We start from the raw sequence: 230,686 nt of genomic DNA on the forward strand, positions 1-230,686 counted from the left end.
GCAAGAGCTTTAAAGCTGTTTAACTCTCTTCCTATAAGCTTTGGTGCTATTTCATTTTCAATTACTGGTATAAAGTCTTTTGCTAAAAATAGTGGGTCTCTTCCGCCTGCTCCTGAATATTGAACAGCAGCACAATCTCCGTGTGCTACTTGACCGTCTTCAAGCACTAACATAACAGATATAGCTTCTCCCGCCTGTCTAACACTAGTAAAGCCATCTGTTACAGGCTCTCCTACATATGTAAATCCATCATGCTTTGCTCCTTTTTTTATTGCTCTTTGGTCATCAAAATAAAATCCAGTTTTTCCTTCTGCACAAATAACATCAACTATTTTCATTTTTACACCTGTCTTTCTAAATAGTTTATTTTTAATATTTATTAATATGTATACCTATAGTTGTTGACTACCGCTTAAAAAACGGTAGCCTTAATAATTAACATCAAATATTTATTCTTATTATTCTGGTCTTCCTATAAGAACACCCTTACCTACAGCGAATATATCATCTATTGTCATTTGGAAGCTTACTTCTCTTCCTTCAAAGTTACCTCTTTCCTGTAGCTTTTTCATGTTAAATTCTTTTAATTCATCACTTAAAGGTACGTTTCCAAAGTTAAGATATCTTACAGCTCCATTATTATCTCTTGCTGGCATCATCTGTCCTAAATTGTATTTGCTTGGAGCAAATGGTATATCTACTGTTCCAACTTCAAAGCCTTTTACTGTTCCTATAGCTAAATCACCATTTCCAAGTTCGAATAATTTATCCATCATGCATTTTGTTTCAGCTTTAATTACAGCTATTTCTGTTTCTAATTCTTTTGACATAGGAAGTCTTTGTCCTTGAAGCATATTTAAAGCCATCTTTGTAGCCTTTATTCCTGCTGCATTTGCTTCTTTTGTTGGTATTCCTAATGCTTCATGAGGAGTTTTTACTATAACCTTTGTAGCTCCAGCTAAAGCTGCTGTTGCTGCTCCTGATGATATAACTCCAAAAGCTTTTGCTTCATCTTGTGGGAATCCACCCATCCATTGATGGAATACTGTTGTTACATAAACATCATTATATCCATATTGTTTTAAGTATTCATTTACTTGTTCTTCTAAAGCTCTTATAGCTGCAACGTCTTGAACTAGGTTTCCGCATTGTCCATATCCAACAGTTATGTTTTTAACACCTTGCTCTGCTGCAAGTAGAGCTTCTATTATAGCAACTGTATTTGATGTACTTGGTGGAACTAATGTACCTGTCAAAGGACCGAATGGCTCTCTATTTATAGATATTCCTTGCTCTTCATAATATCCAGCAAGTCTATCACAGTACTGCCAATCTAATAAAGTTTTTTCTATAGATACACTCTTTGCATAAGGAATGTTGTAGGATATTCCGCCACCTTCATTTGAAGTCCAACCTGCTGCATGAATTATCTCTGTAAGTAGTCTAGCATCTGGTGTACCGTGTCTTGCTTGAAGAGGCAATTCTACTGATTCAAATACTTTTCTACATCCTTTTACTCCATGGTTAACTCCTGGGAAACCATTTAATAGTGATCTTCCTGCCGCTATACTTTCTTGAATTCCTACTTCACATTCATCGTATCTGTTTTGTCTTGTATAGCTATCTATAGTTGATGGAAGCAAATCTGCTCCACCTTCATTTTGAAGATATGTTAAAAGTTCTATATGCTCATTTAATAAAGCAACACCTGCTCTTGGTTGAGCTAACGTAATTCCTGCTTCTTTAGCCTTCTTTAATTTAGCTGGAAAGCTTTTGCTTTCAGGTATGTTCTTTAAGTACTCAACAGCTTCTTGAAGATCTACTTCTTTACCAGTTGGCCACTGTGCTAAAACCTCTTTTCTCATATTGAAAAACTCTTCATCAGTCCATTTTTTATTTTTAAGTTCCAATCCGATTACCTCCTAATCTACATTAACCAAATATTTTTTCATTATTCTTACTGCTTTATCTGGATTCACTTCTGCTAATAACCCCATAGCAGATAAGATATATGTCTTATCCATTAAATATTTAGGATTTTTTGGTTTTAGAGAAGTAGGGTTAGTCACATCAAATGTTCCTGCTTTTAATATTTCAGCAGGATTTTCGCTATGAACTAGTACTCCACCTGTTCCTATTAAATATTTAACCTCTAAAAGATCCTTACCTTCCTGTGAATATATAACACCACATGGTGTGTATAATGTTTCAAGCACCCCAACATGTCTTTCTAAAGCTATTTCAGTTGCAGTTTTTGCCATAGCCTCATCAAACTTTATTTCTTCTTCTGTAGTTGGTACCATTCTTATATTCTCTGCTCTATATCTACAATTTGCCTCTATGTCTACTGTCTTATCACCTAGATATTTTTGTATTTTTCTTGTTGTAGCTGCTTCCCATAAAGCAACTGCAGAATATCTCATCCCTAAATCACCTTCTACAGTTCTCTTTGCAAAAGGCTCTTGAAGACCTCTTAGTGTTACTCCAGCCTTTGATGGTTCTCCATCAGCTAATGAGTGTACATCAGTAGTAGCTCCGCCTATGTCGACTACTGCCAAGTCTCCTAATCCTTCTTCTTTATCGCTTCCTTCGCTTAAAACCCTTGCTGCTTTCAGTACTGCTGCCGGTGTTGGCATTAATATTCCATTTATAAAGTTTTCTGCATCTTTCATACCCTTAGCTTCAACTATTTTTTCCATAAATATTTTTCTTATTTCTTCTCTAGCTGGTTCCACATTTAATGCATTGAGCTTTGGCATTACATTATCAGTTATTTTATAAAACATACCTGCATCTTTAAGTATTTTTTCAACAGTGTCCACTGCCACTTTATTACCAGCTACTACTATCGGAAGATCTATTCCACTTTCAGCAAGCATTTTTGCATTATGGATTATACAGTCCTTATTTCCTCCATCAGTACCACCAGCAAGAAGTATGATGTCCAATTTTGAGTTTCTAATTTCTTCTATCTCTTTTGAAGTTAAATCATAGCTATATACATTTAATACCCTTGCTCCAGCACCTAATGCTGCTCTTTTTGCTGCTTCAGCTGTAAGCTCAGGTACTAAGCCAATGGCAACCATTTTTAATCCTCCAGCCGCTGAAGAACAAGCCAATTTTTTAATAAAGTTGACTTCTTTACCCTGAAGCTTTTCTTGCAACCTTTCATAAGCATTATTAAAACCTACCATTATATCGTTTTCAATAGTAGTAATATCCTTTGCAGTAGCAAGTATTTCTTCATTCTCAATATCTACGGCAGTAAGTTTGGTATAAGTACTACCAAAATCTATAAGCAAATAACAATCCAACTCTATCACTCCTGTTTTCTCACACAGAGGTTTTATTTAAATTAATTTTCTATTTTTAAGTCTGTCTTTAAGTCCCTTATTGTTATTTCTGGTGATGTTCCTGGAGCATACACTTTATCGAATCCCATTTCTTTAAACTTTTGATGAACATCTTCCCACTTTTGTTTTCCAACAACTAAGTTTCCACCAACATACATTAATATCCCTTTTAATCCTGCTTCATCACATTTTTCTCTTAATCCTCTACAATCTATTTCTCCATGTCCATATAATGATGAAACTATTATAGCATCTGCATTAGTTTCTATTGCAGCATTTATAAAATCCTCCTGTGGAGAAAGAACCCCTATATTTACTACATTAAATCCTGCTTGTGTAAATGAATGTTCTAATATTTTGTTTCCTACAGCATGACAATCTGATCCAATTACACCTATTACTAAAGTTTTCATTATGAACCCTCCCAAATTTACTTTTGATATTTTAATTCAATCATTTTTGATTTTAATGCCTTTATTGAGCTATCATCAAGACTATATATAAATCTTAATACTTCTTTTTCTTCACCTACGATTTCTTTTACATCCTTATATCTACCAGGTGAAACTATTATTACATCTGAGCTATTTGTAGTCTTTTTCAATTCATCTTTATCTGTAACATTTGTATACTGTATATTGATATTACCTAAGCCAGCTTTTTCTAAAGCTCCTCTTGCTTTAAACATAAACTCTTGTGACATACAAACAAATCCAAACTTAGTTTCTTCAGGATATCTTGCTATCTTAACTATTGTTTGTAGGTCTACGTTGATTGCTACTCCAATTACTTCTTTTTTAAATGGCTTAGTCAACCTAGCAACTTCATTAACATGATTAAATGTAGCTATAATAACCTGACACTTTTCTATTATATTTTTCTTTTCTTCATTTATATTCATTATGTCATTTAAGGTAAATGGAATTACATTCATATTTGTACTTTCAGTTAGCTGTTTGCTAAACATCCTTGATTGTTCAATATTGCATTCCACATACAAAGCTGTTATTTTACTCATTATTTCTTTCTTTTCTTTAACTCTTTGGGCAACTATATCTAGGAATTCATCTACGTCCATTCCAGTCTCTATTGCTTCTTCTAATCCTAAATCTACAAACTTTATTATTTTTTCTTTTATGTTTTGAGCCTTCCATGGATTAGCTTCTTCAGCTACAAAAGTTCCTCTGCCTTGATAAGACTTCAAAACACCTTCCTGTTCCAATTCATTGTAAGCTGCACTTATAGTGTTTCTGCTAACCTTTAAATTTTCTGATAATTCTCTTTCTGTAGGCATTTTATTACCTACCTTTAAGGTGCCATTCTTTATTAAGTCCATTATTTGTTTTTTTACTTGCAAGTAAAGTGGTACTCCACTTTCTTTGTTTATTCTAATATCTATAATAATCACCCCGAAGCTTCCATTGGATTAATGGACTAATCCATCCTTTAATTAAATAATAACATATTCAAAATTGGACATCAATAACCAGTTGCAAAAATTCAAAATTAAGAAAACTTTAATGCAGATTGAATAACTTATATATTTTATACATTTTTAACTTATTATTATGCAGCTCTCGAAGCCTTAATTTTAAGTGTATTTTAGATAAACACTAAATATTATGCAAATATATTTGCATGTTTATAAATACTTTCCTAATATCCTTCCTATGTATTTTGAATAATTGCATACAAAAAGCTGCAAGTTATATTTCACAACTGCAGCTTTCTACCTCTATTTTCTATATTTATTGATTATAATAAAATTTTACCGAATTTTCTATGGATTCCGCAATTTTATTTTGATATTCTTCCGATTTCAACTTCTGTTCTTCAATTTGATTTGACAAGAATCCACATTCAACTAATACACTAGGCATGTCATCATTACACCTTAATACTTTATATGAATCTAAAGCTGGTTTTTCTTCTCTATTATTATTAATGTCTAAATCTTTTTTTAAATTGTCTTGAATTATCTTAGCAAATCTTTGACTATCTTTATTTCTTGAATACCATACTTGAGCACCATAGTATTTAGACTCTTGGAACGCATTTAAATGTATACTAATAAACATATTACATTGAGTGTCTTTCTTAGCTTTACATCTATTATTTAAGTCCTCAATTTTTTTCTTCCTTATCTTACCTTCATCAGTATATAAACCTTTATCTTCTTCTCTAGTCATTATTACTTTATACCCATCCTTAATCAGCTTCTCTTTAAGCTTTAAACTTATTTTTAAATTAATATCTTTTTCCATAGTTCCAGTTTGTGATACAGCTCCACCATCTATCCCTCCATGGCCGGGATCTATAAGAATAATCTTATTCTCATTTTCTTTATTTATTTTACGATTGTCAGCAATTACTGTATACCTTGCGTTGGCATAAAATATAGAAGCTAGGCCTAAAAATACTATAAAAATAACTATTAATAACTTAGCATTCTTGAACTTCAATTTTTCCCCTCCTAAAATAGAACTTCATATATATTTTATGCTTATACACTAAATATAATTTATTATAAATAAAAAAAAGAGAGGAAATTTCCTCTCTTTGATTATCTCTTTGAGAATTGTGGAGCTCTTCTTGCTTTTTTAAGACCGTATTTCTTTCTTTCCTTCATTCTTGGGTCTCTTGTTAAGAAACCAGCTTTTTTAAGTTCTGGTCTTAAATTCTCATCAGCTTTTAATAAAGCTCTTGATATTCCGTGTCTGATAGCTCCAGCCTGACCTGTGAAACCACCACCATGTACATTTACTAGTACATCGAATTTTTCTTTAGTTGCAGTTAAAACTAAAGGTTGATTAACTATAACTCTTAAAGTTTCTAATCCAAAGTAATTTTCTGCATCTCTTTTATTTATTATTACTTTACCTTCACCAGGTACAAGTCTTACTCTTGCTATTGATTTCTTTCTTCTTCCTGTTCCAAAATATTGAACCTTAGCCATTTTTTCTCCTCCTTCCAGCTTCCAATTAATATCTTAATTCTAATACTTCTGGTTTTTGAGCTTCATGATTATGCTCAGCACCTCTGTATACTTTAAGTTTCTTAAGCATTTGTCTTCCTAATACTCCGTTTGGAAGCATTCTTCTTACTGCTTCTTGGAATACAAACTCAGGCTTCTTTGCTATAGCCTCTCTATATGGAGTCTCTTTTAATCCACCTGGATATAATGAGTGGTGTCTTAACATTTTTTGATCTAATTTTTTTCCTGTTAAAACTACCTTCTCAGCGTTTATTATTATAACAAAGTCTCCTGTATCAACATTTGGTGTAAATGTTGGTTTATTCTTTCCTCTTAATATTGTAGCTACTTGGCTTGCTACTCTTCCTAGTGGTTTTCCAGCAGCATCAACAACATACCATTTTCTTTCAACTTCTTGTGGTTTAGCTATGTATGATTTCATCTTTTTCCCTCCCTGAATTCTTCTACATAAAATACGTTCTTCTATATAAAGACCCGGGGCTAGTGGATCTTTTATACTCTTGATACAAACATTTATATTATAATACAATCTGCCTGGCGTGTCAATAAATTTCGCTAAAGCATTATTATAATTTATTAACTAACTCTATAATCAGTATAAATTGCTAATAATACACTTCTTCTAAACATAATCCATTTGCTGATACCGATTTACCGGCCTTAGATCTATCTTTAGATTCTATTATATGTACTATATGCTCTGGACTAAACCTACCAACTCCGACTTCTAAAAGCGTTCCAACAATTATTCTAACCATGTTATATAAAAAACCATCCCCAACTATACTAAACCTTATGTTTTTTTCTTCCTTAGTTATTTGTAGTTCTGTTATAGTTCTTACAGATGTCTTTACTGAACTCCCAGTTTTCTTAAAAGCTGAAAAATCATGAGTTCCTAAAAAGTATTTTGATGCTTCTTTCATCTTCTCCATGTCTAGATCTCTATGAAAGTGATACATGTAGTTCCTACCTATAGCAGGTCTTTCAGCACCATTTACAACAGTATATACGTATCTTTTTCCTAAACTATCAAATCTAGAATGAAATTTTTCATCTACTTCTTTAGAATCGATTATAACTATATCTTCTGGTAAAAAACCATTTAACGCCTTTTTAAAATTTGCTGACGGTATTTTGCTTTCTGTATGAAAATTACACACAAAACCCTTTGCATGTACTCCAGCATCTGTTCTACTAGATCCTGTAACTTCCGAAAAAGTCCCTGTAACGATTTCTACTGCTTCTTCTACTCTTTGTTGTATGGTAATTACATTATTTTGTCTTTGCCAACCTGCATAATTAGTACCATCATATTCTACAATCAATTTTATATTTCTCATCACTGCCACATCCTGCTCCATATAGAAAGTGACACCAATGTTACTGTAAAAAATGATGCAATTAAGTCTTTATTAGTTAATCTTAACTGTTTCATTCTAGTTCTTCCTTCGCCACCTCTATAGCACCTTGATTCCATTGCCATAGCTAATTCATCAGCGCGTCTAAAAGAGCTTATAAATAACGGAACTAATATAGGAATCAAACTCTTGGCTCTTTGCATTAAATTACCTGACTCAAAATCAGCTCCTCTAGCCATTTGTGCTTTCATTATTTTATCTGTTTCATCCATTAAAGTTGGAATGAATCTCAATGCAATAGTCATCATCATAGCAAGCTCATGTGCAGGTATCCCTATCTTTTTTAAAGGATTTAAAAGCTTTTCTATACCATCTGTCAATTCTATTGGAGAGGTTGTTAGAGTAAGTAACGATGTTCCAATTATTAGAAACACAAGTCTTAAAACCATAAATGCAGCTAAAATTAATCCTTCTCTATAAATAGTTATAAATTTCCACTGAAATAATGGCGGATTATTTCCACCGGTCATCAACATATTTAATAAAGCAGTTATAATAGCTAAGATAAGTATAGGTTTAAGTCCCTTGTATATATACCTGAATTGAACTTTAGAGATAATTATAGAAAATAAAGTAAAAATCGTTATAAATATATAACCTTTGAAATTACTCACTATAAATAAATCCACTATATATATTAAAGATATCAATATTTTAACTCTTGGATCTAATTTATGCACAAAAGACTCACCAGGTATATACTGTCCTATTGTAATATCTTTAATCATTTATTAGCTCCCCTAACGTTTATTTAGTATTTTAAGTATTTCTTTTTTAGCTTGTTCAACTGTAAATATGTTATCAGATATGTCAAATCCTTTTGATTTAAGTCTTTTAACAAGATATGTTACTTGTGGAACTGCAAGCCCAACACTTTCTAGGGTATCTATTTCCTTAAATACTTCATATGGTTTACCATCAAGTATACATTTTCCCTTATTCATTACTATTATTCTATCAGCAAGCTTTGCTACATCCTCCATACTATGTGAGACAAGTACTATAGTCATGTTATACTCTAAGTGTAGGTCTTTTATCTTACCTAAAATCTCGTCCCTTCCTTTTGGGTCAAGGCCAGCTGTTGGTTCATCTAATATTAGAATCTTAGGCTCCATTGCTACCACGCCTGCTATTGCTACTCTTCTCTTTTGTCCTCCACTTAGTTCAAATGGCGACTTATCCTTATACTTTTCATAATCTAGACCTACCATATTCATTGCTCTTTTAACTCTTTTATTTATATCATCATCACTTAATCCTAGATTCTTAGGGCCAAAAGCAATGTCTTTTTCTATAGTTTCTTCAAATAACTGATATTCTGGATATTGAAACACAAGCCCTACTTTTTTTCTTATAAAATTTAAATTTACTTTTTTTTCTGTAATATCAACATCATCTATTATTATGCTACCTGAATTTGGCTTCAACAAACCATTAATATGCTGAATAAGCGTGGACTTTCCTGAACCAGTATGACCAATTAATGCAAGAAATTCTCCGCTATTTATAGTAATATTAATGTTATCAAGTGCCTTTTTTTCGAAAGGAGATCCTTTCATATATATATGAGTTAAGTTTTCTATTTTAATCGACATAATTCATCCACCATCTCATCTATAGTTAATATATCTTCTCTAATATTTAATCCACTATTTTTCAATTCATAGGATAATTCTGTCATTTGAGGTACATCAAGTCCTATCGTTTTCATTTTCCTAACTCTACTAAAAATGTTTCTAGGAGTACCTTCCATCATAACTTTACCTTCATCCATAACTACTATTCGATTAGCTTCCACAGCCTCTTCCATATAGTGTGTAATGAGTACTACAGTTATGCCATATTTATCATTTATTTCTTTTATAGTTTTTATTACTTCTCTTCTTCCTGAAGGATCAAGCATAGCAGTGGATTCATCAAATATTATGCATTCAGGCATCATTGCTAATACCCCAGCTATGGCTACTCTTTGTTTTTGGCCTCCTGATAGCAAATGGGGTGCATGTTTCCTGTATTCATACATGTTAACCTTTTTCAAACAGTCATTTACTCTGCTCCTAATTTCAGAAGGTTCAATACCTAAGTTCTCTGGCCCAAAAGCTACATCTTCTTCTACAATAGTCGCAACAATTTGGTTATCAGGATTTTGAAATACCATACCTGCCTTGTTTCTTATATCCCAAATATTTTTTTCTACGGATGTATCGAGGCTATCAACATATACCTTACCATCACTTGGAATTAGTAATGCATTCATATGCTTCGCTATAGTTGATTTTCCAGATCCATTTCTTCCTAAAATAACAAGAAACTCCCCTTTTTTCACCTCTAAGGTAACATCATTTATAGCTAATTTTATATCATCCTTATTATTACTATCATATTTAAAAACAACGTTTTGACACTGTACCATCTTTTCTTCCATAAGAAACACCCCGCTATTTTTGCAGCAATAAAATAATATATTATAACAAAATGGGGATTAAGCTGGCCTACTTAATCCCCTTAATTTTATAGTAATTATTATACTAATTCTAGTATAACAACTTCAGCTCCATCGCCTCTTCTTGGTCCTATTTTATACATTCTTGTATATCCGCCGTTTCTCTCAGCATATTTAGGAGCTACATTGTCAAATAAGTTTCTTACTACTTCCTCTTCAGTTACAAAAGAAAGCACTTGTCTTCTAGCATGAAGATCTCCTCTTTTAGCAAGAGTTATCATTTTTTCAGCTAGGCTTCTAGTTTCCTTCGCTCTAGTTTCTGTTGTTTCAATTTTTCCATGCTTTAAGAAACTAGTAACAAGGTTTCTAAGCATTGCTTTTCTTTGGTCAGTTGGACGACCTAATTTACGATATCCTGCCATCTCCTATACCTCCTTACCTTTACTCTTCTTCAAGTATGACTATATCAGAACTACTATATTATTCTTCACTCTGTTTTAATGATAATCCTAAAGCAAGAAGTTTTTGTTCAACCTCTTCTAAAGATTTTTTACCTAGGTTTCTAACCTTCATCATGTCATCCATGGTTCTTTCAGTTAGCTCCTGTACGGTATTAATACCTGCTCTTTTTAAGCAATTATAACTTCTAACAGAAAGGTCAAGTTCTTCTATTGTCATTTCAAGAACCTTTTCCTTTTTGTCTTCTTCTTTTTCTACCATTATTTCAACATTATTGGCATGATCAGTTAAAGTCATAAATAACTTAAAATGCTCTATTAGAATCTTAGCAGATAAACTAATAGCTTCATCAGGCATTATAGTACCATTAGTCCAAACTTCAAGAGATAACTTATCATAATCAGTAATCTGACCAACTCTTGTATTTTCTACAACAAAGTTAACTCTTTTGATTGGAGTATATATTGAATCTACAGGAATAGTACCTATAGGCATCTCTTCTGCTTTATTTTTAGTTTGAGAAACATATCCTCTTCCTCTATTAATCAAGATTTCCATATAAAGCTTTCCATCTTCATCAAGAGTCGCTATATGTAAATCTTTATTGATTATTTCAACGTCTCCGTCAGTTCTAATGTCTCCTGCTGTAACTTCTCCTGGTCCTTGTGCATCTATGTAGACAGTCTTAGGACCATCTCCATTCATTTTTAATGCTAACCCCTTAATGTTTAAAATTAATTCGCTAACATCTTCTTTAACGCCACGGACAGTTGAAAATTCATGGAGAACTCCCTCTATTTTAATGTGGTTGGCAGCCACTCCTGGTAATGAAGAAAGGAGAATTCTTCTTAATGCATTACCAAGAGTAGTACCATATCCTCTTTCTAGTGGTTCTACCACAAATTTACCATAGGCACCATCTTCACTAACTTCAACACACTCTATTTTAGGCTTTTCTATCTCTAACATGAATATAACCCTCCTTCTATTTATATTAAAATGTATTTTGAGGGCAACTGATTCTATATTAATTACTTACTATATAACTCTACTATTAATGTTTCGTTAACAGGAATATCTATATCTTCTCTAGTTGGCTCTCTAAGAATTCTTCCTTGGTAATCCGCAGTGCTTCCTTCTAACCAAGCTGGTACAGTCTTTGGATTTTCAGCAAATACCTTAAACTTTTCTGATGCTCTGCTCTTCTCACGAACAGCTATAACATCTCCAGCTGATACTCTGTATGAAGCAATATCTACTTTTTTACCATTAACTAAGAAGTGTCCGTGAGTTACTAATTGTCTAGACTCACTTCTTGATCCGCCAAATCCTAGTCTGTAAACTACATTGTCAAGTCTTAATTCAAGAAGTTTTAACAAGTTTTCACCTGATATACCTCTCATTCTTTCAGCTCTTTCGTATGTAGCTCTGAATTGACCTTCTAATAAGCCGTACATCTTTTTAGCTTTTTGTTTCTCTCTTAATTGTAAGCCGTAGTTAGATAATTTCTTTCTACCCTGTCCGTGTTGTCCTGGTGCATATCCTCTTCTTGAGAACGCGCACTTATCTGTATAACATCTATCCCCTTTTAGGAATAGCTTTAAACCTTCTCTTCTGCATATTCTACATGCTGGTCCAGTATATCTTGCCATTAATTCTACACCTCCTATGCTTAGACTCTTCTTCTTTTTGGTGGTCTACATCCATTATGTGGTATTGGAGTAACATCTTTTATCAATGTAACTTCTAATCCAGCAGCTTGTAATGATCTTATTGCAGCTTCCCTACCAGCTCCTGGTCCCTTTACATAAACTTCAATACTCTTTAAACCATGTTCCATAGCTGCTTTTGCAGATGTTTCTGCAGCCATTTGTGCAGCAAATGGAGTACTTTTTCTTGAACCTCTGAAGCCTAATCCGCCTGCACTAGCCCATGATAAAGTGTTTCCTACTGCATCAGTAATTGTAACTATGGAATTGTTAAAAGTTGATTTTATATGCGCACAGCCATGCTCAACATTTTTTCTTTCTTTTTTTCTTCTTGTCTTTTTAACCTTTGATCCAGCTGCCATCGTTTTCCCTCCTTAACTATTAATTACTTCTTCTTCTTAGCACCTATCATCTTTTTAGGGCCTTTTCTTGTTCTAGCATTAGTTTTAGTTTTTTGTCCTCTTACAGGAAGGCCTCTTCTATGTCTTATTCCTCTGTAACAGCCAATTTCTACTAATCTCTTTATATTAAGAGCAATTTCTCTTCTTAAGTCACCTTCAACTTTAACGTTCTTATTTATATAATCTCTTAAAGCATTAACTTCCTCTTCAGTTAAATTCTTAACTCTAGTATCTGGATTAACTCCAGCTTCGCTAAGAATTTTTTGAGAAGTTTTTAATCCTATGCCATATATATAAGTTAAACCTATTTCAACTCTTTTTTCCTTTGGTAAATCTATACCTGATATTCTTGCCATTAATATTTACACCTCCTAAATATCTAATTGGTAAGCCTCTAATACGCTTATTTTTCAATTTAGTTTTGCTTTTATATAAAGTTTTAGGTTAATAAAATAAGAATCTTATTCTATTATCAGCCGCATCCTAAAACATTATTAACTTAAATTAATATAATCTATTATAAAATATAGTATATATTAGCCTTGTTTTTGCTTATGTTTAGGATTTTCACAGATAACCATTACTCTTCCTTTTCTTTTTATAATTTTACATTTCTCACAAATAGGCTTAACTGATGGTCTTACTTTCATAGCTAACCCTCCTTAATTACTTTGCTCTCCAGGTTATTCTTCCACGAGTTAAATCGTAAGGAGAAAGTTCTACTGTAACTTTATCACCTGGTAAAATTCTTATAAAGTTCATTCTTAATTTACCTGATATGTGTGCTAGTATCTTATGTCCGCTTTCCAGTTCTACTTCAAACATTGCATTAGGTAATGCTTCAAGCACAGTACCCTGCATTTCTATAACATCATCTTTTGACATAAGGCAATCGAACCTCCTTATCATTGTCATAGGACTGCAAAATTCTTTTTATAATTGCATTAGTAACTTTTCCATCTGATATTGATAAGTTTCCTATTTCTTCAGCAATTATATTAGTAAACTCTAAGTGTTTTATTTTTTTCTTCTTAGGTTTTTCTACAGGCCTTAGGCTACCATCACAAACATAAACATACTTATCATTTAGTACGCTTACTACTACGAAAACCTTGCCTTGATCTCTTCCTGCTTTAGAATAAACTATTTTTCCTAAACAGTTATTATTTAACAATATATTCACCTCTGTTAAACTAAGGTCAGTATTTCAGGACCGTTATCTAAGATAGCAACAGTATTTTCATAATGTGCTGATAAACTTCGATCTACTGTAACAACAGTCCAGTCATTTCGTTCTACTTCTACATGATACTTACCTATATTAACCATAGGCTCTATAGCTAATACCATGCCTTTTTTTAATGTAGGACCTCTTCCTGGTCTGCCATAGTTAGGTACTTCAGGGTCCTCATGCATTTCTTTTCCTATGCCGTGGCCAACATAATCTCTAACTATAGAGTATCCAAAGTTTTCAACGTATTCCTGAATTGCAGCTGATATATCCGTTAATTTATTACCAACAATAGCCTTTTCAACACCTTTGAAAAAACTTTGCTTAGTTACTTCAATTAACTTTAATGCTTCTTCTGAAGTATTTCCAACAGAAAAAGTTCTCGCTGCATCTCCTTGATATCCATTTAATATAGCTCCGCAATCAACGCTAATAATATCACCTTCTTGCAAAACTACATCTTTTGATGGAATACCATGAACCACTTCATTGTTAACAGACGTACATATTGAACCTGGAAATCCACAGTAACCTTTAAAAGACGGCTTTGCACCTTGCTTTAAAATATACTCTTCTGCAATTATATCCAATTCTGCAGTAGTTATTCCAGGTCTTATTGCCTCTTCAAGCTTTAACAGGGTATTGGCAACAACTTTACCTGCCTGCCTCATATACTCAATTTCTATATCGGTTTTAATTATTATCATTTAGCAACCGCTCCTAGAACATCACAAATTTTTTCAAATACCATACCTATTTCTTCTGTTCCATCTACTTTTGCGAGTATATTTTTCTCCTTATAGTACTGAATTAGAGGTTGAGTCTGTCTGTCATAGACATCTAATCTTTCTTTGACAGTTTCCTCAGTATCATCTTTTCTTTGCACTAAAGGTCCGCCACAAACATCACACTTATTTTCAACTTTAGGTGTGTTGAATTTTATATGATAACTTGCGCCGCATGCAGAGCAAACTCTTCTGCCTGTCATTCGTTCCAAAATAAATTCTTTAGGAACGTCGATCAGTAAAGCTGTGTTGATTTTTTGTTCATTGCTGTTCAAAAACGAATCTAATGCCTCAGCCTGCTTCACTGTTCTTGGAAAGCCATCTAATAAAAAGCCGTTTTCACAATCATTCATACTTAATCTATCATTAACTATACCTATAGTAACTTCATCCGGTACTAACTGTCCGTTATCCATATACCTCTTAGCTTCTATTCCAAGAGGAGTTTTTTCTGAAATATTTTTTCTGAAAATATCTCCTGTTGATATATGCGGTATAGAATATTTTTCAGTAATTAATTTAGCCTGTGTTCCTTTTCCAGCTCCCGGAGGACCTAGTAAAATAATCTTCAACCGAATCATCTCCAAATACTTTTTATTTTAAGAATCCTTGATAATGACGCATTACCAATTGAGACTCTAGCTGCCTTAAAGTATCAAGTGCAACCCCTACCATAATTAGTAAACCAGTACCGCCAAAAGATATTCCTTTAAAGTTAGAATATGATTCTGCAATAATAGGAGTTATCGCTATTATTCCTGCAAAAGCCCCACCAATTATGGAAATTTTAGCAAGAACTTTTCCTATATAGCTAGCTGTTGGTTCGCCTGGTCTTATTCCTGGTACAAATCCTGAAGATTTATGCATATTCTCAGCCATTTCATCTGGCTTGAAAGTAACTTCAGTATAGAACCAAGTGAAGAAAATTGTCAATGCAAAATAAGTTACTGCATACTGCCAGCTGCCTTCTTTAACCAAGCTAAACTTACTTCCAGTAATAAACTGATAAAAAGCTGAATTTGGCCAAAACTGACCTATTGTTTTCGGAAAACTCATAACTGATATTGCAAAAATTATTCCGATAACTGCTGATCCGTTTACATTGATAGGAATATGGGTTGATTGACCCTTATATACCTTGCCACCAGCTGTTTTACCTGCATATTGAACAGGAATTCTTCTTTCTGACAGACTCATTATTACAACTCCTATAAATAAGGCTAAGGATGCTGCAGCAAATACTACAAGTTCAATAAAATTGATTGTCTCTGCTTTTTGGAGTCCTACAATTTGGTATAAAGTTGTTGGAAATCTTGATATGATATTCACAAATATTAATAGTGATATACCATTTCCAACTCCTTTTTCAGTTATCTTATCACCAAACCACATTAAAAAGGTTGATGCTGTCGTTAACGTAAGTATTATCAAGAATATATTTAACTTATTTGAGGGATCTTGAAGTGCACCAGCTCTAGTTATTATTGCATATGTGCTAAAAGCCTGAATTAACCCTAAAGGTACTGCAGCATATCTTGTGTACTGCTGTATCTTCTTTCTTCCATCCTCACCTTCTTTTGAAAGTTGCTCCAGTCTTGGAACTGCAATTGTTAATAACTGCATAATTATAGAAGAGTTAATGAATGGAACTACTCCCATTGCAAAAATACTAAATTGACTAAATGCACCACCAGATATTAAATCATAAAAGCCAAATAATGATCCGCTTTTTGTTAAACTAGCAAGTTTTGTTGTGTCAATTCCAGGAACAGGAATTGTATTTCCCATCCTGAAAATTGCTACCATAAATAATGTAAATAATATCTTTTTTCTTAGTTCAGGAACTTTCCAGGCATTACGTAAAGTTGATAGCACCTATATCACCTCAACTTTTCCTCCAGCTGCTTCAATTTTCTCAGCTGCAGCCTTTGTGAATTTTGCTGCCTTAACAGTTAATTTCTTTTGTAATTCACCATTGCCAAGTATCTTTACTCCATTCTTAGCTTTCTTTACTATACCTTTTTCAAGTAATAGTTCAGGTGTAATTTCAGTACCATCTTCAAATATGTTTAGTCTTTCAACATTTATTTCAGCATATTCTTTAGCAAATATATTTGTAAAACCTCTCTTAGGAAGTCTTCTGTATAGTGGCATCTGACCTCCTTCGAATCCTAGTCTTACTCCACCGCCAGATCTAGCTTTTTGTCCTTTTTCACCTTTACCGGCATTTCTTCCTAATCCAGATCCAGTACCTCTTCCAACTCTTTTTGGTGCTTTTCTTGCGCCTTCAGCTGGTCTTAACTCATGAAGTTTCATTTTATTTACACCTCCTCTGTACTATATCTCTTCTACCTTTAAAAGATAGCTAACTTTATTTACCATACCTCTTATTTGAGGAGTATCCTCATGCTCTACAGTTTTTCCAATCTTCTTAAGTCCAAGTGCATTCACTGTTGCAATTTGGTCTTTTCTTCTTCCAATTAAACTTCTATTTAAAGTTATTTTTAGTTTAGCCAAGGTCGTTCCCCCCTAACCTAAAATCTCTTCAACGGTTTTACCTCTAAGCTTAGCAATGTGCTCAGCTGTTCTTAGGCTTGATAAACCATTGATAGTAGCGTTAACCATATTTCTTGGATTGTTAGAACCTAGTGATTTTGCTCTAACATCCTTTAATCCAGCAAGTTCAAGTACTGCTCTAGCAGGGCCTCCTGCTATAACTCCTGTACCTTCTGAAGCTGTCATTATAAGCACTCTTCCAGTACCAAATTCTCCAACTATATCATGTGGTACTGTAGTACCAACTATTGGAACTTCAACTAAGTTTTTCTTTGCATCTTCTATTGCTTTTCTGATTGCTTCAGGTATTTCTATAGATTTTCCAGTTCCTACTCCAACGTGGCCGTTTTCATCTCCAACAACTACAAGAGCACTAAATCTGAAGTTTCTACCACCTTTAACAACCTTAGCAACTCTATTTATAAATACAACTTTTTCTTTTAAATTTAAAGTGCTAGGATCTATTCTCATTTATTTCCCTCCTTTTTAGAATTGTAAACCAGCCTCTCTTGCACCTTCTGCAAGATTCTGTACTCTTCCGTGATATACAAATCCGCCTCTATCGAAAACTACTTCTTTGATTCCTTTTTCAATAGCTTTTTTAGCTATTAATTCACCAACTGCTTTTGCTGCTTCTTTATTGCTTCCGATACCGTTAAAATCTTTATCTAAACTTGAAGCAGAAACTAAAGTTACTCCGTTTATATCATCTATAATTTGTGCATATATGTTCTTTTCACTTCTATATACTGAAAGTCTTGGTCTCTCAGTTGTTCCAAAAACCTTTTTACGAACTCTTAGATGACGTCTTACTCTAGCTTTTTTTCTGTCTTCTTTGTTAAACATAAGTTTCACTCCTTTCTACTATTTCTTACCAGTCTTACCTTCCTTACGTCTTATAACTTCGTTATCGTATTTAATTCCTTTTCCTTTGTAAGGTTCAGGTTTTCTCCAAGCTCTTACGTCTGCCGCAACAGCTCCTACTTTTTCCTTATCTATACCTCTAACTACAACTTTTGTAGCAGCAGGTGTTTCAAATGTTACACCTTCAACTGGTTCTATTTCAACTGGATGAGAATATCCAAGATTCATAACTAATTTCTTACCTTGTAACTGAGCTCTATAACCTACACCAACTAAATCTAAAGTTTTTGCAAATCCTTCAGTTACTCCGATAATCATGTTATTTATTAATGCTCTTGTTAATCCATGAAGAGCTCTTACGTTCTTTACGTCGTTGTCTCTTGAAACAGTTACAAAACTATTTTCAACAACTATGTTTACTTCATTACTCATAGCTCTTTCAAGTTGACCTTTTGGTCCCTTTACTGTAACAACGTTGTCTGGTGTTACGGTAACAGTTACGCCACTTGGTATAGCTATTGGAAGCTTTCCTATTCTTGACATGATTACACCTCCTGTATTCCTTATAAGCCCGTAATAAATATTATTTATCACGCGTCCTCTATTTCTTTCAAATCATCAACAGGGCATATCTGTTGAATCCATATTTTATTTGTAAATCGCAATAAACATTTCTGCTATGCATTCTATGTTGTTTATATATAAAACATTAATTGCTATATCTTCTCTTTTAAATTATATATCTATGTTCAAACTACCAAATGTAGCAAAGAACTTCTCCACCTACTCCAAGCTTTGTTGCATCTTTATCTGTTAGAATTCCTCTTGAAGTTGATAGTATTGCAACTCCTAAGCCGTTTAATACTCTAGGAATTTCTTCCTTTCTGCAGTAAACTCTTAGTCCTGGTTTTGATATTCTCTTTAAACCAGTTATAACTCTTTCCTTGTTTTGACCATACTTCATTGATAATCTTATCATGTTAACGGAACCATCAGTGTATTCCTCTACATCTTTTATATATCCTTCTTGAAGCATTATATTTAGGACAGCCTTCTTTATATTTGAAGAAGGTACTTCCACTATTTCATGTCTAACTATATTTGCGTTTCTTATACGAGTAAGTAAGTCTGCGATAGGATCAGTCATTACCATTTATTGTGCCTCCTTTCATCAATAACTAAGTATTACCAACTTGCTTTTCTACATCCAGGTATTTCGCCTTTGTATGCAAGCTCTCTAAAACAAATACGGCATATTCCATATTTCTTTAATACAGAGTGTGGTCTTCCACATATTCTGCATCTTGTATAAGCTCTAGTTGAATATTTTGGTTCTTTCTTCCACTTTTCTATTAAAGCTTTACGTGCCACGTTTTTCCCTCCTTATTTTTGAGCAAATGGCATTCCAAGGAATCTTAATAATTCTCTTGCTTCTTCGTCTGTTTGTGCAGTTGTAACGAAGATTATATCCATACCTCTAACTTTGTCTATCTTATCATATTCTATTTCAGGGAATATTAATTGCTCTTTTATTCCTAATGAGTAGTTTCCTCTTCCATCAAATGATTTGTCTGAAACTCCTGAAAAGTCTCTAACTCTTGGTAAAGCAACATTTATCAATTTATCAGCAAACTCATACATGTTATGCTTTCTTAATGTAACTTTACAGCCTATTGGCATGTTTTCTCTTATTTTAAAGTTAGCTATAGACTTTTTAGCTCTAGTTAAAACTGGCTTTTGTCCTGTAATTATTGTTAAATCGCTAACTGCTGATTCTAACACTTTTGGATTATCTTTAGCTTCTCCAACACCCATGTTTATAACTATTTTTTCAAGCTTTGGCACTTGCATTATATTATTGTATTGAAACTTTTCCATTAAAGCAGGAATAGCTTCTTTTTCGTACTTTTCCTGTAATCTTAGACTCATTTGTAGCCCTCCTTTCAAAGATTAGAATGTTTCTCCGCACTTTTTACAAACTCTTACTTTAGTTCCATCCTCTAAAACTTTATGGCTTATTCTTGTTACTGATTTGCATTTATCACAATATAACATCACTTTTGAACTGTATATAGGAGCTTCTTTATGAATTATTCCGCCCTGCATATTAGCTCTGTTTGGTTTTTGATGTTTTGTTACTACATTAATACCTTTAACAATAACTTTTCCTGTCTTTGGCATTACTGCAAGAACTTCGCCTACTTTACCCTTATCTTTCCCGGATATAACCATAACTGTGTCTTTTTTTCTAACATGTATTTTGTTTATTGCCATCTCTAGACACCTCCTTATCTTATAGAACTTCAGGCGCTAATGATAATATTTTTGTAAAATCCTTATCTCTTAGCTCTCTTGCTACTGGTCCGAAGATACGAGTTCCTCTTGGTTGTTTATCATCCTTTATTATAACAGCAGCATTTTCATCGAATCTTATATATGAACCGTCTGCTCTTCTTAATCCTTTTACTGATCTAACTATAACGGCCTTTATAACATCACCTTTTTTAACAACACCGCCTGGTGTTGCACTTTTAACGCTAGCAACTATTATATCACCAATGTTTCCATATTTTCTCTTGGAACCACCTAATACTCTTATACACATAATTTCCTTAGCACCGGAATTATCTGCAACTTTTAGTAATGTCTGTTGCTGAATCATTGAAAATACCCTCCTTTCAGCTTTATAGACTATTTAGCCTTTTCAACTATTTCAACAAGTCTCCATCTCTTATCTTTTGACAATGGTCTTGTTTCCATTATTAAAACTCTATCGTTAGCTTTTGCATCATTATTTTCATCATGAGCCTTAAATTTAGTAGTTCTGTTAACTGTTTTTCCATATAATGGGTGACGAACCTTAGTCTCTACAGCAACTACAATTGTTTTATCCATTTTATCAGAAACGACTCTTCCTATTCTTGTCTTTCTATTTCCTCTCTCCACAGGACAAACCTCCTTTCAGCCTACTGTTCAAACGCCCTTAGTTCTTCTTCTCTAAGGATGGTTTTAATTTGAGCTATAGATTTTTTTACTTCTCTTATTCTCATTGGGTTTTCCAACTGACCTGTAGCTAATTGAAATCTTAAGTTAAATAACTCTCCCTTAAGATCATTTAATTTAGCTTGTAAATCCTGAGGGCCACTTTGTCTTAATTCTTTTAATTCATTAGCCTTCATTGATTTCACCACCCATTTCTTCAAAATCTCTTCTAGTTACGAACTTAGTCTTTACAGGTAGCTTGTGTGACGCAAGTCTCATGGCTTCTCTTGCAACTGTTTCGTTAACCCCTGATAACTCGAATAATATTCTACCTGGCTTAATAACTGATACCCAATATTCTGGTGATCCTTTACCGGAACCCATACGTGTTTCAGCTGGTTTCTCAGTTACTGGCTTATCTGGGAAAATCTTTATCCAAAGTTTTCCTCCTCTTTTGATGTATCTATTAATAGCTATTCTGGCAGATTCTATTTGGTTACTTGTGATCCATCCACATTCAGTAGCCTGTATAGCGTAATCTCCGTATGCTATAAAATTACCTCTTGTAGCTTTACCCTTCATTCTACCACGCTGTACCTTACGATGTTTAACTCTTTTAGGCATTAACATGTCATATTCCTCCTTCCTTATGCGTTAGCTTCTTCCTTGTTTTCAACTACTTTCTTAGTTGGAAGAACTTCTCCTTTGTAAACCCAAACCTTTACACCGATCTTTCCGTATGTTGTATCTGCTTCCGCAAATCCATAATCTATATCAGCTCTTAATGTTTGTAGTGGAATAGTTCCTTCATGATATGCTTCAGTTCTAGCTATTTCAGCACCGCCAAGTCTTCCTGCGCAGGCTGTCTTAACTCCCTTAACACCATGCTTCATTGCTCTTTGAATTGTCTGCTTCATCGCTCTTCTGAATGAAATTCTCTTTTCTAATTGCTGAGCTATGTTTTCAGCCATAAGTTGAGCATCAGCTTCTGCTGATTTTACTTCAACTATGTTTATTAAAATATTTTTATCTCCAACTATTTTTTGAATTTCTGCTTTTAAAGCATCTATTCCTTGGCCGCCTTTGCCTATTACCATACCAGGCTTAGCAGTATATATATTTAATTTAACTCTTTTAGCTGCTCTTTCAATTTGAATTCTTGAAACTCCAGCTGCAGCAGTTTTAGCTTTTACAAATTCTCTAACCTTATTATCTTCAACTAGGTTATCTGCAAAATTTCTATTATCTGCAAACCATTTAGCATCCCAATCTTTAATTACGCCAACTCTTAGGCCGTGTGGATGTACTTTCTGTCCCATCAGTTTCCCTCCTTCTTATGCTCTTTCTTTAACTATTACAGTTACGTGGCTAGTTCTTTTCTTTATTCTAAACGCTCTACCTTGCGCATGTGGTCTGAATCTCTTTAATGTTGGGCCTGCACAAGCATATGCTTCTGCAACATAAAGATTGCTTTTGTCTAAGTTTAAATTATTTTCTGCATTTGCTACAGCTGATTTTAAAACCTTATTAACCACCTCAGCTGCATCCTTTGGAGTATATTGTAATATAGCAAAAGCTTCATTTACATTTTTTCCTCTTACTAAATCAAGAACGATACCTATTTTTCTTGAGGACATTCTTACATATTTTGCTATAGCCTTAGCTTCCATTCTATGTTACCTCCTTTCTGGATTATCTAGAACCAGTTGATCTTTCATTTTTCGCTACGTGACCTTTGTATGTTCTAGTAAGAACAAATTCTCCTAATTTGTGTCCTACCATATCTTCTGATATATATACAGGAACATGCTTTCTTCCGTCATGCACTGCTATTGTATGACCTATCATTTGTGGAAATATTGTTGAACTTCTTGACCAAGTCTTTATAACTTTCTTTTCGCCATTTTTATTCATTTCATTTATTTTATTTAAAAGTCCTTCATGAACAAAAGGTCCTTTTTTAACTGATCTACTCACTTGATTGGCCTCCCTTCATACGATCTGATTAATAGTTAGTGAAGAGAATATATTATTCTCTTCCTACTATTTAGTGTTTCTTCTCTTAATAATAAATCTATCTGAATATTTCTTATGTTTTCTTGTTTTATATCCAAGAGCTGGTTTACCCCATGGAGTCATTGGACTTGCGTGTCCGATTGGTGATCTACCTTCTCCACCACCGTGTGGGTGGTCAACAGGGTTCATTACAGAGCCTCTTACTGTAGGTCTAACGCCCATGTGTCTCTTTCTTCCAGCTTTACCTATATTAACAATCTCATGTGTTAAGTTTGAAACTGTTCCTATAGTTGCTCTACATTCGATTCTTACGTATCTCATTTCACCACTTGGAAGTCTTAATGTAGCATAATCGCCTTCTTTAGCCATAAGCTGAGCTGAACTACCAGCTGATCTTACAAGCTGACCTCCTTTACCTGCTTGTAATTCTATATTATGAATTACTGTACCTACAGGTATGTTCTTTATTGGAAGACAGTTACCAACTTTTATGTCTGAATCTGCCCCTGATACTACAACATCTCCAACTTTTAATCCAACTGGAGCTATTATGTATCTCTTTTCACCATCATTGTAAACTACAAGTGCGATATATGCTGATCTGTTTGGATCATATTCTACTGTAGCTACCTTTGCTGGTATTCCATCTTTATTTCTTTTGAAATCTATTAATCTATATTTTTGTTTAGCACCGCCACCTATATGACGAACTGTTATCTTACCTTGTGCATTTCTACCACCAGTTCTCTTCTTTGAAACAAGAAGTGATTTCTCAGGCACATTTGTAGTTATTTCTTCAAAAGTGCTCATAGTCATCTGTCTTCTTGAAGGTGTGGTAGGTTTAAAACTTTTAACTGCCATTCGGTATTCCCTCCTTCTTTTAGCTTATCTGGTATTCAACCAATAACTGCTTTGCTAGATTACATTCCTTCAAAGAACTCTATAGCTTTGCTGTCTGCCGCTAAAGTTATAATAGCCTTTTTGTAATCTGCTCTTTTTCCAACATGTACGCCTACTCTTTTAGTTTTTCCTAAGTATCTTGCAGTCTTAACATCTTCAACTTTTACTCCGAATACGTCTTCAACCGCTCTTTTTATCATAGATTTGTTAGCGTGTATATCAACTATGAAGGTATATTTTTTATCTCCCATAGAAGCCATGCTCTTCTCTGTTACAACTGGTCTTCTAATGATATCATAATTAGTTAACTTCATTATGCATACACCTCCTCAATCTTTGATACAGCATCCTTAGTTATAACAAGCTTTTCGTACTTTAATAAGTCATATACGTTTAAGTTGTTAACTGGTAATACTGTTACTCCTTCAATATTTCTTGCTGATTTATATACATTTTCATTTGAATCAGCAGTAACTATTAATGTTTTCTTAGCTTCTAAAGCACTTAACATTTTTACCATTTCTTTAGTTTTTGGAGCATCTAATTCAAGATTCTCTAAAACTACCATTTGGTTATCGTTAACTTTGCTAGTAAGGGCTGACTTCATAGCCACTCTTCTCATTGACTTTGGTACAGAAACTCTGTAGTCTCTTGGTTTTACTGCGAAAACCATTCCACCATGAATCCATTGTGGTGCTCTTATTGAACCCTGTCTTGCTCTACCAGTTCCTTTTTGTCTCCAAGGCTTTATTCCGCCTCCAGAAACTTCAGCTCTAGTTTTAGCTGATTGAGTTCCTTGTCTTTTATTAGCAAGTAATGCAACCACTACTTGATGTAAAGCATATTGATTAACTTCAACGCCAAATATGCTTTCTGATAGTTGAACATCTCCAACCTTTTGACCTTCTTTATTAAATAATCCTACTGTAGGCATTCTGCATCCTCCTTTCTACCTAAACTTAAGCTTTAACTGTATTTCTTATTACTACAAAGCCCTTATTAGGTCCTGGTACTCCGCCTTTTATTAATATAATATTTTTTTCAGGCATAACCTTTGCAACTTGTAGATTTAATACTGTTGTATTTTCATTACCCATGTGCCCTGGCATTTTCTTGTTTTTGAATGTTCTTGATGGATCTGATGATCCTCCCATTGAACCAACTGATCTATGGAATTTTGAACCGTGAGTCATTGGACCTCTGTGTCCATTCCATCTTTTAATTGTACCTTGGAATCCCTTACCTTTTGATATTCCAGATATGTCTACTCTTTCTCCAGCCGCAAATACGTCAGCCTTTATTTCTTGACCAACTTCATATGCACTTATATCTTCTAATCTCAACTCTTTTACAAATCTTTTTAAAGCAACACCTGCTTTTGCAAAATGTCCTTTAACTGGTTTGTTAACAAGTTTTTCTCTTATATCAGCAAATCCTACCTGTATAGCTTCGTAGCCATCTTTTTCTGCAGTTTTCTTTTGAACAACTACACATGGACCAGCTTCAATAACTGTAACTGGAATTATCTTTCCGTCTTCTCCGAATATTTGAGTCATACCAAGTTTTTTACCTAGTATAGCCTTTTTCATTATCTACACCTCCTCAACATATTAGCGGATCGCTATGCGATCATAATAGTCAGTAATAGTTATCTATTACAATTATAGTTTTATTTCAATATCTACACCTGCTGGTAAATCTAATCTCATTAGAGCATCAACAGTTTTTGGTGATGGACTTATTATATCTATAAGTCTCTTATGAGTTCTTATTTCGAACTGCTCTCTTGAATCCTTATATTTGTGTGGAGCTCTTAAGACTGTTACAACATCTTTTTCAGTTGGTAGTGGAACTGGTCCAGCCACCTTTGCTCCTGTTGATTTTGCAGTTTCTACAATTTTTTCAGCTGATTGATCTAGTATATTGTGATCAAACGCTTTTAATCTGATTCTTATTTTTTGTTTTGCCATTGTTTTTCCCTCCTTTTCATGCACGCTTTACTTCTTACGTACAACAGCGGATGCGTTCTGTAAACTGTTCCGGGTGTTGCATATTTTTTTAAATAACGACACCAAACACAGAACCACCGTCGCCTGGTTCAAGACCTCGGCATACTCAGTCAAGAATTACCCGGAAGCCCGGCAACCTCTTGCCTCATCACTGTTATCACATTACAACTTCTTAATTATACAATATAATATTTTGTTTGACAAGTATAATTTTTAATATTAATTAATTTTATTAAAAAAGGAAAGAGCGTCCTCTTTCCTTTTTATAATTAAAGGCCTTTAATTTTTAATAATTACTCAACTATCTTAGAAACAACTCCTGAACCTACTGTTCTTCCACCTTCTCTTATAGCAAATCTTAATCCTTCATCCATTGCTACTTGAGTGATTAATTCAACGTTCATGTCGATGTGGTCTCCTGGCATTACCATTTCCATTCCATCTGGTAATTTGATGCTTCCTGTAACGTCTGTTGTTCTGAAGTAGAATTGTGGTCTGTATCCATCGAAGAATGGAGTGTGTCTTCCGCCTTCTTCTTTCTTAAGTACGTATACTTGACCTACGAATTTCTTGTGTGGGTGTACTGAACCTGGTTTTGATAATACCTGACCTCTTTCGATATCTGTTCTTTGAACACCTCTTAATAATGCTCCGATGTTATCTCCTGCCATCGCTTGATCAAGAAGCTTTCTGAACATTTCTACTCCTGTACATACACTCTTGCCCTTTTCTTCTTTTAATCCTACGATTTCGATTTCGTCTCCAACTTTTAATATTCCGCTTTCAACTCTTCCTGTTGCAACTGTTCCTCTTCCTGTGATTGTAAATACGTCTTCTACTGGCATTAAGAATGGTTTGTCAGTTGCTCTTTCTGGAGTTGGAATGTAGCTATCTACTGCATCCATTAATTCCATTATGCATTTTGTTGCTTCTGGATCTGTTGGATTTTCTAATGCTTTTAATGCTGATCCTGTTACTATTGGAGTATCATCTCCTGGGAAGTCATACTCGTTTAATAACTCTCTTACTTCCATTTCTACTAATTCTAATAATTCTGGATCGTCTACCATATCTGCTTTATTTAAGAATACTACTATGTAGTTAACACCAACTCTTGATGCTAGTAGTATGTGTTCTCTTGTTTGTGGCATTGGACCATCTGCTGCACTTACAACTAGTATTGCTCCATCCATTTGTGCTGCTCCTGTAATCATGTTCTTTACATAGTCAGCGTGTCCTGGACAGTCAACGTGTGCATAGTGTCTGTTATCTGTTTGATATTCAACGTGTGCAGTGTTGATTGTGATTCCTCTTTCTCTTTCTTCTGGTGCTTTATCTATTGATGCATAATCAAATGCTTCTGCAAATCCTTTTTTTGATAATACTGTTGTTATTGCTGCTGTTAATGTTGTCTTACCATGGTCTACGTGACCTATTGTTCCTATATTTACGTGTGGTTTAGTTCTTTCAAATTTAGCTTTTGACATTTTTATTCCTCCTTAAAATTACGTAATTTATTTATAATTAAGCATTTTTCTTTCCTGTAATTTGTTCTTGAATACTCTTTGGCACTTCTTCATAGTGATCAAATACCATTGAATAAACACCTCTACCTTGAGTTCTTGATCTTAGAGTTGTTGCATAGCCAAACATTTCTGAAAGCGGTACAAAAGCTCTTATTACTTGAGCTCCTGCTCTTGGATCCATACCCTCAATTCTTCCTCTTCTTGAGTTAACGTCTCCCATTACATCTCCCATGTACTCTTCTGGCACTATAACTTCAACCTTCATCATTGGCTCAAGTAATGCTGGGTCTGCTTTAGACATAGCATTTTTAAATGCCATAGATCCAGCGATCTTAAACGCCATTTCTGATGAGTCAACATCATGGTATGATCCATCAACAAGTCTAACTTTAAAGTTGATAACTGGATAACCAGCAACTACACCAGTATCTGAAGCTTCTTGAATTCCAGCATCGATTGGTGATATATATTCTTTTGGAATAGCTCCTCCAACGATAGCATTTTCAAATGAATATTCCTCTTCTGTTGGTATCATTTCTATCCAGCAGTGACCATATTGACCACGTCCACCAGACTGTCTAACAAACTTACCTTCAGCTTTAATAGCTTTTCTGATAGTTTCTTTGTATGCAACTTGTGGCTTACCAACGTTACATTCAACTTTAAATTCTCTTTGAAGTCTATCAACGATTATTTCAAGGTGAAGCTCACCCATACCAGAAATAATTGTCTGACCAGTTTCTTGATTAGTAAATGTTTTAAATGTTGGATCTTCTTCAGCAAGTTTAGCTAAAGCGATACCCATCTTTTCTTGACCAGCTTTAGTCTTTGGCTCTATAGCAACGTCTATAACTGGATCTGGGAATTCCATGCTTTCAAGAATAATTGAATTTGCTTCATCACAAAGCGTATTACCTGTAGTAGTTTCTTTTAATCCAACTACAGCTCCTAAATCACCTGCACGAAGTTCTTCAACTTCTTCTCTGTGATTTGCATGCATTTTAACAAGTCTTCCTATTCTTTCTTTTTTACCTTTAGTTGAGTTATATACATAAGTACCACTCTTCATTATTCCAGAATAAACTCTTGTAAATGCTAATCTTCCTACGAATGGGTCCGTAGCAATTTTAAATGCTAACGCTGACATTGGAGCGTTATCATCTGCTGGTCTTTCATCTTCTGCACCAGTATCTGGATTAGTACCCTTAATTGCTGGAATGTCAATAGGTGATGGCATGTAAGCAACTACAGCATCAACCATTGGCTGTACTCCTTTATTTTTGTATGATGAACCACATACAACTGGTACTATTTCATTAGCTATAACACCTTTTCTAAGTGCTATATTTATTTCTTCTTCAGTTAACTCTTCGCCATCAAGATATTTCATCATTAATTCTTCATCTTGCTCAGCTACAGCTTCAAGTAAAGCATTCCTATACTCTTCAGCTTTATCTTTTAATTCAGCTGGAATTTCAACTGAATCCATAACTGTTCCTAAATCATCTTCATATATTATAGCTTCATTTTTTACAAGGTCTATGATTCCCTTAAATTGGTCTTCTGCTCCTATCGGAATTTGAATAGGAGTTGCATTGCAGTGTAATCTGTCTCTCAATGTGTTTACACACATATAGAAGTCTGCACCTGTTGAGTCCATTTTATTAATATAAACCATTCTTGGAACTCTATAATTGTCCGCCTGTCTCCATACTGTTTCTGTTTGAGGCTCAACCCCACTCTTAGCATCTAGTACAGTAACCGCGCCATCTAGAACTCTTAATGATCTTTCAACTTCTACTGTAAAATCCACGTGTCCTGGTGTATCTATTATGTTTATCGCATGACCCTTCCATTGACAGAAAGTTGCTGCTGATGTTATTGTTATACCTCTTTCTTGCTCTTGAACCATCCAGTCCATTGTAGCCTGACCTTCGTGAACTTCTCCTATTTTATGAGTCTTTCCTGTATAGAAAAGTATACGCTCAGTAGTTGTAGTTTTTCCTGCATCAATGTGTGCCATTATTCCGATATTACGGAATTTCTCTAATGGATATTGTCTTCCCACTTACTCTTCCTCCTTAAAGTATAAATTTCACAACTTTAAATTCGACAAAACTGTTTTGGTGAAACACCAAAACAGTTTTGAGTATTAATATCTATAATGTGCAAAAGCTTTATTAGCCTCAGCCATTTTATGAGTATCTTCTCTTTTCTTAACAGCTGCACCTGTGTTGTTAGCTGCATCCATTAATTCATTTGCAAGTCTTTCTCTCATGTACTTCTCGCCTCTTTTTCTAGCTGCGGCAAGCATCCATCTGATTCCTAAAGTCTGTCTTCTTTCTGGTCTAACTTCCATTGGAACCTGGTATGTAGCACCACCTATTCTTCTTGCTTTTACTTCAAGTAGTGGCATTACATTGTTCATAGCATCTTCAAATACTTCCATTGGTTCCTTGTTTGTTTTCTCACGAATTATTTCAAAAGCAGAGTAACATACTTTTTGAGCTACTCCCTTTTTACCATCTTCCATTATACTGTTTATAAATTTAGTTACAACCTTACTGTTGTACATTGGATCTGGTAATACATCTCTTTTAGCTATATGTCCTTTTCTTGGCACTTTTCTTCCCTCCTTAACAATACTTATTTTAAGTTCATCGGTACTCGGTTGTAGCGTGCTTAACTACACCCAACCGCAAAGTGCTTTGTACTTCTGCAAATCTATTTGTTAAATCTATATAAATGCTGAAGACATAGCACTGTTTTCAAATTAACTTATCCCAAAACTATTTTTGTTTTGGTCTCTTAGCACCATACTTTGATCTTGATTGTAATCTGTTAGCTACTCCAGCTGAGTCTAATGCTCCTCTGACAATATGGTATCTAACACCTGGAAGGTCTTTTACTCTTCCGCCTCTTATAAGAACAACGCTGTGTTCTTGTAAGTTATGTCCTACACCTGGAATGTACGCTGAAACTTCATAACCATTTGTTAATCTAACTCTGGCAATTTTTCTTAGCGCTGAGTTTGGTTTCTTAGGAGTAGTAGTTTTTACTACTGTACAAACTCCTCTTTTTTGTGGGCATTCCTTAAGTGCTGGTGATGCTGATTTTGAGCCTATAGTCTTTCTTCCTTTTCTTACCAATTGGCTAATTGTTGGCATATTTACACCTCCTTTAAAATATCAGCTAACTAGATAAAATTTACCTAGTTAACCAAACTGCTTATAACAATTTTTATGTTAAATTATATTATGAAAGCTATTTTAAATAAGCACTAGTTATTTAGTACAGCAGCAGTAGCTGCTCCTACGTCAATTCCACAAAGTTTTCCTAAATCCTTCATCGTATTAACATATACTACTTCTAGGGAATTTTCATCAATTAATACTTTTACTGACTGTATCAATTTATCATCGGCGTCTTTTGCAATATAAATAGTCTTTGCAGTACTATTTTTTATAGCTTTAACTGTTTGTTTCACACCGACAACCTTGTTTCCTTCAAGCCTGTAAATCATTATCTCTATTCCCCCTTACAGTGCTATAGAGACAAAGTTTTAAAAAAACTCTGTCTCCTTTTAAAACATACAGATGTATTTTATCATCTTAGCACCATTATGTCAATAATTTATCTTCTAAGCTTCAATTTCATTATTTAACTGTTTTTCCTCTGTTTCCTTTTCGGTATTGATTCTAATTGATCTATACCTTGTCATTCCTGTACCTGCTGGTATTAGCTTACCGATTATAACATTTTCTTTTAATCCAAGTAATGGATCAATTTTTCCTTTAATAGCGGCATCCGTAAGTACTCTTGTAGTCTCTTGGAATGAAGCTGCTGAAAGGAATGAATCAGTAGCTAAGGCTGCTTTAGTTATACCAAGTAATGATACTCTTCCTACAGCTGGTTTTCCACCCTGTTCCTCTATTCTCGAATTTGCTTCGTCAAAGTCGAAAATATCTATCATTGTTCCTGGTAATAATTCTGTATCTCCTGATTCCTCTATCTTTATCTTTCTTGTCATCTGTCTTATAACTACTTCAAGATGCTTATCGTTTATGTCAACGCCTTGAAGTCTATAAACTTTTTGGACTTCAGATAAAAGATAGTTTTTAACGCCTTGAACACCTTTAATTCTCAATACATCGTGTGGGTTAACAGAACCTTCTGTTATCTCATCACCAGCATTTATTACCTCACCATTTGATACTTTAAGCCTTGAACCGAATGGAATATCGTAAGTTATCTCTTCTCCAGCTTCTGTTATTACTGAAATTGTTCTCTTCTTCTTTGTTTCTTCCATTTTAACAGTACCAGAAACCTCACTTACTATAGCAAGACCCTTAGGTTTTCTAGCTTCAAATAATTCTTCAACTCTTGGAAGACCTTGAGTTATGTCTGCACCCGCAACACCACCAGTGTGGAATGTTCTCATTGTAAGCTGTGTACCAGGCTCTCCTATACTTTGTGCAGCCACTATACCAACAGCTTCACCTATATTAATTCTTTGTGCTGTAGCCATGTTCATACCATAGCACTTTGAACATACTCCATGCTTTGATTTACAGGTAAATACAGATCTTATTTTAACTCTCTTTACTCCTAGCTTTTCAACTTTTTCAGCAATTTCTTCATTCATATAGCTATCTCTTGCTACTACTATTTCTCCAGATTTTGGATCCATAATATCTTCTGCAGAATATCTTCCTGTAAGTCTCTCAGCTAAGCTTTCTATTACTTCATTTCCTTCTTTTATTTCTGCAACGTTATATCCTTCAAGTGTTCCACAATCTTCTTCTCTTACTATAACATCTTGGCTTACATCAACAAGTCTTCTTGTTAAATATCCTGAGTCTGCAGTCTTTAATGCTGTATCCGCGTTACCTTTTCTAGCTCCGTGAGTTGATATAAAGTACTCAAGTACGTCTAGACCCTCTCTAAAAGAAGCTCTTATAGGTAATTCTATAATTTTACCTGACGGATTAGCCATAAGACCTCTCATTCCAGCAAGCTGTTTTATCTGGCTCTTGGAACCTCTCGCTCCAGAGTCTGCCATCATGAATATTGGGTTGAACTTATCAAGACTCGCCATAAGCTCATCTGCTACATCTTCTGTAGTTTTAGTCCATTTTTCTATAACTCTTTCATATCTTTCATCCTCGGAGATAAAGCCTCTTCTATACATTTTTTCGATTTTATCAACCGCGGCATCCGCTTCTGCAAGTAATCTCTTTTTAGCTTCTGGAACCACCATATCTGAGGTAGAAACTGTTATAGCGCCTATACTAGAATAGTGATAACCTTTTGCTTTTATCAAGTCAAGCATTATAGAAGTTTTTGTTGCTCCATGCTTCATATAACATTTATCTATTACTTTACCTAGGTTTTTCTTCGTAACAAGAAAATCAACTTCTAACTTAAATTCATTTTCAGGATTACTTCTATCTACAAAACCTAAATCCTGTGGTATAGATTCGTTAAATATAATCTTACCTGGAGTAGTCTCTATAATTCCGCTTATTAACATGCCATCTTTAATCTTTGACATTTTAACTTTTATTCTAGCATGTATATTCACTTCTTTAAGTTGATAAGCCATAATTACTTCTTCTGGTGATGAGAATATTTTTCCTTCACCCTCTACACCATCTTTATCCATTGTTAGATAGTATGAGCCAAGTACCATATCCTGTGTTGGAACAACAACTGGCTTACCATCTGAAGGTTTCATTATGTTATGAGCTGCAAGCATTAAAAATCTTGCTTCAGCTTGAGCTTCAACTGATAATGGTACGTGAACAGCCATCTGGTCACCATCAAAGTCAGCATTATATGCAGTACAAGATAATGGATGCAGTTTTATTGCTCTACCTTCAACAAGAACAGGTTGGAATGCTTGAATTCCTAGCCTGTGAAGAGTAGGGGCACGGTTTAATAGTACCGGATGATCACATATAACTTCTTCAAGAACATCCCAAACCTGCGCTTGAACTCTTTCTACCATTCTCTTAGCACTCTTTATGTTATGAGCTAACCCACTTTCAACAAGTTTTTTCATAACAAAAGGCTTAAATAGCTCTAATGCCATTTCCTTTGGAAGTCCGCACTGATACATTTTAAGTTCAGGTCCAACAACTATAACAGAACGTCCAGAGTAGTCAACACGTTTTCCAAGAAGGTTCTGTCTAAATCTTCCCTGCTTGCCTTTTAGCATATCAGATAATGATTTTAATGGTCTATTCCCTGGGCCTGTTACAGGTCTTCCTCTTCTACCATTGTCTATAAGAGCATCTACTGCTTCTTGAAGCATTCTTTTTTCATTTCTTACTATTATATCTGGTGCTCCTAAATCCAAAAGCTTTTTCAATCTATTATTTCTATTTATAACTCTTCTATAAAGGTCATTTAAATCTGATGTAGCAAATCTTCCTCCATCAAGTTGAACCATAGGTCTTAGATCTGGTGGTATTACAGGTATAACATCTATAATCATCCACTCTGGTCTATTAGTTGATTTTCTAAAAGACTCTACTACTTCCAATCTTCTTATTATTCTTACTTTCTTTTGACCTGTACTGCTTTTTAAATCATCTTTCAACTCTGTAGCTAATTGTTCAAGATCTATTTCCTCCAAAAGTCTTTTAACAGATTCTGCACCCATTCCAGCTACAAAACTTTCTTCACCGTATTTATCTACAGCTTCTCTATATTCTTTTTCGTTTAGTAACTGTTTTTTTAGCAATGGTGTTTCCTTAGGATCTAAAACCACATATGATGCAAAATAAAGTACTTTTTCAAGAGCTCTTGGAGACATATCTAGAATAAGTCCCATACGTGAAGGTATTCCTTTAAAATACCATATATGAGATACTGGGGCAGCAAGCTCAATATGCCCCATTCTCTCACGTCTTACTTTCGCTTTAGTAACCTCAACACCACATCTATCACAGACAATACCTTTGTATCTTATTCTCTTGTATTTTCCACAGTGGCATTCCCAGTCTTTAATCGGTCCAAAAATTCTTTCGCAGAATAAACCATCTCTTTCTGGTTTTAAAGTTCTATAGTTAATAGTTTCTGGCTTCTTTACTTCACCTCTTGACCACTCTCTAATTTTCTCCGGTGAAGCTAATCCTATTTGTAGTGCATCAAAATTATTTAATTCAAACAAGGGTACATCCTCCCTTCCTAATGTTCATCACCAAAATCATCTATTTCCAACTCACCTTGAATCTCATCTAAAGATAAATCTTCATAATCAAGGTCTAATTCTTCATCACTGTCATCATTCTCAATATAGTCATCACTTGGAGGTGGTGGAACAAACTCTTCGTTTCCTTCGATATTTACACCTAAATCCTCTATTTCTTCATCTACAGACTCTCTTAATCGTACTTCTTCGTTGTCATCATTTAATACTTTTACATCAAGACATAAAGCTTGAAGTTCTTTAATAAGAACCTTGAAAGATTCAGGAACTCCAGGTTCAGGAATATTTTCTCCCTTAACAATTGCCTCATAAGTCTTAACTCTTCCTACAACGTCGTCAGATTTAACAGTAAGTATCTCCTGAAGTGTATGTGCTGCACCATAGGCCTCAAGTGCCCAAACTTCCATCTCTCCGAATCTCTGTCCTCCAAATTGAGCTTTACCACCCAACGGCTGCTGTGTAACCAATGAATATGGTCCGGTTGATCTAGCATGTATTTTGTCATCAACTAAGTGAGCAAGCTTTAATATATACATGTAACCAACAGTTACTGTATTATCAAAAGGTTCTCCGGTTCTTCCGTCATATAATACAGTTTTACCATCTTCTCTGTAACCAGCTTTTTTCAGACATTCTACTATGTCATCCTCTGTAGCTCCATCAAATACTGGAGTTGCAATATGCCATCCTAATTCTGATGCTGCCCATCCTAGATGAACTTCAAGTACCTGACCGATATTCATACGTGAAGGTACTCCTAAAGGATTTAAGCATATTTGCAATGGTCTTCCGTCTGGTAAGAAAGGCATATCTTCTTCTGGTAATACTCTTGAAATAACCCCTTTGTTACCGTGTCTTCCAGCCATTTTATCTCCAACAGATATTTTTCTTTTTTGAGCAATATAACATCTAACAAGTTTATTGACTCCTGGAGGAAGCTCATCTCCATTTTCTCTTGTAAATACTTTTACATCTACAATTATACCAGCTTCACCATGTGGAACTCTAAGTGAAGTATCTCTTACTTCTCTAGCCTTTTCTCCAAATATAGCTCTAAGTAATCTTTCTTCTGCAGTAAGCTCAGTTTCTCCTTTTGGAGTAACCTTTCCAACTAAGATATCTCCTGATCTTACTTCAGCTCCAATTCTGATTATTCCTCTTTCATCTATATCTTTTAGTGCATCTTCTCCCACATTTGGTATATCTCTTGTTATTTCTTCTGGTCCTAGCTTTGTATCCCTTGCCTCAGCTTCATATTCTTCTATATGAATTGATGTAAATACATCATTTTTAACTAATTCCTCTGAAATAAGCATAGCATCTTCATAGTTGTAACCTTCCCAGGTTATAAAGCCCATTCTTATGTTTTTACCTAATGCTATTTCCCCAAGGTCTGTTGATGGACCATCTGATAAAACTGTTCCTTTTTCAACACGCTCATTCTTAGACACTATTGGTCTTTGATTTATACATGTACCTTGGTTAGATCTCTTAAACTTAAGAAGTCTGTAAGTATCTATTCCACCATCTGAATCTCTTTTCACTCTTACTTCATTAGCACTTACATATACAACAGTTCCTGCATTTTTAGCTTTAGGAAGAACTCCTGAATCTACTGCTGCCTTGAACTCTATTCCTGTTCCTACGACAGGAGCCTGTGGTTTTAACAATGGAACAGCTTGACGCTGCATGTTTGATCCCATTAGAGCACGGCTGGCGTCATCATTTTCAAGGAATGGAATCATAGCTGTAGCCACGGAAACTAACTGCCTTGGCGATACGTCCATAAAATCAACATCCTCACGTGGAACTACAATTACATCTTCCTTATTTCTTACTGTTACTTTATTATCTATAAAATGTCCATTATCATCAATAGGCTCATTTGCCTGAGCAACCAAATATTCATCTTCTTCATCAGCTGTTATATATATTAATTTATCAGTAACCACACCTGTATTTTTATCAACTTTTCTATATGGAGTCTCTATAAATCCATATTCATTTACCCTAGCATAAGTAGCTAATGAGTTTATAAGTCCTATATTAGGACCTTCCGGTGTTTCTATCGGACACATTCTACCATAATGTGAATGGTGAACGTCTCTAACTTCAAAACCAGCTCTCTCTCTTGAAAGACCTCCTGGTCCTAAAGCTGAAAGTCTTCTCTTATGAGTAAGCTCTGATAGCGGGTTAGTCTGATCCATGAATTGTGAAAGCTGTGAGCTTCCAAAGAACTCTTTTATAGCTGCCGCTACAGGTCTTATATTAATCAAAGCTTGAGGAGTTATTACTTCCTGGTCCTGAATAGTCATTCTTTCTTTAACTACTCTTTCCATTCTTGAAAGACCTATTCTAAATTGATTCTGCAATAATTCCCCTACTGATCTAAGTCTTCTGTTTCCAAGGTGGTCAATATCGTCAGTATGACCTATATTATAGGCCAACCCTAATTCATAACTTATAGTAGCATAAATATCATCTCTTATTATATGCTTTGGTATTAACGAATGCATATTTTTTCTTATTTGTTCTTTTATGCTATCTTCATCACTATAATTATCAAGTATTTCTTTTAAAGTAGGATAATGAACAAGTTCTCTTATATTCAAATCATCTATATTAAGGTCAATAAATTTATGTATATTTACGAAGTTGTTACTTATAACTCTTACTGTCTTGTCTTCAACTTGAATATCTACTACATTCACACCACAGTTTTGAATTTCTATGGATTTTTCTCTACTGATTTTTTCACCCTTTTGAACAAGTATTTCTCCTGTTTGTGGGTTTACAATGTCTTGTGCTGATATTTGATTTGCAATTCTAAGATGCAAAGCTAGTTTTTTATTAAACTTATATCTTCCAACTCTAGAAAGATCGTATCTCTTTGCATCAAAAAATAAAGATTCGATAAGTGATTGAGCACTATCAACTGTAGGAGGTTCTCCTGGTCTCAATCTCTTATATATTTCAAGTAATGCCTCTTCGCGGGTCTTAGTATTATCTTTTTCTATTGATGCTTTTAATCTTTCTTCATCACCAAAAAATTCAGTAATTTCTGCATCAGTGCCATAACCCATAGCTCTTGCTAAAATAGTTATAGGCAATTTTCTTGTTTTATCAATTCTTACATATATTACATCGTTAGAATCTGTTTCATATTCTAACCAAGCTCCTCTGTTCGGAATTACAGTTGATGAGAAAAGTTTTTTTCCTGTTTTATCAACTGCCATATCGTAATATACGCCTGGTGATCTTACTAACTGGCTAACTATTACTCTTTCAGCTCCGTTAATAATAAAAGTTCCTTGCTCTGTCATAAGAGGAAAATCTCCCATGAACACTTCCTGTTCTTTTACTTCGCCAGTCTCCTTATTAAGTAATCTAACTTTTACTTTCAAAGGTGCTGCATAAGTTGCGTCTCTTTCTTTGCATTCTTCTACAGAGTATTTGATATTATCCATATCCAATTTATATCCAACAAATTCTAAGTTAAGATTTGCTGTATAGTCCTGAATAGGATTTACATCATCAAACACTTCCTGTAAGCCTTCTCTTAGAAACCAGTTATAGGAGTCTAATTGAACTTCAATTAAGTTAGGCATATCTCCTACTTCTTTTAATCTAGAAAAGCTCATTCTTGTTCTTTTGCCAACCTGGACAGGATGTACCATTGACTTTCACCCCTTGCATAAACTAAAAATAACCAAAAACACACTTTATTTTTATGCGCTTTTGGATTGATCACGTTACCATCAAATTAGTATAACCCAATTTTAACAATTAATTCAAGTTTTAAAAAATAATATTAAATCATATAATTATTTTTTAATTAATCAATGCAATTTATTATGTTACCATAATACAATTAAGTTGTCAACTGTTAATTATTCTAGTTTTTATAAATTTTAAAAAAAAGAGGCACTTTTGTAAAAGTACCTCTTTTTAGAAATTATTATGAGTTATTATTTTATTTCTACAGTAGCACCAACTTCTGCAAGTTTAGTTTTTATAGCTTCAGCATCTTCTTTGCTTACGCCTTCTTTTAATGTTTTAGGAGCTCCGTCAACTACTTCTTTAGCTTCCTTTAATCCTAATCCAGTTAATTCTCTAACTACTTTTATAACTTTGATTTTTTCTGATCCAGCGTTAGCTAACACTACGTCGAATTCAGTTTTTTCTTCAGCAGCAGCTGGAGCAGCAGCACCTGCAACTGCAACTGGAGCAGCAGCGCTTACTCCGAACTCTTCTTCACATGCTTTTACTAATTCGTTTAATTCTAAAACGCTCATTTCTTTTACAGCTTGAATTATTTCTTCTCTAGTCATTATTAGGCACCTCCAAAATTTCCTTTTTTTTAGATTAAGCTTCTATATTAAGCTTCTTCAGATTCTTTTTTTTCTTTAATAGCATTTAATAAGTATGCAAGATTTGACAATGGAGCTTTGAAGCTTCCAAGTAATTTTGCAATAAGTACTTCTCTTGGTGGTATTGTAGCAAGTTGTTGAACTTTAGCAGTATCAAACACTTCGCCTTGAACAACTCCACCCTTTAACTCAAGTTTCTTGTAATCTTTTGCAAAGTTATTAAGAATTCTTGCTGGAGCAGTTGGATCTTCGTATCCAAATGCTACTGATACAGGTCCTTCTAATATACTTTCTAGACCTTCTATTCCTAATTCTTTTGCAGCTAACGCAGTTAAAGTGTTTTTATAAACCTTATATTCTACACCAGCTTCTCTTAAATTCTTTCTAAGATTAGTATCTTGCTCAACAGTTAATCCTTGATATTTAGCAAATATTACACCTTGAGCTTTTTCCATTTTTTCTTTTATTTCTAAAACTTTAGCTTCTTTTAATTGTCTGTTATTTCCCACTGTGTGTCCACCTCCTCACAGTTTAAACTGCTGTTATATAATTTAAAGGTCCCCCCGTAGACACAGAGAGACCAATCATAATCTTATATTGGAACCCTCGGTAGGTTGGTATAACCGTTATGCTTTCGCACCTACTGTCTACGGAATATTTACTTATTCAACCTTTAAAATTTTACACAAAATATTTATTTATGTCAATACTATTCTAAAACTTTAACTGGATTTATTTTTATTCCAGGTCCCATAGTACTTGAAAGTACTACAGATTTAACATATTGACCTTTAGCTGCTGCTGGTTTAGCTTTTATTACAGCTTCCATTAATGTATGGAAGTTTTCAGCTAATTTATCTGCTCCAAATGATCTTTTTCCAATTGGAACGTGAACTATAGCAGTTTTATCAACTCTATATTCAACTTTACCAGCTTTGATATCAGCTACTGCTCTTGCAACATCAAAAGTAACTGTACCAGATTTTGGGTTTGGCATTAATCCCTTAGGTCCTAATACTCTACCTAATCTTCCAACAACACCCATCATATCTGGAGTTGCAACAACTACATCAAACTCAAACCAGTTTTCTTTTTGTATTTTATCGATAAATTCTTCTGCTCCAACGTATTCTGCTCCTGCAGCTTCAGCTTCTTTAGCTTTTTCGCCTTTTGCAAAAACTAATACTCTAACCTTTTTTCCTGTTCCATGAGGAAGTACTACAGCTCCTCTAACTTGTTGGTCTGCATGTCTTGGGTCAACACCAAGTCTTACAGCTAATTCTATAGTTTCATCAAATTTAGCTTTTGATGTTTTTATAGCAAGCTCCATAGCTTCTGCTGGAGTGTATAAAACATTTCTATCAATAAGCTTAGCGCTTTCGATATAATTCTTTCCCATTTCCTAATCCTCCTTTGTGGTTTTAACGGTTTTTACCTCCCACTATTTTGGTCGACTATTCTTCTACAACTATACCCATGCTTCTAGCAGTTCCTGCTATCATGCTCATAGCAGCTTCAACAGATCCTGCGTTTAAGTCTGGCATTTTTGTTTCAGCTATTTGTCTAACTTGATCCTTAGTTACTTTAGCAACTTTAGTTTTGTTTGGTACACCAGAACCACTTTCTATTCCTGCTGCTTTCTTTAGTAATACTGCTGCTGGAGGAGTCTTTAGTATGAAACTAAATGATCTATCCTGATATACAGTTATTACTACTGGAATTATTAATCCAGCCTGATTAGCAGTTTTAGCATTAAACTCTTTACAGAATCCCATAATATTTACACCATGCTGTCCAAGCGCTGGTCCAACTGGTGGTGCTGGAGTTGCTTTTCCTGCAGCAAGCTGAAGTTTTATCATTCCTACTACTTTTTTAGCCATGAATTTACACCTCCTATAATGTGGTTATGCGGATTATTAAATCCTCCCACTTTGTTAAGACAAATGTCTTACAAGTTAATCTAATTTTTGTATTTGGTTAAAATCAAGTTCAACAGGTGTTTCCCTGCCAAACATGTTAACTAACGCTTTAATTTTTCTCTTTTCTGTGTTTATTTCTTGAATGATCGCTGGGAAGTTTTCCAACGGTCCGGATTTAACTATTATGTTCTCACCTACTGATATATCTATGTTAACAGGCTTTTCAGCAATTCCCATTGCTGTAACTTCTACATCTGTAAGTGGTACAGGCTTAGATCCTGGACCAACAAACCCTGTTACTCCTCTAGTATTTCTAACTACATACCAAGAATCATCAGTCATTACCATATGAACTAAAACATATCCTGGAAATATTTTTTTTAGAGATACTTTCTTTTTGCCATCTTTAATTTCCACTTGCTCTTCCATTGGAACTTGAACATCATCAATCCAATCGTACAAGTTTCTATTTTCTATAGTTTTTTCTAAGTTGGCTTTAACTTTATTTTCATAACCAGAATATGTGTGAACTACATACCATCTAGCTTTCTCTGCCATAACTCAAGGGACGGGAATCTTATCTCGACCCCTACCTCCTTTTTAGTTTTATTTAAAGATTACACCAATTAAGCTTTTAAATCCATAATCCAGTAATCCAATAATCACAACATAAATAAGACAAAATGTCATAACTATTACTGTTGATTTTTTAACATTTTCCTTAGAGGCCCAAGTTATTCTTTTAAATTCAGCTTTTAGCTCTTTAAAAAAACTAATGATTCTATTTCCGGACGTTGCTGATTTGTTTGTATTTTTTACACTATCGTGCGCAGCCATCTTTTCACATCCTCAAAATATTTTAATTATATGCCTCTATATACTATTTTGTCTCCTTATGAGCTGTGTGCTTATGACAAAATGGACAATATTTTCTCATTTCTAATCTATCTGGGTCATTCTTCTTATTTTTCATTGTATTGTAGTTTCTTTGTTTACAATCTGTACATGCTAGAGTTACTTTTATTCTCATTGTTTACACCTCCCAATACTTGTGTATATATAAACATTATTTTGTCGTTTATTGCTAATTTAAATTATGCATTACTTAGATAATTTATCACAATATAGCTTATATGTCAATGAAATCATAGATGAAATCGTTGGTATATATTTCAACAGATTATTTTATACTTTTAAAAGGACCAGGTCTAGAAACCCAGTCCTATAAATAATTACTCAACTATCTTAGAAACAACTCCTGAACCTACTGTTCTTCCACCTTCTCTTATAGCAAATCTTAATCCTTCATCCATTGCTACTTGAGTGATTAATTCAACGTTCATGTCGATGTGGTCTCCTGGCATTACCATTTCCATTCCATCTGGTAATTTGATGCTTCCTGTAACGTCTGTTGTTCTGAAGTAGAATTGTGGTCTGTATCCATCGAAGAATGGAGTGTGTCTTCCGCCTTCTTCTTTCTTAAGTACGTATACTTGACCTACGAATTTCTTGTGTGGGTGTACTGAACCTGGTTTTGATAATACCTGACCTCTTTCGATATCTGTTCTTTGAACACCTCTTAATAATGCTCCGATGTTATCTCCTGCCATCGCTTGATCAAGAAGCTTTCTGAACATTTCTACTCCTGTACATACACTCTTGCCCTTTTCTTCTTTTAATCCTACGATTTCGATTTCGTCTCCAACTTTTAATATTCCGCTTTCAACTCTTCCTGTTGCAACTGTTCCTCTTCCTGTGATTGTAAATACGTCTTCTACTGGCATTAAGAATGGTTTGTCAGTTGCTCTTTCTGGAGTTGGAATGTAGCTATCTACTGCATCCATTAATTCCATTATGCATTTTGTTGCTTCTGGATCTGTTGGATTTTCTAATGCTTTTAATGCTGATCCTGTTACTATTGGAGTATCATCTCCTGGGAAGTCATACTCGTTTAATAACTCTCTTACTTCCATTTCTACTAATTCTAATAATTCTGGATCGTCTACCATATCTGCTTTATTTAAGAATACTACTATGTAGTTAACACCAACTCTTGATGCTAGTAGTATGTGTTCTCTTGTTTGTGGCATTGGACCATCTGCTGCACTTACAACTAGTATTGCTCCATCCATTTGTGCTGCTCCTGTAATCATGTTCTTTACATAGTCAGCGTGTCCTGGACAGTCAACGTGTGCATAGTGTCTGTTATCTGTTTGATACTCAACGTGTGCAGTGTTGATTGTGATTCCTCTTTCTCTTTCTTCTGGTGCTTTATCTATTGATGCATAATCAAATGCTTCTGCAAATCCTTTTTTTGATAATACTGTTGTTATTGCTGCTGTTAATGTTGTCTTACCGTGGTCTACGTGACCTATTGTTCCTATGTTTACGTGTGGTTTAGTTCTTTCAAATTTAGCTTTTGACATTTTTTTATTCCTCCTCGTTTAGTTACATTTTGTTTAAGTAAACTCACCCTGGTGTGTTGTAAACTTTTTATATCATTGGAGCCCATGACCGGGATTGAACCGGTGACCTCCACCTTACCAAGGTGACGCTCTGCCTACTGAGCTACATGGGCAATTTACTTCTGGAGCGGGAAACGGGGATCGAACCCGCGACAGCTAGCTTGGGAAGCTAGTGTTCTACCGCTGAACTACTCCCGCTCGCGTTAAATCTTCAAAAGGTTATATACCGATTATAAATTTTAATACAAATATATTTTTTTGTCAATATGTATTTTTTTATTTATCGCTTAAACACTTTTCCAATTTTCTTTTCACTCTTTGTAATGCATTATCTATAGACTTTGCATGTCTATCTAAATCACAAGCAATTTCCTGGTATGATTTCCCATCCAAATAAGACATTAAGACTTCCATTTCTAAAGTTGATAATACTTCTCCTATTTCATTTTGAATATGATTTAGTTCTTCTCTGCTAATAATCAACTCTTCCGGGTCAGATACCTTTGCTTCTGATAAAACATCAAGTAAAGTTCTATCAGACTCCTCATCATATATAGGTTTATTTAGAGAAACATATGTATTAAGCGGAATATGCTTCTGACGCGTAGCTGTTTTTATAGCAGTTATTATTTGCCTTGTAACACATAATTCTGCAAAAGCTTTAAATGAAGATAGTTTATCAGGTTTAAAGTCTCTAATTGCCTTATATAGTCCTATCATTCCTTCTTGATATATGTCTTCTTTATCTGCACCTATCAAAAAATAAGATTTAGCCTTGGCCTTCACAAAATTCTCGTATTTATTTATTAAATACTCTTGTGCCCAAGTATCCCCACTTTTGGCCTCTATAACGACTTCCTCATCTAATTTTTCTTGAAAGGAGGAAATTTTTTTATTAATATAACCCCTCTTCTCCAAAGGTATCCCCTCCATAAAAAATATAACATACATATTGATTATACATTATAATTAAATTTTCAGTCAATATATTTTAATTACTTCTGCGAATTTTTTCAAGCTTTTCCAATATATCCTTATTTATCATATCTTCCAATGAATATCTTTTTTTTGAATAATTTTTTTCTATCTTACTTTTTATCTTTCTTTCAATCCCTTTTATTTCATGATAAAACTCAATGGAGGACATCCTTGTAGCACCTCTTTGGAAAACAAGCTGCTGTTCTAATGAATCAGAAGTAACAACACTAACTTCAAATTTTCTTCCTACTTGATTTATCATTCTTTCTATAAAACTATCAGCTGTCTCTCCCTCTTTTGTGAATACTACAATAACATTTCCATTACCGAACTTTTCTTTTTTTTCCACACTCCCATTTACCATATGTGCATCAAAAACAATGAAAATTTTATAACCTTTATATGCCGCATAATTACTTAATGTTTCTATGAGTTCACTTCTAGCTGACTCTAGACTGTAATCTTTTATAATTTTCAATTCAGGCCAACTATTTATAACATTGTATCCATCTACAAAGATATTTTTCACTTTTTATCACATTTTATTTTTTGTTTTAAAATTTCATACATTAATATTCCACCTGCAACCGAAGCATTCAGTGATGATATTTTACCTACCATAGGTATTTTTACAAGTGCGTCACACTTTTCTTTTGTAAGTTTAGAAATGCCTTTACCTTCACTTCCAATTACCAAAGCTACAGCTCCATCAAAATTAACTTCAAAGCAGTTATCACCATTCATATCTGCTCCATATATCCATATACCCTTTTCCTTTAGCGCATCTATAGCACTATTTAAATTTGTTACTTTAGCAATTTTTGTGTATTCTACAGCCCCAGCTGAAGACTTAAAAACAACAGGAGTTACTCCTACGTTTCTCCTTTTTGGTATAATAATTCCATGTGCTCCACATACCTCGGCAGTTCTTATTATAGACCCAAAGTTGTGCGGATCTTCTATCTCATCAAGAATTATAATAAATGGTTGTTCATTTATTTCCTTCGCATATTCTAATATATCCTCTACATCACAATATTTATAAGGAGTGACCTGTGCGATTACTCCCTGATGAGAACCTGTCTGTGAAATTTGATCTAGCTTTTTTCTATCTACATACTTTACAACTACACTTTTTTCTTTAGCTAGAGCTAAAACTACATTTATAGACCCTGAAACATCTCCGTTGGCAACAAATATTTGTTCTATAGTTCTATTTGATCTCAACGCTTCTATAACAGCATTTCTTCCCTCAATAATATCCTCTCTTACTTTAACTTCTTCATTTGCGGAATTTGCAGCTGATTGTTTAAAACTTCTATCGTTTCTTCCTCTTTTATCTTTAAATGCTTTCTTTGTTTCTTTCACGCTATTACCTCTTTCATTAATAAATACTTGCTATTTAATAATATAGCTTTTTCTAACTTCCTCTATCTTTCCGCAGGTCATTCTACCCTCTGGACATACAGAGTTTAAACAAGATGGTCCACTATACTTGAAGAGTATAGGGGCTATATCTTTTACTTGTTTTAGCATTTCATCTGCAAGCTCTTTTATCTCCCATTGTGCCCTATTACAGCATCTATGCTTAAAAAAGTTCATTAGGGATCTAGCATTCATTGTTACCATTATTTTAGTTTCACATGCATTTGGGAAAACATATCTTGCATCTTCAATTGCTCTCTTTTCTGCTGAAATCGGATCCATTCCATTCTTTATATGCTTATCTTTTAAAATTTCAGTTAACTGACTATAGGCTTCTTGACTTTTTTCCATAGAATCAATAAATATTTTTCTTGCCTCATTATCTTTCTCTATTTCTGGAGGAATTATATATTGAAACTGTTTCAATCTTACATATCTTTGACTTTGTTGTGAATATGATGCCAATCTGTGCCTTACAAGTTGATGAGTTAAACTTCTTGAAACCCCTTCTATAGCAAAGGTAAAGGATACATGCTCTACAGGTGATTCATGTCCATATGACATTAACATATTTAAAAACTTTAATGCTTTATCCTCATCCAAATTCTTTTCTATCTCATCTATTCCAACAGCGCTATAGCACAATTTGGCCGATGCTGCTATAACCTTCTCTGGATTAGGTGTGTGTTCAACCAACTTAACTTTAAGAGCCATTTATATTCCCCCCGTTTACACTTAATTCTATTATCATTTCTAATAAATAATTTAATCTATCTACTTGTTCAGTAATATATAAATAACCTATTAATGTTTCAAATCCTGTTGCAAATTTATATTCTTGAACATCAGCATTTTTAGGAATAGTTCCTGATTTAGAATTCCTTCCTCTTTTAAAGAAATATATTTCTTCTTCAGTTAACTGTTCCTCTAGTTTTTTAATAAATTCACTTTGTGCATGAGCTTTTACAAATCCAATTGCCCTTATATGAAGTTTATGTACAGACATATCTCTATTTTTATCTACTAAATAAGTTCTTACAAAAACTTCATATATAGCATCTCCAATAAAAGCAAGTACTAATGGATTCATCTGTCTTACATCGCCTTTAGTGAATCTTCCTTTTAATAAGCTAAAATCCATCTAAACTCTCCATTCTAAAGATTATTAAACAAATAAATATTTTAGATATTCTGCTTTAGTTCAGAATATATTAAGCTTTTTTCCATCTTACGCCTTGCGGTGTATCTTCTAGTACAATTCCTCTTGCTTTTAAATCATCTCTTATTTTATCTGAAAGAGCCCAATCCTTATTCTTTCTAGCCTGTTGTCTTTCCTCTATTAATTTTTCTATTTCTTCTTCTAGACTTCCTTTAGTTGATTTCTGAAGTATTCCTAATGGACTTCCTAATTCTCGTATTAAGTTCAATGAATAATTGACTAATTCCTTGGATGAATCAACTCCCAAGTTTGTATTGATGTCTCTAACTAAATCAAAAATTGTAGATATAGCATCTGCAGTGTTAAAATCATCATCCATTTTTTCTATATACTTTTCTTTATATGAAGCTAAGTCTTTAATATAATGTTTTTCGTCGTCTGTTAATTGTTCTATTTTAACTTCATCTAATAGATTTTCTAAAATTGAAATAGCATTATACAATCTATCTAGTGCTGATTTTGTTGATTCTAATAGCTCTACACTAAAATTTATCTGAGTTCTGTAGTGTCCAGATAGCATAAATAATCTTATTACATCTGGTTCATATTTCTCTAATATTTCTCTTGCTGTAAAAAAGTTATTTAGTGACTTTGACATTTTTTGATTATTTACATTAACAAAAGCTGAGTGCATCCAGTACTTAGCAAAAGACTTACCAGTTCTAGCCTCACTTTGTGCTATTTCATTTTCATGGTGTGGGAACGCTAAATCCGACCCTCCAGCATGGATGTCTATAGTTTCTCCCAATAATTTGTAAGCCATACAGGAGCATTCAATATGCCATCCTGGTCTTCCCTTTCCCCATGGGCTCTCCCATGCTGGTTCCCCAGGTTTCTGACTTTTCCAAATAGCGAAGTCCATAGGATCTTTTTTTCTTTCATCTATGTCAATCCTCGCTCCGGCTTGAAGCTCTTCCAGATTTTGACCTGATAGCTTTCCATAATCATTAAATCTTTTAGTGTTAAAATATACATCACCATTTGTTTCATAAGCATATCCCTTATCTATTAAGTCTTTTACAAAGCTAACTATTTCTCCTATATACTCAGTAGCTCTTGGATTCACTGTAGCTCTTTCTATATTTAGATTATCTGCATCTTGATAGTATTCTTTTATAAATCTATCTCCTAATTCCTTTACAGTAATATCTTCCTCGTTAGCTCTTTTTATCATCTTATCATCTATATCTGTAAAGTTTTGTATAAACTTAACCTTATACCCTCTATATTCAAAGTATCTTCTTACCGTATCGAAGACAACAAATGTCCTTGCGTTTCCAATATGAAAAAAGTTGTATACAGTAGGCCCGCATACATACATCTTTACTTCTCTCTCTGTTAAAGGTATAAATTCCTCTTTTCTTCTTGTCATAGTATTAAAAACTTTCATATTAATTTCTACCCCCTGATTGGATATTATATAGTTATATGTTTAGACCTTTGTCTTAAAGTACTAAAATTGCATATGTAAAAATAAATTACATTATTCAACTAACCTAATCACTTAAACATTTTAACACATTATAATAACTTATTTAACCCTTATTATTATTTTTATTTATTAATTATTGCCTAAAATAATATAAGCATGCACAGGCATGCTTATATTAAAAAATATTATCAATTTTTATTCTATTTTAATCCTCTTTTTTAATTCTCTTTAATATCCCTTCAGAAACATATAAATCTTCAGGCGTTGTGATTTTTATGTTATCGTAGCTTCCTTCATAAAGATAAACAGTATTACCATAATAATTTGCAACAGCAGTATCATCAGTTACGCTTATACTATCTTTACTTAATTTTTTGTGACATTCTAAAATCATATTATACTTAAAACATTGGGGTGTTTGAACTGAAAAAAGTCTATTTCTATCAAGTGTATCAACGGAAATTCCTTGAGCATCTCTAATCTTAATTGTATCTTTCGGCACTACTCCACATGCACATGCACCATATTGTTTAGCGTACTTTATTCCATCTTCAATAATTTTATCAGTGACAAAAGGCCTTGCACCATCATGAATTAGAACTATTTCACAATCTTCTATGGCGCTTAATCCATTGTAAACAGAATCTTGTCTTTCTTTTCCTCCAGCAACTATTCTAGATACTTTATCAATCTTATATTTTTCAACAATCTCTATTTTACAATACTCTATCTCATCTTCAGCACATACTATAACTATTTCATCAATTGATTTATTATTTGAGAAAGTAGCTAAAGAGTAATATATTACTGGCTTATTTTTTATATCCAGGAACTGCTTATTAATATCAGCTCCCATTCTTTTACCTCTCCCTGCAGCCACTATGATTGCATAATTTTTACCCATATTAAGCTTCCTCTTTCTGTTTTGCAAAAATCATTCTTCCTGCCGCTGTCTGTAAAACCGATGTAACAACTACATCCTTAGTTTCACCTATATATTTTCTTCCACCCTCTACTACTATCATGGTACCATCATCTAGGTAGGCAACACCTTGACCAGACTCTTTTCCATCTTTAATTATCTGTATCCTCATTTCTTCTCCTGGCAGAACTACAGGTTTTACGGCATTCGCTAACTCATTTATATTTAAAACCGGAACCCCTTGAAACTCTGCAACTTTATTCAAGTTATAATCGTTGGTTACAACTTTTCCATTCAAAACTTGAGCAAGCTTTAATAATTTACTATCTACCTCTGCTATATCAGGGAAGTCCTTTTCGTATATTTGAACGTCTATATTTAGTTCCTTTTGTATTTTATTTAATATATCAAGACCTCTTCTTCCTCTGTTTCGCTTTAACCCATCAGAGGAATCTGCTATATGTCTTAACTCTTCCAACACAAAGGTCGGTATAACTAAAGATCCTTCAACAAATCCTGTCTGGCATATATCAAATATCCTTCCATCTATTATCACAGATGTATCTAAAACCTTAGGGTATCCTCTGTAGTCACCTTTAGACTTCTTGTCTTTTCCTGATGCAGCCTTCTTTATACCAATACTTGAGATTAGACTTATTAACTCTTCTCTTCTTCTTATAGCTATATTTGCACCTAAAGCGGCCATAATAACAGCTACAACAACGGCTAATACTGCTCCTATAATAGGTATACGGGCTAAAAGATTTACAAATAATGCAGCTACTGCAAGACCAATTATAGCTCCCATAGTACCAAATAATATTTCAGTTGCCGGCAGTTTTTGTATACTTTTTTCAATATAGTCCATAACTTTAATTATAAGTGAATTAATCCAAGGCGATATTAAAAATAATATGATTCCAAAAAGTATTGTTGATAGAATTAAAAATAATATTGTTTTTATAGGACTATTACTAAAGTACCCTGAGTTTAAAAAATAGTTATTATGGATTATTTCATCTCCAATTAAGTAACCTAGTAATAATCCTATTATTGTAAAAAGTCCCCTTAATAATTTTTTTAGCATTTACTCACCTCCTTTAAAATTATTAACATTTTTTACATTTTTAAATCCTATTAATATCTAATATATATTAATAAATTATTTTTTTCAATAAAAGTTAACTCTATTTAATAAATTATTTACCTAAATTTCTTATTTGAGCTAATGCTTCCTCCATAGTTATATCTAAAACTAATACTATTTCACTTGCTACCATATTTTCTGCATTACAAAGTATTTTTTTCTCGCCCGGTGGAAGCATTCCTTGATTTTTTAGATAATATAAATCTCTTATGACCTCACACATCTTAAATAAATCACCAGCCTTAATTTTATCGTTGTTTAATCTATATCTTTTACTCCACTTTCTTTCAATGCTTGCTGGTTTATTACTAATTATATCCATGGCCATCTCTAATTCTTCTTTTTTTACAATACTTCTAATTCTATAACCTGTAATCTTATCTTCAGGAATAAATAAATCTATATCATTAAGCAAAAAAGATATGCTTATATACTTTTTATTTATATCGTAATTTTTTTTATCTTCTAAATCACTCATAATACCTGCCCCATAATTTGGAACAAATACTTTTTGTCCACAATTTAACATTATAATCCCCCTATTCATAAAAGTGTTCTTGATTTATTATATAGGAGTAATGTAAAATTCGTACTATGCTTTATTGACAAAATTATCTGAAAAAAATTATAATTAATTTATGAACCTTTACTTAAATCTGTATAAGGAGTTGAACCTCATGAAAGATGTAATTTTTGATGATTTCCAAAACGCAGTAAATGATTCTCTAATAAGACACAAAAGTATTTTGGATATACTAACTAAATTTCAAGAATCTAATGGAAGAACAAACAGAGCTGTTGCAAAATCAATTACAAGTTGTGGCTGTATAAATGTTACTGCGAAAAAACAACAGATGCCTGAAGATAATGATGATATTAATATAGAATCCTTGAAAGACTGCCTACAAACTCACATTGATGGTAAATTATGTGATAATTGTAGAGAGGTAATTGAACGTGAAATTGGCAACAATCTCTTTTACTTAACATCCCTTTGTAATATTCTCGATTTAAACTTATATGATGTTCTTATAAAAGAATATGATAAAATAAATACCTTAGGAAAATATACATTTAGATAAAAAATTAGCACAAAATAATGCTTGACATTATTTTGTGCTAAAATTATTATCTATCATAATTTGTTCTCTAAGTCTTCTAAGTCCATTTTTTATAGCTCTAGCTCTTGCTTCTCCGATTCCCTCAACCTTATCTAACTGTTCATATGACGCTTCCATCACACCTTTAAGCTCTTTGAAATTTTTCACTAGATTTTCTATTACGTTAGTTGGTATTCTAGGTATCTTATTTAACATTCTATATCCTCTAGGTGATATAAGTGTATCTACTAATGGTACACCTATATATCCTAATGCTTTTGATATATACTCTAAGTTTAGTATCTCTTCCGAAGTCATTGCTTGTATTTGCTTATATACTTCATTAAAATCTATGTTGTTCTGACAATAGTCTCTAATTAATAGTATTCCATCTTGTTCCACACTTTTTATAAGTTCATTCAACTGCATTGAAATAAGTCTTCCTTCGTTTCCTAACTCACATATATATCTCTCGATTTCTAGCACAATTCTCATAACCATCTCGGTTCTCTGGATTCCAGTTATTACATCAAATAGAGTTACTAAATCTTGAAACTCAAGTATATTTAAGTTGCTAACAACTCTATCTAAAACTGCTACATATTTCTCTAAAGTTTGAATCGCTTGATTAGCTCTTCCAAGGATTATACTGCTATCTCTTAGCACATATTTAATGCTTCCTTTATATATAGTAATTATATGCCTTCTCTGAGATATAGCAACAACTATAGCGCCTGTTTGCTTAGCTACCCTGTCTGCAGTTCTATGTCTAGTTCCTGTCTCAAAAGTAGGAATACTTGAGTCTGGAATAAGCTGAGCATTGGCATATACAATTTTTTTCAAATCACTACTGAGAATTAACGCTCCATCCATTTTAGCAAGCTCATATACGTATGAAGGGCTGTATTCAGAGTTTATTGTGAATCCCCCATCAACAATTTTTAATATATGCTCACTGTCGCCCAACACTAGAAGTCCACCTGTCTTAGCCCTAAGTATATTTTCAAGCCCATCTCTAAGTTGTGTACCTGGAGCTAACAGTTTAAGTATACTCATTAATTCTTTATCTTTTTCTAATCTCAACATAATCACCCTATATTAAAATACTTTATTTACCGCTTCCCTAAGAGATGATACAGAAATACTATTAATATTCTTATTTCTTATCTTCTCTACATTTCTCATTGGTATTATTACATTTTTAAATCCCATCTTATGTGCTTCATTTACAAGTCTATCACAAAATGCTACTGGTCTTACTTCACCTGTTAACCCAATTTCTCCAACCACCAATAGTTTTTCTAGGCCTATTTCTTTAGATTTTACACTTGATATAAGCGCCAATGCAAGCCCTAAATCTCCAAATGTTCCTTCAATATTAAGTCCACCGACAACATTTATATAAACATCTGAATTATAGAATGGTATTTTAAGTTTTTTCTCTAGAACCGCTAATATAAGATTTAACCTAGAGGCATCTACCCCTACTGCAGTTCTTCTAGGCATAACTGCCTTTGTTTCACTGACTAAGGCTTGTATTTCAACTAAAATTGGTCTTGTTCCTTCCATAACACCTATAACTACTGAACCTTCTTTTTGAAACTCAGTTTCTTCGAGAAATACTTCTGATGGGTTAGATATTTCTTCAAGCCCACTTTCCCTCATTTCAAAAACTCCAATTTCACTGGTAGTTCCAAAACGATTCTTTAGGGTTCTAAGTATTCTAAACTCCTCTGTTCTTTGCCCCTCAAAAGACAAAACTGTATCTACCATATGTTCAAGTACTCTAGGTCCAGCTAATTCACCTTGCTTAGTAACGTGTGCTACAATAAAAAATGATATACCTTTACTCTTCCCCATATGCATAATATCGTTAGCACTTTCTCGAACTTGAGACACACTTCCTGGAGCAGAGCTAACTGATTGCTTAAAAAGAGTTTGTATAGAGTCTATAATTACGAATACGGGCTTTGTGTTTTCTATATGTTCTTGTATTTGCTCTAAGTTTGTTTCTGAAACTACATAAAGATTTTCTGATATTGTATCAAGTCTATCTCCTCTCATTTTTATTTGTTCCTCAGACTCCTCACCTGATACATATAAAACCTTTCCATATTTTTGGGATATATTATTAGCTGTCTGTAAAAGCAACGTTGATTTTCCTATTCCTGGTGCTCCAGATATCAATGTAAGAGAACCCTTAACTAATCCTCCCCCTAAAACCCTGTTTAGTTCTGTTATTCCCGTATCAAATCTTTCATATTCACTAGACTTTATACTGGCTATATTTTTGGGAACACTTCCAGACTTTAAAGGATTAAATGCAAAATTACTTACTGATTTAATTTCTTCAACTAAGCTATTCCATGTGCTACAATTTGGACATTTTCCCAGCCACTTAGGGGACTCATATCCACACTCTTGGCAAACAAAAGTGGTCTTATTTTTCGCCACTAAAACCATCTCCTTCTATACAAAATATAATTATACAGTATTGTGACCGAATGTTGTCAACAATAAATAAAATTTTAAAAAAATTTAAAAACAATGTGTAACTCCTTAACATTACACATTGTTTTTATATAATTAAATATTAGCCTTTATTGAATTCTAATTGTCCGTCTTTCACACTGACAACTACCTTATCTCCTTTTTTAACATTACCTTTTAACATTTCTTCAGAAAGCTTATCTTCTACAGTTTTTGTTATAGCTCTTCTAAGAGGTCTTGCACCATATGTTAGATCAAAACCTTCTTTGGCAAGTAATTCTTCTGATTCTCCTGTAAAATTAATATCGATTTCTTGTTCTCTTAATCTTTCTGATACAGTATCTAACATCAATTTTACAATTTGTTTTAGATCTTCTTCTTGAAGCTGGTGGAATACTATGATATCATCTATTCTATTTAAAAATTCAGGCCTAAATGAACGTCTAAGCTCTTCCATTACATTTTCCTTCATCTTTTCGTATTCATTCTGCTTCACACTTTCATCTCCAAAAGCAAAGCCCATTGATTTTTGCTTTTTAATAGTAGATGCACCAACATTAGATGTCATTATTATTATAGTATTTTTAAAATTAACTGTTTTTCCTTTACTATCTGTGAGTCTTCCATCCTCAAGTATCTGTAGAAGAATATTAAATACCTCTGGATGAGCTTTCTCTATCTCATCAAACAACACAACAGAATAAGGATTTCTTCTTACCTTTTCAGTTAATTGACCACCTTCATCGAAACCAACATATCCTGGAGGAGATCCTACCAATCTTGATACTGTATGCTTTTCCATGTATTCAGACATATCTATTCTTATCATATTATTTTCATCACCAAACATTGCTTCTGCTAACGCCTTTGAGAGCTCTGTTTTTCCTACCCCTGTTGGTCCCAAGAATATAAATGATCCTATTGGTCTCTTTGGATCCTTAAGTCCTACTCTAGCTCTTCTTACAGCTCTTGATATAGACTTTACAGCCTCATCCTGACCAATTACTCTTTTATGAAGAATTTCCTCTAGTTTTAATAATCTTTCCGATTCTCTTTCAGTCAGCTTTTCTAGAGGAACATTAGTCCATTTTGAAACAACTGCCGCTATTTGGGCCTCGCTCACAGTAAGATTTGAAACTTCCTTCTTGGTATTCCAGTTAGCTTTCAAGCCTTCTAGTTTATCTTTTATTTCTTTTTCTTTATCTCTTAATCTTGCTGCTTTTTCAAAATCTTGAACCCTTATTGAGTCTTCTTTCTCTTTGGTAGTTTTCTCAAGATCGCTTTCTAGTTTTTTCAAGTCTGGTGGCGCTATTAAATTTTCAATTCTTACTTTAGCTGCTGCTTCATCAATTAAATCTATTGCTTTATCTGGCAAATATCTATCAGTAATATATCTATCCGATAAATTTACTGCCGCATCTATAGCATCATCTGTAATCTTTACTCTATGGTGTGCTTCATATTTATCTCTTAATCCCTTTAGTATAAGCACAGCCTCTTCCTTATTAGGTTCTCCAACCATAATTGGCTGAAATCTTCTTTCTAAGGCAGCATCTTTTTCTATATATTTTCTATATTCATCTATAGTAGTGGCACCTATACATTGTATTTCTCCTCTAGCCAACGCGGGCTTTAATATATTAGAAGCGTCTATAGCACCCTCGGCTGCACCAGCGCCTATTATAGTGTGAATTTCATCAATAAATAATATAACACTTCCTGACTTTCTTAATTCATCCATAACCTTTTTTAGTCTTTCTTCAAATTCACCTCTATATTTTGATCCTGCAACCATTGAAGATAAATCTAATGTCACAACTCTCTTATTTCTAAGTATTTCAGGAATGTTTCCCGACACTATTCTTTGTGCTAATCCTTCTGCTATTGCAGTTTTGCCTACACCAGGGTCTCCTATTAAACATGGATTATTCTTACTTCTTCTACACAAAATTTCTAAAACTCTTTGTGTTTCTTTTTCCCTCCCCACTACTGGATCAAGCTTTCCTTCTCTGGCCATCTCAGTTAAATCTCTCCCAAATTGATCTAACGTAGGCGTTGGCTCATTGTTTGCTTTACCTAAATCACTATTACTTGCTGATTGTTCTCCTGAAAGGTTGTCAATTAGCCCTTTTCTTAACTTATCAAAGTCAGCACCTAAGTTATTTAGTATTGTAAATGCAACTCCTTCTGCTTCTCTTATAAGCGCTAATAATATATGCTCCGGACTTATATAATTATGGTTTAGGTTTCTAGCCTCAAGTAGACTTAATTCTAATAATCTCTTGGTTCTAGGGGTAAGGGGAATCTCATTTTTATATAAGTCGATATCACCTTTGCCTTCATATTCTTCCACTAAATTTCTTACAGCCTCCACATTAATGCCCATATCATTTAAAAATTTTTTAGCTACTCCATCTTCTCTTAATATTCCTAGTAAAATATGCTCTGTTCCAACATACCCATGTTGAAGAGCTTGTGCTTCTTCTTGAGCATAAAAAAGAACTTTTTGTGCTCTTTCAGTAAACCTTCCAAACATCATGTTAAAATAACCTCCCTTAATATCATAATATCACTTTAGCTAATCGTTCTTTAACGAGTTTAGCTCTGTTAAGTTCTATTCCTTTATTTGATAATTTTTCTTTATTAATTTGTTGTATAGATGCTGCTTGCGTATCTACAAGAAGATTGTTTAATATAACATTATCAACATCTTTAATTATTCCCATTTCCACGCCTAATCTTACATCTGATAAAAGTTTTATACATTCATTTGAGTTTAATAGTACTGCAGACTTCAACGTACCTAAAGCTCTATAAATTCTGTCTTCTATTTCATATTTATAATTTTTAATTAGATCTTCTCTTAAAAGATTTTCTTCATTAATAATTTGTTTTACAACTGCTTCTAAGTTGCTTATAATTTCTTCTTCACTAAGACCTAACGTAACTTGGTTTGATATCTGATATATATTGCCAAAAGCCTTAGAACCTTCACCATATAATCCCCTTACTGTCATACCAACTTGTGACACAGCATTTATAACTCCGTTCATTTTGTTGTTTAAGGAGAGTGTTGGAAGATGAATCATAACAGATGCTCTAAGACCTGTTCCAATATTAGTAGGACATGATGTTATATATCCAAGCTTTTCATCAAAGGCATAACTCAGATTTTCTTCAAGTAAATTATCAATTTTATTACTTAAATCATATGCCTCTTCCAGATTCAAACTAGATGTAATACATTGAATTCTTATATGATCTTCTTCATTTATCATAACACTTACAGTTTCATTTTTATCTATTATAAAAGCTGCTTTGTCACTATTATTAATCAAGTTTTTACTTATTAAATGCCTTTCTAAATAAACTTGATTTGCAATTATATCTCTATCACATAAATAATTAGTTACATATTCTTCCCTCATATGAACTGATCTGTAAAAAGCATCTTCAACTAGCGGTACTATCTCTCTTCCTTTTTCTATACTTAACTTATGTGGAAAAGGCATTTTGTCAATATTCCTGGCAAGTCTTATTCTACTGCTTAATACGAGATCATCTCTTTTTCCTTGATACTTTATCCAATTTTTCATACTTGATCTAACCTCCTACTTTTGATTATTTTGTATCTTTCTAATCAAATCTCTTATTTCTGCAGCCTTTTCATATTCTTCTGCGGTTATGGCCTTTTGGAGGTCTTCTTTTAATTTCAATAGTTTCTTCTTTTCAATCATATGTTTACCTAACTTTTTAGGAATCTTTCCAGTGTGTTCTATATTTCCCTGAACTCTCTTTATAATAGGATTTATCGTTTCACTAAAGCTTTTATAACATTCACTACATCCAGCTAAGCCTCTTTGCTTAAATTCACTATAGTTAGTTCCACAATTTTCACAATAAATATATGAATTTTTTTCATCCTTTCCTACGCTACCTATATGTTCCATTATCCCACTCAATATATTTTGAAAGGTAAAGGATGAAGAGATATCTATAGGACTATAAAAATTTAATTCTCCTTTTTCCTTTGAACATTTTTCACACAAATTTAGTTCTTTTTTATCTCCATTCAATATTTTAGTTATGTGAACAGTAGCCTCATTTTTTTTACATAAGTCACATATCATATTATCACCTCTTTATGTTGCCATAAATTTCATATAATAACCATTATAACATATATTTTACATTTAAAAACAATCTATTCCTTGTTTAAAATTATCATAATTACAGATTTCAAAATATCTGCTCTTAATCTATTTCTATTATCATTAGCAGCAATTAATGTTCTGTCATTTAAAACAACTCTTAGCATATCTGCCTCAGTTTTAGTTATTATTTGCGCTTCAAATAATCCATTTATTATCTGATATGCTGAATTATATGTTATACTATCTCCTATTTTCTCATTTATACTCTCCATAAAGGAATCATCGTTCCTTACTTCTAATCGTCTTATAATAATACAGCCACCACCACCTCTTTTACTTTCAATATAGTATCCTTTATTAGTAGTAAATCTAGTGGTTAACACATAATTAATTTGAGATGGAGCACAACTGAAGTAATTAGCCAATTCATTTCGCACAATTTGCAACTGACTTTCTCTACTTTCATTTAACATAGCTTTAATAAACTCTTCAATCTCATCTGATAGTCTAGCCATAAAAACACCATCCTGACTTTGTCTTTCTTTGACCTTTATTTAATATTAATACTATTACTATCTTTATACAATATCTGTATTATCCTAAATTTTAATTTTATCCTAATTATTCTTTATATTCGTTTAAATTACTTCTGTTTTTAAAATTATTCTTTATAAACTTCATATTATTTTAATTTATATATATAACTATACTACTACATAAATACTAAACAAATAACTGTCTCAATTTTTACTTTTTAAGACAGCTATCTGTTTAATTAGTTTTGGACGCTTTGATATAATATCTTCCATTATGCCTATTGCAATCTAAATCAACGGTAAAATTATTATTTTCCAGCATTTGCTTTACTATATTAATATTTTCCGCATTATTCTCAATACTTATTGTAAGATTATCATCTTTATCAACTATAGCAATATAATCATAAATGCTACTATAATCTGCTAAACTTATCTTACCGTTTATGTTCATTTGGTATTCTGACATAAAACCTCTCCCTTGCTAAACTTACTACAAGCAAACTAATAATCTTATTTTTTCTAATGAGCCATTAAATTATACAGAATAAGAGCTCCAATACCTATATTGGAGCTCTCCTTATTATTTTCTATTCTTCTACCTTAGCTTTTATTTTTTTAGCTTCATCTATTATCTTATTTATCTCTGCAGCCGGAACTTCTTCATACCTTTCAAATTTCATTGTAAAACTTCCTCTTGCCTGAGTCATTGATCTTAGATCTGTAGCATACTTAAACATTTCTCCTTGAGGAATCTCTGCTATTATTTTTTGATTATCTTCAAATGGTTCCATTCCCAAAACTCTTCCTCTTTTTTTATTTATGTCGCCAATTATATCTCCCATATAATACTCTGGAACCAATACTTCTACATGCATAACTGGCTCTAAAAGTATAGGTTGGGCTTCCATCAATCCTTTCTTATAAGCTAAAGATGCAGCAACCTTAAATGCCATTTCCGATGAGTCAACAGGATGATACGATCCATCATGTAGTGTAGCTTTTAATCTTATTACAGGGTATCCAGCTAAAACACCACGCTGTATGCATTCTTTTAGACCTTTTTCAACTGCTGGAATGTATTGTCTTGGAACAACACCACCAACTACCTGATCAACAAATTGTAATTCATCTTCTCCATCCTGTCTAGGTTCAAACTTAATTTTTACGTCTCCATATTGACCATGTCCACCTGATTGCTTTTTATGCTTACCTTGAACATCAGCAACCTTTTTAATTGTTTCTCTATAAGGTACCTTTGGTGTTTGAAGTACTACATCTGCCCCAAACTTACTTTTCAATTTACATGCAATTACATCTAGGTGTGTTTCTCCTAATCCCGAAACTATTGACTCTGCATTCTCTAAGTCTCTTGATACCTTAAATGTAGGGTCTTCTTCTAATAACTTATTTAATCCATTAGAAATTTTATCTTCATCATTTTTGGATTTTGGTAAAACAGCCATTGACATTGATGGCTCGGGGAATTCTATATTTTCAAAGGTTATTGGATTAGATACATCGCATAGTGTATCCCCAGTACTTGTGAATTGTAATTTTGAAACAGCACCAATGTCTCCAGCTATTATTTCACTAACAGGGGTTTGCAACTTACCTTTCAAGAAATACATTGTTCCTATTTTCTCTGCTTTATCTTTGTTAGCATTATATACCGTTGAGTCCGATTTAATTTTACCAGTAATAACTTTAAATAATGATAACTTCCCAACAAATGGATCTGCTATTGTCTTAAATACAAATGCTGATAGCGGCGCATTTTCATCAAATTTAATACTCTTTTCAGAATCATTTTTTAAATCTTTAGCTTTCAATGGCTCTGCATTTGCAGGAGATGGGAAACATTCTACTATATCCTCCAGTAATGTTTCAATACCAATACCACTAAATGCAGATCCACACATTACAGGGGTAATTTCGCCTTTAGCACAACCATTTATAAGCCCATTGTATATTTCTTCATCGCTTAGAGTCCCTTCACTAAAATACTTATCTAGTAAAGCTTCATCAGTTTCAGCTACGGCTTCTACAATCATATTTTTACATTGATCTATCTTATCAATTAATTCATTAGGTATATCTGCTTCATGCATAAGATGAGTTTTTTTATCAAATATCCTAGCTTTTCTAGAAATAACGTTTATAACTCCTGAAAAGTTTTCTTCATTTCCTATTGGATACTGAACTGGCACTATTGATATACCAAACTTTTCTTTTAAACCTGATAGCACTTTATCAAAATTGGAATTTTCTCTATCCAATTTGTTTACATATAATGCTCTAGGTAATCTATACTTATTCACATATCCCCAAGATTTTTCTGTGCCTACTTGAATACCAGAAACTCCGGATACAACAATCATAGCCACATCTGCTGCTCTTAGTCCTTGAAATGTTTCTCCTATAAAATCAAAATATCCTGGCATATCGATTAAATTTATTTTAACATCCTCCCATTCACATGGAGCTACTGAAGTAGATATAGATATCTTTCTTCTTTTTTCTTCAGCATCATAATCACTAATAGTATTTCCTTCTTCAATTTTTCCGAATCTATCTGTAGCCTTAGTATAATAAAGTATTGCTTCCGTTAAAGTAGTTTTTCCTGAGCCACTGTGACCTATTACTCCTACATTTCTTAAATTTTTCGTTGAATAGTTTTTCATAAGCAATTCCCCCTCTTACTTTTAAGCTTAATTATATATTCTATTTTTAATTTAAAAATCCTCTTAAGTTTATGAAATTTTCTAAATTATTTGATTATATATATATTTCCATATACTCCATATTTTATGCGCGTATATGGGAATTATTAAAACTTTTTTATCTAAAACATAAAAAAACACACTAGCTATCTTTAACTAGTGTGTTTTCAATCAAATAATATTATATACAAAAAATAAAAATGGCTCCGTGGAGAGGATTCGAACCTCCAACCCTTCGGTTAACAGCCGAATGCTCCACCATTGAGCTACCACGGAACATCTAACCTGGCGACGACCTACTCTTCCACAGAGTCTCCCCTGCAGTACCATCGGCACTATGAAGCTTAACCGTCGTGTTCGGAATGGGAACGGGTGTTACCTTCACGTCATAATCACCAGATATTACTCATCACAGTTTTATATTATACTGGATTCGCTTAGGTTTGTCAACACTTTTTTAGTGTTTATCAAACTTTTTTGAGAACATTGAGTAATTTACACATTTGTTCTCTGAAAATTGCACAGTGAATTGTATTTGGTCAAGCCCTCGACCTATTAGTATCAGTCAGCTGAACATGTTACCATGCTTACACCTCTGACCTATCAACCTTGTGTTCTTCAAGGGGTCTTACTAGCTTACGCTATGGGAAATCTAATCTTGAGGTGGGCTTCACGCTTAGATGCTTTCAGCGTTTATCCCGTCCCGACATAGCTACCCAGCTGTGCTCCTGGCGGAACAACTGGTGCACCAGAGGTCAGTCCATCCCGGTCCTCTCGTACTAAGGACAGCTCCTCTCAAATTTCCTACGCCCGCGACGGATAGGGACCGAACTGTCTCACGACGTTCTGAACCCAGCTCGCGTGCCGCTTTAATGGGCGAACAGCCCAACCCTTGGGACCTACTTCAGCCCCAGGATGCGACGAGCCGACATCGAGGTGCCAAACCTCCCCGTCGATGTGGACTCTTGGGGGAGATCAGCCTGTTATCCCCGAGGTAGCTTTTATCCGTTGAGCGATGGCCCTCCCACGAGGAACCACCGGATCACTAAGCCCGACTTTCGTCCCTGCTCCACTTGTATGTGTCGCAGTCAGGCTCCCTTCTGCCTTTGCACTCTACGAACGATTTCCAACCGTTCTGAGGGAACCTTTGGGCGCCTCCGTTACTTTTTAGGAGGCGACCGCCCCAGTCAAACTGCCCACCTAACAATGTCCCGTGACCAGATTCATGGCCGCCGGTTAGAATCCCAGTACTGTCAGGGTGGTATCCCAAGGATGACTCCACAAAGGCTGACGCCCTTGTTTCTCAGTCTCCCACCTATCCTGTACAGACAATACCGAAACTCAATGCTAAGCTACAGTAAAGCTCTACGGGGTCTTTCCGTCCAATCGCGGGTAGCAAGCATCTTCACTTGCACTACAATTTCGCCGGATTTGTTGTCGAGACAGTGCCCAAGTCATTACGCCATTCGTGCGGGTCGGAACTTACCCGACAAGGAATTTCGCTACCTTAGGACCGTTATAGTTACGGCCGCCGTTTACTGGGGCTTAAGTTCACACCTTCGCTTGCGCTAAGTGTTCCCCTTAACCTTCCAGCACCGGGCAGGCGTCAGCCCCTATACATCAGCTTTCGCTTTAGCAGAGACCTGTGTTTTTGCTAAACAGTTGCTTGGGCCTATTCTCTGCGACCTACTTGCGTAGGCACCCCTTATCGCTAACTTACGGGGTCAATTTGCCGAGTTCCTTGACAACAATTCTTCCGCTGGTCTTAGGATTCTCTCCTCACCTACCTGTGTCGGTTTGCGGTACGGGCACCAACTTCCTCCATAGAGACTTTTCTTGGCAGCGTGGAATCAGATACTTCGCCCATAAGGGCTCCCCATCACACCTCAACTAAGTTTAACGGATTTGCCTGTTAAACATGTCTAAGTGCTTAGACGCACATCCAATAGTGCGCACATCTTATCCTCCTGCGTCATCCCATTTGTAATAACGTCAGTTGGCGGTATCGGAATATCAACCGATTGTCCATCACCTACGCCTTTCGGCCTCGGCTTAGGTCCCGACTAACCCTGAGCGGACGAGCCTTCCTCAGGAAACCTTAGGTTTTCGACCAATAAGATTCTCACTTATTTCTCGCTACTTATGCCAGCATACTCACTCCTGTACAGTCCACCGCTCCTTTCGGTACGACTTCAATCCATACAGGAAGCTCCTCTACCGCTCTTTCGAGCCCATAGCTTCGGTGGTAAGTTTTAGCCCCGGACATCTTCGGCGCAGGATCTCTCGACTAGTGAGCTATTACGCACTCTTTGAATGAGTGGCTGCTTCTAAGCCAACATCCTAGTTGTCTTAGAAATCCCACATCCTTTTCCACTTAACTTACACTTTGGGACCTTAGCTGATGATCTGGGCTGTTTCCCTTTTGACCACGGATCTTATCATTCGTAGTCTGACTGCTGAGATTCAAGTATATGGCATTCGGAGTTTGATAGGGTTCAGTAACTGTTGTCAGCCCCTAGCCCATTCAGTGCTCTACCTCCATTACTCATTCTCAACGCTAGCCCTAAAGCTATTTCGAGGAGAACCAGCTATCTCCGAGTTCGATTGGAATTTCTCCGCTATCCACAGCTCATCCCATGGTTTTTCAACACCAACGTGGTTCGGTCCTCCACGGAATTTTACTTCCGCTTCAACCTGTCCATGGATAGGTCACCCGGTTTCGGGTCTACGACATGCAACTTATTGCCCTATTCAGACTCGGTTTCCCTTCGGCTGCGCACCTTAAGTGCTTAACCTTGCTACATATCGTAACTCGCTGGCTCGTTCTACAAAAAGCACGTCATCGCACGTAAAAGTGCTTTGACCGGTTGTGGACACACGGTTTCAGGTTCTATTTCACTCCCCTCCCGGGGTTCTTTTCACCTTTCCCTCACGGTACTGCTTCACTATCGGTCACCAGTTAGTATTTAGCCTTGGGAGGTGGTCCTCCCTGCTTCCCACAAGGTTTCACGTGTCTCGTGGTACTCTGGAGCAGATCTCGTTGCTATTCTTTTCACTTACAGGGCTGTTACCTTCTACGGCGGAGCCTTCCAGCTCTCTTCAATTAAGAAATCACAACTTTTATGATCTGTCCTCAACCCCAGGAACAAGTTCCTGGTTTGGGCTCTTTCCCTTTCGCTCGCCGCTACTTAGGAAATCGATTTTTCTTTCTCTTCCTCCGGGTACTTAGATGTTTCAGTTCCCCGGGTATATCCCTATAAACCTATGAATTCAGTTTACAGTACACTACGTTAGTAGTGTGGGTTGCCCCATTCGGAAATCTTCGGATCACAGGCTATTTGCGCCTACCCGAAGCTTATCGCAGCTTATCACGTCCTTCTTCGACTACTGGTGCCAAGGCATTCACCATGCGCCCTTTGTAGCTTGACCATTCATCCGAAAATTGGTTTCTATCAATTTTCTTTGCTTAGTTATAAATCTACAAAGGTATTTGTATACCTTCAGCTTTACTTTTATTAATATCACTGTGCAATTTTCAAAGAACAATTGGTGGGCTTAAATGGACTCGAACCATCGACCTCACGCTTATCAGGCGTGCGCTCTAACCAGCTGAGCTATAAGCCCTTATAAGAGTTATTATCTCATTGATAATCCCTCAAGATTAAACAGAGTGTAAACAAACCTTCAAAGTAGAATTACCTACTTTGTCGACTCCTTAGAAAGGAGGTGATCCAGCCGCAGGTTCTCCTACGGCTACCTTGTTACGACTTCACCCCAATCACTAACCCCACCTTCGGCCGCGTCTTCCTTACGGTTAGACTACGGACTTCGGGTGTTGCCAGCTCTCATGGTGTGACGGGCGGTGTGTACAAGGCCCGGGAACGTATTCACCGCGACATGCTGATTCGCGATTACTAGCAACTCCAGCTTCATGTAGGCGAGTTTCAGCCTACAATCCGAACTGAGGGTAATTTTATAGTTTTGCTCCACATCACTGTATCGCTTCTCTTTGTATTACCCATTGTAGCACGTGTGTAGCCCTAGACATAAGGGGCATGATGATTTGACGTCATCCCCACCTTCCTCCCGGTTAACCCGGGCAGTCTCACTAGAGTGCTCAACTTAATGGTAGCAACTAATGATAAGGGTTGCGCTCGTTGCAGGACTTAACCTAACATCTCACGACACGAGCTGACGACAACCATGCACCACCTGTCTTCCTGCCCCGAAGGGCTTCCTCCATTACGAGTAATTCAGGAGATGTCAAGTCTAGGTAAGGTTCTTCGCGTTGCTTCGAATTAAACCACATGCTCCGCTGCTTGTGCGGGCCCCCGTCAATTCCTTTGAGTTTTAATCTTGCGATCGTACTTCCCAGGCGGAGTACTTATTGTGTTAACTGCGGCACAGAAGGGGTCGATACCTCCTACACCTAGTACTCATCGTTTACGGCGTGGACTACCAGGGTATCTAATCCTGTTTGCTACCCACGCTTTCATGCCTCAGCGTCAGTTACGGTCCAGAGAGTCGCCTTCGCCACTGGTGTTCTTCCTAATCTCTACGCATTTCACCGCTACACTAGGAATTCCACTCTCCTCTCCCGCACTCTAGACTTCCAGTTTGAAATGCAGCACCCAAGTTAAGCCCGGGTATTTCACATCTCACTTAAAAATCCGCCTACGCATCCTTTACGCCCAGTAAATCCGGACAACGCTCGCCACCTACGTATTACCGCGGCTGCTGGCACGTAGTTAGCCGTGGCTTCCTCCTTTGGTACCGTCATTATCGTCCCAAAAGACAGAGCTTTACAACCCGAAGGCCTTCATCACTCACGCGGCGTTGCTGCATCAGGCTTTCGCCCATTGTGCAATATTCCCCACTGCTGCCTCCCGTAGGAGTCTGGACCGTGTCTCAGTTCCAATGTGGCCGATCACCCTCTCAGGTCGGCTACGCATCGTCGCCTTGGTGAGCCTTTACCTCACCAACTAGCTAATGCGCCGCGGGTCCATCTCAAAGCGGATTACTCCTTTAATTAGTTCTCCATGCGAAAAACTAATGTTATGCGGTATTAATCTCCCTTTCGGGAGGCTATCCCCCTCTTTGAGGCAGGTTACCCACGTGTTACTCACCCGTCCGCCGCTAATCCACCCCGAAGGGTTTCATCGCTCGACTTGCATGTGTTAGGCACGCCGCCAGCGTTCGTCCTGAGCCAGGATCAAACTCTCAATTTAAAAGTTTGAATGCTCATTACTGTTGTTTTTGACTACTAACAAGTAGTTCAAAAGAATTGCTGGTTTAGTTTACTTAATAAAAATCATCTTGATTTTTAACCTCTGTTTAATTTTCAAGGATCATGTCGTTCTCTTAACGACCTTTTAAAGTTTATCATAAGCTAGGAGCCTTGTCAATACTTTTTTTATTATTAATACTTGTATTGTTGTCTCTCAGCGACTTTTACATAATATCACGATAAGTAGTTCTATGTCAATAACATTTTTCAAAAAACTATATTTCATAAGATGGTTTCTTTATACAAATCTATACATACAAAATATACAACTAATATAATGCTTATGCAATTTAAATATGACAATCATATATTTACTTATTTACTATATAGATATACTCTTAATAAATATACTTCCTACCTATATTTATAGAAAAATAAATGTACGTTAATTTAACTGATAGCATTAAATACATAAAAAAAAGAGTGATAAACATCACTCTTTTTTATGGTGGAGATAAAGAGATTCGAACTCTTGACCCTCTGCGTGCAAGGCAGATGCTCTCCCAACTGAGCTATACCCCCATAAATGGTGGACCTTCAGGGACTCGAACCCCGGACCAACCGGTTATGAGCCGGTTGCTCTAACCAACTGAGCTAAAGATCCATATCTGACCTGGCGACGACCTACTCTTCCACAGGGTCTCCCCTGCAGTACCATCGGCACTATGAAGCTTAACCGTCGTGTTCGGAATGGGAACGGGTGTTACCTTCACGTCATAATCACCAGATATTACTCATCACAGTTTTATATTATACTGGATTCGCTTAGGTTTGTCAACACTTTTTTAGTGTTTATCAAACTTTTTTGAGAACATTGAGTAATTTACACATTTGTTCTCTGAAAATTGCACAGTGAATGTATTTGGTCAAGCCCTCGACCTATTAGTATCAGTCAGCTGAACATGTTACCATGCTTACACCTCTGACCTATCAACCTTGTGTTCTTCAAGGGGTCTTACTAGCTTACGCTATGGGAAATCTAATCTTGAGGTGGGCTTCACGCTTAGATGCTTTCAGCGTTTATCCCGTCCCGACATAGCTACCCAGCTGTGCTCCTGGCGGAACAACTGGTGCACCAGAGGTCAGTCCATCCCGGTCCTCTCGTACTAAGGACAGCTCCTCTCAAATTTCCTACGCCCGCGACGGATAGGGACCGAACTGTCTCACGACGTTCTGAACCCAGCTCGCGTGCCGCTTTAATGGGCGAACAGCCCAACCCTTGGGACCTACTTCAGCCCCAGGATGCGACGAGCCGACATCGAGGTGCCAAACCTCCCCGTCGATGTGGACTCTTGGGGGAGATCAGCCTGTTATCCCCGAGGTAGCTTTTATCCGTTGAGCGATGGCCCTCCCACGAGGAACCACCGGATCACTAAGCCCGACTTTCGTCCCTGCTCCACTTGTATGTGTCGCAGTCAGGCTCCCTTCTGCCTTTGCACTCTACGAACGATTTCCAACCGTTCTGAGGGAACCTTTGGGCGCCTCCGTTACTTTTTAGGAGGCGACCGCCCCAGTCAAACTGCCCACCTAACAATGTCCCGTGACCAGATTCATGGCCGCCGGTTAGAATCCCAGTACTGTCAGGGTGGTATCCCAAGGATGACTCCACAAAGGCTGACGCCCTTGTTTCTCAGTCTCCCACCTATCCTGTACAGACAATACCGAAACTCAATGCTAAGCTACAGTAAAGCTCTACGGGGTCTTTCCGTCCAATCGCGGGTAGCAAGCATCTTCACTTGCACTACAATTTCGCCGGATTTGTTGTCGAGACAGTGCCCAAGTCATTACGCCATTCGTGCGGGTCGGAACTTACCCGACAAGGAATTTCGCTACCTTAGGACCGTTATAGTTACGGCCGCCGTTTACTGGGGCTTAAGTTCACACCTTCGCTTGCGCTAAGTGTTCCCCTTAACCTTCCAGCACCGGGCAGGCGTCAGCCCCTATACATCAGCTTTCGCTTTAGCAGAGACCTGTGTTTTTGCTAAACAGTTGCTTGGGCCTATTCTCTGCGACCTACTTGCGTAGGCACCCCTTATCGCTAACTTACGGGGTCAATTTGCCGAGTTCCTTGACAACAATTCTTCCGCTGGTCTTAGGATTCTCTCCTCACCTACCTGTGTCGGTTTGCGGTACGGGCACCAACTTCCTCCATAGAGACTTTTCTTGGCAGCGTGGAATCAGATACTTCGCCCATAAGGGCTCCCCATCACACCTCAACTAAGTTTAACGGATTTGCCTGTTAAACATGTCTAAGTGCTTAGACGCACATCCAATAGTGCGCACATCTTATCCTCCTGCGTCATCCCATTTGTAATAACGTCAGTTGGCGGTATCGGAATATCAACCGATTGTCCATCACCTACGCCTTTCGGCCTCGGCTTAGGTCCCGACTAACCCTGAGCGGACGAGCCTTCCTCAGGAAACCTTAGGTTTTCGACCAATAAGATTCTCACTTATTTCTCGCTACTTATGCCAGCATACTCACTCCTGTACAGTCCACCGCTCCTTTCGGTACGACTTCAATCCATACAGGAAGCTCCTCTACCGCTCTTTCGAGCCCATAGCTTCGGTGGTAAGTTTTAGCCCCGGACATCTTCGGCGCAGGATCTCTCGACTAGTGAGCTATTACGCACTCTTTGAATGAGTGGCTGCTTCTAAGCCAACATCCTAGTTGTCTTAGAAATCCCACATCCTTTTCCACTTAACTTACACTTTGGGACCTTAGCTGATGATCTGGGCTGTTTCCCTTTTGACCACGGATCTTATCATTCGTAGTCTGACTGCTGAGATTCAAGTATATGGCATTCGGAGTTTGATAGGGTTCAGTAACTGTTGTCAGCCCCTAGCCCATTCAGTGCTCTACCTCCATTACTCATTCTCAACGCTAGCCCTAAAGCTATTTCGAGGAGAACCAGCTATCTCCGAGTTCGATTGGAATTTCTCCGCTATCCACAGCTCATCCCATGGTTTTTCAACACCAACGTGGTTCGGTCCTCCACGGAATTTTACTTCCGCTTCAACCTGTCCATGGATAGGTCACCCGGTTTCGGGTCTACGACATGCAACTTATTGCCCTATTCAGACTCGGTTTCCCTTCGGCTGCGCACCTTAAGTGCTTAACCTTGCTACATATCGTAACTCGCTGGCTCGTTCTACAAAAAGCACGTCATCGCACGTAAAAGTGCTTTGACCGGTTGTGGACACACGGTTTCAGGTTCTATTTCACTCCCCTCCCGGGGTTCTTTTCACCTTTCCCTCACGGTACTGCTTCACTATCGGTCACCAGTTAGTATTTAGCCTTGGGAGGTGGTCCTCCCTGCTTCCCACAAGGTTTCACGTGTCTCGTGGTACTCTGGAGCAGATCTCGTTGCTATTCTTTTCACTTACAGGGCTGTTACCTTCTACGGCGGAGCCTTCCAGCTCTCTTCAATTAAGAAATTACAACTTTTATGATCTGTCCGCAACCCCAGGAACAAGTTCCTGGTTTGGGCTCTTTCCCTTTCGCTCGCCGCTACTTAGGAAATCGATTTTTCTTTCTCTTCCTCCGGGTACTTAGATGTTTCAGTTCCCCGGGTATATCCCTATAAACCTATGAATTCAGTTTACAGTACACTACGTTAGTAGTGTGGGTTGCCCCATTCGGAAATCTTCGGATCACAGGCTATTTGCGCCTACCCGAAGCTTATCGCAGCTTATCACGTCCTTCTTCGACTACTGGTGCCAAGGCATTCACCATGCGCCCTTTGTAGCTTGACCATTCATCCGAAAATTGGTTTCTATCAATTTTCTTTGCTTAGTTATAAATCTACAAAGGTTACTTACTTATATAATAAGTAGTTTTACCTTCAGCTTTACTTTTATTTAATATCACTGTGCAATTTTCAAAGAACAATTGGAGGTTTATTTTATCATGTTGATTATTTAAAATCAACCGGTAAATAATCCCTCAAGATTAAACAGAGTGTAAACAAACCTTCAAGATAGAATTACCTATCTTGTCGACTCCTTAGAAAGGAGGTGATCCAGCCGCAGGTTCTCCTACGGCTACCTTGTTACGACTTCACCCCAATCACTAACCCCACCTTCGGCCGCGTCTTCCTTACGGTTAGACTACGGACTTCGGGTGTTGCCAGCTCTCATGGTGTGACGGGCGGTGTGTACAAGGCCCGGGAACGTATTCACCGCGACATGCTGATTCGCGATTACTAGCAACTCCAGCTTCATGTAGGCGAGTTTCAGCCTACAATCCGAACTGAGGGTAATTTTATAGTTTTGCTCCACATCACTGTATCGCTTCTCTTTGTATTACCCATTGTAGCACGTGTGTAGCCCTAGACATAAGGGGCATGATGATTTGACGTCATCCCCACCTTCCTCCCGGTTAACCCGGGCAGTCTCACTAGAGTGCTCAACTTAATGGTAGCAACTAATGATAAGGGTTGCGCTCGTTGCAGGACTTAACCTAACATCTCACGACACGAGCTGACGACAACCATGCACCACCTGTCTTCCTGCCCCGAAGGGCTTCCTCCATTACGAGTAATTCAGGAGATGTCAAGTCTAGGTAAGGTTCTTCGCGTTGCTTCGAATTAAACCACATGCTCCGCTGCTTGTGCGGGCCCCCGTCAATTCCTTTGAGTTTTAATCTTGCGATCGTACTTCCCAGGCGGAGTACTTATTGTGTTAACTGCGGCACAGAAGGGGTCGATACCTCCTACACCTAGTACTCATCGTTTACGGCGTGGACTACCAGGGTATCTAATCCTGTTTGCTACCCACGCTTTCATGCCTCAGCGTCAGTTACGGTCCAGAGAGTCGCCTTCGCCACTGGTGTTCTTCCTAATCTCTACGCATTTCACCGCTACACTAGGAATTCCACTCTCCTCTCCCGCACTCTAGACTTCCAGTTTGAAATGCAGCACCCAAGTTAAGCCCGGGTATTTCACATCTCACTTAAAAATCCGCCTACGCATCCTTTACGCCCAGTAAATCCGGACAACGCTCGCCACCTACGTATTACCGCGGCTGCTGGCACGTAGTTAGCCGTGGCTTCCTCCTTTGGTACCGTCATTATCGTCCCAAAAGACAGAGCTTTACAACCCGAAGGCCTTCATCACTCACGCGGCGTTGCTGCATCAGGCTTTCGCCCATTGTGCAATATTCCCCACTGCTGCCTCCCGTAGGAGTCTGGACCGTGTCTCAGTTCCAATGTGGCCGATCACCCTCTCAGGTCGGCTACGCATCGTCGCCTTGGTGAGCCTTTACCTCACCAACTAGCTAATGCGCCGCGGGTCCATCTCAAAGCGGATTACTCCTTTAATTAGTTCTCCATGCGAAAAACTAATGTTATGCGGTATTAATCTCCCTTTCGGGAGGCTATCCCCCTCTTTGAGGCAGGTTACCCACGTGTTACTCACCCGTCCGCCGCTAATCCACCCCGAAGGGTTTCATCGCTCGACTTGCATGTGTTAGGCACGCCGCCAGCGTTCGTCCTGAGCCAGGATCAAACTCTCAATTTAAAAGTTTGAATGCTCATTACTGTTGTTTTTGACTACTAACAAGTAGTTCAAAAGAATTGCTGGTTTAGTTTACTTAATAAAAATCATCTTGATTTTTAACCTCTGTTTAATTTTCAAGGATCATCTGTCACTCAAGACAGCTTATATAGTTTCTCACACTTACTTAACTTTGTCAAGAACTTTTTTTAAATTCTTTTTGTTAAGCTTAGCTGCTCTTGACAGCTTCATTATAATATCATACAAGCTAATTTGTTGTCAACATATTTTTGACTAACTTTTTTCACTTGTTTGCCGCTTCATCAAGCGACATGTGTTATCTTATCATAGTTTAGAAATTAAATATATATTTTATCTTTCCTCACATTAATTTATCTTTTTATTTCTTCTTTATTCTATGTTATTCTACATTATTTGCATATAGATACACGTGGATAAGTTATTATGATATCATATTAGTTTTATTAACTATAATTTTTATAACATAGCCTCTAAGTTATATATAACTTAGAGGCTATGTTACATTACTTTATCATTATTCTAAATTATTCACTATTTCCTTAAACTTATTTCCTCTTACTTCAAAGTTAGGGAACATATCAAAGCTTGCACAAGCAGGAGATAAGGTTACTATGTCCCCTTCTTCTGCTATTTCTTGTGCTCTACTAACAGCATCCTCAAGACTATTTTCAATTATAATAGGTAATTTTATATTTTTATCCTTCATGACTTTATCGAAAGCATCTTTTATCTTATATCTTGTAGCACCTACTAGTATCAATACTTTTATTTTTGAATATCCTTCTTCAGCTAGAGGTTCAAAAGGTATTTTTTTATCATATCCTCCAGCTATAAGAATTACCGGTTTTTCAAAAGCTCTAAGTCCCGCTACAGTTCTACTAGGACTCGATGCAATAGAATCATTGTAATATTTTATTCCTTTTATCTCTTGTACAAATTCACATCTATGTTCTACCCCAGAAAATGTTGTCGCCACTTTTCTCATGGCTTCTATACTAACATCATCGCTAACAGCACAAAAAGCAGCAAGTAGGTTTTCTACATTGTGCATTCCCTTTAATTGAATTTCGTTTAATAAACATACTACTTTGCCATTTAAATAAAGCTTATTGTCCTTAAAGAACGCACCATCTTCAATATAATTTTCTATACTAAATTGCATTAAGCGACCTCTAGCTTCTTTATTCATAGAGTTCGTTAAGTCATTGTCCCTATTCAACACAAGTAGATCTGTATTACTTTGGTATTTAAAAACATTTTTTTTCGAATCAACATACTCATCCATCCCTTTATGCATGTCTAAATGATTAGGACTAAGATTTGTTACAATTGCAACCTCTGGTGAAACATTCATTGTCATAAGCTGAAAACTAGATAGCTCTAGTACTACTCTATCTGTATAACTCATATCTTCTATTTTACTAAACAATGGAGTTCCTATGTTTCCACCTACCCATGTTTTATATCCATGCTCCTTTAAAATATTATAAACCAATGTAGTAGTTGTAGTTTTGCCATCGCTTCCTGTTACTCCATAAATCTTGGCTGGACAGTATTTAACAAACTCCTCCATTTCAGAAGTTATATAAGCGCCTTCTTCTTTAGCATTAATTAAAGCTGGACTATCTATTCTCATAGATGGTGTCTTAAATACTACATCAAATCCCTTTAACTTATCTAAATATCCTTCTCCTAAAACAAGTTGTACGCCTTTTTTCTTCAGTTCAGTAGCAGTTTCACCTAGTTGATCTTCATCTTTTTTATCAAAAGCACTTACTTTTGCTCCTAGCTTTAATAAAAAGTCTATTAAAGGTCTATTACTTACTCCTATACCTACTACAGCAGTTTTTTTCCCTTTTATAAAGCCCTTAAAATCATTAAAATCCTTTTTCATCAAAAACCCTCCACTTTAACATGACTATTTAACAAAGTTTTAAAGCTAATTAAATCATTAAATCCTTTTAGATACCTTATATCTAATTATATCACTTTAATATAATATATGACTTACTTTCTCAGTATCTTTTTATAATTGATATCGAAAAAGTCTCTTATATTCTTAATTTAAATGTTTTGTTTGTTTTATTTAAACTGTACTATTGTTTATAGTCGAAATTGCAAGAATATATTTAATTTAAAGACTTTGTTGTTGAGTATTGAAACTTATTGTCTTTATATGCTATACTAATTTCGTGCCGTAAGGAAACATTAATATAATTCCCCAAGTTTTAATTAAACATATAACATATCCCCATGATTAAACCCTATTTTGCCAGGTATGATACCTGGCTTTTTTGTTTTTTGCTTAGAAAATACTCTTACGGATTATAACCAGTTTATCACTATTTATAAAAAACCACTCTACTTAGTCCAAAAAAATTAGAAGATACATACTACACACTTCATAGAATGATATAGCACGTATCTTCTGGTATTCTTAGAATTCCATTTTACCTTTTATAAAGTCTCTTATTTCATCTATCTTTATTCTGAACTGCTGCATAGTATCTCTGTCTCTTATTGTTACAGTATCATCTTCTAAAGTATCAAAATCTACTGTTATACAGTAAGGGGTTCCAGCCTCATCCTGTCTTCTATATCTCTTTCCTATACTGCCTGCTTCATCATAATCAACATTAAACTCTTTTTGTAATTTACTATATAATTCTGATGATTTTTCAGAAAGTTTTTTAGTCAACGGAAGTATTGCCGCTTTAAATGGAGCAATTGCTGGGTGTAAATGTAATACTGTTCTAACATCTCCATCCTCTAACTCCTCTTCATCATAGGCATCTACTAAAAATGCCAATACGACTCTATCTGCACCTACTGAAGGTTCGATACAATATGGCACATATCTTTCATTGGTAGTAGGATCAAGATATGACATATCTTTTCCTGAATGCTCTTGATGTTGCTTTAAATCGTAGTCAGTTCTATCTGCTATGCCCCATAGTTCTCCCCAACCAAACGGGAATCTATATTCTATATCAGATGTTGCATTACTATAATGTGATAGTTCATCTTGTTCATGATCTCTAAATCTTATACTTTCTTCTTTAATTCCAAGATTTAAAAGGAAGTTCCAGCAATATTCTTTCCAATAGCTATGCCATTCTAAATCAGTACCTGGCTTACAGAAAAATTCTAATTCCATCTGTTCGAACTCTCTAGTTCTGAAAGTAAAATTACCTGGAGTTATTTCATTTCTAAAAGACTTACCTATTTGTCCTATACCAAATGGTACCTTTTTCCTTGAAGTTCTTTGTACATTTTTAAAGTTAACGAATATACCTTGTGCAGTTTCTGGTCTTAAAAATATTTCTGCTTTAGAATCCTCTGTTACTCCCTGGAATGTTTTAAACATTAAATTAAACTTTCTTATGTCTGTAAAATTCTTTTTCCCGCAGCTAGGACACACTATATTATTTTCATCTATATAACCCTTTAGCTTCTCATTACTCCATCCATCAGCACTAGCTTTTTCTATACCTTGATTCGTCATATGCTCTTCTACTATTTTATCTGCTCTAAATCTAGCTTTACATTCTTTACAATCCATAAGAGGATCTGAGAAATTTCCAACGTGACCTGATGCAACCCATACGTCCTTATTCATTAAAATAGCACAATCTATTCCAACATTGTATTCACTTTCATGTATAAACTTTTGCCACCAAGCTTTTTTAACATTGTTTTTTAATTCTACGCCTAAAGGACCATAGTCCCAAGTGTTTGCTAATCCTCCGTATATCTCTGATCCAGGATAAACATAACCTCTGTTTTTAGCCAAAGCTACTACTTTTTCCATAGTTTTTTCAAATGCCATAAATATTACCTCCTAATTTTTATTTTTATATTAATTAATAATTTTAAACATAATTATATAAAAAAAAGGCCTACCACGAAGGGACGAAAATAGTTTTCCGCGGTTCCACCCTTCTTGGCAAATGCCCTGCTTTCATCTCCTTGCTCTGAAGTTCCCTTCATAGACAAAACCTTAGTTGTTTACACCAACCACAACCTCTCTTTTAAGGCAATTTATCACTACTCTTCTTCATCATAGCAAGATATTTATTACTTTATGGTAAAAAAATAAAGCCTCACCATAAAGGGACGAAAATTATTTTCCGCGGTTCCACCCTTTTTGGCAAATGCCCTGCTTTCATAAACCTCACTCAAAAGCTCCCTTCATAGCAAAATCTTGGTTGTTTACAGCACCCACAACCTCTCTTTTAAGATGATTACTATTACTCTTCTTTATCATTGTGAATTATAATATTGTTTATATTAATATATATAATATAGCAATAATTTAGTATTGTCAACGTTATCCATTAAAATTTTTCTACTTTAATATAATTTACTATATCCATTAGATCAATATTTATACATTTTTATTACAAAAAATAAAAATGGCTCCGCGAAAAGGATTCGAACCTTCAACCCTTCGGTTAACAGCCGAATGCTCCACCATTGAGCTATCGCGGAACGACTTACATTTATTATTATATCAAGCATTCAAAAAAAGTCAACAGTTATTTTCACTTTTTTATATTTTCCACCTATTTTTATCTAATTTTATAATTTCTAAATCAAAAATCGACAGCTTGCTAGAAGCTGTCGACTTAGTTAACTTAGTTATTGTTGAGTTGGTTTCATTGTTGGGAATAATATAACGTCTCTTATAGAAGGTGAGTCTGTAAGGAACATTATCATTCTATCTACTCCTATACCAAGTCCACCTGTTGGAGGCATACCTATTTCCAATGAATTTATAAAATCATCATCCATCATATAAGCCTCATCATCTCCAAGTTCTCTTTCTCTAAGCTGTTGAACAAATCTGTCTTTCTGAACTATAGGATCATTTAATTCTGAATAAGCATTACATACTTCTCTTCCGTATATGAACCCTTCAAATCTTTCAGTAAAATCTTGATTTCCTCTTTTCTTTTTAGTAAGAGGTGAATTTTCTACTGGATAATCGCATACAAAAGTAGGTTGTATCAATTTATGTTCACAGAATTCTTCAAATAACGCAATTAAAATATCTCCCTTTGTACATTCCTTTAATTCTTTCTTAAATTCAAGATGTTTTTCTTTTGCAATTTCTCTTGCCTCTTCATCTGTTTTTATTTCATTAAAATCTATGCCTGCATACTCTTTTACAGCATCTACCATAGTAACTCTTCTCCAAGGCGGAGTAAAATCTATTTCTGTTCCTTCATATGTAACTTTTGTAGTTCCTAAAACTTTTTCACATACATATGCCATCATATTTTCAGTGATTTCCATCATATCATTATAGTCTGCAAAAGCTTCATATAACTCTATCATTGTAAACTCTGGATTATGTCTTACACTTATTCCTTCGTTTCTAAAGTTTTTGCCTATCTCATATACTTTTTCAAATCCACCAACAATAAGTCTCTTTAAATAAAGTTCTGTAGCTATTCTTAAGTACATATCTATATCTAAAGCATTATGGTGAGTTACAAACGGTCTAGCAGCAGCTCCTCCCGCTATAGGTGAAAGTACTGGAGTTTCAACTTCTAAATAATCTCTATTATCTAAAAACTCTCTTATAGCTTTTATTATAGCAGTTCTTTTCATAAATGTATCTCTTACATCCTGGTTAATTATTAGATCAACATATCTTTGTCTGTATCTTAAATCTGGGTCCTTTAATCCATGCCACTTTTCTGGAAGTGGTTTTAATGACTTTGAAATTAATTGGAAATCTCTAATATGCAGAGACACTTCTCCAGTTTTAGTTCTAAATACAGTTCCTGTTATTGATACAAAATCACCTATGTCAAAAGTTTTATACTCCTTAAGTTTCACTTCACCAACATCGTCTATTTTTATGTATAGCTGAATTTTGCCATATCTATCATGAATATCTGAGAATCCAGCTTTTCCATGAACTCTTTTTGACATAAGTCTTCCTGCAACTATAACTTCTTTTCCTTCAAGTGAATCATAATTGTCTTTAATCTCTTTTGTTGTGTGTGTTCTTTCTACCTTATAAACATCAAAAGGATCTCTTCCCTCATTTTGAAGATTTGATAATTTTTGTCTTCTTTCTCTAATGAGCTCATTAAAATCCTCTTCTAAATTGTTTAAATTTTTTTCATCATTTGCCATTAATAAACCCTCCAATATTTTCTTATGTAGCTTATCGTCTTATTCCTAGTATTTCATATTTGCTTACTCCATCCGGTACCTGTATTTCTATCACATCTCCTACTTTTTTACCTACAAGCCCTCTTCCGACTGGAGATTCATTAGATATTTTATTGTTTAACGGGTCGGCCTCAGCAGATCCAACAATTATATACTCTACTTCTTCATCAAATTCATAATCTTTAACTTTTACAATTGAGCCTATACTCACTATATCCGTGGAAATTTCACTTTCATCTACTATAGTAGCATTTTTAAGCATATTTTCAAGTTGAACTATCCTACCTTCTACAAATGCTTGTTCATTTTTAGCTTCATCATATTCTGCATTTTCACTCAAGTCTCCAAACGAAAGTGCTACCTTAATCTTTTCTGTTATCTCTTTTCTTTTAACTGTTTTTAAGTGTTCTAACTCATCTTCTAATTTCTTTACACCCTCATAAGTCATCACATATTTTTTTTCGTTCATTCTATTCTCCCCTTTTAATAGTTTACTAATAATTTTCTATATGACAATTTTACCCCTACCCATATGATAGCATAAACTTAGTAATTATTTTAAGTAATTATAAATCAGCATTATACTAATGTCAACATCTTCAAAACCACTACAAAGTATTCTGATCTTTCAATGATCATAAAATTAAAATCTCATCATTGAATTTTATCTTATCTAAGAAAATGCCATTATACTTTAATGCCTCTTCTATATTTTTTTCTTCCATTTGACATAATATCGCACCTAGAAGTTCTGGTGACATGTCTTCGTCTAATTCCCAAGGCACTTTGTAAGTAATATCATTTATAATAATATTATCTTTTTTTAACGGAATATACATATTATTTAAATACCATATATTAGCTCTAGCTTCCAAATCAACATCTTTTGATGCTATGATAAAATCTGCATTTTCAATTGCATACTTGAAATCTGACGTCACTATAGGCGTTATTCCAAAATTGGATATAATATATTCTGCCATATGTGTAAGCTCATTTACATGTCTAGATAATAATACTATATACTTAGCTTCTTTTGCCATAAAACAAATTATATCAAAATTTATTATATCTACAGCATCATATATTACTATACAGCTATCTCTTATACTTTTGTGCATTTTCCTCAAGATAAGCTTTGAACTTGTCACTATTCCCAAAGCTATTAATTCTCTTTGAAAATCATTTAAATAATTATAATCTAGCTCTCTATATATTTTAGGTGCTAAATATATATCCCTTCCTTTTACCTTTTTCTTAGCAACTAGCATGTTTTTATAGTATGATTGGCTATTAATATTGGGTGGAAGATTTATATTAGATATTTTTAAATTCAACTCCTTTATAAATCTTTCTCCCAGATATGATATTTTAAACCTATCTACTATTCTACCAAAAAAGGTGTTATTGTCATAAGGAATCTTTCTATTGCAACTAACATACGCTATTGGCTTCATAAGGCATTTCCTTAAAATTATTCACGCTACTATTCTATTCCATTATATAATTAAAAATTACAATACTTTTATTCATAGTTATTTATTATTATTTAATCTTTCTTTATAATTTAATAAAATCTCTATTACCTTTTCACTGCTTTTTTCATAATTGATTTTATCTTTTATTTCTTTATTACATTCTAAGCCCTTTATGTACCAGCCTATATGTTTTCTCATTTCTCTTACGGCCTTATCTTCACCATTATAATAAAGAGATCTTTTATAGTGCTCTATACACATATCTATTCTTTCTTCCATACTAGGATAAACCATGTTTTCTCCCTTAATGCCTCTTTGAACTTGGCTAAATATCCATGGATTTCCCATAGCGCCTCTACCTATCATTATTCCATCACACTTAGTCATTTCAAAAAGTGTCAGAGCGCCCTCACAAGAAACTACATCTCCATTCCCTATAACAGGAATGCTCACAGCCTCCTTGACTTTCCTTATTATATCCCAATCTGCTTTACCCTCATACATTTGTTCCTTTGTTCTGCCATGAACAGTTATCGCATCTACTCCGGCTTGTTCTAATTCCTTTGCAAATTCTACTGCATTTATGTTATTAGAATCAAATCCCTTCCTAAATTTTACAGTCACAGGTTTTAATGAAGCTTTTTTCACTTCTTGCACTATCTTTGCAGCTAATTTAGGATCTTTCATAAGTGCAGATCCTTCACCATTTTTAACTATCTTAGGTGCTGGACATCCCATATTAATGTCTACAATACAGATATCATTATTATCATTGAAAAAATCACAAGATTTTGCCATAACATAAGGATCGTTACCGAATATTTGTACTGCTACTGGAGCTTCATCTCTTGAAATTTCTAACATACTTTCAGTATTTTCACTTCCATAAAACAATGCTTTAGAACTTACCATCTCTGTATATACAAGACCGCATCCTAAGTTTTTACATAATCCTCTAAATGCTATATCCGTAACGCCTGCCATAGGAGCTAAAAATACAGTATTTTCAAATTTCAAATCTCTTATTTTCATTACAACACCTGTTCTCTATTCTTTTCGTAGATAATTCTAAGTCCTTTTAAGGTTAGAGTTGGATCTATTACATTTATAAATTTAGATTCTTCATTAATAAGCTTTGCTAATCCCCCGGTTGCAATAACATAAGGTTCATCTTCTCCAAGCTGCATCATTTCTTTCTTCATTTTATCAACTATGTAATCTACTTGACCTATATAACCATACACTATCCCCGCTTGCATACTTGATACTGTATTTTTACATATAACCCCTGCAGGTTTTATAAGCTCTATTCTTGGGAGTTTAGCTGCCTTCTGAAATAAAGCTTCTGAGGATATATTAATTCCGGGGCAAATAGTTCCCCCTAGATAATCTCCTCTAGCTGTTATAGCGCAGAATGTTGTAGCTGTTCCAAAGTCTATTATAATAACAGATTTTTTATAAATTTCATGAGCTGCAACTGCATTAACTATCCTATCTGCACCTACTTCTTTAGGATTATCATATTTTATATTTATCCCGGTCTTTACTCCTGGTCCTACTACTATAGGAGTTATTTCAAAGTACTTTATAATCATATGCTCCAATGAGTACATAATATTAGGAACAACTGAAGATATTATAACTCCTTCTACATCTGAAGGATCAAGTTTGCTTTGCAAAAATAATTGTGTTACCTGAATACCATATTCATCTGCTGTTCTTATAGGATCTGTAGATAATCTCCAATTAGCAATTAGTTCTTTATTCTTATAAATCCCAAGAACAATATTAGTATTGCCTACATCTAAAACTAAAATCACTAACTGCACCGCCTTTCTAGTAGTATATATTCTTATTTTTAATGCTAAACATAATTAAAGAGCAGCTCTGAAGCTGCCCTATAGTATACTCATTTTATTGTCAGTTTAATAATTTAATTTTAACAATTAAATTCTATTTGTCAAGAAAAAGGTTATGTCCTTTTGATACTATGACTGTAACTTTTTCATAAAATCATCACTATTTACTATGTATCTTGTATGTATTCCTTCTCCTATTTTCCCATGCTCGTCCCATGCTTGAACACTAAAGAAAAGTCTTTTACCCTCGACTCTTGTTAAAAGAGCTTCACATCTTACTTTCATTCCAACAGGTGATGCTTTAAGGTGCTTTATACTAACTTCTATTCCAACAGTTGTATATCCATATGGAAGATGTAAATCTACACAACTTTTAGACGTGTTTTCCATAAGAGCTATCATAGCAGGTGTAGAAAAAACGTCTAAATTTCCAGATCCTATTTTGCTAGCCGTGTCATTTTCAGTTACACATGTTTCTATTGTAGATGTTATTCCTTCTTTAACATTAAACTCCATAACAATCATCCCATTTCATTAAAATTTATATTAAAAATAGACATACATATGAATTATACCACTTTTATGTAGTTTTTAACATATATTTCATAAATAAAAAATAGAGGCTGATTAGCCTCTATCTTCTAAGCATTCTTGAATATTTCTTCAAACTCATCTGCTTCAAGTTTTTCTCTTTCAAGTAATGCCTTAGCAACAGCATGAAGTTTTGATATATTTTCATTTAAAAGCTTCTCCGCTTTGTTGTAACCTTCATCAATAAGTTTTCTAATTTCTTTATCTATTTCAAAAGCCACTTCTTCGCTGAAATTTCTTCCTTTTCCCAAATCTCTTCCTAAGAAAACTTCATCATGTCCAGAGCCAAAAGCTATCGGCCCTAAGTCACTCATACCATAATCCATAACCATTTTTCTAGATATTGTTGTTGCTCTTTCAATATCATTTTTAGCTCCAGTACTTATATCTCCTATTATTAGCTTTTCAGCAACTCTTCCACCTAAAAGCCCTATAATTTCATCTTGAAGCTTTGTTTTAGACATATAAGCAGTATCCTTTTCTGGAAGATGCATAGTATATCCTCCAGCCATACCTCTTGGTATTATACTTATCTGGTGAACTGGATCTGCAGTAGGCAGTAGCTTCATTACTACCGCATGGCCTGCTTCATGATAAGCCGTTAATCTTCTATCTTCCTCTGCTATAACCCTACTTCTCTTTTCGGGACCTGCAATAACTCTAGTTACAGCTTCCTCAAGTTCATCCATCTCTATTAAATCTTTATTTTTTCTTACTGCTAAAAGGGCAGACTCATTCATTAAGTTTTCTAAATCAGCACCAGTAAACCCTGGCGTTCTCTTTGCAAGAACGTCTAGCTTAACTTCAGTAGCTAAAGGTTTATTTTTTGAATGAACTTTAAGAATTTCTTCTCTTCCTTTAACATCAGGAGCTCCAACTACTATTTGCCTATCAAATCTTCCTGGTCTTAAAAGCGCAGGATCTAATATATCTGGCCTATTAGTAGCTGCTATCATTATTATACCTTCATTTGCTCCAAACCCATCCATCTCAACAAGTAATTGATTTAATGTTTGCTCTCTTTCATCGTGTCCACCACCAAGACCAGCACCTCTTTGTCTACCCACTGCATCTATTTCATCAATAAAAATAATACATGGTGAGTTTTTCTTTGCTTGGTCAAATAAATCTCTTACTCTAGATGCTCCAACACCTACAAACATTTCAACAAAGTCTGAACCGGATATACTGAAAAATGGCACTCCAGCTTCTCCTGCTATAGCCTTTGCTAGAAGAGTTTTTCCTGTACCTGGAGGTCCCACAAGTAGTACCCCCTTAGGTATTCTTGCTCCCATCTCTATATACCTTTTAGGCTGTTTTAAGAAATCAACTATCTCTGCTAATTCAGCTTTTTCTTCATCTGCTCCTGCAACATCACTAAAAGTGACCTTTTTCTTATCAGGTGTAGCCATTTTAGCTCGGCTCTTCCCAAAATTCATAACATTTCGGTTTCCTCCACCACCCTGTGATTGCTGCATGAACATAAACCAAAATGCTACAAGCATCAATATCAAAAGTACCGTAGGCAAATACTGTACCCACATAGGTACTGCTGCTGGCTTAACATAGATCTCCTTAACACTTCCATCCTTAGGATGTTCTCCTATAAATTGAAACAGTCTTTCTGATGGAACTACAGTCTCATATTGCTGACCATCCTTTAGCGATCCTACTATTGTCATTTTATCTTCTTTTACTTCGAAACTCGTTACTTTATTCTCTAACCAATATTTCTGAAAGTCATTAAAATTTATGGCTGTTGCACCTTCATTAGTTCTCACAAGCATTAGTGCTGCAAGAATTACTAATACAAATACTATAACCCAGGCCGTTGCGCTTGAAAATTTTTTCATTATAGGCCCCCCTCTCTTTCTAGTTTTATATTGTAAAATTGTATCATAATGCAGATTTCATTACAATAAATTCAGCATTAATTTACTGATAAACCTCCTCCTTTAATATACCGATATACGGTAAATTTCTATACTTTTCTGCGTAATCAAGACCATAACCTACTAAAAAATAATCTGGAACAACAAAACCCATATACCTAGCATTAATTTCAACCATTCTTCTTTCAGGTTTGCTCAAAAGACATGCTATCTCAAGACTAGCAGGTTTTCTACCTTTTAGATATTCTATTAGGTATGCTAATGTTGTTCCTGAATCTATTATATCTTCTACTATTAAAACATGCTTACCTTCTATTTCAAAATCTAAATCCTTTAGAATTCTTACTATTCCTGAGGTTTTACTTGAATTGCCATAGCTCGATACTGCCATAAAATCCATAGTACATGGTATAGTTATTTCTTTTAATAGATCTGCCATGAACGGAACAGATCCTTTTAATATTCCAACTAGCATTAAATCTTTCCCATCATAGTCTTTGCTTACTTGTTGACCTATTTCTCTTATTTTTGTTCTAAGTTGTTCTTCTGTAAGCAATACTTCTCTTATATCCTGTTGCATGCAATTCATTTAGGCTTCCTCACTTTCAATTATTATTTTCAAAATTTTTTTTGTATTTTTGTCAACTTTAAAAAGTTCACTAACCCTATATCCTACTACCCACGCAATTTCTCCACCAAAACATATAAGTGGAATTCTATCTCTTTCGTCTTTCGGCACTTTTAGATCTATAAATAAATCTTTTAATTTTTTGCTTCCCTTCATTCCTAAAGGTGTGAAACGATCTCCATCTTTTCTCCACCTAATTATAGTATCTCCTTTTATCTTATTATAGTCAAAATATTTAACAAAATTTTCTTGTTTCAAAAATAGATTATCTGTTTTATTAATCAGTTCTAGGGTAACTCTTAAATTAAAATCTTTTATTTCATTTAATCCACTATGTAATGTATATTCAATGCCATCATTTTTTATATTTTGTTCTTTCTTCTTATAGACAGATATATCTCCATAATTATTTTGTATATGTATTTTGTTTGGAAGGGTCAGCATCTTACCTGTAGCATTTTTCTGAATATCAATTACATCATAAATATGAATCTTTTCAAAGTTATATAAATTGCCTGATACATTATAGAGAGCTAATCGTATAATTCTTGTAATTATAGATTCATGCTCTAAAAACGCTTCCTTAGATATTATAACCTTTTCTTTATTATCATCACAATATTTTTTATATTTTTCTTTTGCAATCATTTCTAAATAATCATTATCTACTCTTATAGTGCTAGCTAATCTATTTAGGGTCGTCACAATATCTTCATTAAAATTTTCCTTTATGTACGGTATAAGCTGGAGTCGTACTTTATTCCTTGCATATATCGGCTCTAAATTTGTTTTATCTATTCTAGGATTAATATTATTATCCTCGCAATATCTCTCAATGCTTTCTCTTGAACAATTTATTAAAGGTCTTACAAAAATGTTGTCTCTTACTGATCTTATACCAATTAGACCTTCCATTCCTGTACCTCGCATTATTCGCATCAAAACAGTTTCAGCCTGATCATTAGCGTTATGAGCTATAGCTATCTTTTGAGCTCCAAACTTACTTTTTAACTCATAAAAAAACTTATATCTTGCTTCTCTGCCCGCAGTTTCCGAGGAAATATTTCTCTTTCTTACTAGGTCATGTATATCTACTCTCTTGCTTCTAAACTCTATATTTAGACTTTCACAAAATTTCTCAACATATTTTTCATCCTCATCCGACTCTTTTCCTCTTAGACAATGATTAATATGTGCTGCATATAAAGTTATTTGCAATTGCTCTTTTAAAGCGTTTAATATATGTAAAAGGCATATAGAATCAGGGCCTCCTGATACCGCAACTATTACTTTGTCTCCCTTTTCAAACATGTTATTTTCTTTTATTGTTTTTAGAGTTGTTTCTATCAAAGTTAACACTTCCTAAAAATAGTTTGTTTAGAAATAATATATTAATTATATCATAAATAATTTTCAATGTAAGAGTTTCAACCATATATTCGTATAACGACCGTATCTTCAGCAAAACAAAAAACTAAACACGCATTTTTTCATGCGTATTTAGTTTTTGCACTTTTTATTTTTAAATCAATATAAATTATATACCTTTTGTACAATTGCCGTCATATCATCCTTTACCTTTCCACCACTTAATTCTTTTGCCTTGTTTATTATATTTTCACACAAATCTCTTGGGTCTGCATTCTTTGAATTTTTTAAAAATTCTACAATCCAATCTACCTTTCCAGCAGCCTCGCTCTCATAGTCCAGTACACCATCACTTAGCATTATTACTATGTCGCCATTTTTAAGCTTCTTTTTAGTTATATCCACATCCGGTTTATCTAAAACTCCAATAGGTAATGTTTTAGAACTTATAACCTCAACCTCATCTCCTCTTTTTATGAAACTGGCAACTGATCCTACCTTCATAAAGTCTATTTCTCCTTCATATAAGTCCATGCTACTTAAGTCAAGTGTAGAAAATTTCTCATTCTCTGAAAACTTAATAGTCATAATAGAGTTAATAGTATTTATAGCTGTAAGTTTATTAAATCCTGCCTTTGCAAACTTTTCTATCAACTCTACCGCAGCTCCACTTTCTCTCCCCGCTTGCGGTCCTGATCCCATGCCATCACTTATTATAGTCATATATGTTCCATCTGGAAGCTTGCCGAAACTATAGGTATCTCCACTATGCTTTTCTCCATTTTTACATTCAGTACTTACATATGATGCTACATGATATTTCGGCGTTTCTTCAAAAGTAACATTACATCCATTCATTAGGGGGTTTAAATTACAACCATCATCACTTACGCACATACACTTTCCAGTGACTTCATTAATTAATGGCAAAACCTTTTTTATACATAATTGCTCTCCTCCACAAGCCTCCATTGATAATTTTACAACCAATCTATCATTTTTGTTATTAAAACAGAATATATCCCTATACTGTATATTATTTTTATTCAGCATTTTTCTTATATTGTTTTCAGCCTCAGTATTGAATTTTATATTATCATCAAATTCTTTTACGATCTCCGTTACAGAATTAGCCATATTCTCTATCTGATGTGCTAAAAGTTCTCTACATTCACTTAACCTATTTCTCCACATTTCATTTATTATATAGCCATTTACAATGTCTTCAGTGTTTTTAATAAGTACAGATCGTTTAGTGCATTTTCTTTCTAATTCATATGGTATGTCCTTCTTATTTTCTTGATAATTTCCAATAAGCTCACTAAATGCATTATAGGTATAAAAGGTTTCCCTTTTCCAGCACATAGATTTCATATTACATGTTGAGCAAACTCTATCAGCAAGATTTTCTATTAATGCACTACTTTTACTTTTCATTTCTAATTTATCGTTATCTGCTAATTTTTCTAACACTTTTGACATATTAAGGAGCACATCTGAGAAGCTATTAATCTTACCAATTAATATATCTTTAACTTTGTCAACATAGTTATCCTTGAAACACTCTTGCTTTTTTTGCCAATCTAACTCTAATTCTAATTTTCTATAAATCTTTTGTGGTATAGCAAGGAAAACTGTACAACTTATAATTGATTCTATAATTTTAAATTGTACGCCTATATCTGAGTACATCTTTAGCACAGCAAATGCTACTATGTATGCTAAGCCACTCATCCACTTTCCAGTTTCTCTAAATATTCCTGATATGAGCCCACACAAGCCATATACTCCTATAGAAGTTATCATATCATTAGATGTAACCCCTATTATAGCTCCCATTGCTACACCTGCTGCCGCACCTGCTGAACTTCCTTTTACATATCCTAGTATAAGTACAAAAGTCAATGCTATAACATTTCTTATTGATACTCCATGAATGCTTGTCCCCCATGTTCCTGCTATTATAAGAGATGCAGTTACTGCCATACTTATTATTTCCTCATTAGTATATAAATGTCTTGTTTTTAATTCTTTGAAGCATATTATTGAATAATGAATAATAAAATATAATGGAAAGATACATGTAATTTCAAAAAACGAAGTCAAAAATCCTATTGCTAAACTTAACTTTACAATTAATAATTTGTAAAGTAAAAATTCTAAAAAAATTGAAAAGAATATTAGTAATAATTTTTTCTTCTGCTCTATATTCTTTAATATATAGTTTAAAACTAAAAGTGTTGCGGTTACTATGAAATATACTGGTAAGTTTTTAACATTATTATATAAAGAAACATACCCTAACAATGTTCCAATCCCCGATACTAAAGATATTTTGTTATTCTCAGAGACTATAATTGCTATTAAATAAGCTATCCCAAATGGAGCCATAAGATTTACCATAAGTACTCTGCCAACTAAAAATGCCGCTGCAAAATAGCTAATAATTTTAAAGACATCTGATAGTTCTTGAAACTTTTGTTTTTTTTCTTCGTTTTTCATTTTTTTGATTCTTTGATATGGAAAAAGCTCCACTCCGTATTGCATCACATAACACCCACCTTATTTAATTACTTTCTACATTATAACAAAGCCATTTGGAAATAAATGTCACAAAGTAGTGTTGTGATGATTTTTTTTTAGGACATATATTCCTAAGTTTCTTTTTAATTATTTTATTTAGACAATTAATCTTAAAAAAAATATTTTCCATTATATTCCATGTCGTATATTAAAGATTTCTTTTATAATTCAACATTCTTATATATCTATAACTACATGGATATCAATTTTTAAACAATCTTGTATTATCAAGAATACAATAAAAAAACCTGTGATTTACTCACAGGTTTCATTTGGTAGCGGAAATAGGACTTGAACCTACGACACTTCGGGTATGAACCGAATGCTCTAGCCAGCTGAGCTATTCCGCCATATTATTTTTTTTGGTTGCGGAGGCAGGACTTGAACCTGCGACCTTCGGGTTATGAGCCCGACGAGCTACCAGCTGCTCCACCCCGCGACATTGGTGCTGAAGACCGGAATCGAACCGGTACGGGTTTTAAAGCCCGCAGGATTTTAAGTCCTGTGCGTCTGCCAGTTCCGCCACTCCAGCAATTAATTATGGTAGCGGAAATAGGACTTGAACCTACGACACTTCGGGTATGAACCGAATGCTCTAGCCAGCTGAGCTATTCCGCCATATTATTTTTTTGGTTGCGGAGGCAGGACTTGAACCTGCGACCTTCGGGTTATGAGCCCGACGAGCTACCAGCTGCTCCACCCCGCGACATTGGTGCTGAAGACCGGAATCGAACCGGTACGGGTTTTAAAGCCCGCAGGATTTTAAGTCCTGTGCGTCTGCCAGTTCCGCCACTCCAGCACGTTGTATCGCTATCACCTAACAACATAGACTATTATATATTATATAAATATAGTTGTCAACTATATTTATTATATTTTTCAATGTAAATATTAGGCAATGTTAAAGAGGCTAAAATTAGCCTCTTCATATCATTACTAACTTGAAGTTCTTTTACAGCCTCTACCTCTTGAATCCTGATGTTTCTTTAGATCTTGAAATCTTTCTTCACTATCCTTTAAGAACTTTGTTAATCTGTCTTCAAAATTTCCTTGATTGGGTTTAGCTTTTTCTCTTTGCCAATCTATCTCTACAGGTTTATAACTTTTTGTCTCTGGAACAGCTTGTTTTATAGATAGACTTATCTTCCCATTATCATCAACTGAAATTACTTTAACTTTTACTTTATCCTTTTCCTTCAAGTAATCTCTTATATTTTTCACATAAGTATCTGAAACCTCAGATATGTGAACCAAGCCTGTTTTTCCATCGATATCCACAAATGCTCCAAAATTAGTGATATTAACTACTGTACCTTCTAGTATGCTTCCTGCCTTTAAGGTCATATTTAAAAGACTCCTCCTTAATAAAAATAATGTTTATATAAATTAAAAATTAAAAACAGAGATTAGTTTTTTGTATCTATTACAGGAGTCTCGCCTTGTTTAATAAGACCTAGCCTTTCTCGTGCCAGTTTCTCTATATACATGTCTGATTTAGACATCTTAACTTCGTCCTGCAATTTTCGGTTCTTTTCCTTAGCTTTTTGTTCTTCTATTTTTTTATCAGCTATCTGGTTTTTTATATTACGCATGGTTATTTGCTGATTAATAAATATATAACAAACGTAAGTCAATATCAAAACAAAAATTACATTTTTTCCTTTGATTTTATTTCTCATAATATAATCACCAAACTCCCAAATAGGGATTTATTTTTAAATGCTATAATTACATTTTAATTTGATTTTCAATTTTCTTCAAGTTATTTTTTATAATTTCCTTTATTTTTTATTTTAATCAAATAAATTATGGACTGAAATGGATAAAGTATTGAGTTTCTAGTCACTCTGAACACCCTTCCTAAAAACTTAAAAACTTTATATTGAGACCTTATAAAGAATCTACTGATTAGTTTCATGTATAAATATATTCCTATTCCAATCCAAAGATATACATACATTCCTATATATGCATAGTTAGTATATAATAAAAACGTAAAAACTACTACTGAAGTAAATATCCAAAATAGAGTATCTTCTATAAATGTTACAATTTTATTTGAATTGTTAAAACCTCTTATTAATCTATATAGATCAAACAATACTCCTGTTATCATCCCTGAGACAAGACTAAATATTATTAAACCAAATTGCTGATTTATTGAAATTACCATAATAGAGCTCCTATTTAAATAGTCTTGATATTAGACTTTCTTTTTCCTTCTTAATTTGACTGTTCGTGTAGATACAAGAGTTTATAGTTCCTATGATTATTACATCTCCATTTTGCACGTCCAGTTTATTCATCTTTAAACCTTGTCCTTTTATATTAAGAGTACCGAGGTTTGTATTTAGTACTATTTGTTCTTCATTAAAACTCACTACTTCAACAACACCATTTAATATTAGTTTTTTTCTATTTTCAATACTTAATAAACTTTTCTTTTCTTCTATCTTTATTTCTTTTTTCTCCATATTATCCCCTCCACCTGTAATTAATATATGATTAACTACAAATGGATATTACTAACTAGGCAATATTGAATTAATTATATTTATATGTATTAGCTTTTATATACAAACTGCTGACAGATAGATCTGTCAGCAGTGATAGGCTGGATTATTCCTCGTCTTCTTCTCCTGATATAATTTCATACATGCCTTGCGCATTTTCCTTTTTAACATGCTCTGTAATATTTATTATTTTAGCCCTTAGAGATTTGCTAGCATACTGAATTTCTATAATATCGCCTTCTTTAACCTCTGTTCCAGGTTTAGCTACCTTCCCATTTATGCTAACTCTTCCCCCTTCACATGCCTCTTTTGCTACAGTTCTTCTCTTTATTATTCTAGAAACTTTAAGATATTTGTCTAATCTCATAGCATATACTCCTTACTAAAAGAAAAAACCTAGATTTACACCCAGGTTTTCTGAAATGATTATTTGTTTACTTTATCTTTGAATTCTTTACCAGCTTTAAATACTGGAACTGTTGATTCTGGTATAGTTATTTCTTCTTTAGTTCTTGGATTTCTGCCAACTCTTGCAGCTCTTTTTCTTGTTTCAAATGTTCCAAATCCAACTAATTGAACTTTATCTCCCTTTTCTAGTGTTTCTTCAACACTTTCTATAAAACCCTTTAACATTGCTTCTGCATCTTTTTTAGTTAATTTTGATTTTTCAGCTATGCTTGTAATTAATTCTGACTTATTCACCTTTTTTACCTCCTTAAATATCGAGTATGCTTATTCATAGCATACTAGCATATTCTTCACTAATTTTAAAAATCCTTCTTTTTTTACATCATTTTTACGTATAAAAGAGAAATTATTTATTTTTAGCCTCTTCCCAAAGCATATCCATTTGCTCTAATGTCATATTGGCCATATCAATGCCTTTAGATTTAGCTACTTCTTCTATATACGAAAAACGTTTTATAAACTTCTCTATAGTATAATTTAATGCAAACTCGGGGTCAATGTCAAGGAATCTTGCAACATTTACGGAAGCAAATATTAAATCTCCTATTTCTTCTACTATTTTTGCCATTTCTTTGCTTTTATATACACCTTTTACTTCATAATATTCTTCTAAAACCTTATCTAATGCATCTTCAATTTTATTCCAATCAAAACCAACCTTCGCAGCCTTTTTTTGAACTTTCTCAGCCCTCATGAGAGCAGGAAAATTCTTAGGCACATGTCTAAGTTCATCAGTATAACTTGTAAGCCCTTGTTCCTTTTTCTTTATTTTATCCCAATTTGTTAAAACTTCTTCAGGTGTATCTGCATTTATATTACTAAATACATGTGGATGTCTATTTATCATTTTTATGCAAATTTTCTCAATCACATCATTAATATTAAAAAATCCATCTTCTTTACCTATTTGCGCATGAAAAACTATTTGAAGTAATACATCTCCTAATTCTTCGGCCAATTTGTCGTCGTCTTTCTCATCTATAGCCTCCAGAACTTCATAGCTCTCTTCTACAAGGTATCTTTTTAAGCTCTCATGTGTCTGTTCTTTATCCCACGGACATCCATCGTTAGATCTCAATTTTTCCATTATATCTAATAAATCGTAGAAGTCTTTAGTACTATCTATATCTCTCGGAATATATATTGATGTTAGATAATCAATATCATCTTGTCTGTCTAGCTCGTATAATGGTATTTTTCTTATGCTTTCCAAGTTTTTAACACCGGCTGCCCTTACAAAGTATATTTCAAAATCATCTTTGTAATATTCCATTAGAGAAAGCTTTACCTCAGATGCAATAAATTTATCGTATACTTGAGTTATAATGGTGCCAACCCTCTTATCTAATACTTGATTATTTATGTCGAAAGCATCTATTATTTTAATTCCTTCTACAGGATCTATTTTTAGACTCTCCATGAGGGCATCTACAAAGCTGACTGCAGGAACAATCTCCGTTTCTATAGATTTTTTTCCACAAAGTTCAAGTAATATATTTACTGATTTTTCTGCGACTAAAGGATGTCCTGGCACAGCATAAACTATATCATTGAACTTATTTTGCTGATCTATTAAGTCCTCTGCTATAGAACTATATACTTGATCAAAACTTTCTCCCTCTTCGTACTTATTATCGTAAGTTTCAAATAATATATTATTATTTTTTAAATAATCTACAGTAGGGTGCTTTTCTGTTCTTAAATAAATTTTAGATGCACTTTTCAATACCTCCAGAGCCCCAATGGTAAGCGCTTCCTTCGAACCAGGCCCCAATCCAATTATTTTTATCATGCATGTTCTCTCCTTTGCTTTTTAAAAAGCTTTTTCTTCACGTAGCTATATCTAAATATTCTGAGCAAAATTACTAATATTCCATATATAATCATACCAGAAGCTATAGATATGAAGCAGGATATTTTGCTACTTATGGTATAATTATAGACATTCATGTAGATAATTACAACCGCTATTATCATTAAAAGTGATGCAAATGCCGGTTTAATAAATATATCTGAAATATTTAATCTGATCTTAAGTCTTTTAGCTAAAAACAGTATGTTTAGTAATGAGGCTACTATATAACCACCTATACTACCTACTACAGCTCCATAGATATTTATATTAGGTATAGGTACCATTAATAAAGTAATAACAACCTTTACGATGCACCCTAACGCCAAAATAAGCACAGGCATAATATAATATCCTACTCCTTGTAATATTGCAGTAGAAGTTTGTGCAATTATTATAAAAGGAATAGATATAGCTGAATACTGAAGTATTTCAAACCCAGCTGATTGGCCAGGAAAAATTAAGTCTAAAATAGGCCATGCAAGACAAAATAGTCCAGCACAAGAAGGAAGTGCAATTACCATAGAAAGCTTCATAGCTAGTTCTATTTTATTGTCAACCTCAAGTTTTCTCTTTAATATGTGTGCCTCTGCAATTATAGGAACTAACGAAGCGCATAGCGCTGCTGATAAAGTAAGCGGAACATTTATCATGATAAATGCTTTTCCAGTAAGTTGTCCATATAATATAGTTGACTGTTTATAAGTAAAACCTGCTTCTAAAAGTTTCTGTGGAACCAGCGCTGAATCTATAAGGCTCATTATACTACTTACTGCTGCTCCTAATGAAACAGGTATGGCAATATAAAGCAACTTTCCCAATACATCAGTATTGTCTCTAACCTTTTTTACCTTAAACTCTTTTCTTATCTTAAAATATTTTACTACAAGATATATACCACCAAATACTCCTCCTGCTGCTGCTCCTAATGCAGCGCCACCAGCTGAGTACTCAATACCTCTAGGTAATAATATATAGGCAAGTCCAACTCCTATAACTACCCTCCCTATTTGCTCTATAATCTGAGAAACTGCTGGATAGTTCATATTTTGAAGTCCTTGAAAAAATCCTCTAAATACACTCATTATTGATATAAAGATAGGTGCAAAAGCAATAGATATTAGTGAATAATAAGATTTGTTATCCCACTTTAAAAAGTGTATTATAGGCTTTGAAAAAATAAGCAGTATAGCTGTAAATCCTGCTCCTAATATGATCATGAGAAGCATAGCTTTTCTTAATACTAAAATTACACCCTCCTCATCGTGAATAGCATTACTTTCCGATACCATTTTGGAAATCGCTACAGGTATGCCTGATGCCGCTGCAATAAAAAACATATATAGAGGAAATGACATTTGATAATATCCTACCCCTTCGTCACCAATAAGCATCTGCAGTGGCCATCTAAAAAATAATCCTAAAAATTTCGCCAATATTCCTGCAATTCCCAATATAAAAGTGCCTTTAATAAGTGATTGTTTTTTCATAAAAATACCCCCGAATCATCATATGACAAAAGCCTTGTCTCAATGTTTTTCACTTTAAAACTTACATAATCAAAAATAATTTATTTCTATGTTTATAATTATTTTAAATTAGGGGGTATTATTACTTTATAGATGAATATTTTTTATCTTAGTGTCAATAATCATCTATAAAGCAGTAAATAAGATGGCAGCATAGCTGCCATTTTATTGTTCCATTTGCTTTCCTAAGAAGGACGATGCAGTTTCAGCTAATTTAACTTCAACCTCACTAAATTTTATTCCTTCTTCCTTAGCTACTATAATTACAGCTCCAATTGCATCTCCTTCTGCAATTATAGGGGAAATTACTTGTGCGGAATATTTTCCTTCTATCTCTTCATCATCATATAAAGCTATAGTCTTTTCTTTTCCTTCTCCAAGAGAAACGGATTTTCTTTCCTCTATCATTCTTTCAAGGTCACTGCTTATTTTCTTCTCTAAGTACTCTTTTTTTGGTGATCCACTTATTGATATTATGCTATCCTTATCACATATCATAACTATATTTCCTATTGTTTGTTGTAAGGATTCTGCATAGCCTTTTGAAAAATCACTTAATTCACCTATTGGAGAATATTTCTTAAGTATAACGCCTCCTTCTCTATCTGTGAAAATTTCCAAAGGATCTCCTTCTCTTATTCTAAGAGTTCTTCGTATTTCCTTTGGTATAACCACTCTACCTAGATCGTCTATGCGTCTAACAATACCTGTTGCTTTCATTGTTTAGTACCTCCTATATAATATAAATATAAGTTGTATTAATATTATCTTTCTAAATATGAAATTTTATACACAATTGTTACTTAAATTGGTAAGCATATATAAAATTATTTATATAAACAAAAATAAACCACAGCATTCTATTATTATGCTGTGGTTTATTTTATATTTTATGCGGTTATTAAAGATTTTTTTCATTTTTAGTTATTTTAGCTGATTTTTTCCACTCATCAATTTTTTGTGAAAGTACTTTATTTTTTTCTTGGCTTTCTAACTGCTGTTTTATTTGATCTTTTACTGTTTCAAATTTCTTAACAGGATATTCTTCCTTCTTTATAGTTTTTATTATATGGTATCCAAATTGAGTTTTTACAGGTGCTGATATAGCTCCTTCTTTTTGTCCTATAGCAGCAGCCATAAATGCAGGATCAAAACCTGAATCAACATAATTTACCTCGTATTCTCCACCTTTATCCTTTGATCCAGGATCTTGTGAAACCTCTTTAGCTATCTTAGCAAAATCTTCTCCTTTATCAAGCCTTTCTTTTACTTTTTTAGCTTCATCTTCTGTTTTAACTAATATATGTGCTAACTTTATCTTGTTTGGCTTCTCAGTAAATTGATACTTGTTATTATTATAATAATCTTGTATTGCTTTATCATCAATTTTTACATCTTTTGTTACATTATCCGCAACATTTTTAATAATTGCTTGACTTCTTAATTGTGTAAACAATAACTCCTTTAAGGAATCCTCAGTAAGATCACTTTGTTTTAAAGCCTCTTGAAACTTACTATTGTCATTTCCAAAGGACTTTTTACTCTCATCGAATTGTTTGCTAGCTTCAGCCTTTAATTTTGAGTCATCTGGAAGTAAATTTAACTCTTTTGCTTTTTGCTCAATAACTTTTTGAGCTATCATATTGTCTAATACCTGTGTTCTTTTCTCTTTAAGAATACCCTTAGCCTCTTCATTTTTTTCGTAATTTTCACCGTATTGTTGCTTAGCCTGAGCTATAACCTGGCGCATATTCATATCATTATCTAGGTCCGCTCTAGTAATTTTTTCACCATTAACCACAGCTACAGGACTTTTAGCTATTGCTTCTGGTGTTTTGGCTATCATATTACAACCAACAGCTGAAAATCCAAGCATTGTTATTAAAGCTGTACACATTAGTTTTTTTATATTTTTCACAGTTTATTCCTCCACTTCTCTTAATGTTTTAGCGCAATACAAACTAATTTTAACACAAAAGTATTTTTACTACAAAGTTATTTTTGTTCATATATTTTTATCATGTATTGTACTAATTCTTTAATTTCTGAAATTAAATCTTCTCTTTTTACATCTGCAAGCTTATAGGCAAACCCTGGTTTATCTCCCAACTTTAATCCTATTTTTCTAGTATAATCTCTTAATAGTCCCTTGATAACATTCTCATTTATTCTAGATTGGCTTTCAAATATAAAAAGAACTTCATTCTTTCTTTCCTTTATTTCTTCTATACCAAGTTTTTTACCAATACTTCTTATATATGAAATATTCATAAGATTATATACTGATGAAGGTATTGTAGAAAATCTATCTTCTAATTCATCCTGAATTTCCATCATATCCTCATAAGAGTCTATCGCTGCTATTTTCTTGTACACTTCAATTTTCTGTACCTCATCCTTTATATAAGAACCTGGTATATATGCATCTACTTTTAGCTCTACTGTTGTTTCTACTGGTTCGTTATCTATTTCTCCTTTTATAAGCTTTATCGTATCTTCTAACATTCTACAATATAAATCGTATCCAATAGAAGCCATGTGTCCATGTTGAGAAGCCCCCATCATATTTCCAGCTCCTCTTATCTCTAAATCCTTTAATGCTATTTTAAATCCTGATCCTAACTCAGTAAAATCCTTTATAGCCTTTAATCTTTTTTCTGCCACTTCTGTTAAAACCTTGTCTTTTCTGTAGGTTAAATAGCAATAAGCCATTCTATTAGTTCTTCCAACTCGTCCTCTGAGCTGATATAACTGCGATAATCCCATCTTATCAGCATCATATATTATCATAGTGTTTACATTTTGAATATCCATACCAGTTTCTATTATAGTTGTGGCAACTAAAATATCATATTCATTTTTCATAAAATCTACAATAATTTTTTCTAATTCTCTTTCCTGCATTTGCCCATGAGCTAAGGCTACTCTTGCTTCAGGAATTAATTTTGATATATAGGACACCATTTCCTTGATATTTTCAACTCTATTATATACAAAGTATACCTGTCCTCCTCTATTTAATTCCCTTAATATAGCATCTCTCATCAACTGATCATTATATTCTACTACATAAGTTTGTACAGGGTACCTTTCTTCTGGAGGAGTCTCTATAACACTTATATCTCTAACTCCTACAAGAGACATATGTAGCGTTCTTGGTATAGGAGTTGCACTTAAAGTTAATACATCAACATTCTTCTTTAGTTTTTTGATCTTCTCCTTATGACTTACTCCAAATCTTTGCTCTTCATCAACTATTAATAATCCTAGATCTTTAAACTGTATATCCTTTTGAAGAATTCTATGAGTGCCTATTAATATATCTACCTCTCCATCTTTTACAGCTTTTATAGTCCCCTTCTGTTGCGTTGGAGTCCTAAATCTACTTATCATATCAATTCTTACAGGGAAGTCTGAAAACCTCTTTACAAAGTTATTATAGTGCTGCTGTGCAAGTATTGTAGTTGGTACTAAAAACGCTACCTGCTTTCCATCCATAACCGCTTTAAATGCAGCCCTAATAGCAACCTCTGTCTTGCCATAGCCTACATCGCCACATAGCAATCTATCCATAGGTTTATCGGACTCCATATCTACTTTTATATCACCTATAGCTGATAATTGATCTGGCGTCTCATCATAAGGGAATTCTTCCTCAAACTGTTTCTGCCACACAGTATCCTTTGAATATCTATATCCTTTAAGGGTAGTTCTTGCAGCATAAAGCTTAACCAAATCTTCTGCTATTTCTTCTATTGACTTTTTGACTTTCCTCTTAGCCTTTGCCCATTCCGAACTCCCTAACTTATTTATTTTAGGTGATTTTCCCTCTGTACCTATATACTTTTGCACCATATCAAGCTGTTCTACAGGCACATATAATTTATCATCTGAATCATATATCAGCTCTAGATAGTCTTTTTTATGGCCTTCAAGTTCTAACTGTTTTATTCCTTTATAGACACCTATACCATGATTTGCATGAACTACATAGTCTCCTGGTTTCAGTTCCGTAAAACTCTTTATTTTACTTACACCTTTTTTAGATGTCCTATTTACTGTCTTTCTCTTAGCTTCTCCAAAGACTTCTTTGTCGGATATTACACACACCCTAAAATCCGGATACTCAAAACCGTTTAGTTGACTTCCGAAGGTTATTACTACTTCTCCTGGCTGAATTTCATGTATCACATCTCTATAAGAGCTTTCTATTTCCCTGTCCCTTAATGTATCAACTAACCTCTCTCCTCTTGGTCTGGTACCAGAAAGAATAACTATTTTAAATCCTTTGGATTTCTTGTCCTTTATATCATCAATAAGCAAATCTATTTGTCCATGATAGTTATGTGAAGTGATTTGAGAAAAATTCACTATAGACCTTGGCGAAAGCATCTTAACAGATTTAGCAATAGCATCTATAGTTAGTATTTGCTTTTCCTCAAGCATTTCAACTATATGTTCCTTATTAAATAAAAGATCAATTTGTTTAGGTAAGATATTACCTCTTTGAAGAAAACTTTTATAATTTTCTTCAAATTCAAAATATACGCTATCTAGCTTCCCTTTACATCTTTGAACGTCATCCATAATTATGAAATAACCTTCTGTGTAATCAAAAAATGTTGATAAGTTATCATGAAAGTAAGGAAGAAAACTGTCTATTGTCTCAAAGCTCCAATTTTCTCTCAGCAATTCAAGATTTTTCCCAATAACTTCTTGTATTTTTTCAATAGTGTCCTTATTTTTTTGATCCTTCAGCCTATTTGATACAATTTCTAAATCTTTTTCTATACCTTCATACCCTTTTTTTATGCTTTCCCTATTTAAAATCATCTCTTTAGCGGGAAATATTTCAATACTTTCTACTTTTTCTATACTTCTTTGAGATTCTAAGTTAAAGTTTCTAATAGAGTCAACTTCATCGCCAAAGAGCTCAACTCTATATGCTTCCGCAGCAATAGGGGAATAAATATCCATTATTCCTCCTCTTATGGAAAACTGGCCTTTGTTATCTACAATTTCAACTCTTTCATATCCACATTGTATAAGCTTTTCACTTAGATCTTCTAAATCTAAAATATCACCTATTGAAATTTTAAATGTATAATTTCTATATAAACTTACAGGAATATAACTGGAAGCTATTGCTTCAATACTAGTAACTACTACTTTCTTCTCTTTATTTAGCATCTCCTTCATTACCTTTAGTCTTTCCCATCTTAGGTCTCCAGAGATTGCATCTATATTGTAAAATACTACTTCCTTAGTTGGGAAATAATAAACATGAGGAATATAAAAAGATAAATCTTCATACAATTTCCTTGCTTCAACATCACTATGTGTAAGCACAAGAAATGGCTTGTCTAATTCCTCATACAATCCATTTACTAAATAAGCCCTTGCAGATTCTGAAAGTCCAAATGCTCCTATTGGGAATCTAGACTTGTCTATACTGCTTTTTATTTCCTTAAATTCCTTGTTAAATTTAAGGGGATTCATAAGTCCTTCTAGTCTCATTTTATAACAACCACCCTACAAACTATAAAAATTTAGTTATAAACCTTATATTTTAAAACCATTAAATTTATTCATTGCTTCTGTTATTCCTTGTTTTATTACACATTCAACAGCATCTACACTAACTTTAAATGTTTCTTCAATCCTTTTCCTGTCTTCAGCGCAAAATTTGCCTAGAACATGTGAAACCAATTGGTCATTAGGCTGTCCCACTCCTACTTTAACCCTCGGAAATACGTCTGTTCCTAAATTAGCTATTATATTTTTTATTCCATTATGACCTCCAGCACTTCCTTGAGTTCTTATTCTAAGTCTTCCAATGTCAATACTGATATCATCATAGATAACAATTATATTTTCATTTGGTATCTTGTAGAAGTTAACTACTTCTCTTACACTTTCACCACTTAGATTCATATATGTACTTGGTTTGAGCAAAATTACCTTTTCGTATGCTATATTTCCTTCTCCATACATTCCCTTAAATTTTTCCCTGTTGACAGGTATATTATACCTATCACTTATTAAATCTATTATATCAAATCCAACATTATGTCTTGTATGCTCATACTGCCTTCCTATGTTCCCTAGTCCAACTATTAAAAACATTTCTTCACTCCTAACCATATCATAATTGTTAATCACATAATTAATATATTATACTAAAAGACATAAATAATAAAGAGACTACAAAAGTCTCCTTATCTATTTTTTTCTTTCACATCCGAAAGAGTAATATTTACTTCTATAGTTTTTCCATTTCTCCAAATTTTACACTGGATAGTGTCTCCAACCTTATGTTTATCTAAAACATCTGACAGATCCTCAACCTTAGTTATCTTTTTCTTATCTAGCTCAATAATAATATCTGTAGGTTTAATTCCAGCAGCTGCTGCACCGCTTCCTTGAACTACTTCTCTTATATAAACTCCTTGAATATTGTTTTTCTCTGACACAACACCCTGACCATAAATGCCTAGAGACGGCCTTGAAACTTTACCATAATCCATTAAAGATTTTATTATATCCTTTGCTTCATTTATTCCTATTGCAAATCCCATTCCCTCTGCATTTGCCTCTGCTCCTATTTTCAAGCTGTTTATTCCTATAACTTCACCTGCTTCATTACAAAGCGGCCCTCCACTATTGCCAGGATTTATAGCAGCATCTGTTTGCAAAACCTTATATATGGCTCCACCATATTGAATTTTTCTATTTAATGCACTGATTATTCCAGCTGTAACCGATCCTGAAAACTCTTCTCCCAAAGGATTTCCTATAGCAATGGCCATATCTCCTACTTTAACTTTAGATGAATCTCCAAACTTAGCAACTGGCAAATTTTGTGCATCTACCTTTATAACAGCTAAATCTGATCTTGGATCAGCTCCAACTAGAGTTGCATTTAAAACCTTCCCACTAGAGAGCTTCACCATTATCTTAGTTGCTCCTTCTATTACATGATTATTAGTAACTATATATCCACTTGGATCAAATATTATCCCTGAGCCACTTCCAACATCCTGTACACCAAAGTAACCTTCCGCCTTATTACTTATACCAACTACAGCTGGGCTCACTGTTTCAGCAACTTTAGTTATGTCACTTTTGGATACGTCCGTTGTAGTAGCTTTATTGCCCTGCACTTTAGGCTCAACTAAAGATTGATTAAATGGTGTATAAGCTTTATTGGAATATTTTTCATTAACTATATAAGCCCCAGATACTCCACCTGATACTGCAGCTATAAGTATAAAGGCTACTCCTTTAAATAAAACTTTTAATTTAGCTTTTGTTCTTCTATTTGTAAACTTTATCTCACCTTTTCCATCGCTTACATTTTTCCACTTAACATCTTTAATACTATCAAACCTGTTTTCATCCATCCAAGTACACCTCATAATCCATCAATATTAGGGACATTATAATAAAATATTTTTACACAAATATGAACAAAATGTAATTATTCTTTAAATCCTTTTCAAAGTAAAAGTGAACATTACTCCTTGTGATTCCTTGTTTTCAATCCATATGTCTTCTCCTAGCTGAGTAAGTATACTTCTGACTATAGGCAGTCCAAGTCCTGTACTAAGTTTAGATGTTCTTGACTTATCTCCCTTATAAAACCTATTCCATATATATTTTAAATCATTCTCTGGTATAGTTGGGCCGTTATTAAATACTGATATTAAAGCCTTATCTCCTTTTGATTTTGTGGAAATTTTCACATTTCCACCTTTTTTAACATATTTTATTGCATTGTCTACAAGATTTGTAACTACTTGATTTATTCTATCTCTATCTGCTGCCACATAGAGATTATCATTCTGCATTAGCACATCGACCTTTAAACTTTTTTCTTTTATCTTCTGTTCAAATTTTATTACACATAATCTTATAATTTCGTTAATATCTATTTCTTCAATCCTTAGTTTAAATTGTCCCGCTTCAATAGCAGATAAATCCAACAAGTCATTTACAAGTCTTGTAAGTCTTTGAGTTTCTTCATAAGCAATTGATAGATAGTAATTCTCTTTTTCCTTTGGAATTACTCCATCTAAAATTCCACCAATAAATCCTTTTATGGAAGTTATTGGAGATCGTATTTCATGAGATACATTTGATATAAATTCTCTTCTATTCTTCTCTACTTCCTCTAAGGAATCTGCCATGGAATTAAAGGATTCTGCAAGCACGCCTATCTCATCTTTTGATTTTATGCTTACCCTCTTATCCACTTCCCCCTTAGAAATTTTATCTGCTACATAATTTATTTGCGCAAGAGGCTTAATTATTATCCTTTGTGAAAAATAATAAATAACTATGCATGAAATTATAATGGCAAATAATGCAGAAATCCATATAATCTCATATACTCTTATTAAGGTACTTTTTAGTTGAGTTACAGAAGTATGCATCATTATAGCACCCGTAAAAACACCTTTTGAAAAAATAGGTATGTCAAAAGTATGTACTGGAACTTTAAATACATTTCCATAGATGCCCACTTTTTCAACAGACTGGTTTTGCCTTAAAGTATCCAATTCTTCTGTAAGAACCTGAGTAGACAAAACTTCCTTATATTCACTATTTGAAATAGCATATGCATATCCATAGTTATCTACAAGCCATATATCTGTAGACAAATAGTTTCCTATAGTAGTAAGAATTTCATTAATACGATCTATAGAAACATTTCCCTTCAAATATTCCACTGCTGCAACAGAAATAAAATCTGATTCTGCTGTAAGCTGTACTTTTCTTTGCTCGAAATAATAACTTTCAAACCAGTAAGATAGAAATGCAGCTGTCATAATAAAGCTTACCGCAATTATAGCTGCAAAAGTAGCTACTAGCTTGGAGAACAACCCCTTTTTCATCTACTTCACCTCAAACTTATATCCTACTCCCCATACTGTCTCAATTTGCCAATTTGGCCCTCCCTGAAGTTTTTCTCTAAGTCTTTTTACGTGAACATCAACAGTTCTTGAATCACCAGGATAATCATATCCCCAAACTTCGCATAATAGTTGTTCTCTAGTAAATACTCTATTTTTATTGCTTGCTAAATAGTATAATAGCTCAAATTCTTTTGGAGGCATCTTTATTTCTTCACCTTTGTAAAGTACAGTGTATGAATTAATATCAACTGTCAATTGTTCAAATTTTAATATCTCTTTATTTTCATTATCTATATTATATCTTCTTAAAACGGCCTTTACCCTTGCCAATAATTCCTTAGGTTCAAATGGTTTAACTATATAGTCATCAGCGCCTAACTCAAGTCCTAATACTTTATCAAAGGTTTCTCCTTTGGCAGTAAGCATAATTACAGGAGTCTCATAATCCTTTCTTATCCACTTAAGTACATCTATACCATCGATGTAAGGAAGCATTATATCTAACAAAACTAAATCTGGTTTATACTCCTGGAAAACATCCTCAGCTTCTTTTCCATTGTGACAAACTTTAGTATCATATCCCGCGTTCTCTACATACATTTTTATTACTTCACATATATTTTGATCATCATCAACAATTAAAACCCTTCCGATTCTTCCTTCCATATTGTATCTCCCTTCGTATATTATATTTTATAATAAATAATATAATTCAAACTATAATATATTTATTTCTATATATCTAATTTATCACATATTATATATATGCTAATAGTATATCCTTAAAAAGTTACAAATAATTTACTATAATTTAATAGTATAAAAAGCATGCAGTACTTTTTTAAATCTGCATGCTTTTTAAATCAATTTTTAGTCTTCAAATAATTTGCTTACTGAAATATCTTCATATATTCTTTTAATTGCTTCTGCAAATACAGGTGCTACAGATAGTATTTTAAACTTATCTAGCATTTTTTCTTCTGTTAAATCTATAGTATTTAACATTACCAATTCCTTAATAGCTGATTCCTTTATTCTGTCTATTGCCGGACCTGATAACACAGCGTGAGTACAACAAGCATAAACTTCCTTTGCTCCCATTTGAACTAATGCATTAGCACCATTTGTTATAGTTCCTGCTGTATCTATCATATCATCCACTAGTATTACAGTTTTATCTTGTATGTCACCTATAACATTCATTATTTCTGATACATTAGCCTTTGGTCTTCTCTTATCAATAATAGCTATTGGCGCATGTAACTTATCTGCAAATTTTCTCGCTCTTGTTACACTTCCAAGGTCTGGTGAAACAACAACTATGTCTTCTCTTTCTGCAAATCCTTTTTGTATAAAGTATTTTGCTAAAATAGGTGCTCCCAATAAGTGATCTAGTGGTATATTGAAATATCCCTGAATTTGAGATGCATGTAAGTCCATTGTTAAAACTCTATCTGCTCCTGCAGCAGTTAATATGTCCGCAACAAGCTTTGCAGTAATTGGATCTCTTGCTTTAGCTTTTCTATCTTGTCTTGCATATCCATAATAAGGTATTACCGCTGTTATTCTTCCTGCTGAAGCTCTTTTAAATGCATCAATCATTATTAAAAGCTCCATTAGATTATCATTTACAGGGTTATTTGTAGATTGAACTACAAAGACATCTGTACCTCTTACAGTTTCGTTAATATTTGCTGATATCTCACCATCACTAAATGTTGAAACTACAGCATCTCCAACAGATAATCCTAAAATACCTGCAATGTCTTTTGCTAGCCCTGGATGAGAATTACCAGCAAAAATTTTAATATTTTTACCATGGGTTATCATTATGAAATCCTCCTAAAATTTTATTTCTTTATTCCTTTTTTCTCCAACCAACCTTCTTTATTAACCTGCTTGCATCTTGCGATAGCTAAAGCTCCTTCTGGAACTTCATCAGTTATAGTTGATCCTGCTGCTATATAAGTATTATTGTTAACTTTAACTGGCGCAACTAGGTTTGTGTTGCAACCAATAAATGCATTATCACCAATTACTGTTTTATACTTTTTCTGTCCGTCGTAATTTACAACAACTGTGCCACAGCCGAAATTACACTTGCTTCCTATCTCAGCATCTCCTATATATGTTAAATGGGAAACCTTTGTCTCATCTCCTATAGTAGATTTTTTTATTTCAACAAAGTCTCCAATTCTAGCTGATTTGCCTATAACACTTTCAGGCCTTACATATGCAAATGGCCCTACTGTAGTTCCTTCACCTATCTTACTTTCTAATATTGTAGAACATTGTATTGTGACATTTTTATCTATAATACTATCTTTTATCCTAGAATTAGAGTGAATAGTACAATTTTCTCCTATTACTGTTTTGCCTTGAATAACGTTACCTGGATATATTATAGTATCATTACCTATTTCAACATCTATATCTATATATGTGCAATCTGGATCAATTAGAGTAACTCCGTTGTCCATATGCATTTGGTTTATTCTCTTTCTCATAACCTTCTCAGCTTCTGAGAGTTGCGCTCTGGAATTTATTCCCATAGTTTCTTCAAAGGGTATTGGTAATGCTCCTATTTTTTCACCTTCATTTTTTAGAATTCCTATAACATCAGTTATATAATATTCTCCTTGAGAATTATTATTATCTAGTTTGTCTAAACTTTTGAGTAGACTTTCTATGTCAAAACAATACATTCCTGCATTTATTTCATTTATTTTCAATTCTTCTTCAGTGCAGTCTTTATGCTCTACTATCTTGCAAACTTCCTGATTACCTTCTCTTACTACTCTACCATATCCATGAGGATTATCTACTATTGAAGTCAATATGGTTGCTTTATAGTTTTTATTACCATGGAAGTCAAGAAGTTTTTCCACTGTGCTTTTCGTAATTAAAGGAGCATCCCCTGTAAATATTGCTACGGTACCTTTCTTTCCCTTTAAAAATTCCTTTGCACACATAACAGCATGACCAGTTCCAAGCTGCTTATCTTGCAACGAATAGTGTACAGTTCTGTTGGTAGTAGCATCCTTTACTTTATCTGCTCCTCTGCCTATAATTACATTTATGTCATTTACTTTTGCTTCTTTTATTGTATCTATTACAACGTTTACCATTTCTTTTCCACATATTTTATGAAGTACCTTAGGCGTGGAAGATTTCATCCTTTTTCCTTCTCCAGCGGCTAATATTATAGCACAATTATACATTATAACACCTCTTTATGGTCATAAACCTACATTTTTCTACTTTATATTATACGAACATCCCTTAAATATTATATTTTATATAGATATTATTTTCAACCTTATGAGTCATTTTTATATAAAAAAATCAATAATAAAAAGGAGTAGCTATACTCCTTTTTATTATTCTTCCGTAATTTGCTCGGAAGCAACTTCTTCATTTTTTACTTTTTCAAACTCTTCTAAAATAGATTTTTGTATTTTTTCTCTTGTTTGAGTATTAATTGGATGCGCAATGTCTTTAAATTCTCCATCAGGAGTCTTTCTGCTTGGCATTGCTATAAAAAGACCATTTTGACCTTCTATAACCTTTATATCGTGAACTACAAATTCATTATCAAAGGTTACTGAAACTATAGCTTTCATCTTACCTTCAGCAGCAATTTTTCTTACTCTAACGTCTGTAATTTGCATATAAAATCCACCTCCAAGATGCTTATGTATATATTATTCTCTACATTTTATATTTTTCCTTCTTTATTTTGTTAAAAATTAATAAATTTTTTGAAAATTATATTATTTGAACATTTTAGAAGGAAATAATAATGCTTCTCCATTTTCATCAATACCTTTAAAATCTACTATTGATACATAATCTTGAAAAAGTTTCTTAGGTGTTTCTACATTATCAATTAGTACACCTATCCCTAATAGTTCACTGTCAAATTCCTTCAGTAAATCTATTATGCCTGATGCTGTACCTCCAGCCTTCATGAAATCATCTACAAATATACACTTACTTCCCTTATTCATTGCCTTTTTAGATAGTGACATGTTTTGAATTCTCCCGGTAGATCCTGAAACATAATTTATGCTCAAAGTTGATCCTTCAGTAACCTTTGTTTCTCTTCTAACTACTACCAATTGAACTCCGAGCATTTTAGCGACTTCATAAGCTAGCGGAATTCCTTTAGTCTCAACTGTAACTACATAATCCACATTTTTATCAATAAATGATGCAGCAAGTATAATACCTGCTGTTTGTATAACTTGAGGGTTAAACATTAAGTCAGTCATGTATAAAAAATTCCCTGGTATTATTCTTTCTCTATTTTTCAAAATAATACATAGTTTTTCAGCAAATTCCTTAATTTTTTCATGGGATAGCCCACATACATACTTAACTCCTCCAGCAGCGCCAGATATAGTTTCAACTCTTCCCATGCTAAGCTTCATTAAAATATCCTTGACTACAACTAAATCTTCACTTATTGTAGACTTAGCAGCATTAAACATATCAGTAAAGTTATTTAAGTTTATAATCTTATTTGGATTTTCTATTAATATTTTTGTTATGGCTGCAACCCTTTGGTTTCTACTAAATTTATCCATAATCATCACCTATTCACTTTAAAATTTACGAATATTTTTTTAAAATTATATCCTATTATTCATATTTTATTCTAAAAAAACTATATAATCAATAACTTTATTGTCTTGTCCCATATATACCAAAGTTCAAAATAAAATTTAACAATTGTGTTTTTTTGACTAATTTTTGTATATAATTATTAAATGAAGTTATTTAATTAAAGGAGCTGATTCTAATGTCATTTGATTTTATAAACGATAAAAATAAAAATATACACTTTATAGGTATAGGTGGTATAAGTATGAGCGGCCTAGCTGAGATTTTATTAAACAGAAACTTTAAAGTGTCGGGCTCTGATATGAATGCTTCACCTATAACTGATACTCTATCAGCCAGAGGTGCTGAGATTCATATAGGCCAAAAGAAAGATAACATAAATAAAGATATAGACTTAGTAGTATATACTGCAGCCATATCTGAAGACAATCCCGAGCTAATGCGTGCTAAAGAACTAAACATACCGACCGTAACTAGAGCTGAATTTTTAGGCAGCATAATGAAAGGTCATAAATTTAACATAGCTATAGCTGGGACACACGGAAAAACTACAACAACTTCAATGGTTTCTCATATATGTCTAGATGCTGATTTAGATCCTACCATACTCGTAGGTGGACAGCTTGATGCTATAAATGGAAACGTACGCCCAGGCAATAGTGACTATTTTGTAACAGAAGCTTGCGAGTATAAAGGATCCTTCCTTGAGTTTTTTCCTTATATAGGGGTAATACTAAATATAGATGCAGACCATCTAGATTATTATAAAGATATAAATGATATTGAAAATGCATTTATAAAATTCGCTAAGCTTATCCCTGATGACGGTTACTTAGTTTGTTATGCTGATGATGAAAGAATGAAAAATGTGATTTCTCAATCAAACTGCAACGTAGTTACTTATGGAATTAATTCTGGTGATGTTGTGGCAAAAAATATTGTATTTAATGAAAAGGGATGTGCTTACTTTGATGTGTATAGAGATGAATCAAAACTTTTATCTATACAACTAAATATCCCTGGTAAGCATAATATTTTAAATGCCCTTGCTAGTATATGCTCTGCTTTAAGCCTTAATGTACCTTCTGAAAATATAGTAAATGGCTTACAAAGTTACAAAGGTACTCATAGAAGATTTGAACTAAAAGGAGTAAAAAATGGAGTTACTGTTGTTGATGACTATGCTCACCATCCAACAGAAGTTAAAGCTACATTGAGTGCAGCTAAAAATTATCCTCATAAGAAAATATTCTGCGTATTTCAGCCACATACCTATTCAAGAACAATAAATCTTTTTAATGAATTTAGTGAAGCTTTTGATGGTGTGGATGAACTTATATTAGCAGATATATATGCCGCAAGAGAGAAGGATACTGGTATCGTAAGCTCTTCTATGCTTGCAGACAAAGTGAAAGAAAGAGGCGTAAAATGCTCTAACATCCATAGTTTCGATGAAATAGTATCTTATCTAAATAAAAATTTAGATAATGGTGATATTCTTTTAACTGTTGGTGCAGGAGATGTCTTCAAAATAGGAGAAATGTATCTTAAAAATTAAAAAATATAACTATGCGTAAAATCCTCCAACATGGTAATAATATAACTGATAACCTGTTGGAGGTGTTTTCTATGAAAAACTTTTTGATATCTGCTGTAGTAGATATTATTTTAATTTTTATTTCCTATTTTTTGTTTAGAAATATAATTAGTGGTCCTACACGCCACAGACTTTATGAAAAATTCTTTGGTTCTTTTGCTAAATTTGTAATTTATACATTTATAGCAACTTTAATTATAACAGGCGTTACAGCCTTAATTCTTTATAGAACCTGGTACATAGCTTATATTAATATATTGGCACCAGCATTGGTTTCTATACTGATAGGATTTCTTATGTCAACTGTTCCTACACGCGGTGCAGGAGATGAAAAAAGCAAACAATAATTTTTAACGTCTACAAATAACTGATAGTAGTGAAATAACAAATCTATCAGTTATTTTATTATTATATTCACTGTTGACTTTTTCCAAAATATAGCATATAATATTTATATACCGGGGTGTGGCGCAGATGGGAGCGCGCGTGGTTTGGGACCATGAGGTCGCAGGTTCAATCCCTGTCACCCCGACCATTGAGTTACTAATAGCTAGTAACTCTTTTTTGCATTAAACATTAATATTTGTCGGGGTGTGGCGCAGTTGGTAGCGCGCTTGCTTCGGGATCAAGAGGTCGCAAGTTCAAATCTTGTCACTCCGACCAAAAATACGTGGTAGATAAAATTTATCACGTATTTTTTATAAGATTAAATTTATTTTACATTTAGCATTTAGATAGCTATTATACGCACTTATAATAATGCCTATCTTAAGCTTTTTATTTTGGAGCAATTATTAGAAATTGGGTTAATGTTTTAAATTTAGGGTAAATTATAAATAATATGGTATAATATAAATTATTACTTACTTATAAGGAGTTGTTAGCATGAAAGCAAAATATAGTGATTTATTTAAGTCATTAATAAAAGCATATTATGAAGACAAGTTTGAGGATAAGGTAAATGAAATCTTAGCATCGAATGAACTTGATAAAGAAAATCTATGTAAAGTTATTTCCTCACTTTGTGGAACCGGTATAACTTATAGTCCAAACTTTATTTCAGACTTAAAAAAAGCTATATCCTCTTACGAAGCAGACCATAAAATAGTTAATAAAATCAAACATTGTTCAATGGATTGTACAGATGAAAACGGAGAAACTATGTGCCAAAAATCATGTCCCTTTAATGCTATATTTATAGATAAGGAAAAACATACAAGTGTCATTGATTGTGAAAAATGTACTGATTGTGGTTTTTGTGTAGAAGCATGCCCTACTGGTGGAATTCTTGATAGAGTGGAATTTATTCCATTAGCGGAACTCCTTAAAAGTAAATCACCAGTTATAGCTGCAGTAGCTCCAGCAATTATTGGCCAATTTGGTGATACTGTAACTATAGATCAATTAAGAGCTGCTTTTAAAAGAATTGGTTTTACTGACATGGTAGAAGTGGCATTTTTTGCAGATATGCTTACCTTGAAAGAAACTGTTGAATTTGACCGTTTTGTAAAAAAACAAGATGATTTAATGATAACTTCATGCTGCTGTCCAATGTGGGTTGGTATGCTTAAAAGAGTTTATAATAATCTAGTAAAAAATGTTTCTCCTTCTGTATCGCCAATGATTGCTTCTGGCAGAGTACTAAAGAAGTTGAATCCTGACTGCAAGGTTGTATTTGTAGGACCTTGTATTGCTAAAAAAGCAGAAGCAAAAGAGAAAGATTTATTGGGAGATATAGATTTCGTGCTTACTTTTGCAGAAATGAAAGATATATTTGAAGCTTTAGATGTAAAACCTGCAGAGCTGGAAGAGGACACTTCTACTGAATATGCATCAAGAGGCGGAAGACTTTACGGCCGTACTGGAGGAGTATCTACTGCTATATGCGATGCAATAGAGAGAATATATCCTGAAAAACACAAGTTATTAAAGACAGCTCAAGCGAACGGAGTAAAAGATTGTAAAGAAATACTTGAAAAAGCACAAAAAGGCGAGTTAGATGCTAACTTTATAGAAGGAATGGGCTGCATCGGCGGCTGCGTAGGTGGTCCAAAAGCTGTCATTCCAAGAGAAAAAGGAAGAGAACACCTTGATGAAATGGCTGAAAACTCATCTATAAAAGTAGCCGTTGATAGTACTTGCATGAATAAAATACTCGATAGCATAGGTATATTTTCCTTTGAGGATTTTAAAGATGAAGAAAAAGTACATATATTCGAGAGAAAATTTTAACAGAACTTAATAGCATACATACGTTTTTAAAAGGAGAATGCCTCACAAATTTCTGAGGTATTCTCTTTTTGATTGTATATATATATTGACATTTATAATTCTAAATATATTATTTTATATTAGATGCCTAAGGTCACTTTTTACAGTTTATATTGCTTATATTTGATGTTATACTATAAGTCGAGGTGATATTTATGCTTAAAAATATTAAAGGTGCAATATTTGATATGGATGGTACTCTTATAGACTCTATGTGGGTATGGAGTAAGATAGATGAAGAATATTTAAAAAAGAGAAACATTGCTTTACCTAGCAACTTGAAAGAAGATATAGAACATATGGGCTTTGCAGAAGTCGCTCAATATTTTAAAGATAGATTTAATATTTCTGACACAATAGAAGAAATTCAAAAGGAATGGAATGAAATGGCCATAAATCAGTATGCCCATCATGTTTCATTAAAACCCGGTGCTAAAGAGTTTCTGTCTCTATTAAAAACAAAAGGAATAAAGATTGCTTTAGCAACAAGTAACTGTAAACCATTGATAGAAATTGCTCTTAAAAGAAATGATATATATCACTATTTTGATTCAATAACAACTACCGACGAGGTTTCTAGAGGCAAAGATTTCCCAGACGTATATTTACTAGCATCAGAGAGACTAATGTTAAAACCTAAGGAGTGCGTTGTATTTGAGGATATACTACCTGCTGTTAAAGGGGCAAAGGCTGCTGGTATGACTGTAGTAGGCGTACATGATTCCTATTCAGAATATCAAAAGGAAGACATAATAAATTCTGCTGATATGTATATTCTTCAATATAAAGAACTTATAGAGGCTGTTTAATATTTAAAATCTTAGTTAAATTTAACTAGGATTTTTTTATTTTGTGACAGTTTTGACTTATTAGTGAATATAATAATATTGTATATCTATAGGGAGGAAAGGTTAATGTTGGCGTTTTTATTTGTACTCCTCGTTGGTTTCTCTTTATTTGTTTCTTACTATTTCACAAATAAGGTATCAAATCAAAGGAAGCAAATTTTACTTCTAAAATATCAAAACAATAATTTAAAGCACAAAACAAATTCAGAGTCCAGTTTGCATACTACTATCAAATATCTAAACCCTAATTATAGTCAAGGTATCGTTAAGGAAGACTGTAATTTATATATAGCACCTTTAAGTAATTCTGCTATAATTAATTCTTTAAATCAATCTACTATAATACAAATATATGATAGTGCAGAAATTAATGATGAACTATGGTATGAAGTTTCGATTCTATCAGAAGATAGAATTAATTCAAAGGGATGGATAAAGAGTGATTATATAAGCTTCAAAGATAGTATATAAGATTTAAAGCCCGAAAATTAATTTTCGGGCTTTAAATCTTATATACTATCTTAATTGTTAAGATGAAGAAAAAACTCCTTAAAAAATTTATCTAAATGTCCTATTAAAACTAAATAAATTATTAAATATTGACTAAACAATTAAAATTAAACACTTTAATCAAAAGATTTTGAAAATTTATAATAACGTGGTATACTTATATACAGGTGAGAACCTTCAGCAAATGAAAAATGTGCAAAACCAGTACGAGAAACTGTATGTTTTGAAGATTTCTGAGAAGAGCAATGAATGCTATGCATACATTATAAATTACATATTTTAAGGGGGTATTTTATTCATGAATAAACCAGTATTATCAGATCATTTCAAAAAAAGAATGCCATCAGACGTAAGACTTGGTCAGATCAAATTTGAGGGACGTAAAGTTAAACCTGCATTAATCAATGTAGCAATTGGAAACGTTTCACTTCCAACAAATCCTGCTATGCAGAAAAGAATGTTTTCATTAAATGCACCTGAAAGCCCATTTACAAAGGGTGTTATAAGATATTCAGGTACTGCTGGTGTACCTGAAGCTCAAGAAGCTTTTAAAAACATTCTTAAATGCGAAGGGTTTAATACTGATAAATTACACGTTGCAGTAACTGATGGTGGATCCAGTGGTATGGAATTGTTATTACTTGGTGTTTGCGGAGATGCAGGCACAGGTGAAAAACCATTTATGATGATTGACCCAGCTTATACAAATTATATTTCTTTTGCAGAAAGAATCGGACGTAAAACTGTTACAGTAAAACGTCATTTAGGCGAAGATGGCAAGTTCAGTCTTCCAGAACTTGACAAAATCGAAGAAACTATTAAAGAGCACAATCCTGGGGCACTTCTTGTAATACCTTACGACAATCCTACAGGACAGCTCTATGATTATGCAACTCTTAAAGAGCTTGCTAAACTATGCGTAAAATATAATATGTGGATGGTAAGTGATGAAGCTTATCGTGAACTTTATTATGTTGACACTGATCTAGTAAGCATCTGGGGATTAACTGATGCAGATGTACCTGGCATAGAAGGAAGAAGAATAAGCTTAGAGACAGCATCAAAGGTATGGAATGCCTGCGGTTTAAGAATCGGAGCTTTAATCACTGACAATGAAGAATTCTATACTCAAGCAGTAGCTGAATATACTGCTAACCTTTGCAGTAACGTTATCGGTCAGTATATATTTGGAGCACTAGCACATGAAACTAAGGAAGATATTGCTGGATGGTGCAAAGGACTTCGTGAGTACTACAAAGAGATAATGTTTAAATTCTATAATAATCTAAAGGAATTAGAACCTGGTCTAATCGTTTCTAGTCCTGATGCATCTATCTACTCAGTAATTGATGTTAGAAATATTGTAAAACCAGGATTTGATTCAATCAACTTTGTTTTATATTGTGCACAAGAGGGCTCAGTAAACTTAAACGGAGTGGATACAACTCTTTTAGTAGCACCTTTAAAAGGTTTCTATGACATTAAACCAGGCGATGCTAATCCAGGAAGTACTCAATTCCGTGTAGCATTTATAGAAACTCCAGAAAACATGGAAAAAGTTCCTGAATTATTCATTAAGCTTTTAAAACAGTATGAAGCTCAACGCTAAAATTTACAAAATAAGCGTGATAAAAGATTAAATACCACCTGCATAGAGTGTGGTTTACTATGGGATTATCTTTTGTTAGGTAACTCAACATAAATAAAAGGAGCGCGTTGCACTCCTTTTATTTCTATTACACAATTTTTAGCTCACTATATTCTTCTTACGTCGCATTGCCTTACACGTATATACAATATATTATATTTATATTAACTTCCAAATTCAATTTATTAAAATGAATAAAGTATAGACACTTAAAGAGCTTGATTTATAGAAATAAATATGATAAGATTTATAAAAATTGATGTTATGAGGTGAATATTCAAAATGATTCATTAATCTTATTTAAACTAGATTTATATAACTAAGCAAAGTTTAAGAGCATACTTTTAAGTATGTTTGTTCAAGTTGCTTTTTTATGTAATATAATTGAGTTTTGGATAAGATTATGTTTATAATAAATCATTTTACCATATATACTTCATGGCAACCTTAAATAGATGCTAATATGTACTATAACATTTTTTTAACATTCACGTTTTAATTTTATGATTTTATATGAACACATTCACTTTCCAAAACTATACAGTTTAGGGGAGTTTTTTTATGCTTAATTTAAAAAATTAATCTAAATAACTATAAATAATTTCCGCGACTTACTAAAACTCAAAATACAAAAGATAATTTATAGTACAAGATATCATATCAAAGTATAAAAAAAAATCTAACCTAAATATATCATAGCTTAAATTAAGGAAAGGTGGGTATTAAATGGCTTTATTAAAAGTTACTGAAAGAGTTTATTTTCTTGTCAATGAACAAGAAACCGATAGACCATTATTAGGTTACATCAAAGGAGATAAGTATTCACTTATGATTGATGGTGGAAACTCAAAAAATCATATAGAAAAATTTAATAAGTTATTAAAAGAATCTAATTTAAAAATTCCAGATTACGCAGCTATTACTCATTTTCATTGGGATCATACATATGGAATGCACGCAATCGAAGGAAAAACGATAGCATGTGAAAGAACCAATAAAAAGTTAAAGACCATGGCTAAGTGGGAATGGTCTGATGTTGCAATGAAAAACCGTCTATTAACTGGTGAGGATATCGAATTTGCAGATACAAATATCCGTAGAGAATATCAATCTTTACAAGATATAAAAGTTGTAACAGCAGATATAGTATTTGATGATGAATTAAAACTTGATTTAGGTGGTATTAATATTATTTTAAAGAATGTTGTTGCCCCTCATTCAGAAGATTCTGTTATAGTTTATGTCCCTGAAGAAAGAGTGATTTTTATTGGAGATGCTTATAGCAAAGATTATTATGACAATTGTAAATACGATCCAATTAAAATAAAAAACTTTGTTACCACCTTAGAAAATCTAGAATTTAATACTTGTTTTGTAGGACATTCTAATCCTTTGAAAAAGGAAGATATTATTAGATTTTTAAACTCACAATATGAGCAAATTGTAAAAGAAAATTATTAAGTTTAAAAATATGAAAAAGAGCTAGTTTTCTAGCTCTTAATTAATAAATATTATACGATTTTAGTCGTCCAAGACTCACAATCCCATATATCTGTAACTACATCTCTATAAAATTCTGGTTCGTGGCATACAAGTAGTATAGTTCCTTTATATTCTTTTAATGCTCTCTTTAATTCTTCTTTTGCTTCTACATCTAAATGGTTTGTAGGCTCATCAAGAATAAGTATGTTTGTTTCCTTATTTAATATCTTACATAATCTAACCTTTGCTTGCTCACCACCGCTTAAAACTACAACTTTACTTTCGATATGTTTAGTTGTAAGACCACACTTTGCAAGCGCTGCTCTTACCTCATATTGAGTAAATGAAGGAAACTCCTTCCATATTTCTTCTATACAAGTGTTATAGTTTGCTTCCTTTATTTCTTGTTCAAAATAGCCAACGTATTGGTAATCACCAAGCTCCACTTCGCCAGAAACAGGCTCTATTTGTCCAAGTAAGCTTTTTAAAAGTGTTGACTTACCAAGACCGTTTGCCCCTACTAAAGCAATCTTTTGTCCTCTTTCCATGTAGAGATTTAATGGTTTTGTTAATGGCTCATCATATCCTATAACTAAATTCTTAGTTTCAAAAATCATCTTACCAGCAGCTCTAGCTTGCTTAAAGTTAAACTGTGGTTTTGGCTTTTCTGCTGTAAGTTCTATTCTATCAATCTTATCAAGCTTCTTTTGTCTAGACTTTGCCATATTAGCAGTAGCAACATTAGCTTTATTTCTAGCAACAAAGTCCTCTAGCTTCTCTATCTCCTTTTGTTGTCTATCATAAGCAGCTTCTAATTGAGCCTTTTTTAGCTCATACAATCTTTGGAATTCATTATAGTCTCCAACGTATCTTGTTAGTCTTCTATTTTCAATATGATAAATCAAATTAATTACACTGTTTAAGAATGGAATATCATGAGATATTAATAAAAAGGCATTTTCATAATTTTGAAGATATCTCTTTAACCACTCAATATGCTCCTCATCCAAATAGTTTGTAGGCTCGTCTAGAAGTAATATATCTGGATTTTGAAGCAATAACTTACCTAAAAGAATTTTGGTTCTTTGTCCGCCAGATAAATCTGAAACATCTTTATCAAGTCCTAAATCCAAAAGTCCTAATCCTTTTGCCACTTCCTCTACCTTAGCATCTATAACATAAAATCCATTATGATCCAACATGTCTTGAATTACAGCAGTTCTTTCAAGGGCTTTATTCATCTCGTCTTCATTCATGTCTCCCATACTGCCATAAAGTGTATTCATTTCTGTTTCAAGATCAAAAAGGTATTGGAATGCACCTCTTAATGCTTCTCTAATTGTCATACCTTTAATTAATGAACCATGCTGATCCATGTAACCTACCCTAACATTATTTGACCAAATAACTTGTCCTTCGTCTGGCATAAGATTGTCTGTTATTATGTTCATAAATGTTGATTTACCTTCACCATTAGCTCCAATAAGGCCAACATGTTCACCTTTCAGTAATCTAAATGAAACATCTTCTAATATAGCTCTATCACCAAATCCATGGCTAACATTTTTAACCGTTAATATACTCATATTTTTTCTCCTCAAATCTTTCATATTAAACATAAAATATCTCAAAATACTACAAGAAATAGTTTAATTTATTCTTGAGCATTATGTCAAAGGAATTTTAATGTATAAATTATTATTTTAAATTACAGTATGATAAAAAATATTATATACTACAATTTTCAAATTGTGATATACTACATAATGAACGAAAACAGGGAGGTAATGCGCTAATGGCTTGTAAGTTTTACTTATATAAAGGCAAGGGAAGAAAAGCTGAAAATGGGCACCCTTGGATATATACTACGGAAATAGAAGGCTACGATGGTACATATGAAAATGGTGATATAGTTGAAGTCTATAATTTTAAAAGCGACTTCATAGGAAAAGGATATATAAACGATGCTTCAAAAATTGCTATAAGAATGATGACAAGAGACATAAATGAAGAAATAGACGAAGAATTTTTTAGAAAAAGACTTAATGCCGCTTGGGAATACAGAAAAAAAGTTATAGACACATCAAGTTGTAGATTTTTATTTGGAGAAGCGGATTTTGTTCCTGGACTTATAATAGATAAGTATGAAGATTACTATGTAATGCAATCTTTAGCACTTGGAATTGATAAGTATAAGGATATAGTAGTAAAATTGCTAAAAGATGAATTTGGTGCAAAAGGCGTATATGAAAGAAGTGACGTAAGAGTACGCGAACTAGAAGGAATGGAGCAAACTAAAGGATTTTTAACAGAGCCTTTTGATACTAACGTTCAAATTATAGAAAATGGAGTAAAATATCACGTAGACATAGAAAACGGACAAAAAACTGGATTTTTCCTTGATCAAAAAGAAAATAGACACGCTATACATAAAATTTGCAAAAATGCTGATGTATTAGATTGCTTTACCCATACAGGATCATTTGCATTAAATGCTGGGGTAGCTGGTGCAAAAAGTGTACTTGGTCTTGACATATCAGAATTAGCTATAGCTGAAGCAACAAGAAATGCTGAGTTAAATGGTATTTCTGATAGAGTTAAATTTGAATGTCATAATGCCTTTGATGTACTTCATCAGTGGGTTAAAGAAGGAAGAAAGTACGATGTCGTAATACTTGATCCTCCTGCTTTTACAAAATCTAGATCTACAATTGATAGTGCAGTAAGAGGATATAAAGAAATTAACCTTAGAGGAATAAAAATGGTTAAGCCCGGTGGTTTCTTAGTTACTTGTTCTTGCTCACACTTTATGAACCCTGATTTATTTAAGGATACCATTGCTGACGCTGCTAAAGATGCTAGAAGAGTTTTAAGACAGGTAGAATTTAAGACTCAATCTCCAGACCATCCAATTCTATGGAACTCTGATGAGTCTTATTACCTAAAGTTCTATATATTCCAAGTAGTCTAGACACATTGTAAAAATTATGCGACACAAGACTCTATATAGGGGACTAGGCTGAAAGTCAGCTTATACGCCGGAATATGTTTCCAAGCTTCAGCACGTTAAAAACTTTTGGCTTTGGAAACATATCCCTCTGTATAAGCTAACTTTCTAGTTACTTTTTCTATGAAACTGTGTCGCAAAATTTTTATTTTACAAATCACATTACTACAATTATTAAACAACGGCTCTCTTATCTTTGTTGTCACTTACGGTAATTATTCCATCATTATACTCTGGAACTATATTAATTATATCTTTTTGGCAACAGTAGTCTAAATCTTCCTCTAGGTTTAGTTCTTTAATTCTTTTATAGTGACTGGCATATTTTACAAAACTTATTATGTTTTGGTTTTCTTTATATATATAATAAGCAGTTTTAGATATATCCGTAAGTTCAATATCTTCTCTTTCTCCTAACAAACAATCAATAATATATCCGGCACATATAAAATCATCCATGGAAAACTGTCCTAAAGTACCTGCATTTACTATAACTGCATCATTATTTAAACTAATTAGCTTTTCTGCTACAGCCTTGGCATTTATTAGCGCACCTATTAATATATTCTTAGCTCCTAAACTACCTTGTATAGCTCTTGTACCGTTGCTGGTAGTTATAACTAATGTTTTACCTTCTACAATGCTTCTTCTATATTCAAGAGGAGAATTAGCACAATCAAAACCTTCTATTTTTAATGCTTTTCTTTCTCCACCAAGAATATATTTTTTTCTATCCTTATTTGCTATTTCCAAGGCTTCTTCTATTGTTAATACTGGCACCACAGCCTTACAGCCATTGTTCATTGCTGTAGTTATAACAGATGTCGCTCTAAGCATGTCTATAACTACTATAGACTTCTTCAAAATTTTTTCTTGTTTTATATCATCTGCAGAAATTATTAAATCTACTTTCATAAAAGTCCCTCCTATTATTTTCTCTGAATAAAATCTCATAAAGCACACATTGCTTGTCCTTATTGTTGATGAAAAATAAAAGAGGAATTTTATTTGTGATATATGCCTTGATATATTCCCCTTTTTTCTAGTTCTGAATCTATAGAATTTAATATCTCCCACTTTTTTAAGCTCCACTGTGGACCTATAAGTAAACTTCTAGGAGCGTCTCCTGTTAGTCTGTGGATTACCATATTTTGCGGAATAATCGATATTGAAGAACATATTATATCAATATATTCTTCTTGGCTTAAAAATTTTAATTCTCCTTTATCATAAAATTCCACAAGAGGAGTATTCTTCATCAAATGTAGCAAGTGAAATTTAACTCCCTGCACATCCTGTTTTGCTACATAGTTTACTGTATTTAACATATCTGATTTTGTTTCTCCTGGTAGTCCGAAGATAACATGGGTAACAACATCAATATTTCTCTTTCTAAGATTTTCTACAGCCTTTTCAAAAGTACCTAAATTGTATCCTCTATTTATTTTTTTCGCTGTGTCTTCATTAAAGGTTTGTAATCCTAATTCAACCCACAGATAAACTCTTTTACTAAACTCCTCTAAAAGATTTAGTACATTCTCTCCTAGGCAGTCAGGTCTTGTAGCTATTGCTAAAGCTACAACACCTTCCTCATTTATAGCCTCTTCATATTTTTCTCTAAGAACATCTACATGTGCATAAGTATTTGTATATGCTTGAAAGTATGCTATATACTTGCCTTCCTTCCACTTTTTACTCATAACCTCTTCTATGGATTTAAACTGTTGTTTTATAGAAAATTGTCTATTACCTGCAAAATCCCCAGAACCTCTTTCACTACAGAATACACATCCTCCCTTGCTTATAGTTCCATCTCTATTAGGGCAAGAAAAGCCAGCATCTAGTGAAATTTTAAAAACCTTACATCCAAATTTTTGTCTTAAAAAATAGTTTAAACTATAATATCTTTTGTCTCCCCACTTCATTGCTTCTCTCCATAAGTAATTTTTTATTTAAATTATATCACATTTTCTTTGGTTTAAAATCTCTGAGATTAATCTGCCATTTTCCTATAACATCTGAAGCAGATCTATCCTCTGGTTTTTTAGGTACTACATCAAAATTTAGAGTTTCTTTATCATAAGATGAAAACAAAACATCTACCTTATCCATAGGAAATTTTTCCTCAAATTTGAATGGTATTAAATCTCCTCCGTCTGCTTTGTAAACCCGTATGCAATGTCCTATATTAGGCTTTATATACTGTACAGTAATAAATTTTTCTGTTGGTGAAAATGTTAAGAACTCTACCTTTGAACTCTTTAATAAATCTAAACTAGTTATATCTTTTCCTATAGGTTTTTCCTTAGCCTTTCCACCGCCTCCCTCCTTTTGTTTATCTCCACCTCCAGTATCGCCGCCTTCTCCGCCACCTGCACCGCCTTTATCTGAAGCTTGCACTGCCATGGCTTCTTCTAATTTTATAACTGCAATATAAGCATCCTTGTCAAAAGTACTTATTGCTAAGCTATCTCCACCATAGGAAAAAGTTATAATTCCATATTGGCTTTTAGGAACTGTAATTTTATCTATATTTGTCTTATCATCTTTTGGAAAAGCATAATTTGGTATACCACCAAAGTCTACTACAAGATTTGTGTTTACATTATTCTTGTTTCTAAGCCTTATTTGATTATTCTGTATAAAAGCTTCCTTCTGTATTATGTTATTCGTTTCAGTTATCTTATAATCTGTGTCTTCTTTTTTTATTTTCAAAGTATATTCATCTAAAGATGCAAAAGGTTTAGTTACATCTGATCTAGATACTCTCATTTTAAAAAGTCCAGATTTTCCTATTTCATTCGTTTCTGACAAATCATATCCTAATATTTTCAAGCTTCTATTCTCTTCACTAATAGAACTTTTCGAAAGCTCTTTCGAGTAAAATCTCTTGCTATTTTCAGTATCTTCTTTCATTAAATATTTCATATAAGTATCAGCTACATTTGTAGCTGCTTTCATGTCAAAGCTCTCTGTAGTGCTTTTACTTTCTTCTTTTTTCTTCGAAGCGCAACTTACTAATACACTTTGAACAAACAATAACGAAATTGCAATTACTAAACCTAATACCCACCTTTTGTTCGCCTTCCTCATTTTACTCCCCTCCGTTTATGTAAAATTTCATGGAAACTCCTTTTCTATTCCTCAAAGGAGTAAGCGATCCACACAAAATCAGAGATTTTGGTTCTCTGCTTATGTTCTAGTTTTCCCTTAAAATAAAAATTTAATTTATGAATCATTATTTTAATGTTATTAATATATATTTATATAGATGTGTCTATTTAGGAATGTCACTAGTAATTATTTTATGTGTTCTTAAATTTCAATGTTAGGAGGGGTTAAATTGAAAAAAAATCTATATTTAATTTTTCAAGTTGGTGCAGTTTTTATTGGGACTATAGTTGGAGCTGGACTTGCATCTGGCCAAGAAATAACTCAATTTTTTACGACATATGGATACAAAAGCTTTATAGGCATATTTATTTGCTTTTTTATTTATATATTGATGGGTTCAATAATTATTGATATAAGTTTAAGGTACAAGCTCTCTTCTTATGATGGTCTTATCAAACTAGTAAGTCCTGGATTTTTAGGAAGAGCTACTAATTTTCTTACTACTATTTTTCTAATCAGTGGTGCTGCAATAATATTAGCTGGCAGCGGATCACTAATCCACCAGTACTTTGGTATATCTAAATGGTTTGGCATAATAATAATGTCTCTTACCGCAGCGCTTGTGCTTTTTAGAGATACAAAAGGACTTATAGAAATAAACTCTTTTATCGTTCCTTCTCTTATTACTGTTATAGTAACTATATTCATATTATACTTAGCTTTCTATAAAAATATAAACTCAGTACATTTAAAGACTATTCCGCATTATAAATCTAACTGGCTTTTTTCATCACTTATTTATGGTGGTTTTAACATATTGTGCTGCAGCGGCGTTCTTGCACCTCTTAGCACAGAGATTAAGAATAGGAAAATTCTTATTCCAGGCATATTCCTAGGTTCCTTAGGTTTGACTATCTTATCCTTTATTATAAATTTTTTACTTCTTTTAAATATACCTTATATATTTAAATATGAAATCCCTTTGTTATACATAGCCAATAGATTTGGTACTGTAATACAGATACTGCTATTAATCATAATATGGCTTGAGATGTTTTCTACTGAGGTATCTAACATATATAGTGTAAGCAAAAACTTAGAAGAAGCCTTTGGTATTTCCTACAAAAAATTAGTTGTATTAATTATTCTCATAGCAATTCCTATATCCCAAATAGGATTTGTAAATCTTATATCTGTTTTATACCCAGCTTTTGCTGTAGTAGGCTTTATTTTTATAATTCAATGCTTTATTTTTTATGTTAGGAAAAAATTATAACCTATACAGATATTTATATATAACTGTATAATTATTTAAGGCATATGAAAAGAAATAAGAGACCAAATATGCGAGAATACTGGTCTATTATTTATTTGATTATGCCTAAGGTAATATTTTTACTTTAGATAGAGGTGTTAATAATGTTTGACTTACTTAAAAGCTGCAGATTATGTCCAAGAAATTGTAATGTAAATAGATTAGATAGTAAACTAGGTTTTTGTAATTCAGGTGATACTGTTAAGGTTGCATTAGCATCCCTTCATTATTGGGAAGAGCCCTGTATATCTGGCAAAAATGGTTCTGGAACTGTATTTTTTTCAAATTGTAATTTAAAATGTGTATTCTGTCAAAATCACAGGATAAGTGCTGAGGGAATAGGAAAAGCTATCTCCATTGAAAGATTAAGCGAAATCTTTTTAGAGCAGCAACAAAGAGGAGCTCATAATATAAACTTAGTTACTCCAACACATTATGTTCCTCAAATTATAAAATCACTGGACTTAGCAAAATCTAATGGGCTCAATATACCAATTTTATTTAATACCAATGGCTATGAAAATGTTGATACTATAAAAGCCTTAAAGGGATACATAGATGTATATCTTCCGGATTTAAAATATTTTGACAACAAATATTCTGCTAAATACTCTAATGCACCAGATTATTTCGAAAAAGCTTCTAAAGCCATAAAAGAAATGTTTCTTCAAGTTGGAGAACCAAAATTTGATGACAATGGACTAATACAAAAGGGATTAATTATACGACACATGATGTTACCTGGTTTATTGTTTGATTCAAAAAAAGTTATAGACTACATATATAAGAACTATGGTCACTCGGTTTATATAAGTATAATGAATCAGTATACTCCTATGCATGATGTTAAATTATTTCCTGAAATTAATAGGCCCCTCAATCCTAAACATTATGACAGCCTTATAGATTATTGTTTATATTTAGGAGTAAAAAATGCTTTTATTCAAGATAATGGTACTTCTTCAGAAAGCTTCGTACCAGGATTTGATTTAAAAGGAATATAAAAACTAGCAGGAAGCCATTAAATGGCTTCCTGCTAGTTTTTTATACTCCTCAAGTTATTTACATTCATTATTCTAAACTTTATCTCTTAACTAGGTTAATTTCGTATAAATATTATATTTTATATTTGCCTAATTCTGTTTTAAATGTTTCAGCTATATTTTTAAAATCATGAATATTTACTATGAGCTTTCTAATTTCGTTAGTGTAGTTTGAAACACTTGCACTTACTTCTTCAGAGGAAGCAGAATTCTCTTGAGCTATAGCAGCAAGAGATTCTATGTTATCATAAATACTTGCAATAGAGTCAGCCTCTTTGCTTAATTCGTTTATTGTTTGTATCATAGATGATGCTACAATCTGTACTGAGGTTGTTGCTTCATAGCTTATATCTCTCACACTCTCTAAACTTTTAGTTTCCTCTTGAAGAATATAATATTGAGAGTCTATTTTTTCTACTAGTCCTCGTATCTCTTCTACAAATTGAACTAAATTTGTATTTATCTCTTCCACTGCATTCTTTGACTGTTCCGCTAATTTTCGTACCTCTTCTGCAACTACAGCAAAACCTCTTCCTTGTTCTCCTGCACGAGCAGCTTCAATAGATGCATTTAATGCTAATAAGTTTGTCTGCTCAGAAATACCAGATACTATGGAAACAATATGTGTAATATCCTTTGCTTTACCTTGAAGTTCAAGTCCCTTATCTTTAACCTGTTGAAACTTGTCCAAAGTATCCAGTATATTTTTACTTGTATTATTTACGTTTTCATAACTATTATTTATTTTTTCTAGAGCTTTTTCTAATTCAGTTTTATTACTGTTTTCACTTTCAACGATGCTTTTAAGATTTTGAATATTATCATTAAGTACCGAAACCGCTCTTTCAGTATTTTGAGCTTGGTCTACTGCACAATTAGCTACTTGCTCAACTACATCAGATATTTCTGCAGATGTATGATTCATAGAATCGGATATTGTATTTATATTACTTACAAATGTATTCATTTCGTCTGTAACACCTTTGAAGCCTACAAAATCTGCTCTAACGCTTTTTTTATGATTCTTTAGTAATCTATATATATCTTCAAAAAAGTCTCCTGTTTCTATATCTCCATCTTCAATAAAGCTGCTGTTAATAATTTTATTTAAATCATCCATTATAATGGATTTAGGCCCCATAAGAGCAGATGCAGCTATCCATGAAGCTATTGCTGGTATAACTGAAACTATTATAGCCTTAACTACATTGTTAACTCCAATAATAGGAATGGACGTAGCTAGAGAAAGTATGAATGTGAACAATCCTACTTTTGCACCTATATCTCTTAAAAATCCCAATGAAAGAAACTTGTTAAATCTATATACTTTTTTATAATATATATCCTTCTCAAAAGTAAACTTAAATTTTACCGATTCATTAGTTTTCTCTATTTCCTCTATTTTAATCTTCTCATTAAAAAATCTAGAAGCTCCTTCAATTAATCCTGCAAGATAGTCAAACATACCTCTTTGAGATCTATAATCAAAAATAGCTACCCTATCCGATATAGGAGTTATTGTTACTAGCGGTGGCTTAGCTCCTGGGAATTTCTTCGTCATAACAACATGTATATCAAATAGTGACTTTAGAAATGAATATAGATTTTCATGCTCGAAAAATGCTGGAAAGTCACTATGAAATGCACTTATGTTATCTATTCCTATTTCCTTCCATAAACTTTTAGTGTCAACCTTATTATCTTGTGCTATTAGATTAATTGCTTCCTTAACTTTTGTATCTTCTATATTTTCTGCAGGTGAAAATATTTTATTTGATCCCCAGCCTACAGCTTCCATAGCCTTATCCACTGTGTCATTACCATATAACTTTCTACAGGTTCTCATCCATGTAGCAACTACAGTCCCTTTCATATACTTCCTCCTAAATAATTACAAAATTTCATGAAAAACTACTACTTATACAAATAGTTTATATTAAAATAAATTATACAACATTAGTATTATTTTGACAAAGGTATTTATAATAGATTAATAAAAGTCTCTATTACTTAACCCAGTAATAGAGACTTTTATTAATCTATTATAATTTTATCTCAAGTCTATCAAGCTTAGCTATAACCTTGATATCTTTTACCCCAACTGTTTCTGTTCTTAAACTACCTCTATTGCTTAAAAGCAATAACTTACTATTATCTAACTTCTTTATTTGCCTCACTGTTCTCTTGTTATCATATTCTACAAGGCATACTGCATTATTTTCTACTTCATGTGTGATATGAGCAAAAGCTAAATCCCCTTTTGATATCCTAAATCCTATCATGTCATCATCTTCAATTTCTAAATATAATACCTTATCCTGAGCATAGCCATCAACCTTATTGTTTATTAATGGAAGCTGCTTAAAACTAATCGGTCTTTCCATATCATATGTATAAACAGGAACTTTTTTTAATACTGAGCCAAAGGCTTCATTCCACACATCCTTTACCTCTTCCTGTTTCTTTTTACTAGAAAACTTTTCAGTCTTTTCTTCTTTATATACTTGCTCTTCAAAAGACATTGTAATATCATTAATATCTTTTCCCAATACCTTTGATAGTCTATCAATTAAACTTTGGTTTATGACTTTTCTTCCTGATTCTATTTCACTAATAAAGCTTTCAGATACACCTAACTTTTTAGCTAATTGTTTTTGGCTGATACCAATACTAGTTCTTATATTTTTTACTTTTTCTCCAACTCTACTCATTTTTCCCCCAACTTTTACTTCCTGTGATTTTTAAACCATTCTCTTTCTTCTATTAAGTGTTCCAATAAATTTTCAAAAGTCCATTCTATAGATGTTTCTGTAACTACAGCTAAAATAGGTTTACTTATCAAGTTAACTCTTAAGTCTTTTATGACTTTCTCTAATTCCTCATCATTAAAATTATTTAATAATATAACCTTTTCTTGTGGAAGGCTACAATTATATATATCTAATTTTAGTCCATTCAGTATATCTTTTATTTTCATTTTTCCCATAGGCTCTTCAATAACCTTGTATTCAGGAAGGTTATTTTTTTTCAGTAGGTCATGCATAATTTGTTTTTCTTCTTTATCAAAACCAAATATCAACATAGTTTTATCGTTTTCCAACAGCAGTGCACTCCCTTCTTTAACTTATTAAAATTTATTAAAATTTTTCTGGCTCAGGGTACTCTTTTCCAAAAGTATCTACTGTAACCTCTTCCATTACTTGTTCTTCATAAGGTCTATCTCTAAAATCTGTTTTAGAATTTACTATTTCTTCTGATACTTCCTCACCTTCTATTAGCTTACCAAATGATGCATATTGACTATCTAGATGTGGTGAGTCTTCTACCATAATAAAAAATTGACTTCCAGCAGAGTTAGGATTCATAGCTCTTGCCATAGATAAAACACCTTTAGCATGCTTAAGCTCATTTTTAAATCCATTGTTACTAAATTCACCCTTTATTGAATATCCTGGACCACCTGTTCCTACTCCTTCCGGACATCCTCCCTGAATCATAAAACCAGGAATTACCCTATGAAATGTTAATCCATTATAAAAGCCTTTCTTTATTAAGCTTATAAAATTATTAACTGTATTTGGAGCAATTTCTGGATATAATTCAGCCTTCATCACTTTTCCATTGTTCATTTTAATCGTTACTATTGGATTCATATGTATTCATTCTCCCTTCATTTAACAAATCTTAATATAGTATATTTGAATTATATCATAACTTTTATTATTTACTATTTCCTTCATATATATCTATATAATTTATATAGATTAATTCAAAGACTATTCATTTAAATTCAGCAATCTATAACTTAAATTTATGATTTCATTATTATTTAGAGAATTGCTTATTTCCACCTTACCCGCTTCTTCCCTTTTACTTATAATATTATATTCTAATAGTTGTCTTTTTAATTGCTTCGCAGTCCCCATGCTTCCATCAATAATAGGAACTTTATTTTCTAATACTATAGATAACTCTTTTTTTATGAATGGATAGTGAGTACACCCCAAAACTATTGCTGCAATTCCAGTTTCTTTGAAGGGCTCCACCTTTTTTTGCAAGTATTTATTTACTTCCTCACCTTCTATTATTCCCTCTTCTATTAATTCAACCAACCCTGGACAAGGTAATGGAGTAATCTCTGCTCTATCTCTGTAATTTTCCATCAAATTATTAAACTTAGCTTCTGCTAAAGTCATAGGAGTAGCCATAATAATTATTTTTCCTTTTCTATTATATTCTACTGCTGGCTTTAAAGCAGGTTCGATACCTATTACAGGCATGTGTTCACTATACTTTTCTCTTAGATCTGTTATCGCTGCACTAGTAGCCGTATTGCACGCAATGACTAATGCCTTAGCATTCTTCTTTATTAAATAATCAACAGCATTAAAAGTTAGTGTTTTAACTTCTTCTACACTTTTTGTGCCATAAGGAGCATTCTTAGAATCTCCAAAATAAATGTAATCTTCTCTAGGTAAAACCTTTATTGCCTCTTTTAATACACTAATTCCTCCTACACCTGAGTCAAAAAAGCCAATAGGCCTATTTTCTAAATTCACTTTACCACCTCATTGTGTACATATGTATATTTTATATTATATAATATACATATGGATTACACAAATTCAATAGTGCATTTTGCATAAATATTCATTGAAAATGTATACATTCAAAATTAATATGAAAAAACTGAATTTTCAAATAAGTTTATTGCATTTTCTTTTTTATTATAATAATCATATTTTTAAAAACAAACCCCTTGCAATGACTTTATTTTCAAATTATTCGTGGTTCGTTTACAAACTCATCCAAATGTAAGAAATAACATACTATTGCAATTTTATTTTATAATCCTTCATTTTTCTATTGACATATATGCATATTAATTATAAAATCATGAATATATAAAGACTTTTATACTATTCGTTTAATATTAATTTTTTAAAATATAAGAGTAAAAATATTCTTTCAATATTTTATAGGAGGTCATATATATGGTAAAGGACTTACTCTATGTAATCCCAAAGGAAAAACATTCTGAAGAAGACTTAAAAAAAATTCTAACTTGCCATCCTGAAATAAAATTTGTATCTTTAATCGGTATAGATTTATCAGGAAATGATACAGATGAAAAAATACCTGTAAAAGTTTTTTTAGAGGACATAAACACTTTTTTAAAGGGAGCAGTTCAAACTGATGGCTCTTCTGTTGTTCTCCCTGGAATCGCAAGCCTAAATAACGCTAAAGTGGATATGTTAGCAGATAAAGATGTAAATTGGTTCATAGAGTATAACTATGAGCATTTAGACCTTGAAACTAATAAACCTGTTGGAACACTGAGAATTCCTTGTTTCTTATATCACGATAATAAAGCCGTAGACTCTAGACATATTCTTAAACACTCCATTGAATATTTTAAATCAACTCTATTAGACTTATTTGAAAAGTATCCTGAATCACTTTCATCATTTGGAATAAAATTTGAAGACATTGAAGACGTAGTTGCTACCTGTGCTACAGAACTAGAATTTTGGGTAAAAACTCCTAATGATAAGGCTCACGTTGAAGAACTATCTACTTCCCAAGTATTACAAGAACAATACTGGACAAGAACTAAAGGAGCGGTTAGAACAGCTCTAGAACAGTCTCTCCTTATGATGGATGCTTATGGTTTAGAGCCTGAAATGGGACATAAAGAGGTTGGCGGAGTAAAGGCAAAAATAGATGAATCAGGTAAATTTACGCATATAATGGAACAACTTGAAATAGATTGGAAATATTCTACTGGAGTTCAAGCTGCTGATAATGAACTTTTGGCTAGAAGTATAATTAAAGAAACCTTTAGAAGAAATGGGTTAGATGTTACATTCCTAGCTAAGCCTATAGATGGCGTCGCTGGTAGTGGAGAGCATACTCATTTTGGTATAGCACTTAAGCTTAAAAATGGCAAAAGAATAAATTTATTCTCAACTACTCAAAACCATTTCTTAAGTACTTTCGGTTATGCTTCTATAATGGGAATACTTAAAAACTACGAAGTAATAAATCCATTTGTATCTTCTACTAATGATTCACTTAGAAGATTAAAACCAGGATTCGAAGCTCCTGTTTGTATAGTTACCTCTATAGGACATTCGGTTGAAATTCCTTCAAGAAATAGAACTATCCTTATAGGTGTAATAAGAGATTTACAAAGCCCTTTAGCTACTAGATTTGAACTTAGGGCTCCAAACCCTCATACAAATACTTATCTAGCTGTAGCTGTACTTTATCTGGCTATGATAGATGGTATAAAATATGCTGTAACTAATGGTAAAACAGAAGATGACCTTCTAGCTGAATTATCTAAGAAGCCAGAAGCTGCTGCAGATTACCTTGAAAAAGGAAGAGCATATAGAAGTGAGGAGGACGTATTCGAAGACTTTACAGACGAAGAGAGAGAGAAATTCTTTGGAAAGGCTCCATCTACAGTTTATGAAAACCTAAAGGCATTTGATATGTACCCTGAGAAAAAGAATGTTCTTATCCAAGGCAACGTATTAGATGAAAAGCTTATAAACAGCTTTAGATTGGCTGTAACAAAGAGATGGCTTATAGAGATAACCAATAGAATAATGTCTAACTACTCTGATGAAATAAGAAGCTGTAAAATGCTTCATTCAATAGACAAAGCATTGGATCTTGATGTGGCTAGCTGGATGAAGATAAATGAATTAAGACATTATATAATGAAAGATACTTATTCTAAAAAGAGCTTATTTACTAGAATTAAGAATGCTACAGAAGTTGAAAACTATGAAGAAGTATCAAATCTCCAAATAGAATTAGATGAAAAAATTAAGGAACTAAGAGAATTATATTCTTCATATAAGAAAAACTTAATAGATATAGGATAAAACTAATACCCGCGTAATTTACGCGGGTATTATGCTATGTTTCTCTAATTATAAGCTCTGTTTCAAAATAAATCTGTTTGTTTTCAATATCTGCAGTGTCTATAACATCTATAAGTAACTTACAAGATTGTTTTCCCATTTCATAGATAGGTTGGGCTATTGTTGTTAACTCTGGCTCAAAAATCTCTGATAATTCAATGTTGTCAAAACCAAGAACTCTTATATCCTGTGGTATTTTAAATCCTCTTTTTAATAATACCTTTATTCCACCTAAGGCCATTGCATCATTGCTATAAAATATAGCATCTAGATCCGTTGTATTCTGTAGCATGTTTTCTGTAGCCTTAATGCCTCCGTCTATAGTAAAATCTCCGCTAAACACAAGCCTCTCATCATATAATCCATATTTACTCATGGAATATTTATAACCATCTAGTCTTTGTCTAGAAATTTCAAGGGTTTTGGGACCTTCTACAAAGGCAATTCTTCTACTTCCTTCATTATACAGATACTCTATCCCCTTCAAAACTCCATCTTTGTTTAGAGCATATACTCCGTATTCCTCTTCATGAGTATCAATATATCTATCTACAAGCACAAAAGGAATGTTATTATGCTTTAGCATTTTAACACTATTCTCGCTTTCTCCACCGGCTATGAATATAACTCCATCTACTAGTTTGCTTATTAGTAACTTAATATATTTTTCTTCCTTATTCGTCTCATTATCTGTATTGCAAAAAATTACATTATATCCCAATAAGCTAGCCTCATCCTCAATAGCTCTTGCAATTGAAGAAAAAAATGGGTTAGTGATATCCGGGAGTATTATTCCAATTGTACCAGTTTTTTTTGTACTTAGGCTTCTTGCCAAAGAGTTTGGTATATAGTTCATTTCCTTAGCCAAACTCAGCACTTTATTTCTAGTCTCCTCGCTTATACTTTGATCATGTTTACTTAAAACCATTGAAACGGTGGCCTTAGATACTCCTGCCATTTTAGCAATATCAAGCATTGTTACTTTTTTCATTACTATCCCTCGTGCACTTTAAATTTTTCCATTTATGGTTATATACCTATTATACACTATACTTTATAAAATCCAGGGCAAATGCCCTGGATTTTTAAATTATTTCTTTATAAGTTTTAAATCTACTGGTATTTCTTTTTGTACGGATTCACCCTTTATAACTTTTACAGCGTTTTCAACTGCTAAACTTCCCATTAAGTCTGGTTGCTGTGCAACTGTAGCTGCCATTTCTCCGCTTTCAACAGCTTTTTTAGCATCATCATTTCCGTCAAAACCAACAACTAAAACCTTTTTGCCTTTTAGAGCCTTAACAGCACCTAAAGCCATCTCATCATTATGAGCGAATACAGCATCAAACTGTGGTGTAGCTTGCATTATATTTTCCATTACGTTTAATCCCTTTTGTCTATCAAAGTCTGCTGCTTGGCTAGCTACAACCTTAACATTATCTTTATTATCTACACCCTCATGGAATCCCTTACCTCTATCTCTAGTGGCTGATGCTCCCGGTATTCCTTGAAGCTCAACTATGTTAGCCTTGCCACCTAACTTTTCAAGAATGAAATCTGCTGCCATTTTTCCACCCTTAACATTATCTGAAGCTATGTGGGCAACAACATTACCTTTATTAGCTTTTCTATCTACAGTTAAAACTGGTACTTTCTTATCATTTGCTGCTTGGATTGAGTTTCCAACTGCATCACTATCTGTTGGATTTATAATGATTGCTGAAACTCCTTGTTGTAAAAGGTCGTCAACGTTAGCTCTTTCCTTGCTTGCATCGTTTTGTGAGTCAACAACTACCAAGTCATATCCTAGTTCTTGAGCTTTTTTAGTTGCCCCATCTTTCATTGACACAAAGAAAGGATTGTTTAGTGTTGATACAACCATTCCTATCTTTTTCTTTTCTCCACCTTGTTTGCCTTGCTCTGTCTTGCTGCCGCATCCAGTAAATCCTGCTACAGCAATCATACCTGTCAAAGCTAATGATAACATTTTTAAACGAGTTCTTTTCATAATATTAATCCTCCTCAGATTTTATATAAATTTTTAATGTTTACTTATTTATTTTTCTTATCAAGAATAACAGCCAGTATTATTACAAAACCTTTTACTATTAATTGATAGAATGGAGATACATTCATTAAATTTAATCCATTATTTAATACACCTATAATCATTGCACCTATTATTGTTCCAATTACTGATCCTTCTCCACCTGAAAGGCTTGTCCCACCAAGAACAACTGCTGCAATAGCATCTAATTCAAATCCAGAACCAGCATTAGGTGATGCTGACACTATTCTGCTTGTTACTACAATACCGCTAAGTGCTGCTGTTACACCGCATATAACATAAACTAAAGCTTTAATTTTATCTGTATTTATACCCGACAGCCTTGCTGAGTCTTCATTACCACCTACAGCATAAACATATCTGCCATATCTTGTTTGATTTAGCACATACCAAGCACCTAAAACTACAAGTAGTATTAGAATTACTGGTAAGGGTATTCCTGCTAATTTACCATTACCTATAACAGTAAAATCTGAGCTTAAGCCTGATATAGGTGTTCCTTTCGTATAAACATAGGTTACTCCTCTAAATACAGTCATAGTTGCCAAAGTTACTATGAAAGCCTGTATTTTGCCTTTTGAAACTAGTATCCCGTTAAATAAGCCAATCAATGCTCCTATTATTAAAACTGCAATTATAGTTACAAAAGTATTAGTATTACTTTTAACTAAGGTTGCTGCTACAGCCCCTGTTATAGCCAAAGTTGATCCAACTGATAAGTCTATTCCTCCTGTTAATATTACAAAGCACATACCTACTGCAATTATTGCGTTAACAGAAACCTGAGTAAATACATTTAGTACATTTGTGACAGTTAAAAATCTAGGAGTAATAATAGATATAACTACACAAAGTATTATTAAGCCTATTAAAGATTTATATTTAAAAAGCAAACTCTTAATATCCTTTTCCATATTTCATTCTCCCTTTGTTATAATATAAAATTTAAATGCCAACTGCATATTTCATTATGTTTTCTTGAGTAAGCTCATCTCTCTTTAGCTCACCAGTTAGCTTTCCTTCGTGCATTACAATTACTCTATCGCTTACACCTATTATTTCTGCCATATCAGAAGAAATCATAATGACAGCCTTGCCAGCACTCTTTAACTCATTTAAAACTTCATAGATTTCCTTCTTCGCTCCCACATCTATACCTTTAGTAGGTTCATCAATTATCAAAATCTTTGGTGAGAGCATAAGCCACTTTGCCAATATTACCTTTTGTTGATTTCCTCCACTAAGATTTTTAATTAACTGCTCTCTATGAGGAGTTTTAACTGAAAGTTTCTTTATATATTTATCAACTTCTTCTTTTTCTGCCTTTTTATCTATTCTTTTTAAACTATTTTCATAGCTTTTTATATTTGATATTGTCATATTTTCTCTTACAGACATGCCTAGAATTAAGCCTTCTTTTTTTCTATCTTCGGATAAGTAGCAAACTCCATGGCTAATTGCATCTTTAGGAGAATTTATACTAACCTTTTGTCCATCAATACAGATTTCCCCTGAACTTTTCTTGTAATCTCCAAAAATAGTTTTAGCAAGCTCAGTTCTTCCAGCTCCCATAAGCCCGGCAATACCTAGTATTTCTCCCGCTTTTACTTCAAAACTTACATTTCTAACTTTATCTTTTAAAGATATGTTATCAGCCTTTAATAGGGTTCTTGTTTTATCTACTTCTTTGTAAGGAAACTGCTCCTCAAGTTTTCTTCCCACCATCATAGTAATTAAATCATCTTTAGTTACACTTTTAGTTTCCACATCTCCAACATATTTACCATCTCTTAGTACAGTAATAGAATCACATATTTGAAAAATCTCATCCAATCTGTGAGATATATAAATAACTGCCATTCCCTTTTCTTTTAGCTTTCTAATTACAGTAAATAGATTTTTTGTTTCTACATCAGTAAGCGCTGTGGTTGGTTCATCCATTATAATAATGCTAGAGTTTTTAGTTAAGGCTTTTGCAATTTCAATCATTTGCATTTCTCCTACATTTATATCCTTAACTAAAGTATTCGGATTTATATTGCATCCAATTTGCTCTAGAAAGTCTAAGCTTCTTTCTCTCATCCACGCTTTATTTATTCTTCTAGTGCCCTTATCAAACTTCTCATTTCCTAAAAATATATTTTCTGAAACAGTTAGGTTCGGAAGTACACTAAGCTCCTGATGTATAATTGTTATCCCCATGCTTTCAGCATGTTTAATACCCTGTATATCAACCTCGTTTCCTTCAATTAAAACCTTTCCTTCATCTTTTTTATAAACACCACTTAATATCTTCATAAGTGTAGACTTTCCTGCTCCATTTTCTCCAAGCAATGCTACTACTTCTCCAGAATGGACTTTTAGATTAACGTCTTGTAGTGCCTTTACTCCAGGAAAGGACTTAGATATGCCTACCATCTCTAAAAGCGGCTTTTTATCTTCCATATTCTTTCCTCCTAAAAATATTTTTAAAATACAACTCCTGATCTTAAAATTATATTCGCATAAGGTGTTTGCTCTCCAGTTCTTATGACAGCCTTACATTCTTTTAATTTATCTTTGAGTTCCCCATGTGTTATGAAGGTTATTTTCACATCTCCAATTTCCTTTTTTATTTCTTCAAATAGTGCTGGACTAACATCTACAGTTTCCTTTGCTAATTCTACTTCTTCTACTTGAAGCTCCGTTAGTACAACTTTTAATGTAGCTATAAAACTAGGAATATCTTTTATAAGAGCTAAATCTATTCTTTTGGTTTCCTCTGGAATAGGTAAACCACAGTCCCCTATGGCTAAACTATCAGTATGTCCCATTTTTGATATTACACTAGATATTTCTGAATTTAATAATCCCGTCTTTTTCATTCCTTATTCCTCCCCATATAGCTTCATCACTTCTTCTAGATATGGAAGAGATGGTTGAGCACCTTGTCTCTGAACTACAAGTGCTGAAACTTTATTTGCAAATTTAATAGCTTTTTCAATCATTTCAAAATCTATCTTATCTTCGTTTTGTAATTTACTTGCTACCGCTCCTATAAAGCTGTCTCCTGCAGCAGTAGTATCTACAGCCTTAACCTTATAGGCTGGTATAATATTAAATTTGTTGGTGCCTATTAACGCTGCCCCTCTCTCACCTAGGGTTATTACTACAAATTTAACTCCTTTGGCCATGAAACTATCTGCTGCTTCTTTTACACCACTTATATCTTCAACTTTAATCCCTGTAAGCTCAAAAGCTTCTGTTTCGTTCGGAATTATAATATCTGTAAGTTTTAACAGCTCATCAGGCATGTTTTTTGCTGGAGCTGGGTTCAATATAGTTGTTACCCCATTTTTCTTAGCAATTTCAAAAGCCTTTATTGTGATATCTAGTGGAGTTTCAAATTGAGCTATAAGCAATTTAGAATTTTTTATTACATTTTCAGCATCTTCAATTGAATTATTGTCAACCTCCATGTTAGCTCCAGGCACAACTATTATAGAATTACTTCCAGTATCATCAACTGTAATAATTGCCATACCAGTTGGAGTATGCTCACTATATTTAATATTATTTATATCTATTTTATCTTGTTCCAGAACTTTTAAGAGTTCGCAACCGTTTTCATCTTGTCCAACTTTTCCTATAAAACTTACACTAGATCCTAATCTTTTAGCAGCAACTGCTTGATTGGCACCTTTTCCTCCAGGAATCTTTTTATAATCCTTTGATAAAATAGTTTCCCCTGACTTTGCCATTCTATCAACTCTTAATACTAAATCCATATTTATGCTACCTAAAATGCAAACTCTATTCATAATGTTCACCTCTATATAAGTAATTTTTAACTATTTAACCGGTTTATTTAACCGGTTAAATTTATTCTATATTAGCTTATATAATATGTCAATTATTTTTTTGAAAACTTTTTCATTACTTAAAATAAAAAAGAAGAATAATAACAGTCTTCTTCTGCTACTACTCTTCTTTTTATTATTTAATGTTATGCTAAAAGTCCCTTAATGGAAAACTTTTTATTATCATTTCTTTCTTATTGTTTATCGGCTTCCAAAGCTCTATCCTATCTATTTTCGCCATCTTATGAATATTTCCTTTTTTAGCAGTGTCACAAGCTGCCACATATTCTTTACTGGACCATTCTCTTATAGCATAATTAGTATTAGCTAATGAAACATGCAAATCCCAGTTATCGATATTATCCCTAACATTAAAACCATGTAATTTAAGTATATCATTTATATGTCTTGCTAATCTGATTATATATCCCTTATTTTCTATTTTTAAATTAACTGATTTATATGGTGGATCAAAGCACATTACTCCATTAATTTCAACCTTAAATTTTTTATATGGCTTTAATATATCAGAAACTATTTTATTTAGCTTCTCTATGTCAGGATCTCCTATAACTTCTAAGGTTATGTGAAGAACAGGCATATTTTTATATATCTTGTACTTTTTACATATACTTTTCTGCATTTCTTCAATGTATGAATATGATTGTTTATCAAATAAAGCTACTAAATAATACTTCATATTATTCTCAATCCCCCAAAACTAAACTTATGAGTCCATGTTATAACAACTAAATATTATTATAACATATAATTGTTCCATATAATATTTTTATACATAATATCTTCATGATAATTTATCTAATTGTACTAAAAAGCAACATTTTCTTATTAAAATCTCAACTATGTATGCAGTATGTATATCTTTATTTTATTTTAATTTCATGTATATATAAAACTTAAAGTGAGAAAATAATATTGTTAGTTTTTTAAATATAATTAATTCATGGAGGTATTCAGTAATGATGGGAAATCGCAATGATAGCATAGGATGTGTAGTTAGTGAATGTAGATTTCATGCTAAAGATCAAGACTACTGTACACTAGAGAAAATTCAAGTTACAAAACATGAATCATTAGCTAAAACAAAACAATGCACAGACTGTGGAAGCTTCGAAAAAGAATAGTTATAAAAATATAAGCACCCTAGGGTGCTTATATTTTTGGACTAAATTACATTAACCTCCTATTCACTTTTCTAAAATTAATGTTAAAATATTATAGAATTATGTTATAATAAAATTTGTGTAACAATTTGAATTTAAGTTTTATGAATTTATATAAATTAATAATGATGATAAGGATGGATGCGGGAATGGATAAATTGATAATTAACGGTGGAAAACCTCTTTATGGTTGTATAGAAATAAATGGTGCAAAAAATGCTGCTGTAGCGATACTTCCTGCTGCTATAATGGCTAGTGAAGGTGTTTGTAATATAGATAATATACCTGATATTGAAGATGTTCATTGTATTGAAAGAATAAATGAAAGTCTCGGATGTACATTAGTTAGAGACAAAAATTCTGTTTCTATAGATAGTTCAAAGATAAATAGTGTTATAGCAAATACAGAAGATGTGAGAAAAATGAGAGCTTCCTATTATTTAATAGGAGCACTTTTAGGCAGATTTAAAAAAGCTGTCGTAGAACTTCCAGGGGGGTGTCCTATTGGAGTTAGACCTATAGATCAACACATCAAAGGTTTTGAAGCCTTAGGTGCAAAGGTAGAAATTAAACATGGATGTGTAACTGCCGAAGCTGACAGATTAATAGGAACAAATATATTTTTTGATGTAGTTAGTGTTGGTGCAACTATAAATGTTATGTTGGCAGCAACCTTTGCTGAAGGGGTAACAACCTTAGAGAATGTTGCAAAAGAGCCTCATGTAGTAGATGTTGCAAACTTTTTAAATAGCATGGGCGCTAATATTAAAGGTGCTGGTACTGATGTTATAAGAGTTGTAGGTGTAGAGTCTTTAAAAGGCTGTTCCTATAGCGTAATACCTGATCAGATAGAAGCTGGTACTTATATGATAGCTGCTGCTGCTTGTGGAGGAGAAGTTACTATACAAAATGTTATCCCGAAACATCTTGAGTCCATATCTGCAAAGCTTATAGAAATGGGTGCAGAAGTGACTGAAGATGGTGATTGTATTACTGTAAAATCTAATGGTAACCTTAAAGGAGTAAACATAAAAACTCAACCTTATCCTGGCTTTCCAACAGATGTACAGCAACCAATGAGCACACTTCTAACAGTAGCTCAAGGTAGAAGTATAATTAACGAAAGCATTTGGGAAAGCAGATTTAAGCATGCAGATGAATTAAAGAAAATGGGCGCAAATGTAAAGGTTGAAGGTAGATCTGCTATAATAGATGGTGTCAGTAAACTCACAGGTGCTATTGTAAAAGCAACTGACCTAAGAGCTGGTGCAGCTATGGTTATAGCTGGCCTTATAGCAGAAGGTACTACTGAGGTAGTAAGCATTGAACATATTGATAGAGGATACCCTAATATAGAGGAAAAATTCCACGCATTAGGAGCTGATATAATAAGGGTTTTCTGTGCTGAATAGTCTTAACCTTAGAATAGGAGAATTATTATGATTTTTTGTTCTTTATACAGTGGTAGTAGCGGAAATAGCCTATTTGTATCTTCTGACAAAGCTAAAGTACTCATAGACGCAGGGCTTCCTGGAAAGAGTATTGAGAATGCCCTATTAAACATCGGGCATAACGCTAAAGATATCGATGCTATATTTGTTACTCATGAGCATATAGACCACACAAAAGGTGTTGGAGTATTGTCAAGAAAATATGATATTCCGATATATGCAAATTCTCCTACTTGGGAAGCTATGTCGGGAACTATAGGAAAAATAAAAGAACATAATATTAACGTGATAGATAGTAGCTACATTAGTGTTAAAGACATGGACGTATTAAGCTATAAAATTTCTCATGATGCTGCAGCTCCTTCTGGATATGCTTTGCAATACAAAGATAAAAAAGTTTGCATAGCAACAGACTTAGGCTTTTTTTCCAATGAGGTAAACACTGCCCTAAAGGATGCAGATGTAGTATTGCTTGAGAGTAATCACGACGTAGAAATGCTTAAATTCGGCCCATATCCCTATAGCTTAAAAAGAAGAATTTTAAGCGATATTGGACATTTATCTAACGAAGACTGCGGAAAAGCCATTGTAGATATTACAAATGACAAGTTTAAAAAAATAATATTAGGACACTTAAGCAAAACCAATAACTATCCTGAACTAGCCTACCAAACTGTGCTAAATGTCTTAACTTCTGCTGGAGTTAAGTTAGATAAGGATTTAAGTTTATCTATGGCAAAGAGGGATATGCCAAGTAATTATATAGAATTTTAAATGAAATGGGTGAGGATATGAAAAAAGGTTTTAGCGTGTTCACTTGCTCTATATTAGTAGTTTCTTTATTAGGTATAACTGGATGTGAAAAGAAGGACAAGACAAGTCTAAATAATAAGGAAAAAGAAAAGAAAATAGTTTTGTCTAAAGAAAAAGAAAACACTTTAGACTTAAATATTTACTTTGATTCTTCTAAAAATGTTAATACTCCTGAAATTGCACAAGAAGAAAGAGTTTTAAAACGATATGAAATTCTTGGCGAAACCATAATTGGAGAAATTATAAAAGGACCATCAGTAAGTAGTAAGCTAACTCCTGTTTTACCTAAAGATACAAGAGTCCTAAGTTTTTCCATTAAAGACAATATTGCTTTTGTAAATTTTAGCAAGGAAGCAAACATTCCCATGACTTCTTCAAAAGAAGAAGCTTGCTTAAAAAGCATAATTTGGTCACTTTCCCAAATTCCATCTGTTGAAAGAGTTAAAATTTTAGTAGAAAATAAGGATACAGGGATTTGGGGAGAACACTTTGACTTATCAAAACCAATAGGAAAGGATGACATCCAAAATGCCAAAAAAAATTAAATATTGTTGTGAAAATCACGTAGATATAGCATTTGATGACTTTTTAGTAGAAAATGAAACCTTTCCTAACTTAGAAAAATGCCAAAATGAACAATGTAGCTATTGCAATGATACAGCTAAATATGTACTAACATAAATAAACTTAATTAGTATAAATATCAAAAATTATTGAAAAATGTTATAATTTCTATTATAATAATCAAGTGGTATATTTTCAAAATTAGTAATATATTTGCAAAAGGAGAATAAACTATGAGTTTGTATAAAAATTGGACAGATATGGTCATAGATTTTGTTAAAACTAGAGGAGAGGCTGAATTCTGGAAAGAATATGGTTCAATTGAAAAACATATTTATACAAGAATCTTAGCTGAGCATAAAGATACTGTAAGCGGTTCAATAAAGGACTTAGCAAGCAAGTATGAAACTACAACAATCTTTTTTATGGGATTCCTAGATGGAATAAATGATAGTCTTGAAGAGGCTCTTGATCTTGAAAGCTTAGAGGAAGATTCTGATATATCCGTAAAAATTAACTTTGAAAAGTTATATTTTAATATGTTAGATGCTAAAGCAGACTATTTGTATGGTCTTCCACAATGGGAGTCTATATTCTCACCAGAAAAGAGAAAAGAAATTCGTCAACAATGGGTTGCTTCAAAAACTGTTGTAAATAAAAACAAAGTTGGAAGAAATGATTCTTGTCCATGTGGAAGTGGCAAGAAATACAAAAATTGTTGCGGAAAATAGTACTTAATTCTTAAATAATTAAATCCTTACACTACTGTGTAAGGATTTTTTGATATCAGGAAATAGTCCTTAAACCAAGTTAGCATTTATTGCTGTGATTAGATTTCGATAAACTTATATAGAATAAGTACTTAATTTTAATTAACAAATTGGAGGTAAACTTATGAACATATCCACAATATGTGTCGGCAAACTTAAAGAAAAATATTTAAAGCAAGCTATAGATGAATATTCTAAACGTCTATCAAGATATTGCAAATTAGAGATTATAGAAGTTCCCGATGAAAAAACTCCTGATAATGCCTCTGAAAAGGAAGAACTTTTAATAAAAGAGAAAGAAGGTTTAAATATTCTAAAGCATGTGAAAGATAATATGTTTGTAATTACACTGGACCTTAAGGGCAAAATGCTTTCCTCTGAGGAGCTAGCAGGCTTTATAAAGGAAGCTGGAATTAAAGGCAATAGCAATATAGCTTTTGTAATAGGTGGGTCTCTTGGGCTTTCTAAAGCTGTTTTAGATAGAGCAGATTTTAGCCTTTGTTTTTCCAAGATGACTTTTCCACATCAGCTTATGAGGGTTATTCTGCTGGAGCAGGTTTACAGAGGATTTAGAATAATTAATGGCGAGCCGTACCACAAGTAACGACGGTTTTAATGAGAAATTGCCAAGAACAAGGCTATCAACAGTTAAATAACTGGATAGCCTCGTTGCCTTGCAATTATTTTTTCATTGTACTGCATATATATAATTCTAGAAGCATAGAGGAAAGAATTTTTAATTATCTATTGATTTATTTCCAAAATTTGTGATATAATGTTTGAGTGAGCGGATTGCGGAACTGTGCAATTTGCTTATGGCATTAGAAATAATTGTGTTTAGGTGCAATAGGAAGCTTGGCAGAGCTACTTATTGCATTCTTTTTTGTCAATACTTAATGTGATTTCAGAGGAAAGCTCGTCTTTTTTTAAAGTTGTTTTTGATTGAAACAACGCTTTCATTATTTCCTGTTTGTAGCAAAAACCAAGCAGCATAGCAACAATTCCCAGCATTGTAATACACAGAATAGTAATAATAAAATTTAGATTCACAAGACCACACTCCTTTTATAAATATATGGATAGGTGCAATCCGCTCACTTCTTGAATAGAATTTAGAAAAAAAATATATCTTTGTAGCTTAATTGTAGCACATATTCTTTTAGAACATATTGAACATTGCATAAAAGCTCCAATTTTTGTTATTAATTTATGTAAATATTTAACTAAATTAAATAAATAATTCAATTTTAGGAAGGTATTTCTAAACGGATATAGAATATTTAATTAAGAATAAATCAATACAAAGGGGCATGATAATTATATGTACAATATATTAATTTTAGAAGATGATCGTATTCAGTTGAAAACCCTATCAGAGATTATAAAACAATCAGGCGAGAAGTATCAAGTATATGAAACCACCAATGCTACAGAGGCTTTTAAAATAGCTGAGCAAAAGATAATTGATCTTTTCTATGTTGATATTAATTTAAAAAATGAATCAGGTCTTAAGTTTGCTCTTGAAATAAGAAAAATGGAAAGATATAGACTAAACTGGATAATATTTGTGACAATTTACAAGGAGTATATGCTTTCAGCCTTTAAGAATGTTCACTGTTATGATTATATATTAAAGCCTTATAATAAGGAAAACATCCAAGGAATAACAAAGCTTTTGCTATCGGACAGCAGGGAACAGGTTGCTGCTGCGGAAATCAAGGAGAAATTTATAATCGTTCCCATAAAGAATATCCAGGTAAAAATATTTGTTAATGAAATAATTTTCGTGGAAGTCTTTATTAGAACCTCAATAATTCATACTATAAACGGTTCCTTCACCATAGATTATTTATCCCTTAAGAAATTAAATTCAATGATAAATGATAAGAATATTCTTCAGTGCCATAGATCCTATTTGGTTAATATAAAATATATCAATAAAATTGAAAAAACTAATAATAAAACTTCTTACAAGATTTATTTTTATAATACTGACAAAACTGCATTATTAGGAAACAACTATAAGAAATGTATAATGGACAGGTTTAATAATGCTGTAGGTGGGGGGATAAATGAACAATTATAAGATATTCATCTTGACATTTCTAGAAGTAGGAAGTTTTATGCTGCTGTGGAACATGTTTAATAAAAAATATGAAAATAGATTATATAAAAGTACTCTCATTGTACTTTTTACTTCATTAGCAGTTGTAATTACAAATAATATTTATCCACCTTTGCATTTTTGGTTTAATTATTCGTTTTTACTTCTAGCTATCAAGCTGACATTTAAAAAAAATATAAAGCACTTAGTATTAGAGTTTGGCTTGCTTATGGCTATTTTGGGTATAATGCAACTTGCTATAATAGTCATGATTAGATTTTCTATTCAAGCCTTTATGATGAAGGATGATTTCATATATTTATTTATTGCAAACCTCATTGGTGTACTTTTAAGTTTTTGTATCTATAAATATGTATCTTATGAAAAACTAACAATTTTTTTTAGGCAGGAAAGTTCTAAAATATACTTTTTTTCCGTGAATCTTCTCATGTATATAGTTATTGCAAAGTGGACATGGGATTTTAAAAGACATGAGTTTTTAGATGAGATTGCGTTGTATCTTGTCATTCCTATAGTATTCATCCTGGCAAATTTGTTTTTGCTTGAGTATGAGATGAAAAATAATGAAATAAAGAAGTCACTGGAGAATTATCAGAAATACTCTCCAGTAATATCAAAACTATTAGAGGATGTAAGAAGGAGACAGCATGATTTTAAAAATCATTTGAATACCGTTTACAGTCTTGTTTTAGTATCTGACGAAAAGAATTTAAAGAAAACCATGGCACAATATATGGATTCTCTTAATACTTCTTTGGAAAGTATGGAGAAGTTACTTCAAATAGATAATACAGTGGTAGCGGCCATTATTTACAATAAAATAAATGAGGCTGCAAAATATAATATTGACTTTAAATATATTATTCAAGGGGACTATAAACTTCCTTTTAAGGATCATGAACTTTCAGAGATTTTAAACAATCTTTTGGATAATGCTTTTGACTCTGTTTTAAGTTCAAAAAGTGATTTGAAAAAAGTGTTCTTAAATATAGGATACCTGGAAGAGAATTGTATTATAGAAATTGGAAATACAGGGGAAAGAATAGAATTTAATGATATCGGAAAGATTTTTAATGCAGGATATACTACTAAAGAAGGGGAGAATCGCGGATATGGGCTGTATAATGTGAAAAAAATAGTTGAATCCTATGGAGCTAGAATTCAACTATCCTTTGAGAGTAATTATACAATTTTTAGCATTAAGCTGTCATAGATCTATGGAACTACTCGCTTTTTATGCATTCTGGAATTTCAGGCTCACCGAAAAAGAGGAAGGAGCCGGTATATGTTAATACAGTTGAAGTTACAGCTAGACAAAGTGAGCATAAAGTGCCTTTTCCCTTTAGATTTTCAATTAATTTTTTCATAATGTGACCTCCTTATTTTATAAGTTTATTAAAAAATTTATAGCTTCGGCTTTTTAGTCAGCACAAGCTGTACGCTTTGTATTAATATAGTGCTGAAGCCGCAGTTTACATATGGAGCGCTTTGTAAAAGCAATAAAATAATAGTCCATAAAGCTACAGACAGAGCCGCTGCAATTTTATACTGTAGCTTTTTTTTATTGTCTTTTATAGGTCTCCTTACACTACATATTGGAGCTCTAACTAAAACTATAGCAAAACTAACTATGCCAATAAGCCCATAATATACTGTCGGTAGTCTAGGAACCAATGGTGCCAGCACACTTGTGAAGATAAGCAGCAGAGCTGTTAGAAGTAAACAATTTAAGGCTCCTTTTAAGTGTACTCCACCAGCAAATACCCTAGTTGATATCAGTATGAGTAAGGAAAAATAGAAAAAATTTTGTCTATGTATTATATTAAAAAACAGTATTAGAAAAACAGTTTTAAATCCTTCACTTAAAATTACACTTAAGCCATACTGTATCCTTGCTCTGTCTTTAGCATTGTTGTAGGTTTCGGTACAAATGAGGGCGGTAAGCTGTAAAGCCAATTTATCTATCATTTTCAGTACACCACCTTGAAAGTGAAAAACACTATAATTTTAAAACACATTCATTTAAAGGGGCTTGTCTATATAATGATATGATTTAAATTACGAGTTTAGTACAATATAGAGTTAGATCTCATTAACTGGAATATTCCCTGTTGCAGAAGGAGCACTAGTAACAGAATGATTAATAATAGATGTGTAAAGGCTACGTTATACCAGTTATAGTGAACCATATCATAAATAGAAAATAAAATTTGTATCTAAAAAAATACTATAAATGAGAGTCACTAAAACTGTATAAATTAAAAGCTGTATAAGTAATTTTTCAATTTAAATAAGCTGTTTCAAAAGTAATTTATTACTTTTAAAACAACTTATCCATTAGTTTTTTTAGAATTTTTTCTAGTGATCTGAACTCCCTCTTTAAATAACGAACAGGTTCATTCAAAGAAGGCATATAATTTATAAAGGAAAAATGTGAGGATTATTTAACACTTTTATTTTCACTTAAAGCTTGATCTATAATAGATGTTAAAGCTTCAATCCCTTTAGGCTGCAAATGCACACCGTCAGATACAAAATATTCAGGGTGGTCAATTGATGCAGAATACCAATCAATTAAGGTTACATTATCTCTTTCTTTAGCTTTTTTACTTAAAGCATTATTCACTTGCTTTTCCCATTGGCGTGGTACACGTACATTTACTAAATAAATATGTGCTTTATTAAAAGAGTTAAGCAGATTATCAATCTGTTTATCAGTAAAATAACCATTTGTCCCCAAGTCAATAATCACAGCTTTATTTGTATCATTAAAAGCTGCATAAGTAGGTACCAGTTCAATAGCTTGAGACAGTTGCCTTCCAACTTTTGCATCAATTGTGATGTTAGGATATACTTTATTAAGACTTGATGCAATATCTAACATAACAGAGTCTCCTATAGCCAATATTTCATTGTAAAATTTAGTGGTAGATGGAGAACTTGTCTCACTTTTTTTATCAGAGCTTATATCTGAGTCTTTACTTATAGAAGATTTCTCTGTATTATCAGTAATTGTTTCAGATTGAGAGGCTTTAACCTTTCCCACTTGTTGTTCAGCTTTTGTTGCAACAGTGCTTACAACGCTAACTACCACAAGCACTAAAGGTATGACTACAATTGCAATCATTCTACCCAAAGATAATCTTCTAAAGCGAAAACCATTGATCGTTAAACAATTTCTAAAAAATGCTCTAAATCCATACTTTTGTATAGGTGTTTCTATAAAACGGTATGAAAGCTCTGCAATAATAAATGTAATAGCCAGCTGCGCGCATATACGCCAGCCTGTTTGATTTCCTATTTCATAAACAGGAGTACTCAAAACAATAATAGGGTAATGCCAAAGATAAATTCCATAGGATCTTTTACCAATCCAGCGTAGAGGCTTCCATGAAAGTAAACGACCTAAATAGCTGTTAGGACTACAAACACAAGCTATAAGTATGGCTGAATTTAAGCTAAACAGGAACATGCCACCTCTATATAGAAATGTTTGATATTCATTCATGAGAACTACGCTGAGAATAAAGGCAGTGAAAGTAATCATACTAGTAATATTTAATGCTTTTCTTTTTTTAATAATAATGTTTTGTGATAAAAATCTTTTCATTGGAAAAATCATAGCCAGCCAACCGCCTATAAGTAATTCAAAAGCGCGAGTATCCGTCCCATAGTATACACGGCTAGGATCCTCACCTGGATTATACAATATACCCATTAACATAGCTGAACATACCGCTCCAATGAAAACAATGTTAGCAAACTTAGTTCGCTTTTTAAAACCCTTAAGTCCTATTATCAGAATAATAGGCCATACTATGTAGAATTGTTCTTCTATTGCTAAGGACCAAAGATTTTTAAAAGGTGAAGGTGAACCAAAACTATCGAAATAAGAGATTTTGTGAAAAATAAACCACCAATTACTTGCATAAATAATAGAAGATATTCCATCCTTTAGAACTGTAGTTATTATTTTTCTGTTAAATAGTGTCACCCACGTAAAAATAGTTATAATCATTACATAAGCAGCTGGTAGCAACCTTCTAATACGTCTAATCCAAAATTCCCTTAAACTAAAATTAAAGTCACTTCCTAATAAAGGTAATATCTGGGATGTTATAAGATAACCAGATATAACGAAAAAGATATCAACCCCTAAGAATCCACCCATAGCCCAACTGAATCCAAAGTGATAAGCAATAACTGCTAATACTGCAAAGGCTCGAAGTCCATCTAATCCAGTGATATATCGACGATTCTGCATATTGTTCAACATAAAAAACACCATCTCCTTTGCTAATTGTCTTTAAAAATATTTTCAATTAATATTTGTATATCCATATGTTTTCATAATAATAGACGTAGAAGTGCCGCAAAAAGTTTTAAAAGCTCTCATATTTCGTCATAAAATGCACATTGAATTAATTTCCAATGCATGAATAATCACCAAGGACTCTTGTTTAATCTCACCCGCATAGCGGACGGTTTTTAGTTTCGCACACTATCCCGTCCTCAGCATGTTAAAACAATAAATTAAATCCTTACACTATTGTGTAAGGATTTCTTAACCATAAATAACGAATATATGCCTATAATAAGAGATACTTTATTTTATAGACGTTGTAGTTAACTGACCGCCTTTTGCCCCTAAAAACAAACTCAAAAAGCTGCTGACATACTATTTCTGACAGCAGCCTAATCTTTGTATGCAATTTTATTTGTTTCTATTCTTGTAGGGACTTTTTAACAGCTCTAAAAATCTTTTGATATCCTGTACAGCGACATAAGTGTCCAGAAATTTCTCTTTTAATTTCAGCATCTGTATATTTTTTACCACTCTGAACAAGTGCTGTCGTAGTCATTACTAATCCTGGTGTGCAGAAACCACATTGAACAGCTCCTTCGTCAATATAAGCCTGCTGTACTTTAGTTAGCTTTCCATCTTTAGAGACACCTTCTATAGTAGTAATCTTTTTTTCATCTGCCCATACCGCCAAGTAAGTGCATGAATTTACTGGTGTTCCATCAATTAAAACTGTGCATGCGCCACATTCTCCTACGGAACACCCTTGTTTAACTCCTGTAAACTGCAACTTATTTCTTAACACCTCTAGTAGTGAAAGTCTTATATCAACTTCAAATGTATATGGCTTATCATTTACAATTATGCTTATTTTTTTCATCTTTGCTTCACTCATTTTGATTACCTCCAGCCCTTTTAATAGCTTCTTGGATTGCTCGTTGTGTTAAGACTTCTATTAAGTGCTCTCTAAATGATTTTGAACCACGCCAGGAATCCCTTGCCTTTGATGATTTTAAAGCATCTTTTCCGATTTGTTTTATAGTTTCCTCTGTAATATTCTTACCTCTTGCAAATTCTTCTGCTTCACTACATCTTATTGGTATCGGCGCAGCAACTCCTAGAGCAATTCTCAAGTCATTAAATTTGCCATTATTCGAATTACAAACAACAGCTACTCCTAACATTGAAATATCTAATGCTTTTCTATTACTAAATTTAATATAATTACCAGTTGTTCCTTCATAGTTTTCTTTTTTAATAAGTAAAGCCGTCAATATTTCACCTGGTTCAAACTTAACCTTACCTGGACCAGCATAAAATTCTTGTATAGGAATCATTCTTATCCCAGCAGTACTTTCTAATTTTAATATAGCATTCAATGCAAATAATGCTGGAGCACTATCCGCTGAAACAGCACCGTTACATACATTACCACCAATTGTAGCCATGTTTCTTATCTGAGGGCCTCCCATTGAGACAGCACCTTCACCTAAAACAGGTATATAACGATTTATTATATCATCTCTAAAAATTTGTGAAAAGTTAGCCATCGCACCTATAGAAATAGTACCATCTTCCAATAACTTTATTTCATCTAAACCCTTAATTTTTCTAATGCTTAATAATTCAACTTCTTCCATAGAACCATGGTGTAATTTTATTAGAACATCCGTTCCACCTGCGATAACCTTTAAATTAGGATTACTGCTAAACATTTCAAGCGCTTCACTCATAGTTTCCGGTTCTAATATATTTGTTATATCATACATTGAAAAAACTCCTTTCTATAGTAAGCCTTCCTCCTTAAATTTTTCAAACACAGACTGTGGATTCATAGGAATTTTGTTAAATGCAACGCCAGTAGCATCTAAAACAGCATTTCTAATTGCAGGTGCAGGAGAAATAGTTGGGTTCTCACCTACAGACTTTTGCCCAAAAGATGCTGCAGGCTCGTACTTTTCAACAAAGGCTACTCCGATATCTGGTGTATCCATGATTGTTTGAAGTTTATAATCCAATAAGTTATTATTTAGTGGTTTTCCTGTTTTCTTATCAAAAAGCAGTTGTTCAGACAAAGCATAGCCTAAGCCCATGCTAACACCACCATGTACTTGACCTTCAGCCAATTTAGGATTCATGATTATACCGGAATCATGAACGTTGTAAATTTCTACTACATCTATTTTTCCTGTCTTCATATCTACTTCTACTTCAGCAAATGTAACTCCATATGCTGGTGCATTAACTCTTACATTTTCTGTAACATCACTAGTAATTGGTGCAGCATTAATTCTATCATAGTAAGATTGCATAGCTATGTCCTCTAGTGAACAAACAACTGTTCCTAGTCTTTTTTCAACAATTTGTGCATTTTGTATATCTAACTCATCAATATTAAGTCCTGTATTTTTACTTGCAATTGCCAGCACTTTTTGTCTTACTTCTAATGCAGCTTTCTTAACAGCAGCTCCTGTAACAAAAGTCTGTCTAGATGCATAAGAACCTGTATCAAAAGGAGAAATATCTGTATCTTGTGTTGAAACAACATGTACCATATCCATTGATAAGCCAAGTACCTCAGCAACCATTTGGCTAAATACAGTATCACTTCCCTGTCCAATTTCAGTTGCAGAAAGCTGTAACTGAACTGAACCGTCTTGATTCATTACTATTCTAGCTCCTGCAAGCTCTAAAGCTACTGGATAGGTACCACACAAATAGCTAAAGCATGCCATACCAATGCCTCTTCTCTTTTCCCCTCTTTGATTCTTATATTTTTCCTTCTTTTCATTCCATTTTATTAATTCTTTACCCTTTTTAATACATTCAGGTATTCCAAAAGTACGAACTACATTCTTGCTTAATGGATCCATATGACCAACACTAATTAAATTTTGTTCTCTAAATTTAATTGGATCAATGCTCATTTCACGAGCTATATCGTCTAAATGACTTTCTAATGCAAAGCATATTTGAGGTACTCCATACCCTCTCATTGCACCAGCTACAGGTAAGTTCGTATAAACTGTTTTAGGATCAAATGTAATAGCATTAAAATCGTATAATGGTCTAAACTTACTACCTGCGCTCATTGCAATAGAATGTCCATGTGAAGCATAAGCACCATTAGTAACAATATCCTTTATATATATTCCAAGCAGCTTTCCTTCCTTAGAAACAGCTGTTTTGAAATTAAATTTCATAGCATGACGTGTTCTTGTATCTATGAAAACTTCTTCTCTAGTAAGTGCATAATGAACAGGTCTTCCATTTACAGCAAGAGTCATTGCTGCAGTCAAAGGCTCAATAACAACGTCCTGTTTGTTTCCAAATCCACCACCTACATAAGGCTTAATAACTCTAATTCTACCCCAAGGCATTCCAAGCGCTTGTCCTACAATTCTTCTTACGATATGTGGAATTTGTGTTGAGGATACGATTACAATACGTCCATCAGCATCAACATAAGAATAAGCACTATGGTTTTCTATATGACAATGTTGAACAATACTAGTTTGATATTCTCCTTCAAAAACATGATCTGCATTTTTAAGTTCTTCTTCAACATCTCCAATTACAGCACCAAAAGAACTTATTATATTATCAGGTCTTTCTTCATGTATCACAGGTGCACCTGGCTTAATAGCCTCTTCTGGATCTAAAACATGTGGAAGAACCTCATATTCTACTTCAATTAGTTTTAATGCTTTTTCTGCAGTTAACTCATCCACAGCTATAACAGCTGCAATAGCATCTCCTACAAAACGAGCTTTATCAGTTAAAATAAGTCTATCTGCTATATCCCTATGTGATGGGTCCAAGGACCAAGGGTGTCCAGCTGTTGGAAACTTAGTTTTAGGTAAATCTTTATGAGTAATTACAGCCTCTACACCATCTAAATCCTTCGCTTTACTTACATCAATATTTTTTACAATTGCATGAGCATAAGGACTTCTTAAAACCTTTCCTACCAACATATCACGCTCAAAGAAGTCATCTGCATACTTAGCCTTTCCTGTAACTTTGGCAACTGCATCAACTCTATTAACACTATTACCGATTACTTTGTATGTCATGTTACACCTCCATGTTAATTTTATGTTTCTTAGTCGCTTGCGAATTCCCCAAGCGCCGATCTGCCTAACCTTTTAGCAGTTAAGCTTTTATATTTTTCTCCGCTATGAAATAATAAATGTAACCACACAAAATACCAAATCACAGAGGATGGGAACAAACATGTTTTATCTTAATAAAACTAAACAAATATATTGAATACTTAAATTGATTAATTAATTAATCAATTAATTGAATTTTACAATTTTCATAAACACTTGTCAATATTCGAAATTTTTTTTATTTATTGATAATATATAACGAAATAATTCTTTACTCTTATTTTTATTGAAGATTGTATTTAAATACTTTCCCATATGTTCCTTCACATACAGCTCCCTGTCTAAGGGCTACTTTACCATTTAATATGACATATTTTATCCCAATAGAAGTTTTAGTTGAATTACTATAATCCTCATAACCTATAATTTGATTTGAATCAAATATGGTAATATCAGCTACTTTATCAACAGATAACTCTCCTTTATCTTTCAAACCTAATGTTGCTGCTGGAAAAGCTGTTGACTTGTATATAGCTTCTTCCAGACTAAGCGCCTTTTTTTCTCTCACAAACTTACCTATAAAAAGAGGATAGTTTCCGTATAGACGTGGATGTGGCACACCAGCAGGTATGCTATCTGAACCCACCATTTGAGAAGGGTGCTTTATAAGCTTGATAGTATCTTCTTCTGAAAATACATTTAAAGTTACTATTCCTACTCCTGTTTCTTCTTTGATAAGAAGCTGAGATACAAAATCTAGTGGATCTATACCTAATTCTTTGGCAATATCTCCAACTGTTTTTCCAACATATTTTAAGTTTTCAGTTTTTTTAAGTGAAGTTATAAGTACTCCATTCCAGCCTGTAATAGCACTATAGTTGTCCCACCCTGAATAATGAAGATCTTTATTATTCAATTCCTCTTTTACTCTAGATAATACTTGTTTATCTTTTAATTTTTCTATTAATACATTAGTTCCTTTATCCGTAAGCCACGGAGGTAAAAGCTGAGTCATTAAGGTACTTCCTGAAAGATAAAGGTGTTCATCAAAAGTAATATCTATACCTTCATTAACTGCCTTATCTACAAAATTAAGAAGAACTTCTGCATTTTTACCATAATCTATCGAATTATAAGAACGCAAATGAGAAATATGAAGTTTAACACCTGAAGCCTCTGCTATTGATATAATTTCATCTAAAGCGTTCACTATAGTACTATCATGATTTCGTAAATGAACCATAATCATTCCATTATAGCTTTTAACTACTTTACACATTTCAATTAATTCATCTTTACTACTAAATACAGCAGGCATATACTGAAGTCCTATAGACATTCCAAACGCTCCTGCTTCCATAGCATCCTTTACTATTTCACACATATTATTTAGTTCAGTTTCTGTAGGTTTTCTATTATCAAAGCCCATTATACTTGTTCTAATAGCCCCATGAGAAATCAGTACAGCATAGTTATTTTTTAACCCTTTTGAAGTAATTTTATTTATATATTCACCAAGTGTAGGAAAATTCCATTCTATACAAGGATCTCCCACTACACCTCTAACATAATTCTTCCATACCTTACTTTCACTTTCTACACATGGAACTACACCTAAACCACATTGTCCAACTAATTCAGTAGTAACTCCCTGCATTAATTTTAAGTTTCGAATTTTATTATCCATAAGAGGTACTAAGTCGTTATGACTATGTACATCTATAAATCCAGGACACACCACTAGTCCAGATGCATTAATAACTTCTTTTGCTTCATTGCATATATTTTTTTCAATTTTTATTATCTTTTCATCTTTAATTGCTATATCTGCATAATAAGAGTCCTTACCAGTTCCATCTACAATTAATCCATTAGTAATTAGAATATCTACCATTTCAATCACCTCTTTATATAAGATATTTCTAACTTCCTTTATATAACTTGCTTGTGTATCTGATTTAATCTATTTTCTATCACCTGCTACTGTGTCTAAGACCTTGTGTAATTTTTGTATTGTACTTGAGGCTATGTCTCCGCCTTCTCTTACAATTACAGTCTCATTAAACATAGTTTCATCTCCCTCTTTACCAATTATTTTTACTAGATATAATATAATCACAGATTTTAGATATCTAATAAAAATTCAGATGGAGCTAAGGCTCCATCTGAATAAGTTTCAATATACTACTTTTTCTTTCTATAAGCCGTATCTTCTAAAGGTAACTTAGTTCTAAACTTACCATCGAGTTTATAATATGCTCCCTGTACTGCTGGTGCACACATACAGCACACAATTTCCCCAATACCTTTAGCACCAAATGCTACCTTATCAGGATCATTTTTTTCAATCAAATGAACTTCAACAGGTGGCATTTGAGTTGCCTTAAAAATGCCTAATGTACCAAGCTTTACTTGAGGAACTCCATCTTTTAGTGGGAAGTCTTCCGTCAAACCATATCCAAGACCCATAGCTACCCCACCTTCTACCTGACCTGTGGCAGAAAGAGGATTGATCGCTCTTCCAAGGTCATGAGCTGCAACAACTTTTACTAATTTTCCTTCTTTATCGATAATAACAAGTTGTGTTCCATATCCATAGGCAATATGGCTGACTGGATTAGCTTTTGGAGAACCAATTGGGTCTGTTTCAAAACCAAATTCTCCAATATATTCCTTACCCTCTAAATCTTCTAATGTACATCCAGCGTCTAAATCAGCCTTTAATTGCAGCGATGATTGGTGTGCCGCTTCTCCGGCAAATGTTGTTTGACGGGACGCTGTTGTCGTACCTGAGTCAGGTGTATATTTTGTATCAGGATGTTCCACAACAATTTGGTCCGGCATTAATCCTGTTGTTTCACAGATCATTTGTAACAACACAGTTTGTACGCCTTGACCAATTGCACCGGCAGAAGATCTGGCATGAACTTTCCCATCGATTATTTTTAAGTTACAACGTCCAATATCAGGAAGACCTACTCCAACACCTGCATTCTTCATTGCAGAAGCAATACCTACATAATAATTTGGATCTGCTTCATATTTTTTAAAATCTTCTTTTACTGCTTCCAGGGTTTCTACCATAGCAGTTCCCTTGTCTGCTATCTGCCCATTAGGTAGTGATTGTCCCGGTCTAATGGCATTACGATATCGGAATTCCCATCCGGAAAGTCCCACTTTTTCTGCTAACTGATTTATTAGAGATTCTACTACCATACAAGATTGTGTTACCCCGAAACCACGGAAGGCACCAGCTGGAGGATTATTAGTATAGTAAGCATCTCCCTCTATATCTACATTCTGATAATTATAAGGACCACCAGCATGTGTACAAGCTCTTTGTAGTACTGGACCACCAAGAGAAGCATAAGCACCTGTATCAGAGATAAGTCTCGCTTTCATTCCCTGCAAGATACCATTTTCATTACAGCCAATTTTACAATAAATCTCCATTGCATGACGTTTTGGATGATAGTTTATGCTTTCCTGACGGCTAAAAGATACTTTTACAGGTCGTTTGGTAAGATAAGCACAAAGTGCCGCTTGATGCTGCACACTCATATCTTCCTTACCACCGAATCCTCCTCCAACAACAGCACTTTGTATTCTTACTTTTCCCAATGGAAGACCTAGATAATTACTAAGTTCATGATATTCATCATAAATGCCCTGTCCCCCTGTAATAACCTTGACACCATCTCCATCAGGCAAACCAATTGCAGTTTCTGGCTCCATGAAGGCATGTTCAGTTGGTGGAAGATAAAAAGTACCTTCTACTACAAATTTAGAATTTGCAAGTGCAGTTTCCGCATCCCCGCGTTTTACTTCTTGATGATCAAATACATTGTTTTCCGGAATTCTGAACTTGCCAAAGTGCATAAAACCTTCTCCATGCACCTGATGAGCGCCAGTCGCGTCAGCTTCTTTAGGTGTACAAATTGGTTTCAATACTTCGTACTCTACTTCTACAGCCTTTACTGCCGCCACTGCTTGTTCTCTTGTTTCGGCGACAACCATTGCAAGGGTATCTCCGATGCATTTTGTTTCTTCTCCTACATCAATCATACCTGGCCAGTCTTGCGCTAAATGTCCAATATATCTCTTGCCTGGTATATCCTTTGCAGTGTATATTGCAACAACTCCTGGCATTTTAAGAGCCTTGCTTGTATCAATAGATAATACCTTTGCACGAGCATATTTACTGAATACATTCTTTCCATAAAGCATGCCATCAAAGCTGTAGTCATCTGCATATTTTGCTGTTCCTAATGTTTTTTCACGAGCATCAACACGACAGGTTCTCTCTCCAACCTTTCCTGTTTGCTTTAATTCAGGAACTTCTAAGTTTTCTCTTAGCATTTTTGCCGCTAAAAGGATACCCTCTTCAATCTTGGCATATCCAGTGCAACGACAAATATTAGTACGAATTGCTTGCTTTATGTCTTCTCTAGTAGGATTTGGATTTTGATCTATTAAGCATTTACCGCATATAACCATACCAGGGATACAAAATCCGCATTGTACAGCTCCTGCGGCAGCAAAGGCATATACAAATACCTCTCTTTCTCTTTCTGTAAATCCTTCTATTGTTTGTATCTTCTTTCCTTCCAATCTAGAAAGCTTTTGTACACAAGCACGAGTTGTCTTGCCATCAATAATAACAGTGCAAGTTCCACAGGCACCCTCTTTACATCCATTCTTTACAGATATTATTCCTAATTCGTCGCGTAGAAAATCCATCAATGCCATATCTGTTTCCGATTTATAATCTTTACCATTTACATTTACTTTAAACATTTCATATTCCTCTCTCTCTTAAAAGTAAATATCACTTTCAATTAGTTTTTGTGGTATTATAAACAATCAGATTTTTTAAATTAATGAAAAGGCAATGCATCCCTATGCAAATATTTACCTATAGCTTTTTCTTCACATAATTTGCAATCTTTTACAACTGCTTTGCCTCTTAAAAACACATAAGCCGCATGTCCTTTCTGTTCAAAACCCTCATATGGTGTATAGTCAACTCTATGACTCTGCTTTTCTGCGCTTATTTTAGAAACAGTTCTAGGATCCCATACTACTAAATCTGCATCGCTGCCTACTGCAATGGTACCCTTTCTTGGAAAAAGTCCAAATTGCTTTGCAGCATTAGTTGAAGTGAGGGCTACCATTTCATTTATACTTATCCTTCCTGGAACAACTCCATAAGTATATATAAGGGCTATCCTATGCTCTACTCCTGGAGCTCCATTAGGTATTTTGCTAAAATCATTTATTCCCATATCTTTCTGTCCTTTAAAATTAAAGGAGCAGTGATCTGTTGCGATAGTATTTATTTCACCAGAAGCTAACGCCTTCCATAATGCCTCCTGATCATAACTTTTTCTTAGAGGAGGTGACATAACAAATTTAGCCCCCTCAAAATTGTCCTTTTCTTTTTGTTCATATTTAGAATCATCTAAAAGTAAGTATTGGGGACATGTTTCTACATATACCTTTACTCCCCTTTTCTTAGCCTCTAAAATACTTGAAAGTCCTTCTTTAGAACTTAAATGCACTATGTTAACCGGTGAATCCGCTATTTCTGCTAGTTGAAGTAATCTTGTTATTGCTTCTCTCTCAACTTCAACAGGTCTTGTCAATGGATGATAAGCGTAAGATGTATTCCCCTTTTCTATTGCTTCGTTTACCAAAACATCTATAATATCACCGTTTTCACAATGAAAACCAATTAATCCTCCGATTTCTTTACTTCTTCTTAAAGCTTTAAGGATTACTTCATCATCTACCTGCATGGTAGATTTATAAGCCATGTATAATTTGAAGGAAGTAATACCCTTATTAACCATGTCCTCCATCTCATCGGAAATATTATCATTCCAATCACTTATAGCCATATGAAATCCGTAATCACAATAGCATTTACCCTCTGACTTTTTACGCCAGTTATTCAATCCTTCTTTTAAGGTTTCACCTCTATTTTGAGTGGCAAAGTCTAATATGGTAGTAGTTCCTCCAACTACTGCTGCCTTTGTACCACTTTCAAAATTGTCCGCTGTAACTGTTCCAGCTACCTCTAAGTCGAAATGAGTATGAGTATCTATACCTCCAGGAAAAACATAACATTCTTCAGCAGATATTATTTCATCCCCTGGCCTTTCCAAGTTACTTCCTATAGAAACAATTTTCTCATTCTCTATACGTATGTCTGAAAAATAGGTATCTACCGCAGTTACAATTTTTCCTCCTTTAAGCACAATACCCATAAGCTCTTCCCCTTTCTATAATGTAAAATCCACATCTTTTTAATATTTATCTAAAACAAAGCATCATAACTAATAAACTTTATAGATTACCTTAAAGGTATTTTTAGAGCACGCTTTGGACACTTTGTTACACATAATCCACAACCAAAACATTTATCTTTATCTATATGAAGCTTACCATCAACTGTAATAGCTCCATATACACAACTAGTCCTACAAGTACCACATTTTATACAATCATCATAACTCACTACTGGTGGAATTGAATGTGTTCGAAACTTTCTTTCCGCCACCTTTTTATGAGCAAGTCCCTTTATTTCATTTACATCTTTATATCCCTTCTCATCAAGAAAGGCATTTAATTCGCTAGCAATTCTTCCATATACATTTGAACCTTTAAGTATAGCTTGTGTGCACACCTGAACTGCAGAAGCGCCTGCCATAAACATTTCCGCAGCATCTTTACCATTTGTTACACCGCCAACACCAATTATAGGAATGTTAACCACCTGATAAGCTTCATATACACATCTTATTGCAAGTGGACGAATGGATACTCCTGAAAGCCATCCATAGCCAGTTTTACTTCCTATAATAGGATGTCCTGTATTGACATCTATTGACATACATGGTCCAAAGGAATTTACCATAACAATCCCATCTGCTCCTGCATCTTCTATAGCCTTTACTATGGGTTTAATATCTGCTTGTGGACTTATTTTCATAAACACAGGCACATCAAATTCTCTTTTAGCAATCTTTATAGCCTCAACAAAGGGAGTTACATCTGTTCCTTCGTAATGAGTAGAAATCTCAATAGCATCTGCATAAGACTTTACAAAGGGTGCCAATTCTTTAATTTGGTAAGCTGTGTGACCTATACTTATAATTATTGGTACCTTAGCCTTTTTAGCCTTTTTATACTCTACCTCAAACCACTGCTCCTTTGGAAGCTCTGACCATAGTTCTACGTTCATAAATCCACTGTTTATATTAGCCATACATGGACGCGGTACTTCTGCAGGACTTACAGATATTGTTTTTGTCACTATTCCGCCGGCACCGCCTTTTGCAGCTGCAAGACAAAGATCTCCATCTTTAGAACTTGGTCCTGCTGCCGTCATAACAGGATTGGGAAAATTTATACCACATATATTTACTTTTAACTTTGCCATAATACCCCTCTATGCTAGAATCTTTACTAGATGATTAATTGTTCTCTTAAAACTTAACTAGTGCTATACAGTGAAATAATAATCCTTGCGTAACCCTTTTCATCTTATAATAATTCTTTCTTTTGCTTTCCAGCATATCTCTTTCTTAATTTTATTCTATTAAACTTTTGTATATGGTATTCTAAATCATAAGTTTGCCACTTTAAGCACTATACTCTTAAATCAAACTACTACATATAATTGCGATTATAGACCCGCAAATAAATTTATGTTAAAACTTATCTACGGATCTATATAAATTTATTTTTAAAAATCTATTTTAGAAACTTAATTTTATTAATCTTATTACTTATTCAATGTAATAATTGTTCCTGTCTTTCCTTCTATTGCATCTACTGCTTTGTAAAGTGAAGTTATTATTGCCCTATGTTTAGGGTTTGCCTTTGCAAACATAACTGCAGCTTTAACCTTTGGAAGCATTGATCCTGGAGCAAAATGTCTTTCTGCCATATATTTTTCTGCTTCTTCTACAGTAATATGTCCAAGATCCACTTGGTTAGGCTGTCTGAAGTTGATTGATACTTTTTCAACTTCTGTCAATATCATAAGTATATCTGCATCAAGATCTTCAGCAAGTCTTTCAGCTGCAAGATCCTTATCTATAACTGCTGCAGTACCTTCTAGGGAACCATCTTCTCTTTCAATAACAGGAATTCCGCCGCCGCCAGCTGCTATACAAATAGTTGAATCCATTAAAGTTTCAATACAATTAAGTTCTGCTATTCTCTTTGGTGTTGGAGATGCCACAACTCTTCTCCATCCTCTTCCTGCATCTTCTTTCATTGTATAATTCTTTTCTTTTTCAATTTTCTTAGCTTCTTCTTCAGTATAGAAAGGTCCTATTGGTTTAGTTGGATTCTTAAATGCTTCATCATCCTTGTCTACAACTACTTGTGTTACAAGTGTTACTACAGGTACCTTTATATTTCTTTTATCTAAAGACTTTCTTAATGCTTGTTGAATATGATATCCTATATATCCTTGGCTCATAGCACCACATACATCAAAAGGCATTGCTGGTGTAACATTAGCTCCTGCTTCTGATGAAAGTAAGATTCTACCAACTTGTGGTCCGTTTCCATGAACTACTGCAACTTGATATCCTTTAGTTTTCATATCTCCAATGTATTCACAAGTTTTTCTAACTACTTCTAATTGAGCTTCTGCTGTTGCAGGACTTCCTGATTCTTGAAGTGCATTTCCACCTAGGGCTATAACTAATTTGCCAATTCCCATTTAATATTCCTCCATAGATTTCAATATTATTTAATCAAATATTGGAAATAATTTCATAAACCTCTTATAAATACTTGTATAAGCTGAATTTTAAATATCCAGCTTATACATTGAATTACTATTTATTATTTTTAGTGTATATAGTTGGTAATGCAGCATATACAGCAGCACATTTTACTAAATCTTCTTTCCAAGTTTTTTCATTTGGAGCATGTGCCTGAGCTTCTGCACCAGGTCCAAATCCTATAACAGGAATTCCATGACGACCCATTATAGCAACACCGTTTGTTGAGAATGTCCATTTATCAGTAAGTGGACGAGCTTTTCTCATTGCATCTTCTGAAGCAGCACCGCTTCTTGTTGTTCCGTAAAGGCTGATATATGCTTCTTCCATTGCTTTTGTTACAGGATGATCTTCTGAAATAACCCATGTAGGGAAGTAGCATTCTTGTGGGTATGAAAGTCCAGTCCAGCTTGGTCTCTCATATTCGTACATGCTTACTGTTGCATTGTATTTTTTAACAGCTGGAAGTGCACGAATTTCATCTAAGCAGCTTTCCCAAGTTTCGCCAGCTGTCATACGACGGTCTATTGAAATTGAGCAGGAGTCAGCTACTGCACAACGGCTTGGTGAAGTATAGAATATCTGTGATGTAGCACAAGTACCACGTCCTAAGAATCTAGCTTCTTCGTATTGTGGGTTGTATTTTTCATCTAACATTTTTACTAAGCCTTTAATTTCTGTATCATCAGCAGCATCATTTTCGTTAAGGTCTCTAACATTTGTTAATATTTCAGCCATTTTGTAGATTGCGTTGTCTCCTCTTTCTGGAGCTGAACCGTGGCATGAAACTCCTTGAACATCAACACGGATTTCCATACGTCCTCTTTGTCCTCTGTGGATACCGCCATCAGTTGGCTCTGTACTTACTACAAATTCAGGTCTAACTTTATCTTCGTTGATTATATATAACCAGCAGTTACCATCACAGTCTTCTTCTTGAACAGTTCCTACAACTAATGCTGTGTATTTGTCGCTTAAAAGACCTAAGTCTTTCATTATTTTAGCACCGTATACAGCTGATACGATACCGCCTAACTGGTCTGTTACTCCTCTTCCACCGATTTCTTCATCATTTTCATATCCTTCATATGGATCAAATTCCCAGTTAGCTCTGTTACCGATACCTACCGTATCTATATGAGCATCAAATCCGATTAAAGTTTCGCCTGTTCCCATGTAACCAAGTACATTTCCCTGAGGGTCGATTACAACTTTGTCGTATCCCAATGCTTTCATTTCAGCTTCGATTCTTTTGATAACGCCTTCCTCTTCACAGCTTTCACCTGGGATTGCTACTAAGTCTCTTAAAAATTTAGTCATAGCTGGTTTGTAAGCTTGTGATGCTTCTTTAATTTTATTGAAATCCATTGTTAATTCCTCCATTTTTCTATTATTTATTTAGCATAATTATTTATTTAACATATAATTATTTAGCGACTATTTGTTTTGGTAGCTACCTTCCCATACTATTTCTCTATATTTATCTGGGTCTGTATCTCCTTCTGTGCTTATAACTAAAATTCTTGAATCCTTATTGATTCCTAATTGTTCTTTAAGTTCTTTTAAATTTTCATTTGTGAGTATAGAATATACTGCTCCTGTAGTTACAGCTCCTGATTCTCCGGATACAACCTTTTTATCATCACCTATTGGGTTTCCTAAAACTCTCATACCATTAGCTGAAATAAAATCTTCACAAGATATATACGCGTCTGAATAGTCACGAAGTATATCCCATCCCATAGGATTAGGCTCACCACAAGCAAGTCCTGCCATTATAGTAGGCATATCTCCTGTAACATTTGTCATTTTTCCATTAACTGCTGATCTATAAATACAATCTGCTAAGTTTGGTTCAACTATTGTTGTTATAGGTCTGTCTTCTTCGTATACAGCTGCTAAAAATCCTTGTACTGCTCCAGCTAAAGCACCAACTCCAGCTTGTACAAATACATGTGTAGGTTTTTCTAAACCATATTCTTTAATTTGTTCTACTGCTTCAAGCATGAATGTAGCGTATCCTTGCATTATCCATGTTGGTATTTCAACATATCCTTCCCATGCAGTATCTTGTACCATTTCCCATCCATACTTTTCTGCATTTGATAATGCATATCTAACTGCATCATCATAGTTCATATCAGTAATACTAGCTTCTGCTCCAGTTGCTCTTATGTTTTCAAGTCTAGTCTTTGAAGATCCCTTTGGCATATAAACTACAGCTTTTTGTCCAAGCTGCTGTGCTGCCCAAGCTACTCCTCTTCCATGATTACCATCAGTAGCTGTCGCGAAAGTAATTTCACCTAGTTTTTCTTTTGTTTCTTTTGATCTAAGCATATCGAAGGAAACTTCGCTCATTGGAACCCCTAATCTTTTTGCAAGTAAGTTTCCGATAGCATATGAACCTCCAAGCACCTTAAATGCATTAAGTCCGAATCTATATGATTCATCTTTTACAAGTATTTCAGATACTCCTAACTTTTCTGAAAGATTTTTTAATCTTACAAGAGGTGTTCTGGAATATACATCAAAACTCTCATGAAATTTTTTAGCATTTTTTACACTCTCTTGACTAAAGAGATCAACAGATACTTTTTCACTCTTATCTCTAGCCTTATCATTTTTTACCCATTTAACTGATTCAACCACTTTTATCCTCCTCACTACTCAAAACATTATTTTGTAGCTATTAATAATTTTACTTAAAGAACTTCTATAACAGTTATTACTGCAGCTTCATTCTTCTGTCCTTTTATATAAGCAATTCCCGTGCCAAAAAATATGTAAACCTATAAAAAAAATTTAGTTATATGTCTTTAAATCTTAATCTAGAAGTCATTTAATATTATATTTTACTAATATTTAAGCTAAAAAATAGCTAAAACTATCAGAATGATAATTATTTATCATTTTGATAGTTTCTCTAACTCCCTGTCTAACCCCCTCACAGTAATATATCTTTATTATATTTATCATTTTGATAATAAAATTATTTTTATAGCACTTTTGCAAACATTTATAATTCTTAAAATATATTAATTTTACGTATTCTTATAAATCTTAACAAAATTCTTTAAACTCTTTAACACAAAAACTGAGCATTCTGCTGTATTCATATTATTAATGACTAAAAAAAGTTATCAAAATGATAACTTATCATTTTAATAACTTTTCAAGCACTTCGTTAGCTTCTCCTGTCTCTATAATCTATCGACCTTCAAGTTTTCTATAAAGAGTTGCTATTCCTATCCCTAATTTTTTAGCAGCTATCTGCTTTCCTTTTGTATCTCTTCCACAAATATCTAAAGCCTTTAAAATATATTCATTTTCTATATCCTTAAGAGCTCTGATACCATCAGTATCAGCGTTTACTTTATTTCCTCCCTTGTATTCCAAAATACTCTGAGGAATCATCTCAACCGTTAATATGCCACTTTCATCAGCTAAATTAATCATATATTCTATTGTATTTTCAAGTTCTCTAATATTTCCTGGCCAAGGGTAATTGACTAATATAGCTTTAGCATCAATATCTATAGTGTGTACATACTTGTCGAATACACTATTATATTTTTCGATGAGTTTTGTAATGATTATCTCTATATCTCCATCTCTTTCTCTTAAAGGAGGTATATTTATTGGTATCACATTTAAACGATAATAAAGATCTTCTCTAAATTTATTTTCTTTTATAAGCTGTTTCAGGTCTTTATTAGTAGCTGCAATTACTCTAATATCTAGATCTATAAGCTGGTTGGACCCTATCCTTACAAGTTTTCTCTCTTGAAGCACTCTTAATATTTTTACTTGAAGATGAAGAGGCATATCTCCAATCTCATCTAGAAAAATTACTCCTTTGTTCGCTAATTCAAATTTTCCTATTCTCCCATTTGGATTAGCTCCACTAAAGGCACCTTTTACATATCCAAAAAATTCACTTTCCAATAAAGTGTCTGGAATTGCTCCACAATTTATTGCAATAAAAGGCTTGTCACTTCTTTTACTCTCTGAATGTATTGCTCTTGCAACTAATTCCTTTCCAGTACCACTTTCTCCTGTAATAAGTATTGTAGAATTTGAATCTGCAGCCTTTAAAATAGCATTTTTAAGATTTAGCATTTTTTTAGACTGTCCTAAAATATTATCAACTTTTATCGATTGATGAGCATTTGTTATTTCATATGCATCATTTTTTAACTTCTTTATTTGATTAAATATGAAAACCTTGTTATAGGAGGAAATCGCTGTAGGTACTAATAATATCTCTCCTAATAAACGGTATTCATTATCCCCTATAACTACAAAAAATTCCTCTTCCCCGATTATAAATTCATTCTCAGATGTAATTTTGATACTTTTGCCAACATATGACGGTGTAAGCCTAAGTTGCTTCATAGCACTATTATTCATATGATATATGCATTCATTATCATCAATAACAATTACTCCTTTATCAACACTATCTATTATCTGTTGAAGCAAAAAAATCGACGCTTTATTTCTTTCTGTTTCTAAATATTCATATATCTTATTACTAATAAATTCCGATATTTGATCCAGGAATTGAAGGTAAGGTACCATTTTATTTAAGATATTAGTTCTCTGTTCTTCAGTAGAACAAATGAGCCCTATTACACCAATTATTTCATTATCAAATTTAATAGGTGTACTTATTTCAAGCTTCTCTACACAACAATTCCTTCTTTCACACTCTTTACACAAAGCATGCTTTCCGGGATTTTCTATTATATGATGTTCTCCAGTTCTTATAACTTCACTGTAAACATATGCTTCCTTTGAAATATTTTCATTAATTTTATCCTTATATACTCCTGTACCTGCAATCCTATTAAAATCTTTATCAATAATTTCAACATCAACATTAACAACATTTGATATTACATTAGTATATTTTACTACTGTATCTTGAATTTGCTTTAATAATGATTCCGTCATAGTTCTCCATCCTTGTAATTTAAATATTTTTATCAATATGATTTTAAAACTTTCCGTTACTTATATACTAATTTTACCATGGTTTTTGTTTAAAATCATCACAAGTACTCTGACTGATTCTTTTAGGACAAAAAAGGATTCTATTTTTTAATTAATTAGTTAGTCAATTTTATTTTATTATAGTATAAATGTTTAGTCAATATTCGAAAGATTTAATTTATTTTATAAAATTAAAAGAGTGGTAACTTATACCACTCTAAAACAACTAATCTTCTTTAATTAAAAACTGATCAAATATTATCTTTTCAGCTACATTAAAATATTCTTCCAAATTAAATTTACCTTCGTCAATAAGATACTGCATTGAGGCTCCAAGCATTAAAGATACAACTATAAATGGCAGCACATCTCTTTTATTTTCACTAATATCAGCCTTAAATTCACCTTTATTTAAAACCTCACTAATACTATTGCGCCATATGTTAAAGGTATTTTGGAATTTTTCTCTTATTTCTTCATTTACTGTTCCCTGAACCCAATAATCAAATTGAAGATAATCTATCTCCTTATTATGAAGAATCTCATTTTTTTTCTGTTCAAAAAATCCCCTAATATTCTCTACAACTGCTTTATCTTCTATATCAATATAATTCTTACGGTTGCCTGAAAACTTTTCTTGTATAATATCTAAAAGAGCTATCATTAAATCATTTTTAGTAGAAAAGTAATAATGTAAGTTAGCCTGACTCATATCAGCTTCCTTTGCAATCATATGCATACGAGTACCGCTTATTTTCTCTCTTGATACTACCTTCATTGCAGCATCCAGTATCTTTTCATCTATCCCCTTTGCCATATTATAACCTCTTTTCTAAGAATAACTATAGTTTTAGTTATAATTAAAGTAATTTATTATAACAATTGTGAACCTATCAATATAAAAATAACTTATTAAATATATTGTTCACTATGAATTTTAAAGTAAATTGAACTTAATTTCAACATATAAATCATAAAATCTCTTTAATCCAACAATTTTAGTAAAGATTCATAAGACAATGAAACCTGATATATAATTCCTGTATCATAATTTGGAACCATCATAAACTTATGAAGTTTTCCTGTCTGCACACTTGTTTTTAATAAACTAACTGAATATGGTTTTTTATCAATAAACAAATCTTTTTTAAGATCTTGGCTCTCATTATCCCTCATCAACTGATATATATTCAAACCAATAGCCGTATGTATATTTGAATGCCAAATAACTCCTTCAGTATTAGTAACATCTACCCCATCTACCCCTAATTCTGATGCAATTACCTTCATTTTATCAATTGAACCATCAAAACTTTTATCTTTTTCCACAATTTCCTTAAATTGAAGCGTTTTGATGTACATCAATTTATCCATAACAGCAGAAGCAATATGTTGTTTGGTTTTTTCTGACAACTCCGTTATAACTTCAATGCTGCTTTTAATCTCTTCAATAGATCCATTTTGCTCCTGTGAGGCTGCTGCAATTTCCTCAGTTGCCCTTGCTGTTGTATATGCCATCTCTTGATTCTTTTCTGTAATAGACAATACTATATCACAATTTTTAACGGTTTTATGAATAAGTTGCTGAATTTGCTCTGTTTGTTTTACACTTTCTCTAAAGGCCTCCAATATTTCTTCTAGTGAATCACCTGCTTCATTTGTCACAGTAACACCTTCTGAAACATAATTTGTTACCTGTTCAATAGAAACTGATGAAGAATTAATATCTTTTCTTATCTCTCCAACAATCTTACTTACTTCAGAAGCTGCAGTATTAGATTGTTCTGCTAACTTTCTTACTTCATCTGCTACCACCGCAAAGCCTCTTCCACTTTCACCTGCACGTGCTGCCTCAATTGCGGCATTTAACGCAAGTAAATTAGTCTGGCTCGCAATGCTTGTTATAAAAGAGATAATATCTCCAATTCGTTTTGATTTTTCTGTTAAAGTATTTATCATCGAAGACGTCTGTGATGCTGTTTCTTCAATCCCCTGCATAGTTTCAACAATCTTTTTAACTGCTTTACTAGCCTCTATAGAAGTACTCATAGAGCTTTGTGCTTTCTTGTTTGCATTATCAGCAAATTCAGCGGCACTAAAAATCATTCCCGTAATTTCTTTAGAATTATGTGTTGTTTCATCAACAATTTTTAATTGTTCATTGTTTTGTTCTACAATGTTTTGAGTATTAAAAGCAATAAGCTCTGCAGCCTTCCCCCCTTCTGTGGCCCCTGCTTTAATATTTTCTAAAGCATCATTTAAATAGATAGCATTATTAAGTATTTTTTTGAAATATGCTTTAAGCTCTTTATCTTCCATATAGTTATTGTAAGTAGAAGATATTTGTTGATTATCCTCCTTACATGAACTCTTCTTATCACTAAAATATATTCCAAACCAAATAAATAGCGAGTTAACTAATCCAAATAATAAAAGAGCATTAATACCATTTAATCTAACACCTACTACAATTATAAATGATACTATAAATGAAACTCCAATTATCATAGCTTTTCTCATGCAAAGCCCTCCTTTACATTTTAAATTTCTTAAATCTGTTTATTTTAGAAATTTAAATTTTTAATAAAACCTTGGTCCTTCTACTTTTTTTATCAGCAACGTATCTTTCTTTAATATTTCTATCATCTCCAGTATAGATAAACTTCTGTAATTTTTCTTCTATTGACAATGGTTTGAATATATATAGATTACTGTCATCAATAACTAAAGCATCAAACTCATATCCTTTTAAATTAAAACGCCTATAAATTCACATAAAGTTTCAAATATCCTGAGTACTTGTACAAATATATTACATAAAAATACATAAATCGAAAATAATTCTTTTATTAATTAGTTAGTTAAATTATACGTCCCTGTGAAATTGTTTTCAATAATAATTTGGGTCATTATTTATTTTATGTATTGTATTTACTTATTTTATAAAAAATAGAAAGGTTGCTTTGCTATAATAAGCAAGATAACCTTTCTATTCTCGTAGTATCATTTCTTTACCTATTTGCTTTACTTTATTCGAGAAAATCAAGAACAATAATTTTTTAGAAACGCTTCCAAACAGCAGCTGCTAATTCTCTACTTCTTGCCATAATTCTTTCTTCATCAATATCAATAAGCTTTCTATCTTCCATAACAACTTTACCATTTATAATTGTAGTATCAACATGACGTCCATTTATACCAAATAATAAATGACTGTTAATATTATTCTCATTAATTGGTGTTGAAGAATTATAGTCTACAATAATTATATCTGCTAGTGCGTCTTCTTTTAAAATTCCAACCTTACCATCGATAAATCTCTCAGTAATCTTTCTGTTATTTTCAAATAGCATCTGTGGAATTTCTCCCCATGCTACTTTAGAATCTCCTGCAACATGTTTGTGTATAATATTTCCAACTTTATAGGACTCCATCATATCTGCAGTATATCCATCTGTTCCAAGTCCTAATAGGATTCCCTTCTCATACAATTTAAGTACAGGTGATGCTCCTACAGCATTACCCATATTAGACTCAGGATTATGCACAACTATAGCATCCTTCTCTTTAAGCATATTCATTTCTTTGTCTGATACATGAACGCAGTGTACTGCAATTGTCTTATTTGATAGAACGCCTGCATCATACCATCTTTCTACAACGCCTTTGCCATACTTTTCTTTTGAATCTTCTACATCTTCAATTCCCTCTGCAGTATGAACATGGAAACCTGTATTTAAACCTTGTATAGATTTTAAACACTTTTCTAAAGTTTTTTCTGATATTGTCATTGATGCATGAAGTCCAAACATACCTTTAAGCATATCATCATTTTTGCTGTTACAGTATTTAATGAACTCTGCATTTTCAGCAATACCCTCATCTATAATTTTTTCTCCGTCTCTATCAGAAGTCTCATAACATAAGTTGCTTCTGATACCTACTTTTTCTGCAGCCTCTGCTATTTTAAATAAGCTTCCTCTAATTGCATAAGGACTTGCATGATGATCAAATGCAGTAGTTACACCATTTTTTATTTGATCTATCATTGGTACAATTGCACTATAATAAACATCGTCTAGAGTTAACACCTTATCAAGTCTCCACCATAGCCCTGTAAGTATATCAACAAAATTCTGCGCTGGAGGACTATCATTAGCCATTCCTCTAGCAAAAGTACTGTAATAATGCATATGGGTATTAATAAACCCTGGCATAATTAGTCTACCTTTTGCATCAATAAATCTAGCATCTGCATATTTGTTTTTAATTTCTTCAGTCATACCAACTTCGATAATCTTGTTGCCATCTACAGCAACACATCCATTATCAATAATTGGTCTATTATTATCTCTAGTAATCACCTTACCATTTCCAATTAACAACATTGTTTCCCCTCCCCAGTTTTGTGTTTTACAATCTCTAATTCTAAAAATTAAGAGTTAAACTTAAAAATCGTACTATAACATATAATTATATTTCTCTACGCAACTCTTAATAATGCTTTCCATTTGCTTTGAAATAACATTTTCTTGGCCCATAGTATGATTTACAATATCTCCATTTTCAGTTCTAACTTTATAAAGACCTTTATTCTTATCTACAACTAAGAAACCTTTATTTGTACTGTCAACAAAATCCGCTTCACTCCAGAAAGCTGTTACTTTATCTTTATATGGATTTCCCTTATGAGGGCAGAAGATACCGCAGTTACCACATTCATTACACATTCCATCTAAGTGTACTATTTGATGTGAAGAAGCGAATTCTCCTTCTACTTCTATCATAACATTTGCTCTGTTAGGGCAAACATCCACACATAATTCACAAATGTTGTTACATGAAAGGCATCTTTCAGCTTCTTTTTCTGAGTTAACAACATCCTTCAATATACCTTTTCTTCCGTATATTACTTTTTCATCTACAGAAAGAACCTTCTTCTCAAAGTCATTGCTTAATCCTTCTTTTGCTAATATATCTTTAGCTACTGCTTTTCCATCTGCAATTGCTTTAACAATAGTAGCTGGTCCTTTTTTCATATCTCCAGCAACATATACGTTTGGAACGCTTGTTTCACGTGCTTCGTTCACTTTAGCGAAGCCTTTAACATCTAGCTCTATTCCATTCTTAGCTAGTATTTGACTGTCAACTTGTTCTCCAACTGCTGCTATAACTGTATCTGCAGCTAATTCTACTGTATTCCCAGTAGCAACAGGACTTCTTCTTCCAGAAGCATCCTTATCACCTAATTTCATTTCATCACAGATAAGTTTTCCGTCTTTGAAAGCAACTGGTGCAAGAAGTTCTTTAACTAGTACACCATCAGCCATAGCTAATTCAATTTCTTCTCTATCAGCAGGCATAAATTTCTTAGTTCTTCTATAAACGATAGAAACTGTTTCTACTCCTGGAACTCTCTTTGCTGCACGAGCACAGTCCATAGCAACGTCTCCGCCACCTATAACACAAACATGTTTTTCTAAATTCATATTTCCTTTTTCTGCTTTATGTGTTTCTAAGAAGGAAATAGCATTTAGAACCTTATCTCCGCCTTCTTTAAGAGATATTCTACCTGGCTTCCAAGCACCTATAGCTAGTACCACATAATCATAATTATTCTTTAAAGCTCCAATAGCGAAGTTTCCATCTACTCCAAATTGAAAGTTTACTCCATAACTCTTAACAAGTTCGTAATCTTTCTTAATCATTTCAGAAGGAATTCTGAATTCTGGTATAACGTATTCTATAATACCATAAGGTCTTTCTTTTCTATCTATTACAGTTACGTCTACGCCATTTCTTCTTAAGAATAGAGCTGTTGCCATTCCTGCAGGGCCAGCACCTATAACTGCTACCTTTTTGTCGCTCTTTATATCTGAAATTTTAACATTTTCAATAAATTTATCCTGAGCGTTTAATACTGCAATCTTCTTCATATCTCTGATCATAACTGATTGATCATAGTCTAATCTAGTACACTTATATTGACAATTATGATTACATATAGTTCCCGTTATTGCTGGTGCTGTGTTATCCTTTGCAATTACAGAGAAAGCTTCATCATATTTCTTACCGCCAACTAAAGCTATATATTCAGGAATTTGCTGATTTATAGGACAACCTACAGCACATGGTGCTATTGCACAGTCATAAGTAGGAAGCTCATCAGAAAGCTTTCTGCTGTCTACAGTTCTTAAGTCCTTAATATGATATTTATCAGTTATAGCTTCTTTAGCTAGCTTATCTAATAACTCAGTATTAATTCCAGCAAAGGCTCCGTTTAGATCTCCTTCTATCTTTTCAGCCATTTGTGTTATTCTTTCATATCCACCTGGCTTTAATATAGTTGTTGCAAATGTAATTGGTTGAATACCTGTAGCTAAAATCTTATCTACATTAAAGAAGTCTGCACCACCAGAGTATGATATTTGTAAATCACCATCAAACTCTTTAGCTAATCTTGATGCTAAAGTTATTGAAAGTGGGAAAAGAGAACGACCTGACATATACATTTCTTCTCCTGGCAATTCACCATTATCAATTTTAACTGGTAAAGTATTAGTTAACTTTACTCCTATTCCTAGGTTTAGTTCACTTGAAACTACTTTTAATCTCTTTAACATTGCTACTGCATCTGGGTATTGCAAATCGTTTACAAAATGATGTCCGTTTAGAACTACATAATCATAGCCCATTGCATCAAAAGTATCTCTAACAAATTTTTCTCCTAAAAGAGTTGGATTCATCTTTATAAAAGTGTGTAAGTGCTTTTCTTTAAGTAGATAGTTTGCTATTCTCTCAATTTCTTGTGGAGGACATCCATGAAGTGTAGATAATGTAATTGATGGACAAACTACTGGTGAAATTTTTTCTAAATCTTCTTTAGTGAAATTAGTGAATAAGTCCATGTTTTTAAGAATTACTTCTCTACATTCCTTCCAAATCTCTGTATTTGATGCATTACGCATTCCTTCAATGTAAGCATCTATTTTGGGAGATTTTATACCTTCCAAATCGTAGCCAACACTCATGTTGAACATAAAGTCTCTTTCTTGGCTTAAATTAAGTTCTTTCATTAAAACATGAAGTAAAAACCAAGCTTTTATATATTCATCGTAAGCATCTGGTACTCTTAGTTCTGTAGACCATTCTACGTTATAACATTCATCTTCTGCACGAATACAAGGTTTAGCTACAGGTAAGTCTTCCCCGTCTATAATTTGTACTGTTTTAAGCTCAATAAATCTGCTTCCAGTTAAATAGGATGCAACGATATTTTGTGTTAATTGTGAATTAGGACCTGCTGCAGGACCTAGTGGTGAAGCTAGTTTTTCACCAAATAATTCAATTGATTTTCCACTTTTGTTTCTATAAAACTTATTTTCATGAATACCGAAAATAGATCCTTTTTCTTTTAGTTCTTTAGTAACCCAAGTAAGCATTTTTTCAAATGAAATCAGGCGCATCTTATCGCTCATTTAATTTCCCCCCTTAAGAATGTATATCAATAAAAAATAAATTTTATTATTGCATAATCTACATGTAAAATGCGGAGTGTCCATAAAACACTCTGGCACACTCCGTAAACTCTAAATGTTTATTCTATTTTCCTGAAAATCTTTGTGGCTTATTGTTTAAAAGATTTTCAAATGTTTCTACAGGATTTTTAACTTTGCTTAAGAACATCATTGAAGCTATGATATATGGTTTAAATCCTGCTTCCTTGTAAAGTGGTTCACGATATCTATCAAATACTGAAGCAGCTACTTCTCCTTCTTTGCAGCTTACACCAGTGATGTCTGCTGGTAAACAGTGCATGTATAATGCTTTTCCGTTTTTAGTAAGGCTCATTAACTCTTCTGTACATTCCCAATCTTTATGTTTAGCATTTTGTGCTAAAAGTTCTTTTTCAAGTACTTTTATTTCTTCCATTTTGCCTTCTCCATAAAGTTCAGTACGTTTTTCCATAGCAGCAAAAGGAGCCCAGCTCTTTGGATAAACGATATCAGCATCTTTGAATGCTTCAGCCATAGAATTAGTTTTTGTGAACTTTCCACCGCTTAATTCAGCATTTTTTCTTGCTACTTCTTCAACTTCTGGCATTATTTCATATCCTTCTGGGTGAGCAAGTACAACTTCCATACCCATTCTTGTCATTAAACCAACAATACCTTGTGGAACTGATAATGGTTTACCATATGAAGGTGAATATGCCCAAGTCATAGCAATTTTCTTACCTTTAAGATTTTCTACACCACCAAATTCATGAATTATATGTAACATATCTGCCATAGCTTGAGTTGGGTGATCTATATCACATTGAAGATTTACAAGTGTAGGACGTTGTTCAAGAACTCCTGATTCATTACCTTCTCTAACTGCATCAGATACTTCATGCATGTATTTATTTCCCTTACCGATGAACATGTCATCTCTGATACCGATAACATCAGCCATAAATGATATCATGTTTGCTGTTTCACGTACAGTTTCACCGTGAGCTATTTGTGATTTTCCTTCATCCAAATCTTGAACTTCAAGTCCAAGTAAGTTGCAAGCGCTTGCAAAGCTAAATCTTGTTCTTGTTGAATTATCACGGAATAAAGATATTGCTAGTCCACTATCAAAGACTTTAGAAGAGATATTATTTTCTCTCATCTTACGTAGTATATCTGCTACTGTAAATACTGATTTAAGCTCATCATCTGTCTTTTCCCATGTCAAGAAAAAGTCATTGTTGTACATGTCCTTGTAATTTAATTTTTCCAAGTTTTTAATTAATCCTTTAATTTCCTCCATAATTACCCTCCTAAATTTTAAAACATTTATTAAACTTAATTTCTTTAATTAATTTAAAGAAACATTTATAACTAAGTATCAATTAATCATTTTTTATTGACTAGTTAATCTAATTTTATAATAGCAAAATAACTTTGTCAACATTCAAATAATTTATATAAATAAAAAAATATACATAATTTCGAATTTTCGCTAACATCTTAATATTGACATCTTTTGATTTACGGAGTTATTAATGACAAAATATCAATTATTAAAAATTAGATTGACTAGTTAATCTAATCCTATAATAGTAAAATATTTTTGTCAACATTCAAATAATTTAAACTTTATTTTTTTCTGCATAATCTAACAAATTCCTAAAAAATAGCTTATAAACTCCAATTATCTTTATTATATTCCGAAATTTTTTTATCATTTAAACATTGACAATATTTATACAATATAGTTAAATTAAAATACATTGATTAATTAGTTAGTTAATAAAAGTTTTTTATATTTATTATTTTAATTTCTACAATAATGTAGCTAATTTACAATTTATGAAATCGTACACAATATTAGATTTTTATTTTAACAATTTATTTCGGCACATCATTATTTCGTAATTAATACTTAAAGCTCAAAATTTAAGTATTAAAAATAAATGTTTTATTAGGGGGTATTATATATGTCAGAAGAAAACAGCAAAAAAGTGGACGAAGTAAATCAAGTACTTCCAATTGGCCAACTTGCGCCTTTAGGCCTTCAACACGTACTTGCAATGTATGCAGGTGCAGTAGCCGTACCATTAATTATCGGTGCTGCTGTAGGTTTGACGCCAACACAATTGACATTTTTGGTAGCCGCAGATTTATTTTGTTCCGGTATTGCAACTTTACTACAAGCGATTGGTATAAGTTCATTTGCCGGTGCGAGGCTGCCAGCAATTTTAGGTTGCACCTTTGCAGCCGTTGGTCCGTTAATTATTGTTGGTAAAAGCTTTGGATTGCAAATAGCTTATGGCTCCATTATCGCAGCCGGAATAATAGTTGTACTAGCGGCACCACTGTATGGAAAGATATTGAAATTTTTCCCTACTGTTGTAACCGGCACAGTTGTTACAGTAATGGGACTTTCTTTGGTAAGTGTTGGTATCACTAGTATCGGTGGCGGCGCAGGTGCAAAAAATTTCGGAAGTATCTCTAATCTATTACTAGGCGGATTTGTAATGATTGTTGTTCTACTATCCAATAAATATTTAAAAGGATTTTTCCAGTCTCTCTCTATTTTAAATGGTATTGTTTTAGGAACAATAGTTGCTACATTTATGGGAAAAGTAGATTTTACACCAGTTGCAAATGCAAAGTGGATAAGCTTTGTTCAGCCATTTTATTTTGGTCTACCCAAATTCGATCTCGGTTCAATAATCATGATGACCTTTGTTATGTTTACAGTAATGATTGAATCAACTGGTACATTCCTTGGAATTAGTAAAGTTTGTGAGAAAGATCTTACTGAAAAAGATATTGTCCGTGGAATTAGAGCAGAAGGACTTGCCACAATTTTCGCAGGTATTTTCAATTCATTCCCACATACTACGTTTAACCAAAACTTAGGCCTCCTAGCTCTAAGCAGAGTAAAAAGCCGTTTTGTTGTAATCGCTTCCGGTATTATTCTATTATGCCTTGGATTGATTCCGAAATTTTCAGCTTTAGCTACAATTATTCCTCAGCCTGTTATAGGCGGAGCTACAACTATAATGTTTGCAATGGTTGCAGTGGCTGGTATCCAGATGCTTTCAAGCGTAGATTTCAACAAGAACTCCAATATGCTTGTTGTTGCTTGTTCCATTGGCATAGGCCTTGGAATCACTGCAGTGCCTAATTTGCTTGATCATACACCAGCAATTTTCAAATCAATTTTTGGCAGCGGTATAGTTTCCGCATCTGTAGTTGCAGTAATTCTTAATGCATTCTTAAATCATGGTGAGGAAGTTCATAGTGATTTAAGCTTAGACAACTCTAAGACCTCTAATGCCCATTCTGGTGAAATAAGCTTTTAGTTTAATTAGAAATAAACCTCATGACATTAATATCATGAGGTTTATTTTATAGGTTATTATTAAAGTTCATATAAGTTTTATCAAATTGATAACACATTTTGTTAAACTTTAAAGAAAACATCCTATATATATCATATCTTTATCAAATTATTATCATAATGATAATTTTTTATCATTATGATAATTAAAAAACTTATTATATTGCTTAATATTAATCTCAAGGCAAGAAAATTTTACAACTGTTTACGTTTATGAAACTTTTATAAGTACTTAAAAACTGCTATTTCACTAAGTATTCTATATAGCAAAATATTTTATTAGAATTTTTTGTTTTTTCTGGCACATTAGTTGCTTATAATATTTTATACAGGATTATAAATTAAATCCATCATTCATGAGGTAAAGTATGAAATTAAGAGAATTATTAGATTTGAAGAAAGAATCCATAGTTTCCATTGTAGGAGCTGGGGGAAAAACTTCTCTTATGTTTAATTTAGCTGAAGAGCTAAAAGAGGAGAGCAAGGTATTAGTAACAACAACTACTAAAATATTTATGCCAAATAAAGACCAGTATGATTACATGTGTCTAAATAAAAAAGATTATCTAGACTACAGCCAAATTAACAATAAAGGTATTTACATTTTTGGTAGTTCTCTAAATAAGGCTGGTAAAGTTGTTGGGCTAGATAGCAGTACCATAGAAACAGTTTCTGAATCTTTTAATTATACGCTGATAGAAGCAGATGGATCTAAAATGAAACCTATCAAGGGGTGGGGTATTAATGAGCCTGTAATATACCAGAAAACGAATAAAACAATTGGAGTATTAGATATAAAAACAATAGGCAAAACAATTAATGATACTAATGTTCATAGGCTTGAAGAATTTTTAAAATTGACAAATTCAACAATAAACGAACCTATAAACATACAGCATATTATTTCTTTAATACTTCATTCAAATGGACTATTTAAGAATGCTTTAGGAGAAAAAATACTTTTTATTAACAAAGTTGAAAATGCTGATGAATTACTTCTGGCAAATAAGCTTTTGGAAGCAATATTAGAAAAAGGCAATATTTGCTTCAACAAAGTAATTATAGGAAGCTTAATGAGTAAAAAATATCAATTAGCTTTTAGCTGTGTCTGACTTAGGAGGATACCAAATGATTAATGCTATTATTTTAGCAGCAGGTTATAGCAAAAGGATGGGTAAGAATAAACTTTCTTTAAACCTTAATGAAAAGTCTATAATTGAACATGTTATGGATTCGGTGTTATCTTATAATTTTAATGATATCCTTTTAATTGGGAGAGATGAAAACGTATTAAAATTGTCTGAAAAAAGAGGCATTAAAACTATTTTTAATGATAAAGCTATGTATGGTCAAAGTGAATCAATTAAACTTGGAGTTATTAACTCTTGTGATACTGATGGTTATATGTTCTTTACAGGTGATCAACCTTTCATAGATACAGATACAATAAGACTTTTAAATTATGCCTTTGATAAATATAAGCATTCAATTATAGTTCCTACTTTTGGTTCTAGAAGAGGTTCTCCCGTCATCTTTCCTAAAAGATTTAGAGATGAATTGCTGTGTCTTCAAGGTGATACTGGCGGTCGAATAATAATAGATAAATACAAGAATGATGTGCATTTTATAAAGTTAAATAGTGAATTACCTTTACTTGATATTGATACACCAGAAGATTATAAAAATATATTAAATATAATAAATAGAAGGACGGTTAGATATGTTTAATGAACTTGTAATTGTGAGAGGCGGAGGAGATATAGCCTCAGGAACAATCCAAAAACTACACAGAAGTGGATTTAAAGTTCTGATATTAGAAGTATCAACTCCTACCTCAATAAGAAGAACTGTTTGTTTCAGTGAAGCTATATATGAAGGTCAAATTACAATAGAAGATATTACCTCCGTTTATGCATGTAATGTTAAAGAAGTTAAGAAAGCATGGCTAGAAAATAAGGTACCAGTGGTTGTAGATCCAAATGGCCTATATATAGATGTTTTTAAACCTCAAATTGTAGTTGACGCAATTTTAGCCAAAAAGAACTTGGGTACTACTATGAATATGGCCGATATAACTATTGCCTTAGGACCAGGCTTTGAGGCCGGAAAGGATGTACATGCAGTAATTGAAACTATGAGGGGCCATAATTTAGGAAAAATGATATTAGACGGCTACGCTAAAAAAGATACTGGAGTCCCTGGTAATATAATGGGTTACTCAAAAGAAAGAGTAATATATAGTCCTTGTGCTGGAGTTATTAGAAACGTTTGTAATATTGGTGATGTAGTTGAAGCCAATGACATAATAGCTTATGTAGATGATATGGAAGTTAAAGCTAGTATAAATGGACTACTGAGAGGAATTATAAGAGATGGAAGTAATATAACTGCGAAACTTAAAATAGCAGATATTGATCCAAGAGTTACGGAAAAGGAAAACTGTTACACAATTTCAGATAAGGCAAGAAGTATTGGCGGCGGAGTATTAGAGGCTATACTATACTTAAAAAATAACAAAAATTATGGAGTGTGTGGCTATGGACGAAAAGATATTAAAAGAAGTATATGAGAGCTTACATAGTGGTGAAAGGGTTGCCCTAGCCACTATAATAGATTCATCAGGATCTGCTCCAAGAAAAGCAGGATCTACCATGGCAGTATGGAAAGATGGTAGAATATTAGGCTCTATTGGAGGAGGCATAGTTGAGCATAAGGTCATTCTTAAAGCTATAGAATGTATTGCCCAGAGCGAAGATAGTAATTTTGAATATATATTAAATGAAAAAGGTGGTCTAGATGCACAGTGTGGCGGTCAAATTAAAGGCTTTATAAAAGTTTTTACCCCTAGCCCTAAACTGCTTATAGCTGGTGCTGGTCATATAGGGCAACAACTTCATAAATTAGGAAAAATATTAGGCTTTTATACAGTGATTTTTGATGATAGAGAAGAATTTGCAAATAGCACAGTATTTGATGATGCAGATGAGATTATTATAGGCAATATAGGTGATACTTTATCTAATTACAAATTTAATGAAAATACTTATGTAACCATAGTTACAAAAGGTCATAGGTCCGACAGTGATGCGCTTATGGCTTCAGTATCTAAGGGCGCTGCCTATGTTGGAATGATTGGAAGCACTAAAAAAATACTTTTTATAATGCAAAACTTAATTAATGCTGGAATTCCTAAAGAAGAGCTACAAAAGGTGTTTGCACCAATGGGGCTAAATATAGCTTCAGAAAAGCCAGAAGAAATAGCTCTTAGCATTTTAAGTGAAATATTACTTATAAAAAATAAAGGTTCATTGAATCATTTTAAAGACTTAAAAAATATAAAAATATAATTATGTTTACTTTAATGAGATTATAATAGCTTTTAGCTTTATTATAGCTAATACAAATATAAAAGGAGGTGGATATAGTGCTAGATAAATGCGGGAGAAATATAAATTACCTTAGAATTTCAGTAACAGATAGATGTAACCTAAGATGCATGTATTGTATGCCGAATAAAGGAATAAAGTTTATGCCTGAATCCAACCTGCTGAAGCTTGATGAGATTTATAGAATCGTCAAGTTGACCTCCGAACTAGGTATGTCAAAGGTAAGAATAACTGGAGGAGAACCTCTTATAAGAGAAGGTATTGTGGATCTTATAAAGGATATAAAATCTTTACCTAACATAAATGAAGTCTGTATTACTACTAATGGAATACTTTTAGCTCAGTATCTAACCCCTCTAATTAAAGCTGGCCTTGATAGAGTTAATATTAGCTTAGATACTCTAAAGGAAGATGTATACAGTAATATAACTCGTGGTGGTGACCTAAAGAGCGTAATTGATTCTTTAAATTTTGCCGTAGATAAAGGTTTAAAGGTTAAAATAAATACTGTCATTATGGAGGGCTTTAATAGTAATGAAATTATGGATTTTGTTGCTATTACAGAAAATAATCCTATAGATGTTAGGTTTATAGAACTTATGCCTATAGGTGAAGGTAAAAGTTTTAAATCTATATCCACTCAACAACTAAAAAATATTATTTCAAAAAACTCTTCTTTAACGGCCTGTGATAATATAACTAGCCATGAAGGCCCTGCTTCATATTTTAAAACTGAAAAAGGGATAGGGAAAATAGGATTTATAAGTGCTATGAGTCATTCCTTTTGCGAAAACTGTAATAGAATCCGCCTAACCTCTGAAGGTTTTTTAAAACAATGTCTTCATTGGAATTCAGGAACAGATTTAAGGAGTTTAATTAGAAATGGTATATCTGATGCTGAATTAAAAGAAGTAATTATGAGGGATATTTTTAATAAGCCTATAAGACATAAATTTAATGATAATGATAGTGCCTCCGACAATAGATTAATGTATCAGATCGGAGGCTAATGCTTTAGTTGAAGTAGAAGTAATAGCATTAGCTGAATAAAACCATAAAAAGAGTGGACGGAATGTTCACTCTTTTTATGTTATATCATTTTTAAATATATGTATAATTTAGATAGCTTAAATTTGAGTTATCACCTATAAACGCTTATAATTATTATATCATTTACTTACTATTAATAATTATATAGAAAGGAACTTTATAAATAATTATGTTAAATAGAAAAGCAATAGTAAAGCTAAGCTCTATAGTATTTATTGTTGGCATATTTATATTCATCTATATTAATAGTCCGATTAGATCTTATAAAAGTTACCCAATATCAGATGGAACTTTCATTCAATTAGATCTTACTCAAAATTGGGATGATTCAAAATGGAAAAGCGAGCTTCAATATTTGAAGCAAAATAAAATGCACTTTCTTATCATTACCGGTGTTTCTTTCTCTAGTGGAAGTGAAACAAAATCTGTTTACAATAGCACTATATCTGGATTTACAAAAATTTATGGACAAACAGATCCTATTGATCTTTGTTTAAAAAACGCTGAGGAGTTAGGAATAAAAGTTTTCGTAGACACTTACTTTAACAGTGACTGGTGGCAGAAATCTGGTGATGACCCGGAGTGGCTTTATGCGCAAATGCAAAAAATAAATCAAGTATCTGATGAATTATATGTTAAGTACCACTCTAAATATCCAAAGGCCTTTTATGGTTGGTACTTTCCATACGAAGTAGACAACGCTAAGTTTGCCAATACTAATCAGTTTAGCGTTTTATCTAATGCATTAAATATTAACCTAAGGCATTTAAAAGATAAAAATGAACGTCTACCTATTTTATTATCTCCTTTTATGAATTCATCCTGCAGTACTCCTAAAGAATATGCTGATAACTGGTCATACTTATTTGCACATACGGACCTAACAAAAGGCGATATTTTCTGTGTTCAAGATTCTGTTGGAAGTGGCCGTATAAACATCGATGAATCTAATTCTTGGTTTACCGCTCTCAAGAAGGCTGTAGATACCAAACCTGGTCTTTTATTTTGGGCGAATGTTGAAACTTTTGATTATGTAAATAATTCAAGTGCTCCATTAAATCGCTTTATTAAACAGTTAAAGCTAGTAAGTCCTTGCGTTGATAACATAGTTTGTTTTTCTTATAGCCATTACTATAGTCCTAACAATATTAACGATGGTTTTCAAAATGCTTATTACAAGTATGTGAAAAATGGAGTTCTTCCAGTCCATAAACCTAGCAAACCTCAGAACTTAACTGTAGAAACTATAAATAAAAATGAATTTGCGCTTTCATGGACTGAACCTAAAGATACTAAAGATATCTGCGGCTACAATGTGTATCGCAATGGAACGCTAATTTTTAGCACAATATCACAAAGAAAATATGGTGGAGACTTAAAGGGCCTTTGCATGAGTTATACGGACAGACCTCTTTTAGAAAGCAACATAACCTCATATAGCTATGAGGTAAAATCCTTTGACTTTTCAGGGAATCTTTCCGATGCTTCTAACCCTATTAAAGTTAGTGCAAACCCTGATAAGCCTTTAATTAAATTGCTTTCCACAAACTGTACTTATACAACTTTTCCTGCACCAGACTATATTTATAATGATACAAATTCTAAAAAACTTACAGATGGAATCTATTCAAGTAAAAACTCTAACAAAGATAAATCTTTTGTAGGTTGGTATAATGATCCTATTGATGTTACTATAGATCTAGGTAAAATAATAGATACACAGCAATTTGCGGTAAGCTACTTAAGAGAGCCAATCCCTTGGGTTCAGCTGCCTTCTAAAGCATCAATTGCAGTTTCTAGTGATGGGATAAGCTTTCAGCCGGTAGGTCTTTTAAGAATCCCTACAATCCCATTTTCAGAACGCAGTGGTTCTAAATATAAAATATATTTAACTTTAGATAAACCAATATCCGCAAGGTTTATAAGACTTTCTTCCTTTACAACTCCTTTCACTTACACATTTATAGATGAATTTGAAGTACGCAGCAATTAAATACAGGGGTATGTCAACATAGATTGACATACCCCTGTATATTAAGCTCTACCTTGCTTAAATGCTTTTATATTCACATCTATAGTACTTTTAGGGACATTATTTTTAATCACTTCAATCCAACTTTCCTCTTTAAAAGGCAAAAGTTTTGATAAGCATCCTAGCAATACTATATTTGCAGTCTTTATATTCCCTGAATCTTTTGCTATTTTATTAGCCTCTATAGGAATTACATCTAGACCTTTACTCTTAACTTTATCTTCTATATTCTCAGGGTATTCTTCTTTTTCAATTAATACCCTATTAGGGAATATTACCTCATCATTTATTATAACCTTAGCTCCATTTCTTAAGCTTTTTACCCATCTTAGTCCTTCAAGCTTTTCCATAGCTACCAATATGTCGCCTTCGCCCTTTGGTATGATTGGAGAATAAACTTTTTCACCAAATCTTACACTTCCCCAAACCATGCCCCCTCTCTGAGAAAGCCCAATCACATCACTAGTTCTGATATCGTATCCTTCTCTAAAAGCAGTTTCGGCTAATATCTTAGTTGCAACAACAAGTCCTTGACCTCCAACTCCGCTAATCAATATATTTGTTATACTCATGACTATCCCCCCTTAACTATTTGCCTCTGAACTTCTTTTTATAGCTCCTACTGGGCATACCTGTGAACAAACAGAACATCCTACACACATATCCGGATTGATATAAGAATTTTTCTTATCCTTACCTGGATATTGCTTCATGGATATTGGCGGACAGTTAGTTCTAATGCAACTTCTACAGCTTATGCATATATTTTCATCAACGTAGAAGTGAGGTTGTTTTATTTTAAAGTTTAAAGCACATGGTCTAGTTGTAACAATTACGGATAATCCTTCTCTTTTCAATGCAGCATGTATTGCTTCTTTAGTTTCCTTATATTTAAACTGATCTACTATTGTAACATCCTTTATGCCAAAAGCTTTTAATACTTCTGGAATACTTATACTATAGCTATCTCTATCTTTAAAGTACTCTCCAGTTGTAAGCGTCTCTTGACCTCCAGTCATTGCAGTGGTTCTGTTATCCATTACAATAACAGTAATATTCTCTTTAGTTTTAGCTAGTTGAAGCATTCCTGTCATTCCAGAGTGAAAAAAGGTTCCGTCACCAATTGTAGCAACTATTGGCTTTTTCTTCCCTGATCTATTCTGAGCTACTGCAACTCCTAAAGCATTTCCTAAGGAAGCTCCCATACTTATATTAGTTTTATGAACCTCAAAAGGCTCTAATATACCAAGTGAATAGCAGCCTATATCTCCCATGACAGTAGCGTTAGCCATCTTCAGAATGTGGAATATTGGCCTATGAGGACATCCTGAACATAGCATAGGCGTTCTTGGTGGAATTTCTTCAGACTCAACATCTGTTTCGTTAACATCTGCTTTTGATATAATGTCTAGCTTTTCTAAGCCTTTTCGTATTTCATCTATATTAAGCTCGCCGGTAAATGAAAAATATTCTTTTCCCTTAACCTCTATTCCATTTATTTTTAAAGCTTCCTCTATATATGGCATGAGCTCTTCAATTACAACTATTTGTCTGTACTTATTGCTTAGATTTTTAATTTTTTCTATAGGTAATGGCCATACCATTGCAAGCTTTAGAATAGAAGCTTTAGCATTCAACTCCTTCAAACACTCATAAGGCATACCACTACTAATAATTAAGGTATCTGAACCTTCAACTTCATCTAATGTATTTAGGTCTAGTTCATTATTAAATGCTTTAAGCTTTTTTATTCTTTCCTTCATAAAGTATTGTTGTTTATTAGCATGCGGAGGAAGCATACAATACCTTGATTGTTCTGCAACAAATCCTTCTATTTCCTTCTCTTCTCTATCAGATAGTTCTACAATTCCTCTACAGTGGCATAGCCTGCTAGTCATCTTTAATAATACAGGCGTATTAAAGGTTTCACTGATATTTAGACCAATTTTAACAAAATCTTTAGCTTCTTGTGGATTAGATGGTTCAAATACAGGTATATTAGCATACTTTGCCCAAAACCTACTATCTTGTTCATTTTGTGAACTTGTAAGTCCAGGATCATCACCTACTACTAATATAAATCCTCCCTTAGTCTTTATTTGTGTAAATGTCATGAATGGATCTGCCGCTATGTTTATACCAACATGCTTCATAGATACCATGCTTCTAGCTCCAGCAAAGCTTCCTCCCATGGCTACTTCAAATGCAACCTTTTCATTTGTTCCCCATTCACAGTAAATTTCGGGATAGTTCTTTAAAGATTCTAGTATCTCTACTGTCGGTGATCCTGGATAACTTGAGGCTACCATGCCCCCTGCTTCCCAAAATCCTCTACTTATTGCCTGATTTCCTGTTAAAACAACTTTTTCGTTCAATAATAACACCCCCATTTAGTTTATGTTCATTATGTAAATATATATTACTAAAACATAATTGAAAAATATTCCTTATGTGTTAACATTTATTATCATATCATAATGATTATTAATTATCAATAAAATATTTTAAACTAATGTAGACAATTACATTGTCCTTATTATAAACTATTAATATAACAAATTTATTTTGATTTAGGTGAACATTATGGATAAAATGTATGCTGCATATTACAAATCTCCTATTGGTACTATAGAACTTAAAGGCAATAATGATGGTGTTATTTCCTTATACTTTATAGAAGAAGATTTAACATCTTTTGAAACTCCTGATTGTTTAGTTGAATGTGTTAATCAACTTGATGAATATTTTAAAGGTGTTAGAAAGAATTTTTCACTAAAACTAAATATCAGTGGAACTGAATTTAGAAAAAAGGTATGGGATAAACTTCAAGATATACCTTATGGAGAAACATGCTCCTATTTAGATATAGCCAAAGCTACAGGAAATGAAAAAGCTGTAAGGGCTGTAGGTGGTGCTAACCATAACAATAAAATAAGTATAATTATCCCTTGTCACAGAGTCATCGGAAGTTCTGGGAATCTAACTGGATACGGTGGCGGACTATGGCGAAAGGATTGGCTGTTAAAACATGAGAAAAGTTTTAAAGATGCAAAATAACGAGCTAATAATTATTGACATATAATTTTATAACTATTATAATTTTAAGATAAAATATTATCATTTTAACATAATATCTAAAACTATGATGAGAAAAGTACATATAGAACTTATTTAAAGCGAGTTGATGATGGTGAAAGATCAATAATCAAGTCTGTATGGAAGAACATCTCTGAGTTTCTAACCGAAATTTAAGTAAAAGTAGGCTTAGAGGTATCCAATACCTTATAATTGGTGAGCATAAAATCATTTATTTTTTGCTTTTTAAAGTTGGTCATATTTATGACAAATTGGGTGGTACCGCGGAACTTAAGCCTTTCGTCCCTTTGTGGATGAAGGGCTTTTATATTTATACATATTTGGGTAAAATATCATAATATGATAAAAAATTAAGGAGGATTTATAAAATGGAAGTAACATTAGTTAAACAACTTTACAGAGAATGTGAAAAATTCGCTGATAAAGATGTAAAAATTTCAGGATGGGTTAGAACAGTAAGGGATTCTAAAACTTTTGGCTTTGTTGAGGTAAACGATGGAAGCTTCTTTAAAAATGTACAAATAGTGGTTGAAGATAGTTTAGATAACTTTAAGGAGATCACTAAGCTTCCTATTAGTACATCACTAGCTGTAGAGGGTACAGTAGTTCTTACACCAGATTCAAAACAACCTTTTGAAATTAAAGCAAAAAAAATATCAATAGAGGGAACTTCTTCTTCAGACTATCCTCTACAAAAGAAGAGACACACTCTTGAGTATTTAAGAACTATAGCACATTTAAGACCTAGAAGTAATACATTTTCAGCGGTATTTAGAGTTCGTTCAATAGCTGCTTATGCAGTTCATAAGTTCTTCCAAGAACAAGGTTTTGTATATGCTAACACTCCAATAATCACAGGAAGTGACTGTGAAGGTGCTGGAGAAATGTTTAGATTAACTACATTAGATATGCAAAATGTTCCAAAGGATGATAAAGGAAATATAGATTTTTCTCAAGACTTCTTTGGAAGAGAGACTAATCTTACTGTAAGTGGTCAATTATCTGCAGAGTGTATGGCTCTTGCTTTTAGAAATGTTTATACCTTTGGACCAACATTCAGAGCAGAGAATTCAAACACAGCAAGACATGCTGCTGAGTTCTGGATGATTGAGCCTGAAATGGCTTTTGCTGAATTAAAAGATTATATGGATGTGGCTGAAGGTCTTGTTAAATATGTTATAAAATACGTATTAGCAAATGCACCTGAAGAAATGGAGTTCTTTAGTTCATTCGTCGATAAAGGATTAATGGATAGATTAAATAATGTTGCTAATTCTGATTTTGGAAGAATAACTTATACTGAAGCTGTTGATATTCTTGAAAAATGTGGTGAGCAATTTCAATATCCAGTTGAATGGGGAATTGACCTACAAACAGAACATGAAAGATACTTAACTGAAAAAGTATTTAAAAAGCCAATATTCGTTACAGATTATCCAAAGGATATCAAAGCATTCTATATGAGATTAAATGAGGATGGAAAAACTGTTGCTGCAGCAGACTTATTAGTACCTGGAGTTGGTGAAATCGTTGGTGGAAGCCAAAGAGAAGAACGCCTTGATGTTCTTGAAAAGAGAATTGAAGAAATGGGTCTAAATAAGCAAGATTATTGGTGGTATTTAGAACTAAGAAAATATGGAGAAACTAAACATTCAGGCTTTGGTCTTGGATTTGAAAGAATTCTAATGTATATTACAGGAATATCTAATATAAGAGACGTAATTCCATTTCCAAGAACAACTGGATCAGCTGAATTCTAATATATAAAAAATATGCGACATAAAAAACTGTGTCGCATATTTTTTATTATTTGACATGTTTATTATATAAAATTATAATTAAGATAATTAATCTGATTTAATGGAATACTCCGTTATTTTAGATTTTTGAAATTTAAAATTTTATTTGACCTAATTGCAAGGATTTTTCTAAGCAAAAGGGAAGGAGGGATACTTAGTAAATATCTTTGGCCTTTTGCCAAAGTTTTTTTGTTTTGGAGGTAAAGCTATGGAAAAAAGAATAGGCGTTGTTGGTATTGTAATAGAAAATCTCGAAAGCGCTTCAAAAGTTAATGATATATTACATTATCATGCAGAGATTATAGTTGGAAGGTTAGGAATTCCATACAGAGAAAAAAATCTATCTGTTATTTCACTAATAGTAGATGGCACATCGGATGAAATAAGTGCTATGACAGGAAAACTCGGAAAAATTGATGGCGTAAACGTAAAATCAGCAATAACTAAAAAATAAAATTTTAGGAGGATAATTATGCAAGATACACCTAAAGCTAATAGACTGCATATAGCTATTTTCGGTAGAAGAAATGCGGGCAAATCTAGTTTAATAAACTCTCTAACTGGCCAAGATATTGCTCTTGTATCTGACTTTGCGGGAACAACTACTGATCCTGTATATAAGGCTATGGAGCTTTTACCAATAGGTCCTGTTGTAATTATAGATACGGCAGGCCTTGACGACACAGGCGAGATAGGAGAACTTAGAGTAAAGAAAACAAAAGACGTCATGGAAAAAACGGATTTAGCTTTGTTAGTTTTTACATCTGACTCCTCTGATTTTTCACTTGAACGTGAATGGTTTGAAGAACTTAAAGAAAGAAAAATTCCTATCATAGGCGTTATAAATAAAATAGACCTAGTTGACATGAATGTTGAAGACTTAAAAAGCACTTTTGATATACCTTTTGTAAAGGTTAGTGCAAAGGATAAAAAGAACATAGGAAAACTAAAAGAATTTATACAAGTTAATGCTCCTATTGATTTTGAAAAGTCAACTATAGTAGGAGATATATTAAAGGCTAAGGATAAAGTAATCGTGGTTGCTCCCCAAGATATTCAAGCTCCTAAAGGAAGGCTCATTCTTCCTCAAGTGCAGGTAATTAGGGATATACTTGATAATGATGCTTTGGCACTTACAGTTAAGGATTCTGAACTTATTGATATTCTTCAATCCTTAAACACAAAACCAGATTTAGTAATTACTGATTCTCAAGTATTTAAGAAAGTAAATGAAATAATACCTAGTGATGTTTCTTTAACTTCTTTTTCTATACTTATGGCTAGATATAAAGGGGATTTGGACATATTGATTAAAGGTGCAAAGGCCATTGATAACTTAAAGCCTAATGATAAGGTTCTAATCGCAGAAGCTTGCACCCACCATGCTCTTAAAAATGACATTGGAAGAGAAAAACTTCCTAATTGGCTTAAAGAAAGAGTTGGTGGAGAGTTAAATATAACAGTAAATGCAGGTGTAGATTTCCCAGAGGATTTATCTGACTATAAGCTTATAATTCATTGTGGAGCTTGTATGTTTAATAGAAAACAGTTTATGTCTAGACTTATAAGAGCCTCAGAGCAAGGTATACCTATAACTAATTATGGGACAGCTATTGCTCACATCAATGGTATTCTTGATAGAGTGACAAAAATATATTATAAATAACATTTAAGAATTAATTTATTATTAAAAAGCAGAAATTTACCAATCATAAATTTGGTATTTCTGCTTTTATTTTTAATATATAATAACATAATAATAGTCAAGTAATAAATTTTTTAAAATTTTTAAAAAAATTTTATGTAACCGATTACGTATTATTTCAATATTTAACGTTTTTCGTTAAAATATATAGGTAGGAATAAGCCCTTATTAAAAATTTTTTATTTCGATTTTATTTAATTATAAGGATATGGAAAGGCGGCCTTATTATATGAATTTCTCAAAACTATTTAAACTACAAGAAAACCTAGATAATCATATTTTACAACAGAGGGGACTTGATAATAAATCTTTAACTTCAAAAAAAATATTAGCCTTACAGGTAGAAATAGCCGAGCTTGCAAATGAAACGCGATGTTTTAAGTTTTGGAGTAACAAGGGACCTTCAAATAAAAGTATTATTTTAGAGGAATATGTTGATTGCCTTCACTTTATATTGACACTAGGTCTTGAAAAACAGTTTAATGATATTGAAATAGAAACTAAAGAGCTTCAGTATGACATTACTGCGCAATTCTTAAATCTTTATGTAGATATAAACGACTTTATAGTTTCTTCTTCTAGAGATCATTACTTAACCTTGTTCGAAGACTTTTTAAGTCTCGGTAAAAGCTTAGGATTTTCTATTGATGAGATTGAAGAAGCTTATATTGAAAAAAATTCTATTAACCATAAAAGACAGATTGAAGGATATTAAAATAAAAAGTCTATGATTTTATATCATAGGCTTTTTGCTTTATTTCATTAATAATAAGTACATACTATGGTTAAACTAGTTTTGGGAAGGTGATAATTAAATGCTTGGTATAATAACTTCATTAATAGCTGGAATATGTATGAGTTTTCAGGGAGTTTTCAATACACGTCTCTCCGAGAAAATAGGTTTATGGGAAACTAACGTTATAGTTCAGGCAAGTGGACTATTATTAACAGTAATAGCAGTACTTATCTTTGGAAATGGTGATTTTAAAAACATAAAGAATTCTAATAAACTTTATCTCTTAGGTGGAGCTTTAGGAGTTATAATAATATATACTGTTATGCAGGGAATTAAATCTCTTGGGCCAACTTGCTCAATTTCAATTATTCTTGTTGCACAACTTACTTCTGCCGCTATAATTGACGCTTTTGGTCTTTTTCACTCTACTCAAGTCAAGTTTGGAATGACCAAAATTATTGGAGTTATAGTAATGATAGTAGGTATATTAATATTTAAATATAAGTGTTAATAAATCAAGGCTGATATGAATCTTCAGCCTTATTTTATTGTTAAAAACTTTTATAAATAATTTTCATTTCATATGGAATTATGCAGCTTAAGAATTATTTATTAGACTATTTAACAATATACATATATAATATATTGTGGTTGTTAATTTTATGTTATTATTTTAATATAGAATATTTTATCTTTGGGGGGTAATTTAATGGATTTTAAGCAAATAGAAGCCTTTATAAACGTAGCAAAATTTAAAAGCTTTTCTAAAGCAGCAAATTCTAGTTTTTTATCACAACCAGCAATTAGTTCTCATATATCAAGCCTTGAAAAAGAGTTAAGTATTCAGCTTTTCGATAGGACTTCTAAGGAAGTGCTTCTTACACCTGCTGGAGAATCATTTTTAAAATACGCTATAGATATATTAAATACTCGTGATAAAGCAATATCACATTTAGCAAACTTCAACGGAAATATTAGTGGAAAGCTTAAATTAGCTGCTAGTACTACACCCTGCAATACAATTCTTCCTGCCTTACTCAGACAGTTTCATTTGTTATACCCTGAAGTATCTTTTGATATAGTAGAAAATAGTTCTGGTGAAATTATTGAAAATATTATCAAATTTGATTACGAGTTAGGTATGGTTGGAGAGCCAATTAATGATGAAAAGGTTAAAAGTTATGAACTTATACAAGATGATCTAGTGGTAATATCCTCTCCTGAATTAGATGTTCCGGATACAATTAGTGTAGATTCTCTTCTTAAATATACATTCATAATGCGTGAGGAAGGTTCTGCTACACGTAGAACTTTTGAAGATGCTCTTCAAAAACATGGACTTGACATCTCTGCTGTAGACGTATGTTTTGAAGTAAATAATTTAGATGCAATATTTCAATGCGTGAAAGAGGGGCTTGGAATATCTGTAGTTTCAAAACAGATTTCTAAGAACTATTCTAGCATTGGGCTTATAAAAGAGAGCTACATACAAGACCTCTCTTTAAAAAGATCTATTTACCTAGTTGTAAGTTCTAAGAGAACGCTTACTCCAACTGCTAAAGCTTTTTTTAAGATGTGTAAGGATCAGTTTAAATTTTAATAATAATCTTTATTATGCTCCTAAAAATTAATTTTATCTTAGCACATATATTGTAATTTAATATTATAATATATAATGTAATTAATTTTTAAGGAGCTTTAAATGTTTTCTATTAAAAACAAGTTAGATCCTGATTTGAGGATAGCTATAGATAAAAAATATTATAAGAGCTATAGAGTACTTATTTATTGCAAACACATGCCAGAAGTTATAGAAAAGAAAATTAAATCCTATAAAGGTAACTTAATTCATTTCATTCCTTTTATAAATTGTATATGTGCAATTCTCTCTCCTAATGCTATAGATAGAATATTAGAATTTCCTCAGGTAAGCTATATCACTTTCGATAGCCTAGCGCTGTTATGTGGAAAAGGCGTACTTGCCTCTAATGGCGTAGTATTTCAAGAAAGATATAAACTTACAGGTAAAAATATATGTATAGGTATAGTAGATAGTGGTGTTTATCCCCACCCAGACCTCTTAAATCCTAAGAATAAAATTAAGGGTTTCATTGATTTGGTAAACAACCTTAAATATCCCTATGATGATAATGGCCATGGAACTTTTATGAGCGGAATAATATGTGGTACTGGCCACTTATCCAAGGGAGTATATAAAGGTGTCGCAGAAAATAGCTGCATATATTCAATTAAAGCCTTTAACAGCATAGGAAAAGGATATGTATCTAATATACTATTTTCAATACAAACTTTGATTGAAAATAGCACTGAATATAATATAAAAATTATATATCTTCCTTTTGAATTGGCTTCAACCAATTATTTTGTCATATCACTATTTTCCAAAATATTCGACATAGCCATAAAAAATAATGTAACTATAGTTGTTCCATCAGGGCATAATGGAAATTCTGAAGGTAGTATTTCTGGTATTGCAACTTTGGAAAATTGCATTACTGTAGGAGGTGTCGACACTACTAATAATTCGATAAAGCCATACAAATATTCCTCCTCTGGTCCTTTTGCCAAATTAGAAAAACCAGATTTGTCAGCATCTGCTGTTGATATATGCTCTCTTAATTCAAATATTAATTATGTCTCAGAAAAAAACGGGATGAAACTATACCCTCAGTCTTTGGAAAGTCCTTACACTTACTACAGTGGGACATCTTGTGCTGCAGCCTATGTCAGTGGTATTTGTGCACTTTTATATGAAAATAACCCTGAGCTAAGTTTTAAAGATTTAATTTCACTATTAAAAGTATCTTGCAATCTCAAAGATATGTCCAAGTGGGTTCAAGGAGCAGGCACTATTGACTTAAATAAATTACTTCCTTAGTAGATTAAATATTAATTACAAAATCATTAAATTTACAAAAACATATTCAAAAATCACTTAACATATGTTAATATATTCTAAAAACTTAGTTAATTTATGTAACTTTGTAAATATAAACTTAGGAGGTAATATTATGTTAAGTGATAAACTTATGAATGCCATAAATGATCAAATAAACTATGAATTATACTCTGCTAATGTTTACCTTGCAATGCAGGCATATTTTGCATCAAATGATTTAGATGGATTTGCTAATTTTTTTAAAGTTCAAATCCAAGAGGAGACTTTTCATGCCAATAAATTTTTTGATTACCTAAGCCAAATGGATGGTAGAGTAATTATTGGTTCTATGCCTGCTCCTCAAAGTGATTTTGAATCGGTATTACATGTATTTAAGGAAGCTTTAGCTCATGAAAGAACAGTTACTCAAAGAGTTTATAATCTAATGGATATTGCTACTGAAGAAAGAGAGCATGCAACTATAAGCTTACTTAAGTGGTTTATAGATGAGCAAGTAGAAGAGGAGACTAACTTTGGAGGTATTGTAAAAAGACTTGAAAGAATGGGTGAAGATTCTGCAGCTCTTTATATGCTTGATGCTGAATTAGCATCAAGAGTATTCACTCCTCCAACTAATGCATAATTTAGATTTAAAACATAAAAGATAAGGCAGATATTCGTAATTATCTGCCTTATTTTTAATAACCTTTATTTATATCTATTACATTAACTAGTTTTTTATTTTTCACATATCTTTCCATATTATCATATATCATATTAAATCTTCGAATATTCCTCATCTCAGATATCCATGAATTATGAGGTGTTATAATTACATTTTCTAAGTTCCATAAAGGACTGTCTGGGTGCAGTGGCTCATCTTCCACCACGTCTAAGGCTGCACCATAAATTTTACCTTCATGGATGCTTTTTATCAGGTCTTTTTCATTTATTATAGAACCTCTGGCTACATTTACAATGCATACACCTTTCTTCATACATCTAAACTTTTCATCATCTATTAAGTGATGTGTCTCTCTTGTATATGGAATTGTGACAACAACTATATCACTAGCGGATAGCATTTCATTTATGTCTTTTAATCCATAGCATTTATCGAAATGCTGAACCTGCCTTCCAGCAGTATTTAATCCTAAAATTTTCACGTCAAACCCTGATAATCTTTTTGCCGCTTCTTCAGCAATACTTCCTGTTCCTATAAAACCTATAGTCTTTCCACAAAGCTCCAAAATAGTAGAATCCATTTTCCACAGCTTGTTTTTTTGATTTTCATATAATCTATGGCTGTGTTTTAAAAGCTCTAATATTTTCAATACAATCCATTCTCCCATTGGTACGCTGTATCCGCCTCTATTATTAGTTATTGTAATATTACTATTTTTTATATAATCCAATGGCAATTGGTCTATTCCTGCACTAGATAATTGAATCCAGTTCAGCATCTTCATTTTGATTATATCTAGAGTCTCAAATGGATTATAACATACTAAAACCTCTACATCCTTTAGTAATTCACTATAAACAGCATTTTTTTCGTTTATAGTTATAATGTCATACCCTAAGCTTTTAATTTTCTTCATGTTTTCTTGTCCATAGTCATAAGTAAATAATGCTTTTATAGGCATTTTATTTCACCTCTATTTGACTATAAATATAAAGTAGCCTTTAATACTAAAGACTACTTTATATCTATGTTATATATTATATTTTATCATTACAAACATTTAATTACAATATTTTCCTCTAACTTGCACAAATAATAAGTCGAGCATTTATTATTCTATATATTTACCCATAGCTCTAAATTTATTATATCTTTTTTCTACAAGCTCTTCTAATGGTTGTTTTTTTAACATACTAAAAGCTTCTATTAGCTCCTTTTTTATCAATGCAGACATTTTGTCTACATCCTTATGGGCTCCTCCAGAAGGTTCCTTAAGCACCTTGTCAATAATTCCATATTCTTTTAAATCTTTTGCTGTTATCTTCATAATTTCAGCAGCTTCTTTAGCTCGAGAAGCATCTTTCCATAGTATGCTTGCAAATCCTTCAGGAGATAGTATTGAGTATACAGCATTTTCTAGCATCCATACTTCATCTGAAACAGCAAAAGCTAATGCACCACCGCTGCCACCTTCTCCTATAACTATGGAAATGATAGGAGTTTTTAAGCTTGACATTTCTAAAAGATTTCTTGCAATAGCTTCTCCCTGTCCTCTTTCCTCTGCTCCTGTGCCACAAAATGCACCTTGAGTGTCCACAAGACATAGAATAGGTCTATTAAACTTTTCAGCCTGCTTCATAAGTCTTAAACCTTTTCTATAACCTTCTGGATGAGGTGATCCAAAATTTCTCTTTATTTTTTCTGCGGTATTTTTTCCCTTTTGATGCGCTATTATAGTTATAGGCTCACCATTTAATAAAGCTATCCCGCCAACAACAGCTGGATCGTCGCTAAAATATCTATCTCCATGAAACTCCATAAAAGAGCCAAATATCTTCTCTATATAATCAAGAGCAGTAGGTCTTTCAACCATTCTTGCTAGAGATACTCTTTCCCATGCAGTTTTATTATCAAGTTTTTGAGTTATTATTTTCTGTACCTTTTCTAACTTTTCCATATGAGCAGCTTCCTTTCTTTAGAAATATAAATATGCCCAAATACTTATATGTTTCTCTTATGAATTACGAGTATTTTCTTTAGTACACCTTTTAATTCATTTCTAGAAACTATTTTATCTATAAAACCATGCTCTAATAGAAATTCAGCCCTTTGAAAACCTTCAGGTAGCTTTTGTCTTATAGTTTGCTCTATAACTCTTTTGCCTGCAAATCCAATTAATGCACCTGGTTCAGACAAAATTATATCCCCAAGCATAGCAAAACTCGCAGTAACTCCACCTGTAGTAGGATCTGTAAGTACAGTAATGTATAGTAGTCCTTCTTTACCAAGCTTACCTAAAGCAGCACTCACTTTAGCCATCTGCATAAGTGAGAACATACCTTCCTGCATTCTTGCACCACCAGAAGTAGTGAAAATAATTATTGGTAATTTTAGTTCAATAGCTTTTTCCACAGCTCTAGTGATTTTTTCTCCTACTACAGATCCCATACTTCCCATCATGAAGTGGCTATCCATTACACAGATAACTACATTTTCATTGCTAATGCAGCCTCTTCCAGTTACCACAGCCTCATTCATATCCGTATTTTCTCTCATCTTTTTTACTTTTTCTTCATATCCATTGAACTCTATAGGATTATCAGAAATCATATTTTTATCGAATTCTTCAAAAGTATCCTTATCTATTATAAGTTCTATTCTCTCTCTTGCTGTCATTCTAAAGTGGTGATTACATTGGCTGCACACTTTATTATTTTCTTCTAAGTCATTATTATATATTATTTTACCACAACTATCACATTTTACCCACATACCATTAGGAATGCTCGGCTTCTGCTCTAAAGTATCTTCAGCTTTTCTTAATGCTTGTTGACTAACAGTAATATATTTAGTTTTCTTGAAGAGATTATTCAACAAGTTAGCTCACCTCCAGTCAAATTCACAAGGATCTTTGCTACGAAATATTAAATCTGTTTTCAATAAATCTAGTATCATAATTACCGTTTATGAATTCTTCACAATTTATAAGCTCGAATTGAAAATCTATATTTGTGCGAACTCCATCAATTATAAATTCTCCTAAAGCTCTTCTCATTTTTTTGATAGCCTCTTCTCTATCTTTTCCATATACGATAAGTTTAGCTATCATTGAATCATAATATGGAGGTATTACATATCCTGAGTATACCGCACTGTCAACTCTAACATTAAACCCTCCTGGTACATACATATCTTTTACTTTACCTGGACATGGCATAAACCCTCTGCTAGCATCTTCAGCATTTATTCTGCATTCGATAGCATGCCCACTAATTCTTATGTCTTCCTGTGAAAAGCTTAATTTTTCACCTGCTGCAATTTTTATTTGTTCTTTTATTAAATCTATTCCTGTAACCATTTCTGTTATAGGATGTTCTACTTGGATACGGGTATTCATTTCCATAAAATAATAATTTCCGTTTTTATCTAATAAAAACTCTATAGTACCTGCATTATTATAATTTACTGCCTTAGCTGCTCTTATCGCAGTTTCTCCCATAGATTTTCTAAGTTCCTCTGTCATAATAGGGCTTGGTGCTTCTTCTAAAACTTTTTGATTTCTTCTTTGCATGGAGCAATCTCGCTCTCCTAAATATACGATATTGCCAAAGCTATCTCCTAGAATCTGAATTTCAACATGCCTTGGTTTCTCTATAAACTTTTCCATGTATATTGTTTCGTCTCCAAATGCTGCTTTTGCTTCCGCTCTAGCATTTTCGTAAGCCTTTATAAGTTCACTTTGTTCGTAGACTATTCTTATACCTCTTCCGCCGCCGCCTGCAGATGCCTTAATCATAACAGGGTATCCTATTTCTTCTGCAAGTCTTAATAACTCATCTTCACCTTCAACAGCACCATTAGATCCTGGAACTACAGGCACCCCTGATTTAGTCATGATATCTCTTGCATTAGACTTGTTACCCATATTTTCAATACATTCTGGATCAGGTCCTATAAAGGTAATGTTACATTCCTTACACATCCTAGCAAATTTACTATTCTCAGATAAAAATCCAAATCCCGGATGAATAGCCTGCGCTCCTGATAACACAGTAGCACTTATTATATTTTGTATATTTAAATAGCTGTCTTTTGCAGCAGCTGGACCAATACAGATAGCTTCATCTGCCATTTGAGTATGCAGAGCATCTTTATCAGCTTCTGAATAAACAGCTACTGTCTCAATTCCCATCTCTCTGCATGCCCTTATTATTCTAACAGCTATTTCTCCTCTATTTGCAATTAATATTTTATTAAACACTTTTAAAAATCCACTCCCAATACTCTAGTTTTTTACTATATGGGTAGATATTTTAACAAACCCATATAGTAATTTTACCACACTTAAACTAGCCTATCATAAACATTATTTCTGCTTCTGCAGCCTTTTTATCTTCTACATAGGCTGTTGCCTTACCTATACCCGCTGGTCCTTTAATTTTTACAATTTCTACTTCTAGTTTTAAAACATCTCCTGGTACTACTTTTTTTCTAAATTTAGCCTTATTTATTCCTCCAAAGAATGCTATTTTACCTTTAAAACTATCCTGACTCAAAATAGCTACTGCACCAGCCTGTGCTAACGCTTCTATAATGAGCACACCTGGCATGACAGGCTCCGCTGGAAAATGGCCTTGAAAAAAGTATTCGTTCATAGTTACATTTTTATATGCTATAACCTTTTTCCCTGGTTCCATATATGTCACTTTATCTATTAATAAAAATGGATATCTATGAGGAATAATCTCTTGTATTTCCTTTACTCCAAGATTTACATTGAACTCTACCTGTTCCATCAGTTTTCCTCCTTTTAGTGGTCACACTGGGTGATTTTGCTTGTTTCCCTTCGGGAACTGGGTAACTTGAGATTTTCGCTTCTGCTCACAAGTTACCCGTAAAAGTTCATTTAGAACTTTTACCTAGCAAAATTACCCGTTAAAGTCCATTTAGGACTTTAACCTCCTAGCAATATATTAATCTACTTATTTACTCTTATTTTAAACATAGACTGGCCATATTCAACCATTTGAGTATTCTCAACTAAGACTTCTACCACTTCTCCATCTACTTCGCTTTGAATCTCATTCATAAGCTTCATAGCCTCTATGATACATAGTGTGTCACCCTTTTTCACTTTTGAACCAACCTTTACAAAGGATGGCTTATCTGGGCTTGGAGAACTATAGAAAGTTCCAACTATAGGTGATACTACCTTTTCTATATTTTCATCATCGATTTTTAGTTTCTCATCCTCTTTAACTTCTTCTACAGCTACTTTAACAGGCTCTTTTACTTCTGCCGCTATTTCAGACTTATTACTTTCTTCTACAACAGTGCTAACTTCTTTTTCAGTATTTTCATTTGCTATTATTGTTTTCTGGAAATCAGGTTCTCCCTGCTTTCTCATTATTATAGAAATCCCTTCCCAGTTAACCTCTAAGTATCCTAACTTAGAATTATCAACAGTTTTTATCATTTCTTCAATTGCTTTAAAGTCCATATTACTCACTCCACTTTTTTAATAAAATTACTGCATTATGTCCACCAAAACCAAGAGAATTAGACATGGCATATTTAAGTTCTGCAGCTCTACCTTCATTTGGAACATAATCAAGATCACATTCCTCATCTGGTACTTTATATCCAGCTGTTGGTGGAATAAATCCTTCTTCTAAAGCCTTAACACATGCTATAGCCTCTATAGCACCTGCTGCGCCCAATAAGTGTCCTGTCATAGATTTACTAGAACTTATAGGTATATTTTTAGCATTTTCTCCAAATACCCTTTTTATTGCATTAGTTTCGAATTTATCATTAACCGGAGTACTAGTTCCATGAGCATTTATATAGGATACTTCTTCTTTATTTATTCCTGCTTCATTAATAGCAATCTCCATAGCTCTTGCAGCACCTTCTCCTTCTGGATCTGGAGAAGTTATATGATAAGCATCACAAGTTGAACCATATCCAACTACTTCAGCATATATAGTAGCTCCTCTTTTTTGAGCATGCTCTAGAGATTCTAGTATTAATATTCCAGCACCTTCTCCCATTATAAACCCATCTCTTTCCTTGTCAAAAGGAATAGATGCCCTTTTTGGGTCAGTACTTTTTGATAGAGCAGTTAATGATGTAAATCCTGCTACTGATAATGGTGTAATTGAAGCTTCTGTTCCTCCAGCTATCATTACATCAGCTAAATCATTTTTTATAGCGTGGAATGCTTCACCTACACAATTTGTTCCTGTAGCACAAGCTGTTACTACATTAGTACATATTCCCTTCGCACCAAATCTAATTGCTATATTTCCAGCTGCCATATTACTTATAATCATAGGTATAAATAATGGTTGAACTCTACCAGGACCTTTTTCTAGAAGTTTTGTTTGCTCTTTTTCTATAATTCCTATACCACCAATTCCTGAACCAACAATAACTCCGAATCTTTCTTTTGGCATATTTTCTATATCTAACTTAGAATCTTCTACTGCCTGAACTGCTGAAGCTATTGCAAATTGACAAAATACATCCATTCTTTTAGCTTCTTTTTTATCAAGATATTTTAAAGAATCAAATTCCTTAACTTCTGCTGCTAACTTTACTTTAAAATTTTCTGTATCAAATGCTTTTATGAAGTCTATACCTGGTATCCCATTTTTTATATTGTTCCAGAATGCTCCAACATCATTTCCTACTGGCGTTACCGCACCCAGTCCCGTTATTACAACTCTTTTTGTCATTATAAGTTCACCAACCTTTAACTTAATTTACATAACCATTCCGCCATCTACATTAATTACCTGTCCAGTAATATAATCTGCAGACGGTGAAACTAAGAATGCTACCATATTTGCTATATCTTGTGCACTACCAAATCTTTTTAAAGGTATGCTATTTAGTGTGCTCTCCTTAACCTTATCTGATAAAACTTCTGTCATGTCTGTTTGAATAAAGCCTGGCGCTACAGCATTTACATTAATTCCTCTTGAAGCAAGTTCTCTTGCAGCAGATTTAGTTACTCCTATTATTCCTGCTTTTGCTGCAGAGTAATTTATTTGTCCTGCATTGCCAGTTACGCCAACTACTGAAGATATGTTCACTATCTTTCCACCTTTTTGTTTTACCATCACAGGTGCAGCATGCCTTATGCAGTTAAATGCTCCCTTTAAGTTTACATCTATAACCTTATCGAAGTCTTCTTCTTTCATTCTAAGAACTAACCCATCCTTAGTTATTCCTGCATTATTAATAAGTATATCTAATGAGCCAAAAACTTCAACAGCTTTTTTTACTATATTTTCAGCATCTGAAAATACACTAACATCTCCTTGAACTGCTATAGCCTTACTTCCTTTACTTTCAATTTCTTTAATTACATCTTCAACGGATTTAGAATCGCTTCTATAGTTAAGTACTAAATTTGCACCAAGTTCTGCTAGTTTAACCGCTATAGCCTTACCAATTCCACGACTAGCTCCAGTTACTATTGCCGTTTTTCCTTTTAAACTTTCCATATGCTATTCTCCATTCTACTTTTTTAATTTCTCTATAGTACTTTCTAGAGATTTTAAATCTTGAACATTTAAAATTGTAGCTTTTCTATTTATTTTTTTTACAAAGCCACTTAGTGCCTTTCCTGGACCAATTTCCACAAAAGTATCCACTCCCATATCCATCATTGTTCTTATACTATTTTCAAAAAGTACTGTGCTCATTACTTGCTTTTTTAGATATGGTTTTATATTATCCTTATTCTCAACAATCTCTCCAGTAACATTTGTTATTACAGGAATTTTGAAATTATTTATAGAAACATCCTTAAGCTCCACTTCTAACTTTTCTGCCGCTGGTTGTAACATTGATGTATGAAAAGGACCACTAACAGCTAACATTACAGTTTTTAATGCTCCCTTTTCCTTTAATTTTTCACAAGCAGCTTCAACAGCTTTTACTTCTCCTGCAATTACTATTTGGCCTGGGCAATTCAAATTTGCAGGTTCAACTACACCTATATTAGAACATTCATCACATACTTTTCTTATACTCTCTTCATCTAATCCAATAATAGCAGCCATAGTACCAATACCTTGTGGTACCGCCTCCTGCATATACTTTCCTCTCTTTTTAACTAACTTTACCGCTTCTTCAAATTCTAATGCTCCACTGTAAACTAAAGCAGAGTATTCACCCAAGCTTAAGCCTGCAGTAACATCAGCATATACGCCATGGCTTTCTAATGCCTTAAGTGCTGCAATGCTTACAGTTAAAATAGCAGGCTGAGTATTTTCTGTACTATTCAACTCATCCTCTGGTCCTTCAAAGCACATTTTACTTATAGTAAGTCCTAGAGCTTTATCAGCACTTTCAAAAACTTCTCTGCACCCTTCTATATTATCATATAATTCTTTTCCCATGCCTACATACTGTGCTCCCTGACCTGAGAATAAAAATGCTATTTTACTCATATAGTCCTCCTAAGTTATTTAGCTCCAAAAATTTGGCTAACATTTTTTAATTGTGTTTCTGCTTCAGTAAATATTTCTTCTATTATTTCGTTACAACTTTGCTCTTTACAAATAAGTCCTGCTATCTGTCCAGCCATTACAGACCCATTGTCAATATCACCTTCGCGTACAGCTTTGGAAAGAGCTCCTCTACCAAGTTCCTCAAACTTTTCTAATCCAGCTCCCTCTTTTTCAAGTATTTGAAACTGTCTAGTTAATTTATTTCTTAAAACACGCACTGGGTGACCTGTAGGTCTACCTGTAACCTGTGTATCAATATCTTTTGCGCCTAGTACCTTATTCTTGTAGTTTTGATGAACAGTACATTCATGTGCAACTAAAAATCTTGTGCCAACTTGTATTCCTGCTGCTCCAAGCATAAAAGCTGCAGCCGCTCCTCTTCCGTCACCTATTCCTCCTGCAGCTATTACAGGAATATTTACAGCATCTACTACCTGTGGAACTAATGCCATAGTTGTAAGTTCGCCAACGTGTCCTCCTGACTCGCAGCCTTCAGCAATAACTGCATCTACACCAGCTCTTTCCATTCTCTTTGCTAGTGCCACTGATGCCACTACAGGAATAACCTTTATACCGTGCTGTTTCCACATATCAATATATTTACCTGGGTTGCCTGCTCCAGTTGTAACTACTTTAACTCCTTCTTCACAAACCATTTTAGCTACGGCCTCTGCAGTCTCACCTAAAAGCATTATATTTACTCCAAAAGGCTTATCTGTCATTTGCTTAGCCTTTCTTATTTCATCTCTTACCCATTCTAACGGAGCATTTCCGGTTATAATACCGATACCTCCTGCATTAGATACTGCTGCAGCTAAAGAACTATCTGCAATCCAAGCCATACCTCCTTGGATAATAGGGTACTTTATACCAACCATTTGGGCAAATGCGGAATTGATCATATTTTTTCCTCCTGATCATATATAAATTTATTATTTCACATTAGTCTACTTTTATATTTTTTTCTCAACAAAGTTTACTGCTTCCTCTACAGTTTTAATTGACTCTGCATCTTCTATTTGAACTCCAAATTCTTCTTCTATTTCAATTATTATTTGAAATAGGTCTAACGAATCTATACCTAGTTCTTTAAATGAAGTGTCTATTGTTATATCCTCTTCACTTAATCCTAGTTGTTCTGCCATTATTCTTTTTATTTTCTCAAATACCATTTTGTCCTCCATAGTTTAAATGAATTTTCCTACCATTCTATTATTAATCCACCGTAGGTAAGACCTGCTCCAAAGCCTATAAGCAAAATCTTATCTCCTGTTTTTAACATATTTTTTTGTACCATTTCATCTAACGCAATAGCTATACTGGCTCCAGATGTATTGCCATATCTGTCTAAATTAATATAAAATTTTTCTTCACTTATACCTAATTTTTTAACTGCAGATTCGATTATTCTATAATTTGCTTGATGAGGAATTATATATTTTATATCTTCAATTGAACACTTTGCATCTTCTAAAAGTTTTTCCACTCCCTTAGTCATAGTTCTAACTGCAAATTTAAATACTTCTCTTCCATCCATCTGTATTTTATAATTTTCAGGGATATAAGCAGTTTCCTCTCGTACGTATGGATTGATAACTGGCATAGCTCCACAAGTTAGTGCATTTCCTTTACTTCCTTCTGAACCAGTATATACAGCCAATACTCCACCCTTATCAGAAGCTCTGAGTACAGCTGCTCCTGCACCATCACCAAATAGAACACATGTATTTCTATCCTCCCAGTTAAGGGCTTTTGACATTGTCTCAGCTCCTACTACCAATATAGTTCTAGCAGCTCCAGTAGTTATAAATTGAGTAGCTACAGTTATTCCATAAATAAATCCTGAACAAGCAGCTGATAAATCAAAACATGTAGCATTTACAGCATTTATATTACCTTGTACCATACAAGCTACTGAAGGAGTAAAGCTATCTGGTGTAATTGTAGCTACAATTAGTAAATCAATATCTTCAGGTTTAATATTAGCCATTTCAATAGCCTTTAGTGCTGCTTTTGTAGCCATATCAGATGTATCTTCGCCTTCAGATATTCTTCTTTCTTTTATACCAGTTCTACTACTTATCCATTCATCACTGGTATCCATAATACAGGATAAGTCTTCATTAGTAACAATTCTTTCTGGTACATAACTACCTGTACCTATTACCTGTACTTTATTCATTGCCTTTCTCCTTTAAGTTAGTATTTAAGTTATATTTGGATATAAAAAATTTATTAATTTTATCTAGGGCTTTCACCAAAGTTTCCTCTTCCTCTTTTGTAAGTCCTTCAATGCTTCCCTTGACCATATCAGAATGAAACTTTCGATGAACTCTATAAGCAAGCTTTCCTAGTTTTGTCAGTTCAATATATACTATTCTTCTATCTTCTTCACTTCTTTTTCTTTCTACATAGCCTTTTCTGACTAGATGACCTATCGCTGTAGTCAGCGTTCCTAAAGTAATATGCAGCTGACATGCAACTTCTGTCATAGTTCTTGGCTTATACATTCCTATTGCTTCAATAGTATGTATTTCTGTAACGGATAAATCCCTAAAAGAACCAGATTGAAGAGCGTTTTGTTCAATTTCTAGTATATCATTAAAAATGCCTACTAAAAGCTCATTTAAAACGCTAATACACTTAGTCACATAATCACCACTTCTAAAATTTAAATTAAATAAGACACATGAAAATAAACCTGCTACTATGCAAGTAGCAGTACTATTATTTACAATCAACTAAACTTTTTTCAGCATCACCAACAAGTTCATTTATTAAGTCTTTTACAGTAACAATCCTATCTATTCTATACGCGCTGCTTCCAGCAAAAATAAGACCGTCTTCAATATTGCCTTTAACTGCTTGTATTAAAGCTTTTGAAATACAATAAGGTGTATCTTTTGGATTACACTTTTTCAAACAATTATAGCATTTCTTAGGGCTAATTCTTTCTATTTCTACTTGATTGATGAATTCATTTTTAATGGCTCTTCCAGGAAGGCCTACAGGACTTTGTATGATTTTAATATCTTCCTTGCTTGAATTTACATATGCTTTTTTATATTCTAAATGAGCATCACATTCTTCAGTTGCTACAAATCTTGTTGCCATTTGAACACCTGAAGCACCTAATTTTATAAATTTAGCAATATCTTCTCCAGTGTAAATACCACCTGCAGCCACTACAGGGATCTTTGATCCATATTCTTCTTCAAAAGGTTTTAAAGCCTCAATTACTTCAACTACAATTTCCTCTAAAGTTAATTTTCCTTCTCTAACATCATCAGCATGAAATCCTAAGTGTCCGCCTGCCTCCGGTCCTTCAACTACAACCATATCAGGAATTTTATTATATTTTTTAATCCAATGCTTTGTAATAACTGAAGCTGATTTTCCTGAAGATGCAATCGGTGCTATCTTAACATTACTTCCCTCAACTAATTTAGGTAATGTCAAAGGAAGTCCTGCGCCAGAAATTATTATATCTACTTGTTCCTCTACGCAAGCCTTTACCATTTCATCATAGTTATTAATAGCCACCATAAGGTTAACTCCTACTATTCCTTTAGGACTTAACTCTTTTGCCCTTCTGACCTCATTTTTTAGTGCTCTAACATTAGCTTCTTTAGTATTAGTTTCAAAATCTGGTTCTCTATATCCTATTTGAACTCCAGATATTATACCAATACCTCCTTCATTTGCTACCGCTGATGAGAGCCTATAACCGGATACCCCTACACCCATACCACCTTGGATAATAGGTACCTCCGCTTTTAAGTCTCCTATAATTAATGGAGGTAATTTCATTTGATCGTCCCCTTTAAAGTTATTTTTATCATCAAATATTTTGATAGTCAAAGTATATATTAAAAAAGAGTATATGTCAATGTTTTTTCCATAAAAAGTAAATAAAACATTGCTATTCCTCTATCCTAAATTGTTCTTAAACAATTGAATTTTGCAGGATTATTTATATAGCTTACATTTATTTGCTTTGAATTTTCACAAATAAGTGTAAGCTATTCCTGTCAATTATTTAATTTTTAATACTTTATATTATTTTAAATACTTTATAGGGTCTTGAGGTGCCCCATCAACTCTAACCTCAAAATGTACATGAGGTCCAGTGCTATTACCTGTACTTCCTACTTTTCCGATATTTTCGCCTTTTTTAACTTGCTGACCTTCATTTACATCTATATTGCTGCAGTGTCCATACACTGTTTGTACTCCTACTCCATGATCTATCTTAATAACCTTTCCATATCCATCTTCCCATTTTGCATAAGCTACTTTTCCATCCATAGCAGCATGAATGGGATCTCCCATAGGTGCCCCTATATCTATGCCATTGTGCATTTTCCCCCATCTCATCCCAAAAGGTGATGTTATAGTTCCTTTGGATGGGAAACTTACAAAGCTAGTTACACTTGATGCCCTTGAGAGGCTTACATTTTTTACTCCATTAACTTCTTTTTCTTTTGAAAAACATATGAGAGGATTACTAGGGTTTTCTTTTGCTATTTTTATTGTTTCTTCTATTGTACTTATATCTTTAATGTTAGTATCTTGTTTTACATAGGTTATACGATTGTTTAACTTAAATGTTCCATCTTTATCTTTTTCTTTATACTCATTTTTAATTATATCCAACACTTTAATCATTTCACTTTCATTAGCAAGCACTCCAACTTCTCTGCCATCTGATTTCATTAAAACCGTTGGTATACTCGTTCTACTATTTTTTACAATTGAGTTTTTAATTGCGCTGCTATCTGCTATATTTTCATTTTTAATTGAAACCTCTTTAAAAGTTATATCATCCTTTAATGTAACTTTTCCGAACCTCTTTTCTAAATCTTTTTCTATATTTTTCTCGACATTATAAAAATCTTCTTTGTTTTTTACATAGGCTAACGGCTTACCATTCATATATACTTGATAAGCATTAAATTTATTGTAGTATATGTATTGGCCAGATACCATAGTAGTAATTACTATAGACAAACTAGCTAATATTGCCTTAGCCCTATTACTAAGTGACAAACTGATCATCCTTTCATTATGATATTTTTGCTCTCACTTCTTTATTTTGCCTTATTTTTAAGAAATTATTACATGTTTTGTAATTTTTTTTAATTGTTATACTACTTCTATTTTGTTATAATGATTTATTAGAAACTATTTTTAACACTAAACATAGATAAAGGTAGGTCATGAAATTATGAGCACTTTCGTATTCAAAAGTGGTAATTCAAACTATACTCCGGTGAGTAACATTTTTATAGATAAATTTATGCCAAAGGCCCGAGGAGAGTTCGTTAAAGTATATCTTCTAGGGCTAAAATATTGTGTTTCTGGTGAACTTGGAGTAAGTTCTCAGATAATGGCTAGTGCCCTTCATCTTCTAGAAACTGATCTTTTAAATGCATGGAATTACTGGAGTGATGAAAATGTGGTTAAAATAATTCCTATAGATAACATGGGAAATTACAGTATTGAATTTTTAGATTTAACAAATTCAACTAATGAAAATCAAGAAGATATAAACTTACTTGAAGAATTAGATAAGAATTCTACAAAGGATATGCTTCAAGATATAGAGAGACTTTTAGGGAGACCCCTTTCATCAAAAGAAATGACTATGTACATAAGCTGGCTAAAAGATTTTAACTTTGGCCATGAAATCATACTTCTTCTAATTCAATATTGTGCTTCAAAAGGAAAAACAGATTGTAGATATATAGAAAAGATAGCAATTGCATGGTTTGATGCAAAAATTAAAAACATAGACGATGCTCAAAGCTTTATAAAAAAGCATGAAGATAAGTGGATTAAGATAAGAAAGATATTAGGTTACTTAGGTATAAAAGATGCGGAAATAATGAAGCCACAAGAAGATATGATGCATAAGTGGATAAATACATATAATTTCCCACTAGATGTAATATACAAAGCCTGTGATGTATGCTTTCAGCGAATTAATAAGGCTGATTTTAAGTATATTGATGGAATTTTGGGCAGTTGGAACAAAGAAGGACTTAAAACTGTGGAAGACATAGATTCAAAAGATACTAAAAAAACTTATTACCCAAATAACTTTAATAAAAATAATAATGTGAATAAAGCTACAAACAGCACATTTAATAACTTTAAACAGCGTAGTTACAATTTTAAAGATTTAGAAAAAAAATTATTAGGATGGGATAACAAAGATGATTAAAGGATATCACTCCAATATAATGAAGATATACGAAAACATAAGAACTGCTGAAGAAAAAGCGATTAAAGATAGACGAAAAGAAATTGAAAAAAAAGTGCCAGATGTTTTAAATATAGAACGTGAAATCGGTAAACTTTGCGTTAAATTATCAATAAGTATACTTAATAATTCAGAAAACAAAGATGAATATCTTAATGAATTAAAAGAAAAAATAACTGATCTTAGAATAAAAAAGTCTGAATTACTAGTTAGAAACAATTATCCCTTAGACTACCTGGAACCTCAATATAGGTGTATTAAATGTAAAGATACAGGTTTTGTTGGAACAAAAAAATGTAATTGTTATAAACAAAAACTCGTAGAGTTATATTATGAGAATTCCGATTTGAAAACTATACTCACAAAGAATAACTTCGAAAATTTTAATATTGAACTTTATCCTTCTAGAAGGAACATAAATGAACCAATTAGTCCAAGAAAGAATATTGAAGAGATTGTATCTAAGTCATGGAATTTCATTGAGAATTTTTCTTTATCTCCTGAAAATCTATTGTTTTATGGAACTCCTGGTACCGGAAAAACCTTTTTATCAGATTGTATTGCTAAAGAGCTCTTAGATAGAGGTTACCTGGTAGTCTATAGAACCTCGGAGTCCCTAATTCAGAATTTAAAACATATAAGATTTAATAATGATGAAAATTTAGAGGATTTACTTATAAATTGTGATCTCCTCATATTAGATGACTTAGGTTCTGAACAGATAACTGATTTTTCTAAAACGGAGCTATTTAATCTGTTAAACAGAAAGCTATTAAATAGAAAAAAAATGCTAATATCTACAAATCATGATTTGGAAGAACTTCTAAAAATATATTCAGAAAGAATCTCTTCAAGATTACTTGGCGACTTTACTTTATGTAAGTTTTTCGGAGAGGATATAAGAATAGGTCAAAATATAAAAGGTAAAAGATTTTAAAATAACGATAGGCACTATTAAATTATAGTGCCTATCGTTGTGTAAATTTAAGTACTTACATAAAAAAACAAGCTGCATATAAAATATGCAGCTTGTTTTTGGTGCTGGTTGCAAGAATCGAACTCGCGACCTACTGATTACAAGTCAGTTGCTCTACCTGCTGAGCTAAACCAGCAAATTAAATATGGCGACCCAGAAGGGACTCGAACCCTCGACCTCCGGCGTGACAGGCCGGCACTCTAACCAACTGAGCCACTGGGCCATATATATGTGGTGGGCACAACAGGGCTCGAACCTGTGACCCTCTGCTTGTAAGGCAGATGCTCTCCCAGCTGAGCTATGCGCCCACATATTAAAATGGTGACCCCTAGGGGAATCGAACCCCTGTTACCACCGTGAAAGGGTGGTGTCTTGACCGCTTGACCAAGGGGCCATGCTAATTTAAAGATAATTTTATTAAATGGTGCTGGCAGCAAGAATCGAACTCGCGACCTACTGATTACAAGTCAGTTGCTCTACCTGCTGAGCTATGCCAGCAAATTATGGCGACCCAGAAGGGACTCGAACCCTCGACCTCCGGCGTGACAGGCCGGCACTCTAACCAACTGAGCCACTGGGCCATAAATATATGGTGGGCACAACAGGGCTCGAACCTGTGACCCTCTGCTTGTAAGGCAGATGCTCTCCCAGCTGAGCTATGCGCCCATATATTATAATGGTGACCCTTAGGGGAATCGAACCCCTGTTACCACCGTGAAAGGGTGGTGTCTTGACCGCTTGACCAAAGGGCCATATTAGATTTTCATGTTATAAATTTAGACCTATAATACCATCATAATTATTTAATATAAATAATTATGGCGACCCAGAAGGGACTCGAACCCTCGACCTCCGGCGTGACAGGCCGGCACTCTAACCAACTGAGCCACTGGGCCATAATATATGGTGGGCACAACAGGGCTCGAACCTGTGACCCTCTGCTTGTAAGGCAGATGCTCTCCCAGCTGAGCTATGCGCCCATATATTATAATGGTGACCCCTAGGGGAATCGAACCCCTGTTACCACCGTGAAAGGGTGGTGTCTTGACCGCTTGACCAAGGGGCCATATTTATCTTTTCAGTTCACTTGTAGCGACCCGACATAGACTATAATACAAGATATTTATCAAAGTGTCAACATTTTTTTTATATTTTTTTATACTATATTATGGTTTTTGTCTAAAGCCCTTCAAAATCAGGGCTTTAGACAAAGTTTTGTATCATCTTTTTATATTTTAGTACTGCTTTAATCCCATATAATCTATATGTTCCATTATTATTAATGCAGTATCTTCTATAGCTCTTTTTGTGACATCTATAATTTTACAATTAAGCTTTCTCATAAGCTTATCTGCAAATTCCAACTCATCTAAAACTCTTTCTGCATTTGCATATTGTATCTCTGTAGATAATTTAGAAAACTTATCTATTCTATGTCTCCTTATTTCAATAAGATGCATTGGGTCTATTGTTAACCCTATTATTTTCTTTCTATCAACTTCAAACAGTTCATTAGGTACTGGTACTTCTGGCATAATAGGTATGTTTAATGCCTTAATTCCTTTGTTAGCTAAATACATACAAAGTGGTGTTTTAGACGTTCTTGAAAGCCCTACTAAAATTACATCCGCATTTTTAATACCTGAATGATCTTTGCTATCATCATACTGAATAGCAAATTCCATAGCTTCTATTTTTTTATAATATTCTGAGTCCATCTCCCAAACTGCACCTGGCTTATAATCAGGAAGCTTGTTCAAAATTCTAGAAGCAACGCTGATACAAGGACCTAGTACATTCATTATGTGTATACCAGTTTCTATACATCTTTGGATTAAAAACTCTCTAACATCAACTAAAACTATTGTTGATATAATCATAGTATTTTCTCTGTCTTCAATTTTGTTTATAAATTCATTTACATCTTCAAAGCTTTTTATGTATGGTACTCTCTGAACTTTTATATTATCATAGAACTGACAAGCAGTTGCTCTTGCAACTTGCTCAGCAGTTTCTCCTATAGAATCTGATACAGCATATATCGTAAACATTAATAGACTCCCCCTTAAAAACTTATAACCTAGAAAGTTCTACAAGCGCACATCCTTCTATAGCTATAATACCCTTATTTCTACATAAACTCAATATTTCTTCACTTTCTGCTCCAGGTTGTATTAGCACTTTATTTATATCAAGTTTAGCAGCACTTTCCATTACTTTTAACCCTTGTATAGGATTTATGCATAAATCTATAACATCTATTTTATAATTCACCTCTTCTAGTGTCTTATATACTTTACCAGTAGTATCTCTAGGATTTACCCCCTCTACATTAAAATTAGAATCTCTCAAGCTGCTTAATATTCTGAATGCATATTTACTTTCATTTAGCACATCACCAACAACTACCCAATTTTTATAATTTAATAATTCTGAAGCTTCCATATAGCACTTTTCCCCTTTCAATAGTAAATTTTAATTAAGGCATCTGAAAGAAAATAACAAGTGAAAGATGCCTAACCCTATTATAAATATTATATACAAAATAGAATTAAATATAAAAAACTATCTTACTAATTATTTAATAAGATAGACTCATTTTTGATTATACTATTACTAATGACATTTTTTAACGTTTTTTCATATTTATTTTTTAAAATTTGCCTTTCTTTAATCTCATCTTCTAAAGCTTTAACCTTTAATTCATATTCTTTCAAGAAATTACTTAAATTAATTTCCTTTATAGTAAAGCTAAAGTTATCTCCATATTTTTGACCTATTGAACTAATTTTAAATGTTCTTAAGTTATTTATAACTATGAGTAAATTTTTTTCCCAAATTCCTTTTTTAATAAACTTAAACTCGTCTTCTAATACATCTATTTGCTCAACTTTTCTTCCAACGATATCTTCTATAAAGTTTATAAGTGTAGGATAGAAAGCAAATGTCATACCTTTATTTAGCTTTATCTTTAATATGTCTTCATACTGATTCAAAATCTTCTCAGAATCATTCTCGAATATAAGTTCTACTTCATCCCTTCTAAGAACCTTTTTATCATCATTTATTTGAACTGCAACGAAATCATAGTTTATGCTTAGAACCTTCAAATCTCCTTTAGTACTATCTATAGATTTATTTAATATTTTAGCTCTCATAAAAAAATTCCTCCTCACTAAATATATTTTCAAGTGCGAGCAGGTCTAACATGTGATTATTTTTAGAATTACTGTACTATAATTATAACAACTATACTCTCTTCATTACAAATGTAATTTAAGCCCTGGTTTCTACATAGTGGATTATACCTATAAAAATTCTATTACCAAAACTATATTTTTACGATAAAATAATATAGAATAATTCGATTACAAGGAGTTGTTGTCTTTGTTTCATGAAATAATAATAGTAGGCGGCGGTGCTGCTGGTATCATAGCAGCAATTACTGCTAAAGATTCTGGAAAAGATGTTGCAATATTAGAGGGAAACAGCAGAATAGGAAGTAAAATTCTTTCAACTGGAAATGGTAGATGTAATATAACAAATAGCAATATTTCTTATTCAAAGTATCATAGTCAAAATCCTGAATTTTTTAAGTTTGCTTTAGACAGTTTTAAATTAGATGATACCACTAATTTTTTCTATTCTTTAGGTCTTCCCTTAGTTACTTTAGAAGATGGAAAAATGTATCCGTTATCACTTCAAGCATCTTCAGTGCTTGATATATTTAGATTAGCTATAGAAGATCGTAATATTCCTATATACCTAAATTCTAAAGTTAACAACATAAAGAATAGCTCTAAATCTTTTAAGCTGTTTACTGAATCCAATGATGTATATGAGTGTAAAAAGCTCATATTATGTTGTGGTGGCAAATCAGCCCCTAATACTGGTTCTGATGGATCAGGCTTTAAGATAGCTAAATCATTAAACCACAATATAATAAGTCCAGTACCAGCCCTAGTACAGCTTAAATTAAGCTATAAAAATCTTAAGGCTTTGTCTGGAGTAAAATTCAATGGCTTTGCTGAAATATTTGTAGATGGTATTTCTAAAAGACGAGAGTTTGGAGAAATATTATTTACAGATTACGGAATATCCGGTCCCCCTATACTTCAACTGAGTCGTACTGCTTCTGCGGCTTTATCTGAAGGGAAATCTGTGAGTCTGACTATAGATATGATGCCTGATTTGAATAAAGAAAATCTAATAGAGTTTTTAGAAAATCACTGGGGAACATTTAGTTACAGAAGTGTTTATAATTCCTTTGTTGGAATTATAAATAAAAAAGTTATTCCTATACTTTTAAAAGAGGCCTCAATAGATAATATACATAAACTCTGCTGCGAATTAGATTGGAAGGAAAAACAACAGTTACTAAGTCTACTTAAAGAGTGGACTTTTTCAGTGTGCGACACTAACTCATTCAAAAACTCTCAAGTAACTGCTGGTGGTGTAGATACAAATGATATAAACTCTCAAACTCTTGAATCAAAAATAATTAAAAATTTATATTTTGCAGGTGAATTACTTGATGTTGACGGGGATTGTGGAGGCTTCAATTTACAATGGGCATGGAGTTCTGGATTTATAGCTGGAAAAAATGCTGCTGAAAAATAAGGTCAGCAGCATTTTTCTTATTTCTCCCATTGGGTTTGAACTAAACACAACTGTTTATCTTCTCCATCAACAACTCTATGGAAGCATGTTATATTATTTTCATTTGTCTTTATTTCTACTAAGACCTTTACTGTATCTCCATATTTAGTTTCTTTTTCATAGACTGTATTTATACTTGTAATTACATAGTTGTTTACTATATCTAATGGTACAGCCTCTATAGCCCATTCTACATATTTTACATTGTTAACATGTCTATTTGTATCTATGTCACTATACCTTACTTGAAAGACTTTTTCACTATGTATTTCTAATGGCTCACTTATTTTTTCTATATCAAGAATATCGTTTTTATCCTTAGGAACTCTATAGGCATTATACATTTCTTCTGTCACTCTTATAGCTCTTCTTTTTTCAATATCAATTAAGAACCATATAGATTTGGCTTTCCCTATAGTGTTTCCATTTAAATCTACTATCTCAAATACCCTATATGCATAAAACTTTTTAAAAGAATAAGGTTTAGTTATTATTCTAACCTTTTCTCCATACACAGGGTATCTATACATATCTATATGCCATTTATAAAGAACCCACGCTATACCATGTTGTGTTAGGTAGTCTATTCCAACACCTATGTCTTCAGATTGTCTTATAGCAATATCCTGAAGATAATTCATTAAATTTGTTATAAGTAATCTTTTTTTATAGTCTATTTCGTAATATTGAACTTCATATTCTCTTTCTGTCACTATCTCACACATAGAACTACACCTCTCTATATATCATAAATTTATTTTATAATATATTTCTAAACTTTTCCATAAATTTTCATCAAAATAAAAAATTCAGGGTATAATTCTATTATACACCTGAATTTTTTTAAGTTATATATCTGTAACTTCAATAGTTTGATCTCTTCTTGGTCCTACTGATACTATAGATATTTTTGTACCAGTAAATTCTTCTATTTTCTTTAGATATACTTTAGCGTTTTCTGGAAGATCATTATAACTTCTAGCATTTTCTATACTTTTATCCCATCCATCAAACTCTTCATATATTGGTTCACACTTAGCTAAATCTTCAAGACTTGCTGGAACGTAATCAATAACTTTTCCATCAAACTTGTAACCTGTACATACCTTTACCTTTTCCATTCCTGCTAGAGTATCTATTTTAGTTACAGCAAAACTTGTAAGACCAGAAATTCTTGCAGTAGTCTTAAGTATAACTAAGTCTAACCATCCACATCTTCTTGCTCTTCCTGTAGTTACGCCATATTCATGTCCTTTTTCTCTTATCCAATCACCAGTTTCATCAAATAACTCTGTTGGGAAAGGTCCCTTACCAACTCTTGTTGTATATGCTTTAGCTATACCTACCGCACTAGTTATCGCTGTAGGACCAACTCCTGCCCCAGTACATACACCACCAGCTATGGTGTTAGATGATGTTACATATGGATATGTACCATAATCTATATCAAGTAATGTACCTTGTGCACCCTCAAATAATACTTTTTTACCTGCTTTTATGTTGTTAAATACTTCAACTGATATATCTTTTACAAAAGGTCTCATTCTCTCAGCATATTCCAAGTACTCATTATATATAGCACTAAAGTCTAAACTGTCTCCTCCGTAAATTTTTGTTATAATATCATTTTTAGCATCTACATTATCCTTTAATTTTTCTTCAAAAACTTCCTTGTGCATTAAATCACAAACTCTTATACCGCTTCTTTCCATCTTATCAGTATAACATGGTCCTATTCCTTTTCCTGTTGTTCCTATATCCTTTTTTCCTCTAGCTTTTTCTTTTATACCATCAAGTATCTTATGATATGGCATTATAAGCTGTGCTCTATCACTTATCATTAGTTTTTCTGGAGTTACATCTACTCCAACACCTTTTAAATAATCTATTTCTTCAAATAAAGCTTTTGGGTCTACAACTACTCCATTACCTATTACGTTTAATTTAGTATCATAAAGTATTCCTGAAGGTATTAAATGAAGTTTATATTGTTTATCTCCAACCTCAACGGTATGTCCTGCATTGTTTCCACCTTGAAATCTAACTACAACATCTGCACTTTCTGCAAGATAATCTGTCATCTTCCCTTTTCCTTCATCTCCCCATTGGGCTCCTAAAACAATAAATGCTGACATAAAAATTTCCTCCTCTTTTATTAAGTTAGCTACACTTAAGCATTGACGAATATTTATTGGCTTACTATATCTCTAGTCATATCAACTTCGGTAACATAATATTTTTAATATACCTGTACCGTAGTTTATATATCTTTATTGACGCTTTTTTATTATATATTTCTTTCCTTATATACTACTAATATGCCAACTTAACATTAGTATATACAGTTTATAAGTCTGTAAAAATTATTACTAATCCTTTATCGATTATCTTATAATTCTTTACATGGACACATGCATCCTATTTAATCCTATCAAAAGTGAATAGTTCAGTCAATATAAATACGAATATTAATTAATAAATTTAAATTAAAATTCGTAAATGTTTTCAATTTAGCTTTTTTATATTCATAATCTTATAAACATCTTTCATTTTTCAGTTAAAAGAATTAAAATATATTTATCTGCTATTTAATACAAGAAACTCTTTATTATTCATAGCATACACTAAAACAAAAATATAATTACTTTTATTTTGGAGTGATATTATGAATTTACCAAACATTCTCACTCTCTTTAGATTACTTTTAATTCCTATTTTTATTTTATTATTTTTCTCAAATGTGCCTAATAACCTATTTTACTCTATACTGGTGTTTCTGACTGCTGGATTGACAGATATATTAGATGGCTATTTAGCACGAAAATACTCTCTAATAACTAAACTAGGCATAGTATTAGATCCATTAGCTGATAAACTTATGATATTAACTGTTTTAAGCTGTCTAGTAATAAAGAATTATATACCTTTGTGGATTCTTATAATAATTTCTATAAAAGAAGTCTCTATGATATTCTTTGGCATAATATTATATAATAAAAATACCGTAATTCCATCTAACAAGTTTGGAAAGCTTACAACTATATTATTTTACTTATCTATATTTACCTTAACTATTAATATAAAGTTAGGTACTTATCTTATATATTTGTCTGTTGTAAGTGCGTTAATAGCTTTTGTTAATTACTTTATTTTGTATTATAAGAATAAACAATTATTAGGTAACAATGATAAGAATGTACAAAAATAAAAGGCTAGAATGAAACCTTCTCAGTTTCACTCTAGCCCTTGACACTTATTCCCACATATCTTTAGATAATTTCTCTATTACATTTTTTCTTTTTTTAGTTTCTTCATAATCTATTGTTATGTGTTCTCCTATACTGAGAACATCACCTTCTCTAGCTTCTTTTGGTATTTTGTTTACTTCAATGTTTATTACCTTGCTATCATATAGTTCTACTATTGCAAAACCACCTTCAAATCTATCAATTATACCAAACACGACAGCACCTTCCTTTTTATAAATGTAAAAAGCAGCTATATAATATTATAATTATAAAAGATATAAAAATAGTGAATCTCCATCCATACTATTTTGCTTATTCATAAAATAAGAGGTATTTCCAGTATCTGTTTTTACTGTACTATAAACCACTTTTAAAAGTTCATCAATATTAAAAGGCTTAGAAATATAGTTGTCCATACCTGCATTCAAAAACTTCTCTTTATCTTCTTTTAAAGCATATGCTGTTAGAGCTATAATAGGTGTACGACTATCATTATTTTCTTCAGATTTTCTAATTATTTTTGTAGTTTGAATTCCATCTAGTATAGGCATTTGTATATCCATAAGTATTAAGTCATATTTCTTATTTTCAATAAGCTTTAAAGCCTCTTCGCCATTATTAGCAATATCACATGTGTGTCCATTTTTCTTGAATAAATTGTATATTACCATTTGGCTTGCCTTATCATCCTCAACAATAAGAATATTCAACCTTCTACCAACTAAATTATTTGTTTGAACCTTTGTTTTTTTATCACTTATATTTGTGCTACTGTATTTTTTACCTTTTTCTAAAGATATATTAAATGAAAACACAGACCCTACATCTTTTCTACTTTTTACTTCAATTTTACCATCCATCATTTCTACAAGTCCCTTACAAATGCTGAGTCCTAGACCTGGACCAAAATTCTTTCTGGTATATTCTTTATTATCAATCTGACTAAAGCCTGTAAATAATTTAGGTATATCTTTTCTATCTATACCTATGCCTGTGTCTCTTATTAAAAATTTTAAATTAACTTTTTTGTCAGCAGACTCCACTTTTTCAATGATAAGCGAAATAGTGCCATACTTAGTGAATTTTATAGAGTTATCTATTAAATTATCTAAAATTTGTTTTATTCTTACAGGATCACCAATTAATGTATCCGGTATTGATTCATCTATTTTTGCTTTAAACTCCAATTTGCTTTCAAGTGCCTTAATTGCAGTTAATCTTACAATCTCGTCTATGAGTTCTTTAAAATTAAATTCAACACTATCTAGTTTTATATTTCCAGATTGGATTTTAGAAAAGTCTAAAATACTATTAGTCATATCTAACAAACTTAATGCACTTGACTTCACTAAATTTAAGTTTTCTTTTTGTTCAGAGTTTAAATTGGTCATCAGAGTTAAATCTGTCATACCTATAATACCGTTAACAGAGGTTCTTATTTCATGACTTATATTAGCTAAAAATTCATTTTTAATTCTACTACCTGTTTCTGCATCTTCTTTTTCCTTTTTTAGTTCTCGAACTGTCACTTTGTAGTCAGTAATGTCATTTAATATTATTATTTTACCTTCAAATTCATTCCTAGTATCAATTATAGGTACTATTTTAATATTAAAATACTTTGCTCCTTTATTAGTCAAGATTTCTCTTTCCATTGAAAATTCCGTATTTTCACTGTCAATCTTCACTAGCTTATCTTCAATTTTACATACTAATTTATCTATCTCATTTTCAAACTCTATATTATAAAATGTGTCATGCGCTTTAGGGTTTAACTTAATAATTTTGTTGTTTTTATCTAATAAAATGGCTTCAAAAGGTAGTATCTGAAATATACTCAAATATCCTCCTTTATTAAAATCTATGTCAGTTTTATTATCTTTTTCACTTTCGTATTTATTTAACAACTACAATACCCCCCAAAATTTCACAAAATGCACATTGTTAAAACGATAACACTAAATTTTAATAAAATAACATATTCCAACCACTTAAAATCTAATATTAACAGTAATTTTTCATATTTCAATATATCAAAATATAAAACAAACCTTTTAGAGTTAAATTTAAAATATTCTGTATTCTGCATCTGCTCTAAATCTTCAAAAATTACATTTAACAAAATTTAGCCTTTTGGTTTTAATTATAAATACAGAGAAAAAAAAATTCAACCCATTTTTATTAGAAATTAATATGGTGCTCCTAGCAGGGTTCGAACCTGTGGCCTGCTGATTACGAATCAGCTGCTCTACCAGCTGAGCTATAGGAGCCTACACTATAATTAGTTTAACTTAATTTTACATAAAAGTAAAGTTTTCATGTAGATTCTATTGTGCATATTGTAATAAATAAAGTAAAGGCTTTTACCTTATTCATAGTAAAAGCCCTTACCTTATTCTTGATGTATAACATCTAAATTTCCAAACTTACTAAATTGTCCTAACCAAGCTAATTTTACAGTACCAGTCGGACCGTTTCTTTGCTTTGCTATTATACACTCTCCTATATTTTTATCTTCAGTTTCCTTATCATAGTATTCATCTCTATATAAGAACATAACTAAGTCAGCATCCTGCTCGATAGAACCGGACTCTCTTAAATCGGATAGCATAGGTCTATGGTCTGTTCTTTGTTCAGGTGCACGAGATAACTGAGATAGTGCAATAACTGGACACTGCATTTCCTTTGCTAGTGCCTTAATTGATCTTGATATTTCTGAAACTTCCTGCTGTCTACTCTCAGAGCCACTCTTACTACCTGACATAAGCTGAAGGTAGTCTATAAGCACTAGATCTATTCCTTGCTCTATTTTCAACCTTCTGCACTTTGACCTCATTTCCATTACTGACATACCAGCGGTATCATCAATAAATATTTTAGCGCTAGCAAGAGGGCCTGATGCCTTAGCGATATTTTCCCAATCCTTATCATCTAGGTTACCGGTTCTAAGCTTTAGCATATCTACATGAGCTTGTGAACATAAAAGCTTATATGCCAATTGTTCCTTAGACATTTCCAGGGAAAATATAGCTACACTTTTTCCTGCCCTAAGCGCTGCATGCTCTGCTAAGTTTAATGCAAAGGTGGTTTTTCCCATAGAAGGTCTTGCAGCTATTAGCACCATATCACCTTTTTGAAAACCAGATGTTTTCATATCAAGTTCTCTGAATCCAGATGCAACGCCTGTTGTTTCTCCTTTATTGTTAAAAAGCCTTTCAATTTCTAAAAATCCTCTTTCCAAGACTACACTCATAGGTTCAAAATCAGATGTACTTTTACTATTAGATAAGTTAAAAATCTCCTTTTCAGCTAAATCCATAGCTTTTAATACATCATCTTGATTATTATAACTCTCTTCTATAATTTTTGTAGAAGATCTAATTAGTTTTCTTAAAATAGATTTGTCACTTACAATCTTTATGTATGACTGCACATTAGCCGTGGAAATTACAGAACCACTTAATTCACTTATATAAGTTATTCCACCTGCTGCTTCTAACCTATCTGTAGACTTTAAATGCTCTGTAAGAGTTATTATATCTACAGCTATATCTTTTTGATAAAGGTCCAAAATAGCATTAAATATGGCCTTATGTGAATCTTTATAAAAATCTTCAGCTTTTAAAACTTCCATAGCTTCTGCTATGGAAGTTTTATCAATAATCATAGAACCTATTACGCTTTGTTCAGCCTCAATGCTATGAGGCATACTTCTAAGAGGTGCATCCATGTATCATCACTCCTTAGAATTTAATTTAAAATACTAGTCCAATAAGTTGTTCAATATTATTTACTGCCTTAACTTCTATATCTTCAAGTCCTTGAGGAACTTCTTTGGAATTATCTTCTGGAACAATTACAAGTTTTATTCCTTTTCTTCTTGCTCCATAAATTTTTTCAAAAATTCCTCCAACAGGCTTTATGTTACCTCTAAGCGATATTTCTCCTGTTATAGCTATATCCTGTCTTAATGGCTTGTTTAAAAGTGCGCTAATAATACACACTGTAATAGCAGCTCCTGCTGAAGGTCCATCAATTTTTCCTCCACCTATTACATTTACATGTATATCATAGTCACTTATATCCTTATCAGTTATTTTTCTGATAACTGACGCTGCATTAAACACAGAATCTTTAGCCATGCTTCCAGCTGTATCATTAAATCTTACTATTCCTTTTCCTTTTTCCTTTGCTTCAAAAACCGCTGTTTCTATTTCTATAGTAGATCCTACATATCCACTTACGCCTAACCCATATATATGCCCAACATCATATTTTGATTCTACTTTAACTTCTTCAAAAGGAACTAATCTACTTATAGATATTACTTCCTTTAAATTTTCAACTGTTATCTTTACCTTCTCTTTTAAATTAGTATCCTGATCGTTGTAAAGTACATAACCATAAACATCTGATAGTATATTTACTGCTTTTCTTCCTTCAATTGTGTATCTGCTTATAAGCTCTGACACGCCTTCTTCTAATTGTATATTTAACTTATCAGCAGCATTTTCTACTATTTGTTGTATATTTATTGATGTTAAAGGTTCAAAATATACTTCTGTACATCTTGACCTTAAAGCTGGATTTATTTCACTAGGCTCTCTTGTAGTTGCTCCTATAAGTACAAAATCTGCTGGTGCTCCATTTTCAAAAAGATATTTTATATATCTTGGTGTGTTTTCATCTTCTGGATCATAATATGAAGATGAAAACTCAACTCTCTTATCTTCTAATACCTTCAATAACTTATTTTGAAGCATTTCATCTAATTCGCCAATTTCATCTATAAAAAGCACGCCGCCATGAGCTTCCGTAACAAGTCCAAGCTTTGGTTCAGGAATCCCTGTTTCAGCTAAATCTCTTTTAGTTCCCTGGTAAATTGGATCATGTACAGATCCAAGCAAAGGATTAGTAATTTCTCTTGGATCCCATCTTAATGTAGTGCCATCTACCTCTACAAATTTAGCATCTTTTTTAAAGGGAGTATATTTTAGTTTTTTTACTTCTTCTAGCGCAAGTCTAGCTGCAGTTGTTTTTCCAACCCCAGGAGGACCATATAGTATAATATGTTGAGGATATGGGGATGCTATCTTTGATAAAATAGCTTTTATTGCTGTTTCCTGTCCAACAATTTCACTAAAAGCTTCTGGTCTTAGAATACCTTGAATGCTTTTGCTTAATTTTCTAGAGTCTAGTACTTCAAGCTGAGCATATTTTTTAAGAGTTTTTGCATTTTCTGGGCCTTTTTGCTTTTTTATTATACTTAGTCTAACCTCATCCATATACTTATCTTGTTTTTCCATGAGGTTTTTTTCTACTTCGTTCTCTATTTTATTTTTTACATAATTTTTTGCTAATGCTTCTGAAATCCAGATATTTGTATCTTCAAGAGCCTCGTATATATTAGATTCATCTGGTATAGAATTTAATCCTTTACCATCACTTACTATCTTATTTAATGCATAGATTCTCTTAAATATATCTTTACTTTTTATATAGTTTTGTAGCTTATATTTTACTACTCTAGCCCTTACAGTACCTTCGTCTATTACTTTATTCAAAATATCGTATAGAACATTTACCTGGGTATCAACTGGTATAGTATTAGTTAATTCCTGTTCCAACCCATCAATAAATTGTGATTTCACAAATTTTCCCCCTTATTTTTCTGCAATAACCACTTTAACCTTTGTGGAGATTTCAGGATACAATTTTATTTCTACATCATAAGTTCCAAGCTGTTTTATAGTATCTACTACGACCTTTTTCTTATCTATATTAATATTAAATTTCTTATTTATTTCGTCTGCTATATCTTTTCCTGTTATTGCTCCAAACAATCTTCCATTTTCACCTGATTTAACACAAAGATTTACTTCTTTGCCTTTAAGGCTTTCAGCTAACTTTTGAGCAGCCTCTATTTCGGCTAGTTTTTGTCTTCTCTCAGCTTCTTTCTTATTATTTAAGATATGAAGATTTGAATCTGTAGCTTCTTGTGCAAGTCCTCTTGGAAACAAATAGTTTCTTGCATATCCATCTGAAGCATTTATTATGTCTCCCTTCTTCCCTAGTGATTTAACATCCTTTACTAATATAACTTTCATTATTCTTCACCTTCCCTAATGTATTTATCTATGGCATTTTTGAGCTTTTCAAAAGCTTCATTTATATCAACAGATTTAAATTTTGCTCCAGCCATAGTCATATGTCCTCCTCCACCTAGGGATTCAAGTATTAATTGCACATTTATATCTCCAAGTGATCTTCCACTGATAAATATCTCGTCTTTTATTTTAACAAAAACAAAAGATGCTTGAATACCTGTAATATTTAGCAGCTCATCCGCTGCCTGTGCAGCTAATACAGTATCTTCTATTTCATTAGGACATATTGCTATAGCTATGTTTTTAAATACCTTCGCTGACTTAATAATCTCAGCTCTTTTTAAATAAGTTTCTAAGTCATCAGCAAAAAACCTTTTTACATCTATTGTATCTGCTCCTAATCTTCTTAAAAAAGAAGCAGCCTCAAAGGTTCTTACACCAGTTTTAAAATAAAAATTCTTTGTATCAACACATATTCCAGCTAGCAATGCCTCCGCTTCAATAGGCTTTAGTTTTGGTTTTTCAACCATGTATTGAAGCATTTCAGTAACTAGTTCTGACGTAGATGATGCATATGGCTCTATATAACTTAAAAGAGCACCTTCAATAAAGTCAGTAGACTTTCTATGATGATCTATTATAACTAATTTATCAAAGTAATCAACAACATTTATATTCTGTACATACCCTTTGCTATGCACATCAACAAGTATAAGAAGACTATTTGTATCTGCTTCCTCAATACATTGTTTACTGCTTATAAATGCATTTTCATAGTCTTCCTCTTCCTTAATTTTCTCTAATATTGGTCTTATGCTATTATTCTCATTGTCTAATATTATAAAGCAACTCTTTCCAAGTAATGTAACTGCTTTGTAAATTCCAATAGCTGCTCCTAGACAGTCTATATCAGGAGTCATATGACCCATTATGAATACTTTATTGCTTTCATTTATTAAATCTACTAGTGCATGTGCTATAACTCTTGCTCTAACTTTTGTTCTTTTCTCTACTTCTTTCGTCTTTCCTCCATAAAATGAAAGCTTCTCACCATTCTTTACTATGGCCTGATCTCCACCACGACCAAGTGCTAATTCCTTAGCTGACACAGCATAGTTTTCATTTATCATAGGAGTTTCTCCACCACGGCCTACCCCTATACTTAGAGTTACAGCTAATTTGTTTCCCATGTTTATTTCTCTTACAGTATCTAATATATCGAACTTTTTTTCCATCTCTTTTTCAATGTACTTATTTTGAACTGATAGCACATACTTATTTTCGTCATATTTCCTTAGCATTGCATTTAAACTTTGAGCATAAGTATTTATTGTTCTTTCTATTTCTGCAATTATTAAGGGCCTTTTATCTTCATCAATAGTTTTTATTACATCATCAAAGTTATCAACTTCTATGAGCATAACTATTTCTTTTTCTGAATCCACGGACTCTACAATTTGAAATAAGTCTGTAACATCATAAAAATACAAAAGTAGTATTCTGTCTTTTGTATTTTCAGATGTATCTACAACATTCGTATATATATCATAATATCTATCCTTTATTTTAATGTATCTAAGTACATTTTCTTTTCCATCTAGCGCTTGCCTCAAGTTAAATTCCTTAACTATACTTTTAATATTTTTCCCTAATATATCTTCATCTTGAATTATAGGAGAGAATTTCTGATTATACCACAACATCTCTCCTTCCTTTCCAATGATGATCAATGGAAAAGGAAGTCTTACAAGAGTGTTTCTAGTAGCATTATCCAACTTAGAAGAAAAGTCTTCAATAAATCTTTTCCACTCATCTTTTTTCACTTTTGTATTTTTAATATTATAAATTACAAGCAAACCATATAAACTTATAGCTACTATACCTGCTAAAATGTGACCATAAGCTATGAGAGCTAAAATAAGAATAGCAATTATTATCATATACATTTTACTACTTGTTATAAAATAATTATACTTTTTATCCATTTAGTAACCTCCAGTTACTCTGTTCTGGGCCTCTTGTAAGGATCAAGCTTTCTAAAATCAAATAATATATCTATTAAACCAGCATATATATAAACTATATAAAGTTGAGAAGTAACAGTAAAAATTAGTATTAATGCTGTAACAGCCCTTGACAAATTGTATTTTCTTCTTAAATAATATGTTGCTAACGCTAATCCATTCAACATAATGGTTAGCTGAAATATTGATTGTGGAAAAATAGCTATATATTCTTTTGATGGAATGTTGCTCCTTTCAATTAACAAGCCTAAAATAAAAATTAGACCTACTAAAGTACCTATTCTAGTATTAATATATAATTGGCTAAAGGGTTTTATCTCTCTCATTTTATAATTTAATCTTTTAAGTATGTTCCTAGCTATTGTGTAATTTAAATATGACAAAGATAATGATAACATAATAACTGAAAAAGGCATAATTTTTAATATTGAATCTGTATTTATATTTTTGTACATCTCTTCCATAGTGGCAATTTGCTCTTTGCTCATACCTATTTTTGCATAAGTTTCTTTAACCATAGCAAAAGTTTCATTCATCATTTTTATACTCTTATCGATAAGACTAACAATTCCACCTTTATCAATTAAAGTTGAATAAATACTAACATTTATAATTAATACAATGATAAAAGCAATAGATAAAAATAATATTGTTGTACTTGCTTTTTTATCATGTTTTACGCAGTATCCAAGAGTCATCCCTGAAAAAACAATTGTTATAGAAGATGCTAGTGCTGTTAATGGATTAAATATCATTAGCATAAGTATAGCACTTATTACTATAGATCCTACTGCAACTTTATAGTTATGTCTTATATACAACACTGTTATTGGAATTGGTAAAATAAAAAAACCTATTAATTCAAAAAATGGTATGTATGTATTCAAAAGCTTTATAATTACAACAAATATTGCTAGTAACCCTGCTTCTACCATAGCTCTAGTATTATAAACTCTATTGTACATTTTATCCTCCGTTATTCTCTTTCTTTTAAATGATTATACAACTTACTTAAATCTTTACCTTCCTTTTCTATTTTGTCCTCCTCAATAATTCCAAGCTTTAACTTTTTTTTCATGTTTTCATCTACTGCAGCATGGGAATATCCTAATCTCTCTGATAGTAAATATAGCAATATCATTGCCCCAGAAATACAATCAAGTATTGCTTCTTGTGCCACATTACTTCCCTTGGTGAGTAGCTTAAAAAAGTCACTAATTACACATAAAAGTTCTGCCTTCAACTCCTCAATCATTTTAACATTATACATTATATTGAAATCATCTTTTTTCATTAAATCCATCCCCTCTAAATCTATAATTATATTTTAGTTATTTTTACATGTTTGTGCAACAAACTATTATTTATTTTTAACTTTACTTAATATATAATCTTATTGTAGACCAAGTATTATTTAATATTAAAGTTACATAATCTAATTTTACATAAGGAGATGTATGATGAATATAAAATTAGCACTAATAATAATTTTATTTATATTTATAATTATTGCCATATGTTTCTATTTTTCAAACATAGTTTTAAATCCCAAAACATGGAATTATGATAAAAGTTATAATTATGAATTGGAATGTGGAAGAATATTAAAAGATTCTTTCGAAAAATTAAAAAAGCAAGAAGTTTATATTGATTCACCTTATGGATACAAGCTCCACGGCTTATTTTTTCCCGGGAAAAATCCTAAAAAAACCGTAATATTATGCCATGGAATTACATGTACACTTTATACATCAGTAAAATATATGGATATATTTTTCAAAAGAAACTTTAACATTTTTATATATGATCATAGAAATCATGGAAAAAGTGGTGGAAAACATACTACTTATGGTTTTTATGAAAAGTTCGATTTAAAAGCTTGTGTAGATTGGATTTTTAATAAATGTGGCAGTGATTGTATAGTAGGAATTCATGGTGAATCCATGGGGGCTGCCACTATTTTGCAGCATGCAGCTATTGATACAAGAATAAGCTTTTATATTGCAGACTGCCCTTACTCTGACTTAGTTTCACTATTTAAGTTTAGATTAAAAGAAGATTATCATCTGCCTTATTTTCCAATAATAACTATATCAAGTTTTATAAGTAAGTTAAGATTAGGTGTATTTTATAATCAAGTATCGCCCATTGAAGACATAGAAAATATTAGCACACCTATATTTTTTATTCACGGTGAAGATGATAAATATATACTTCCTCAGATGAGCATAGACATGTATAATAAAAAAACAGGAATAAAAAAATTATATCTTGCACCTAATGCAGGCCATGCTGAAGCTTATATAAAGAATAAGCATGAATATGATAAACTAGTAGGAGACTTTCTTAATCAGATTAATTTAAGTTAACCAAAACGCACTGCAAATTTAACTACAGTGCGTTTTAAATCTTTAATTTTCTATAAAATATACTAACTAATAAAATCGTTGAAATCATAAGTACAAAAGCTATACCTCTTCTTTCCTTATTTATTGACTGTTCTTTAACATAACCTCTTTCTAATGGTTCACCAATTGCTTCTGCCTTAATCACTACATTCTTATCATTAAATTCTTTGCTTTTTTCTATATAATCAACTCTTAGTTGCTGCCGAGTCTTCCACAACCTATGATTACAATATACATATCAGTGCACCTAACCGTAATTTATGGTTTATAATTGAATATTTTAGCTACATCAAAAAATTGTCTTGATTTCTCGCTATCTCCTTTTATCTTATAAATATCACCC

The 230,686-nt window shown here is 33.0% G+C and carries 217 protein-coding genes, 27 tRNA genes, 6 rRNA genes, 1 pseudogene and 3 other annotated features (2 of these 254 cut by a window edge); of the genes and pseudogenes, 44 read left to right on the forward strand and 207 right to left on the reverse strand.

What is annotated here, in order from left to right; genetic code table 11:
- The 70 genes from ACZ5N4_RS25345 to ACZ5N4_RS25690 all read right to left on the reverse strand — a co-directional run.
- On the reverse strand, nucleotides 1–338 hold the 5' end (the start) of the coding sequence (locus ACZ5N4_RS25345; protein WP_464205445.1) for a methylaspartate ammonia-lyase. 907 nt of this gene lie to the left of the window's left edge; only the first 338 of its 1,245 coding nucleotides appear in the window; the start codon lies at nucleotides 336–338; its stop codon lies beyond the left edge, outside the window.
- Nucleotides 339–458: 120 nt separating this feature from the next.
- Complete coding sequence (locus ACZ5N4_RS25350) at nucleotides 459–1,910, reverse strand: methylaspartate mutase subunit E (protein ID WP_464204900.1); 1,452 nt, start codon at nucleotides 1,908–1,910, stop codon at nucleotides 459–461.
- Between the two features lie 12 nt (nucleotides 1,911–1,922).
- Nucleotides 1,923–3,314, reverse strand: coding sequence for a methylaspartate mutase accessory protein GlmL (gene glmL / locus ACZ5N4_RS25355; RefSeq protein WP_464205447.1), 1,392 nt, complete (start codon nucleotides 3,312–3,314; stop codon nucleotides 1,923–1,925).
- 41 nt (nucleotides 3,315–3,355) lie between these two features.
- Nucleotides 3,356–3,766 (reverse strand): methylaspartate mutase subunit S, encoded by a 411-nt coding sequence (gene glmS / locus ACZ5N4_RS25360; protein WP_211143614.1) that lies wholly within the window; start codon nucleotides 3,764–3,766, stop codon nucleotides 3,356–3,358.
- Between the two features lie 17 nt (nucleotides 3,767–3,783).
- Complete coding sequence (locus ACZ5N4_RS25365) at nucleotides 3,784–4,761, reverse strand: GntR family transcriptional regulator (protein ID WP_464205450.1); 978 nt, start codon at nucleotides 4,759–4,761, stop codon at nucleotides 3,784–3,786.
- Between the two features lie 340 nt (nucleotides 4,762–5,101).
- A complete protein-coding gene (gene cwlD, locus ACZ5N4_RS25370) occupies nucleotides 5,102–5,815 on the reverse strand; it encodes an N-acetylmuramoyl-L-alanine amidase CwlD (RefSeq protein WP_464205452.1) in 714 nt (237 codons plus the stop codon).
- Nucleotides 5,816–5,916: 101 nt separating this feature from the next.
- The gene (gene rpsI, locus ACZ5N4_RS25375) at nucleotides 5,917–6,309 is read right to left on the reverse strand and encodes a 30S ribosomal protein S9 (protein WP_464205454.1); all 393 of its coding nucleotides are present in this window, start codon (nucleotides 6,307–6,309) and stop codon (nucleotides 5,917–5,919) included.
- 25 nt (nucleotides 6,310–6,334) lie between these two features.
- Nucleotides 6,335–6,769: a 50S ribosomal protein L13 gene (rplM, locus tag ACZ5N4_RS25380; protein WP_211143617.1), complete on the reverse strand. Its 435-nt coding sequence runs from the start codon at nucleotides 6,767–6,769 to the stop codon at nucleotides 6,335–6,337.
- A gap of 184 nt (nucleotides 6,770–6,953) precedes the next feature.
- Complete coding sequence (truA, locus tag ACZ5N4_RS25385) at nucleotides 6,954–7,688, reverse strand: tRNA pseudouridine(38-40) synthase TruA (protein ID WP_464205457.1); 735 nt, start codon at nucleotides 7,686–7,688, stop codon at nucleotides 6,954–6,956.
- Complete coding sequence (locus ACZ5N4_RS25390) at nucleotides 7,688–8,494, reverse strand: energy-coupling factor transporter transmembrane component T family protein (protein ID WP_464205459.1); 807 nt, start codon at nucleotides 8,492–8,494, stop codon at nucleotides 7,688–7,690. Before ACZ5N4_RS25390 ends, truA begins: the two co-directional genes overlap by 1 nt.
- Nucleotides 8,495–8,506: 12 nt before the next feature.
- Entirely contained in the window at nucleotides 8,507–9,361 is an 855-nt protein-coding gene (locus ACZ5N4_RS25395; protein ID WP_464205461.1) for an energy-coupling factor transporter ATPase, read from the reverse strand.
- Nucleotides 9,346–10,191, reverse strand: a complete 846-nt coding sequence (locus ACZ5N4_RS25400) for an energy-coupling factor transporter ATPase (protein ID WP_464205463.1) — start codon at nucleotides 10,189–10,191, stop codon at nucleotides 9,346–9,348. Before ACZ5N4_RS25400 ends, ACZ5N4_RS25395 begins: the two co-directional genes overlap by 16 nt.
- Before the next feature lie 98 nt (nucleotides 10,192–10,289).
- Nucleotides 10,290–10,631 (reverse strand): 50S ribosomal protein L17, encoded by a 342-nt coding sequence (rplQ, locus tag ACZ5N4_RS25405; RefSeq protein ID WP_178906761.1) that lies wholly within the window; start codon nucleotides 10,629–10,631, stop codon nucleotides 10,290–10,292.
- A gap of 58 nt (nucleotides 10,632–10,689) precedes the next feature.
- Nucleotides 10,690–11,637, reverse strand: a complete 948-nt coding sequence (locus ACZ5N4_RS25410; protein ID WP_464205465.1) for a DNA-directed RNA polymerase subunit alpha — start codon at nucleotides 11,635–11,637, stop codon at nucleotides 10,690–10,692.
- Nucleotides 11,638–11,699: 62 nt separating this feature from the next.
- A complete protein-coding gene (gene rpsD, locus ACZ5N4_RS25415; protein ID WP_178906759.1) occupies nucleotides 11,700–12,320 on the reverse strand; it encodes a 30S ribosomal protein S4 in 621 nt (206 codons plus the stop codon).
- Nucleotides 12,321–12,340: 20 nt separating this feature from the next.
- Nucleotides 12,341–12,739 (reverse strand): 30S ribosomal protein S11, encoded by a 399-nt coding sequence (gene rpsK, locus ACZ5N4_RS25420; RefSeq protein WP_178906758.1) that lies wholly within the window; start codon nucleotides 12,737–12,739, stop codon nucleotides 12,341–12,343.
- A 23-nt stretch (nucleotides 12,740–12,762) separates the two neighbouring features.
- Entirely contained in the window at nucleotides 12,763–13,134 is a 372-nt protein-coding gene (gene rpsM, locus ACZ5N4_RS25425) for a 30S ribosomal protein S13 (RefSeq protein WP_178906757.1), read from the reverse strand.
- Nucleotides 13,135–13,314: 180 nt separating this feature from the next.
- The gene (rpmJ, locus tag ACZ5N4_RS25430) at nucleotides 13,315–13,428 is read right to left on the reverse strand and encodes a 50S ribosomal protein L36 (protein ID WP_025434559.1); all 114 of its coding nucleotides are present in this window, start codon (nucleotides 13,426–13,428) and stop codon (nucleotides 13,315–13,317) included.
- A gap of 16 nt (nucleotides 13,429–13,444) precedes the next feature.
- Nucleotides 13,445–13,663: a translation initiation factor IF-1 gene (gene infA, locus ACZ5N4_RS25435; protein ID WP_011988826.1), complete on the reverse strand. Its 219-nt coding sequence runs from the start codon at nucleotides 13,661–13,663 to the stop codon at nucleotides 13,445–13,447.
- Entirely contained in the window at nucleotides 13,650–13,955 is a 306-nt protein-coding gene (locus tag ACZ5N4_RS25440; protein WP_464211051.1) for an RNA-binding protein, read from the reverse strand. The genes infA and ACZ5N4_RS25440 overlap by 14 nt, the downstream gene beginning before the upstream one ends.
- Nucleotides 13,956–13,966: 11 nt before the next feature.
- Nucleotides 13,967–14,716, reverse strand: coding sequence for a type I methionyl aminopeptidase (map, locus tag ACZ5N4_RS25445; RefSeq protein ID WP_464205484.1), 750 nt, complete (start codon nucleotides 14,714–14,716; stop codon nucleotides 13,967–13,969).
- Nucleotides 14,713–15,366 carry an adenylate kinase gene (locus ACZ5N4_RS25450; protein WP_464205486.1) on the reverse strand — a complete coding sequence of 218 codons (654 nt, stop codon included), beginning with the start codon at nucleotides 15,364–15,366 and terminating at the stop codon, nucleotides 14,713–14,715. Before ACZ5N4_RS25450 ends, map begins: the two co-directional genes overlap by 4 nt.
- Before the next feature lie 22 nt (nucleotides 15,367–15,388).
- The gene (gene secY, locus ACZ5N4_RS25455) at nucleotides 15,389–16,669 is read right to left on the reverse strand and encodes a preprotein translocase subunit SecY (RefSeq protein WP_464205488.1); all 1,281 of its coding nucleotides are present in this window, start codon (nucleotides 16,667–16,669) and stop codon (nucleotides 15,389–15,391) included.
- Nucleotides 16,670–17,110, reverse strand: coding sequence for a 50S ribosomal protein L15 (rplO, locus tag ACZ5N4_RS25460; RefSeq protein WP_308040474.1), 441 nt, complete (start codon nucleotides 17,108–17,110; stop codon nucleotides 16,670–16,672).
- Nucleotides 17,111–17,131: 21 nt separating this feature from the next.
- Complete coding sequence (gene rpmD / locus ACZ5N4_RS25465) at nucleotides 17,132–17,311, reverse strand: 50S ribosomal protein L30 (RefSeq protein ID WP_178906751.1); 180 nt, start codon at nucleotides 17,309–17,311, stop codon at nucleotides 17,132–17,134.
- Between the two features lie 12 nt (nucleotides 17,312–17,323).
- A complete protein-coding gene (gene rpsE / locus ACZ5N4_RS25470; protein WP_178906750.1) occupies nucleotides 17,324–17,821 on the reverse strand; it encodes a 30S ribosomal protein S5 in 498 nt (165 codons plus the stop codon).
- 15 nt (nucleotides 17,822–17,836) lie between these two features.
- Nucleotides 17,837–18,196 carry a 50S ribosomal protein L18 gene (rplR, locus tag ACZ5N4_RS25475; protein WP_464205493.1) on the reverse strand — a complete coding sequence of 120 codons (360 nt, stop codon included), beginning with the start codon at nucleotides 18,194–18,196 and terminating at the stop codon, nucleotides 17,837–17,839.
- Between the two features lie 18 nt (nucleotides 18,197–18,214).
- On the reverse strand, nucleotides 18,215–18,757 hold the full coding sequence (rplF, locus tag ACZ5N4_RS25480; RefSeq protein WP_464205495.1) for a 50S ribosomal protein L6: 543 nt from the start codon (nucleotides 18,755–18,757) through the stop codon (nucleotides 18,215–18,217).
- A 211-nt stretch (nucleotides 18,758–18,968) separates the two neighbouring features.
- Nucleotides 18,969–19,367 carry a 30S ribosomal protein S8 gene (rpsH, locus tag ACZ5N4_RS25485; protein ID WP_178906747.1) on the reverse strand — a complete coding sequence of 133 codons (399 nt, stop codon included), beginning with the start codon at nucleotides 19,365–19,367 and terminating at the stop codon, nucleotides 18,969–18,971.
- Between the two features lie 32 nt (nucleotides 19,368–19,399).
- Nucleotides 19,400–19,585: a type Z 30S ribosomal protein S14 gene (locus ACZ5N4_RS25490; protein WP_123054717.1), complete on the reverse strand. Its 186-nt coding sequence runs from the start codon at nucleotides 19,583–19,585 to the stop codon at nucleotides 19,400–19,402.
- A gap of 12 nt (nucleotides 19,586–19,597) precedes the next feature.
- The gene (gene rplE, locus ACZ5N4_RS25495) at nucleotides 19,598–20,143 is read right to left on the reverse strand and encodes a 50S ribosomal protein L5 (protein WP_178906746.1); all 546 of its coding nucleotides are present in this window, start codon (nucleotides 20,141–20,143) and stop codon (nucleotides 19,598–19,600) included.
- A 21-nt stretch (nucleotides 20,144–20,164) separates the two neighbouring features.
- Nucleotides 20,165–20,482 carry a 50S ribosomal protein L24 gene (rplX, locus tag ACZ5N4_RS25500; protein ID WP_464211053.1) on the reverse strand — a complete coding sequence of 106 codons (318 nt, stop codon included), beginning with the start codon at nucleotides 20,480–20,482 and terminating at the stop codon, nucleotides 20,165–20,167.
- Nucleotides 20,483–20,507: 25 nt separating this feature from the next.
- The gene (rplN, locus tag ACZ5N4_RS25505) at nucleotides 20,508–20,876 is read right to left on the reverse strand and encodes a 50S ribosomal protein L14 (RefSeq protein WP_211143636.1); all 369 of its coding nucleotides are present in this window, start codon (nucleotides 20,874–20,876) and stop codon (nucleotides 20,508–20,510) included.
- A 29-nt stretch (nucleotides 20,877–20,905) separates the two neighbouring features.
- Nucleotides 20,906–21,160: a 30S ribosomal protein S17 gene (gene rpsQ, locus ACZ5N4_RS25510; protein WP_308040478.1), complete on the reverse strand. Its 255-nt coding sequence runs from the start codon at nucleotides 21,158–21,160 to the stop codon at nucleotides 20,906–20,908.
- Between the two features lie 20 nt (nucleotides 21,161–21,180).
- Nucleotides 21,181–21,393 (reverse strand): 50S ribosomal protein L29, encoded by a 213-nt coding sequence (gene rpmC, locus ACZ5N4_RS25515; RefSeq protein ID WP_211143638.1) that lies wholly within the window; start codon nucleotides 21,391–21,393, stop codon nucleotides 21,181–21,183.
- The gene (gene rplP, locus ACZ5N4_RS25520) at nucleotides 21,383–21,826 is read right to left on the reverse strand and encodes a 50S ribosomal protein L16 (protein WP_464205498.1); all 444 of its coding nucleotides are present in this window, start codon (nucleotides 21,824–21,826) and stop codon (nucleotides 21,383–21,385) included. The genes rpmC and rplP overlap by 11 nt, the downstream gene beginning before the upstream one ends.
- A 17-nt stretch (nucleotides 21,827–21,843) precedes the next feature.
- Nucleotides 21,844–22,515 carry a 30S ribosomal protein S3 gene (rpsC, locus tag ACZ5N4_RS25525; RefSeq protein ID WP_464205500.1) on the reverse strand — a complete coding sequence of 224 codons (672 nt, stop codon included), beginning with the start codon at nucleotides 22,513–22,515 and terminating at the stop codon, nucleotides 21,844–21,846.
- Nucleotides 22,516–22,530: 15 nt separating this feature from the next.
- Nucleotides 22,531–22,866 (reverse strand): 50S ribosomal protein L22, encoded by a 336-nt coding sequence (gene rplV, locus ACZ5N4_RS25530; protein WP_178906739.1) that lies wholly within the window; start codon nucleotides 22,864–22,866, stop codon nucleotides 22,531–22,533.
- A gap of 22 nt (nucleotides 22,867–22,888) precedes the next feature.
- Nucleotides 22,889–23,173 (reverse strand): 30S ribosomal protein S19, encoded by a 285-nt coding sequence (rpsS, locus tag ACZ5N4_RS25535; RefSeq protein WP_464205503.1) that lies wholly within the window; start codon nucleotides 23,171–23,173, stop codon nucleotides 22,889–22,891.
- A gap of 66 nt (nucleotides 23,174–23,239) precedes the next feature.
- Nucleotides 23,240–24,073, reverse strand: coding sequence for a 50S ribosomal protein L2 (rplB, locus tag ACZ5N4_RS25540; protein ID WP_464205505.1), 834 nt, complete (start codon nucleotides 24,071–24,073; stop codon nucleotides 23,240–23,242).
- A gap of 59 nt (nucleotides 24,074–24,132) precedes the next feature.
- On the reverse strand, nucleotides 24,133–24,426 hold the full coding sequence (gene rplW / locus ACZ5N4_RS25545) for a 50S ribosomal protein L23 (RefSeq protein ID WP_464205506.1): 294 nt from the start codon (nucleotides 24,424–24,426) through the stop codon (nucleotides 24,133–24,135).
- Nucleotides 24,426–25,046, reverse strand: a complete 621-nt coding sequence (rplD, locus tag ACZ5N4_RS25550) for a 50S ribosomal protein L4 (protein ID WP_464205508.1) — start codon at nucleotides 25,044–25,046, stop codon at nucleotides 24,426–24,428. Before rplD ends, rplW begins: the two co-directional genes overlap by 1 nt.
- A gap of 25 nt (nucleotides 25,047–25,071) precedes the next feature.
- The gene (rplC, locus tag ACZ5N4_RS25555) at nucleotides 25,072–25,701 is read right to left on the reverse strand and encodes a 50S ribosomal protein L3 (protein WP_308040484.1); all 630 of its coding nucleotides are present in this window, start codon (nucleotides 25,699–25,701) and stop codon (nucleotides 25,072–25,074) included.
- A 72-nt stretch (nucleotides 25,702–25,773) separates the two neighbouring features.
- A complete protein-coding gene (gene rpsJ / locus ACZ5N4_RS25560; protein ID WP_178906733.1) occupies nucleotides 25,774–26,082 on the reverse strand; it encodes a 30S ribosomal protein S10 in 309 nt (102 codons plus the stop codon).
- Between the two features lie 332 nt (nucleotides 26,083–26,414).
- On the reverse strand, nucleotides 26,415–27,608 hold the full coding sequence (gene tuf / locus ACZ5N4_RS25565) for an elongation factor Tu (RefSeq protein WP_464205510.1): 1,194 nt from the start codon (nucleotides 27,606–27,608) through the stop codon (nucleotides 26,415–26,417).
- Nucleotides 27,609–27,645: 37 nt separating this feature from the next.
- A complete protein-coding gene (gene fusA, locus ACZ5N4_RS25570; RefSeq protein WP_464205512.1) occupies nucleotides 27,646–29,715 on the reverse strand; it encodes an elongation factor G in 2,070 nt (689 codons plus the stop codon).
- Between the two features lie 84 nt (nucleotides 29,716–29,799).
- Nucleotides 29,800–30,270, reverse strand: a complete 471-nt coding sequence (gene rpsG / locus ACZ5N4_RS25575; protein WP_464205514.1) for a 30S ribosomal protein S7 — start codon at nucleotides 30,268–30,270, stop codon at nucleotides 29,800–29,802.
- 166 nt (nucleotides 30,271–30,436) lie between these two features.
- Nucleotides 30,437–30,814 (reverse strand): 30S ribosomal protein S12, encoded by a 378-nt coding sequence (rpsL, locus tag ACZ5N4_RS25580; protein ID WP_464205516.1) that lies wholly within the window; start codon nucleotides 30,812–30,814, stop codon nucleotides 30,437–30,439.
- Nucleotides 30,815–30,927: 113 nt separating this feature from the next.
- Entirely contained in the window at nucleotides 30,928–31,170 is a 243-nt protein-coding gene (locus ACZ5N4_RS25585) for a ribosomal L7Ae/L30e/S12e/Gadd45 family protein (RefSeq protein WP_464205518.1), read from the reverse strand.
- Between the two features lie 117 nt (nucleotides 31,171–31,287).
- Nucleotides 31,288–34,824: a DNA-directed RNA polymerase subunit beta' gene (gene rpoC, locus ACZ5N4_RS25590; RefSeq protein WP_464205520.1), complete on the reverse strand. Its 3,537-nt coding sequence runs from the start codon at nucleotides 34,822–34,824 to the stop codon at nucleotides 31,288–31,290.
- A gap of 17 nt (nucleotides 34,825–34,841) precedes the next feature.
- Nucleotides 34,842–38,540 carry a DNA-directed RNA polymerase subunit beta gene (gene rpoB, locus ACZ5N4_RS25595; RefSeq protein ID WP_464205522.1) on the reverse strand — a complete coding sequence of 1,233 codons (3,699 nt, stop codon included), beginning with the start codon at nucleotides 38,538–38,540 and terminating at the stop codon, nucleotides 34,842–34,844.
- A 291-nt stretch (nucleotides 38,541–38,831) separates the two neighbouring features.
- On the reverse strand, nucleotides 38,832–39,194 hold the full coding sequence (rplL, locus tag ACZ5N4_RS25600; RefSeq protein WP_464205524.1) for a 50S ribosomal protein L7/L12: 363 nt from the start codon (nucleotides 39,192–39,194) through the stop codon (nucleotides 38,832–38,834).
- Between the two features lie 47 nt (nucleotides 39,195–39,241).
- A complete protein-coding gene (rplJ, locus tag ACZ5N4_RS25605) occupies nucleotides 39,242–39,742 on the reverse strand; it encodes a 50S ribosomal protein L10 (RefSeq protein ID WP_211144074.1) in 501 nt (166 codons plus the stop codon).
- Between the two features lie 33 nt (nucleotides 39,743–39,775).
- Nucleotides 39,776–39,904: a sequence feature (ribosomal protein L10 leader region), on the reverse strand.
- A 38-nt stretch (nucleotides 39,905–39,942) separates the two neighbouring features.
- A complete protein-coding gene (rplA, locus tag ACZ5N4_RS25610) occupies nucleotides 39,943–40,632 on the reverse strand; it encodes a 50S ribosomal protein L1 (RefSeq protein ID WP_464205527.1) in 690 nt (229 codons plus the stop codon).
- Nucleotides 40,633–40,687: 55 nt separating this feature from the next.
- On the reverse strand, nucleotides 40,688–41,113 hold the full coding sequence (gene rplK, locus ACZ5N4_RS25615; protein WP_218323275.1) for a 50S ribosomal protein L11: 426 nt from the start codon (nucleotides 41,111–41,113) through the stop codon (nucleotides 40,688–40,690).
- Nucleotides 41,114–41,188: 75 nt separating this feature from the next.
- On the reverse strand, nucleotides 41,189–41,710 hold the full coding sequence (gene nusG / locus ACZ5N4_RS25620) for a transcription termination/antitermination protein NusG (RefSeq protein WP_464205530.1): 522 nt from the start codon (nucleotides 41,708–41,710) through the stop codon (nucleotides 41,189–41,191).
- A gap of 48 nt (nucleotides 41,711–41,758) precedes the next feature.
- A complete protein-coding gene (secE, locus tag ACZ5N4_RS25625; protein WP_464205532.1) occupies nucleotides 41,759–41,989 on the reverse strand; it encodes a preprotein translocase subunit SecE in 231 nt (76 codons plus the stop codon).
- Between the two features lie 43 nt (nucleotides 41,990–42,032).
- Complete coding sequence (gene rpmG, locus ACZ5N4_RS25630; RefSeq protein WP_178909736.1) at nucleotides 42,033–42,182, reverse strand: 50S ribosomal protein L33; 150 nt, start codon at nucleotides 42,180–42,182, stop codon at nucleotides 42,033–42,035.
- Between the two features lie 202 nt (nucleotides 42,183–42,384).
- Complete coding sequence (tuf, locus tag ACZ5N4_RS25635; protein ID WP_464205510.1) at nucleotides 42,385–43,578, reverse strand: elongation factor Tu; 1,194 nt, start codon at nucleotides 43,576–43,578, stop codon at nucleotides 42,385–42,387.
- Between the two features lie 76 nt (nucleotides 43,579–43,654).
- A tRNA-Thr gene (locus ACZ5N4_RS25640) sits at nucleotides 43,655–43,730 on the reverse strand.
- 10 nt (nucleotides 43,731–43,740) lie between these two features.
- Nucleotides 43,741–43,815: transfer RNA gene (locus ACZ5N4_RS25645), tRNA-Gly, on the reverse strand.
- A 78-nt stretch (nucleotides 43,816–43,893) separates the two neighbouring features.
- Entirely contained in the window at nucleotides 43,894–44,535 is a 642-nt protein-coding gene (sigH, locus tag ACZ5N4_RS25650) for an RNA polymerase sporulation sigma factor SigH (RefSeq protein ID WP_178909765.1), read from the reverse strand.
- 73 nt (nucleotides 44,536–44,608) lie between these two features.
- Nucleotides 44,609–45,124: an NYN domain-containing protein gene (locus ACZ5N4_RS25655; RefSeq protein ID WP_464205535.1), complete on the reverse strand. Its 516-nt coding sequence runs from the start codon at nucleotides 45,122–45,124 to the stop codon at nucleotides 44,609–44,611.
- Nucleotides 45,121–45,855, reverse strand: a complete 735-nt coding sequence (rlmB, locus tag ACZ5N4_RS25660; protein WP_464211055.1) for a 23S rRNA (guanosine(2251)-2'-O)-methyltransferase RlmB — start codon at nucleotides 45,853–45,855, stop codon at nucleotides 45,121–45,123. Before rlmB ends, ACZ5N4_RS25655 begins: the two co-directional genes overlap by 4 nt.
- A 138-nt stretch (nucleotides 45,856–45,993) precedes the next feature.
- Nucleotides 45,994–46,734, reverse strand: coding sequence for an FAD-dependent thymidylate synthase (thyX, locus tag ACZ5N4_RS25665; protein ID WP_464205537.1), 741 nt, complete (start codon nucleotides 46,732–46,734; stop codon nucleotides 45,994–45,996).
- The gene (locus tag ACZ5N4_RS25670) at nucleotides 46,724–47,161 is read right to left on the reverse strand and encodes a Mini-ribonuclease 3 (RefSeq protein WP_464205539.1); all 438 of its coding nucleotides are present in this window, start codon (nucleotides 47,159–47,161) and stop codon (nucleotides 46,724–46,726) included. The genes thyX and ACZ5N4_RS25670 overlap by 11 nt, the downstream gene beginning before the upstream one ends.
- Nucleotides 47,162–47,231: 70 nt before the next feature.
- Nucleotides 47,232–48,629, reverse strand: a complete 1,398-nt coding sequence (gene cysS / locus ACZ5N4_RS25675; protein WP_464205540.1) for a cysteine--tRNA ligase — start codon at nucleotides 48,627–48,629, stop codon at nucleotides 47,232–47,234.
- A 247-nt stretch (nucleotides 48,630–48,876) separates the two neighbouring features.
- Nucleotides 48,877–49,575, reverse strand: coding sequence for a 2-C-methyl-D-erythritol 4-phosphate cytidylyltransferase (gene ispD, locus ACZ5N4_RS25680; RefSeq protein WP_464205542.1), 699 nt, complete (start codon nucleotides 49,573–49,575; stop codon nucleotides 48,877–48,879).
- Between the two features lies 1 nt (nucleotide 49,576).
- Nucleotides 49,577–50,680 (reverse strand): PIN/TRAM domain-containing protein, encoded by a 1,104-nt coding sequence (locus tag ACZ5N4_RS25685; protein ID WP_464205543.1) that lies wholly within the window; start codon nucleotides 50,678–50,680, stop codon nucleotides 49,577–49,579.
- A 112-nt stretch (nucleotides 50,681–50,792) separates the two neighbouring features.
- The gene (locus ACZ5N4_RS25690) at nucleotides 50,793–51,269 is read right to left on the reverse strand and encodes a CarD family transcriptional regulator (protein ID WP_464205545.1); all 477 of its coding nucleotides are present in this window, start codon (nucleotides 51,267–51,269) and stop codon (nucleotides 50,793–50,795) included.
- A 148-nt stretch (nucleotides 51,270–51,417) separates the two neighbouring features.
- On the opposite strand from ACZ5N4_RS25690, the gene ACZ5N4_RS25695 reads away from it, so the two are divergent.
- A complete protein-coding gene (locus ACZ5N4_RS25695) occupies nucleotides 51,418–51,822 on the forward strand; it encodes a nucleoside triphosphate pyrophosphohydrolase family protein (RefSeq protein WP_178909756.1) in 405 nt (134 codons plus the stop codon).
- A gap of 27 nt (nucleotides 51,823–51,849) precedes the next feature.
- Here the strand turns inward: ACZ5N4_RS25695 and disA are convergent, their stop codons facing one another.
- The 56 genes from disA to purR form a co-directional block, all read right to left on the reverse strand.
- Nucleotides 51,850–52,923: a DNA integrity scanning diadenylate cyclase DisA gene (disA, locus tag ACZ5N4_RS25700; protein WP_464211057.1), complete on the reverse strand. Its 1,074-nt coding sequence runs from the start codon at nucleotides 52,921–52,923 to the stop codon at nucleotides 51,850–51,852.
- 15 nt (nucleotides 52,924–52,938) lie between these two features.
- A complete protein-coding gene (gene radA, locus ACZ5N4_RS25705) occupies nucleotides 52,939–54,294 on the reverse strand; it encodes a DNA repair protein RadA (RefSeq protein WP_464205546.1) in 1,356 nt (451 codons plus the stop codon).
- A 139-nt stretch (nucleotides 54,295–54,433) separates the two neighbouring features.
- Nucleotides 54,434–56,869 carry an ATP-dependent Clp protease ATP-binding subunit gene (locus ACZ5N4_RS25710; protein WP_464205548.1) on the reverse strand — a complete coding sequence of 812 codons (2,436 nt, stop codon included), beginning with the start codon at nucleotides 56,867–56,869 and terminating at the stop codon, nucleotides 54,434–54,436.
- Between the two features lie 22 nt (nucleotides 56,870–56,891).
- Complete coding sequence (locus ACZ5N4_RS25715; protein WP_464205549.1) at nucleotides 56,892–57,926, reverse strand: protein arginine kinase; 1,035 nt, start codon at nucleotides 57,924–57,926, stop codon at nucleotides 56,892–56,894.
- 15 nt (nucleotides 57,927–57,941) lie between these two features.
- Nucleotides 57,942–58,460, reverse strand: a complete 519-nt coding sequence (locus tag ACZ5N4_RS25720; RefSeq protein ID WP_464205551.1) for a UvrB/UvrC motif-containing protein — start codon at nucleotides 58,458–58,460, stop codon at nucleotides 57,942–57,944.
- Nucleotides 58,461–58,534: 74 nt separating this feature from the next.
- Entirely contained in the window at nucleotides 58,535–58,999 is a 465-nt protein-coding gene (locus ACZ5N4_RS25725; protein WP_464205552.1) for a CtsR family transcriptional regulator, read from the reverse strand.
- 256 nt (nucleotides 59,000–59,255) lie between these two features.
- Nucleotides 59,256–59,489, reverse strand: a complete 234-nt coding sequence (locus ACZ5N4_RS25730; protein WP_464205553.1) for a hypothetical protein — start codon at nucleotides 59,487–59,489, stop codon at nucleotides 59,256–59,258.
- A 121-nt stretch (nucleotides 59,490–59,610) separates the two neighbouring features.
- The gene (gene fusA, locus ACZ5N4_RS25735; RefSeq protein WP_464205555.1) at nucleotides 59,611–61,704 is read right to left on the reverse strand and encodes an elongation factor G; all 2,094 of its coding nucleotides are present in this window, start codon (nucleotides 61,702–61,704) and stop codon (nucleotides 59,611–59,613) included.
- A gap of 240 nt (nucleotides 61,705–61,944) precedes the next feature.
- Nucleotides 61,945–62,019, reverse strand: a tRNA-Asn gene (locus ACZ5N4_RS25740).
- Nucleotides 62,020–62,026: 7 nt separating this feature from the next.
- A 5S ribosomal RNA gene (rrf, locus tag ACZ5N4_RS25745) occupies nucleotides 62,027–62,143 on the reverse strand.
- 135 nt (nucleotides 62,144–62,278) lie between these two features.
- Nucleotides 62,279–65,172: ribosomal RNA gene (locus ACZ5N4_RS25750) — 23S ribosomal RNA — on the reverse strand.
- Nucleotides 65,173–65,290: 118 nt separating this feature from the next.
- Nucleotides 65,291–65,367 (reverse strand) — tRNA-Ile (locus ACZ5N4_RS25755).
- Nucleotides 65,368–65,462: 95 nt separating this feature from the next.
- Nucleotides 65,463–66,971 (reverse strand): 16S ribosomal RNA (locus ACZ5N4_RS25760).
- 505 nt (nucleotides 66,972–67,476) lie between these two features.
- Nucleotides 67,477–67,552 (reverse strand) — tRNA-Ala (locus ACZ5N4_RS25765).
- Between the two features lie 5 nt (nucleotides 67,553–67,557).
- Nucleotides 67,558–67,634 (reverse strand) — tRNA-Ile (locus ACZ5N4_RS25770).
- A 7-nt stretch (nucleotides 67,635–67,641) separates the two neighbouring features.
- Nucleotides 67,642–67,758, reverse strand: a 5S ribosomal RNA gene (gene rrf / locus ACZ5N4_RS25775).
- Between the two features lie 134 nt (nucleotides 67,759–67,892).
- A 23S ribosomal RNA gene (locus ACZ5N4_RS25780) occupies nucleotides 67,893–70,786 on the reverse strand.
- 254 nt (nucleotides 70,787–71,040) lie between these two features.
- Nucleotides 71,041–72,549, reverse strand: a 16S ribosomal RNA gene (locus tag ACZ5N4_RS25785).
- The 16S, 23S and 5S rRNA genes sit together here with 4 tRNA genes alongside, the layout of an rRNA operon.
- A 532-nt stretch (nucleotides 72,550–73,081) precedes the next feature.
- Nucleotides 73,082–74,461, reverse strand: a complete 1,380-nt coding sequence (gene murD / locus ACZ5N4_RS25790; RefSeq protein ID WP_464205557.1) for a UDP-N-acetylmuramoyl-L-alanine--D-glutamate ligase — start codon at nucleotides 74,459–74,461, stop codon at nucleotides 73,082–73,084.
- 543 nt (nucleotides 74,462–75,004) lie between these two features.
- Nucleotides 75,005–76,396, reverse strand: coding sequence for a glycine--tRNA ligase (locus ACZ5N4_RS25795; protein WP_464205559.1), 1,392 nt, complete (start codon nucleotides 76,394–76,396; stop codon nucleotides 75,005–75,007).
- A gap of 280 nt (nucleotides 76,397–76,676) precedes the next feature.
- Nucleotides 76,677–76,843 (reverse strand) — a binding site (T-box leader).
- A gap of 140 nt (nucleotides 76,844–76,983) precedes the next feature.
- A tRNA-Asn gene (locus tag ACZ5N4_RS25800) sits at nucleotides 76,984–77,058 on the reverse strand.
- Nucleotides 77,059–77,208: 150 nt separating this feature from the next.
- Nucleotides 77,209–78,717, reverse strand: a complete 1,509-nt coding sequence (lysS, locus tag ACZ5N4_RS25805; protein ID WP_464205560.1) for a lysine--tRNA ligase — start codon at nucleotides 78,715–78,717, stop codon at nucleotides 77,209–77,211.
- 31 nt (nucleotides 78,718–78,748) lie between these two features.
- A complete protein-coding gene (gene greA, locus ACZ5N4_RS25810) occupies nucleotides 78,749–79,225 on the reverse strand; it encodes a transcription elongation factor GreA (protein WP_464205562.1) in 477 nt (158 codons plus the stop codon).
- A 166-nt stretch (nucleotides 79,226–79,391) separates the two neighbouring features.
- On the reverse strand, nucleotides 79,392–80,213 hold the full coding sequence (locus ACZ5N4_RS25815) for a Rossmann-fold NAD(P)-binding domain-containing protein (protein WP_464205564.1): 822 nt from the start codon (nucleotides 80,211–80,213) through the stop codon (nucleotides 79,392–79,394).
- Between the two features lie 78 nt (nucleotides 80,214–80,291).
- Nucleotides 80,292–81,266 (reverse strand): tRNA dihydrouridine synthase DusB, encoded by a 975-nt coding sequence (gene dusB / locus ACZ5N4_RS25820; protein ID WP_464205566.1) that lies wholly within the window; start codon nucleotides 81,264–81,266, stop codon nucleotides 80,292–80,294.
- The gene (locus tag ACZ5N4_RS25825; protein WP_464205567.1) at nucleotides 81,266–82,054 is read right to left on the reverse strand and encodes a type III pantothenate kinase; all 789 of its coding nucleotides are present in this window, start codon (nucleotides 82,052–82,054) and stop codon (nucleotides 81,266–81,268) included. Before ACZ5N4_RS25825 ends, dusB begins: the two co-directional genes overlap by 1 nt.
- A 168-nt stretch (nucleotides 82,055–82,222) precedes the next feature.
- On the reverse strand, nucleotides 82,223–82,609 hold the full coding sequence (locus ACZ5N4_RS25830) for a thioesterase family protein (protein ID WP_464205568.1): 387 nt from the start codon (nucleotides 82,607–82,609) through the stop codon (nucleotides 82,223–82,225).
- Nucleotides 82,610–82,734: 125 nt separating this feature from the next.
- Nucleotides 82,735–84,537, reverse strand: a complete 1,803-nt coding sequence (gene ftsH / locus ACZ5N4_RS25835) for an ATP-dependent zinc metalloprotease FtsH (RefSeq protein ID WP_464205570.1) — start codon at nucleotides 84,535–84,537, stop codon at nucleotides 82,735–82,737.
- A gap of 82 nt (nucleotides 84,538–84,619) precedes the next feature.
- Complete coding sequence (hpt, locus tag ACZ5N4_RS25840; protein ID WP_464205571.1) at nucleotides 84,620–85,165, reverse strand: hypoxanthine phosphoribosyltransferase; 546 nt, start codon at nucleotides 85,163–85,165, stop codon at nucleotides 84,620–84,622.
- The gene (tilS, locus tag ACZ5N4_RS25845; RefSeq protein ID WP_464205572.1) at nucleotides 85,166–86,554 is read right to left on the reverse strand and encodes a tRNA lysidine(34) synthetase TilS; all 1,389 of its coding nucleotides are present in this window, start codon (nucleotides 86,552–86,554) and stop codon (nucleotides 85,166–85,168) included. It lies immediately after the preceding gene.
- A gap of 177 nt (nucleotides 86,555–86,731) precedes the next feature.
- On the reverse strand, nucleotides 86,732–89,119 hold the full coding sequence (gene spoIIE / locus ACZ5N4_RS25850; RefSeq protein ID WP_464211059.1) for a stage II sporulation protein E: 2,388 nt from the start codon (nucleotides 89,117–89,119) through the stop codon (nucleotides 86,732–86,734).
- A gap of 309 nt (nucleotides 89,120–89,428) precedes the next feature.
- Nucleotides 89,429–89,505 (reverse strand) — tRNA-Met (locus ACZ5N4_RS25855).
- Between the two features lie 13 nt (nucleotides 89,506–89,518).
- Nucleotides 89,519–89,594, reverse strand: a tRNA-Met gene (locus ACZ5N4_RS25860).
- Between the two features lie 4 nt (nucleotides 89,595–89,598).
- A tRNA-Leu gene (locus ACZ5N4_RS25865) sits at nucleotides 89,599–89,687 on the reverse strand.
- Between the two features lie 9 nt (nucleotides 89,688–89,696).
- Nucleotides 89,697–89,773 (reverse strand) — tRNA-Met (locus ACZ5N4_RS25870).
- A 12-nt stretch (nucleotides 89,774–89,785) separates the two neighbouring features.
- Nucleotides 89,786–89,861, reverse strand: a tRNA-Met gene (locus ACZ5N4_RS25875).
- Between the two features lie 4 nt (nucleotides 89,862–89,865).
- Nucleotides 89,866–89,954: transfer RNA gene (locus ACZ5N4_RS25880), tRNA-Leu, on the reverse strand.
- A 137-nt stretch (nucleotides 89,955–90,091) separates the two neighbouring features.
- Nucleotides 90,092–90,499 (reverse strand): S1 domain-containing RNA-binding protein, encoded by a 408-nt coding sequence (locus ACZ5N4_RS25885; RefSeq protein ID WP_464205574.1) that lies wholly within the window; start codon nucleotides 90,497–90,499, stop codon nucleotides 90,092–90,094.
- A gap of 62 nt (nucleotides 90,500–90,561) precedes the next feature.
- Nucleotides 90,562–90,834: an FtsB family cell division protein gene (locus ACZ5N4_RS25890; protein ID WP_178907182.1), complete on the reverse strand. Its 273-nt coding sequence runs from the start codon at nucleotides 90,832–90,834 to the stop codon at nucleotides 90,562–90,564.
- 83 nt (nucleotides 90,835–90,917) lie between these two features.
- The gene (gene yabQ, locus ACZ5N4_RS25895) at nucleotides 90,918–91,328 is read right to left on the reverse strand and encodes a spore cortex biosynthesis protein YabQ (RefSeq protein ID WP_464205577.1); all 411 of its coding nucleotides are present in this window, start codon (nucleotides 91,326–91,328) and stop codon (nucleotides 90,918–90,920) included.
- 10 nt (nucleotides 91,329–91,338) lie between these two features.
- Entirely contained in the window at nucleotides 91,339–91,629 is a 291-nt protein-coding gene (gene yabP / locus ACZ5N4_RS25900; protein WP_211142437.1) for a sporulation protein YabP, read from the reverse strand.
- Nucleotides 91,630–91,774: 145 nt separating this feature from the next.
- Nucleotides 91,775–92,035: an RNA-binding S4 domain-containing protein gene (locus ACZ5N4_RS25905; protein WP_464205580.1), complete on the reverse strand. Its 261-nt coding sequence runs from the start codon at nucleotides 92,033–92,035 to the stop codon at nucleotides 91,775–91,777.
- 59 nt (nucleotides 92,036–92,094) lie between these two features.
- The gene (locus ACZ5N4_RS25910; RefSeq protein WP_178907186.1) at nucleotides 92,095–92,370 is read right to left on the reverse strand and encodes an HU family DNA-binding protein; all 276 of its coding nucleotides are present in this window, start codon (nucleotides 92,368–92,370) and stop codon (nucleotides 92,095–92,097) included.
- Between the two features lie 112 nt (nucleotides 92,371–92,482).
- Nucleotides 92,483–93,928 (reverse strand): bifunctional methyltransferase/pyrophosphohydrolase YabN, encoded by a 1,446-nt coding sequence (gene yabN, locus ACZ5N4_RS25915; RefSeq protein WP_464205582.1) that lies wholly within the window; start codon nucleotides 93,926–93,928, stop codon nucleotides 92,483–92,485.
- Nucleotides 93,925–95,478, reverse strand: a complete 1,554-nt coding sequence (locus tag ACZ5N4_RS25920) for a putative polysaccharide biosynthesis protein (protein ID WP_464205584.1) — start codon at nucleotides 95,476–95,478, stop codon at nucleotides 93,925–93,927. Before ACZ5N4_RS25920 ends, yabN begins: the two co-directional genes overlap by 4 nt.
- Nucleotides 95,479–95,682: 204 nt before the next feature.
- Nucleotides 95,683–96,237 (reverse strand): stage V sporulation protein T, encoded by a 555-nt coding sequence (spoVT, locus tag ACZ5N4_RS25925; protein ID WP_464205586.1) that lies wholly within the window; start codon nucleotides 96,235–96,237, stop codon nucleotides 95,683–95,685.
- A 181-nt stretch (nucleotides 96,238–96,418) separates the two neighbouring features.
- Complete coding sequence (locus ACZ5N4_RS25930) at nucleotides 96,419–97,435, reverse strand: peptidylprolyl isomerase (RefSeq protein ID WP_464205588.1); 1,017 nt, start codon at nucleotides 97,433–97,435, stop codon at nucleotides 96,419–96,421.
- 77 nt (nucleotides 97,436–97,512) lie between these two features.
- Complete coding sequence (gene mfd / locus ACZ5N4_RS25935; protein ID WP_464205590.1) at nucleotides 97,513–101,034, reverse strand: transcription-repair coupling factor; 3,522 nt, start codon at nucleotides 101,032–101,034, stop codon at nucleotides 97,513–97,515.
- A 45-nt stretch (nucleotides 101,035–101,079) separates the two neighbouring features.
- A complete protein-coding gene (pth, locus tag ACZ5N4_RS25940) occupies nucleotides 101,080–101,643 on the reverse strand; it encodes an aminoacyl-tRNA hydrolase (RefSeq protein WP_464205592.1) in 564 nt (187 codons plus the stop codon).
- Nucleotides 101,644–101,735: 92 nt separating this feature from the next.
- Nucleotides 101,736–102,920 (reverse strand): S1C family serine protease, encoded by a 1,185-nt coding sequence (locus ACZ5N4_RS25945; protein WP_464205593.1) that lies wholly within the window; start codon nucleotides 102,918–102,920, stop codon nucleotides 101,736–101,738.
- Nucleotides 102,921–103,004: 84 nt separating this feature from the next.
- On the reverse strand, nucleotides 103,005–104,414 hold the full coding sequence (locus ACZ5N4_RS25950) for a HAMP domain-containing sensor histidine kinase (RefSeq protein ID WP_464205595.1): 1,410 nt from the start codon (nucleotides 104,412–104,414) through the stop codon (nucleotides 103,005–103,007).
- On the reverse strand, nucleotides 104,415–105,101 hold the full coding sequence (locus tag ACZ5N4_RS25955; protein WP_464205597.1) for a response regulator: 687 nt from the start codon (nucleotides 105,099–105,101) through the stop codon (nucleotides 104,415–104,417).
- Nucleotides 105,102–105,305: 204 nt separating this feature from the next.
- Nucleotides 105,306–106,265, reverse strand: coding sequence for a ribose-phosphate diphosphokinase (locus ACZ5N4_RS25960; RefSeq protein WP_211142427.1), 960 nt, complete (start codon nucleotides 106,263–106,265; stop codon nucleotides 105,306–105,308).
- Nucleotides 106,266–106,285: 20 nt separating this feature from the next.
- Nucleotides 106,286–107,656 (reverse strand): bifunctional UDP-N-acetylglucosamine diphosphorylase/glucosamine-1-phosphate N-acetyltransferase GlmU, encoded by a 1,371-nt coding sequence (gene glmU, locus ACZ5N4_RS25965; protein WP_464205599.1) that lies wholly within the window; start codon nucleotides 107,654–107,656, stop codon nucleotides 106,286–106,288.
- 159 nt (nucleotides 107,657–107,815) lie between these two features.
- A complete protein-coding gene (gene spoVG, locus ACZ5N4_RS25970) occupies nucleotides 107,816–108,106 on the reverse strand; it encodes a septation regulator SpoVG (protein WP_178907198.1) in 291 nt (96 codons plus the stop codon).
- A 102-nt stretch (nucleotides 108,107–108,208) separates the two neighbouring features.
- Complete coding sequence (gene purR, locus ACZ5N4_RS25975) at nucleotides 108,209–109,024, reverse strand: pur operon repressor (protein WP_464205601.1); 816 nt, start codon at nucleotides 109,022–109,024, stop codon at nucleotides 108,209–108,211.
- Between the two features lie 215 nt (nucleotides 109,025–109,239).
- On the opposite strand from purR, the gene murC reads away from it, so the two are divergent.
- From murC to ACZ5N4_RS26020, 9 genes are all read left to right on the forward strand, one after another.
- The gene (gene murC, locus ACZ5N4_RS25980; protein WP_464205604.1) at nucleotides 109,240–110,619 is read left to right on the forward strand and encodes a UDP-N-acetylmuramate--L-alanine ligase; all 1,380 of its coding nucleotides are present in this window, start codon (nucleotides 109,240–109,242) and stop codon (nucleotides 110,617–110,619) included.
- Between the two features lie 71 nt (nucleotides 110,620–110,690).
- Nucleotides 110,691–111,005: a hypothetical protein gene (locus ACZ5N4_RS25985; RefSeq protein ID WP_464205606.1), complete on the forward strand. Its 315-nt coding sequence runs from the start codon at nucleotides 110,691–110,693 to the stop codon at nucleotides 111,003–111,005.
- A gap of 112 nt (nucleotides 111,006–111,117) precedes the next feature.
- Nucleotides 111,118–111,193: transfer RNA gene (locus tag ACZ5N4_RS25990), tRNA-Pro, on the forward strand.
- 52 nt (nucleotides 111,194–111,245) lie between these two features.
- A tRNA-Pro gene (locus ACZ5N4_RS25995) sits at nucleotides 111,246–111,321 on the forward strand.
- A gap of 222 nt (nucleotides 111,322–111,543) precedes the next feature.
- On the forward strand, nucleotides 111,544–112,890 hold the full coding sequence (locus tag ACZ5N4_RS26000) for a [Fe-Fe] hydrogenase large subunit C-terminal domain-containing protein (RefSeq protein WP_464205608.1): 1,347 nt from the start codon (nucleotides 111,544–111,546) through the stop codon (nucleotides 112,888–112,890).
- 194 nt (nucleotides 112,891–113,084) lie between these two features.
- Complete coding sequence (locus tag ACZ5N4_RS26005) at nucleotides 113,085–113,738, forward strand: HAD family hydrolase (RefSeq protein ID WP_464205610.1); 654 nt, start codon at nucleotides 113,085–113,087, stop codon at nucleotides 113,736–113,738.
- Between the two features lie 105 nt (nucleotides 113,739–113,843).
- On the forward strand, nucleotides 113,844–114,248 hold the full coding sequence (locus tag ACZ5N4_RS26010) for an SH3 domain-containing protein (RefSeq protein WP_464205612.1): 405 nt from the start codon (nucleotides 113,844–113,846) through the stop codon (nucleotides 114,246–114,248).
- A 337-nt stretch (nucleotides 114,249–114,585) separates the two neighbouring features.
- Nucleotides 114,586–115,896 carry a pyridoxal phosphate-dependent aminotransferase gene (locus ACZ5N4_RS26015; RefSeq protein WP_464205613.1) on the forward strand — a complete coding sequence of 437 codons (1,311 nt, stop codon included), beginning with the start codon at nucleotides 114,586–114,588 and terminating at the stop codon, nucleotides 115,894–115,896.
- Between the two features lie 765 nt (nucleotides 115,897–116,661).
- Nucleotides 116,662–117,396 (forward strand): MBL fold metallo-hydrolase, encoded by a 735-nt coding sequence (locus ACZ5N4_RS26020; RefSeq protein WP_464205615.1) that lies wholly within the window; start codon nucleotides 116,662–116,664, stop codon nucleotides 117,394–117,396.
- A gap of 50 nt (nucleotides 117,397–117,446) precedes the next feature.
- On the opposite strand, the gene ACZ5N4_RS26025 is transcribed toward ACZ5N4_RS26020, so the two are convergent.
- Nucleotides 117,447–119,003 (reverse strand): ABC-F family ATP-binding cassette domain-containing protein, encoded by a 1,557-nt coding sequence (locus ACZ5N4_RS26025; protein ID WP_464205617.1) that lies wholly within the window; start codon nucleotides 119,001–119,003, stop codon nucleotides 117,447–117,449.
- 209 nt (nucleotides 119,004–119,212) lie between these two features.
- Between ACZ5N4_RS26025 and ACZ5N4_RS26030 the strand changes: the two genes are divergently transcribed.
- Entirely contained in the window at nucleotides 119,213–120,388 is a 1,176-nt protein-coding gene (locus tag ACZ5N4_RS26030; RefSeq protein WP_464205619.1) for a class I SAM-dependent rRNA methyltransferase, read from the forward strand.
- A 210-nt stretch (nucleotides 120,389–120,598) separates the two neighbouring features.
- Here the strand turns inward: ACZ5N4_RS26030 and ACZ5N4_RS26035 are convergent, their stop codons facing one another.
- The 3 genes from ACZ5N4_RS26035 to ACZ5N4_RS26045 form a co-directional block, all read right to left on the reverse strand.
- Nucleotides 120,599–121,339 carry a 2-phosphosulfolactate phosphatase family protein gene (locus ACZ5N4_RS26035; RefSeq protein ID WP_464205621.1) on the reverse strand — a complete coding sequence of 247 codons (741 nt, stop codon included), beginning with the start codon at nucleotides 121,337–121,339 and terminating at the stop codon, nucleotides 120,599–120,601.
- An 89-nt stretch (nucleotides 121,340–121,428) separates the two neighbouring features.
- Nucleotides 121,429–122,349 (reverse strand): tRNA modification radical SAM protein MnmL/YtqA, encoded by a 921-nt coding sequence (gene mnmL / locus ACZ5N4_RS26040; protein ID WP_464205623.1) that lies wholly within the window; start codon nucleotides 122,347–122,349, stop codon nucleotides 121,429–121,431.
- 37 nt (nucleotides 122,350–122,386) lie between these two features.
- A complete protein-coding gene (locus ACZ5N4_RS26045) occupies nucleotides 122,387–123,517 on the reverse strand; it encodes a hypothetical protein (RefSeq protein ID WP_464205625.1) in 1,131 nt (376 codons plus the stop codon).
- 250 nt (nucleotides 123,518–123,767) lie between these two features.
- Here ACZ5N4_RS26045 and ACZ5N4_RS26050 point away from each other — a divergent pair, with 250 nt between their 5' ends.
- Nucleotides 123,768–124,814 carry a YkvI family membrane protein gene (locus tag ACZ5N4_RS26050; RefSeq protein ID WP_464205627.1) on the forward strand — a complete coding sequence of 349 codons (1,047 nt, stop codon included), beginning with the start codon at nucleotides 123,768–123,770 and terminating at the stop codon, nucleotides 124,812–124,814.
- Nucleotides 124,815–124,957: 143 nt separating this feature from the next.
- Entirely contained in the window at nucleotides 124,958–125,857 is a 900-nt protein-coding gene (locus ACZ5N4_RS26055; protein WP_464205629.1) for a radical SAM protein, read from the forward strand.
- Between the two features lie 112 nt (nucleotides 125,858–125,969).
- Here ACZ5N4_RS26055 and ACZ5N4_RS26060 read toward each other — a convergent pair whose 3' ends face one another.
- The 5 genes from ACZ5N4_RS26060 to murI form a co-directional block, all read right to left on the reverse strand.
- The gene (locus tag ACZ5N4_RS26060) at nucleotides 125,970–127,769 is read right to left on the reverse strand and encodes a heme NO-binding domain-containing protein (RefSeq protein ID WP_464205631.1); all 1,800 of its coding nucleotides are present in this window, start codon (nucleotides 127,767–127,769) and stop codon (nucleotides 125,970–125,972) included.
- Nucleotides 127,770–127,938: 169 nt separating this feature from the next.
- Nucleotides 127,939–128,607: a helix-turn-helix domain-containing protein gene (locus ACZ5N4_RS26065; protein WP_464205633.1), complete on the reverse strand. Its 669-nt coding sequence runs from the start codon at nucleotides 128,605–128,607 to the stop codon at nucleotides 127,939–127,941.
- Between the two features lie 14 nt (nucleotides 128,608–128,621).
- Complete coding sequence (locus ACZ5N4_RS26070) at nucleotides 128,622–128,996, reverse strand: DUF3783 domain-containing protein (protein WP_464205635.1); 375 nt, start codon at nucleotides 128,994–128,996, stop codon at nucleotides 128,622–128,624.
- 37 nt (nucleotides 128,997–129,033) lie between these two features.
- Nucleotides 129,034–129,549 (reverse strand): peptidylprolyl isomerase, encoded by a 516-nt coding sequence (locus ACZ5N4_RS26075; protein ID WP_464205637.1) that lies wholly within the window; start codon nucleotides 129,547–129,549, stop codon nucleotides 129,034–129,036.
- Nucleotides 129,550–129,672: 123 nt separating this feature from the next.
- Nucleotides 129,673–130,455 carry a glutamate racemase gene (gene murI, locus ACZ5N4_RS26080; protein ID WP_464205639.1) on the reverse strand — a complete coding sequence of 261 codons (783 nt, stop codon included), beginning with the start codon at nucleotides 130,453–130,455 and terminating at the stop codon, nucleotides 129,673–129,675.
- Nucleotides 130,456–130,890: 435 nt separating this feature from the next.
- Here murI and ACZ5N4_RS26085 point away from each other — a divergent pair, with 435 nt between their 5' ends.
- On the forward strand, nucleotides 130,891–132,792 hold the full coding sequence (locus ACZ5N4_RS26085; RefSeq protein ID WP_464205640.1) for a type I glutamate--ammonia ligase: 1,902 nt from the start codon (nucleotides 130,891–130,893) through the stop codon (nucleotides 132,790–132,792).
- 34 nt (nucleotides 132,793–132,826) lie between these two features.
- Here the strand turns inward: ACZ5N4_RS26085 and ACZ5N4_RS26090 are convergent, their stop codons facing one another.
- From ACZ5N4_RS26090 to ACZ5N4_RS26120, 7 genes are all read right to left on the reverse strand, one after another.
- On the reverse strand, nucleotides 132,827–133,822 hold the full coding sequence (locus ACZ5N4_RS26090; RefSeq protein WP_464205642.1) for a LacI family DNA-binding transcriptional regulator: 996 nt from the start codon (nucleotides 133,820–133,822) through the stop codon (nucleotides 132,827–132,829).
- 99 nt (nucleotides 133,823–133,921) lie between these two features.
- On the reverse strand, nucleotides 133,922–134,839 hold the full coding sequence (gene rbsB, locus ACZ5N4_RS26095; RefSeq protein ID WP_464205644.1) for a ribose ABC transporter substrate-binding protein RbsB: 918 nt from the start codon (nucleotides 134,837–134,839) through the stop codon (nucleotides 133,922–133,924).
- A gap of 44 nt (nucleotides 134,840–134,883) precedes the next feature.
- Nucleotides 134,884–135,813, reverse strand: a complete 930-nt coding sequence (gene rbsC / locus ACZ5N4_RS26100; protein WP_464205646.1) for a ribose ABC transporter permease — start codon at nucleotides 135,811–135,813, stop codon at nucleotides 134,884–134,886.
- Nucleotides 135,814–135,844: 31 nt separating this feature from the next.
- A complete protein-coding gene (locus tag ACZ5N4_RS26105; protein ID WP_464205648.1) occupies nucleotides 135,845–137,344 on the reverse strand; it encodes a sugar ABC transporter ATP-binding protein in 1,500 nt (499 codons plus the stop codon).
- 23 nt (nucleotides 137,345–137,367) lie between these two features.
- Nucleotides 137,368–137,763, reverse strand: coding sequence for a D-ribose pyranase (rbsD, locus tag ACZ5N4_RS26110; protein ID WP_464205650.1), 396 nt, complete (start codon nucleotides 137,761–137,763; stop codon nucleotides 137,368–137,370).
- A gap of 3 nt (nucleotides 137,764–137,766) precedes the next feature.
- Complete coding sequence (gene rbsK / locus ACZ5N4_RS26115) at nucleotides 137,767–138,699, reverse strand: ribokinase (RefSeq protein WP_464205652.1); 933 nt, start codon at nucleotides 138,697–138,699, stop codon at nucleotides 137,767–137,769.
- Between the two features lie 190 nt (nucleotides 138,700–138,889).
- On the reverse strand, nucleotides 138,890–139,438 hold the full coding sequence (locus tag ACZ5N4_RS26120) for a 2'-5' RNA ligase family protein (protein WP_464205654.1): 549 nt from the start codon (nucleotides 139,436–139,438) through the stop codon (nucleotides 138,890–138,892).
- A 280-nt stretch (nucleotides 139,439–139,718) separates the two neighbouring features.
- On the opposite strand from ACZ5N4_RS26120, the gene ACZ5N4_RS26125 reads away from it, so the two are divergent.
- From ACZ5N4_RS26125 to rlmH, 7 genes are all read left to right on the forward strand, one after another.
- On the forward strand, nucleotides 139,719–139,883 hold the full coding sequence (locus tag ACZ5N4_RS26125; RefSeq protein WP_464205656.1) for a DUF1540 domain-containing protein: 165 nt from the start codon (nucleotides 139,719–139,721) through the stop codon (nucleotides 139,881–139,883).
- A gap of 188 nt (nucleotides 139,884–140,071) precedes the next feature.
- Nucleotides 140,072–141,334, forward strand: coding sequence for a UDP-N-acetylglucosamine 1-carboxyvinyltransferase (locus tag ACZ5N4_RS26130; protein WP_464205658.1), 1,263 nt, complete (start codon nucleotides 140,072–140,074; stop codon nucleotides 141,332–141,334).
- 27 nt (nucleotides 141,335–141,361) lie between these two features.
- Nucleotides 141,362–142,147 (forward strand): MBL fold metallo-hydrolase, encoded by a 786-nt coding sequence (locus ACZ5N4_RS26135; RefSeq protein WP_464205660.1) that lies wholly within the window; start codon nucleotides 141,362–141,364, stop codon nucleotides 142,145–142,147.
- Between the two features lie 17 nt (nucleotides 142,148–142,164).
- Nucleotides 142,165–142,731, forward strand: a complete 567-nt coding sequence (locus ACZ5N4_RS26140) for a GerMN domain-containing protein (RefSeq protein ID WP_464211061.1) — start codon at nucleotides 142,165–142,167, stop codon at nucleotides 142,729–142,731.
- Nucleotides 142,715–142,867, forward strand: a complete 153-nt coding sequence (locus ACZ5N4_RS26145; protein WP_464205662.1) for a CxxH/CxxC protein — start codon at nucleotides 142,715–142,717, stop codon at nucleotides 142,865–142,867. Before ACZ5N4_RS26140 ends, ACZ5N4_RS26145 begins: the two co-directional genes overlap by 17 nt.
- Nucleotides 142,868–142,983: 116 nt before the next feature.
- Nucleotides 142,984–143,481, forward strand: a complete 498-nt coding sequence (locus tag ACZ5N4_RS26150; RefSeq protein WP_464205664.1) for an SEC-C metal-binding domain-containing protein — start codon at nucleotides 142,984–142,986, stop codon at nucleotides 143,479–143,481.
- A 163-nt stretch (nucleotides 143,482–143,644) separates the two neighbouring features.
- Entirely contained in the window at nucleotides 143,645–144,124 is a 480-nt protein-coding gene (gene rlmH / locus ACZ5N4_RS26155) for a 23S rRNA (pseudouridine(1915)-N(3))-methyltransferase RlmH (RefSeq protein ID WP_464205666.1), read from the forward strand.
- A gap of 260 nt (nucleotides 144,125–144,384) precedes the next feature.
- On the opposite strand, the gene ACZ5N4_RS26160 is transcribed toward rlmH, so the two are convergent.
- Nucleotides 144,385–144,570, reverse strand: a complete 186-nt coding sequence (locus ACZ5N4_RS26160) for a hypothetical protein (protein WP_464205668.1) — start codon at nucleotides 144,568–144,570, stop codon at nucleotides 144,385–144,387.
- A gap of 271 nt (nucleotides 144,571–144,841) precedes the next feature.
- Between ACZ5N4_RS26160 and ACZ5N4_RS26165 the strand changes: the two genes are divergently transcribed.
- Together ACZ5N4_RS26165 and ACZ5N4_RS26170 are read left to right on the forward strand one after the other, a co-directional pair.
- On the forward strand, nucleotides 144,842–145,606 hold the full coding sequence (locus ACZ5N4_RS26165; RefSeq protein WP_464205669.1) for a LytR/AlgR family response regulator transcription factor: 765 nt from the start codon (nucleotides 144,842–144,844) through the stop codon (nucleotides 145,604–145,606).
- Entirely contained in the window at nucleotides 145,593–146,858 is a 1,266-nt protein-coding gene (locus ACZ5N4_RS26170; RefSeq protein WP_464205670.1) for a sensor histidine kinase, read from the forward strand. Before ACZ5N4_RS26165 ends, ACZ5N4_RS26170 begins: the two co-directional genes overlap by 14 nt.
- A 10-nt stretch (nucleotides 146,859–146,868) precedes the next feature.
- Here the strand turns inward: ACZ5N4_RS26170 and ACZ5N4_RS26175 are convergent, their stop codons facing one another.
- The 20 genes and pseudogenes from ACZ5N4_RS26175 to ygeW form a co-directional block, all read right to left on the reverse strand.
- Nucleotides 146,869–147,012 carry a cyclic lactone autoinducer peptide gene (locus tag ACZ5N4_RS26175; protein ID WP_464205672.1) on the reverse strand — a complete coding sequence of 48 codons (144 nt, stop codon included), beginning with the start codon at nucleotides 147,010–147,012 and terminating at the stop codon, nucleotides 146,869–146,871.
- A gap of 37 nt (nucleotides 147,013–147,049) precedes the next feature.
- Entirely contained in the window at nucleotides 147,050–147,613 is a 564-nt protein-coding gene (locus tag ACZ5N4_RS26180; RefSeq protein ID WP_464205673.1) for an accessory gene regulator B family protein, read from the reverse strand.
- Nucleotides 147,614–148,085: 472 nt separating this feature from the next.
- Entirely contained in the window at nucleotides 148,086–149,921 is a 1,836-nt protein-coding gene (locus tag ACZ5N4_RS26185) for an acyltransferase family protein (protein ID WP_464205674.1), read from the reverse strand.
- A gap of 448 nt (nucleotides 149,922–150,369) precedes the next feature.
- Nucleotides 150,370–150,843: a xanthine dehydrogenase subunit XdhC gene (xdhC, locus tag ACZ5N4_RS26190; protein ID WP_464205676.1), complete on the reverse strand. Its 474-nt coding sequence runs from the start codon at nucleotides 150,841–150,843 to the stop codon at nucleotides 150,370–150,372.
- Nucleotides 150,836–151,717 (reverse strand): xanthine dehydrogenase FAD-binding subunit XdhB, encoded by an 882-nt coding sequence (xdhB, locus tag ACZ5N4_RS26195; RefSeq protein ID WP_464205678.1) that lies wholly within the window; start codon nucleotides 151,715–151,717, stop codon nucleotides 150,836–150,838. Before xdhB ends, xdhC begins: the two co-directional genes overlap by 8 nt.
- Nucleotides 151,718–151,732: 15 nt before the next feature.
- Nucleotides 151,733–154,024, reverse strand: a complete 2,292-nt coding sequence (gene xdhA / locus ACZ5N4_RS26200; RefSeq protein WP_464205680.1) for a xanthine dehydrogenase molybdenum-binding subunit XdhA — start codon at nucleotides 154,022–154,024, stop codon at nucleotides 151,733–151,735.
- Nucleotides 154,025–154,346: 322 nt separating this feature from the next.
- Nucleotides 154,347–155,957, reverse strand: a complete 1,611-nt coding sequence (locus ACZ5N4_RS26205) for an N-acyl-D-amino-acid deacylase family protein (protein WP_464205682.1) — start codon at nucleotides 155,955–155,957, stop codon at nucleotides 154,347–154,349.
- 290 nt (nucleotides 155,958–156,247) lie between these two features.
- The gene (gene xdh, locus ACZ5N4_RS26210) at nucleotides 156,248–158,860 is read right to left on the reverse strand and encodes a selenium-dependent xanthine dehydrogenase (RefSeq protein WP_464205683.1); all 2,613 of its coding nucleotides are present in this window, start codon (nucleotides 158,858–158,860) and stop codon (nucleotides 156,248–156,250) included.
- 80 nt (nucleotides 158,861–158,940) lie between these two features.
- Nucleotides 158,941–160,332, reverse strand: coding sequence for a dihydropyrimidinase (gene hydA, locus ACZ5N4_RS26215; protein WP_464205684.1), 1,392 nt, complete (start codon nucleotides 160,330–160,332; stop codon nucleotides 158,941–158,943).
- Nucleotides 160,333–160,418: 86 nt separating this feature from the next.
- Nucleotides 160,419–161,507, reverse strand: coding sequence for a 4Fe-4S binding protein (locus tag ACZ5N4_RS26220; RefSeq protein WP_464205686.1), 1,089 nt, complete (start codon nucleotides 161,505–161,507; stop codon nucleotides 160,419–160,421).
- A gap of 345 nt (nucleotides 161,508–161,852) precedes the next feature.
- Nucleotides 161,853–162,803 (reverse strand): carbamate kinase, encoded by a 951-nt coding sequence (arcC, locus tag ACZ5N4_RS26225; RefSeq protein ID WP_464205688.1) that lies wholly within the window; start codon nucleotides 162,801–162,803, stop codon nucleotides 161,853–161,855.
- 118 nt (nucleotides 162,804–162,921) lie between these two features.
- Entirely contained in the window at nucleotides 162,922–164,235 is a 1,314-nt protein-coding gene (locus ACZ5N4_RS26230) for a YgeY family selenium metabolism-linked hydrolase (RefSeq protein WP_464205690.1), read from the reverse strand.
- A 69-nt stretch (nucleotides 164,236–164,304) separates the two neighbouring features.
- Nucleotides 164,305–165,516, reverse strand: a complete 1,212-nt coding sequence (gene dpaL, locus ACZ5N4_RS26235) for a diaminopropionate ammonia-lyase (RefSeq protein WP_464205692.1) — start codon at nucleotides 165,514–165,516, stop codon at nucleotides 164,305–164,307.
- A gap of 558 nt (nucleotides 165,517–166,074) precedes the next feature.
- Nucleotides 166,075–167,823 carry a sigma-54 interaction domain-containing protein gene (locus ACZ5N4_RS26240; protein ID WP_464205694.1) on the reverse strand — a complete coding sequence of 583 codons (1,749 nt, stop codon included), beginning with the start codon at nucleotides 167,821–167,823 and terminating at the stop codon, nucleotides 166,075–166,077.
- A gap of 265 nt (nucleotides 167,824–168,088) precedes the next feature.
- Nucleotides 168,089–168,679: a TetR/AcrR family transcriptional regulator gene (locus ACZ5N4_RS26245; protein WP_464205696.1), complete on the reverse strand. Its 591-nt coding sequence runs from the start codon at nucleotides 168,677–168,679 to the stop codon at nucleotides 168,089–168,091.
- Between the two features lie 167 nt (nucleotides 168,680–168,846).
- On the reverse strand, nucleotides 168,847–170,382 hold the full coding sequence (locus tag ACZ5N4_RS26250; protein WP_464205698.1) for a methyl-accepting chemotaxis protein: 1,536 nt from the start codon (nucleotides 170,380–170,382) through the stop codon (nucleotides 168,847–168,849).
- A gap of 52 nt (nucleotides 170,383–170,434) precedes the next feature.
- Nucleotides 170,435–170,611: pseudogene (locus ACZ5N4_RS26255) on the reverse strand (guanine deaminase); the annotation flags it as partial.
- 310 nt (nucleotides 170,612–170,921) lie between these two features.
- Nucleotides 170,922–172,250, reverse strand: a complete 1,329-nt coding sequence (gene ssnA, locus ACZ5N4_RS26260; RefSeq protein ID WP_464205699.1) for a putative aminohydrolase SsnA — start codon at nucleotides 172,248–172,250, stop codon at nucleotides 170,922–170,924.
- A gap of 72 nt (nucleotides 172,251–172,322) precedes the next feature.
- The gene (ygfK, locus tag ACZ5N4_RS26265; protein WP_464205701.1) at nucleotides 172,323–175,340 is read right to left on the reverse strand and encodes a putative selenate reductase subunit YgfK; all 3,018 of its coding nucleotides are present in this window, start codon (nucleotides 175,338–175,340) and stop codon (nucleotides 172,323–172,325) included.
- 124 nt (nucleotides 175,341–175,464) lie between these two features.
- The gene (ygeW, locus tag ACZ5N4_RS26270; protein WP_464205703.1) at nucleotides 175,465–176,661 is read right to left on the reverse strand and encodes a knotted carbamoyltransferase YgeW; all 1,197 of its coding nucleotides are present in this window, start codon (nucleotides 176,659–176,661) and stop codon (nucleotides 175,465–175,467) included.
- A gap of 670 nt (nucleotides 176,662–177,331) precedes the next feature.
- On the opposite strand from ygeW, the gene ACZ5N4_RS26275 reads away from it, so the two are divergent.
- From ACZ5N4_RS26275 to ACZ5N4_RS26305, 7 genes are all read left to right on the forward strand, one after another.
- Nucleotides 177,332–178,705: a nucleobase:cation symporter-2 family protein gene (locus ACZ5N4_RS26275; protein WP_464205705.1), complete on the forward strand. Its 1,374-nt coding sequence runs from the start codon at nucleotides 177,332–177,334 to the stop codon at nucleotides 178,703–178,705.
- A 406-nt stretch (nucleotides 178,706–179,111) separates the two neighbouring features.
- Nucleotides 179,112–179,855, forward strand: coding sequence for a selenium cofactor biosynthesis protein YqeC (gene yqeC, locus ACZ5N4_RS26280; RefSeq protein WP_464205707.1), 744 nt, complete (start codon nucleotides 179,112–179,114; stop codon nucleotides 179,853–179,855).
- 16 nt (nucleotides 179,856–179,871) lie between these two features.
- Complete coding sequence (mocA, locus tag ACZ5N4_RS26285) at nucleotides 179,872–180,471, forward strand: molybdenum cofactor cytidylyltransferase (protein ID WP_464205709.1); 600 nt, start codon at nucleotides 179,872–179,874, stop codon at nucleotides 180,469–180,471.
- Nucleotides 180,464–181,312, forward strand: coding sequence for a selenium-dependent molybdenum cofactor biosynthesis protein YqeB (gene yqeB, locus ACZ5N4_RS26290; RefSeq protein WP_464205711.1), 849 nt, complete (start codon nucleotides 180,464–180,466; stop codon nucleotides 181,310–181,312). Before mocA ends, yqeB begins: the two co-directional genes overlap by 8 nt.
- Nucleotides 181,281–182,090 (forward strand): XdhC family protein, encoded by an 810-nt coding sequence (locus ACZ5N4_RS26295; protein ID WP_464205712.1) that lies wholly within the window; start codon nucleotides 181,281–181,283, stop codon nucleotides 182,088–182,090. The genes yqeB and ACZ5N4_RS26295 overlap by 32 nt, the downstream gene beginning before the upstream one ends.
- Before the next feature lie 77 nt (nucleotides 182,091–182,167).
- On the forward strand, nucleotides 182,168–183,139 hold the full coding sequence (gene moaA, locus ACZ5N4_RS26300; RefSeq protein ID WP_464205714.1) for a GTP 3',8-cyclase MoaA: 972 nt from the start codon (nucleotides 182,168–182,170) through the stop codon (nucleotides 183,137–183,139).
- A 209-nt stretch (nucleotides 183,140–183,348) separates the two neighbouring features.
- A complete protein-coding gene (locus tag ACZ5N4_RS26305) occupies nucleotides 183,349–185,172 on the forward strand; it encodes a DUF4434 domain-containing protein (protein ID WP_464205716.1) in 1,824 nt (607 codons plus the stop codon).
- A gap of 41 nt (nucleotides 185,173–185,213) precedes the next feature.
- On the opposite strand, the gene ACZ5N4_RS26310 is transcribed toward ACZ5N4_RS26305, so the two are convergent.
- Both ACZ5N4_RS26310 and ACZ5N4_RS26315 read right to left on the reverse strand, forming a co-directional pair.
- On the reverse strand, nucleotides 185,214–185,783 hold the full coding sequence (locus ACZ5N4_RS26310; RefSeq protein WP_464205718.1) for an indolepyruvate oxidoreductase subunit beta: 570 nt from the start codon (nucleotides 185,781–185,783) through the stop codon (nucleotides 185,214–185,216).
- Between the two features lie 12 nt (nucleotides 185,784–185,795).
- Nucleotides 185,796–187,586: a thiamine pyrophosphate-dependent enzyme gene (locus ACZ5N4_RS26315; RefSeq protein ID WP_464205720.1), complete on the reverse strand. Its 1,791-nt coding sequence runs from the start codon at nucleotides 187,584–187,586 to the stop codon at nucleotides 185,796–185,798.
- Between the two features lie 208 nt (nucleotides 187,587–187,794).
- On the opposite strand from ACZ5N4_RS26315, the gene ACZ5N4_RS26320 reads away from it, so the two are divergent.
- From ACZ5N4_RS26320 to ACZ5N4_RS26360, 9 genes are all read left to right on the forward strand, one after another.
- Nucleotides 187,795–188,268 carry a methylated-DNA--[protein]-cysteine S-methyltransferase gene (locus ACZ5N4_RS26320; protein ID WP_464205722.1) on the forward strand — a complete coding sequence of 158 codons (474 nt, stop codon included), beginning with the start codon at nucleotides 187,795–187,797 and terminating at the stop codon, nucleotides 188,266–188,268.
- A gap of 76 nt (nucleotides 188,269–188,344) precedes the next feature.
- Nucleotides 188,345–188,597: a binding site (T-box leader), on the forward strand.
- Between the two features lie 78 nt (nucleotides 188,598–188,675).
- The gene (asnS, locus tag ACZ5N4_RS26325; RefSeq protein ID WP_464205723.1) at nucleotides 188,676–190,067 is read left to right on the forward strand and encodes an asparagine--tRNA ligase; all 1,392 of its coding nucleotides are present in this window, start codon (nucleotides 188,676–188,678) and stop codon (nucleotides 190,065–190,067) included.
- Between the two features lie 247 nt (nucleotides 190,068–190,314).
- Entirely contained in the window at nucleotides 190,315–190,560 is a 246-nt protein-coding gene (locus tag ACZ5N4_RS26330; RefSeq protein ID WP_178907259.1) for a TM1266 family iron-only hydrogenase system putative regulator, read from the forward strand.
- A gap of 18 nt (nucleotides 190,561–190,578) precedes the next feature.
- Nucleotides 190,579–191,772, forward strand: a complete 1,194-nt coding sequence (gene hydF / locus ACZ5N4_RS26335; RefSeq protein WP_464205726.1) for a [FeFe] hydrogenase H-cluster maturation GTPase HydF — start codon at nucleotides 190,579–190,581, stop codon at nucleotides 191,770–191,772.
- A 268-nt stretch (nucleotides 191,773–192,040) separates the two neighbouring features.
- The gene (locus tag ACZ5N4_RS26340; RefSeq protein ID WP_464205728.1) at nucleotides 192,041–192,526 is read left to right on the forward strand and encodes a dUTP diphosphatase; all 486 of its coding nucleotides are present in this window, start codon (nucleotides 192,041–192,043) and stop codon (nucleotides 192,524–192,526) included.
- Between the two features lie 100 nt (nucleotides 192,527–192,626).
- Nucleotides 192,627–193,058 (forward strand): DMT family transporter, encoded by a 432-nt coding sequence (locus ACZ5N4_RS26345; protein WP_464205730.1) that lies wholly within the window; start codon nucleotides 192,627–192,629, stop codon nucleotides 193,056–193,058.
- 198 nt (nucleotides 193,059–193,256) lie between these two features.
- Nucleotides 193,257–194,147, forward strand: a complete 891-nt coding sequence (locus tag ACZ5N4_RS26350; RefSeq protein WP_464205732.1) for a selenium metabolism-associated LysR family transcriptional regulator — start codon at nucleotides 193,257–193,259, stop codon at nucleotides 194,145–194,147.
- Between the two features lie 102 nt (nucleotides 194,148–194,249).
- Entirely contained in the window at nucleotides 194,250–195,446 is a 1,197-nt protein-coding gene (locus tag ACZ5N4_RS26355) for a S8 family serine peptidase (RefSeq protein WP_464205734.1), read from the forward strand.
- A 133-nt stretch (nucleotides 195,447–195,579) separates the two neighbouring features.
- Complete coding sequence (locus ACZ5N4_RS26360) at nucleotides 195,580–196,089, forward strand: ferritin (protein WP_464205736.1); 510 nt, start codon at nucleotides 195,580–195,582, stop codon at nucleotides 196,087–196,089.
- A gap of 55 nt (nucleotides 196,090–196,144) precedes the next feature.
- Here ACZ5N4_RS26360 and ACZ5N4_RS26365 read toward each other — a convergent pair whose 3' ends face one another.
- From ACZ5N4_RS26365 to ACZ5N4_RS26435, 15 genes are all read right to left on the reverse strand, one after another.
- Nucleotides 196,145–197,092: a phosphoglycerate dehydrogenase gene (locus ACZ5N4_RS26365; protein WP_464205738.1), complete on the reverse strand. Its 948-nt coding sequence runs from the start codon at nucleotides 197,090–197,092 to the stop codon at nucleotides 196,145–196,147.
- 150 nt (nucleotides 197,093–197,242) lie between these two features.
- Complete coding sequence (locus ACZ5N4_RS26370; RefSeq protein ID WP_464205740.1) at nucleotides 197,243–198,088, reverse strand: acetyl-CoA carboxylase carboxyltransferase subunit alpha; 846 nt, start codon at nucleotides 198,086–198,088, stop codon at nucleotides 197,243–197,245.
- 44 nt (nucleotides 198,089–198,132) lie between these two features.
- Nucleotides 198,133–199,008, reverse strand: a complete 876-nt coding sequence (gene accD, locus ACZ5N4_RS26375) for an acetyl-CoA carboxylase, carboxyltransferase subunit beta (RefSeq protein WP_464205741.1) — start codon at nucleotides 199,006–199,008, stop codon at nucleotides 198,133–198,135.
- Nucleotides 199,009–199,045: 37 nt separating this feature from the next.
- Nucleotides 199,046–200,392: an acetyl-CoA carboxylase biotin carboxylase subunit gene (locus ACZ5N4_RS26380; protein ID WP_464205743.1), complete on the reverse strand. Its 1,347-nt coding sequence runs from the start codon at nucleotides 200,390–200,392 to the stop codon at nucleotides 199,046–199,048.
- Between the two features lie 88 nt (nucleotides 200,393–200,480).
- Nucleotides 200,481–200,927 carry a 3-hydroxyacyl-ACP dehydratase FabZ gene (gene fabZ, locus ACZ5N4_RS26385; protein ID WP_464205745.1) on the reverse strand — a complete coding sequence of 149 codons (447 nt, stop codon included), beginning with the start codon at nucleotides 200,925–200,927 and terminating at the stop codon, nucleotides 200,481–200,483.
- Between the two features lie 182 nt (nucleotides 200,928–201,109).
- Entirely contained in the window at nucleotides 201,110–201,631 is a 522-nt protein-coding gene (gene accB, locus ACZ5N4_RS26390; RefSeq protein WP_464205747.1) for an acetyl-CoA carboxylase biotin carboxyl carrier protein, read from the reverse strand.
- 1 nt (nucleotide 201,632) lies between these two features.
- Nucleotides 201,633–202,871, reverse strand: a complete 1,239-nt coding sequence (gene fabF / locus ACZ5N4_RS26395; protein WP_464205749.1) for a beta-ketoacyl-ACP synthase II — start codon at nucleotides 202,869–202,871, stop codon at nucleotides 201,633–201,635.
- A 27-nt stretch (nucleotides 202,872–202,898) separates the two neighbouring features.
- Entirely contained in the window at nucleotides 202,899–203,645 is a 747-nt protein-coding gene (gene fabG / locus ACZ5N4_RS26400) for a 3-oxoacyl-[acyl-carrier-protein] reductase (RefSeq protein ID WP_464205750.1), read from the reverse strand.
- A 15-nt stretch (nucleotides 203,646–203,660) separates the two neighbouring features.
- Nucleotides 203,661–204,596 (reverse strand): ACP S-malonyltransferase, encoded by a 936-nt coding sequence (fabD, locus tag ACZ5N4_RS26405; protein WP_464205752.1) that lies wholly within the window; start codon nucleotides 204,594–204,596, stop codon nucleotides 203,661–203,663.
- A gap of 14 nt (nucleotides 204,597–204,610) precedes the next feature.
- Complete coding sequence (gene fabK / locus ACZ5N4_RS26410; protein WP_464205754.1) at nucleotides 204,611–205,558, reverse strand: enoyl-[acyl-carrier-protein] reductase FabK; 948 nt, start codon at nucleotides 205,556–205,558, stop codon at nucleotides 204,611–204,613.
- A gap of 51 nt (nucleotides 205,559–205,609) precedes the next feature.
- The gene (locus ACZ5N4_RS26415) at nucleotides 205,610–205,828 is read right to left on the reverse strand and encodes an acyl carrier protein (protein WP_464205756.1); all 219 of its coding nucleotides are present in this window, start codon (nucleotides 205,826–205,828) and stop codon (nucleotides 205,610–205,612) included.
- Between the two features lie 29 nt (nucleotides 205,829–205,857).
- Entirely contained in the window at nucleotides 205,858–206,838 is a 981-nt protein-coding gene (locus tag ACZ5N4_RS26420) for a beta-ketoacyl-ACP synthase III (protein ID WP_464205758.1), read from the reverse strand.
- Nucleotides 206,831–207,307: a MarR family winged helix-turn-helix transcriptional regulator gene (locus tag ACZ5N4_RS26425; RefSeq protein ID WP_178907278.1), complete on the reverse strand. Its 477-nt coding sequence runs from the start codon at nucleotides 207,305–207,307 to the stop codon at nucleotides 206,831–206,833. The genes ACZ5N4_RS26420 and ACZ5N4_RS26425 overlap by 8 nt, the downstream gene beginning before the upstream one ends.
- Before the next feature lie 76 nt (nucleotides 207,308–207,383).
- Nucleotides 207,384–208,466, reverse strand: a complete 1,083-nt coding sequence (locus ACZ5N4_RS26430) for an NAD(P)H-dependent flavin oxidoreductase (protein ID WP_464205760.1) — start codon at nucleotides 208,464–208,466, stop codon at nucleotides 207,384–207,386.
- Nucleotides 208,467–208,715: 249 nt separating this feature from the next.
- The gene (locus ACZ5N4_RS26435) at nucleotides 208,716–209,705 is read right to left on the reverse strand and encodes a M23 family metallopeptidase (protein WP_464205761.1); all 990 of its coding nucleotides are present in this window, start codon (nucleotides 209,703–209,705) and stop codon (nucleotides 208,716–208,718) included.
- 178 nt (nucleotides 209,706–209,883) lie between these two features.
- On the opposite strand from ACZ5N4_RS26435, the gene ACZ5N4_RS26440 reads away from it, so the two are divergent.
- Both ACZ5N4_RS26440 and ACZ5N4_RS26445 read left to right on the forward strand, forming a co-directional pair.
- Entirely contained in the window at nucleotides 209,884–210,882 is a 999-nt protein-coding gene (locus ACZ5N4_RS26440) for a DnaD domain protein (RefSeq protein ID WP_464205763.1), read from the forward strand.
- Nucleotides 210,875–211,858, forward strand: a complete 984-nt coding sequence (locus ACZ5N4_RS26445; protein WP_464205765.1) for an ATP-binding protein — start codon at nucleotides 210,875–210,877, stop codon at nucleotides 211,856–211,858. Before ACZ5N4_RS26440 ends, ACZ5N4_RS26445 begins: the two co-directional genes overlap by 8 nt.
- A gap of 99 nt (nucleotides 211,859–211,957) precedes the next feature.
- Here the strand turns inward: ACZ5N4_RS26445 and ACZ5N4_RS26450 are convergent.
- The 14 genes from ACZ5N4_RS26450 to ACZ5N4_RS26515 all read right to left on the reverse strand — a co-directional run bounded on the left by ACZ5N4_RS26450 (nucleotide 211,958) and on the right by ACZ5N4_RS26515 (nucleotide 215,055).
- Nucleotides 211,958–212,033 (reverse strand) — tRNA-Thr (locus tag ACZ5N4_RS26450).
- 10 nt (nucleotides 212,034–212,043) lie between these two features.
- A tRNA-Asp gene (locus tag ACZ5N4_RS26455) sits at nucleotides 212,044–212,120 on the reverse strand.
- Between the two features lie 9 nt (nucleotides 212,121–212,129).
- Nucleotides 212,130–212,205 (reverse strand) — tRNA-Val (locus ACZ5N4_RS26460).
- Between the two features lie 11 nt (nucleotides 212,206–212,216).
- Nucleotides 212,217–212,291 (reverse strand) — tRNA-Glu (locus ACZ5N4_RS26465).
- Between the two features lie 28 nt (nucleotides 212,292–212,319).
- Nucleotides 212,320–212,395: transfer RNA gene (locus tag ACZ5N4_RS26470), tRNA-Thr, on the reverse strand.
- Between the two features lie 6 nt (nucleotides 212,396–212,401).
- Nucleotides 212,402–212,478: transfer RNA gene (locus ACZ5N4_RS26475), tRNA-Asp, on the reverse strand.
- Between the two features lie 9 nt (nucleotides 212,479–212,487).
- Nucleotides 212,488–212,563: transfer RNA gene (locus ACZ5N4_RS26480), tRNA-Val, on the reverse strand.
- An 11-nt stretch (nucleotides 212,564–212,574) separates the two neighbouring features.
- Nucleotides 212,575–212,649 (reverse strand) — tRNA-Glu (locus ACZ5N4_RS26485).
- A 67-nt stretch (nucleotides 212,650–212,716) separates the two neighbouring features.
- Nucleotides 212,717–212,793 (reverse strand) — tRNA-Asp (locus tag ACZ5N4_RS26490).
- Nucleotides 212,794–212,801: 8 nt separating this feature from the next.
- Nucleotides 212,802–212,877: transfer RNA gene (locus ACZ5N4_RS26495), tRNA-Val, on the reverse strand.
- An 11-nt stretch (nucleotides 212,878–212,888) separates the two neighbouring features.
- Nucleotides 212,889–212,963: transfer RNA gene (locus ACZ5N4_RS26500), tRNA-Glu, on the reverse strand.
- Nucleotides 212,964–213,132: 169 nt separating this feature from the next.
- Nucleotides 213,133–213,948, reverse strand: coding sequence for a pyruvate, water dikinase regulatory protein (locus tag ACZ5N4_RS26505; RefSeq protein WP_464205767.1), 816 nt, complete (start codon nucleotides 213,946–213,948; stop codon nucleotides 213,133–213,135).
- 22 nt (nucleotides 213,949–213,970) lie between these two features.
- Entirely contained in the window at nucleotides 213,971–214,342 is a 372-nt protein-coding gene (locus tag ACZ5N4_RS26510) for a CoA-binding protein (protein ID WP_464205769.1), read from the reverse strand.
- A 128-nt stretch (nucleotides 214,343–214,470) separates the two neighbouring features.
- A complete protein-coding gene (locus tag ACZ5N4_RS26515) occupies nucleotides 214,471–215,055 on the reverse strand; it encodes a hypothetical protein (RefSeq protein WP_464205771.1) in 585 nt (194 codons plus the stop codon).
- Nucleotides 215,056–215,284: 229 nt separating this feature from the next.
- On the opposite strand from ACZ5N4_RS26515, the gene ACZ5N4_RS26520 reads away from it, so the two are divergent.
- Nucleotides 215,285–216,517 (forward strand): BaiN/RdsA family NAD(P)/FAD-dependent oxidoreductase, encoded by a 1,233-nt coding sequence (locus ACZ5N4_RS26520; protein WP_464205772.1) that lies wholly within the window; start codon nucleotides 215,285–215,287, stop codon nucleotides 216,515–216,517.
- A 17-nt stretch (nucleotides 216,518–216,534) separates the two neighbouring features.
- Here the strand turns inward: ACZ5N4_RS26520 and ACZ5N4_RS26525 are convergent, their stop codons facing one another.
- Nucleotides 216,535–217,281 carry an acyl-[acyl-carrier-protein] thioesterase gene (locus ACZ5N4_RS26525; RefSeq protein WP_464205774.1) on the reverse strand — a complete coding sequence of 249 codons (747 nt, stop codon included), beginning with the start codon at nucleotides 217,279–217,281 and terminating at the stop codon, nucleotides 216,535–216,537.
- A 123-nt stretch (nucleotides 217,282–217,404) separates the two neighbouring features.
- On the reverse strand, nucleotides 217,405–218,691 hold the full coding sequence (locus ACZ5N4_RS26530; RefSeq protein WP_464205776.1) for an adenylosuccinate synthase: 1,287 nt from the start codon (nucleotides 218,689–218,691) through the stop codon (nucleotides 217,405–217,407).
- A gap of 530 nt (nucleotides 218,692–219,221) precedes the next feature.
- On the opposite strand from ACZ5N4_RS26530, the gene pgsA reads away from it, so the two are divergent.
- Complete coding sequence (gene pgsA / locus ACZ5N4_RS26535; protein WP_464205778.1) at nucleotides 219,222–219,764, forward strand: CDP-diacylglycerol--glycerol-3-phosphate 3-phosphatidyltransferase; 543 nt, start codon at nucleotides 219,222–219,224, stop codon at nucleotides 219,762–219,764.
- Between the two features lie 45 nt (nucleotides 219,765–219,809).
- On the opposite strand, the gene ACZ5N4_RS26540 is transcribed toward pgsA, so the two are convergent.
- The 9 genes from ACZ5N4_RS26540 to ACZ5N4_RS26580 all read right to left on the reverse strand — a co-directional run bounded on the left by ACZ5N4_RS26540 (nucleotide 219,810) and on the right by ACZ5N4_RS26580 (nucleotide 229,229).
- Complete coding sequence (locus ACZ5N4_RS26540) at nucleotides 219,810–220,019, reverse strand: DUF3006 domain-containing protein (RefSeq protein WP_464205780.1); 210 nt, start codon at nucleotides 220,017–220,019, stop codon at nucleotides 219,810–219,812.
- A gap of 51 nt (nucleotides 220,020–220,070) precedes the next feature.
- Complete coding sequence (locus ACZ5N4_RS26545; protein ID WP_464205782.1) at nucleotides 220,071–221,711, reverse strand: response regulator; 1,641 nt, start codon at nucleotides 221,709–221,711, stop codon at nucleotides 220,071–220,073.
- A gap of 287 nt (nucleotides 221,712–221,998) precedes the next feature.
- Nucleotides 221,999–222,074, reverse strand: a tRNA-Thr gene (locus tag ACZ5N4_RS26550).
- Between the two features lie 122 nt (nucleotides 222,075–222,196).
- Complete coding sequence (locus ACZ5N4_RS26555; RefSeq protein WP_464205783.1) at nucleotides 222,197–223,534, reverse strand: replicative DNA helicase; 1,338 nt, start codon at nucleotides 223,532–223,534, stop codon at nucleotides 222,197–222,199.
- 25 nt (nucleotides 223,535–223,559) lie between these two features.
- Nucleotides 223,560–225,455 carry a Lon family ATP-dependent protease gene (gene lonC / locus ACZ5N4_RS26560; RefSeq protein WP_464205784.1) on the reverse strand — a complete coding sequence of 632 codons (1,896 nt, stop codon included), beginning with the start codon at nucleotides 225,453–225,455 and terminating at the stop codon, nucleotides 223,560–223,562.
- A gap of 12 nt (nucleotides 225,456–225,467) precedes the next feature.
- On the reverse strand, nucleotides 225,468–225,911 hold the full coding sequence (gene rplI, locus ACZ5N4_RS26565) for a 50S ribosomal protein L9 (RefSeq protein WP_211142344.1): 444 nt from the start codon (nucleotides 225,909–225,911) through the stop codon (nucleotides 225,468–225,470).
- A complete protein-coding gene (locus ACZ5N4_RS26570; protein WP_464205786.1) occupies nucleotides 225,911–227,896 on the reverse strand; it encodes a DHH family phosphoesterase in 1,986 nt (661 codons plus the stop codon). The genes rplI and ACZ5N4_RS26570 overlap by 1 nt, the downstream gene beginning before the upstream one ends.
- Nucleotides 227,897–227,910: 14 nt before the next feature.
- Nucleotides 227,911–228,900 (reverse strand): YybS family protein, encoded by a 990-nt coding sequence (locus tag ACZ5N4_RS26575; protein WP_464205788.1) that lies wholly within the window; start codon nucleotides 228,898–228,900, stop codon nucleotides 227,911–227,913.
- An 11-nt stretch (nucleotides 228,901–228,911) separates the two neighbouring features.
- Nucleotides 228,912–229,229 (reverse strand): MazG-like family protein, encoded by a 318-nt coding sequence (locus ACZ5N4_RS26580; RefSeq protein ID WP_178906186.1) that lies wholly within the window; start codon nucleotides 229,227–229,229, stop codon nucleotides 228,912–228,914.
- A 166-nt stretch (nucleotides 229,230–229,395) separates the two neighbouring features.
- On the opposite strand from ACZ5N4_RS26580, the gene ACZ5N4_RS26585 reads away from it, so the two are divergent.
- Complete coding sequence (locus ACZ5N4_RS26585; RefSeq protein ID WP_464205791.1) at nucleotides 229,396–230,304, forward strand: alpha/beta hydrolase; 909 nt, start codon at nucleotides 229,396–229,398, stop codon at nucleotides 230,302–230,304.
- A gap of 34 nt (nucleotides 230,305–230,338) precedes the next feature.
- Here ACZ5N4_RS26585 and ACZ5N4_RS26590 read toward each other — a convergent pair whose 3' ends face one another.
- Nucleotides 230,339–230,488, reverse strand: a complete 150-nt coding sequence (locus tag ACZ5N4_RS26590; RefSeq protein ID WP_464205793.1) for a hypothetical protein — start codon at nucleotides 230,486–230,488, stop codon at nucleotides 230,339–230,341.
- A 113-nt stretch (nucleotides 230,489–230,601) separates the two neighbouring features.
- On the reverse strand, nucleotides 230,602–230,686 hold the 3' portion of the coding sequence (locus ACZ5N4_RS26595) for a tetratricopeptide repeat protein (RefSeq protein ID WP_464205795.1). Its footprint extends 491 nt past the window's final position; only the last 85 of its 576 coding nucleotides appear in the window; its start codon lies off the right edge, out of view; its stop codon occupies nucleotides 230,602–230,604.

This window comes from Clostridium nitrophenolicum (genome assembly GCF_055391695.1).

Bases quoted from the DNA above. Each gene is read 5' to 3' on its own strand.
- ACZ5N4_RS26205 (WP_464205682.1), bottom strand. From the start codon at position 155,957: ATGGTAGATATTCTAATTACTAATGGATTAATTGTAGATGGAACTGGT.
- purR (WP_464205601.1), bottom strand. From the start codon at position 109,024: ATGGATAAATTTAGTAGAAACCAAAGGGTTGCAGCCATAACAAAAATA.
- ACZ5N4_RS26165 (WP_464205669.1), top strand. From the start codon at position 144,842: ATGTACAATATATTAATTTTAGAAGATGATCGTATTCAGTTGAAAACC.
- rplP (WP_464205498.1), bottom strand. From the start codon at position 21,826: ATGTTAATGCCTAAAAGAGTTAAACATCGTAAGGTACAGCGTGGTAGA.
- ACZ5N4_RS26555 (WP_464205783.1), bottom strand. From the start codon at position 223,534: ATGGATGCACCTCTTAGAAGTATGCCTCATAGCATTGAGGCTGAACAA.
- ACZ5N4_RS26345 (WP_464205730.1), top strand. From the start codon at position 192,627: ATGCTTGGTATAATAACTTCATTAATAGCTGGAATATGTATGAGTTTT.
- hpt (WP_464205571.1), bottom strand. From the start codon at position 85,165: ATGAATTGCATGCAACAGGATATAAGAGAAGTATTGCTTACAGAAGAA.
- ACZ5N4_RS26220 (WP_464205686.1), bottom strand. From the start codon at position 161,507: ATGGCAAAGTTAAAAGTAAATATATGTGGTATAAATTTTCCCAATCCT.
- ACZ5N4_RS26575 (WP_464205788.1), bottom strand. From the start codon at position 228,900: ATGTACAATAGAGTTTATAATACTAGAGCTATGGTAGAAGCAGGGTTA.
- ACZ5N4_RS26005 (WP_464205610.1), top strand. From the start codon at position 113,085: ATGCTTAAAAATATTAAAGGTGCAATATTTGATATGGATGGTACTCTT.
- rbsD (WP_464205650.1), bottom strand. From the start codon at position 137,763: ATGAAAAAGACGGGATTATTAAATTCAGAAATATCTAGTGTAATATCA.
- rplK (WP_218323275.1), bottom strand. From the start codon at position 41,113: ATGGCTAAAAAAGTAGTAGGAATGATAAAACTTCAGCTTGCTGCAGGA.
- ACZ5N4_RS25410 (WP_464205465.1), bottom strand. From the start codon at position 11,637: ATGTTAGAGATAGAAAAGCCTAAAATAGAGTGTGTTGAAGTTAGTGAA.
- ACZ5N4_RS25830 (WP_464205568.1), bottom strand. From the start codon at position 82,609: ATGGAGTTTAATGTTAAAGAAGGAATAACATCTACAATAGAAACATGT.
- ACZ5N4_RS25695 (WP_178909756.1), top strand. From the start codon at position 51,418: ATGAAAGATGTAATTTTTGATGATTTCCAAAACGCAGTAAATGATTCT.
- ssnA (WP_464205699.1), bottom strand. From the start codon at position 172,250: ATGTTGTTAATTGGAAATGGTAAGGTGATTACTAGAGATAATAATAGA.
- ACZ5N4_RS26355 (WP_464205734.1), top strand. From the start codon at position 194,250: ATGTTTTCTATTAAAAACAAGTTAGATCCTGATTTGAGGATAGCTATA.
- ygfK (WP_464205701.1), bottom strand. From the start codon at position 175,340: ATGAGCGATAAGATGCGCCTGATTTCATTTGAAAAAATGCTTACTTGG.
- ACZ5N4_RS25815 (WP_464205564.1), bottom strand. From the start codon at position 80,213: ATGAAGCCAATAGCGTATGTTAGTTGCAATAGAAAGATTCCTTATGAC.
- ACZ5N4_RS26320 (WP_464205722.1), top strand. From the start codon at position 187,795: ATGGATAAAATGTATGCTGCATATTACAAATCTCCTATTGGTACTATA.
- ACZ5N4_RS26445 (WP_464205765.1), top strand. From the start codon at position 210,875: ATGATTAAAGGATATCACTCCAATATAATGAAGATATACGAAAACATA.
- murD (WP_464205557.1), bottom strand. From the start codon at position 74,461: ATGAAAAAGGATTTTAATGATTTTAAGGGCTTTATAAAAGGGAAAAAA.
- ACZ5N4_RS25890 (WP_178907182.1), bottom strand. From the start codon at position 90,834: ATGAGAAATAAAATCAAAGGAAAAAATGTAATTTTTGTTTTGATATTG.
- ACZ5N4_RS26515 (WP_464205771.1), bottom strand. From the start codon at position 215,055: ATGAGAGCTAAAATATTAAATAAATCTATAGATAGTACTAAAGGAGAT.
- ispD (WP_464205542.1), bottom strand. From the start codon at position 49,575: ATGGGTAAAAATTATGCAATCATAGTGGCTGCAGGGAGAGGTAAAAGA.
- ACZ5N4_RS25390 (WP_464205459.1), bottom strand. From the start codon at position 8,494: ATGATTAAAGATATTACAATAGGACAGTATATACCTGGTGAGTCTTTT.
- hydA (WP_464205684.1), bottom strand. From the start codon at position 160,332: ATGGGTATTGTGCTTAAAGGAGGAAAAATTGTAACTGCGGTAGATACC.
- nusG (WP_464205530.1), bottom strand. From the start codon at position 41,710: ATGGCAGAGAAAGCTAGATGGTATGTAGTTCACACATATTCTGGTTAT.
- ACZ5N4_RS26185 (WP_464205674.1), bottom strand. From the start codon at position 149,921: ATGTTGAACAATATGCAGAATCGTCGATATATCACTGGATTAGATGGA.
- ACZ5N4_RS26570 (WP_464205786.1), bottom strand. From the start codon at position 227,896: ATGGATAAAAAGTATAATTATTTTATAACAAGTAGTAAAATGTATATG.
- rpsL (WP_464205516.1), bottom strand. From the start codon at position 30,814: ATGCCAACAATTAGCCAATTGGTAAGAAAAGGAAGAAAGACTATAGGC.
- ACZ5N4_RS25730 (WP_464205553.1), bottom strand. From the start codon at position 59,489: ATGTCAGAATACCAAATGAACATAAACGGTAAGATAAGTTTAGCAGAT.
- fabZ (WP_464205745.1), bottom strand. From the start codon at position 200,927: ATGGAACAGGTAGAGTTCAATGTAAATCTTGGAGTAAAGGAAATACAA.
- ACZ5N4_RS25960 (WP_211142427.1), bottom strand. From the start codon at position 106,265: ATGATAACCCATGGTAAAAATATTAAAATTTTTGCTGGTAATTCTCAT.
- rpsI (WP_464205454.1), bottom strand. From the start codon at position 6,309: ATGGCTAAGGTTCAATATTTTGGAACAGGAAGAAGAAAGAAATCAATA.
- ACZ5N4_RS26415 (WP_464205756.1), bottom strand. From the start codon at position 205,828: ATGGTATTTGAGAAAATAAAAAGAATAATGGCAGAACAACTAGGATTA.
- ACZ5N4_RS26020 (WP_464205615.1), top strand. From the start codon at position 116,662: ATGGCTTTATTAAAAGTTACTGAAAGAGTTTATTTTCTTGTCAATGAA.
- ACZ5N4_RS26000 (WP_464205608.1), top strand. From the start codon at position 111,544: ATGAAAGCAAAATATAGTGATTTATTTAAGTCATTAATAAAAGCATAT.
- ACZ5N4_RS26430 (WP_464205760.1), bottom strand. From the start codon at position 208,466: ATGAAATTACCTCCATTAATTATAGGAGACTTAAAAGCGGAGGTACCT.
- ACZ5N4_RS26580 (WP_178906186.1), bottom strand. From the start codon at position 229,229: ATGAAAAAAGATGATTTCAATATAATGTATAATGTTAAAATGATTGAG.
- fabF (WP_464205749.1), bottom strand. From the start codon at position 202,871: ATGACAAAAAGAGTTGTAATAACGGGACTGGGTGCGGTAACGCCAGTA.
- rpsH (WP_178906747.1), bottom strand. From the start codon at position 19,367: ATGGTAATGACTGATCCTATCGCAGACTTACTTACTCGTATAAGAAAC.
- glmS (WP_211143614.1), bottom strand. From the start codon at position 3,766: ATGAAAACTTTAGTAATAGGTGTAATTGGATCAGATTGTCATGCTGTA.
- ftsH (WP_464205570.1), bottom strand. From the start codon at position 84,537: ATGAAAAAATTTTCAAGCGCAACGGCCTGGGTTATAGTATTTGTATTA.
- rplD (WP_464205508.1), bottom strand. From the start codon at position 25,046: ATGCCTACAGTAGGATTATTTAATAAAGAAGGTCAAAAGGTTGGAGAT.
- ACZ5N4_RS25685 (WP_464205543.1), bottom strand. From the start codon at position 50,680: ATGCTAAAAAAATTATTAAGGGGACTTTTTACAATAATAGGATTATTA.
- ACZ5N4_RS26340 (WP_464205728.1), top strand. From the start codon at position 192,041: ATGAATTTCTCAAAACTATTTAAACTACAAGAAAACCTAGATAATCAT.
- asnS (WP_464205723.1), top strand. From the start codon at position 188,676: ATGGAAGTAACATTAGTTAAACAACTTTACAGAGAATGTGAAAAATTC.
- ACZ5N4_RS26010 (WP_464205612.1), top strand. From the start codon at position 113,844: ATGTTGGCGTTTTTATTTGTACTCCTCGTTGGTTTCTCTTTATTTGTT.
- fusA (WP_464205555.1), bottom strand. From the start codon at position 61,704: ATGAAAAACTATTCAACGAAAAATTTAAGAAATGTAGGAGTAATAGGT.
- rbsC (WP_464205646.1), bottom strand. From the start codon at position 135,813: ATGGAAAAGGATATTAAGAGTTTGCTTTTTAAATATAAATCTTTAATA.
- rplM (WP_211143617.1), bottom strand. From the start codon at position 6,769: ATGAAATCATACATAGCTAAACCACAAGAAGTTGAAAGAAAATGGTAT.
- ACZ5N4_RS25585 (WP_464205518.1), bottom strand. From the start codon at position 31,170: ATGATTTACAGGCTTGAAGGAAACAAGGTTGTCGGTGTGAAACAAACA.
- ACZ5N4_RS25985 (WP_464205606.1), top strand. From the start codon at position 110,691: ATGAAAAACTTTTTGATATCTGCTGTAGTAGATATTATTTTAATTTTT.
- thyX (WP_464205537.1), bottom strand. From the start codon at position 46,734: ATGGCTCTTAAAGTTAAGTTGGTTGAACACACACCTAATCCAGAGAAG.
- pth (WP_464205592.1), bottom strand. From the start codon at position 101,643: ATGTTTTTAATAGTTGGACTAGGGAACATAGGAAGGCAGTATGAGCAT.
- ACZ5N4_RS26230 (WP_464205690.1), bottom strand. From the start codon at position 164,235: ATGGATTTCAATAAAATTAAAGAAGCATCACAAGCTTACAAACCAGCT.
- yqeC (WP_464205707.1), top strand. From the start codon at position 179,112: ATGAAATTAAGAGAATTATTAGATTTGAAGAAAGAATCCATAGTTTCC.
- ACZ5N4_RS25715 (WP_464205549.1), bottom strand. From the start codon at position 57,926: ATGAAAAATTGGATAAAGTATCAAGGAAAAAGAGATGATCTCGTATTA.
- yabQ (WP_464205577.1), bottom strand. From the start codon at position 91,328: ATGGTAATTTCAATAAATCAGCAATTTGGTTTAATAATATTTAGTCTT.
- ACZ5N4_RS26035 (WP_464205621.1), bottom strand. From the start codon at position 121,339: ATGAAAGTAGATTTAATAATTTCTGCAGATGATATAAAACAAGAAAAA.
- rpmJ (WP_025434559.1), bottom strand. From the start codon at position 13,428: ATGAAAGTAAGACCATCAGTTAAGCCTATTTGTGAGAAATGTAAAATT.
- ACZ5N4_RS25670 (WP_464205539.1), bottom strand. From the start codon at position 47,161: ATGGATTTTAGCTTATTAAAAGGAAGATTCACTAAAGGCGATGTAAGA.
- ACZ5N4_RS26360 (WP_464205736.1), top strand. From the start codon at position 195,580: ATGTTAAGTGATAAACTTATGAATGCCATAAATGATCAAATAAACTAT.
- rplC (WP_308040484.1), bottom strand. From the start codon at position 25,701: ATGAAAAAGGCTATACTAGGTAAAAAACTTGGTATGACTCAAATATTC.
- ACZ5N4_RS25720 (WP_464205551.1), bottom strand. From the start codon at position 58,460: ATGATATGTGACTTATGTAAAAAAAATGAGGCTACTGTTCACATAACT.
- ygeW (WP_464205703.1), bottom strand. From the start codon at position 176,661: ATGGAGGAAATTAAAGGATTAATTAAAAACTTGGAAAAATTAAATTAC.
- glmU (WP_464205599.1), bottom strand. From the start codon at position 107,656: ATGTATAATTGTGCTATAATATTAGCCGCTGGAGAAGGAAAAAGGATG.
- ACZ5N4_RS26350 (WP_464205732.1), top strand. From the start codon at position 193,257: ATGGATTTTAAGCAAATAGAAGCCTTTATAAACGTAGCAAAATTTAAA.
- infA (WP_011988826.1), bottom strand. From the start codon at position 13,663: ATGTCAAAAGATGATGTTATAGAAATGCAGGGTACTGTGCTTGAAGCA.
- ACZ5N4_RS25395 (WP_464205461.1), bottom strand. From the start codon at position 9,361: ATGTCGATTAAAATAGAAAACTTAACTCATATATATATGAAAGGATCT.
- ACZ5N4_RS26175 (WP_464205672.1), bottom strand. From the start codon at position 147,012: ATGAAAAAATTAATTGAAAATCTAAAGGGAAAAGGCACTTTATGCTCA.
- ACZ5N4_RS26130 (WP_464205658.1), top strand. From the start codon at position 140,072: ATGGATAAATTGATAATTAACGGTGGAAAACCTCTTTATGGTTGTATA.
- ACZ5N4_RS26170 (WP_464205670.1), top strand. From the start codon at position 145,593: ATGAACAATTATAAGATATTCATCTTGACATTTCTAGAAGTAGGAAGT.
- mnmL (WP_464205623.1), bottom strand. From the start codon at position 122,349: ATGAAGTGGGGAGACAAAAGATATTATAGTTTAAACTATTTTTTAAGA.
- rplW (WP_464205506.1), bottom strand. From the start codon at position 24,426: ATGAAGTTAACTAATTATGATATCATTAGAAGACCAGTTGTAACAGAG.
- ACZ5N4_RS25725 (WP_464205552.1), bottom strand. From the start codon at position 58,999: ATGGCTAGACTATCAGATGAGATTGAAGAGTTTATTAAAGCTATGTTA.
- rplL (WP_464205524.1), bottom strand. From the start codon at position 39,194: ATGACTAGAGAAGAAATAATTCAAGCTGTAAAAGAAATGAGCGTTTTA.
- ACZ5N4_RS26510 (WP_464205769.1), bottom strand. From the start codon at position 214,342: ATGGAAGCTTCAGAATTATTAAATTATAAAAATTGGGTAGTTGTTGGT.
- dusB (WP_464205566.1), bottom strand. From the start codon at position 81,266: ATGAAAATAAGAGATTTGAAATTTGAAAATACTGTATTTTTAGCTCCT.
- cysS (WP_464205540.1), bottom strand. From the start codon at position 48,629: ATGAAAGTTTTTAATACTATGACAAGAAGAAAAGAGGAATTTATACCT.
- map (WP_464205484.1), bottom strand. From the start codon at position 14,716: ATGATAATAATTAAAACCGATATAGAAATTGAGTATATGAGGCAGGCA.
- ACZ5N4_RS26420 (WP_464205758.1), bottom strand. From the start codon at position 206,838: ATGAATAAAGTACAGGTAATAGGTACAGGTAGTTATGTACCAGAAAGA.
- rplV (WP_178906739.1), bottom strand. From the start codon at position 22,866: ATGGAAGCTAAGGCTATAGCAAAATATGTAAGAATGTCCTCAAGAAAA.
- ACZ5N4_RS26030 (WP_464205619.1), top strand. From the start codon at position 119,213: ATGGCTTGTAAGTTTTACTTATATAAAGGCAAGGGAAGAAAAGCTGAA.
- mfd (WP_464205590.1), bottom strand. From the start codon at position 101,034: ATGAGACTAGAAGGACTTATGAATCCCCTTAAATTTAACAAGGAATTT.
- rbsB (WP_464205644.1), bottom strand. From the start codon at position 134,839: ATGAAAAGAACTCGTTTAAAAATGTTATCATTAGCTTTGACAGGTATG.
- ACZ5N4_RS25905 (WP_464205580.1), bottom strand. From the start codon at position 92,035: ATGAGATTAGACAAATATCTTAAAGTTTCTAGAATAATAAAGAGAAGA.
- ACZ5N4_RS25690 (WP_464205545.1), bottom strand. From the start codon at position 51,269: ATGTTAAATTGTGGACAAAAAGTATTTGTTCCAAATTATGGGGCAGGT.
- ACZ5N4_RS25885 (WP_464205574.1), bottom strand. From the start codon at position 90,499: ATGACCTTAAAGGCAGGAAGCATACTAGAAGGTACAGTAGTTAATATC.
- rplA (WP_464205527.1), bottom strand. From the start codon at position 40,632: ATGGGAAAGAATTATATCGAAAGCGCTAAGCTTATTGATAGAAATGTT.
- mocA (WP_464205709.1), top strand. From the start codon at position 179,872: ATGATTAATGCTATTATTTTAGCAGCAGGTTATAGCAAAAGGATGGGT.
- rpsC (WP_464205500.1), bottom strand. From the start codon at position 22,515: ATGGGACAGAAAGTACATCCACACGGCCTAAGAGTTGGCGTAATTAAA.
- ACZ5N4_RS26530 (WP_464205776.1), bottom strand. From the start codon at position 218,691: ATGTCAGCATTTATTGTTTTAGGAGCCCAATGGGGAGATGAAGGAAAA.
- ACZ5N4_RS26295 (WP_464205712.1), top strand. From the start codon at position 181,281: ATGGACGAAAAGATATTAAAAGAAGTATATGAGAGCTTACATAGTGGT.
- fabG (WP_464205750.1), bottom strand. From the start codon at position 203,645: ATGGAAAGTTTAAAAGGAAAAACGGCAATAGTAACTGGAGCTAGTCGT.
- rpmC (WP_211143638.1), bottom strand. From the start codon at position 21,393: ATGAAGGCTAATGAATTAAAAGAATTAAGACAAAGTGGCCCTCAGGAT.
- ACZ5N4_RS26370 (WP_464205740.1), bottom strand. From the start codon at position 198,088: ATGGAAAAGTTAGAAAAGGTACAGAAAATAATAACTCAAAAACTTGAT.
- ACZ5N4_RS26440 (WP_464205763.1), top strand. From the start codon at position 209,884: ATGAGCACTTTCGTATTCAAAAGTGGTAATTCAAACTATACTCCGGTG.
- pgsA (WP_464205778.1), top strand. From the start codon at position 219,222: ATGAATTTACCAAACATTCTCACTCTCTTTAGATTACTTTTAATTCCT.
- rpsM (WP_178906757.1), bottom strand. From the start codon at position 13,134: ATGGCAAGAATATCAGGTATAGATTTACCAAAGGAAAAAAGAGTTGAA.
- ACZ5N4_RS26135 (WP_464205660.1), top strand. From the start codon at position 141,362: ATGATTTTTTGTTCTTTATACAGTGGTAGTAGCGGAAATAGCCTATTT.
- spoIIE (WP_464211059.1), bottom strand. From the start codon at position 89,119: ATGCAATACGGAGTGGAGCTTTTTCCATATCAAAGAATCAAAAAAATG.
- arcC (WP_464205688.1), bottom strand. From the start codon at position 162,803: ATGGGAATTGGCAAATTAGTTATAGCCCTAGGTGGAAATGCACTTCAA.
- ACZ5N4_RS26015 (WP_464205613.1), top strand. From the start codon at position 114,586: ATGAATAAACCAGTATTATCAGATCATTTCAAAAAAAGAATGCCATCA.
- fabD (WP_464205752.1), bottom strand. From the start codon at position 204,596: ATGAGTAAAATAGCATTTTTATTCTCAGGTCAGGGAGCACAGTATGTA.
- ACZ5N4_RS26075 (WP_464205637.1), bottom strand. From the start codon at position 129,549: ATGAATCCAATAGTAACGATTAAAATGAACAATGGAAAAGTGATGAAG.
- xdhA (WP_464205680.1), bottom strand. From the start codon at position 154,024: ATGACATACAAAGTAATCGGTAATAGTGTTAATAGAGTTGATGCAGTT.
- spoVT (WP_464205586.1), bottom strand. From the start codon at position 96,237: ATGAAAGCAACAGGTATTGTTAGACGCATAGACGATCTAGGTAGAGTG.
- ACZ5N4_RS26120 (WP_464205654.1), bottom strand. From the start codon at position 139,438: ATGAAGTATTATTTAGTAGCTTTATTTGATAAACAATCATATTCATAC.
- fabK (WP_464205754.1), bottom strand. From the start codon at position 205,558: ATGATCAATTCCGCATTTGCCCAAATGGTTGGTATAAAGTACCCTATT.
- xdh (WP_464205683.1), bottom strand. From the start codon at position 158,860: ATGTTTAAAGTAAATGTAAATGGTAAAGATTATAAATCGGAAACAGAT.
- ACZ5N4_RS25710 (WP_464205548.1), bottom strand. From the start codon at position 56,869: ATGATGTTTGGAAGGTTTACTGAAAGAGCACAAAAAGTTCTTTTTTAT.
- ACZ5N4_RS26180 (WP_464205673.1), bottom strand. From the start codon at position 147,613: ATGATAGATAAATTGGCTTTACAGCTTACCGCCCTCATTTGTACCGAA.
- ACZ5N4_RS26060 (WP_464205631.1), bottom strand. From the start codon at position 127,769: ATGAAAGGGACTGTAGTTGCTACATGGATGAGAACCTGTAGAAAGTTA.
- ACZ5N4_RS26505 (WP_464205767.1), bottom strand. From the start codon at position 213,948: ATGTTTACGATATATGCTGTATCAGATTCTATAGGAGAAACTGCTGAG.
- ACZ5N4_RS26150 (WP_464205664.1), top strand. From the start codon at position 142,984: ATGAGTTTGTATAAAAATTGGACAGATATGGTCATAGATTTTGTTAAA.
- ACZ5N4_RS26055 (WP_464205629.1), top strand. From the start codon at position 124,958: ATGTTTGACTTACTTAAAAGCTGCAGATTATGTCCAAGAAATTGTAAT.
- ACZ5N4_RS25950 (WP_464205595.1), bottom strand. From the start codon at position 104,414: ATGAAAAAGGGGTTGTTCTCCAAGCTAGTAGCTACTTTTGCAGCTATA.
- ACZ5N4_RS26245 (WP_464205696.1), bottom strand. From the start codon at position 168,679: ATGGCAAAGGGGATAGATGAAAAGATACTGGATGCTGCAATGAAGGTA.
- ACZ5N4_RS26125 (WP_464205656.1), top strand. From the start codon at position 139,719: ATGATGGGAAATCGCAATGATAGCATAGGATGTGTAGTTAGTGAATGT.
- ACZ5N4_RS26275 (WP_464205705.1), top strand. From the start codon at position 177,332: ATGTCAGAAGAAAACAGCAAAAAAGTGGACGAAGTAAATCAAGTACTT.
- ACZ5N4_RS26045 (WP_464205625.1), bottom strand. From the start codon at position 123,517: ATGAGGAAGGCGAACAAAAGGTGGGTATTAGGTTTAGTAATTGCAATT.
- hydF (WP_464205726.1), top strand. From the start codon at position 190,579: ATGCAAGATACACCTAAAGCTAATAGACTGCATATAGCTATTTTCGGT.
- ACZ5N4_RS26310 (WP_464205718.1), bottom strand. From the start codon at position 185,783: ATGAGTATAACAAATATATTGATTAGCGGAGTTGGAGGTCAAGGACTT.
- rplI (WP_211142344.1), bottom strand. From the start codon at position 225,911: ATGAAAGTTATATTAGTAAAGGATGTTAAATCACTAGGGAAGAAGGGA.
- greA (WP_464205562.1), bottom strand. From the start codon at position 79,225: ATGAACGAAAAAAAATATGTGATGACTTATGAGGGTGTAAAGAAATTA.
- rplB (WP_464205505.1), bottom strand. From the start codon at position 24,073: ATGGCAGTTAAAAGTTTTAAACCTACCACACCTTCAAGAAGACAGATG.
- truA (WP_464205457.1), bottom strand. From the start codon at position 7,688: ATGAGAAATATAAAATTGATTGTAGAATATGATGGTACTAATTATGCA.
- xdhC (WP_464205676.1), bottom strand. From the start codon at position 150,843: ATGAGTGAAGCAAAGATGAAAAAAATAAGCATAATTGTAAATGATAAG.
- ACZ5N4_RS26240 (WP_464205694.1), bottom strand. From the start codon at position 167,823: ATGACGGAATCATTATTAAAGCAAATTCAAGATACAGTAGTAAAATAT.
- ACZ5N4_RS25400 (WP_464205463.1), bottom strand. From the start codon at position 10,191: ATGGAAGAAAAGATGGTACAGTGTCAAAACGTTGTTTTTAAATATGAT.
- yabP (WP_211142437.1), bottom strand. From the start codon at position 91,629: ATGGAGAAAAAAGAAATAAAGATAGAAGAAAAGAAAAGTTTATTAAGT.
- rpoB (WP_464205522.1), bottom strand. From the start codon at position 38,540: ATGGTACATCCTGTCCAGGTTGGCAAAAGAACAAGAATGAGCTTTTCT.
- ACZ5N4_RS26105 (WP_464205648.1), bottom strand. From the start codon at position 137,344: ATGGAAGATAAAAAGCCGCTTTTAGAGATGGTAGGCATATCTAAGTCC.
- secE (WP_464205532.1), bottom strand. From the start codon at position 41,989: ATGGCTGCGCACGATAGTGTAAAAAATACAAACAAATCAGCAACGTCC.
- ACZ5N4_RS26305 (WP_464205716.1), top strand. From the start codon at position 183,349: ATGTTAAATAGAAAAGCAATAGTAAAGCTAAGCTCTATAGTATTTATT.
- ACZ5N4_RS26085 (WP_464205640.1), top strand. From the start codon at position 130,891: ATGGTAAAGGACTTACTCTATGTAATCCCAAAGGAAAAACATTCTGAA.
- rplF (WP_464205495.1), bottom strand. From the start codon at position 18,757: ATGTCAAGAATAGGAAAGCTTCCAATAGCTATACCAAGTGGCGTAACT.
- tuf (WP_464205510.1), bottom strand. From the start codon at position 27,608: ATGTCAAAAGCTAAATTTGAAAGAACTAAACCACACGTAAATATAGGA.
- murC (WP_464205604.1), top strand. From the start codon at position 109,240: ATGTCATTTGATTTTATAAACGATAAAAATAAAAATATACACTTTATA.
- ACZ5N4_RS26585 (WP_464205791.1), top strand. From the start codon at position 229,396: ATGAATATAAAATTAGCACTAATAATAATTTTATTTATATTTATAATT.
- yabN (WP_464205582.1), bottom strand. From the start codon at position 93,928: ATGATAAAAATAATTGGATTGGGGCCTGGTTCGAAGGAAGCGCTTACC.
- rpsE (WP_178906750.1), bottom strand. From the start codon at position 17,821: ATGAGAATAGATCCTAGCACTTTAAATTTAAAAGAAAAAGTTGTATTT.
- rbsK (WP_464205652.1), bottom strand. From the start codon at position 138,699: ATGAATAGAGTTTGCATTTTAGGTAGCATAAATATGGATTTAGTATTA.
- tuf (WP_464205510.1), bottom strand. From the start codon at position 43,578: ATGTCAAAAGCTAAATTTGAAAGAACTAAACCACACGTAAACATAGGA.
- ACZ5N4_RS26090 (WP_464205642.1), bottom strand. From the start codon at position 133,822: ATGAAAAAAGTAACAATGCTTGATATTGCTAAAATGGCAGGAGTATCT.
- rpsD (WP_178906759.1), bottom strand. From the start codon at position 12,320: ATGGCAAGATATACTGGACCAGCATGTAGAATATGCAGAAGAGAAGGT.
- ACZ5N4_RS26065 (WP_464205633.1), bottom strand. From the start codon at position 128,607: ATGAGTAGAGTTGGAGAAAAAGTAAAAAATATAAGAACTAGTATTGGT.
- rplO (WP_308040474.1), bottom strand. From the start codon at position 17,110: ATGAAACTTCATGAGTTAAGACCAGCTGAAGGCGCAAGAAAAGCACCA.
- rlmH (WP_464205666.1), top strand. From the start codon at position 143,645: ATGAACATATCCACAATATGTGTCGGCAAACTTAAAGAAAAATATTTA.
- spoVG (WP_178907198.1), bottom strand. From the start codon at position 108,106: ATGCAAATTACAGACGTTAGAGTAAGAAAAATTGCTGCTGAAGGTAAG.
- rpsK (WP_178906758.1), bottom strand. From the start codon at position 12,739: ATGGCAGCTGGATCAAAGGTTAAAAAGACAAGAAGAAAAAAAGAAAGA.
- rplQ (WP_178906761.1), bottom strand. From the start codon at position 10,631: ATGGCAGGATATCGTAAATTAGGTCGTCCAACTGACCAAAGAAAAGCA.
- ACZ5N4_RS25795 (WP_464205559.1), bottom strand. From the start codon at position 76,396: ATGGCATTTGAAAAAACTATGGAAAAAGTAGTAGCTTTGGCTAAAAAC.
- lysS (WP_464205560.1), bottom strand. From the start codon at position 78,717: ATGGCAAATGATGAAAAAAATTTAAACAATTTAGAAGAGGATTTTAAT.
- ACZ5N4_RS26140 (WP_464211061.1), top strand. From the start codon at position 142,165: ATGAAAAAAGGTTTTAGCGTGTTCACTTGCTCTATATTAGTAGTTTCT.
- rplR (WP_464205493.1), bottom strand. From the start codon at position 18,196: ATGTTTAACAAAGAAGACAGAAAAAAAGCTAGAGTAAGACGTCATCTA.
- rpsJ (WP_178906733.1), bottom strand. From the start codon at position 26,082: ATGGCAAAACAAAAAATAAGAATCAGATTAAAAGCGTTTGATCACAAT.
- yqeB (WP_464205711.1), top strand. From the start codon at position 180,464: ATGTTTAATGAACTTGTAATTGTGAGAGGCGGAGGAGATATAGCCTCA.
- ACZ5N4_RS26250 (WP_464205698.1), bottom strand. From the start codon at position 170,382: ATGAGAAAAGCTATGATAATTGGAGTTTCATTTATAGTATCATTTATA.
- xdhB (WP_464205678.1), bottom strand. From the start codon at position 151,717: ATGTATGATATAACAAATATATTAGAACCGGAAACTATGAGTGAAGCG.
- ACZ5N4_RS25945 (WP_464205593.1), bottom strand. From the start codon at position 102,920: ATGGATGAAAACAGGTTTGATAGTATTAAAGATGTTAAGTGGAAAAAT.
- ACZ5N4_RS26145 (WP_464205662.1), top strand. From the start codon at position 142,715: ATGCCAAAAAAAATTAAATATTGTTGTGAAAATCACGTAGATATAGCA.
- ACZ5N4_RS26025 (WP_464205617.1), bottom strand. From the start codon at position 119,003: ATGAGTATATTAACGGTTAAAAATGTTAGCCATGGATTTGGTGATAGA.
- rpmG (WP_178909736.1), bottom strand. From the start codon at position 42,182: ATGAGAATAAAAGTAACTCTAGCATGTACAGATTGTAAACAAAGAAAC.
- ACZ5N4_RS25955 (WP_464205597.1), bottom strand. From the start codon at position 105,101: ATGGAAGGAAGAATCGGAAGGGTTTTAATTGTTGATGATGATCAAAAT.
- ACZ5N4_RS25920 (WP_464205584.1), bottom strand. From the start codon at position 95,478: ATGAAAAAACAATCACTTATTAAAGGCACTTTTATATTGGGAATTGCA.
- rplN (WP_211143636.1), bottom strand. From the start codon at position 20,876: ATGATTCAGCAACAGACATTACTAAAAGTTGCAGATAATTCCGGTGCT.
- ACZ5N4_RS26365 (WP_464205738.1), bottom strand. From the start codon at position 197,092: ATGCCTATAAAAGCATTATTTACTTATGACTATGGACAAGAAAACATG.
- ACZ5N4_RS26330 (WP_178907259.1), top strand. From the start codon at position 190,315: ATGGAAAAAAGAATAGGCGTTGTTGGTATTGTAATAGAAAATCTCGAA.
- ACZ5N4_RS26525 (WP_464205774.1), bottom strand. From the start codon at position 217,281: ATGTGTGAGATAGTGACAGAAAGAGAATATGAAGTTCAATATTACGAA.
- rplE (WP_178906746.1), bottom strand. From the start codon at position 20,143: ATGAGTCTAAGATTACAGGAAAAGTACGAAAAAGAAGCTATTCCTGCT.
- accB (WP_464205747.1), bottom strand. From the start codon at position 201,631: ATGGACTTTAAAGCAATTGAAGAAATGATAAAAACTGTTGATAATTCT.